Raw genomic sequence first — 228,146 nt, forward strand, 5'->3', positions numbered from 1 at the left:
CGTGACCTTGGGGTCGGAACCGAGGCGATTGCTGCGCGCGACGAGGTCGGCGGCGGTGGAGCTGGTCATGGTCTTCCGTTCATCTCAGTCGTCGGGTTTCGAGGTCGGCGCGATGCTGTTCGCCGAGTGTCCAAGACACGCCGCATCGGGGCGGCCCCTTGCGGCATGTTCTGGACACTCGACGGGTGAACCTGGCCCTCAGGCGCCCCAGCCGGCCTGGGTGCCGCCGACGCGCTCCTCGGCGATACGGGGCAGGTAGCCGGATGCCGTGAACGCGGCCATCGGGTCGGCGGGGAGGCCGCGCGACTCGCGCCACTCGGCGAGCGCGGGGCGGACGTCGGTGTAGAAGGCGTCCATCAGCACCGCGTTGGCGGCGAGCACGTCGTTCGCCTGCTGCGCGGCATCCAGAGCCTGACGGTCGACGAGGAGCGCACGCGCCGTCATCTCCTGCACGTTCAGCACCGAGCGGATCTGGCCGGGGATCTTGTCCTCGATGTTGTGGCACTGGTCGAGCATGAAGGCCACGTCGGGGTTGTTCAGGCCCCCGCCGCGCACGACCTCGGTGAGGATGCGGAACAGCTGGAACGGGTCGGCCGCACCCACGATGAGGTCGTCGTCGGCGTAGAAGCGCGAGTTGAAGTCGAACGAGCCGAGCTTGCCGAGGCGCAGCAGCTGCATGACGATGAACTCGATGTTCGTGCCGGGGGCGTGGTGGCCGGTGTCGAGGCACACCAGTGCCTTGTCGCCGAGAGCGGCCACCTGGGCGTAGGACGTCCCCCAGTCGGGAACGTCGGTGTGGTAGAACGACGGCTCGAAGAACTTGTACTCCAGCACCAGACGCTGCTCGTCGCCGAGGCGCGCGTAGATCTGCTGCAGCGAGTCCTGCAGGCGGTCCTGGCGGCCGCGCATGTCGTTCTGCCCGGGGTAGTTCGAGCCCTCGGCGAGCCAGATCTTGAGGTCGCGCGAACCCGTGGCATCCATCACGTCGATGCACGCGAGGTGGTGGTCGATCGCCTTGCGGCGGATGCGCTCGTCGTGGTGGGTGAGGGCGCCGAACTTGTAGTCCTCGTCCTGGAAGGTGTTGGAGTTCACCGTGCCGAGCTTCACGCCGAGGTCTTCGGCGTGGCGGCGGAGGGCCGTGTAGTCGTCGACGAGGTCCCACGGGATGTGCAGGGCCACGGTGGGGGCGAGGGCCGTGAGACGGTTGACCTCGGCGGCATCCGCGATCTTCTCGAAGGGGTCGCGCGGGGTGCCGGCGGTGGGGAACACGCGGAAGCGCGTGCCGGAGTTTCCGAACGCCCACGAGGGCAGTTCGATCGCCTGCTTCTCGAGGGTCGACAGGATCTCGGGGGACAACGTCGTCATGAACGGGTGCTTTCGTTCGGGGCGGATGCCGGGGTCTCGGCCTCCACGGACTGGTCGGAGGGGGTGGATGCCGAGGACGGGGCCGCGGCGAGCTGGTCGGCGAGGTGGAACACCTCGGTGAGGGCGGTCGCGGCCTGGTCGGGGCGGCCCTCGAGCCCGAGGAAGAACGCGGCCATCTCGGCCTCCCACGCGGCGGCGACGGGAGAGGCGGCGAGGTAGGCCTGCGCGGCCGCGTCATCGTCGGTCTCGTAGTAGCCGATGAGGCGCCCGCCCTCACCCAGGAACAGCGAGTAATTACGGCGTCCGGCGGCGGCGATCTCTTCGAGCATCTCGGCGCGCACCGGCGTGTGCCGCGCGACGTACTCCTCGACCATCTCTGGGCGGACGCGGAGTTCGAAGCAGACGCGCGTGGTCTGTGCGGACATGGGCGGGGTCTTCTCTCCCTCGAGAATGAATCGTTTCATCGCACGATACCACAGCGCGTCGAACGGTGCGATATCGTCAACGGATCATGGCGGTCAAGATCAAAGACGTCGCGGCTCACGCGGGTGTCTCGGTGGGGACCGTGTCGAACGTCCTCAATGGCCGCGAGACGGTCTCCCCCGCTGCGGTCGAGCGGGTGCGCGCGGCCATCGAGAGCCTCGGCTACGTGCGCAACGACGCCGCCCGCCAGCTGCGCGCCGGTCGCAGCCGCTCGATCGCCCTGATCGTGCTCGACGTCGGCAACCCCTTCTTCGCGGCGGTCGCCCGCGGCGCCGAGGCTCGCGCGGCCGACGACGGCTACGTCGTCCTGCTCGGTTCCAGCGGCGCCGACGGCGATCACGAGCGCCTCTACCTCGACCAGTTCCGCGAGCAGCGCGTCGCCGGCGTCCTCCTCACCCCGGCCGACGCCGGCGGCGACGTGGTCGAGCGTCTGGCGCAGGCCGGCATCCCCGTCGTGCTCGTCGACGAGCACACCGCCGACGCCGAGGTGTGCACCGTGTCGGTCGACGATGTCGAGGGCGGTCATCTCGCCGTCGCCCATCTGCTCGCCCAGGGTCGACGCCGGATCGGGTTCGTCGCCGGGCCCCTCGCGACCCGCCAGGTGGCCGATCGCCTCGCCGGAGCGCGCCGGGCCGTCGCCGAGGTCGAGGGCGCCGCGCTCGAGATCATCGAGACGGATGGCATGACCGTCCTCGCCGGCCGCGCCGCGGGCGAACGCCTGCGCGAACGCACCGACCGCCCCGACGCGGTGTTCGCCGCGAACGACCTGCTCGCGGTGGGCCTGCTGCAGGCCCTGACGATGCTCGGCGGCATCCGCGTGCCCGACGACATCGCGCTCGTCGGCTACGACGACATCGACTTCGCCGCGGCGACCGTCGTCCCCCTCACGTCGGTGCGGCAGCCCGCCGAGGCACTCGGCTCGACCGCCGTCGACCTGCTGCTGCGCCAGCTCGACGGCGAGCTCGACCCGTCCGAGCGCCAGGTGCGCTTCCGGCCCGAGCTCGTCGTGCGGGCGTCGAGCGGGTAACCGCCGTCGCGCGGGCTCGATCTTCTGTCGAGCGTCCAGGAAACGCCGCGTACGACTCGCCCTGAACGGCGTGTCCTGGACACTCGACGGGGTGGGGTGGGCCGCGCCGCAACGAAACACACCCCGACATCCGGGCTTCCAGAACCGCGCGCGTCGCCCTGGCCGGAACGATTCCCCGGAACGCCCGAGGCCCCGACCGCCACGAGGGCGGCCGGGGCCGGAGGAGGGGCGTCGATCAGAAATCGAAGTCCGCGATGTTCGACGAGTCGAACACGTAGGGGTCGCCGAGCAGAACCGTGGCGTCGGCGCCGACGGTGAACGAGCCGAGCTTGCCGGCCTCGAAGGTGTCGCCTTCCTTGCCGGTGATCGTGCCGTCGATCAGCGCCTTCGTCGCGTAGGCCGACAGGTAGCCGAGGTCAGCCGGGTTCCAGAGGGCGAACGAGGTGATGGTGCCGTCTTGCACGTACTCGCGCAGCTGGTTCGGCGTACCCAGGCCGGTCAGCGCGACCTTGCCCTTGTACTCCGAGGTCGACAGGTACCGACCGGCGGCCGCGATTCCGACGGTGGTCGGTGAGACGATGCCCTTGAGGTTCGGGTAGGTCTGCAGAAGGGCCGCCGTGCGGTCGAACGAGGTCTGGTCGTCGTCATCGCCGTACACGACGTCGACGAGCTCGATGTTCGGGTGGTTGGCGGCGAAGTCCTTCTTCATCAGCTCGATCCAGGCGTTCTGGTTCGTCGCATTGGCCGCGGCCGAGAGGATCGCCACCTGGCCGGCGTCGCCGATCTGCTCCGAGACCAGGTCGACCTGCACCTTCGCGATACCCTCCGCGGTCGCCTGGTTGATGAAGAGGTCGCGGCACTTCGCGTCGGTGTCGGAGTCGAACGTGACGACCTTGACGCCGGCGCTGCGGGCCTCGTCCAGCGCGTCGCAGATGGCCGAGGGGTCGTTCGCCGAGATGACGAGTCCGCCCACACCCTGCTGCGCCGCGGTCTGGATGTACTGCACCTGCGACGTCGGCGTCGCCTCGCTCGGGCCGACCTGCTCGAACGTGCCGCCGAACTCGCCGATGGCCTCCTCGCCGCCCTTGTTCGAGGTCTCGAAGTACGGGTTGCCGAGGTTCTTCGGCAGGAAGGTGATCGAGAGGTCACCCCCGCCACCCCCCGATCCGGTTCCTCCGCCGGAGCCGCCGGAGCAGCCGGTGGCGACGAGGGTGACCGCCAGGGCGAGGGCGGCGGCAGCGGTGCCGACGCGGGTCTTGCGCGTGAATGCGAACATCGTTGTTTCCTTTCGTGATGCGGGTGGTGTGCAGGTCAGACGGTGGCCGCCGAGGCGGCGGAACGGGCGCCTCGGCGCTTGCCGAGGGAGGCCGCACGACGGGACTGGAGCCAGGCGAGCAGGCTGGCGGAGACCACCGAGAGCACGAGGAGCACCCCGGTGATGACGTTGATGATGTCGCTCGTCACCCCGGCAAGACGCAGCGCGCTGCCGAGGGTGCCGATGAGCAGCACGCCCGCGATGACGCCGTGCAGAGCGCCGCGGCCACCGAAGATCGACACGCCGCCCAGCAGCACCGCGGCGATGATCTGCAGCTCCATGCCCATCGCGTTCTCGCCGCGCGCGTTGCTGTACAGCAGGGTGAAGTACACCCCGGCGAAGCCCGAGACGGTGCCGCTCAGCACGAAGAGCACGAACTTCGTGCGGGCCACGTCGATGCCCGAGAACTGCGCCGCCTCCTTGTTCAGGCCGATGGCGTACAGCGACCGCCCAAACGGGGTCAGGTGCAGGAGCACGGCGAAGACGATCGCAAGCACCGCGAAGGGGATCATGATCAGCGGTAGCGGAGTGCCGGGGATGTTCGCCTTGGCAAGGTCGGTCCAGGTCTCGGGGAACTCGGTGACCGCCTCGGTCCCGAGCAGCCCCACCGCGATGCCGCGGAAGAGCGCGAGCGTTCCGATCGTGACGGCGAGAGAGGGCAGCCCGACGACCGTCACGAGGAAACCGTTGATCGCCCCGGCCACCAAGCCCACGACGATCGCCGCGAGAGCGGCGACCTCGAACGGCCATCCCGCCTGCGTGAGCACGCCGACCGTGACGCTGGAGAGCCCGACGATGCTCGCGACGGAGAGGTCGATCTCCTCGGTGATGATGATGAGCGTCATCGGGAGCGCGATCAGGAGGATCGGCGCGATGTCGCGCAGCAGGTAGGTGACCGTCAGCGGGCTGTCGAAGTTGCGGACGGTCGCCAGAGACACGACGATCACGAGCAGCAGGATGCCGATGATGGCCGCCTCGCGCGTGAGCAGTGCGCGACGCCAGAAGGGGCGTCCGTGCGCGCTGTAGGTGCGGGCGCGTTCGTCGACGGTGGTGGAGGTCATCGACCCGTCTCCCTCTCTGCGGTGAGCTTGCGGGACTGCCGGACGGCCAGCACGCGATCGAGCACGATGGCGCCGAGGATGAGCGCGCCGACCACGGCGCGCTGCCAGAAGTCGTCGATGCCGAGGATCGGCAGCGCACGGTTGATGGTCAGCAGCAGGTAGGCGCCGATCGCCGCGCCCCACACCGTGCCGACACCGCCCGAGATCGCGACGCCGCCGATGACGGCCGCCCCGATCGCCTGCAGTTCCCAGCCGAAGCCGGCGTTGGAGGCGACCGTGCCGTAGCGGGCGGCGTAGAGCACGCCCGCGAGACCGGCGAGGGCTCCACTGGTGACGAACGCGCCGATGATGCGGCGGTTCACCTTGAGCCCGTAGAGATGAGCGGCGGCCGGGTCGGAGCCGATCGCGTACAGCTCGCGCCCGCTGCGGAGGTTGCGGAGGTACCAGGCCGCGACGAGGAGCACGACGACCGCGAGGATCGTGAGGATCGGGATGCCGAGGATCTGCCCCGTACCGAGCCCGCGGAAGTCGGCGGGCAGGTCGGAGGCGTTGACCCGGTTGCTCCCGGCCCACGCGACGTTGACGCCGCGGTAGATGTACATCGTGCCGAGCGTGATGACCAGCGCCGGCACCTTCGCGTAGGCGACGAGAGCACCGTTGACGAAGCCCAGGATGCCGCCGACCACGATGCCCGCGAGGAACACCACCACCAGGGGCAGGCCCGGAACGTCGATGAAGAGGCGGCCCGTGAGGTAGGCGGTCAGTCCCACGACGGATCCGACCGACAGGTCGACGTTGCGGGTGATGATGACGATCGCCTGGCCGACGGCCACCAGAAGCAGCAGCGAGGGGGTCAGCAGGAGGTCGCGGAACCCGTCGGGCGAAAAGAGGAAGGTGGGGTTGTTCAGCGTCGCGACGACGATGATCAGCACGAGGGCGAGGACGATGCCGCTCTCGCGTGCCGTGGCGACGTGCGAGACGAGCTTCGCCGCGGGGCTGGTGCCCGGGCGGACGGGGGTGGCGGTGCTCATCGGAGGCTCTCCGCTTCAGGGGTGGTCGGGAGGGGGAGGAGGGATGCCGCGCTCACAGCGATGCCCCCGCCTCGGCGGTCGCCGCGAACATGACGGCCTCGGGGGTGGCATCCGCTCGCGCGAACTCCCCCGTCAGTCGGCCTTCGCGCATGACGAGGACGCGGTCGGCCATGCCGAGCACCTCGGGCAGTTCGCTCGAGATCATGAGGATGGCCAGACCCTGCTGGGCGAGCTCCGAGAGCAGGCGATGCACCTCGCTCTTGGTGCCGACGTCGATGCCGCGGGTGGGCTCGTCGACGATCAGGACCTTCGGCTGCGTCGCGAGCCACTTGCCGATGACGACCTTCTGCTGGTTGCCGCCGCTGAGCGTTCCCGTCGTGGCGTCCAGTGCCGCGGTCTTCACCTCGAGGCGACTCGCCCACTCGCGCGCCGCGCGATTCTCATCGGAGCTGCGCAGGAGCCCCCAGCGCGAGAGCTTGGAGCGGATCGCGAGGGTGATGTTGCGCGAGACGCCCTCGTCGAGCACGAGCCCCTGCTTCCGGCGATCCTCGGGGACGAGCGCGAGGCCTCGAGCGGTGGCCTGCCGCACGCTGCCTTTGACCAGGGGCGATCCGTTCAGTCGCACCGTGCCGGACTCGTAGGCGTCCACGCCGAAGATCGCACGGGCGACCTCGCTGCGACCGGCTCCGACCAAACCCGCGAGGCCGACGATCTCACCGGCGCGCAGGCGGAACGAGACGTCGCGGAACACGCCCTTGCGGGTGAGCCCCTCGACCTCCAGCACGACCTCGCCGGGGGTGGACGGCAGTTTCGGGAAGAGCTCGGTCACATCGCGACCCACCATCTGCCGCACGAGGTCGTCGACCGTCGTGTCGGCCAGCGGCGTGGTGTGGACGTATGCCCCGTCGCGCATGACGGTCACGGTGTCGCACAACGCGAACACCTCGTCGAAGCGGTGGGAGATGAACAGCAGGGCGCGCCCCTCGTCGCGCAGGCTCCGCGCGACCGCGAACAACCGCTCGACCTCGACGCCGCTGAGGGCGGCGGTCGGCTCGTCCATGATGAGCACACGCGCGTCGAGCGAGATGGCCTTGGCGATCTCGATGATCTGCTGGTCGGCGATCGAGAGGCCCTCGGTCACCCGGTCGGGGTCGAGGGCGACCCCGAGCCGCTGGAAGATGCGCGTCGCCTCCTCGCGCATCGCACCGCGGTCGATGCGCCCGAGCCGGCCGGTGGGCTGACGACCCATGAAGATGTTCTCGGTGACCGAGAGGTCGGGGAACAGCGTCGGCTCCTGGTAGATGACGGCGATCCCCGCGGCCTTCGATTGCGCGGTGCTGGCGAAATCGACGCTCTCGCCGTCGAGCAGGAAGTCGCCGTCGTCGCGGCGGTAGAGGCCCGCGATGATCTTCACGAGCGTCGACTTCCCCGCGCCGTTCTCGCCGATCAGCGCGTGGATCGAGCCGCGGTCGAGCACGAGGCTCCCCGACCGCAGGGCGACCACCGGGCCGAACGATTTCATCACGCGTCGGAGTTCGAGGGCGTGATCGGGCGTGGCGGGTGTCGCGTTCATCGCGTCAGCCATGCGGCCTCCTCATCGAGGGTGGTTCCGGTTTCCCGGCGAATCTGAATCGTTTCAGATCGGATGCCAGTCACTGTAGGGTGATGCCGACGACGCGGTCAAGTCGGCATCGCGTCGAGACCGGATCGTGACGTGAGGAGGCGCCGTGTCGATCAGCATCCGAGATGTGGCGACCCTGGCGGGCGTCTCTGTGGGGACCGTGTCGAACGTCCTCAACCGCCCCGACGCCGTCTCCGCCTCCTCGATCAAGCGGGTGAACAGCGCGATCGAGGAGCTCGGGTACGTGCGCAACGACGCGGCGCGGCAACTGCGCGCGGGCGTGAGCACCACGGTGGGCTTCCTCGCCCTGGACGGGCGAAATCCGTTCTTCGCCGACGTCGTCGGCGGAGCGGAGAACGAGGCCACCGCCCGCGGCCTCGCCCTGCTCCACGGGAACAGCGATGAGGACGCCGCGCGCGAGACGCTCTACATCGACCTGTTCGAGCAGCAGATGGTGCGGGGACTGCTCATCGCGCCGTTCGGCGACGTCACCGCGCGACTCGTCCGGCTGCGGGCCCGTGGCATCCCCTCGGTGCTCATCGACCGCTTCTCGGGCGACGCGCAGTTCTCCTCGGTATCGGTCGACAGCGTGGCCGGTGGGCGACTGGCGGCCGAGCACCTGCTCGAACGCGGACGCCGCCGTCTCGCGTTCGTCGGCGGGGGGTTCGACATCCGGCAGGTCACCGACCGTCTCGCCGGAGCGCGCAGCGCCGTCGAGAACGGCGCGCACCCGGCCGCGCTCGAGGTCGTGCCCACCCACGCGCTCACGGTCGACGAAGGGGTGGCCGCCGGGCGGCGTTTGCTGGCCCGCGATCGCGCCGATCGCCCCGACGCGGTGTTCGCCGCGAACGATCTCCTCGCCCTCGGGCTCCTGCAGAGCCTCGTCGTCGACGGCCGCATGCTCGTCCCCGACGAGATCGCCGTGGTCGGCTTCGACGACATCCCCTTCGCCGCGGCAGCCGCCGTGCCCCTGACCTCGGTGCGTCAGCCGAGCGCGCTCATCGGCGGCACCGCGATGCGCATCCTGCTCGACGAGGCCGACGACCCGGGCCGACCGACCCGTCAGACGGTGTTCGCGCCCGAGCTGGTGGCGCGGGCGTCGACGGGGCCGCCCTAACCGGCGACCCCCGCCGACGTCAGTGCGCGGGCATCCCCTCGCCACCCTCGACCTGCGTCGGCGTCCGCACGAACGCCGCGAGCACGATCACCGCGAGCGACAGGCACGCCGCGACGAAGAACGCCGAGTGGATGCCGGTGGCCGTGGCATCCACGACTGCCGCGCCCTGCGCCGCCGAACCGGCCGCCCCGACCGTCATGAGCGTGACGAAGACCGCGGTGCCGGCGGCACCCGCGAGCTGCTGCACGGTCGACACGATCGCCGACCCGTGCGGGTACAGCTCGCGCGGCAGCGAGCCCAGCGCCGAGGTCATGAGCGGGGTGAACATGAACGCCAGGCCGAGGCTCAGCACGCAGTGCACGGCGATGACGAAGCCGATCGGGGTCGACGTCGACAACGTCGAGAAACCCCACAGGGCGACGCTCGCCACCACGGCGCCGGGCAGGACGAGCGGACGCGCGCCGAAGCGGTCGAAGAGGTTGCCCACGATCGGGGCCATGAGTCCCATCAGCAGGCCGCCCGGCAGCAGCATGAGGCCGGTCGGGAGAGCCCCGAGGCCCAGCACGTTCTGCAGGTACAGCGGCAGCAGGATGAGCACGCCGAACAGCGTCGTCATCGCCACGATCACCAGGACCACCGCGATCGTGAAGGTCGAGTGGCGGAAGACGGCGAGGTTCAGCAGCACGCGATCGGTCGCACCCAGACGCAGCTGCCGCACGACGAACGCGGCGAGCGCGACGACACCGATCGCGAGCGGGACCCACACCGGCACGATCGCGTGCCCGCCGGCGGCCTCGCCGATGCTGGAGAGGCCGAAGATGATGCCGCCGAACGCCAGCGCCGACAGCACCACCGAGAGCACGTCGAGCGTGACGCGGCGGGTGGCGGTGAGGTTCTGCACCCAGCGCGCCCCGAGGGCGATCGCGACCAGCGCGATCGGCACCATCACGATGAACATCGCGCGCCACGGGAACGCCGACAGGATGAGTCCCGACACGGTGGGACCCACGGCGGGGGCGACCGAGATGACGATCGAGATGAGCCCCATCATGCGTCCGCGACGGTTCGCGGGCACGACGTTGAGCACGGTGGTGAACAGCAGCGGGATCATGATCGCCGTGCCGGAGGCCTGCACGATGCGACCGATCAACAGCACGCCGAACCCGGGGGCGATCGCGGCGATCACCGTGCCGAGGGTGAACAGCCCCATGGCGGTGAAGAAGAGGGTTCGCAGGGGAAAGCGCTGGATGAGGAAGCCGGTCGTCGGGATGACCACCGCCATCGTCAGCAGGAACGCGGTGGTCAGCCACTGGGCGGTGGCGGCGGTGATGTCGAGCTCGCGCATGAGCTCGGGCAGAGCGACGCCCATGATCGTCTCGTTCAGGATGACGACGAAAGCGGCGACCACGAGGAGGGCGATGACGGCGCCCGGGCGTACCGCGGGCTTCGCGGTGGCGCCGGGCGGGGCGGTGGGGACGGTTCCGGTGGAGACCATGGACGACCAATCTGAGCAGAGAAGGACATGTTGACAGTTACTGCCAATAAGACATCGACTACAGTATCGGATATGAGCACTCCCGCGGCCCCCGTCGAGGGTCTGCGCGACCGCCGTCGCCGTGAGACCTCGATCGAGATCTGCGCCGCGGCCCTCGACCTGTTCGAGCAGAAGGGCGTCGCGGGCACCACGGTCGACGAGATCGCGGCGCGGGCGGGTGTCTCGCCCCGCACGTTCTTCCGTCTGGCCGGCACGAAGGAAGACGCCGTCTTCATCGACGACGAACGCTTCGTCGCGGCCCTGCAGGGACTCGGAGCGGCGGGTGACGACATCCCCGCGCTCATGACCGGCCTGCGCGCGGTCTTCGCCCGCGAACTGCAGAACCTGGATGCCGACCCCCGGGCGCGCGAGCGCTACCTGCGCGTGCGCCGGCTCATCGCCCACGAACCGGGACTGCTGGGCGCCGCCATCCGGCGCGAGGTCACGTCATCCGATCGCTTCATCCCCGAGATCGCCGAACGCATCGGACGCACCGACCTCGAGGTGCGCACCGCCGCCGGCGTGGCCGGGCTCGAGATGCGAACCACCCTCGACGAGTGGGCGCGCCGCGTCGACCGCGGCGAGTCGGCTAGCCTCGTCGACCTGCACCGCGAGGTGCAGGCGCGACTGGCCGAGGCCGTCGGCCCCGCGTCGGCCTGACCGCACTCGTCCCGGGTCGGTCGACGCGGGACCCGAGTCACGTCTCGCGCGTGATCGTCACCTTCACCTTGAGGTTGCTCTTGCCGGGGCCGGCGTAGACGCCCCGCAGCGGGGGGACGTCGTTGTAGTCGCGGCCGCGACCGACGAGCACGTGACGGTCGCCGATCTCGATGTTGTTCGTGGGGTCGAAGCCCTGCCAGTCGCCGGCGAACCACTCCACCCACGCGTGCGACTCGCCCGTGACCGCCTCGCCGACCTCGGCCGAGGGCTTCGGGTGCAGGTAGCCCGAGACGTACCGGGCGGGGATGCCGACCTCGCGCAATGCCCCGATCGCGACGTGCGCGATGTCCTGGCAGACGCCCTTCCGGGCCTCCCACGCGTCGATCGCCGTGGAGGTCACGCCCGTGACGCCCTGCATGTACTCGATGGCGTTGCCGATCGCCTCGGCGATGGCGTGCGCGGCCGGACCGGGGCGGTCGTGCTGCGCGGCGATGGATCGGGCCAGCTCGGCCACCTCGGGGTGCGGCATCGTTCGACGGGTCTGCGTCAGCTGCTCGACGGTCGAGATCGAGCGCTCGGCCTCGGCGGCGAGCTGCTCCCACGTGATGTCGGCGTGCTCGATCGGCCGAGGACGCACCTCGACGAGAGAACGCGCCGTGATGGTGAGCGCGGCATGCGGAGACAGGACGTCGAACGCCGCGACCCGCGTGCCGAAGTAGTCGACGTACTGGTTGACCGAGGTCGAGGGCTCGATGTCGAGCGAGGAGCTCAGCACGAACTGACTGTCGGTGGAGTGCGGCAGCATCCGCGCCTCGTTGTAGGAGGCGACGACGTCGCCGGGGTACACGAAGCCGGTCTGGTGCTCGATGCGCAGGCGCTTCATCGCCGACCCCCCGAGGTCATCGCGATCGCCGCGGTGATGGCATCCGTCATGAGATCTCTCCGATCCAGGCCGGCTCCGCCTGCGTGGGGAAGAAGCGCGAACGGATCGCCTCCGACGCCTCGCGCGTGACCGTCTGCACGCGCTGCATGTGCTCGGGCAGCTCCGAGAGGATTTCGCTGACCGGCCGGTACTCGAGGTCGTTGCGGATCTGACCGAGGGCGCGCAGCACCGTGTTGGAGTGCCCGACGCGGTCGGCGCGCGGGTCGATCGCGCTCATGCAGTCCTCCGCCCGCTGGATCGAGTAGATGATCGAGCGCGGGAACAGGCGGTCGAGCAGGAGGAACTCCGCCGCGTTACGGGCGCTCGGCATGCCGCGATACGTGCGCAGGTAGGCCTCGTAAGCGCCGCACGAGCGCAGGATCGTCGTCCACGACGGTCCCGACACCTCGGTCAGCGAGCGGGTCGCGAGCAGGCGCGCGGTCATGTCGGTGCGCTCGATGCTGCGCCCGAGGGTGAAGAACTGCCACGCCTCGTCGCGGTTGGTCGAGGAGTCGACGATGCCGATCGCGAGGGCCGCGCGCTCGCGCACCCACTGGAAGAACTCGTGCACCTTGTCGGTCTGCAGACGCCGTGGCATCCGCGAGTTCGTGGTGTTGAGGATCTCCCACAGTTCGGTCGAGACGATCTCGCGCGCGCGGCGGGCGTTCTCGCGGGCCGCGGTGAGCGAGTAGGCGATGCTCGACGGGTTCATACGATCGACCGCCAGGCGGGCCAGCACGTCGTCGCGGCGGACGGTGTCGACGTTCTCGGGCCAGGCCGAGCCCATGACGCTCAGCAGCGACCGGCAGGCGGTGTCCTCGTCGATCCAGGGGTCCTCGAGCAGCAGCTGCAGGTGCACGTCGAGGATGCGCGCGGTGCCGTCACTGCGCTCGATGTAGCGCCCGATCCAGAACAGGCTTTCCGCGATGCGGCTCAGCATGATCCCTGCTCCCGTCCGTCACCCGCGGGCGCGGCCGAGGACCCTGAGCGCGTCGAAGGGTCCTGGACCCGCTCGAGCGTCTGCTGCTGCTGCTCCGCCTGCGGGCCGTGCTGCACCCCGGCATCCTGCTGCTGCTGTTCCTGCTGGTCGCGGTCGGGGCGATGGTCGCGCGGCGCGGTGGCCGGAGCGGGCTGGCCGTCGTAGATGATCGGAATGGCCTCGGTCACCGCCGCCTGATCGGCGACGAGGCCCGAGACGCCGTTGCCCTGGCCGTACTCGACGTGCGAGGGGGCGGAACCGCCGACGATCCAGGTGTCCTTCGACCCGCCGCCCTGGCTGGAGTTGACCACGAGCTGTCCCTCGGGAAGCGCCACACGGGTCAGACCTCCCGGGAGCACCCAGATGTCATCGCCGTCGTTGACCGCGAAGGGACGCAGGTCGGCGTGCCGCGGGCGCATCCCGTCTTCGACGAGGGTCGGGATGGTCGAGAGCATGACCACAGGCTGCGCGATCCAGCCGCGCGGGTCGGCGAGAAGGCGCTTGCGGAGGGCGTCGAGCTCCGCGGGCGAGGCGTCGGGACCCACGACGAGCCCCTTGCCACCGGAGCCGTCGACCGGCTTGACGACGAGCTCGGGGAGACGGTCGAGCACCTCTTCGAGGGCGCCCGGGTCTTCGAGCCGCCAGGTGTCGACGTTCTTCAGGATCGGCTCCTCGGCGAGGTAGTACCGGATCAGGTCGGGGACGTACGTGTAGAGCAGCTTGTCGTCGGCGACGCCGTTGCCCACGGCGTTGGCGATCGTGACGTTGCCCAGGCGCGCGGCGAGCATGAGTCCGGGTGCACCGAGCATCGAGTCGGCGCGGAATTGCAGCGGGTCGAGGAAGTCGTCGTCGACGCGGCGGTAGATGACGTCGACGCGCTGCGGTCCGCGCGTGGTGCGCATGAAGACCTTGCCGCCCACGCACAGCAGGTCGCGCCCCTCGACGAGCTCGACGCCCATGAGGCGCGCGAGCAGCGTGTGCTCGAAGTACGCCGAGTTGTAGACACCCGGGGTGAGCACGACGATGTTCGGGTCGTCGATCCCGGGCGGGGCCGAGGCCCGAAGGGCGGCGAGCAGCTTGTTCGGGTAGTCGCCGACGGGGCGCACGCGCATCGAGACGAACAGCTCGGGCAGCGTCTGCGCCATGACCCGGCGGTTCGAGATGACGTACGAGACGCCCGACGGCACGCGCACGTTGTCTTCGAGCACGCGCATCTCGCCGTGCTCGTCGCGGACCAGGTCGATGCCCGACACCTGGATGCGCACGCCGTTGGCGCTGCGGATGCCGGCGGCCTGACGGTAGAAGTACTGCGACGACGAGATGAGACCCGCGGGAAGGATGCCGTCGCGCACGCAGTGCTGGTTGCCGTAGGCGTCGTCGAGGAAGGCCTCCAGCGCGCGGACGCGCTGCTTCACCCCGGCCTCGATGCGCGACCACTCGTCATACGCGATGACGCGGGGCACGGCATCCAGGGGGAAGGGGCGCTCCTCGCCCGCGAAGTCGAAGGTGACGCCCTGGGCCAAGTACGAACTCGCCAGCGACTCGGTGCGACCCCGCAGCTCCTCCTGGGTCATCTGCGCGAGCGTCTGGTAAAGCTCCCGGTACGCCTCACGAGAGGGGGCGGCGTCTCCGGCCGAAGCCGGGATGCCGAACATCTCGTCGTACGCCGGGATGCCGGATGCGGTCTTGCGCGGCGCCAGCGTGGAGCCGTAACCGTCGAACAGGTCACCCATGCGACGACTCTACTCAGCGCCGTGTTGCGGGAAGGTTTCCCCCACGCCGGTCGCAGCCGGTGGATAGAGTGACGCCAACGTCCGCCGCAACGACCAGGGGTGCCTCCATGCGCGTGCTCGTCACCAGTTCCCGCAACACGTTCGCTCTCGACCTGATCCGCAAGCTCGGCAGCGTCGGACACACCGTGTTCGCGAGCGACACCTACGACGGCGCGGTGGGCAACCACTCGCGCTTCCTCGCCGGCCACCTCGCCACCCCGTCGCCGCGGTTCGAGACGGACGCCTTCATCGCGGCCGTGAGCGACTACGTCGAGAAGCACGACATCGACGTGATCATCCCCACGTTCGAGGAGGTCTTCTACCTCGCCGCCCGCGTGGCCGACCTGCCCGCGCGCGTGCGCCTGTACGCCGGCAGCTTCGCCGACCTCGCGCGCCTGCACGACAAGGCGAGCTTCCAGCGTCTCGCCCAGGATGCCGGAGTGCCCATCCCCGAGACGGTGGTGGTGACCTCGCCCGAGGAGCTGCGCGAGGCGATCGCCTCGTTCCCGCGCTACTTCGCCCGCGCGGCGTTCTCGCGCGGCGGCGTGGGCCTGCTGACCAACACCGGTCCGCTCGCGGGCAAGATCCCCGTCGAGGAGTGCGTGCCCACTCCCGAGCAGCCGTGGCTCGTGCAGCCCTTCGTCGACGGGCCCATGGTCTGCACGTACAGCGTCGTCGTCGACGGCCGGGTGCAGGCGCACACCACGTACAAGGCCGCCGAGCAGTGGGCGCACTCGACCGCGATCGCCTTCATCGCCGTCGACAGCACCGACACCCTCCGGTACACGCAGCAGCTCGTCGACACCCTCGACCCGGGCTTCACCGGCCAGATCTCGTTCGACTTCGTCGACCACGGCACCGACGCCGCCCCCGACTACAAGATCATCGAGTGCAACCCGCGACCCACGAACGGCGTCATCCTGCTCGAGGCCGACGACGTCTCCCACGCGATCGAGGGAAGACTCACCGAGCCCGTCGTCGCCGTGCCGGGCACGGAGCGCCAGATCACGCTCGCCGTGCTCGCCGACGCCTTCGCCGAACCGCTCCAGCACCTGCCGAAGACGCTGCACGATCTGCTGCACGTGCGCGACGTGGGCGCGGGCTGGTGGGACGGCGCCGCGATGCTCTGGAGCCCCGCGACGATCGTGCACGGCGCGAAGATCTCGCACGGCGACCGCAAAGAGATCCTCGCCGCCCTCGGCGACGACATCGTCTGGAACGGCGAGCCGATCGAGGGCATGAGCGAAGCGGATGCCGAGGCCCTCGAGGCCGTGCACGCCGGTCGCGTCTGACGCCTCGGAGCCGGGGCCTCCGGCTCGCGGCGGCGTGCCGTCGTGCGGAGTCCGCAGCCGGGGCACCCGGCCCGCGCGGCGTGCCGTCGTGCGGAGTCCGCAGCCGACACGCCGGTGCCGACGGCATCCACACGGGGTGGCGCCTGCCGACTCCGCACGAGGGGACACCGCGCCGCACCCGGCGCGGTGTCGGAACCTCAGGTGCCGGGGCGCAGCACGACCTTGATGCAGCCGTCCTCCTTCTTCTGGAACGTCTCGTAGAGGCCCGGCGCGTCGTCGAGGGGCGCGTGGTGGGTGACCAGGTCCATCACGCCGAGCGGGTCGGCGGCGTCTTCGACCAGGGGAAGAAGGTCGTCGATCCAGCGCTTGACGTTGCACTGGCCCATGCGGAAGGCGATCTGCTTGTCGAACATGGTCTTCATCGGCAGCACGTCGGCCTCGCCGGCGTACACCCCGCTGAGCGAAACGGTTCCGCCGCGGCGCACCAGATCGATCGAGGCGTAGACGGCCGCGAGGCGGTCGAGACCGGCCTTGTCCATCACCTTCTGCGCGAGGGCGTCGGGCAGGAGCCCCACCGCGCTCTGCGCCAGCTTGACGCCGCCGTTGCCGTGGGCCTCCATGCCGACGGCATCCACGACTCCGTCGGCCCCGCGACCCTCGGTGAGGTCGACGAGTTCGTCGACCACGCTGTCGGTGAGGTCGTAGGTCAGGACGCCGTGACGCTCGGCCATCGCTCGGCGCTCGGCCTCGGGCTCGATCGCGAGGACGCGATACCCCAGGTGCACGCCGATGCGGGCGGCGAACTGTCCGACCGGCCCCAACCCCATCACCGCCAAGGTTCCCCCTTCGGGGACGTTCGCGTACTTCACGCCCTGCCAGGCGGTGGGGACGATGTCGCTGAGGAAGAGGTACCGGTCGTCGGGCAGGTCGTCGCCGACGCGGATGTGGTTGTAGTCGGCCAGCGGCACGCGCAGATACTCGGCCTGACCACCGGGGACCTGCCCGTAGAGCTTCGTGTATCCGAAGAGCGCCGCTCCGCTGCCGTACTCCCGCACCTGCGTCGTCTCGCACTGCGACTGCAGACCCCGGCGGCACATGAAGCAGTGGCCGCACGAGATGTTGAACGGGACGACGATGCGGTCGCCGACGGCGAGGTTCGTCACGGCCGATCCCACCTCGACGACAACGCCCATCGGCTCGTGCCCGAGCACGTCGCCCTTGTCGATGAACGGTCCGAAGAGTTCGTACAGGTGCAGGTCGGAGCCGCAGATCGCGGTCGAGGTGATCTTCACGATCGCGTCGGTGGGCTCGAGGATCTGCGGGTCGGGCACCTCCTCGACGCTCACGGTGCGCTTGCCTTGCCAGGTCAGTGCCTTCATGGTGGTGCCTCTCGATCCGGGGGACGGTCAGTCTGCGGTGCCATCCGAGCGAAGCCGAGGTGGTTGACGAACCGCGGATCGTCGGTCACACGCCGGACCCGGCGAGCGGCGGGGCGTCGATCCACGCGTGCACGCGGCGCAGGAACGCGGCGTATCCCGCGGGGGTCCGGCCCGTGAAGCGACCGGACGTCTCGACCTCGTGCACGTCGCTGGCCTGCTCGCGTGCCCCGAGGGCGCGGATCGCTCCGACGAGGGCGACGTCCTCGTGCGCGGCGAGATCCGGGATGCCGCCCGCCTCGGTGTACGTGCTCGCGCGCACGCCGAGGTTCGCTCCGTGCACGTTGCCGGGTGGCCGGCCGCGGTGGTGCGTCGCGCGCCAGTAGGCCGCGTGCCGCGCGCTGAGGTCGGCGAAGTCGGGACGGACCGTGCCCACCACGAGGTCGATCCCGGCATCCGCCAGGTCGAGCTGGTGCGTGAGCCAGTCGCCGGGCACCACCGTGTCGGCATCCGTCATCGCGATCCACGTGTCGTCGTCGGGGGTCGCCAGGCTCGACAGCGCTCGCGCGATCCCCACGCGTCGGGCGGTCCCCACGCGGCGGGCGTCGATGTCGACCGCGCGCACGGGCCACCTCCGCACCTGCGCCGCGGTGCTGTCGCGACACGCGTCGAGCACGACGACGACCACGATCGCGAGGGCGGGATCGCGCTCGCGGGCTCGCGTCACGGCCCGCATCACCGAGGCGAGGCATCGACCGATCAGCGCCTCCTCGTCGTGGGCGGGGATGGCCACCGCGACCGCCCTCACGGAACGAGTCCCGCCTCGGCCGCCACGGAGCGCGCCCCCGAGAGGCCGTACACCTCGAGCGCGAAGTCCTCCTCCTCGTGCCGGACGAGGCGCACGAGGTCGGACCGGGCGGCAAGGGCTGCACCGACGCTGTCACCGTCGCGCGGGTACTCGGCGACGGCATGCCGCCAATGGCAGGCCACGAGGTGCCCGTCGGCGCGCAGCGAGGCGACGGCCGCCGTGAGCCCGCGATCGAGGTCGCCGGCGCCCCAGTAATACGCGACCTCCGACAGCACCACGAGGTCGAAGGTCTCCTCCGGCCAGTCGTCGGGGAGCATCGCGCGGCGCAGCTCGACGTGATCGCGACCCCGCAGACGACGGCGCGCGCGGTCGAGGGCGGCCAGGGCGAGGTCGACGGCGAGCACCCGGTCGCACCGCTCGGCGAGGTGCGCGGTCAGCGCTCCCGTCGAACAGCCGGCCTCGAAGGCGGCGCGGTAGCGGCTCCGGGGCAGGGCCGCCAGCAGCACCGCGCGCTTGCGCTCCTCGTACCAGCGCGAGTCGAAGCCCCAGGGGTCGTCGTGGCGCGCGTACATGTCGTCGAAGTACTCCGGCCCCACGGTGGGCGCTGCCGGCGGCTCTTCCCCCGACGGTGCGGTCGCGGCATCCGTTCCCGAGGCCGAGTCCGGCGTCGGCGCGACGGCGCCGGGCACCGGGCCGGGCGCGGGCCGAGGGGCGAAGAACACCTCGGAATCGCGCGCAAAATGCGAGCGCATCCGCGCGTGAACCGTGGGCTCGTCGCCCGGCGCGGCCGACAGGGGCAGGAGCTGGCTGACGTGCGCCTCGAGGGCGCGGGCCTTGGCGTCCCGGGCCGCGGCGTCCAGGCGCAGGCGTTCCGCATGCGGCCAGGGCACGTCATCCGGACCGCCCCAGTGCCAGAGCCAGATTGGGAAGGATCGGCAGCGGATGCCGCGCTGCGCGCAGACCTGCTCGACGACCTCGCCGACGACGCGGTGGTCGCGGTGCCCGTCGCCGCGCCAGGGCGAGAGGACGAGGACGCGATCCGCGGGCGCCCGGTCGATCGCCCGCTGCAGCGCGCGGGCGATGGCGTCGCGGTGGTCGTCGGTACCGCCGTCGGGGAGTCCGAGGAACAGCGATTCGTTCTCGACGCCCACGATCGACATCGCCTCGCGCAGTTCCCGGCGGCGGACCAGGCCGAGGGTCGCGGGGCTGTGCGTGGGCGAGTCGGGGTGCGACCGCTCGCCGTCGGTCACGACGACGAGATCGATCGGGATGCCGCGGGCGGTGGCCGTGGCGAGAAGACCCGCGGCCCCGAGCGTCTCGTCGTCGGGGTGCGCGGCCACGACGACGATGCGGTCGACGTCGAGATCGAGGGACGGCAGATCGCGTCGGAGCACCGCGGCCCACACGTCCTCGTCGGTCCCCGGATCGCGGTGGTCGAAGCTCACCACGCGCCGCCTCCCTGCTGGATCTGGGCGCCGATGCCCGCGATGTCGCGCTCGGCGTGATGTTGACGCACGTACAGCTGCAGGTCGGCCACCCGCTGGGCGTGCGCGTCGTCGGTGGCGAGGGGGGAGGGACCGAGAGCGTGGGCGGCCTCTGCGAGAGTCGTCTCGACCGCGTCGGCCACGACGCTGCGCGCGCGGGCGGCGCGCAGACGCGCGGCACGGTGGTCGGGGGATGCCGCGCCGAACACCCCCGCCGTCTCGACGAGCACGGCCCGCGCGGCCCACAGTGCCGTGTCGGCCCTGCCCAGGTGCAGCCGGGAGAGCTGATCGGCGCCGGCCGACCCCGCCGCCGCGGCGAGCGCGTCGCGCAGGGGCAGCGCCCCGCCCCACCAGCACGCCGCGACTCCGACACCGCCGTGCGCGAAGCCGGGGCGCCGCAGGTACCAGCCGGGCTCCCCGACGGGCTCGGCGACCGCGCCGTCGACGTCGATCGGAGCGCTCACGACCCGGTCCAAGCCGCGCGCGTGCCACGGTCCCGACCGCGCCGACACGGCCGGGTCGCGCAGATCGAGCGCGAAGAGCCGCCGGTGGTCGTCGTCGACCCAGGCGGTGACGAGCGCGTGATCGAGGTCGCCGGCGAGCGAGCACCAGGGTTTGGTCCCGTGGAGTGTCCAGGTGTCGGCATCCCGACGCGCCTCCAGGCGCACGCCCGGCCCCTCGGCCGCGAAGACGCCCCACGAGCCGCTCGTCTCGACGCCGGGGGCGATGCCCGCCTCGCGGGCCTCGTCGAGGATCGCGAGAGCGTCGAGATGGGGCTCCAGGATGCGCGCCGCGGCGACGTCGCGAGCGGCGACCGCAGCAAGCAGCTCCCAGGTCGCCGCGAGCGATCGCGGTCGGGGCAGGCCCGTCGCCCAGGCGAGCGTGCCGGCGACGTCAGTGCCGAGCCCGGCCACGGCATCCGCCGCTTCGAGGGCCGCGTCGACGTCATCGAGATCGGCCGCACCGGGAGGGAGGAGGAGGGGGAAGCGGGGATGGTCGCCGTCGGTCACTCGGCCACGGTGCGCGCCGAAACCCGATCGGGACAGATCCTTGACACGGCCCGCGCGCCGCGATCTCGCACCGGTGCGCCGTTTCTCGGCGCCCGCGGATCAGCGACGACGCAGCACGCGGGTGCGCAGCAGGGCGTCGAGGCGGGCGACCTGCACGAGGAGGGCCGGGAACGACGCCGAGAGCCCGGTGCGCGGCAGCCGGTCGAGCGCCGGCTCGTCGCCGGGCAACGCGGCCTGCTGTCCGCGGACGAGCCGCCGGATGGCGTTCAGCAGCGCCATCGGGTGGGTGTCGAGGGCGCTGTGTCCGTTGTGGAGGCGCACGAGCGTGGCATCCGGAGCCGACACGACCACCCGCTCGGCGATCTCCGGCGGGGTGCGCAGGTCGCGGTCGCCCGAGAGCACGACGAGCGGCCAGTCGAAACCGCGCACGGCGGCGAGCAGGTCGTAGGGCTCTCCCGTGAAGGGCGGGTAGCGCGAGGCGAGGGGCAGGTAGGTGCGCACCGGGTCGAGCGGGTGCCCGTCGGGGGTGCCCCCGTACCCCAGCTCGCGGAAGGCGATCGTGCCCACGAGGTCGAACTCGTAGATGCGCGGGATGTCGGCGATCTCGGCATCGCGCGTGGCGTAGGCGGTCAGCGCCCGCCACGCGAGACCGGGCTCGTGGCGCACGAGCGGGTGGACGAGGTCGGTCCCGCCGAGCTCGTAGGCGGCGCGGACGACGTCGAGCACGATCCGCTCCGACACCCCCGCGGCCACGAGACGCCGGACCCCGCGCGCCATGTCGTCGTCGGCATCCCAGAACAACCCCCGCACCGCGGCGCGCTCGATGTCGAGATCGTGGGCCGACTGCAGGGCCGAGTCGAGCAGCATCGACGCGACCCGTTCCGGATGCCGGGCCCCGAACGCCATCGCGAGATAGCTGCCGTACGACGAGCCGACGATCACCGCGCGGTCGATGCCCTCCGCGTCGAGCACGGCGGCCACGTCGTCGAGCACGGCGGCGATGCGCATCGCTGCGGGCGGGAGCGGACGGCCGCGGAGGTCTCGGCGGGAGCGCCCGATGCCGCGGTGCTCGATCATGATCAGGTCGAGCCCCCCGCGGGCCGCTCGCCGCCGCAGGCCCCGGTACGGCAGCACGGATGCCAGCCCCGGGCCCCCGGGGATCACGACCACGGGCGTCGCCCCGCGCGGCCCGGACCGCACGTAGGCCAGGTCGAAGGCGGGCGCACCGTCCGCGGCCGGGCGCCGGAGGGACCGCAGGCTCTCGCGCATGGGTGAACGCTACCGGTGGTCGCCGCGGTCGGGCCCGGCGGCATCCGGGTTCCCTGCTCCCCCCGGCGCAACCCGTGACGTTCTCGCAGCGACGGATGCCGGTTGGCTGTGAGTTCCGCCCCGCGCGGCGCCCCGGGGCCGGACGCTCTCTAGGCTCCGAACGTGACTCCCGCTCCTTCGCGCCTCCGCGATCTCCCGGCCGTCGTCGCGGGGATCGCCGCGACCGTGCTCGGGGCCGGCCTCGGCGAACTGGCCGCCGCGCTCGTGGCCCCCGCGGCGAGCCCCTTCGCCGTGATCGGGGGCGCGATGATTGACCTCGCCCCGGCGTGGGCGAAAGATCTCGCCATCGACCTCTTCGGCACCGGCGACAAGGCCGCGCTGCTCGTGGGGATCGCGGTGCTGCTGCTGGTGGTCGCCGGGGTGGCCGGAGCGCTGGAGAACCGTCGTCCGCCGTGGGGCCGCGTGGTGCTCGCGGGCCTGGGCGCACTCGGCGCCGTCGTGTCGATGACGCGAGCCGATGCGGGGCTGCTCTCGCCGGTGCCGTCGCTGATCGCGGGGGCGGGAGCAGCGGTCGTGGGCGCCCTGCTCATCGCGCGCCTGCGGCGTCCGCCCCGGCGATCGGTCGCCGACGGCGCCCCCTCGGACGAAGGCGTCACCCGCCGCGGCGTGCTCGCGCTGTCGGGCGTCGCCGTCATGGCCGGGGCCCTCGCCGCCTTCGGGTCGGTCGCGCTGAGTGGCGGTGCCCGAGCGATCAGCGCCGTCCGCTCCGCCCTGCGCCTGCCGAGTCCCGCGACCACGACGACGGTTCCGGATGCCGCCGACCTCGGCATCGACGGCCTCTCCCCCGTCATCACGCCCTCGGCGGACTTCTACCGCATCGACACCGCCCTCGTCGTGCCCCAGGTCGACCCGGCGACGTGGACGCTGCGTGTGCACGGCCTCGTCGAGCAGGAAGTGGTGCTGCGCTGGGACGACCTCGTCGCCCTGCCGCAGAAGGAGACGGTCGCCACACTGGTCTGCGTGTCGAACGAGGTCGGCGGCTCGCTCATCGGCACCGCTCGGTGGCTCGGCGTGCCGATCCGCGACATCCTCGCGCGCGCGAAGCCGACCGACGAGGCCGACATGGTGCTCTCGCGCTCGGTCGACGGGTTCACGGCATCCAGTCCCCTGGAGGCTCTCACCGACGACCGCGACGCCCTCCTCGCGATCGGGATGAACGGCGAACCGCTCCCCCTCGAGCACGGCTTCCCCGTGCGCATGGTCGTGCCGGGGCTCTACGGCTACGTATCGGCGACCAAGTGGGTGAGCGAGCTCGAGGTCACGCGCTTCGACCGCGCCGAGGGGTACTGGACCCCGCGCGGATGGTCGGAGCGCGGACCGGTCAAGCTGCAGTCGCGCATCGACGTCCCGCGCGCGGGTGCGCAGGTGGCCGCGGGCGATGCGGTCATCGCGGGCGTCGCGTGGCACAACCACGTCGGCGTCGCCGGCGTCGAGGTGCAGATCGATGACGGCCCCTGGCAGCCGGCGACGCTCGCGAGCGCCATCTCGGCCGACACGTGGGTGCAGTGGAGTCTCCCGTGGGATGCCACGACCGGCTCGCATACCGTGCGCTGCCGCGCGATCTCGGCCGACGGCAGCACGCAGACCTCCGACACCGCCCCGCCGGCCCCCGACGGCGCGACGGGCTGGGACGAGACGACGGTCTCGGTCGCCTGACCCCCACGCGTGAGGTGCCAGGATCTGTCGCCGGAGCCGACTCCGAAGCGACGATTCCCGGCACCTCGCGCGATGGCGAGGGCTCTCAGGCCGCGAGCACGTGCTTCAACTGCTCGACGGCCCAGTCCAGCTCGGTCGCCCGGATGGTCAAGGGCGGGGCGATGCGGATCGTCTGACCGTGCGTGTCTTTGACGAGCACTCCGCGCGCGAGGAGCTTCTCGGCGATCTCGCGGCCCGTGCCGACGGCGGGGTCGATGTCGACCCCGGCCCACAGCCCGGCGATGCGTACCGCGGTCACGCCGTGGCCGATCACCGTCTGCAGGTTCTGCTCGAGGTGCGCGCCCAGTGCCTTCGCGCGGGTCTGGAATTCCCCGGATGCGAGCATCTCGACGACCCGCAGACCGACGGCGCACGCGAGCGGGTTGCCGCCGAAGGTCGACCCGTGCTCGCCCGCGCGGATGACGCCGAGCACGTCCTCGTTCGCGACGACCGCCGACAGGGGCGAGATGCCGCCGCCCAGCGCCTTGCCGAGCAGGTACAGGTCGGGGACGACGCCCTCGCGGTCGCACGCGAACGTCTCGCCCACGCGGCCGAGACCCGACTGGATCTCGTCGGCGATGAACAGCACGTCGTTCTCGGTGCAGATCTCGCGCACGCGGCGGAGGAACCCGTCGGGCGGGATGACGACGCCCGCCTCACCCTGGATGGGCTCGAGGAGCACCGCGGCGGTGTTCTCGTCGATCGCCGCGGCGATGGCATCCGCGTCTCCGTAGGGCACGTGCACGAAGCCGGGCGCATAGGGACCGAAGTCGTCGTGCGCGGTGGGGTCGTCGCTGAAACCGACGATCGTCGTGGTGCGGCCGTGGAAGTTGCCGTTGGCGACGATGATGGTCGCGGCGTCGGGGGCGATGCCCTTCGTGCGGTAGCCCCAGGCTCGGGCGACCTTGATGCCGGTCTCGACCGCCTCGGCGCCGGTGTTCATCGGCAGCACGAGGTCTTTGCCGCACAGCTGCGCGAGCGCGGTGGCGAAGGGCCCCAGCCGGTCGTTGTGGAACGCGCGGCTGGTGAGCGTCAGCCGCTCGAGCTGCTCGCGGGCGGCGGCGAGGATCGCGGGGTGGCCGTGCCCGAAGTTCAGCGCCGAGTAGGCCGACAGCAGGTCGAGGTAGCGCTTGCCCTCGACGTCGGTGACCCACACGCCCTCGGCACGAGCGGCGACGACCGGCAGCGGGTGGTAGTTGTGCGCGACGTGCGCTGCCTCGGCGGCGATCAGCTGCGCGCCGAGGTCGTCGACGGCGGTGCTCATCGGGCGCCCCCGCGCAGTTCGAGCGTGCAGCACTTGATGCCGCCGCCGCCGAGCAGCAGCTCGGACAGGTCGACCATGACGGGGGTGTAGCCGCGCTCGCGCAGCTGCGCCTCGAAGCCCACCGCACGCGGCGAGATGATGACGTTCTTGCCATCGCTGGCGGAGTTGAGTCCGAACACCGCGCCGTCGGCATCCGAGACCCGGATGGCGTCGGGGTAGCGCTCGCGGAGGATCGCCTGGCTGCGCTCGTCGAACGCGGTGGGCAGGTAGGCGATGTTGGCCTTGTCGACACCACCCGGGCCCTCGACCGGGTCGAGCACCGAGATCGCGGTGTCGAGGTGGTAGAACCGCGGGTCGGTCAGCGTCAACGACACGACCTCGCGCGAGAACACCTCGCCGACCTCGCGGTGGCTGTCGCCCGTCGAGCGAAAACCGGTGCCCGCGAGGATGGTGTCGCCGACGAGCAGGAAATCGCCCTCGCCCTCGTTGACCTCGACCGGCTCGGCGACCTCGAAGCCGTTGGCCGCGAACCAGTCGATGAACGCGGGCGCCTCGGCGGCCCGCTCGCGGAAACGGAACTTCGGGCCGTAGGCGATGCCGTCGATCACGAAGCCGCCGTTCGCGGTGTAGACCATGTCGGGCAGTCCCTCGAGCGGATCGATGAGCTCGATCTCGTGCCCGAGCGAGACGTACGTGTCGTGGAGCGCCTGCCACTGCCGGACGGCGAGCGCGGTGTCGGTGGGGCGCGAGGGCTCCATCCACGGATTGATGCTGTAGCTCACCGTGAAGTGCTCGGGCCGGCACATGAGGTACCGGCGGTGCTGCTGGACGCGCTCGGCGCCCGTCGCGGGGGCCGCGTTCGACGTGGGCGCGGCGGTGGGGGTAGCGGACATCTCTGCTCCTCGGAGGAAAGGTGCGGCGGACGCTGTCCTGGGGCTCGGTGGCCCTTCGAACCCGGCGGCATCCGGGGATGCCGTGCGGGGAAAGGTCGGTCCGAGCACGCCGTGGCCATTGTCTCATGGGGGCGCGCGGGAGCGGGGAAAGGTCGTGGCGGGGGCGCGTTCCTCGCAGATCTGCACGACGCTCACGGGGTTCGGGCCGCGAGCCGCGACCGGCGCGCGCATCCGCGAGGAGGCGAGACACGCGTGGCGCGGGCCGCCGCCGTCGCACGGCGTCATGCGCACCACCGCGACACCGGCGACATGGGAGGATGGCGGCGATGTCTGCCACGCTCGAGAATTCCGTCGTCCTCGACGAGGCCGCAGGCGTCGTCCGCATCCTCGACCGCCGCATCTTCCCCGCTCGGATCGAATGGGTGGATGCCACGACCCCCGACGAGGTCGCGACGGCCATCCGCGACATGGTGACGCAAAGCTCGGGTCCGCTCTACGCAGCCACGGCCGGCATGGCACTGGCCGCTCTGCAGGCGCGGGGGCTCCCCCTCGCCGAGGCGCGCGCCGCCCTGGGCCGCGCCGGCCGGGCCCTCGCCACCGCGCGGCCCACGAACGCGCATCCGCGCGACGCCGTCGCCCGCATCCTCGCCGCCGGTCGTGACGCCGACGACACCGCGGCGCTTGTGGACGTCACCCTGCAGACCGCCGCCGCCGTCGACCGCGACTACCGCGAGGCGAGTCTGCGCCTGGGCCGCGCCACGCTGTCGCTGCTGCCCGAGTCGCCGCGCATCCTCACCCACTGCTGGGCCGACGCCTACCTGTTCGGTCTCGTCGCCGCCGCCCGCGAGGCCGGCCGCGAGATCGAGTGGATCGCGACCGAGACGCGCCCCTACCTGCAGGGTGCGCGCCTGACCGCCCACTCGCTGCGCGAACTCGACCAGAAGGTCACGCTCATCACCGACGGCATGGCCGCCGCCGCCCTCGCCTCTCCGCGCGGGGTCGGCTCGGGCCCGATCGACGCGGTCGTGACCGCGGCCGACCGGGTCGCCCTCGACGGTTCGGTCGTCAACAAGGTCGGCACCCTGGCCCACGCGGCCGCGGCGGCGGCCTTCGGCATCCCGTACATCGCGATGGTCGAGGCCCCCGATCCGGGATCGCCGACCGGCGACGACATCGTCATCGAAGACCGCGATCCGCGCGAGGTGCTCGAGGTGCTGGGGCAGCGCACCGCGAGCCCGCTCGTCACCGACGCGTGGTACCCCGCCTTCGACGTCACCCCGCCGCGCCTGGTGACGCGCATCGCGACCAGTCGGGGAACTTTCGAGCCCGCGCGAGTGGGCGAGCACTTCGCCGCCGACGCCGACGCCCCGGTTCCGGCATCCCCCGTCGTCCGACGCCGCTCCCCCGAGCAGCCGGCCCCCGTGGCCGCCACCGTGCAGCCCGACACGATCGCGTTCCGTCCCGTGTCCCCCACCCCCGATGAGGACCCCCAATGACCCGCATCTCCGCCGACGTCGTCGTGCTCGACATCGAGGGCACCACGAGCGCCGCAGGCTTCATCCTCGGCGACCTCTACGACTACGCCCGACCGCGCCTCGACGAGGTGCTCGGACGCGACGACGACACCGTCCGCGGTGCCCGCGCCGACGCGATCGCCGAGACCGGCCTGGATGCCGACGCCACCGACGCCGAGATCGCCGAAGCGCTGCGCGGGCTCATGGCATCCGACGTGAAGTCGACGCCGCTGAAGACCCTGCAGGGCATCATCTGGGCCGAGGGCTTCGCCGCGGGCGAGATCCACTCGCAGTTCTTCGACGACGTCCCGCCGCGCCTGCGTGCCTGGCAGGCGGCTGGCATCCGCCTCGCGGTGTACTCCTCGGGGTCGATCGCGTCGCAGGTGCCGTGGTTCCGTCACGCGCCGCAGGGTGATCTGACCGTGCTCGTCGAGGACTTCTTCGACACCGTCAGCGCCGGCCCGAAGAAGGAAGCGGCGTCGTACGACCGCATCGCCTCCGCCCTCGGCGTCGCGCCCGACCGGGCGCTGTTCCTCACCGACCACCCCGACGAGGTCGCCGCCGCCCGCGCGGCGGGCTGGCAGGTCGTCGCGCTGGATCGCGCCGGGGAGCCGTGGGCCGGGTCCGACTTCGGAGCGGATGCCGTGGCATCCTTCGACGAGATCGAGATCGCCCGATGAAGCTCCCCCTCGCCGCCCGGGTGCAGGAGGCCGGCGCCGCCCTCGCCGCCGAGGCCTCGCGTTTCTCGGGCTACGGCTGGATGCGCGGCACCTCCGGCAACCTCTCGATCGTGCTCGACCGCGACCCCCTGGTGCTGGCGGTGACCGCGTCGGGCCTCGACAAGTCGGAGCTCACCGATCGCGACGTCGTGCTGATCGACGCCGACGGCGAGGCGCTCGATTCCGACGACCCGCGTCCGCCGTCTGCGGAGGCGGGGCTGCACGCCCACATCGCCGCGCGCACCGGCGCGGGCGCGGTGTTCCACGTGCACGCGTTCGACGCGGTCGTCGCCGGACACCGGTGGCCGGGCGGCGTCGAGATCCGCGACATGGAGATGCTGAAGGGCATCGGCCACCGCGCGAACGACGAGACCGTGACGATCCCGGTCATCGCCAACGACCAGGACATGCGCGTCGAGGCCGCCCGCTTCGACGAGGTCTACGTCGCGGCCACCGCCGAGGTGCCCGAGGTGCCCGCGCTCATCGTCGCGAACCACGGCATGTACGCGTGGGGCGCCGACGTCGCCGCCGCCCGCCGCCACCTCGAGATCACCGAGTGGCTGCTGCGCTTCGCCGTCGCGACGCGCTGACGCGTCGGCATCCGCCCCGGCGTGCTGTCGGGCTTTCGTCCTGGCGCGCTGTCGGGCATCCATCCCGGCGCGCTGCCCGAGCGGCCCGATAAACGCTCGCTGTGCTGAGAAACGCTCACCCAGCGCGTTTCCCGGCACAGGCAGCGTTTATCGCGAGGAACCGCCGGATGCCGCGACCGCCGTCGCGCGAGCAGCGCGGCAGGGCACCGGCACGCCGCGCGAGAAGCGCGGCAGGGCACCGGCACGCCGCGCCTCGCCGCCCGAGACGCCCAAGACGCCCGAGCCGCCCGATAAACGCTCCCTATGCTCAGAAACGCTCCCCCAACGCGTTTCCCGGCACAAACAGCGTTTATCGCGAAGGATCGGCGGATGCCACGACCTCACCGCGTCGCCGACGCAGCCCGGCAGGGCACCCGCACGCGGCACCTCGCCGCCCGCCCACCTCGGGAGGGCACCGGCAGTGCACCCGCACACCGCGCCTCGCCCGATGCGTCAGCCCCGCACCTCCACCGTCCGCGCGGTGAGCACGCGCGGGTCGGCGTCGTCGAGACGCGCGGTGCCCAGGGTGCGCGCGACGCGCAGGACGAGCCGCGCGGCCGCGGCCTGCTCCGGCTCGGGCAACGTCAGGATGTCGGCGACCTTGGAGTACCCGACGATGCGGCGCACCGCCTTGGCCGCGGCGTAGACCGCGGCATCCGAACGCACCTGCGCGAGCGTGTGCTCGAGCACCTCGTCGCCGTACACGCGCGGGTCGACGCGGTCGGGCCAGCGGCGACGGAACTCGAGCTCGAACGCGTCGACGAGCTCGACCGGGAGCCGCAGGAGCGTCTCAGCATCGGCGGAACGCCCGAGCACCTGCGCCCGTGCCGCGGCGATGACGAGGTTCGCCCACACGGCACCGAGATCGAAGCCGGTGGGGCCGTAGGTGCCGAACTCCGAGTCGAACGCCCGCACCGACTCGCCCTCGGCGCGCACGAACACCGACCCGGTGTGCAGGTCGCCGTGCATGAGGCTCTGCGTGCTCTCCTGGAACCGCTGCTTGGCCAGGCCCATCTCGCGCACGAAGACCCGGTCGGCGCGGAGATCGCGCACGTCGTCGGCGTTGGCGTCGAGCCAGCCGTTGTGCTCGTGGTCGACGTACGGCTCGGTGAAGACGAGGTCTTCGGTGATCTCGCTCAGCTCGGGGTTGGTGGCCTCGGCGATGCGGCGACGGCGCTCGGGCCCCGGGATGCCGAAGACGCTCGTGGCGAAGCCCACCGCGCCGACGTACTCCCCGAGCTGCGCCGCCGCGTACGGGTGCAGCCGCCCGGCGATCAGCTCGCCGCGCCACACGGCGTGATCGCTGAGGTCTTCGATCGACAGGGCGAGGTTCTCGGCGTCGAAGCCGTGGAACGCCGGAACGTGCGCGGGATCGATCCGCTCGTGCACACCGAGTACGACTGCCTCGCGCGCCGCCCGCTCGCGGGTGAGCGGCCACGAGGGATCGACGCGCACGTGCGGCAGCGACTGCTTCACGACCACGCCGTTGCCGGCGGCATCCTTCACGATGAAGACGAGGTTGAGGTTGCCGTCGCCGACCTCGTCGACCGACACGATGGATGCCGGATCCACCGGGCCCGCCAGCCGCGGGCGCGCGGCGAGGTACGCGGGAACCGTCTCGACGGTCAGCTGATCGGTGAGGAGGGTGTCGGTCATGATGCGGTCGTGCTCCCGGCGACGATGGTGGTCTTGCGGCGGCGGAAGGTGAAGCTGAACAGCAGCGCCACCAGCAGGACGACACCCTTTCCGAAGTCCTGGATGTAGTACGGCAGGCCCATCATCGAGAAGCCCGTGACCATGACGGCGATGAGCACGGCTCCGAGCGCCGTTCCCCACGCGTTCGGACGCCCGATGCCCAGGACCGAGACCCCGACGAGCGAGACGGCCACGGCATCCAGCAGCAGGCTGTTGCCGGCCGAGACGTCGCCCTGACCGATACGGGCGGCCAGGACGAGACCGGCGATGGATGCCAGGATGCCGCAGCCGATGTACGCGGCGGCGCGGTACGCGCGCACGCGGATGCCGGCGAGACGCGCAGCCTCCGGGTTGGAGCCCACGGCGGCGAGAGCGCGACCCCAGCGCGTGCGATCGAGGACGAACCACAGCAGCACGGTGAGTCCGAGGAACAGCAGGACGGGCACCGACACCGGGCCGATCGACCCGCGGTCGAACCACAGGAAGTCGGGGGTGAAGCGCCCGGGGGCGGTGGTGCCGTCGTCGAGGGTCATCTGCGACGAGATCGACTTGCCGTCGACGATGATGAGCTTCAGCCCCACGACCGTGAACATCGTGGCCAGCGTCGCCAGCAGGTCGGGGATGCGCGCGAACACGATCAGGGCCGCGTTGACCGCGCCGATCAGGGCGCCCGAGATCAGCACGACACCGACGGCGATCCCGCCGACCTGGTTGCCGATCACCATCGTCCACGCCGCGATCGACACGGCGAAGCCGGCGTTGGCGCCGACCGACAGGTCGAGACCGCCGACCGTCATGGCCAGCGTCACGCCCAGACCGGCGATGCCGATCGGGGCGATGTACTTCAGCATCCCGAACACGTTGTCGGCCGTCGCGAACGCGGGCTCGGTGAGCGCGAAGAAGACGATGAGGAGCACCGTCACCGCGACGAAGCCCCACTTCGCGACGGCGTCGACGGCGCGCGAGCCGAGGCCCGCGCGCGGCTGCGCGAGGGCCGAGCTGCGGGAGGAGACGGTGGTCATGCGGTTTCCTTCCGGTGGCCGGAGTCGTCGAGGAGAGCGGCGACGATGCGCGCGCGATCGAGCGCGCCGGCGGGGGTGTCCAAGGCGATGCGGCCCGAGACGAGGACGACGATGCGGTCGGCGACCTCGAGCACCTCGTCGACGTCGCTCGAGAGCACCACGACGGCGGCGCCCGCGGCCGCGCGCGCCCGGACGGCGTCGCCGATGCGGCGCCGAGCCCCGATGTCGACGCCGCGGAACGGTTCGTCCAGCACCGCGAGGCGGGGGTCGGTGCGCAGCCATCGCCCGACGACGACCTTCTGCTGGTTGCCGCCGGAGAGGTCGTCGACGCGGGCGTCGGACGACGGGGCGACGACGCCGTACGCGTCGATCACCTCGTCGGCGGCGGCGTGCTCGCGCCGGGTCGCCATGACGCCGGCGCGGGAGAGGGCGCGCAGGACGGGGAGCCCCACGGTCCGCGCGATCGACCACCCGGGCTGGATGCCCTGGCGTTGACGGTCCTCGGGGACGAGCACGACCCCGGCGGCGATCGCGGCGGCGGGAGAGGTGGGGTGATAGGGCTCGCCGTCGAGCGAGAGGCGGGCGTCGCCCGTCGCGCGCACCCCGGCGACGATCTCGGCGAGCTCGGTCTTGCCCGCCCCGAGCAGACCCAGGATGCCGGTCACCTGGCCGCCCGAGACGCGCAGGGTAAGAGCCTCTGCGCCGGGCAGCAGCACGGCGTCGTCGATGGCGAGGACCTCGCGCCCGGCCGGGAGCGGGTCGGTGATGTGCTGCTGGAGTTCGGTCGGCACGCCCAGCATGGCCTCGAGCGCCGCGTGCCAGTCGAACGGCCGCCGGGCATCGAGCTCGAGGCGGCCGTCGCGCAGGACCACGATGCGGTCGGCGAGACGTTCGATCTCGCCGAAGCGGTGACTGACGAAGAGGATCGACAGCCCCTCGTCACGCAGGACGCGCAGCACGGCGAAGAGGCGGTCCGCCTCGGCGGCGGTGAGCGCCGACGTCGGCTCGTCGAGGATCAGCAGGCGCGGAGTCGAGCGCAGGGCGCGCGCCAGCACGAGCAGCTGCGCGTCGGACGTGCCCAGGCGGTCGGCGTCCGCACGCAGCACCTCGTCGCTCCACTCCAGGCCGAGGCGACCCAGAGCCGCGCGCGCGATGCGTTCCGCCTCCGCCCGCCGGACGAGCCGGTGCCCGCCGGTCGCGAGATCGGTGAGCGCGAGGTTGTCGGCGACGCTGAGCCCGGGCACGATCCCGTCGGCGATGCGCTGGTGCACCGTCTCGATGCCGGCCCGTCGGGCGCGGGCGGGAGAGGTGAGGCGCCGCACGGAACCTGCCACGGCGATGTCGCCCGTGTAGGCGGCGTTGGCTCCCGAGACGGCGCCGATCAACGTCGACTTGCCCGCGCCGTTGGTGCCCAGCAGCGCCGTGATGCTGCCCGGTTCGAGCGAGAGCGACACGTCGCGCAGCACCTGGTTGCTGCCGAAGCGGACGCCGACGCCGCTCAGGCGGACGACGGAGGTGTCGTCGGCCGGAGCGGCGTCGGCGTGCAGAGGTGAGGTCATCCCGAGATCGCGGGGAGCCAGTCGGCCACCACCGTGTCGCTCAGCAGCAGCGAGGGCTCGGCCTCGCGGAGCTGGGCGACATTGGTGATGCCCTTCTCGAGCAGGAAGTCGCGCGTGATCGTGATCGCGGGGAACTGCACGCTCGTCTCATCGAGCTGCCCGGCGAGCGAGAGGGCGAGGGCGCGCACGACGCCGGCCCCGACCGCGGAGGGGTCGGTCGCGCTCGTGGCCACCCAGGGGCTGCCGTCGGCGGTCATGACCTCGATGTCGGCGTTGGAGATGTCGATGCCGTAGACCTTGACCTTGTCCTGCAGGTTGTTCTGCTGCACGGCCTGCACGACGCCCTTGGTGATCTCGTCGTAGGGGGCGAAGATCGCCTGGATCCCGGGGTTCGCCTTGAGGGCTGCATCGATGAGCGGGATGTTGTCGGTCGCGGTCGACTCGGTGACCTTGCCGGTGAAGAACAGCTGGTCGAGACCGTGCTCGGCGACGACCTCGTCCCACACCTTCTTGCGGCGCTCGAGGGGCGCGAAGCCGTCGGTGCTGGCCAGGCCCACCTTGGCACCGTCGCCGACGTCGGCGACGAGCTGGTCGAGCACGCCCTGCGCCATCGACGCGTCGGACTGCGAGGTGACGATGACCCCGGTGGAGTCCTTCAGGGCGAGGTCGTACACGATGACCGGGATGCCGGCATCCACCGCGTCGTGCACGTGCGACTCGATCGTGTCGGTCTGACCGTGGTCGACGATGATCGCGTCGGGCTTGGCCGCGATCGCCTGCTCGAGGTCGGACGCCTGCTTCGCGTTGTCGTTGCGGGCGTCGTAGACGGTGAGGTCGATGTTGATCGCGGCGGCCTGGGCCTTCGCGCCCGCGGTCCACGCGGTGAAGAAGTCGCCGGCGCCGGACTGCTGCACGAGGGCGACCTTGACGGGTTCGCCGTCGAACGGCGAGGGAAGGTTCTCGACCTTCTGCACGGGGGCCGCCGAGGCCGCCGGAGCGGCGGTGTTCTGCTGCGCGCAGCCGGTGAGGGCGAGGGCGGCGATGCCGGCGGTCGCGACGAGCGCCGCCCAGCGGTGGGATCGAACGGACACGGGGTCCCCTTCGTCGAGGAGTGGGGTGCGAGGAACCGCCCGGATGCTGTGCCGGTCGGCCGTCGAGAAGTCAAGCAGCACCCGAGACGGTCCAGTTATTCGAGGTTGCACTTTGTTACACCGCAACCCCTGATCCTGCCCGGCGAGTGGGCACTCGGGCCGGATCGACGACAGAATCGGATCATTCCGCTCATATCGCGCCGAGAGGAGGAGCCGTGACGCTCCTGACCGTCTGGAAAGAGACCGACCCGAGCACGCCCGTGCTCGAGACCACCGACGAAGCGGAGATCCGCGAGGCGCTGGCCGAGCTGGGTGCCCGCTTCTCGCGCTGGGAGATCCGCGACGTGCCCTCCGGGGCGTCGCAGGACGAGGTGCTCGCGCTGTACGCCGACGAGATCGACGAGGTCAAGCAGCGCGAGGGGTACACGCTCGTCGACGTCGTCGCCCTCGACCCCGCGCAGGAGAACTACGACGAGGTCAAGACCCCCTCGCGCCAGAAGTTCCTCTCGGAGCACCAGCACGACGACGACGAGGACCGCTACTTCGCCAAGGGCGCCGGGGTCTTCTACCTGCACGCGAACGACAAGGTGCACGCGGTGTACTGCGAGGCGGGAGACCTCATCTCGGTCCCGGCCAACACGACGCACTGGTTCGACATGGGCACCGCTCCCCACTACGTCAGCGTGCGCTTCTTCCACGACGACGACGGCTGGGTCGGCCACTTCACCGGCAGCCCGATCGCGGAGTCGTTCGCGACCTTCGACCAGCTCGCCGAGCGTCGCGCGCAGCTGGCCTGACGCTCAGCCCCGGGCCCAGCCGAATCTCGCAGAAACGCGCGTTCCTCGCAGGACTCTCGATGGGTTCTGCGAGGAACGTGCGTTTCTGCGCTCTGCCGCTGGCGTGTGACCCCGGCAGGCGGTCGGAGCGTCAGAGCGGCGCGCAGCCGGCCTGGCGCCGCGTCAGCTGATTCGGGGCGCGATTCTCTGTTCGGGGCGTGATTCTTCTGCCCCGAAGGCGGAATCGCGCCCCGAACCGTCACCCCGACCGCGTCACGCGCGCGCGAGCGAGACCGCCGCCCACGCGATGGGCGGCAGCGTGACGTACAGGATGCCGTCGACGACCCGGGTCTCGAGTGCCCCCGGCTGCACGCGATCGGGGTCTTCGAGCGTGTTGCGGGCGTAGGGGTCGTCGTCGTGGAGCAGGTGCGCCTCGGCGACCTCGACGTCCCCGAGACCCGCGACGTCGATCCGCAGCTCGATCGCTTCCGCACGGCCGCGGTGCACGAGGAAGATCGCCGTCGCCCCGGTCTCAGGATCGTGGGTGGCGACGGCGTCCACCGCCGGGACCGCGCCGAACTTCTCCGTCTCGATCACCGGCGACTCGACCTGCAGACGCACGGCGTCGCCCTGCGCGAGGCGCGACGTGATCGCGAAGGGGAAGAACGTCGTCTGGCGCCACGACGGTCCACCGGGCTCGGTCATGATCGGCGCGATGACGTTGACGAGCTGGGCGAGCGAGGCGGATGCCACGCGGTCGGCGTGCTTGAGGAGCGAGATCATGAGGCTGCCGAAGACCACGGCATCCAAAGCCGAGTACACGTCCTCGAGCAGACGCGGGGCGACGGGCCAGTCGTCGATCGCCGCCGGCTTCACAGACGCGACGCGGTCCATGTACCAGACGTTCCACTCGTCGAACGAGATGCCTATCCTCTTGTCGCTGCCGCGCACCGCGCCGACGTGATCGGCCGTGGCGATGACGGCGTCGATGAAGCGGTCCATGTCGGTCGCCGAAGCCAGGAACGAGTCGATGTCGCCGTCGTGCTCCTGGTAGTACGCGTGACACGAGATCATGTCGACGTCGTCGTAGGTGTGCTCCAGGACGATGCGCTCCCACTCGCCGAACGTCGGCATCTGCGCTCCCGACGACCCGCACACGACGAGCTCGATCGACGGGTCGAGCTGACGCATCCCCTTCGCGGTCTGCGAGGCGATCTTGCCGTAGTCGTCGGCCGAGCGGTGGCCGAGCTGCCAGGGCCCGTCCATCTCGTTGCCGAGGCACCACACCTGCACGCCGAACGGGGCTTCGCGGCCGTTGTCGATGCGCTGCTGCGACAGCGTCGATCCCCCGGGGACGTTGCTGTACTCGAGCAGGTCGATGGCCTCGAGCGTGCCGCGGGTGCCGAGGTTCACCGCGAGCATGAGCTCGCTGCCGGCCTTGTCGAGCCAGTCGGCGAACTCGTGGAGGCCGATCTCGTTCGTCTCGGTGGAGTGCCACGCGAGGTCGAGGCGGCGCGGGCGCTGCGCGCGTGGGCCGACGCTGTCCTCCCAGCGGAAGCCCGAGACGAAGTTACCGCCGGGGTAGCGGATCATCGAGACGCCCAGCTCGCGCACGAGGTCGAGGACGTCACGGCGGAAGCCCTGCTCATCCGCCTCCGGGTGGCCGGGCTCGTAGATGCCGTCGTAGACGTGGCGGCCGAGATGCTCGACGAACCCGCCGAACAGACGGCGACGGACGGCCCCGATCGGGAATCGGGGGTCGAGAGTGAGTCGGGCAGCGGTCATCGGTGCTCCTCGCGTTCGGCCTCCGACGTTACCGCCCGGAGGCGTTGCCGCTAAACGTTTTCGAAACCCGGTGGCCCGCGCTCCGCGGCGCTCCACCGAGATCGCACGATCCGCGCGAGCGCATGCGTTCCCACCGCACCACAGCCGGTGCCGTCGTCACGGTCAGGCGACCTCGCCCGGCGAGGGACCGCGGGCCTCAGATCACCTCGGCGCTCCAGCCGTCGACCCGACCGAAGCGGAACGCGCCGATCGACACCGCCTGCTCGCGCAGGAACGGCAGCAGCTCGAGCCGCCCCGCGGTGGTGACCTCGTCGGTATAGAGGGTCAGCGACACGTCGGTGCCGACCGTCTCGGCGACCGCCGTGCGCACCGCTGCGACCGTGGCCGCAGGGCCGACCAGGCGCACGCGCCCCGGCCGGGGAGCGACGACCGGGGCGTCGGCGCCGAGGGTCTCGGCATCCGGGATGCCACCCGCAAGGCGCTGCAGCCATTCCTCGTCGCTCTCGACCGAGACCGCGATCTCGCTCTCGCCGAGCAGGTGCCGCACCGCGGCGGGGAGACCCACCGGGGTGCTGAGCGAGAAGGTCGATCCCGAGCGCACCGCGGCGACGAGCACGCGCAGCACCGCCTGCCAGGGGGCGTCGGCCGTCGCGCGCACGGCCACGTCGGCCGGGCGGTAGCGGCGGAGGTTCCGCTCGACGCCGAGGCGCGAGACGTCGCGCACGCGGCCGTACTCCCGGTCCCACGCCACGGCGTCCGACAGCGCTCCGCGGCGGAGCCAGTCGAACGCCTCGTACGACAGGGTCGGCTGCGCGGCCTCGATGAGCGCCGTGATGCGGCTGTCGAGCCCCCTCAGGTGCAGCGTCGACGACGACGCCCCACCCGTCGAAGGACGCCACGAACCGACGGTCACGAGCCGGTTGGGTCCGCCCGACATCGCTCCGTCGCCGACCGTCGCCTCGCCCCACCCGCCGATCGGCTCGCGCTGCACCACGGCCCCCGTCGAGGGTCGGTTCACCCGCAGCACCGCGGCCTCGACGGTGTCGAGCCACAGGTCGAGGTCGGCCGTGTCGCGCGTGTGCAACCCGGCGACGAAGCCCGAGCCGATCGCGTTCTGCAGCTCGATCGCCCGCGTCACGGTGGGGGCGTGCAGGATGCCGAGCACCGGCGCCGCCACCGCGGCCCGGGTGAGGTGCGACCCGGCGGTGACGCCCGTGCGCACGCCGGGCGACCAGAAGCGACCGGCCGTCTCGGGGCCGAGGTCGAGCTCGCGCGGCTCGATGAGCCACCGCTCGCCGTCGCCGAGCACGGTCAGGGCGCGCCGGACCTCGCCCGTCGGCTCCTCGACCAGCGGCCCGACGTCGGACAGCGGGTCGTCGGCCGGGCCCACGCGCAGCGAGGTCACGGCATCCTTCAGCTGCTCGGTGAACCGCGCGGAGCGCGCGACCGCACCGACGAGGATGACGAGCGACACCGCGGTGGCCGCCTGGCCGGCGCGCGCGAACGCCCCGGCCACGATGTCGGCCACGGCCTCGTCGAGGTCGGCGGACGGGGCCACGATCACGGCGTTGCGTCCGGCGGTCAGCGCCTGCAGGCGCAGCGCGGGGCGCCACCCGGCGAAACGCTCGGCGGTGGTCCGGGCCCCCGCGAGCAGGACGCGGTCGACGCCCGGGTGGGCGATGAGCGCCCGGCCGGAGGCGTCTTCGTTCAGGTCGACGTACGCGAGCACATCGCGCGGCACGCCCGCCGCCCACAGCGCTTCGGCGACGACCGCTCCGGCACGGCGCGCCCGCGGCGAGGGCGTGAGCAGAACGCCCGATCCCGCGACGAGAGCGGCGAGCGTCTCGGCCGCGCACAGTCCCACCGACGCGTTCCATCGGGGCGCGACGACCGTGAGGCGATCGGGGACGAACACCGCCCCCGGTACCCGGTCGAGCTCCTTGGCGGTGGCGGCGTAGTACGCGGCGGCGTCGACCGCCTGGCTCACCTCCGCGTCGGCCTCGGACAGCAGCGCGCCCCCCTCGGATGCGAGCACCTCGATCAGGTCGGCGCGACGGTCCGCGAGAGTCCGCGACGCCGCAAGCAGCACGCCCGCGCGATCGGCGGCGGCCAACGCGCCCCACGCCTCGGCTCCCGTGCGCACGCGCGCCACGACCTCGTCGAGGCCGGCCTCGTCGTCGATGCGCCCCGCGGCGGCCGTCGCGTCGCCCACGATCGAGCCGCCCACGCGGTCGAGCACGGCGAGGCCCCAGGCGCGGTCGGCGGCGACGGTCGGATCGGTGTCGGCGGTGTTCCGGAAGCCCGCGGCTCCCCCGGCGAGCTCCGCACTCTCGCGCGCCGAGAACACCGCGGTGTCGACGAACGCCTGCCCGCCGAAGAGCATCTGCTGCACGTCGGGACCCAGGGCGGAGGTGTCCTCGGATGCCGCGGCCTCGCGCGCGATGCCCAGCACGGCCTGGGTGAGCCCCGGGTCGTCGGCGTCGGCGTCGGCGGGGTCGCGCAGGATCGCGGGCTCCTGCGCGAGGTCGCGCTGCGGCGTGCGCATCGCGGGCGGGGGCGCGTCGGCGGCGGAGAGCGCCCGCCGCGCGCGAGCGGCGACGGCGGCGGTCTCGAGCGCCGCGGTGTCGGGATCGCCCGCGCGGTCCGGGGCGGCGTCGGAGGGCGTGTCGCCCGCGAGCACCGGCGCCGCCGGGGGGAGGGCGGGCGCCGTGGCGACGGTCGCGGCGAACAGCGCGGCCGGGGCCGCGGCGACCGCGTCGAGGTCGTCGGGATGCACGACCGCCACCGTGCGCACCGGAGCGATGTCGGGGACCCACGCGGTGCCACGCGGCAGGACGAGTGCGACGTCGTCGCCGAGCGCGAGGGCGAGGGCCGCGCGCTCCGGGTCGGCCGTGGCGACCTCGACGCGCACACCGTCGAGGGCGCGCGGGCTCAGCGCCTCGCGCAGTGCGCGAACGAGCGCGGCATCGACGTCGTCGCGCGTCGTGACGGCGGGCGCGGGCCAGCCGTGGCGGGCGGAGGTCACGGCATCCGTGGTCGGGATCGGCGCGTCGTCCAGGCGCAGGGTGAGACGCTCGCCGCCGTCCTGCACGCGCTGCCGCGCCCACGCCGCGAGCTCGCGGACGGCGTCGACGGTCTCGGCGACACCCACGGGAAGGGCGATGCCCGCGCGCGCACCGACCAGACGCGGCTCCTCGAGCACGCGCGTGAGCACCGCGACGCTCGCGTCGAGCTCGGCGCGGTCGCGCACGACGAGGGTGAGATGCGTCCCGGCCGCGAGCGCGTCGAGGAACAGCGGCAGAACCCGCTCGGCCGCGTGCTCGACCTCGGCGTCGAAGGCCCAGGCCGAGCGACCCGCCACCGCGTCGGCGAGTGGGAACGAGACACGGTCGACGTCGTCGCGCGCGACGAAGGCCCGGATGCCGTCGAGCCGGCGCCGCGCGGACGTGTCGCCGAGCACGGCGGGTCCGACCAGGCGCAGGTCGAGGCTCTCGCCGTCCGCCGCGAGTGACGCGAGACCGGCGGCGAGGCGCTCGGGACGCGCGTCGACGACGAGCGCGGCCGTCAGCTCGCGCAGGGCGCGCTTGGCGAGGGGGACGGCGGGCGTCGGCATCACGGGCGCGACCGCGCCGCCCAGCTGGAGGGCACCGCGCACGAACCACGGGAGCGACGAGGGCGCGACCTCGGCCAGGCGGTGCAGGGCCGCGGCCGAGGCCGTGAGGCTCTCGGGCCGGAGCACGCCGTCGACGGCGGCGGCGGTGAAATCCGCGGCGGCGGCGTCGGCGGCGACATCGCCGCGGGCCGGTGAGGCGCGGCGCGTCGAGAAGGCGGTGATGCGCGTCGCGGCACGCTCGGCGACGTCGGAGGAGAGCGAAGGACCGGTGGGGCGAGGGTCGTTGGTGCTCATGAGCGTCAGCCTAGGCATCGCGCGCGTTGCATCCCGGCGGCCCGCCGCGCAAGAGGCGGATCGAGCGGATCGGCGTTGTTGCACCGAGGACAGCAACGCGAGGAAAATCCTTCGCATTTCGTCCTCGCCGTGTTTTCATGGCCGTGGGTACCCACCATTTATCCCCCCTGGATGGAAGGTCACTCCACGTGAACCGCATATCGAAAACGGTCGTCGGCGCTGCCGCCCTCGGCCTCTTCCTGACCACCGTCGCCACCGCTCCCGCGCTGGCGCAGACCCCCGTCCCCCCGACGGATGCCGCCGTCGACGGCGTCGACGCGCAGCTCCTGCAGGCGATGGCCGCCGATCTCGGCACCGACGTCGAGGGCGCGGCCGATGTGCTGCGTTTCCAGGCCGACGCGGCCGATACCACGGATGACGTCGCGTCGGCGACGGGTGACGCGTACGCCGGCGCCTGGCTCGACGAGACCACCCGCACGGTCTACGCGGCGGTGACGACGGATGCCGCGTCGACCGCCGCGGTCGATGCCGGCGCCGTGCCGGTCGAGGTCGCGCACTCCCTCGACGACCTCGAAGCGATCACCGCGCGACTCGAGACCGCACCGGTTCCCGACGTCATCCCCTCGTGGTGGATCGACGTCGAGGCCAACGACGTGGTGCTCGACGTCGTGGCGGGAGGCGAGCAGGCCGCCGCCGACTTCGCCGCCGGCCTGGGCGCTCCGGCCGACGCGGTGCGCCTCGAGACGGGGGCCGCCGCACCGCAGACCTTCGCCACCATCCGCGGCGGCATGGCCTACAACATCAACAACCAGAGCCGCTGCTCGGTCGGTTTCGCCGTGCAGGGCGGTTTCGTCACCGCCGGTCACTGCGGTGAGACCGGCGACAGCACGACCTACGGCACGTTCCAGGGCTCGTCGTTCCCGGGTAACGACTACGCCTGGGTCGCGACCCCGTCGCACACGCCCGTGGGGCAGGTCATGGACTACGCCGGCGGCGCGGTCGCGGTCAAGGGATCGACCCAGGCCGCCGTGGGCGCCACGGTCTGCCGATCGGGGTCGACGACCGGATGGCACTGCGGCCAGATCCAGGGCTTCAACTCCACCGTGCGGTACGCCGAGGGGTCGGTCTCAGGGCTGATCCGCACGACCGTGTGCGCGGAGCCCGGCGATTCGGGCGGGTCGCTGCTCGCCGGCAACCAGGCCCAGGGCGTGACCTCGGGCGGCTCCGGCGACTGCACGTCGGGCGGCACGACGTACTTCCAGCCGGTGAACGAGATCCTGCAGACCTACGGCCTGCGCCTGCTCACCAGCTGATCCCCTCCGGGTACCCCGGTGCCCCGGCCGTCGTGTGCGGCCGGGGCACTGCCGTGCGCGCGGGGTCACGCTGCCGTCACCCGATCCGCTCCGCGCGGGGCGTCGCAGACGCGAGGGCACCGCCGCGCTGTTCGCTACTGTCGGTGCAGCCCCCACATCGACGGAGATCCGCATGGCCCAGACTTTCACCGACCTTCCCCTCGAGCTCCTGCGGGAGTACCGTCCGGCGCTCACCGCGCCCGACGATCTGGACGCGTTCTGGGACGAGACGCTCGCCGAGGCGCGGGCGGCGGCCCGCCCGCTCCGGCTCGCGGATGTCGCCTCGCCGGTGCGGGCCCTGCGCGTGCAGGACCTGACGTTCACGGGCTTCGGCGGCGACGAGATCCGCGGCTGGGTCGTGCGCCCGCACGGCGACGACGACCTGCCGACGGTCGTCGAGTTCATCGGTTACGGCGGCGGCCGGGGACTGCCCGGCGAGAAGACCGCCTGGGCGACGGCGGGCTACGTCCACGTCATCATGGACACCCGCGGGCAGGGATCGACGTGGAGCGTCGGCGACACCCCCGATCCGCACGGATCGGCCGCCGCCTTCCCGGGTGTGATGACCCGGGGCATCCTCGACCCCCGCGACTACTACTACCGCCGCCTCTACACCGACGCGGTGCGGCTGGTCGACGAGGTCTCGCGGCTGGACGGCGTCGACGCATCGCGCATCGCCGTCACCGGCGGGAGCCAGGGCGGCGGACTCGCGATCGCCGCCGCGGCCCTGGCAGGGGATGCGGTGGCCGCGCTCCTGCCGGACGTGCCGTTCCTCGCCGATTTCCCGAACGCGATCGTGCGCACCCCCCTCGCCCCGTTCACCGAGATCACGCGGTTCCTCTCGACTCACCGGGATGCCGAAGACGCGGTGCTGCGCACCCTCTCCTACGTCGACGGAGCCGTTCTCGCCCGCCGCATCACCGCCCCCGCACTCTTCTCGGTCGGGCTCATGGACGACGTCGTGCTGCCCTCGGGCGTCTTCGCGTCGTTCCACGCGCTGGCCTCCGCCGACGCCGAGATCGAGGTGTACCGCTACAACGGCCACGAGGGCGGCGGCTATCGCCACTTCATGAAGCAGGTGGCCTGGCTCGACGCCCGCTTCGGTCGCTGAACCTGCGCCCGCCCGCTCCTCGGCGCTGCGCGCGGGATCGGGTGAGGGGGCGCGGGCCGCGGCGCACGGCATCCACTCCCCGGTCCTTTCGGCGGATGCCGCGGGGCCGGGGTTTCGTCGCGCCCCGCGCTCAGCTCCAGACGCTGGGCGCCGGGCGCTTCGTCGAGGGCAGGGCGGAACCCGCGGCCCAGTCGTGCACCCACGACTCGATGTCGGGCAACCCCTCGGGGCGACCGACCGCAGCGAAGAGCTCGTCGTGCGGAACGGTTCCGCCGGTGCGGCGCAGGATGCGGGCCCGGATCATCGCGCGGGCGTAGATCTCGCCCTTCACCAGCGCGCGGTGCTCGAGGTAGACGGCTCGGTCGTCGTGTCCGATCAGGCGCGTCTCGAGCTCGAACCGCTGCCCCAGCTCGAGCGAGCGGCGGAAGGTGATGGTCTCGGCCGCGACCACGGCGTACCACCCCTGCCGCGTCATCGCCGCGAGCAGACCGGTGCGCGTGAGCAGGTCCCACCGGCCCAGATCGAACAGCGAGAGGTAGCGGCCGTTGTTCAGGTGCCGCAGCAGGTCGATGTCGGTCGGCAGCACGCGGATGCCCAGGCGCGCGACCGTGTTGGGGTCGATGGGTCCCTCGCGGCGGAGGCGACGGCGGGCACGGAAGAGCACGAGAAGCGTGCGCCAGAGGACGTTCACGAGGGGCGAGCGTAGCGAGTCCACGACGGATCAGCGATCTCGTTGTCGGTTCTCCACAGGACGCCGTCTCACCGCGTCGGCGCGGGCTCCTCGGCATCCGGTCCCCGCGGCGGATACACCCACGTCACCAGCACGACCGACACGATCATGAGCAGGAACCACGACGACAGCTTCGACGCATCGACCGGATGCCACCCGCCCACCTGCGAGGGGTACAGCCACGCCCCCGCGTAGGTGGCGATGTTCTCGGCGAGCCAGATGAACAGCGCCACTCCCGCGAAGGCCAGCAGCAGCGGCATCCGGAACGTGCCGCGGAAGAAGCGGAAGTGCATCGTCGTGCGGGCCCACAGCACGACGACGGCGAGGAAGAGGATCCAGCGCAGATCGACGATCCAGTGGTGCGAGAAGAAGTTGACGTAGATCAGCGCGGCGACCACCGCGGTGAGCCACCGGCGGGGGTAGCGCGAGAAGCGGAGGTCGAACAGCCGGTACACGCGCACCATGTAGCTGCCGACCGCGGCGTACATGAAGCCGCTGTACAGCGGCACACCACCGAGGCGCAGGATGCCGTCGGCGGCGTACATCCACGACCCGACGTCGGTTTTGAACAGCTCCATCACGGTGCCGACGATGTGGAAGAGCACGACGACGCGCAGCTCCCGAAGGGTCTCGAGGCGCCCCGCCACCATGACGACCTGGATCAGCACGGCGGCGATCGTCAGGGCGTCGTTGCGCGCGAGCGCGGCGTCGTCGGGATACCAGAGCTTCGCCGCGAGCACCACGACCAAGAACGCGGCGCCGAACACGCACGCCCACGCCTGCTTGAGCACGAACACGCCGAACTCGACCGCGCGCGCCCGCGCACCCCCCGTGGGCGCTCCCGCGAGCAGGCGGTGGGCGACCGCGTCGATACGCGCCTCGACGGAGGTGAGCGGCTGACGTTCCGGCACGGCGGCATCGTGCCACACGCCTCCGAACGAACCCTCCATTAGCGCATCCGGCCGCCCCTCACCGTCGATTTCACCTGCGCCCGGGCCGCGCGTAGAGTCACGCCATGACTGCGGAAACCCGAACCGACATCGTCGTCCGTCCGGTGCGCGATGTGGATGCCGAGGCCCTGGGCCGCGTGCACGCCACCTGCTGGCACGAGACCTACGACCACCTCATCAGCAAGGCGGCCCTCGAGGCCGTCTCGCCGCGCCGCATGGCGGAGCTCTGGACCCACTGGGCCGCCCAGGGCGACGGATACCGCATGCACGCCGCCCTCGTGAACGGCGAGATCGTCGGCTTCGTGGGCTCGGGCCCCGCGCGCGACGACGACGCCCCGCGCGAGCGCGAGCTGTACTTCATCTACCTGCTCGACGCCTACCACGGCACGGGCATCGGCCAGCAGCTCTTCGACGCCGCCGTCGAAGAGGGCGAGGGCCTGTACCTCTGGGTCGCCGACGACAACCCGCGCGCGCACCGCTTCTACGCGCGCAACGGCTTCGCCCTCGACGGTGCGTCGCACACCGAGCCCTTCCTCGGCGAGGAGCTCACCGAGGTGCGCTTCGTCCGCTGACCGTGCTGCAGATCTGGGCCCTCGACGGCATCCGTGAGATCACCCCGGGAGACGACCTCGTCGGGGTGATCCTGGATGCCCTCCCCGAGCCCCTCGCCGACGGCGACATCGTCGTCGTCACGAGCAAGATCGTGTCGAAGGCGGAGGGGCGCATCATCGAGGCCGCCGATCGCGAGGACGCGATCACGCGCGAGACCGTGCGGCTCGTGGCCTCCCGCACCTCCCCCACCGGGCACGTGACGCGCATCGTGGAGAACCCGCTCGGCATCGTCTCCGCCGCCGCCGGCGTCGACGCGAGCAACACCCCCGAGGGCACCGTGCTGCTGCTCCCCGTCGACCCCGACGCCTCGGCGCGCGCCCTCGCGACCGGCCTGCGCACGGCGACCGGAGCGCACGTGGGCGTGATCATCACCGACACGCTCGGCCGGGCCTGGCGCGAAGGCCAGACCGATCACGCGATCGGGGCCGGCGGCATCCACGTGTTCGAGGACCTCCGCGGAACGGTGGATGCCGAGGGCCGCCCCCTCGTGGTGACCCTGCCGTGCGTGGCCGACGAGATCGCCGCCGCCACCGATCTGGTGAAGGGCAAGGCCTCGCGCCGTCCCGTCGCGGTCGTGCGCGGACGCGGCGACCTCGTGGGCGACCTCGACCTGCCCGGTGCGCGCTCGATTGTGCGCGATCCCGCCCGCGACATGTTCCGCCAGGGCGCCGATGAGGCGTACGCCGAGGGCTTCGCCGCGGGGCGGGCGGCCGGCGCGTAGCGCGTCCCGTCGTTCATCCCTCGTCCCACTTGTGGCGGTGCTCGTCCCCACTTGTGGCGGTGCTTGTCCCACTTGTGGCGGCGCTTGTCCCACTCGTGGCGGTGCTTGTCCCACTTATGGCGGTGCCTGTCCCACTTGTGGCCGCTTGCGGGGCCCACGACCGGCCATAAGTGGGACGAGGTAACCCCTGCCCCGCCCCGCGACCCCGGCGATGCCTGAACCCGCACCCCGCCGCCAGCGGCCGCCGCCCTTCGGCACCCCCTCCCCTCCGGTGGAGCATGTCCCACTTGTGGCGGTGCTTGTCCCACTTATGGCCACTTGCGGGGCCCACGACCGGCCATAAGTGGGACGAGGTAACCCCTGCCCCGCCCCGCGACCCCGGCGATGCCTGAACCCGCACCCCGCCGCCAGCGGCCGCCGCCCTTCGTCACCTCCTCCCCCCAGCGGTGCCCGTCCCACTAATGGCGGTGCCCCCTCCAGCGGTGCTTGTCCCACTTATGGCGGTGCCCGTCCCACTTATGGCCACTTGCGAGGCCCACGACCGGCCATAAGTGGGACAAGGTCACCCCTGCCGAGGTTGTGCGGCCGAGACGACACAAGAGTCGTGTGGCCGAGGCGGCGAAGAGGGCGAGCGACCCGCTCGACGAGGCGCAGCCGAACACCCACGCGAGCGCAACGGACCCGTCTTCAGCGAACGCCGCGGGCGGCGAGGGCCTCGCCGAGCTGGTCGGCGTGCCGCAGCGAGAGCACGACGAAGGGAAGGATGCCCGCTCGCAGCGACGGCCGCACCCCGCGGGCGCGCTGCGCCTCGCGCACCTCGGCGGCCAGCCGCGCGAGGACGGGGACGGTCGTGATGGTCACGGCGAGCAGGAGCGCCGCGCGCTCGGCATCCATCCCGATCCTCCGCAGCGGGCGGAGGCCGCGCTCGAGCGCGTCGAGCATGTCGTCGACGCGGGTGGTCAGCGGCAGCAGGGCCGCGGTGAGCAGCGCGGCCGCGACGCGCGCGGTGTTGGCCAGTGCCGGCTCGGGGCCGAGGAAGACGAGCTGGCCGATCGCGGTGATCGCGAGGATCCAGCGCAGACCCCCGACCTGCCGGCCCAGCTCGCGCATCCCCAGGCCCGACGCGGCGTAGGCGACGACGACCGCTGCGGCGCAGACGGCGGCCGCCCACGCGGCGCTCGGCAGCGACGCCAGGCCGAGCGCGACGACCGCGAGCAGGAGCATCGTGGGGCCGGCCGGCATCCGGTGCAGGAAGCCGTCGCCGGGTCGGTAGAGGCTCAGCATGCAAGCGTCCGTTCGTAGGCGTCGACGACACCGGATGCCGTACCCGCGGCGACCACGGAACCCTCGGCGAGCAGCACGGCGGCGTCGCAGCGTCGCGCGAGGTCGAGGTCATGGGTCACGAGGACGAGGGCGTGACCGGTGTCGGCCAGGAGGTGATCGGCCACGAGCCGCGCATTGCGGGCGTCGAGGTAGGCCGTGGGTTCGTCGGCGACGACGAGGTCGGGATCGCGCACGAAGGCCCCGCACAGCGCCAGCAGCTGCTTCTGCCCTCCGGACAGATCGTGCGCCGGTCGATCGGCGAGGTCGGCGAGACCGAAACGCGAGAGGGCCCGGGCCACCCGCTCCGCGCGCTCGGCCTTCGGCAGACGGTCGGAGCGCAGCGAGAAACCGACGTCGTCCGCGACCACCGGCATGACGATCTGCGCATCGGGATTGCTGAGCACCAGGGCGACGCGGCGGCGAAGCTCCGCGTCATCCCGGTCGGGGTCGAGGCCCCGCACGCTCAGGTCTCCCGCCGAACGTGTCACGAGGCCCGCGACGAGCCGCGCGAAGGTCGACTTGCCGGAACCGTTGTCGCCGATGACGGCGATCGTTCGGGCGGCGAGGTCGAGGGTGACCTCGCGCAGCACGTCGCGACCGCCGAGGCGGGCCGACAGCCCGTCGCAGCGGATCGTGCTCACGCGGTGGTTCCGACCTCGACCCGCGCGGGGGCCTGCGCGTTCCACTCGCGGCGGAATTCGCGGGGATAGGCCCGCACGAGGGCGGTCACCACCACCGTCGCCACCGCCGCCTTGAGCAGGTCGCCGGGCACGAAGACGAGGCTGGAGAGGATGGTCTCACCGAGCGGGAGGCGGGTGACCAAGCTCTGCACCGGGATGCCGAGGGCGTAGATCGCCACGACGCCTCCGAGGAGCATCGCGAGGACGGTGCGCCAGACGACCGGGCGCCGACCGCCCGCGTGGACGATGAGGCCGATGACGATCGCGCCGAGGATCCATCCGAGCGCGTATCCGGCGGTGGGGCCGAGGAAGACGCCGAACCCGCCCCGTCCCCCGGCGAGCAGGGGAAGACCCACCGCGACCAGGGCGAGCAGCACCGTCACCGACAGCGCGCCGAGCCAGGGGCCGAGGACGGCGCCGGCGAGCATGACGCCGAGCGTCTGGGCAGTGATGGGCACACCGCCGAAGACCGGGAAGCTCCCGGGCAGGCCGAGGACCGCGATGAGAGCGGCGAAGACGGCGACGCGGGCGAGGTCGGTGGCGTCGAGGCGACGGGTCATGGGGAGGCCTTCCTGAACGGTGTTCACTTGAACGGCGTTCACTATACTCATCCCCATGGCACCGCGAGGACATTCCGCCGACGACGTCGCGCGCACGGCCCTGCGCATCCTCGACGACCACGGCCTCCCCGACCTCACGATGCGCCGCCTCGCGACGGCGCTCGAGGTGCAGCCGAGCGCCCTCTACTGGCATTTCCCGAACAAGCAGTCGCTGCTCGCGGAGCTGTCGGACCGGATCGTGAGCCGCATGGCATCCGGTGCCGCCGTCGACCTGTCCCGCGAGGCGCACGCCCTGCGCGACGCCCTGCTCGCCTATCGCGACGGCGCCGAGGTGGTCTCGAGCACGCTCGCGATGGGCCTGGGCTCGTCGGTCGCGCTCGAACGCCTGTCTGCCGCCGTCACCGCCGCCGGCTCCGACGCCGCCACCGCCCGCCGGGTCGCCACGACCGTGCTGCACTACGTGCTCGGTTTCGCCTGGCACGAGCAGCAGCGCCTGCAGTACGACAGTGCGGGGGCGCGGCCGGAGTCCGCCGGGGGCGCGGGCGCGGACCTCGCCGCTGCCGACCCGACGAGCGGCGACTTCGCCTTCGGCCTCGACCTCATCGTCGCCGGTCTCCGCGCGCGCACCTGAGGCCCGCTCGACCGCGGGTCGTCGGCGAGGCCGCGGGTCGTCGCCGACCCCGCAGGCCGCCGCCGAGGGCAGCGGCCGTCGCCGGATCGCGGGCTCCCGCCGAGGCCGCATGCGGTCGGCCGCGGTCGCGTGCGTCCTCGGCGACCGGGGGCGGTCTCCGCGCTCCCGCCGGACCCGCGCGCGGGTCAGCGCTGCTTGACCTCGCCGAACAGGCGGGCGATCGGCACGAGCACCGCGGGCCGCGCGGCGATCCACGCCGCAGCCATCACCACGAGGGATGCCGCGAAGATCAACAGACCGGTCGGATCGCTCGTGTACGCCTCGGGATCGACGGACCCGCGGGCGGCGTACATGTGGTTCAGGTTGCGAAGGGCACCGGTGGCGAGCACGAGTGCCACGTGCACGACGATGAACGCCACGAAGAAGAGCATCGTCGGGAAGTGGACCTTGCGCGCCCACTCCGCCGGATACAGCCGGTTGAGCTTCTCGGCATCCTTCGGCCAGATCCCCGACAGGCGCACACCGCTGACGATCGCGAGAGGAGCGGCGACGAAGGTGATGGCGAAGTACGACAGCTGCTGCAGGCTGTTGTAGTTCACCCACCCGTTCTCGGTGGGCCAGTCGAGAGAGGCGTACTGGAGCGCCGCCGAGAGGGCGTTCGGGAAGACCTCCCACGACGTCGGCACGATCCGTATCCACTGTCCGGTGACGAACAGCAGCACGACGAACACGACGCCGTTCGCGATCCACAGGATGTCGAGCGCCTGGTGGAACCACAGGGTGAGGCTGATGCGCCTCCTCTTGTCGGTGCGCGGAGACCAGAAGGCGGAGGGTCTCTTCTCGCGGCGCACCTGCCAGCCGGTGCGGATGATCAGCAGCAGGAAGAAGCTGTTGAGGAAGTGCGACCAGTTGAGCCACGCGGGCAACCCGACGGGCGCGGACGCGGGGAGGGGATATTCGCCGGGGAAGGCGGCGAGGAAGTCGCGCCCGGGTCCGATCGCGAGCACGAAACGCGCGAGCAGCACGGCGATGCCGACCAGGGCGAGCGCGAAGACGCCGAGAACGGCCGTCGATCCGAGCAGCTGGACGGGCGAGTAGTCGCGCAGAGCGGCGGGAGCGGTTGTCGCCGCGGCCGGTCGGGGTTTCACGGCGGAGCCGGCGCCGGGCGTCGCGCGTCGCGCCGCGGCCCCGGGCCAGACGGTCCGGCGAACCGTGAGGGGAGGGCGCGGGGCGGCGTCCGCGAGGGCTGCGGGCACCTCGGGGGCTTCCGGCACCCCGGGCGCAGCAGGCGCGCCGGTCACTCCCGGTGCGGCGGGCGCAGGAGTCGTTCCCGGCACTCCGGGCGCAGCGGGCGCGCCGGTGGTCACTCCCGGTGTGGCGGGCGCAGGAGTCGTTCCCGGCACCCCGGGCGCAGCAGGCGCTCCGGCCACTCCCGGCGCAGCGGGCGCTCCGGTCGCTCCCGACGGAGGGCGGGACGACGCGAGCGGGCGCGGGGGCATCCCGCCGCCAGCGTCCTGTTCCGACCCCCGGTCGGAAACGGGCACCGACGTCGGAGGCGTGGGCGCCCCCGCCCCGACTCCATCACGCCGCTGCGATTCCGCTGCCGCCCGCGAACCCGAACCGGATGCCGGGGGCCAGGGCTCCCCGCCCGGCTCGCGCGGGAGCCCTCGGCGCACATGGCCGGCCACGGCATCCGTCTCCGCAGGCGCGGCGGCCGGGCGCGGGGCGGTGCCGCTGCCCGCGGGCTCGTCGGAGGCGGAGTCGCGGACCGGAACCGCATGCGACGGCACCTCCGATCCGATCGCATCGACCCGGTCCGATGCGGGGACGGGCGTCGCACCCGCGTCGGACGGAGCGAGGGATGCCGCCGGCCAGGGCTCCCCGCCCGGCTCGCGCGGAAGCCCTCGGCGCACGGTGGTTCCGGAGGCCGGCACGGGGCGGGATCCTCCGGCATCCTTCGGCGACAGCTCGGGGTTCGTCGCGTTGTTCGTTTCCCGCGGGGCGGGATCCGCGAGATGCGCGCCGCTCTGCGAACTCCCCCCGGCGTCCGGAGGGGACGCGTCGCCGGACGCGCCGGAACCCGCGGGCGGCCAGGGCTCCCCACCGGGGACGCGCGGCAGCCCGCGACGCGGAGTGCGGGGTGTGGACGCCATCTACTTCTTGTGGGCCTCTAGCGCGCTGATGAGTTGCGGGACGACGGTGAACAGATCTCCGACGATACCGAAGTCGGCGATGTCGAAGATGGGTGCGTCGGGGTTCTTGTCGACCGCTACGATCACACCCGCCGTCTGCATGCCCGCCCGGTGCTGGATCGCCCCCGAGATCCCGAGCGCCACGTACAGCCGCGGCGACACCGAGACCCCGGTCTGTCCCACCTGCGTGCTCGCCGGGGCGTACCCCGCGTCGACGGCCGCGCGCGAGGCGCCGACGGCCGCGCCGAGCACGTCGGCGAGCTGCTCGACGAGGGCGAAGTCCTCCTTCGATCCCACTCCCCGACCGCCGGCGACGACCGCGGCCGCTCCGCGCAGCTCGGGCCGCGTCGAGGGGGCCACGGTCTCGGAGAAGTCCTCGACCCGCGCGGACGGGATGGCGGATGCCGTCACCTGCAGGCCGTGCACCTCGAGCGGTCGCGCGTCGAGGCGCGCGTCGACCGCCCCGGGGCGCAGGGTCGCGACGAGGGGGCCGAAGGTGGGTGCTCCCTCGACCGTGAAAGCTCCGCCGAACGCGGCGTGATGGGCCACGACGCCGAGCTCGTCGCGCCCGACGCCGACGATGTCGGTCGCGAGGGGGAGGCGCAACCGCACCGCGAGGCGCGCCGCGGCATCCCGCGACTCGATCGCGTTCGAGACCAGCACGAGATCGGGGCTCTCGGCCGCCACCGCCGCGGCGAGCGCATCGACGACGGGGCCCGTCAGCAGGTCGGGGTCGACCGCGGCGGTCAGCACGCGCACCGCTCCGAGCTCCGCGGCCTCCGCGGCGGCGTCGTCGAGCAGCGCAGCCGGAGCGGCGAGCACCGCCACCGGCTCCCCCACCGCGGCCCCCGCCGCCAGCAGCCCGGCGGCCGAGGCGGCGAGCCCTCCGGACGGCAGCACCTCGAGCAGGACCAGAGCGACGCTCATCACGCCACCCCCTCGGCGAGGAGGAAGGCCGCGAGCTTCTCGCCCGCGTCGCCCTCGTCGACGATCTTCGTCCCGGCCGCGCGCGGCGGCCTCTCGGAGACCGACAGCATGATGTACCGCGCCTGCGCCGGGTCTTCGGCCACGACGCCGAGGTCGGCGGCATCCACGGTGTCGAAGGGCTTCTTCTTCGCGGCCATGATGCCCTTGAAGGTCGTGAAGCGCCCCTCGGGAAGCGCCTCGGTGACCGAGACCACCGCGGGCAGGGATGCCGACACCCGCATCGTCCCGGCATCGCTCACGCGCTCGCCCGACACCGTGTCGTCGGCGACGTCGAGGCTCGACAGCGCCGTGAGCTGCGGCACGCCGAGGAGCTCGGCCACCATCGCGGGAACGACTCCCCCACCGCCGTCGGTGGAGAGGTTGCCCGCGATCACGAGGTCGAAGCCCGTGCGGCGGATCGCCGCGGCGAGCACATCGGCGGTCAGCAGCAGGTCGGCGCCCCGCAGGGCGTCGTCGACGACGTGCACGGCCGAGGTCGCGCCCATCGCGAGGGCCTTGCGCACCGTCGCCGTGGCCGATGCCGGAGCCATGGTGAGGACCACGACCTCGGTGCCGGGGTGCGCGTCGGCGTGCGCGAGCGCCGCCTCGACCGCGCGCTCGTCGATCTCGTCGAGCACCGGGGCCGACGCGGAACGGTCGGTGAGCCCCGTCTCGAGGTCGAGACGACGCTCGCCCCACGTGTCGGGGACTTCTTTGATGAGCACCACGATCTTCATCGACGCGGCTCCTTCGTTCGGGGGACGGATGCCGCGACCTCGCGGCGGGGGAACGCGGGCCTCGACGAGGTCGTCCGATGGCGCGCCGAGACAGAGGTCTCCGAGTTCGGCGAAGGGATCGGAACCCGCGACGGCTTCGACAGGCTCAGCCCCCGGTCACCCCGGGGCGAGGGGGCCGCCGCGCCGCGTGAGCGGTACCGTGACAAGCGAGGAGGACCCATGACCCGACGACTGCCGGTCGACCCGATCGCCGAAGCCAAGCGCCAGTGGCTGGCGCACGGGTGGGACGACGCGGCCGACGGCATGACGGTCGTGACCTCGGTGATCCGCGCGCACCAGTTGCTCATGGCATCCATCGACCGGGCGCTGAAGCCCTTCGACCTGTCGTTCTCGCGCTTCGAGATGCTGCGGCTGCTCGCCTTCACGCGGGAGGGACGGATGCCGATGGCCAGCGCCATCGCGCGCCTGCAGGTGCATCCGACGAGCGTCACCAACACGGTCGAGCGCCTCGCGCGCGACGGGTACGTGACGCGCGAGCCGCACCCCACCGACGGGCGCGCCGCGCTGCTCGCGCTCACCGACGCGGGACGACGGCGGGTCGACGAGGCCACCGACGCGCTCAACGCCGTGTTCGCCGACCTCGGGCTCGACGACGACGACGCGACGGCGCTCGTGCGGATCATCGCGCGCTTCCGCAAGGGCGCCGGCGATTTCGCCGACCCCGCTCCGGTGCCCGACCCGCTCTGAGCCCCGAGGGGCGACGCGGTGCCCGCGCGCGGCCGACGGTCTCCCACGGGCACGCCGACGACCCGGGCGACGTCGTCGCCTGCACGGGCCGGGCGGAGGCGGGTCATCGGTGCGTGAACGACGGCGACCGCTTCTCGCGGAACGCCGCCATCCCCTCCTTTTGGTCGGCGGTGTCGAACAGCGAGGCGAACGCCTGCCGCTCGAAGCGCACGCCCTCGGCGAGCGTTGACTCGAGGGCGACATCGAGGGCCGCCTTGGCGGCGTAGAGCGCCGGCAGAGGCTTCTCGGCGATCGTGCGGGCGGTGCTCTCGGCCGCGTCGAGCAGCTCCGCCGCCGGCACCACGCGAGACACGAGGCCCGCGCGCTCCGCCTCGGCGGCGTCGATCATGCGCCCCGTGAGCACCAGCTCCGCGGCCTTGTAGTACCCGAGCGCACGCACGAGTCGCTGCGTCCCGCCCATCCCCGGGATCACGCCCAGCTGAACCTCGGGCTGACCGAACTTCGCCCGATCGGATGCCAGGATCACGTCGCACATGAGGGCGAGCTCGCATCCACCGCCCAGCGCGTAGCCCGACACCGCGGCGATCACGGGCGTGCGCACCGCGGCGAACCGCGCCCAGGCGCCGAAATGATCGGTGAGCATCATGTCGAGCCCCGACTTCTGCTCCATCTCCTTGATGTCGGCTCCGGCCGCGAACGCCTTCTCACTGCCCGTGACCACGATCGCCCCCACGCCTTCGTCGGCGTCGAACGCCTCGGCCGCGGCGACGACATCGCGCATGGTCTGCGTGTTGAGGGCGTTGAGCGCCTCGGGGCGGTCGAGGGTGATCCACCCGACGCGGCCCCGCTGTTCGACGCGGATTGTCTCGTACGCGGCATCCTGATCGGTCATGGTGCCTCCCGGGGTCTCGAATGATGGGCGGAGCGGTCGGTCCCGCCCTCGAATGCTCGCACGGACCCCCGACGTCGGCCGAGAGCCCTGCCATGCCGCGTCGGCGTGCCCGCTTCGCGCGACGCCCCCAGGCGGGTTCGGGGCGGATTTTGTCGTTCGGGGCGGCAATCTCACGCCCCAAGCGGCGGAATCCGCCCCGAACCGAGAAGACCGCACGTCAGGCCGCGAGGACGTTGCGTCCGACGATGAGCCGCATGATCTCGTTCGTCCCCTCGAGGATCTGGTGCACGCGCAGATCGCGCACGACCTTCTCGATGCCGTAGTCCTGGAGGTAGCCGTAACCGCCGTGCAGTTGGAGCGCCTCGTTGGCGACGCGGAAGCCGACGTCGGTCGCGAAGCGCTTGGCCATCGCGCAGCGGGTGGCGGCGTCGGGATCCCCGGCATCAAGGGCCTGGGCGGCGTCGCGCACGAGCAGACGCGCGGCGTCGAGCTCGGTGGCCATGTCGGCCACGGAGAAGATGACGGACTGCTTCTCGCTCAGGGCCTCGCCGAAGGTGAAGCGCTCGTGCACGTACGCGATCGCCCGGTCCAGCGCCCACCGCGCGCCCCCGAGGGAGCACGTGGCGATGTTCAGCCGTCCGCCGTTGAGGGCGGTCATCGCGATGGAGAACCCGCACCCCTCGCCGCCGAGCAGGTTCTCGGCCGGCACGCGCACCTCGTCGAGGATCACCGGACGGGTGGGTTGGGCGTTCCACCCCATCTTCCTCTCGTTCGGCCCGAAAGACAGGCCGGCGGAGTCCGCGGGGACGAGGAACGCGCTGATGCCACGCGCACCCGGCTCGCCCGTGCGCGCCATGACGACGTAGACCGACGCCTCTCCCGCGCCCGAGATGAACTGCTTGACGCCCGTCAGCACGTACGTGTCGCCGTGGCGGATCGCCGAGGTGGCGATGGCGGCGGCATCCGACCCCGCCCCCGGTTCGGTGAGGCAGTAGGCGCCGAGGTCGTCCATGGCGACCAGGGACGGCAGCCAGCGCTCCCGCTGGGCGGCGGTGCCGTAGGTGTCGATCATCCACGCGACCATGTTGTGGATCGTGATGTAGGCCGTGACGGTGGGGTCGCCGTAGGCGAGCTCCTCGAAGATCGCCACCGCGTCGGCCCGAGACAGCCCGGCGCCGCCCACGTCGTCGTTGACGTAGACGCCGCCGAGACCCAGCTCCCCCGCGCGGCGCAGCACGTCGCGGGGGAAATGCTTCTCGGCATCCCATTCGAGGGTGTGCGGGGCGAACTCGGTTGCCGCGAAGTCGCGGACGGCGTCGAGGATCGCGGCGCGCTCGTCGGAACTCAGGGTGCCGGTCGACGAGGCGTCGAGCGCGGGAGCAGGGGTGGTGTCCATGCGGCTCTCCTTCGTGAGGCGACGGCGTCGGCGCTCTCGCCAGATTACCTGGACGTCCTACTAATTGATAGGCCTCACGACTACCACGCCGCGATAAACGCCATTCCTCTCGGGAAACGCGGCAGCACAGCGTTTCTCACCCGGAACGGCGTTTATCGGCGGCGCTCACGCCGCGAGTGGCACCGCCGGTCCCCGCGGAGCAGCGTTCACCCGCGACGAGCAGCGTTCACCCGCGCGGAGCAGCACTCGCACGCAGGGAGCCGCGGCCTTTACCCGGCCGACACCCCGAAGAGCGCGCCGACGGCGTAGGTCGCCGCGAGCGCGAGCGCCCCGCCGATGACGGTGCGCAACACCGCCCGGCCTCGCCGCGCCCCGCCGATGTACGCCGCGACGTAACCGGTGACGGCGAGGGCGATGAGCACGGCGACGAACGTCAGCGCGACCCGGATCTCCACCGGCGCCAAGAGGATCGTCGCGAGCGGCAGCAGGGCGCCGACCGTGAACGCCACGGCCGAGGCGAACGCCGCGGCCCACGGGCTCACCACGTCGTCGGCGTCGATGTTCAACTCGACCGACAAATGGGCCTTCAGAGCATCGGATGCCGTGAGCTCGACGGCCACGCGGGTCGCGGTCTCGCGCGAGAGGCCCTGCGCCTCGTAGAGCCCCACCAACTCGGCGAGCTCGGCCTCGGGATCGTCGGCGAGCTCTCGACGTTCCTTCTGGATGAGCGCGTGCTCGCTGTCGCGCTGGCTCGACACCGAGACGTACTCTCCCAGTGCCATCGAGATCGCCCCTCCGACGAGGGCGGCCAGGCCCGCGATGAGCACGGGACCGGTGTCGCTCGTGGCTCCCGCGACGCCGACCACGACCGCGGCCGTCGAGACGATGCCGTCGTTCGCGCCGAGGACCCCGGCGCGGAGCCAGTTCAAGCGCTGCGACAAGCCCTGGCGGTGCGGTTCGTCGGGATGGGCGCCGTTCGCGGTGGTCATGGCGAAAGGGTAGCGCCGGCCGCCGACGCGCGGACGCCCCTCGATGGACCCGCCGTTCCACCCCGACGGCCCCGCCCGGACCCACCCCTTCGCGCGAGGCGACCCTCCGGCCGCGGGCCGCCCGAGTATGCCGTCACGAACGACCCGAGACACGCGGACGGAGGATTGAAGCGCATCAACCCCGCCCGCAGATCCGCTAGCATCCAACCAGGACGAGGGCAGCCGAAGGGGGCGCGGTGCAGCAGAGGCGGACCCCCAGCATGACCGACGTCGCCCGCGCAGCGGGCGTGGCCATCGGCACCGTCTCCAACGTCCTGAACCATCCCGACAAAGTCGCGCCGGCCACCCTGGAGCGCGTTCAGGGAGCGATCGCCCAGCTCGGCTTCGTGCGCAACACCAATGCGCAGCAACTCGCCGCGGGCCGCTCTCGCAGCATCGGCCTCGTGGTGATCGACATCAGCAACTCGCTCTTCGTCGACATCGCGCGAGGCGCGCAGCGCTACGCCACCGAGCTGTCGATGAACGTCCTCGTCGCCAACAGCGACAATCGGATCGATCAACAGCGGGCCGATCTCGATTTCTTCGACGGCGCCCGCGTGGGCGGCATCCTGCTGGCCCCGATGGAAGACGCCGGCGACGACGTCGCCCGCATCCGCACGCACGGCCGTCCCACGATCATGTTGAACTACGACACCGGCCGCAACGACTGCTGCCAGGTGCTCGTCGACAACGAAGAGGTCGGCTACCTCGCAGCCCGGCACCTCATCGAGATCGGCCGGACGAGACTGGCGTTCGTTGGGGGTCGGGACTATCTCCAACCCGTGGCGCTGCGTCGGCGGGGCGTGCGCCGTGCCGTCGCCGAGGAGAACGGTCGCGTCACCTTGCAGGAGATTCCGACCGAGAACCTGGATCCCCCGGGCGGCCTCCGGGCCGGCGAGGAACTCGCGCCCCAGGTGCGGGACGGACGCCTCGACGGGGTGATCGCGGTGACCGACCTCCTGGCGATGGCCCTCATCCAGGTGTTCGGCGCCGAGGGGATCGCGGTCCCGGGCGACGTCGCGGTCATGGGATGCGACCACAACTCCGCCGCCTGGGGCGGGATGATTCCGCTGACGTCGGTGCAGATGCAGGGGATCGATATGGGGCGGGAGGGTGTCCGCCTCCTGCTCGCCGAGCTCGGTGAGGACCCGGCCACGCACGAGCACGTGACAACGGTCCTCCGCCCGGAGCTCGTCGTGCGCGAGAGCACGGTGGGTCGCTCCGCGATATCCGCCGCCTCGGTCTGAAGCGTTTCAAAATTTTCCTTGACGCCCTCCGGGCGGGCCTGCATAATCCTCTTGAAGCGCTTCAATGGAAGAGGCGCATTTTCGAGGAGGAAAAGTGTCCACAGCATCCACGCGCTCGCGGCGCGCTGTCGCCGCCGTCGCGACCGGCGCAGCCGGCCTGCTCGCATTGACGGCCTGTGCTGGAGGCGGCGGCTCTGCCGGTGGCTCCTCGTTCTCCTTCCTGGTGAATCAGGAGAACACCACGATCCCCGAACTGCTGACGAGCCTGAGCGAAGACCAGTGCAAGGCCGAGAACGATGCCCAGCCGCTGCAGGTCGAGACCGTCCCGCAGACCCAGCTCGACCAGAAGCTGCAGCTGCTCGCCGGACAGAGCGCGCTGCCCACCCAGTACGCCGCGGGCAACGCACCCGCGCTCACCAAAGAGCTCGCCCAGGGCGGGCAGGTTCTCGACCTGCAGAAGACCCTCACCGACCTCGGCGTCATCGATCAGATCGAGCCGGCGGCCATCTCGACGATCGAGCAGCTGTACGGCGGCTTCAACGTGCTGCCGTACCAGTACAACATCGAGGGGATCTGGTACAACAAGCAGATCCTCGCCGACAACGACATCGACGTGCCCACCACGTGGACGGAGCTGACGGCGGATGCCGCGAAGCTCCAGGGCGCGGGTGTCCAGCCCTTCTCCGCCTCGGGTGAGCAGGGGTGGCCCCTCACGCGCCTCATCAGCGGCTACCTCTTCCGCGACCTCGGACCGGACGCTCTGCAGAAGGTCGCCGACGGTGAGGCCAAGCTCACCGATCCGGAGTACGTGGCCGCGGCCCAGGCGATCGCCGACCTCGGCGCGGCGGGTTCGTTCGGCCAGGGTGTCGGATCGATCGACTACGACACGGCGTTCAACACTTTCCTGACCGGGAAGGCCGCGTTCTTCTACATGGGCAGCTGGGCTCTGGCGAACTTCGCCGACCCGACGGCGAATCAGATCGGCTCCGAGAACATCGGCTTCATGCCGTTCCCCGACGTGACGGGCGGTGCGGGCGACTCGAGCCAGACGCCGGCGAACGTCGGCCTGCCGATGGCGTTGTCGCAGAAGGCGTACACCGACAACACGGGCAAGTGGCTCACCTGCATCGCGAACAACTACGGAGCGGAGTCGCTCTCCGAGGCCGACACCATCTCGGGCTTCAAGGTCAATGGAGATGTGCAGGTCGACGATCTGACCGCGCTCGTCCAGGATCGGATCGCCTCCACGCAGGAGTCCGTGCTGTGGTTCGAGGCGCTCTTCAACGCCAAGGCCACCGAGACGAGCCAGAAGAACGCGGCTCAGCTGGTGACCGGCGCCATCTCGGCGCAGGACTTCATGAGCCTGGTCCAGAACGACCTGGGCTGACGCCCTCCACGGACGGGGGTCGCTCCGGCGACCCCCGTCCGTCGTCTCACCCCGAAGGAACATCCATGAACAACGTCCTCGGCGACAAGCGGGCCATCGCCCTCCTGCTCGGCCCCGCGCTGCTCGTCTACAGCCTGGTGATGCTGATCCCGGTGGTCTGGTCGCTCGGCTACACCCTCTTCGAAGGGAACGCGATCTCCGGATTCACCTTCGTGGGCGTCGACAACCTCACCCGGCTCTTCGGCGACGCCCGTGTCGGTGAGGCCCTGCGCTTCACCCTCCTCTATGCCGTCATCATCACCGCGGGTCAGGTGCTGTTGGGCTACCTGCTGGCGCTCTTCTACGTCTTCGTCCTGCGCAACCGGGGAAGCGTGGTGAGGACTCTCGTGTTCTTCCCCGTCATCATCCCGACGGTGGCGGTCGCGCTGATGTTCCAGAAGCTCTTCGAGGTCGCGCCGCAGACCGGCCCGGTCAACGCGATGCTGAACCTCTTCGGCATCCCCTCGATCGACTGGTTCGGCAGCCCCGTCAGCGCGATCGTCGTGCTGGTCATCATGGACCTCTGGCGATCGATGGGGTTCTACGCCGTGCTCCTGTACACCGGGCTGCTGGACATCCCCGACGACATCATGGAGTCGGCTCGACTCGACGGGGCGTCCGGGTGGCGGATGGTGCGCAGCATCGTGCTCCCGCTGTCGTTGCCGGTGCTGCTGTCGTCGATCATCTTCTCCATCAACGGAACGCTGAAGGTCTTCGACTCGATCGTGGCCCTCACGAACGGCGGTCCCGGCACGGCGACGACGCCGCTGACCCTCTACATGTTCCAGACGTCCTTCAGCTACGGCGAATACGGCTACGGCGCATCGATCGCCCTGCTGTTGACCATCCTGTGCCTGATTGTGACCGTCTTCATCTTCCGGTCGTCTCGCCGCGACGTCACGAAGGGCTGATCCCCATGTCCACCGCCACGCTCCCGAAGACCCCCGAGCTCGAGTCGCGACCCCGCCGACGCCCGCCGGTGCGCCGATCGGCTCTTCGTCGTCTGCCCGGCTCGGTCCTCATCGCCCTGCTGGTCGCCATCGAGGTGCTCCCGCTCCTCTGGCTGCTGATGAACTCGTTCAAGAGCCAGGACGAATTCCTCAACGCCCCCACCTGGGCCCTGCCGCGAGCGCTGAACTTCCAGAACTACGCCGACGCGTGGGTGACCGGCAACATCGGTCAATACCTGGGCAACAGCGTCGCAGCGGTCTTCCCCGCGCTGTTCCTGATGCTCTTCCTCGGCGTCGCCGCGGGATTCGTGCTCGAGGTCATGGTGTTCAAGGGGCGGGCGGGAATCCTCCTCCTCTTCCTCGCCGGGATCATGGTGCCCGGGCAGATGATCCTGCTGCCTCTGTTCTCCGTCTACTTCCAAGCCGGGCTGACCGGCTCGCTCTGGCCGCTCATCATCACCTACACGGCGACGGGCCTTCCGCTGACGGTGTTCATGATGGCCACGTACTTCCGGGCCATTCCTCGCGAGGTCTTCGAGGCCTCGACACTCGACGGCGCGTCGATCTTCCGGTCCTTCTTCTCCGTCGCGCTGCCGATGGCGCGGAACTCCATCGTCACGGTGGGGCTGGTGCAGTTCTTCTTCTTCTGGAACGACCTGCTCATCGCGCTCACGTTCACCAACTCGTCGCAGCTCCGGACCGTCCAGGTGGGCTTGCTGAACTTCACCGGCCAGTTCGGGGCCACGCAGTACGGCCCGCTGTTCGCGGCCATCTGCATCAACGTCTTCGGGATTCTCGCCATCTACCTCGTCCTGAACCAGCGGATCATGGCGGGCCTGGCCAGCGGGGCGGTGAAGGGGTGACCGCGCCGACCCATCTCCGTGCGGCCGTCATGACCGGCGTCGACGCCACCACCGTCGAACGACGGACGATCCCGATGCCCGGCCCCCTCGAGGTGCTCGTCGAGGTGCGTTCCGTGGGTGTCTGCGGTTCGGACGTCCACTGGTACCGCGACGGACGCATCGGCTCCACCTGGGTCACGGACCCCCTCGTCCTCGGACACGAAGCATCGGGCGTGATCATCGCCGTCGGCAGCGATGTGCCGCAGGCGCGGGTCGGTGCGCGGGTCGCCATCGAACCCGGAGTGCCTTGCGGCCGGTGCGAACAGTGCCGGCGTGGGCGGTACAACCTCTGTCCGGACGTGCGGTTCTTCGCTACACCCCCCGTCGACGGGGCGTTCGCCACCCACGTGATCATCGCCTCGGACTTCGCGCACGACGTGCCGGAGAACCTTGACGACGACGAAGCAGCGCTCATCGAACCGCTCGCCGTGGCTCTGTGGGCCGTTCGCAAATCGGCGGTCGGACTCGGCGATCGCGTGCTGATCAGCGGCGCCGGACCCGTGGGGCTCCTCGCTCTGCAGGTCGCGCGGGCCGCGGGAGCGACCGTCGTCGTCAGTGACGTCTCATCCGAACGCCTCGCCGTCGCGCGAGAACTCGGCGCGGGGCTCACGGTGAACGTCTCCTCCGAGGATCTTCCCGGCGATTTCACCGCTCTCGTGGAATGCTCCGGGTCGCCTGCGGCGGTCGCCGCGGGGGTCACCGCACTGGCCCCCGCGGGGCGAGCCGTGCTGGTGGGGATGGCGCCGGACGGCACGGTCACGCTCCCGCTCGATGTGATCCAGTCGCGCGAACTCGTCCTCACCGGCACGTTCCGCTACGCGAATCAGTACGTGGATGCCATCGCACTGGCCGCGAGCGGACGAGTCGACCTGCGTCGCCTGGTGACGAGCACGCACGCGCTGACCGACGTGCATCTCGCGCTCCAGCTCCCGGGGCGCGACCGCTCCACCCTCAAACCGATGATTCACCCGAAGCAGGATGAGACGACCCCCGCATGACCATCGACGTATCCCCCCTCACCTTCGAACATCTGCCCGGAGCACTCGGCATCGGCGTCCCCGAGCCGAGACTGTCGTGGAAGACCACGGCACCCGCGGGCTGGCGTCAGAGCGCGTACGAACTCGAGTTCCGCTCCGACGTACGGAGGGAGACGACAGGGCGAATCGACGCAGCGGAATCGGTGCTCGTGTCGTGGCCCTTCACCGCTCTCGGATCCCGCGACCGGGCGACGGTCCGCGTGCGCGTCCACGGAGTGGACGGCTCGGCATCCGAATGGTCGCCTCCCGCCGAGGTCGAGGCGGGCCTTCTCCATCCCTCCGATTGGACGGCGTCGGCTGTCGGCCCGGCGTGGGAGGAGGACGCGACGTCGTTGCGCCGGCCGCCGCGCGTGCGCCGGTCGCTCGACGTCGGGGGAGCCATCGCCCGCGCTCGGCTCTACGTCACCGCGCACGGGCTGTACGAGGTCGAGATCAACGGGCGACGAGTGGGCGACGATGCGCTCTCGCCCGGGTGGACGGTCTACGGTGAACGCCTCCGGTACTACACCTACGATGTCACCGCTCATCTGGCCGAGGGGTCGAACACGATCGCGGCGTGGCTGTCCGACGGCTGGTACCGCGGGCGCCTGGGATTCCACGGCGGATACCCCAACCTCTACGGCAGCGACATCGGTCTGATCGCGCAGCTCGAGATCGAGCACGTCGACGGAAGCCGCACGGTCATCGCCACGGATGACTCCTGGGAGGCGGCTCCCAGCCCGATCCTCAGCACCGGCCTCTACGAAGGCGAGTACTACGATGCCCGCGCGGATGCCGCGGAGTGGGCGGCAGCACCCGATCCCGTGTGGAGTCCCGTGCTGGTGACACCGGTCGAGCACGCGACGCTCGTCGCTCCGGAGGGCCCGCCGGTGCGTTGCACGGAGGAGCTCGAGCCCAGATCGATCACGCGGTCCGCATCCGGGGCCTGGATCCTGGACTTCGGTCAGAACATCTCGGGACGACTGCGCGTCGAGGTGGAAGCGGAATCGGGACGCGTCATCACCCTCCGGCACGCCGAGGTGCTTCAAGACGGCGAGTTGTACACGCGGCCTCTGCGAGGAGCCGCCGCGACCGATGTCCTGGTGACCGACGGCACCGCCCTCACCTGGGAGCCCCGATTCACCATCCACGGTTTCCGGTACGCGGAGATCGACGGGTGGCCCGGGGACATCGCGCCGGGATCGGTCGTGGCGCGGGTCTACCACACCGACATGACCCGCACGGGGTGGTTCGAGTCCTCGGATCCCCTGCTGAACCGCCTGCACGAGAACGTGCGATGGTCGATGCGCGACAACTTCGTCGACATCCCCACCGACTGCCCTCAGCGCGATGAACGACTCGGCTGGACCGGGGATCTCCAGGTCTTCGCGCCCGCCGCGTCCTACCTCTACGACTGCTCCGGGATGCTGCGCTCGTGGCTGCGCGACGTGGCGGTCGAGCAGCTGCCCGACGGCACGGTGCCCTGGTACGTGCCGGTCATCCCGGGTGGGGAGGAGTGGACCCCCATCCGGCCCGGAGCAGCGTGGGGAGACGTCGCGGTGCTGACGCCGTGGACCCTGTATCGGCAGTTCGGCGACGAGCAGATCCTCCGCGACCAGTACGACTCCGCGCGCCGGTGGGTGGATCTGATCCGTCGACTCGCCGGCCCCTCGCGCCTGTGGAACTCCGGCTTCCAGCTGGGGGACTGGCTGGACCCCGCGGCACCCCCGCACGACCCCGCGGACGCCACGACCGATCGCTACCTCGTCGCCACGGCGTACTTCGCCTGGTCGAGCCTGCACCTGTCGAAGACGGCCGCCGTCCTGGGCAAGGTGGAGGACGAGATCGCCTACAGCACTCTCGCCGCCGAGGTGAAGGCCGCGTTCCGCGCCGAGTACGTGGCGGCATCCGGTCTCCTCACCAGCGATGCGCAGACCGCGTACGCGTTGGCGATCGAATTCGACCTGGCCGCCGACGAGGATGAGCGACGACGGTGGGGGGCGCGCCTGGCCGAACTGGTCCGCACGGGCGGGAACCGCATCGCGACCGGTTTCGCCGGCACGCCCCTCATCACCGACGCCCTGACGAACTCGGGGCACGTGGACGCGGCATACGACCTGCTGCTGGAGCGTGAGTGCCCGTCGTGGATGTACACCGTGCTGTCGGGGGGAACCACGACGTGGGAGCGCTGGGACAGCCTGCTTCCCGATGGCACGGTGAATCCGGGCGGGATGACATCCTTCAACCACTTCGCACTGGGCGCCGTCGCGGACTGGATCCACCGCACCGTCGGCGGCCTCGCTCCCGCCGATGCGGGATACCGCCGGATCATCTTCGCGCCCCGACCGGGGGGCGGCCTCACGTTCGCGCGCACGGCCCACGAGACGCCCTACGGCCGTGCAGCGATCGAGTGGAGGGTCGTGGACGATGTCCTCACCGTCGACGTGACGGTCCCGACCGGTGCGACCGGGGTGATCCGTCTCCCCGACGATCGCGAGCTCGACATCGAGTCCGGGACCCACCGGGTGTCCCTTCCGCTCGCGCCCGTGCCGCAACCGATCTGACACGGTCCGGCGGAGGGCCCCGACCTGTCCTCGGGGCCCTCCGCTCGTCCTCCGGGGGGATCCGAGCGCGGTCGTTCGTGCTCTGTTCACCGCCGCGACACCGCCCGCAGGCAGACTCGGCCGCGACGCCGCCCCCGCGGCATCCCCGTGCCCGCCCCCGCGACGCACGCGCCCCCTGCCCCGAGGACACAGCCATGCCTTCGCCGTTCCTTCGCCGTACCGTCGCGCTCACCGCGACGACCGCGGCCGTCTGCGCGCTCGCCCTGTCGAGCGTCACCGCGGCCTCCGCCGCCCTCGTCCCCGACCCCGTGAGCGACGTCGCCGCCGGCAGCGCGGTCACCCTGCGCCCGCTCGGCACGTACGAGACCGGGGTGTTCGACCAGTCCGCCGCCGAGATCGTGCACGCGTACAAGAACCGCCTGTTCGTGGTCAACGCGCAGGCCGGCGCCGTCGAGGTCCTGGACAACAGCAACCCCGCCGCTCCGACGAAGCTCTACGACATCACGGGCACGGGAGTCGCCAACTCCCTCGCCGTGCGCGGCGACGGCCTCGGAGTCATCGCCCTCGAGGCGACCGAGAAGACCGCCCCCGGCCGTCTGGTGTTCTTCGACGCGGATGCCGCCGAGCCCACCGTGCTGGGAGAGGTCACCGTGGGTGCCCTGCCCGACATGGTGACGCTCACCGCCGACGGCACCGCCGCCGTGGTGGCGAACGAGGGCGAGCCGGCGGACGACTTCTCGGCCGACCCCGAGGGATCGGTCGGCATCGTCGCGCTCCCCGCCGGAAAAGCCGCCCCGGGCCAGGATGCCGTCCGCATCGCGGACTTCGCGGCCTTCGAGGAGGGCGGCTCGAAGACGCTCGACCCCGCCGTGCGCGTGTTCGGGCCCGACGTCGCCGCCCCCGATCAGGGCGACACCCCGCTCGCCGCCGATCGCGTGAGTCGCAACCTCGAGCCCGAGTACGTCGCCGTCGCCGGCGGGACCGCCTACGTCACGCTGCAGGAGGCGAACGCCCTCGCGGTTGTCGACCTCGCCTCGGCCGAGGTCACCGGCATCCGCCCCCTCGGCTTCAAGGACTACGGCGTCGAGACGCTCGATGCCAGTGACCGCGACCCCGAGGACGCCCCCACCTTCAGCGAGAAGAGCTACCCGGGCCTGTTCGGGATGTACATGCCCGACGGCATCGAGGCGTTCGAGGCCGAGGGCGAGACCTACCTCGTCACCGCGAACGAGGGCGACGGACGCGAGTGGGGCGAGTACAACGACACCGCTCGCGTCAAGGACCTCGGCGACGACGGCCTCGCGCCGGTGTGCGACGACAGCCCGCTCGCCGGCTCGCTCGACGACGCCGACCTGGGCCGCCTCAACGTCGCGACCGACATGGGTCTGAACGCCGACGGCACCTGCTACGACGAGCTGTACACCTTCGGCGGCCGCGGCTTCTCGGTGTGGAACACCGCCGGTGAGCAGGTCTTCGACTCCGGCCCCGACTTCGAGCGCATCACGCACGACGTCAACCCCGATTTCTTCAACTCGAACCACTCGGAGTCCAACCTGGAGGGGCGCAGCGACGACAAGGGCCCCGAGCCCGAGAGCCTCGCGATCGGTCAGGTCGACGGCCGCACCTACGCCTTCATCGGCCTCGAGCGCGTGGGCGGCGTGATGACGTACGACATCACCGACCCCGCGGACGCGACCTACGCCGGATATGTCAACAACCGCGACTTCTCGGTCTCGGTGGAGGATCAGCTGACCGGCGACGACAGCGCCGACCGCGAGCTGTTGTCGACGGCCGGCGACCTGGGCCCCGAGGGTGTGGAATTCATCTCCGCGGAGGACTCCCCCACCGGTCGGCCGCTCGTGGCAGTCGGCAACGAGGTCTCGGGCACCACGACCGTCTTCGCGGTCGAGGACCCGAACGTCACCGACATCGACATCCTCACCATCAACGACTTCCACGGTCGCCTCGAGGCCGGGTCGCAGGGCGAGGCCGGCGCCGCGGTGCTCGCGGGCGCGGTGAAGGCGAAGGAAGCGCAGAACCCGAATACGCTGTTCGTCTCGGCCGGCGACAACATCGGCGCCTCGACCTTCACCTCGCTCATCCAGGACGACTCCCCCACGATCGACACGCTGACGGCCTCGGGTCTGGACGTCTCGGCGGTGGGCAACCACGAGTTCGACCGCGGCTTCGCCGACCTGACCGACCGTGTGCTCCCCGAGTACGGCGGGGGCGAGTTCGGACTCGGCGCCAACGTCTACAAGAAGGGCACGAAGGAGCCCGCGCTGCAGGAGTACGCGGTCGAGGACATCGACGGCGTCCGCGTGGCCTTCATCGGCACCGTGACCCCCGACACCGCGACCATGGTCGACCCGGCCGGCATCGCGGGCCTGGACTTCGGCGACCAGCTCGAGGCCGCGAACCGCGTGGCCGACGAGATCACCGCCGGTGACCTCGCCGACGTCATCGTGCTGCTGACCCACTCGGGAGCCTCGACGTCGAACGACTGCGCGGCCATCGCGGCCGACCAGGCCGGGTTCGGCGCCCTCGCGGTGAACGCCTCCCCCGAGATCGACGCGATCGTGTCGGCCCACACGCACCAGACGTACGCGTGCGATCTGCCCGTGGCCGGCACCGACCGCACCCGCCCCGTGATCCAGGCGTCGGAGTACGGCAAGGCGATGGGTCAGCTGTCGCTCAGCTGGGACACGCGCGCCGACTCGCTGGCATCCATCTCGGGGACCACGTTCCCGCTCGCGGGCGCGGCGGCTCCGGACGCCGACATCGCGGCGAAGGTCGCGGAGTACGTCGCGCAGGCGGACGTCATCGGCGCGAAGCCGGTCGGGGAGATCAGCGGCGACATCCTGCGCGGTGGCACGCCGTCGGGCGCCGACCGCGGCGTCGAGTCGTCGATGGGCAACTGGGTCGCCGACGTGTACCTCTGGGCGACGTCGGAGAACCCCGCCTACGCCGGGACGAAGGCGCAGATCGCGCTGATGAACCCGGGCGGCCTGCGCGCCGACCTGCTGAAGGGCGATGACGGCGTGGTGACCTACAAGGAGGCGGCGCTCGTGCAGCCGTTCGCCAACACCCTGGTGACGGTGACGCTGACGGGTGAGCAGATCCGCGGCATCCTGAACGAGCAGTGGAAGGCCACGGGCGACCGGCCGAAGCTGCACCTGGGCGTGTCCGACGGCTTCACCTACACCTACACGCAGGACGCGGCGAACCCCCGCGTCGGTTCGGTCGTGTCGATGGCCTACCAGGGCCGCGCGATCGCCGACACCGACACGTTCACCGTGGTGACGAATTCGTTCCTCGCGAACGGCGGCGACGGGTTCCCGACCTTCGCGGCGGGGACCGCTCGCACCGACACCGGGCAGATCGACCTCGACGCGACGCTTTCGTACTTCGAGGCGACCGGCGTGGTCGACCCCGCACCGCTCGGCCGCGCGATCATCGCGTCGGACGTTACTCCGGAGCCGGGTCAGCCCAGCGCCGAGCCGACGCCGGTCCCCGCGCCGGGCCAGCCCGGCACGCAGCCCGGTCAGCCCGGTGCGCAGCCCGGCGGGTCCCTCGCCACGACCGGCGCCGAGGCGCCGTGGGGCCTCGCCCTCGCGGGCGGGTTCCTCGTGGTCGCGGGCGGCCTCGCGTTCGCCCTGCGGCGCCGCCGCACGGTCTGACGCCGGACACCGGAACGGCCCTCACCCTCGCGGGTGGGGGCCGTTCCCGTTCGCGCAGATCGCGTGGGACGCGGAGCCTCAGGCCCGGAGCACCTGAACGCGGACCCCGGATGCCGCGGACTCCACGCGCCACACCTGCCCGCTGCCCCGCACCGCCGGGACCGCCTGCGCCGAGATCACCAGGGCCGTGTGCTCATCGATCGCCACGCCGTCGGTGACGAGGCCCGCGTCGACCGCGGCGATCAGGCGCGACAGGGTGCCCCACTGGGCGGCGTGCACGTCGACGGCGAAGCCGAGGAGTCCGAGGCCCGGGCGCACCTCGAGCTCGCCGAGCTCTTCGCCCGCGTCCTCGGAGCAGACCTCGACGCCGCCGCGCAGCCAGCCCCCCACGAGCGCACGCTCCGCCGCGATCGCCGCTCCCGCCGAGAAGCCGGCGTACGGCATCCCCCCGGCCACCCGTTCGCGCAGCGCCTCCCGGACCACGCGGAAGGCAGCGTGATACGCCGGGGTCAGGCCGCCCCCGACGAACACGCCGTCGGCCTCGATCGCGGCCTCCCTGAAGTTCTCCCCCTCGACGATCGCGTGCACGTGGATCTCGTCGGATGCTGCTCCGGCGGCCTCGAGGACGCCGCGGAAGCGATCGACCGAGGCGTCGTCGTCGGCCTCGAGCACGAGCAGCAGGGCGATCACGGGACGCGCGTTCGCCCGCTCCCGCGCCTCGCTCACGAAGGTCTCCAGCAACGGTCCGCAGACGGCGGCATCGCGGCCGCCGCCGAGAAGGAACACACTCATGCGCCCAGTATCCCGGGCGCCCGCCTTCGCGTGAGTCGCCAGGTCCTGCCACCACGGGACGCCCGAAGGCGACACTTCGTGGCGACTCGCGCGGATCTAGGGTCGAGGGATGGAGTACCGTCTGCGCCCGGCCGTCGCCGCCGACATCGAGTGGCTCGTCGAGCTGCGCGCCGAGGTGCTGCGCGGCGACCTCGAACGCCTCGGCCGCTTCGACGCGCATCGTGTGCGGCAGCGGATGCGCGACGGCTTCCGTCCGGAGTGGACGCGCATCATCGTCGTCGACGGGGCGGATGCCGGTTCGATCACCGTCCGGCCCGACGGGGCCACCCGCTGGATCGAGCACTTCTACCTGGCATCCGCTCTGCAGGGTCGCGGCGTCGGCGGCGGGGTTCTGGCGCAGGTCCTCGCCGAAGCGCACGACGGCCCGACGCGCTTGAACGTGCTGCAGGGCAGCCCCGCGCGCCGCCTCTACGAGCGCGTCGGCTTCGCCCTGGACTCCGAGGACGAGGTCGACGTCTTCCTGTCCCTCGCCCCCTGACGCGCGCCGAGGCTCGACCGTCCCGCGGACCCCGAACCCGACACGCCGCCCCACAGCCCTTGCTCACGGCGTGTCACCGCCGACATCCGCACGACGGCACGCTCGGGTGTGGCGGCACCGACACCACCCGAACCGAACCGTCCCGCGGACCCCGAACCCGACACACCGCCCCACAGCCCTCGCTCACGGCGTGTCACCACCGACATCCGCACGACGGCACGCTCCGGCGCGGCGGCGCGACCGGTCGGGCGCGCCCCGGGTCAGTACCGCCGCAGCAGCGCGGCGAGGGCCTGGCCTCCGCCGATGCACATCGTCACGACCGCGTACTCGAGGTCGCGGCGATGCAGGTCGAGGGCCGCGCGGACGGTGAGGATCGCCCCGGTCGCGCCGACGGGATGGCCGAGGGCGATCGCGCCGCCGTACGGGTTGACCTTCTCGGGGTCGAGACCCGCGTCGCGGATCACGGCGACGGCCTGGGCGGCGAACGCCTCGTTCAGCTCGATGACGTCGACGTCGGCGGGGGTGAGACCCGTCTGCTCCCACAGGCGCTGCAGGGCGATGACCGGGGCGTAGCCCATGATCTCGGGGTCGACGCCGGCCGTCGTCACGGCCTCCAGGGTCGCGAGGCCCGACAACCCGCGCTCGCTCACGTCGTCTTCGCGCATGAGCACGGTCGCGGCGGCACCGTCGTTGATGCCCGAGGAGTTGCCGGCCGTGACCGACCCGTCCTTCTCGAAGGCCGGCCGCAAGCCCGCCAGCGCCTCCATCGTGGTTCCGGGGCGCGGGTGCTCGTCGACCGACACCTCAACGGGCTTCCGTCCGCCGGTGGTCACGGCCACGATCTCCTCCGCGAGCGCCGCGCGAGCGGCATCCGTCGCGGCCCGACGCTGGCTCTCGACGGCGAAGGCGTCCTGCTCCTCGCGCGAGACGGAGTACCGGGATGCCACCACCTCGGCCGTCGTGCCCATGTGCCGGCCGCTGAAGGGGTCGGTGAGGATCGCGAGGGTGCCGTCGAGCAGGGTGCGATCGCCGAGGCGCGCGTTGCCGCGGGCGCCGTACTCCAGGAAGGGCGTGCGTGACATGCTCTCGTCGCCGCCCGCGACGGCGACGTCGATGCCGCCCCAGCGCAGTTCTTGAGCTGCCGACCAGATCGCCTGCAGGCCCGAGCCGCACAGACGGTTGACGGTGAACGCGGGCACGCGCGTGGGAAGCCCCGCGGCGAGCGCGACCCGGCGGGCGTTGTAGGCGTCGGGACCGTTCTGGGCAATGCAGCCCATGACGACCTCGTCGACGGCATCCTTCTCGACCCCGGCCCGGGCCAGGGCCTCGGTCACGGCGACGGCGCCGAGCTCGTACGCGTCGACGCCCGCGAGCGCGCCCCCGAACGAGCCGATGGGCGTGCGGGCACCCGAGACGAGGACGATCCGCGGCTCGGACATCAGCCCGCCGCCTCCTTGGGACGCTCCTGCGCCTCGACGTCGGCGGCATCCGGCACGTATCCCTCGACGTGTCGCTCGTCGGGACCGACGTAGGCCGACAGCGGACGGATCAGCGCGTTGGAGGCCTGCTGCTCGCGCACGTGCGCCGTCCAGCCGGTCACGCGCGCGGCCACGAACAGGGGCGTGAAGGTGAGGGTGTCGAAGCCCATGAGGTCGTACGCCGGGCCGGAGGGGTAGTCGAGGTTGGGGTAGATGCCCTTGCGCTCCACGAACTGCGACTCGAGGGCGTCGTAGAGAGCGGCGACGTCGGGGCGGTCGTAGTGCGCCACGAGGGTGTCGAGGGCGGCCTTCATCGTGGGCACGCGGGAGTCGCCGCGCTTGTACACGCGGTGTCCGAAGCCCATGATCTTGCGCTTCTCGGCGAGCGCCGCATCGAGCCACGGGCCGACGTTCTCGGCCGAACCGATCTCGGTGAACACGTGCAGCACGGCCTCGTTCGCCCCGCCGTGCAGCGGTCCCTTGAGGGCGCCGATCGCGCCCGTGACGGCGGAGTACAGGTCACTGAGGGTCGAGGCGATGACGCGCGCGGTGAAGGTCGAGGCGTTGAAGGAGTGCTCCGCGTACAGGATCATCGACCGGTTGAACGCGTCGACGACGACGGGGTCGGGAACGGCCGAGGAACCCGAGCCCGCAGCCGCGGGCTCTGAGCCCGCCCCCGCGGGCCCCGAGCTCGCACCCGAGGACCCTGAGCTTGTCGAAGGGTCCGGCGCCGACGCACCCCCGGCGGCTTCGACAGGCTCAGCCCGCTCCGCCGAAGCCGAGCTCGCCCCCGAGGACCCCGAGCTCGCACCCGAGGACCCTGAGCTTGTCGAAGGGTCCGGCGCCGACGCACCCCCGGCGGCTTCGACAGGCTCAGCCCCCTCCGTCGGTGTGCAGATCTCCTCGCCGAACGTCATCCACAGGAAGTTCGCCGCGTAGTCGAGGTCGTCGCGGGGGTCGATCAGCTCCTGGCCCCGACGGCGGCGCTGGCCGTAGGCGACGACGGCGGGCAGTTGCGCCCACAGGCGGACGGACCGCTCGAGGTTCTCTTCGGGGGTACCCACGGCATCCATCACGTTCGAGATGCCCGCCGTCTCGCGCGCGCCGATCACGCTCACGGCGGTGCGCACCTCGTCCATCGGGTGGGCGCTCGTGGGCAGCAGGTCGATCGCGGCGCGGACGTCGTCGCTCAGGGCCCGGTGCCCGCGCTCGGTGCGACGCAGGGCGGCGAGCTGTGCGGCATCCGGAAGCTCCCCGTTCCACAGCAGGTACGCCACCGCCTCGAAAGGCTGGGTCGCGGCGAGCTCCTGCACGGGGTATCCGCGGTAGAGCAGGCTGTTCGTCTCGGGGTTCACCTTGCTGACGGCGGTCTCGTCGACGGTGACGCCGGCGAGACCCTTCTTGATGTCGGTCATCGTCTCTCCCTTGAGTCGTGCTCGGTCTTCATGCTGCCGGATTCGGTGGCGGCGGTGGTGCGGCGGCGGCCGCGAGGCGGACGTTGTCCCACTTATGGCCGGTTTGGCGCCCCCACACTGGCGATAAGTGGGACAAGGACCGACGTAAGGGGGACATGCTCCGCCATAAGTGGGACATGGTGGGCGGCCGGCAGCCGGTTCGCGCCTCAGCGCTCGACGGTGAAGTCGAACACCGAGGCGTCGAAGCGGGTGTAGCCCTCGTAGTCGATCAGGTCGTACAGGTCGGCGCGGTGCTGCATCTCGCCGAGCTGGTCGCGCAGATGACCCTCGGATGACAGGGCGTCCAGGCCCCGGCCCGCCGCTCCCATCGCGAGGCGCAGGAGCGATACCGGCCAGATGACGAGGTTCACCCCGGCATCCTGCAGCTGCCGCGTCGAGAACAACTCCGACTTCCCGAACTCGGTCATGTTCGCCAGGATCGGCACGTCCAGCGCGGTGCGCATCGCCTCGAACTCGCCGAGGTCGCGCATCGCCTCGGGGAAGATCGCGTCGGCGCCGGCATCGACCAGGGCTTTGGCGCGGTCGATCGCGGCATCCAGTCCCTCCACCGCGCGCACGTCGGTGCGCGCCATGATGAGGAAGTCCGGATCGCGCCGGGCGTCGACGGCGGCGCGGATGCGCTTGATCGCCGTGTCGGCATCCACGACGCTCTTGCCGTCGAGATGACCGCAGCGCTTCGGGTTGACCTGGTCCTCGATGTGGGTGCCGGCGAGGCCCGCGTCCTCCAGCGTCTGGATCGTGCGCGCGACGTTCATCGGCTCGCCGAACCCGGTGTCGGCGTCGATGATCGCGGGCAGCTCCGTCATGCGCGCGATCTGCTGGCCCCGGCCCGCGACCTCGGTGAGGGTCGTCAGCCCGATGTCGGGCAGCCCGAGGTCGGCCGAGATCACGGCGCCCGAGATGTAGACGCCGTCGAAGCCCTTGCGCTCGATGAGCCGGGCCGACAGCGGGTTGAAGGCCCCCGGCATCCGTACGAGCTCTCCGGATGCCAGCTTCTCGCGCAGCGCGCGCCGCTTCTGCTGTGCGGTGGTCTGGGCGTACAGCATCATTTCCCTCCCGTCGGGCGTGCACAACTCCGGCGAATCGTTCGGGCCGGGGCCGAGCCCCCGCGGAATCCCGCGGCAGCCGGCACCCGCCGACTCCGGAAATCCGGAGCTGTGCACAGCGCCCGGCTGGACCGGCGCCACACGCGCACCGGCGGCACGAGGTTGCCGGGCGTGCCGCCGCCGCCGATGTGTGCACAACGGCGGGCCGGGCGCGCGACACGCCGCCGCGCGGCATCCGGGACCGGCGTGTCGGCGGAGCGCCCCGCCGTTGTGCGCGCGAGCAGCATCAGAACAGCCCCTTCGGCGCCGGGGCGAGGGCCAGCACGCCGGGCTTCGCGACGATCGTGAGCTGCATGACCTCGGCGGGGGTCAGCTCGGGCAGGCGCTGCACGAGCGCGAGGAAACGCTCGATCTCCTCGGGCAGCAGCACGGGCTCGGCGAGCACGCGGAACTTGCGGATGTAATCCTCGCGCGCGAACGGCCGGGCGCCGAGGGGGTGGGCGTCGGCGACGGCGATCTCGTCCTCGACGACGGTGCCGTCGGCGAGGGTGATGACCACCCGACCGCCGAAGGCCTTCTCGTTCGGATCCTCGGAGTGGTAGCGGCGCGTCCATTCGGCATCCTCCGCCGTCGTCACCTTGTGCCAGAGTGCGACGGTGTCGGAGCGTCCCGCGCGCTCGGGAGCGTAGGAGTCGACGTGGTGCCACGCGCCGTCCTGCAGGGCGACCGCGAAGATGTACGGGATCGAGTGGTCGAGCGTCTCGCGCGAGGCGGTCGGGTCGTACTTCTGCGGGTCGTTCGCCCCCGACCCGATCACGTAGTGCGTGTGGTGGCTCGTGTGCAGGACGATGGATGCCACGTTGGCGGGGTCGCGCAGGTCGGGGCGCTCGGTGCCGAGGCGGCGGGCGAGGTCGATCCACGCCTGCGCCTGGTACTCGGCCGAGTGCTCCTTCGTGTACGAATCGAGGATGCCGCGCTTGCTCTCGCCCTCGCCGGGAAGCGGCACGTCGTAGGAGGCGTCGGGGCCGTCGAGCATCCAGGCGATCACGCCGTCCTCGCCCTCGTAGATCGGCGAGGGGCTCGTCTCGCCGCGCATCGCGCGGTCGACGGCCTCGATGGCCATCTTCCCGGCGAAGGCGGGGGCGTGGGCCTTCCACGTCGAGATCTCGCCCTTGCGCGACTGACGCGTGGCGGTGGTGACGTGAAGCGCCTGGCCGATCGCCTGGTAGATCGTCTCCTGGTCGAGGTCGAGCAGGGTGCCGATGCCGGCGGCCGCGGCCGGGCCGAGGTGGGCGACGTGGTCGATCTTGTGCTTGTGCAGCGAGATCGCGCGCACGAGGTCGATCTGGATCTCGTACGCCGTCGCGAGCGCGCGCACGAGGGCGGCGCCGTCGCGTCCGGTGTGCTGGGCGACCGCGAGCACGGGCGGGATGTTGTCGCCGGGGTGCGAGTAGTCGGCCGCGAGGAAGGTGTCGTGGTAGTCGAGCTCGCGCACGGCGACGCCGTTGGCCCAGGCCGCCCATTCGGGGCTCGAGCGGCGCTCGAGCGCGCACCCGAACACGGTGGCTCCGGATCCGCCGATCGACACGGCGTGGTCGAGCGCCTGCTGGCGCGCGGCGCTCACCGGCTGACGGGTGAGGGATGCCGCGGCGACCGCGGCGTTGTCGATGAGGCGGTTGACGATCATGTCGACCACGTCGTCGTCGACGGCGACCGGGTCGACCGCGACGCGCGCGAGCGCCCAGGCGAGCTGCCCCTCGCGGGCGAGGTTCTCGTCGCTGCGGTGCACGCGCACGTGATGGGTGATCGTCATGAGGGGTCCTCCGTGAGGGCTTCGAGGATGGTCGTGAAGGCGTTGTGCAGGTGCACGTGGGTGGCGTGGGCGGCGAGTTCGGGGTCGCCGCTGCCGATCGCTCGCGCGATCAGTTCATGCTCTCGCGCCGAGGCCGAGAGCCGTAGGGGGTTGTCGCGCGCCATGCGTCGCACCCGCACGAGGTGCGTGCGGACGCTGCGCAGGGCCGCCGAGAGGTAGGAGTTGTCGACCGCTGCGTCGATCGCGGCATCGAAGCGGGCGATGAGTGCGTAGTAGTCGTCGGCATCCGCGGTGTCGACACGCTCGAACTCCGCGGCCAGCGCGAGAAACACCCGTCGGTCGCCGCGCTGCGCGGCCAGGCGGGCGGCCTCCGTCTCGAGCGCGCGACGAAGGTCGAACAGGGCGCGGATGTCGTCGGCGTCGATGCCGGCGACGACGGTGACCCGCGGCGAGGCCTGGATGACGAGTCCGTCGGAGGCCAGCCGCCGCAGGGCCTCGCGCAGCGGCGTGCGGCTGACACCGAGGCGCGTGGACTGCTCCACCTCGCCCAGCACCGTTCCGGGCGCCAGGGCGCCGGTCTGGATCTCGTCGAGGAGGGTCGCGTACGCGCGTTCGCTCGCCCGCATGTCGCACCTCCCTCACGTCGCCTCTCATTGTATGCAGTCGCGCGTGAAAATGGCTCACGTTGTGCACGCTGGGCCACTTGCGTATACACAGAGCGGCAGAAATCACCCCTCGCGCGGACAGCAACCCCCTGCCACACTGGGCGCATGCTCGTGACCACCATGAACGATGTCCCCGGCCGTCAGATCGTCGACGTCTACGGCGAAGTGACCGGCCTGACCGTGCGCGCCCGCAACATCGGCGTGCAGTTCGGCGCCGGTCTCAAGTCCCTCTTCGGCGGCGAGCTGCAGGGCCTCACTCAGCAACTTCAGGAGAGTCGCGACGAAGCCAAGCAGCGTCTGATCGAGGCCGCTCAGGCGGTGGGGGCGGATGCCGTCGTCGCGATGCGATTCGACACGAGCGAGGTGGCGCAGAACTTCCAGGAGGTCGTCGCCTACGGCACCGCGGTCAAGCTGGGCTGAGCCCGCACCCTCACCGCGCGACTCGCCACGATCTGTTGCTTCGAGAGGCCCGGCGGCGACGATTTTCGGCGACTCGCGCGATCAGCCCCGCCCCCACGACTCCAGCGTCGCCGGGATGGATGCCAGCGTCCCCAGCGCCGCATCGCGATCGGCGCGCGCGAGGGTGAGGCCGGCCACCACGAGCGAGGCGCAGACCGCGGCGAGCGCGTCGACGGCCTCCGGGGTCAGGTCGGGGCGCCGGTCGGCGACGGCCGCGCGGATCGCCGCGCGCATCTCGGCCGCGTAGTCGGAGACGAGCGTGCGCACCTCGGCATCGTCGCTCGCGAGCGGAGACGACCCCGCGTTCAGCAGCAGGCACCCGAGGCGGGCGCGCGGGGCGTCGGCCGCGATGGCAGCGCGCATGTCGTCGACGTACGCCTCGAGGGCACCGGGGTCGCCACCGCCCAGGGGGCGCAGCCGTGTGCGCACGACGTCGTCGAGGTAGGCGGCGAGCACGGCGTCGAACAGGCCCCGTTTGCTGCCGAAGGCGTTGTACAGGCTCGAGCGCGTGAGGCCCGTCGCCTCCTCGAGCTCGACGATGCCCGCCTCGGCGTATCCGCGGCGCCAGAAGACGTCGCGCGCGGCGTCGACGACGACGGAGCGATCGAAGCGCGGCATCCTGCCCATGATCTTCCTCTCCTGGTCGTGGTGGCGCCCGGACCCTTCGACAGGCTCAGGGTCCTCCGTGACAGGCGGCTGAGCCTGTCGAAGCCACCGGACCCCGCCTCAGACCGGAGGTGGCTGAGCCTGTCGAAGCCGCCGGACCCCTCGACGGACACGGGGCCTTTCCGGTTGCATCCTCGGGCTCGAGGTCTATATTAGACCGGTCGTTACAAAATAACCACAGGAGGCATTCCATGCGCGCAGTCATCCACCACGAGTTCGGCGAGCCCGCCGACGTCCTCGGCGTCGAAGAGGTCGAGACCCCGACCCCCGGGCCCGGCGAGGTGCGTCTGCGCGTGCTGCTGTCGCCCATCCACAACCACGACCTGTGGACCATCCGCGGCACCTACGGCTTCAAGCCCGACCTGCCCGCGCGGGCCGGCACCGAAGCGGTCGGCATCGTCGAGGAGCTCGGCGAGGGCGTCGAGGGCCTCACCGTCGGCCAGCGCGTGGCCACCGGCGGAACCTTCGGCGTCTGGGCCGAACAGGTCGTCGCCAAGGCCGCGGGCCTCATCCCCGTCGCCGACGGCCTGAGCGACGAGGTCGCCTCGCAGCTCGTGTCGATGCCCTTCAGCGCCATCAGCCTTCTGCACTCCCTCGACCTGCAGCCGGGCGACTGGATCGTGCAGAACACCGCCAACGGCGCCGTCGGCCGCATGGTCGCGCAGATCGCCAAGGCCCGCGGCATCCACGTGATCGGCCTCGTGCGCCGCCGGAGCGCCGTCGCCGAACTCGCCGAGCAGGGCATCGACAACGTCGTCTCGACCGACGCCGAAGGCTGGCGCGACGCCGCTCTCGCCCTCGCCGACGGCGCACGCATCGTCGCCGGCGTCGACTCGGTCGGAGGCTCGGCGAGCAACGACGTGCTGTCGCTGCTGAGCGAGAACGGCACGCTCGTGATCTTCGGCTCGATGGGCGCGGGCAAGCTCGAGCTCTCGGCCGGCGACATCATCTTCCGCCAGGCCACCGTCAAGGGCTTCTGGGGCAGCGTCGTCAGCAAGACGATGGATGCCGAGACCCGCGGCGCCCTGTTCGGCGAACTGTCGCACTACCTTGCCGACGGCACCCTGACCCTCCCCGTCGCGGCGACCTTCGCCCTCGAGGACGCCCGCGACGCCGCGCGCGCGAGCGACTCGCCCCGCGTCGGCAAGGTGCTGCTGCGCCCGTGATCCGACGCGTCCCGCCGGTGAGCCGAACGCGGCCACGCGGGCGATAAGGCGCTGCGTAGGTGTGCGCGGCCGCCGTGCACCCCCTCGCGACCGTCCAAGACACCCGGACGAACTTCCGGAACGTCCGGGTGTCTTGGACACTCGAACGGATAAGCAGGCACGGAAGGAAGCGGGTACAGCGGCGGGCGCGGATCGCGAAGCGCGGGGCGTCAGGCGCTGGCGAGCTCCTGCAGCGCCCTCTCGAGCGAGTCGATCACGGGACGCTGGCCCTTCACGAGCGCCTCGCGCGCGGCATCCAGGTCCATCCACTTCGCGCGGTCGACCTCGGGGAACGACGCCGTGCGCCCCGAGCGGGGCGGCCACTCCATCTCGAAGGTGCCGAATGTGAAGGCGGATGCCGTGAACCCGGCGCCGTCGCCGCAGAAGACGAGGATCTTCTTGCCGCTGCTGTACGCGAAGGTGCCGAGCTCGGCCCACTCCGTCTCGGGCGGCTCGACGCCGAGCTCCTCGCGGAACTCGCGGTGAGCGGCATCCAGGGCGTCCTCGGTCTCGGGGGCGTACTCGCCCTTCGGGATTGACCACGCTCCGGCGTCCTTCTTCGCCCAGAACGGCCCGCCCATGTGCGCGATGAGCACCTGCGGCGAAGGCTCCAGCCGGTACAGCAGGAGCCCGGCGCTGCGGACGACCATCAGGCCACCGTGGCCGGTACCCGGTTCGCCTCGTCGGCGATGATGTCGGCGCGCTTGCGGAAGGTGCGCGCCGAGACCCGGTCGAGGGCGATCTGACCGCGCATCTTCTCGGCCTTCTCGTACAGCGAGGGGCCGCCGAAGCTCGTCAGCACCTTCACGATCACCGGGAGCAACTCGATCATGAAGAACAGCGCCGCGATGAGATAGTGCGCCCAGCGCAGCACCGGTTCGCGATCAGACAGGCGCTCGAGGGCCGTGATCTGGCTGAGCAGACCCACCGCTCCCGCATTGCCTTCGGCCACCGACGACGCGCGGGCGTTGTAGGCGGCGAGGGCCGCCTCGTACTGCTGTCGCGCGGCGGGGAGCTGGTCTTCGGCCTGCTGCTTGTTCTGGTCGGCGGAGGATGCCGCGGCCTCGGCGCCGGCGGTGTTGGCGGCGGCGAGGGTGGACTGCGCCTGCTGCAACTGCGTCGACAGCGCGTCGTAGGCCGACTGCGCCTGGGCGAGCTGCGCCTGCGCCGCGTCGCTGCTGGCCCCGTCGCCGGCCACTCCGGTGCAGCCGGGCACGGTGCCGGCACCCTGGCCGGTCAGCTCGCACTGGTACACCGCGCGCGCCTGGTCGATCACGGTCTGCTGGGCGGCGAGCTGCTGCGTCAGCTGATCGACGGTCTGCTGGGCGGCGGCGGATTCGGCCGAGGTCGAGGAGGTGCCCGTGACGATGCCGGTCGCGGCCTGGTTCTCGAGCGCGGAGACCTGGGCGGACGCGGCGTCGAGGGCCTGCTTCTCGGGGCCGCTGGTCACGGCATCCTGATCGGTCAGCGCCTGGGTGACGTTGGTCGCGTTCACCTCGCGGGCGATGTCGTTCTGGAACACCTGCAGCACGAGCGGCTCGGCCACGACGATCCCGATGAGCGCCGCCATGATCACGCGCGGGAAGGCGAGACCGAGCAGACGGAAGACGTTCTTGGTCGAGCGCATCGTCGAGGTGAGGAAGCGGTCGAGGTTGAAGATGATGAGGCCCCACACGATCGCGAGGGGGATCGCGAGCAGGATGCTGACGCGCACACCGGTGAGCAGGGCGAACATCATCGACAGCGCCGAGACGAGCGCGGTCCCCCCGAGAACGAGGAACATCTGCACGAAGCGCGGAACCTCTTCGGGCACCTCGTCGAGCACGTCGTTGTCGGCGCCGCCGAGCACGGCCATGCGCCGGATCAGCGAGAGCTTGGGGCGGCGCGGGTCGGAGCGGCGCAGGCGCGGGGGCCGCGGCTCGGCGGTCACCGGGATGGATGCCACGGCGGGGGCCGCGAGCACCTGCTCCGGGGCGTCGTGCGCCTCGGCGTGGGCATCGGCATCCGTGCGGTTCTCGCGGTCGATCACGACGGTGTCGTGCTCGTCGGCGAGGGGGGCGTCGTCGACGGGGGCGTCGTCGTTGGGAGAGGTGGCGTCGCGGTCGATCGGGAGGGTCTCGTCGTCGAAGAAGGGGTCGCGCGGCTCGTCGTCGGCGGGCGGCGCACCCCACGGCTCGGAGGTGTGGTCGTGCGCGTCGGAGTCGGGGTTCGCCGCGTTCTGCGCGGCGAGGATGTCGTCGAGATACTGCTCGCGTTCCTCGTCCGTCGTGAACTCGATGCGGCCATCGGAGCCGAAACGGCCCGGCCGGTGAGCGGAAAAGGACATTCCGAGAGAGTACGACGCCGACCCTGCTCTCTCCTGTGCGGGGCCTGAGGCTTCGCTCGGGCCCCGCACAGGAGGGGATTACACCAGGCGCTGCTTCGGCGACACCTCGTAGGTGTTCTCGGGGTCGGAGAACACCGCGTCGCCCAGGGCCTCGTCGATGGCCGCGAGGGCATCGGCATCCAGGGTCACGCCCGACGCCTTGACGGTGTCCTGCAGCTGCTCCGGACGCGACGCGCCGACCAGGGCCGCGGCGATGTTGGGGTTCTGCAGCACCCACGCGATCGCGAGCTGGGGCATCGTGAGCCCGGCCCCGTCGGCGATGGGCTTCAGACGCTGGACGGCCTCGAGGGTGTCGTCGTTCAAGAACCTCTTGATGAAGTTCGCGCCGCTCTTCTCGTCCGTCGCGCGCGAGCCCTCGGGCACGGGCTGACCGGGCAGGTACTTGCCGCTCAGCACGCCCTGGGCCATGGGCGACCAGACGATCTGCGAGATGCCGAGCTCCTCGCTCGTGGGCACGACCTTGCCCTCGATGACGCGCCACAGCATCGAGTACTGCGGCTGGTTGGAGATGAGCTGGATGCCCAGCTGCTTCGCGAGCGCATGACCCTCGCGCAGCTGCTCCGCGGTCCACTCCGAGACGCCGATGTACAGCGCCTTGCCCTGGCGGACCACGTCGGCGAAGGCCTGGAAGGTCTCTTCGAGCGGCGTCTCGTAGTCGAAGCGGTGGGCCTGATAGAGATCGACGTAGTCGGTGCCGAGGCGCTTGAGCGAACCGTTGATCGAGTCCATGATGTGCTTGCGGCTCAGGCCGGTGTCGTTGGGGCCCCCGGGCCCGGTGGGGAAATAGACCTTGGTGAAGATCTCGAGCGACTCGCGCCGCTGCCCCTCGAGGGCCGTGCCGAGCACGGTCTCCGCGGCGGTGTTGGCGTAGGTGTCGGCGGTGTCGAACGTCGTGATCCCCGCGTCGAGGGCCGCGTGCACGGTCTTGATCGCGGCGTCGTCACCGACCTGCGAACCGTGGGTCACCCAGTTGCCCAGGGTGATCTCCGAGATCTTGAATCCACTGTTACCGAGATAGCGATAAGCGACCATGCATCCACGCTAGACCGGGCCTGCGACATCGGGGCCGCGGCATCCGCCCCCTCCCCCGATGAACGCCACCCGTGACGAGAAACGTGGAGGGAAGGCGTTTCTCCACACGGAGAGCGTTTATCGATCCGGGGGGGTGCCCGCGAGGCGGCCTCACGCGTCCTTGCGGATCCACCGGAACGTCACCCGCACGACGGCGAGACCCACCACCAGCCACAACCCCGTCACGAGCAGGATGAGCGGGTGGTCCCACGAGCCCGACGGTTCGGCGGCGGCGAAGCCCTCGGGCAGGAACACCGAGCGGAACCCCTGCGCGAGCCACTTGAGCGGGAAGACGCTCGCGACGTTCTGCAGCCACTCCGGCAGGGCGGCGAAGTTGATGTAGACGCCCGAGATGAACTGCAGCAGCAGCACGATCGGGATGACGACGCCCGTGGCGCTGCGGCCGGTGCGCGGCAGCGCAGACAGGCCGATGCCGAGGATCGCGCAGGTCGTCACGCCCAGCAGGAACACCCACGCGAACGTCAACCAGCGCTCGGGATCGGTCGGCAGCGGCACCCCGAAGAACACCGCCGCGACCACGATCAGCAGCACCGACTGCAGAAAGCCCGTCACCAGCACCTGGCCGAGCTTGCCGATGAAGTACGACACCGGGCTCAGCGGCGTTCCGCCGAGGCGCTTGAGGGTGCCGTCGCTGCGCTCCATCGCGATGTCGATCGACATGTTCTGCAGACCCGAGAGCAGCACGCCGGCGGCGAGCATCGCGGGGAGGTAGAACTGCGCGGCATCCACCTCATCGCCCGGAGGACCGAAGGTCTGCGCGTCGAACGCGACGGCGAAGATGAGCAGGATCATCACGGGGAACAGGAACGTGAAGAACACCGAGTCGCCCTGGCGGAAGTACGAGCGCACCTCGAACGCGATGCGCGAGGCGCCCAGACGCAGGACGCGGCTCATGCCGTGCCCCCGGCCGCGGTCGTGCGGCGCGCCTCGTCGCCGAGGAACGACAGGTAGACGTCTTCGAGGCTCGGGCGCACGATCTCGAGCCGCTCGGGCTCGCCTCCGCGCGCGACGAGCTCTGCCACCACCGCCCCGGGGTCGTGGGTGCGCTCCTCGCGCACCTCGTCGCCCTCGCGCCACCGCACGATCGGCACGCGCGCCCCGGGACCGCCGAGGTCGTCGATCCGGCCGACGGATGCCACCTCCCCGGCGACGATGATCGCCGCGCGTTCCGCGAGCTCGGCGGCCTCGTCGAGGTAGTGGGTGGTCAGCAGGATCGAGGTGCCCTCGCTCTGCAGACGGCGGATGAGGTCCCAGAACTGCCGCCGCACCTCAGGGTCGAAGCCCGTCGTCGGCTCGTCGAGGAACAGCAGCTCGGGGCGACCGATGATGCCGAGTGCCACGTCGACGCGACGACGCTGCCCGCCCGACAGCTTCCGCACACTCACCTTGGCCTTCTCGGTCAGCCCCACCGACGCGATGACCTCGTCGACGTCGCGGGGCCGCGGGTAGAACGAGGCGAAGTGGGCGAGCAGCTCCCGCACGGTGGCGGTGGGCGCCTCGCCGGTGTTCTGCAGCACGATGCCGAGCCGCGCCTTCCAGTCGAGTCCACCGCGGTGCGGATCGACGCCGAGCACGCGCACCTCGCCGCTCGTGCGGTCGCGGTAGCCCTCGAGGATCTCGATGACGGTGCTCTTGCCGGCGCCGTTCGGCCCGAGCACCGCGAACGTCTCTCCGCGGCGGATGTCGAAGGAGACCCCGCGCAGCGCCTCGACGCCGCCGCGGTAGGTCTTGCGCAGGTTCTCGACCTCGACGACGTTCTCGCTCATGCGCCCAGTCTGGCGGTCGCAGCGCCCCGGACGCCCCGCCGCACCCCGTCGGCATGGCGGGGAAACACCGCAGAGCAGGCTGGGAGAAGCCTGATTCCTCCAAACCATCCCCCCTTCCCGCCCCGGATGACCATTCGTGCGGGGAGATTCGCCCCCGGTCGCCGCACGTCCCCTTACCGCCCTCGAACCGTCCACGTGGACGCTGGAGGTTGACTTTTGTCGTTCCCGCACGCCGCCCTGATCGCCGCCGCACCCGATCCCACTCCCGAGCCGCTCCTCACGCCCGTCGCGCCCGCCCCCGGCCAGGGATCGACGGGCACCACCGACATCCCCCTCCCCGCCCAGCCCGGAACCAGCGTGACGGGGGGATTCCTGCCCGACTGGTCGGTCGGCGAATGGCTCGGCTACAGCGGGATCATCGTCCTCGCGCTCGCCCTGACGATCGTCGCGACGACGACGCTGTGGTGGATGCTGCACGCGTGGCGTTCCGCCGACGACCTGCGCGCCACCCAGTTCAGCTCGACGCCGCTCCCCGCGCGGCACCGGTTCACCCTGCTGGTGCCCGGTCGCCACGAGGAGGAGGTCATGGGTCAGACGCTCGACCGTCTGGCGCAGCAGGACCACCCCGACTTCGAGATCATCGCGATCGTCGGCCACGACGACCCCGGTACGGAGCTGGTCGTGCGACAGGCGGCCGCGCGGCATCCGGAGCTCATCAGAGTCGTCGTCGACGACAGCGTGCCCAAGAACAAGCCCAAGGCGCTCAACCGCGCCCTGCAGGTCGCCACCGGCGACGTCGTGGGCGTGTTCGACGCCGAAGACGAGGTGCACCCGGGGCTCCTCACCGTCGTCGACTCGAAGTTCCAGGAGACCGGCGCCGACGTCGTGCAGGGCGGCGTGCAGTTGATGAACTTCGAGACGAGCTGGTGGTCGCTGCGCAACGTGCTCGAGTACTACTTCTGGTTCCGCTCCCGGCTGCACTTCCACGCGCGCTCGAAATTCATCCCGCTCGGCGGCAACACCGTGTTCGTCACCCGTGAGCGACTCGAGTGGTCGCGCGGGTGGGACGACCAGTGCCTGGCCGAGGATTGCGAGCTCGGCGTGCGCCTGTCCAGCGACGGCGCGAAGGTCGTCGTCGCCTACAACCCCGAGTACGTCACTCGAGAAGAGACCCCGCCGACGCTGAAGTCGCTGTACAAGCAGCGCACGCGGTGGAACCAGGGCTTCCTGCAGGTGCTCGGCAAGGGCGAGTGGAAGGCGCTGCCGACGCTGCGGCAGCGCATGTACGCCCGGTACCTGCTGAACATGCCGTTCCTGCAGGCGGCGACCGGCCTGCTCATCCCCATCTCGCTCGCGTTCATCCTGCTGGTGAAGGTGCCCACACCGGTGGCCCTCATCACCTTCCTGCCGTTGGTGCCCACCGTGATCACCCTGGTGGCGGAGGCCGCCGGACTCACCGAGTTCGGTCGCGTGTACGGCAAGAAGGTTCGTGTGCGCGACTACGTGCGCCTGGTCCTCGGACTCGTGCCCTACCAGGTGTTCCTCGCCGCGGCCGCCGTGCGTTCCGTGGTCCGCCAACTGCGCGGCGACGGCAGCTGGGAGAAGACCGAGCACACCGGCGCCCACCGCGAAGGCGCCGCCACCCCTGAAACCGACGAGCGCGTGCTCGTCGCCGCCGCGACGGAGGCGACCCGATGACCTCGACACTCGACCGCTCCCCGGCGGCGCCCCCGCGCGACGACCGGACCGCCTCGGACACGCGCCGACGGGCCTCGGCCTGGCGGGCGCGTCTCGGCGACGCCCTCTGGCTGCTGCCGCCCCTGCTTCTCGGACTCCTCGTCAACGCCGCGAACCTCGGCGGCTCGCCCCAGCGCATCGACGACGAGGGGACCTACGCCGCGCAGGCGTGGAGCATCGGCAACCTCGGCGAACTCACGCACTACACCTATTGGTACGACCACCCCCCGCTCGGCTGGATCCAGATCGCGGCGTGGGCCGGCCTCACCGACGCGTGGGATCGCTACGACGTGGCCGTCATCGCCGCTCGCGAGGCGATGCTCGTCGCCAGCGCGGTCGCCGCGGTGCTGCTGTGGTTCCTGGTGCGTCGCATCGGCTTCGCACGCCTCACGGCATCCCTGTCGGTCGCCCTCTTCCTGCTGTCGCCGCTCGCGGTGCAGTTCCACCGCCAGGTGTACCTCGACAACATCGCCACCGCGTGGCTGCTCGCCGCCCTTCTGCTGGCCCTGAGCCGGCGCGCCCAGCTCGCCGGCTACATCGGCGCGGCCTCCGCGTTCGGCGTCGCCGTGCTGACCAAGGAGACCTACCTCCTCGCTCTCCCCCTCGTCGCCTGGTTCATGTGGCGTGGGGCGGACCGCACGACCCGGCGGTACACCGTGTCGGTCGCCGCCGCCGTCCTGGGGCTGATCGGCTTGACCTACGTCGCCCTCGCCGCGGTCAAGGGCGAGGTCATGCCCGCGGCCGGTCGCGTGAGCCTCTGGGACGGCCTGGCGTTCCAGCTCGCGTCGCGCGAGGGGAGCGGCTCGCTGTTCGATCCCGACAGCCTCATGTCGCGCACCGTGGGGCTGTGGTGGCAGTTGGATGCCGTGCTCATCGTGACGGCTCTCGCCGCCGCGGTCGCCGGCCTGTTCGTACGTCGTCTGCGTCCGTGGGCCATCGCTCTGCTGGCGCTGACGGCGTTCATGTTCCGCGGCGGGTACCTCCCCGTCCCGTACGTGATCATGCTGCTGCCGTTCGCCGCGATCGTCGTGGCCGGGATGGGACAGGTCGCGGTCGAAGCGCTGCGCGGGCACGGCGTCCTCCGACGCCTCGGAGGTGTCGCCGTGGCATCCGGCCTGGTCGTCGCCGTCATCGCCGCGGGTCCCCTGTGGGCCGCGCAGTTGCGCGGCTTCCTGCTCGCCGATCTCGACCGGCCGCTGCGGGACGCGGAGTCCTGGATGACGCAGAACGCCCCCGCCGATTCGCGCATGCTCGTCGACGACGCGATGTGGGTCGACCTCGTGCGCGCGGGCTTCGAGCGGGAGAACGTCGTCTGGTACTACAAGGCCGACACCGACTCCGACGTGCAGGAGCTCGCCCCCGACGGGTGGCGCGACTACGACTACGTCATCACGACCGACTCGATGCGCACCTTCCCCACCGAGTTCCCGACCGTGCGTCAGGCGATCGAGAACAGCGCGGTCGTCGCCTCGTTCGGCGACGGAGCCCAGAAGGTCGAGGTGCGTCTGGTCGACACCGACCAGGCCGCTCTGGCACAGGCGGCCGACGACGGCCTGTACGCCGCGCGATCGGTCGCCGGCCAGCAGGTGCTGAAGAACCCCGACGTCGGCGTCCCCGCCGAGGAGCAGGATCTGCTGACCTCGGGTGTCGTCGACGGACGCATCCTGCTGACCCTCGGCCAGCTCTCGGCCTCGGGGCGCATCGATGTGGCCGACATCACGCAGCTCGAGGGCGACCCCTCCGGCGTGCACCGGCAGCTCATCGTCAGCTCCTACGCCGGACAGGACGCCCGGGCGGATGCCGCCGGAGCCGACGCCCTGCTGAGCTTCTACGAATCGCTGACCGGGCCCCTGCGCCCTGTGTCGGTCGAACGCGGTGACGCGGGCGTCGTCATCACCTTCTCGCCGGACGAGCCCGTCGACCTGCTCCCGCGCCCCGCCGAGTGATCCCCTCCTCCCCCCACGAAAGGACCGTCATGTTCCGCTTCGCCTCCACGACCTCCCCCCGCCGCCGCGTCACGCGGATCGCCGCGGGAGCGACCGCCGCCCTCGTCGCCTGCGGCCTCGCCGCGACGGTGGCCCCCGCCGCCCACGCGGCCGACGCCGCACCGGGTGGATGGGCCCGTGTGGCCCACCTCTCGCCCGACACGAAATCCGTCGACGTCCAGTTGACCGCCCTCGCCGGCGGCGCCGTCGTGTACGAACTCGACGACGTCGCCTACGGCGCGGTGAGTCCCTACATCCCCCTCGCCGACGGCACGTACGTCGTGTCGATGGTGCCCTCGGATGCGGCCGACGGCACGCAGCCGGTCGTGCAGCAGTCGATCGACATCGCCGAGGGCGAGCCGCTCACCGTGGCCGCGTACGGCCGCAATGCCGATCTCACGACCACCGTCTTCGAGGACGACCTCTCCGCCCCCGCGGAGGGCGAGGCGCGCGTCCGCGTGGTGCAGGCCTCTACGGTGGAGTCGAGCGTCGACGTCGACACCACCGAGGGACGCGTCATCGCCCGCGACGTGCCGGCCGGCTCCGCGACCGACTACGCCGCGGTCCCCGCGGGCTCGTGGGACCTCTCGCTGACCGGTGCCGACGAGGTCGCCACCTCGGCCGTCGACCTGCCCGCGGGGTCCGTCTCGACGGTGTTCGTGCTCGACGACGCGAAGGGGTCGCTGACGGCCCAGGCGATCACCGACTCCGCGACGCTCGCCGACATGCCGGTGGGCGGCATCCACACCGGCGGTGGCGGCACGGCCGCCGCCTCGGTCACGCCGCTGGGCACGGCGACGGGCGCGGCGGCGGGCGTCGCCGGCGTGCTCGGTCTCGTCGCGCTGGCCGGCATCCTGATCCGTCGTCGGGCGCGGGCGGGCGCGTGAGCCTCGCGCGCCGCGCCCTCGCCGGGGCCGCACTGTCGGCCGCCGTCGTCATGACGGTGGCCGCGTGCAGCGCGTCGGTCGACCCTGACACCTCGACGCAGGAGCAGTCCACGGTCGCGTCGGCGACGGCGTTCCTCGACGCCTACGTGGAGGACGGGCGGGTCGTGCGCACCGACCAGGGTGGCGACACCGTGAGCGAAGGCCAGGCGTACGGCATGCTCCTGGCCGTGGCCGCCGACGATCCGTCGCGGTTCGACAGCATCTGGGACTGGACCACCGCGAATCTCCAGCGAGACGACCTCCTCCTCTCGTGGCAGTGGAAGGACGGCGGCGTCGTCGACGAGCAACCCGCATCGGACGCCGATCTGGATGCCGCACGGGCGCTCGTGCTGGCCGGAGACGCCTTCGACCGCGACGACCTCCGCGAGCAGGGTGTGGCGCTGGGCACGGCGGTGCTCGACGAGATGACGGCCGAGACCTCGCTCGGGCGCATCCTCCTACCGGGCCCGTGGGCCACGGCATCCCCCCACGCCTACAACCCGTCGTACGCGTCACCGGCCGCGTACGACGTGCTCGAGCGGGCGTCGGGTGATCCCCGGTGGGCGGAGGTCGCCGAGGGCAGTCGCGCCGCGACCGCCGCGCTGCTGGACGCCAACGCGCTCCCCACCGACTGGGCCACCATCGGCGCGGACGGCTCGGTGGCGATCGCCGGATCCGCCGGAGGCGGGGGCGAACCGGGATACGGCTACGACGCGGCGCGCACGGCGATCCGCTTCGCCGAATCGTGCGACCCCGACGACCGGGCTCTGGCCGCACGCATCTCCTCCGCGCTGCCGAAGGACGAGGTGCTCGCCGCGGAGCTGGATTCCGGGGCGGGACCGCGCACCACCGACCAGCACCCCGTCGCGTACGCCGCCCGTGCCGCGGCGTCGGCGGCGGACGGACGATCGGATGACGCCCGCGCCGACCTCCGACGCATGGCCGAGACCGCGGCATCCACTCCCACCTACTACGGGTCGGCGTGGAATGCCCTGACCGCGGCCATGTTGTCGGGCGACGTGCTGGGCGGTTGCCCGGCTCTCGCCGACGGCGCCGACGGCGCGGCGGCGCAGGGGACGACCGCACCGGGCATCGGTGCCGCGGCGGGGTTCCAGGACCCCGTCGCTCCGGCGTCGGCGAACACGGCGCCACCGGTGCACATCTCCATCCCGGCCATCGGGGTCGACACCGACCTCGTCGGCCTCGACCGGGGAGCGGACGGGTGGATCCAGGCGCCCGAGGATTACGACGCCGTCGGCTGGTACGAGAAGGGCGTGCTACCGGGCGAGGTGGGCCCGGCGGTGATCGCGGGCCATGTCGACTCCCCGACCGGCCCGGCGGTGTTCATCGACCTCCCCCGGCTCGCCCCGGGGGACACCGTGGCGATCGAGCGCGCCGACGGCTCGACGGCGGACTTCGTCGTCACGGGGCTGCAGACGGTGGAGAAGGACAGCTTCCCGACCGAGTCGATCTACGCTCCCACTCCGACGCCGCAGTTGCGGCTCGTCACGTGCGCCGGGGCATGGGACCCGGCCAGCGGCCACTACGTCGACAACCTGGTGGTCACGGCGGTCGCGCGCTGACGACCGTGCGCCGACGCGCGCGGGATCAGCCGACCGGCGTCGCCTCGGCGGCCGCCTCGTCTTCTTCCGTCGCGACGAGCTGACCGCACGCCCCGTCGATCTCCTTGCCGCGGGTGTCGCGGAGGGTCGTGGGGATGCCGGCGTCGTTGAGACGGCGCACGAACTCGTTCTGCACGGGCACCTCGGATGCCGTCCAGATCGAGCCCGGGGTCGGGTTCAGCGGGATGGGGTTCACGTGCACCCAGCCGCGACCGCGGGCGTTGAGCTTGTCGGCGAGCAGATCGGCACGCCAGGCGTGGTCGTTCATGTCCTTGATCAGGGCGTATTCGATCGACACGCGGCGCCCGGTCTTGTCGAAGTAGGAGCGGGCGGCATCCAGTGCCTCGTCGACCTTCCACTTCGAGTTCACCGGGATGAGCTCGTCGCGCAGTCCGTCGTCGGGCGCGTGCAGCGAGAGGGCGAAGGTCACCGGGATGTCCTCGTCGGCGAGCTTCTTGATCGCCGGCACCAGGCCGACCGTCGACACGGTGATGCCGCGCGCGCTCATTCCGAGGCCGTGGTCCTTGTCGACCATGACGCGCACGGCCTGCATGACGCGCGCGTAGTTGGCCAGCGGCTCGCCCATGCCCATGAAGACGATGTTCGACACGCGATCCAGCGAGTGGTCGGAGCTCTTCTTGCCGCCGAGGCCACCGGCGGCGATGAGGGCGTTGGCGCGCACGATCTGCTCGATGATCTCGGCCGCCGACATGTTGCGGGTCAGGCCCGCCTGACCGGTGGCGCAGAACGGGCAGTTCATGCCGCAGCCGGCCTGACTCGACACGCACAGCGTAATGCGGCCGGGGTAGCGCATGAGCACCGACTCGACCAGCGCACCGTCGTGCAGCTTCCAGAGGAACTTGATCGTGTCGCCGCGATCCGTCTCGAGCCGGCGCACCTCGGTGAGAAGCGGGGGTAGCATCCCCGCGACGAGTTCCTCGCGACCGGATGCCGGCAGATCGGTCATCGCGGCCGGGTCGGAGGTGTAGTGCGTGAAGTAGTGCTTCTCGAGCTGCTTCGCGCGGAAGCCGGGAAGGCCGAGCTCCTTGAGCTTGGCGATGCGCTCGTCGTGGGTGAGGTCGGCGAGGTGCACGGGGGGCTTGCCGCGCTTGGGGCTCGCGAACTGCAGCAGCGGACGACCGGTCTCGTCTTTCGCCTGCTGCCAGCCCTCGGTCTTCGGGCGCACCTGGCGGACGCCGGCGTCTTTCGGCTTCGTCTCGCGGACGGCGGTGTCGGCCGGCGCCCCCGCGGGGCGCGCCTGCCGGGGCGTGGTGGTGCGCACGGGGGGCTGATCGGTCATGGTTTCCAGGGTACCGGCGCGCGGCTGCGACGCGGCTGGGCGCGTCGGCCCGTGCGGATGCCGGACCGGCCGCTCGGATGATGCTGCGGACCTTTCGCGCAGACGCGGAGAGAGGAGCGCGAGGGACCGATCGGAGCCGGGGGGAGACGCCGGACCGATCCCTCGCGCCGTCGGAGTCAGGGTGCGTCGAGATCCTGCTCGAGCAGTGCCTGAAGTTCGTCGGCGATACGGTCGGCCTCCGGGCCGTCCACCTCCAGCGACACCTCGTCGCCCGTCTTCACCCCCAGCTGCAGCAGCGCGAGGATGCTACGGGCGTCGACGGACGTGTCGCCCGCGGCGAGGGTGACCGCGTGCTTCGACGCGGTCGCCGCCTTGGCGAGGGTGGCGGCGGGACGGGAGTGCAGGCCGGAGGAGGAGCCGAAGACGGCGGTGCGCTGTGCCATGGGGAGACCTTTCGGGGTTCAGCTCGATTGAGCGCGAGCGATGTGGAGGGCGAGGTAGCCGACCTCCTCGTCGGAGATCGCGACCCGGTGCTCGCGGAGCACGAACGCGCGGATGCGCTCGGCCGTGGCGACCGCGCGGGGGTGCTTGGCCGTCATGGTCGCGAACAGCAGGTCGTCGTCCTGCGCCGCGAGCCGGTCGGAGAACAGGCGCTCGGCGAAGAACTGCAGGTGCGTGAGGAATCGGCGGGTGTGCAGGTCGTCGGCATCCAGGGCCACTCCCCCGGAGTGCGTGACGATGGTGCTGATGTCGGAGATGAGTCCGACCACCCGCATCGAGTCGACGGCGGGCCTCCCCACCTCGGAGTTGACGAGATGGAAGGCGATGTTCGCCGCCTCCTCGTCGGGGAGCGCCGCCCCCGTGCGCTCGCGCAGCAGCGCGAGGGCGCGCAGCCCCACCTCGTGCTCCGTCGGGTAGACCGTGCGCACCTCCCACGCGAGGCGATTCGTCACCCGCAGCCCCCGACGCAACCGTTCCACCGCGAAGTGCAGGTGATCGGTGAGCGTCAGGTAGATGTGCGGATCGAGCTGGATGCCGCTGCCCTCGGCATCCATCACGATCGCCCTCGTCAGCTCGACGAACTCCGCCGGGATCTGCGCGAGCAGCTCCACGAGGTTGCGCTGGTCGGCGTCGTCGAGCGCGACGAACACCCGGTCGGTGTCCTCGGGCGCGACGGTGGCGCCCGGCTTGGCACCGAAACCGATGCCCTTGCCGAGCAGGACGCGCTCCACGCCGCGCTCGTCCTCGACGAGCACGACGCTGGAGTTCAGCACCTTCTTGATGATCTGCATGGGTGTCTCCGTCGACCCCGGGGGATGCGCCGAGGCGGCGATCACGCCAGGTCGGCCCCGTTCGAGGCGATGACCTTCCGGTACCAGAAGAACGAGTCCTTGCGACGTCGCTCACCGGTGCCGTTGCCGAGGTCGTCCTGGTCGACGTGGATGAAACCGTACCTCTTCGAGATCTGCGACGACGAAGCGCTGATGATGTCGATCGGCGCCCAGCTCGCGTACCCGCGCAGGTCGACACCCTCGTCCACGGCGCGGATCATCTCCGCGAAGTGCGACCGGAAGTAGTCGATGCGGTACGGGTCGTGGATCCGGCCCTCGTCGGTGAGCTCGTCGCGCATGCCGAGACCGTTCTCGACGATGAACAGCGGTTTGCCGTACCGGTCGTAGAGGTCGATGAGGGAGATGCGCAGGCCCACGGGGTCGATCTGCCAGCCCCACTCGCTCGACGCCAGGAACGGGTTCTTGACCCCCAGCACCGTGTTGCCCGGGGTGCGCTCGGCATCCGGTCTCACCGACTCGGTGAGGGTCATGTAATAGGAGAACGAGATGTAGTCGACGGGGTGGTCGCGCAGCAGCTCGACATCGCCATCCTCGAACGGGATGACGACGCCCCTCGCCTCCAGGGCGTTCAGCGCCAACCGGGGGTAGGCGCCGCCGGCCTGCACGTCGGTGCAGAGGTACAGCATCCGCTCCTTGGCCTGGGTGGCCGCGACGTCGTCGGGGTGACAGGTGTTCGGGTACGTGGTGAGCATAGTGAGCATGCACCCCATCTCCGAGGCGGGCCACAGCTCGTGCAGCATCTTCGTCACCGACGCCGAGGCCACGAACTGGTGGTGCAGCGCCGTGTAGCAGGCCTGCTCCAGCGAGCCCTCGACGGTCTCATCGATGATGCCGCCCGACGTGAAGGGGTGACGGATGATCCCGTCGATCTCGTTGAAGGACAGCCACAGGTCGACGAGGTGGCCGAACCGCTCGAAGCAGGTGCGCGAGAACCGCTCGAACAGGGCAATGGTCCCCCGGTCGACCCACGCGTTGTTCTTCAACGCGAGGGCCAGCGGCGGGTCGTAGTGCGACAGCGTCACCAGCGGACGGATGCCGAGGCGACGCATCTCCGTGAAGAGGTCGAGGTAGAAGGCCACCCCCTCCTCGTTGGGTTCGAGCTCCTCGCCGGTGGGATAGAGGCGCGACCAGGCGATCGAGACGCGCAGCACCGTGAAGCCCATTTCGGCGAACAGCGCGAGGTCCTCGCGGTAACGGTGGTAGAAGTCGATGCCGCGACGCTTCGGGTAGAGCGAGATGTCGTCGTCGGCCATGGCCGCGGCGATGCTCTCGAGCGTGTGCCGGTGATGCACCGCGTATTCACGCGGGTCGACGTTCGGACGGTATTTCGCCACGTCCGAGACGGCGGGGCCGCGGCCCCCTTCGTTCCAGGCACCCTCGGCCTGGTTGGCGGCGAGGGCGCCGCCCCAGAGGAATCCGTCAGGCAATCCCATTCGCGGTCTCCTTCGCGTCGGTGGCCAGCAGGGCGTCGCCGGCGGCGATGCGTCCCGTGGCGAGGGGTGCGACGTCGTACGCGTCGCCGTTGAGCACGACGACGGGCGTCGTGATGTCGAGACCCGCCGCTTCGATCGCGGCGAGGTCGGCGGTCAGCACGCGCTGGCCCGCCTCGACCCGGTCGCCCTGGGTCACGTGCGCGGCGAACGGGGCACCCTCAAGGCGGACGGTGTCCAGGCCCACGTGCACGAGCACCTCGAGACCGTCGTCGCCCAGGATGCCGAGGGCGTGACGCGAGGGGAGGAGGCTCGACACGATGCCGCTGATGGGGGCGCGCACTTCGCCGTCCGTGGGACGAATGGCAACACCGGGCCCGAGGATGCGGCCCGAGAACACCGGGTCGTCGACCGCGTCGAGGGAGATGACCTCACCGGTCATCGGAGCCAGGACCCCACCGGCGGCGGTCTCGACCGGAGCCGCCGCACCCGACTGCTGATCGAGCAGACGCACGGTCGCGGAGTCGGAATCCTTCCAGATCACGAGCGAGACGACGAAGGAGACGACCATGGCGACAAGCGCGCCGATGACGGCGTGCAGCAGATTCCACGGATTCGCCATGTCGATGAACATCGAGATGGATGCCGCTCCGGGGCTGACGAGCGCGAAGGCCGAGATCGCCGCGATGCCGAGGTAGGCGCCGCCGACGAACGAGCCGATGACCACCGACACGATCGCGCGACGGTTCTGCAGGGTCACGCCGTACAGCGCCGGCTCGGTGATGCCGAAGAAGGCCGAGATGCCCGACGAGATCGCGGTCCCACGGAGGGTCTTGTTCTTGGTGCGCACGGCGATGGCGAGGCTCGAGCCCGCCTCGGCGAGGTTGTGGGCGAGCGAGGCGACGAGGTAGAAGCTCTCCCGACCGGCGGATGCCATGGTGGCCACCGTGGGCGGGATGAAGGCCTTGTGCATGCCGACCGAGACGATGAACGGCAGTGCGGCGGCCATCAGGGCGACGGCGATCCAGCCGAGGGTGCCATACAGCCACAGCATCGCTCCGGTCAGCAGGGTGCCGAGGAAGAAGCCGAGCGGACCGAGGAGAAAGATCGTCGCGGGCGCCACGACGACGAAGCAGATCAGCGGCACGAGGAAGGTGCTGATCACGCTGGGGCTGATGCGACGGGCGAAGCGCTCGACGACGGCGAGCAGCAGCACGGCGAGGATCGGGGGGAAGACCTGCGCGTTGTAGGCGATCGCGGGCACGGTCAGACCGAACAGGGCGATGCCGCCCTCCTGCGTCAGCAGACCCGCGAAGGTCGGGAACACCAGCAGGCCGACGATGCCGAGCGCGAGCGGGATGTTCACGTCGAGCTTCTTCGCGGCGGTGTAGGTCACCAGCAGCGGCAGGAAGAAGAAGACCGCGTCGGGGATCGCGGTGAGAACCTGGTAGGTCTGGTCGGTCGTCTGCAGCCAGCCGAGCGCGACGGCGAGGATGAGGAACGACTTGAAGATTCCGGCGCCGGCGACGGCGGGGATGATCGGGGTGAAGACGCCGACGACGAAGTCCATGAACACCGACCCGGCGCGCTTCACCGTCAGCTTGGGCTTCGCGACGTCGACGCGCACCTCGGCACGGGTGCCGCTCCCGGTGCGGATCTTCTCGATCTCGCGGAAGTAGTCGTTGACGCCCGAGCCCACGATCACCTGGGTCTGCGCTCCCAGTACCACGCCGATGACACCGGGCGTGGCCTTGAGGGCGGCCTCATCGGCCTGCGAGTCGTCGGCGAGCGTGAAGCGGAGGCGGGTCGAGCAGTGGTGGAGCGAGGCCACGTTGGCCGCTCCGCCGACGTGCTCGAGGATCGCGCGGGCGCTGTCCTGGGTGGTCATCGAAATCCTTCCTCGGTTCGAAGGACACGTGCCGCGACGTCGACTCCGACGCCGCCCGGGCAACAAAAAAGGACCCGAAGGCGGCGCTCTCGCGCTGCGTTCGGATCCTGCCTGCATGACCAGTCACATGTCCACCGCAGACTGTACACGACGATCGTCGGATGCCGAACCGCCCGGCGCTCCGCCCCCGGGGAACGCGATACGGTGACGAGGGCGGCGTCCCCCGCGGCGGCGCGCCCCACGACGCATCTCTTCCCCCGACCGGGTCGCCCCGGGTCCCCGTGGCCCGCGCCGATCCTCCTCTGGAGTGCACATGACCCGCATCGCCTTCCTCGACGTCGACGGCACGATCCTCGAGCACGGATCGGTGATCGCCGACTCGACCGGGCCGGCGATCCGCCGCGCGCGCGAGAACGGGCACCTCGTGTGGCTCTCGACCGGGCGGTCCGCCGGCGACATCCACCCCGATGTGCTCGCGATCGGCTTCGACGGGGCGATCACCAACGGCGGCGCCTACGCCATGCGCGGCGACGAGCTGGTCGTGGAACGCCCGATGCCGCGAGAAGACGTCGAGGAGCTCGAGCGCTACTTCGAGGCCCACGGCATCCACTACTTCCTCCAGACCCACGGCGGGGTGTATGCCAGCGACGGCATGGGGCCGGTGATGACCGAGTACCGGCGCGAGCGCCACGCGCAGCGCGCGGCCGAGCTCGAAGCCCAGGGGCTGCCGCCCGAGCAGCCGCTGTGGCGCGAACCGCGACCGGTGTCGGAGGTCGATCGCGACGCGGTCGCGAAGGCCGTGTTCGTCAGCCCCTCGACCGACACCGTCGCGCATGCCGCCGCGGCCCTGGGCGACGGGTTCCACGTCATCCCGGGATCGATCCCGCTGCCCGGCGGGTCGAACGGCGAGATCGGTCAGGCCGGGGTCACCAAGGGCTCCGCGATCACCGAGGTCCTGTCCGTGCTGGGGCTGTCGGCGGCGGATGCCATCGGCATCGGCGACAGCTGGAACGACGTCGAGATGTTCGAGGTCGTCGGGACGCCGGTCGCGATGGGCAATGCCGTCCCCGAGCTGCAGCGCCTCGCCGGGCGCGTGACGACCGCCGTCCTCGACGACGGCGTGCACAACGCCTTCGCGGAGCTGGGCTTGATCTGAGCCCCTGCCCCGGCGCCCGGCGCCCGGCGCTGATAAACGCTGCTCCTGCCGAGACACGCGGCTGCATGGCGTGTTTCGACAGAGTCGGCGTTTATCGAGGCACGAGGGGCGTCACCGCCGGCCACAACCCGGCAACCCTGTCCCGGCACCCCTACTCAGGCACCCCGGTGCCGGCGCGAGGCGCGCGTCACGGCCGCGCGGCTCCCGCGTCGGTCCAGGAAAATGTCCGGGTACATCGCGGCATCCGGGGTTCCGGGCACCGCGGCGTAGCCGGAGAAGTCCGTCACACCCGCGGCTTCCAGCACGTCTTCGACGATGAGCGTCCGGCCCGTGAGCTCGCGCGAGGGCGACGTCAGCACCTCGTAGGCCGCATCCGCGTAGATCTCGGGCGTGCGCGAGACCGCCATGAGCCGGTCGCCGCCGATGACGTTCTGCACCGCGGCGGTCGCGATCGTCGTGCGCGGCCACAGCGTGTTGGCCGCGATCCCGTCGCTCGCGAACTCCGACGCCAGCCCCAGCGTGGCCATCGTCATGCCGAACTTCGCGAGGCTGTACCCCGTGTGCGCGCCGAGCCACTTCGGCGTGACGTTCAACGGCGGCGAGAGCGAGAGGATGTGCGGGTTCTCGGCATCCCTCAGCTGCGGAAGGGCGGCGCGCGAGAGAAGGAACGTCCCGCGCACGTTGACGTCCTGCATGAGGTCGTACTTCTTCGTCGCGAGCTCGAGCGAGCCCGAGAGGTCGATGACGCTGGCGTTGTTGACCACGATGTCGATGCCGCCGAACTCGCCCACGGTCCGAAGGACAGCCTCGGTGATCGACGCCTCGTCGCGCACGTCGCCGACGATCGGCAGCGCGCGACCTCCCGCCTCGCGGATCGCCTCGGCGGCGGTGTGCACCGTGCCCTCGAGCTTCGGGTGCGGGGTGTCGGTCTTGGCGAGCATCGCGATGTTCGCCCCGTCACGGGCCGCCCGCAGGGCGATCGCGAGGCCGATCCCGCGGCTCCCGCCCGACATCAGGATGGTCTTGCCGGAGAGTGGGCCCGCGCCCCCCGAGGCTCCGGGCGCCGCGCCGGCGGCGGCTGGAGGGGTGGTGGGGATCATGAGCGTCCTTTCGCGGAGGCGGCGGCGAAGGCGGCGACGCGCGCCCGCGCCTCGGGGGTGTCGAAGGCCGCGCCGATGGTGGCGGCCTCGTCGGCGAGGTTCTCGGCGAACGTGCGCCCTGCCCCGACCCGAACGAGACGCGTGGCCTGGCCGAACGCCGCGGACGCGCCGTCGAGCCAGAACCGGGCGATCTCGTCGACCCGCGCCGCCAGGTCGGTGGATGCCACGACCTCGGCGACGAGGCCCCACTCGAGGGCCTCCGCGGCATCCAGCATCCGATCCTGCAGCAGCAGCTGGAGCGCACGACGTTGGCCGATGGCCGCGGGCAGCAGCGTGGAGACGCCGAGGTCGGGGGTCAGGCCGATGTTGGCGTAGCGGCTGACGAAGCGCGCGTTCTCGCTCGCCACGACGTAGTCGGCCGTGAGCATGAGGCCGAGCCCGCCTCCCGCGACCGCCCCCTGGACGGCGGCGACCATCGGCAGCGGCGCCTCGGCGAAGGTCCGGATGCCGTCGTGGATCGCCTCGGCGGTCGCGGTCACGTCCGCGCCGGAGGATCCGCTCGTCGACATCGCGACCACGTCGCCCCCGGCGCAGAACGCGGGGCCGTTGGCATCCAGGATCACCGCCGCGACCGAGGAGTCGGCGGTGACCTCGTGCGCGACCTCGCGCCAGCGGCGGGCCATGGGGAAGTCCATCGCGTTGAGCGACGCGGGCCGGTCGAAGGTGACGCGGGCGAGCCCGCCCTCGACGTGGAGCAGGATGCCGTCGGTCATTTCGGTGCCATCCGGATCGCGCCGTCGAGACGGATCGTCTCGCCGTTCAGGTAGCCGTTGTCGACGATCGCGAGCACGAGACGCGCGTACTCGTCGGGGGCGCCGAGGCGCGAGGGGTAGGGCACCTGCTGGCCGAGCGAATCCTGCGCGGCCTGGGGCAGGCCCTTCAGCATGGGCGTCTCCATGATCCCCGGGGCGATGGTGCACACCCGGATGCCGTGACGCGCGAGCTCTCGCGCGATCGGCAGCGTCATCGCGTGCACGCCGCCCTTGCTCGCGGAGTAGGCCGGCTGCCCGATCTGCCCGTCGAAGGCCGCGACGCTCGCGGTGTTGACGATGACGCCGCGGTCGCCGCCGTCGGTCGGATCGGTCGTGGCCATGACCGCGGACGTCTGGGCGATGACGTTGTACGTGCCGATGAGGTTGACGCGGATGACGCGCTCGAAGTCGGCGAGCGACGACGGAGACCCGTCGCGGTCGAGCACCTTGGCGGGAGGCGCGATGCCAGCGCAGTTCACGACCACCCGCAGGGGGCCGGCGGCGGCGGCGCGGGCGGCTGCCGCGGCGATCTGTTCCGCGTCGGTGACGTCGGCGGGGGTGAACGCGCCGCCCAGTTCGTCGGCGATCTGCGCGCCCGGCGACGTCGGCAGATCGACGATGGTGACGTGAGCGCCGGCCGCCGCGAGGCGTCGCGCGGTGGCCAGCCCCAGGCCCGAGGCACCGCCGGTGACGAGGGCGGAGGCTCCTTCGATGTCCATGCGTTCTCCTTCGAAAGCTGAAACCCGGTCCCACCCTAGCCGAGACTCAGGACCGTCTGAGGTCCCACCACCGCCGGGGACGGACGGGACCGGTCTGCGTGCGGATCGCCGCCGTGGAGGCGCCGTCGACGAGGAGGATCACGTCTTCCGCCGCCCAGCCGTAATCGCTGCGCAGACACTCCTCCACCGCCAGCAGCGGATCCGGGATGCTCAGCTCGGAACCGCGCGGCACCTCGACGGCGCGGGGATCGAGGTCGCGAGCCGCCTGCCGGAGTTGCGCCACGAGCTCGTGCACGCGATCCGCGCCGTAGGCGGCGACGGCCAGTTCCCAATCGCCGACGACGACGACGGCCCCGTTCGGACAGGCCGCCTCGTCGACCCGCGCGTGTCGACCGAAACGCAGGCGGATGACGGCGACCCCGCACAGGAGGACCGCGACCGCGCCGAGAACCGTCGCGGGCGCGTACGAGAACCCCACGAGATACAGCGCGGAGTCCCATCCCGCGACGACTCCGACGACCACGCGCACGACGCAGTAGACCGCGAAGACGGCGTTCGTCAGGGCGATCAGCCGTACCGGCGAGACGGGGTCGATGTCGGCGCGCAACGCCGCGGCGGCGCACGCCCCGCAGGCGAGCGCGAGCGCGAGCGCTTTGACGACGAGCGAGCCCGGCAGCGGGATGGTCGCGGTGACGATCGCCACGACGAGGATCAGGGCCACGATCGCCACCGAGGTGCGACGAGCGCTGCGGCCGTCGAGAACGCTCACCGCGACGAGCAGGAGCGAGGGAGCGAGGACCATCGCCACATCCCCCAGGACGAGGCTCAGGATGCCACCGCCTGCCGTGTAGATGAAGTACATCGCGCTCGATCCGACGGCGCAGATTCCGGCGACGGCGGCGAAGCGCAGGAAGAGCGTGGTCCGACCGGGGGTGCCGATGCGCGGCATCGCGACGAAGAGCACGACCGCCGCAACGGCGGCACTCACCGCCACCAACCCCAGCGCGAGCTCCATGGCACGACACCTCCCCCGTGCTCATTCTGCCCCGCCGCACCGGAGCCCGCCGCGACGCGCCGTGGGGTTGCACCGGACCGTGCGGGCGGTCCGGCGGCGGCGCGGTCGGGGCGGACTCGACGCGGTCGGGGTGCGGAGGCGTGGTCGTGCGCGGAGGCGTGGTCGTGCGCGGAGGCGTGGTCGTGCGCGGAGGAGTGGTCGTGCGCGGAGGCGTGGTAGACGGCGCGAGCCGGTGCGGCGCGCGGCTCGGTGATGGCGGAGCGGCGGCGCGGTGGCACGGTCGAACTAGGCTCGACGGGTGCACGTTCGCGCCTTCCACCTCGAGTCCGTCGACGTCGACGACCCCCGTGCCGTCGAACTGCGTGGCATCCTCGACGAGGATCTCGACGAGCGATACCGCGAGGCCGACGCCGACGACACCCCCGAGGTCGCCGCGAAGCGCGCCGCCGCGTTGGCCGTGCACCCCGAGCAGGTCGTGGCGACCCTGATCGCCGTGGATGCCGACGGCTCCCCGCTCGGGCATGTGATGCTGCGACGAATGGGAGCTCAAGCGCCTCATCGTGGTCGAGGCCGCGCGCCGCCGCGGCGTGGGACGCGCGCTCACCGCCGAGGTCGTCGACCTCGCGCGTCGCGGAGGCGCGGGCCGCGTGATCCTGCAGAGCGGTCGGATGCAACCCGAGTCCCTGCGCATGTACGCCGCCTCGGGCTTCACGCCGATCCCCGTGTACGAGCCGTACGTGGAGACGATGCCGCGCTCGCTGTGCTTCGAGTACGTGTTCTGAGCCGTGCGCATCCCCCAGCGCGGTGAGCCTGTCCCCGCTCGCGTCCGCCCGCTCCGCCGCTGACGACGCGTCGGGCGGTCAGAGCCGGTCGCACGCAGCGCCGGCCGCGGTGAGGACGGCGCGCAAGGCCGGATCACTTGCGGAGATCATCCGCGGGTGGGCACCCCAGCGGAAGACCCCGTCAGCCGCATCGCCCCAGCTCGGCTCGCTCGACGGTCGTCCACCCCGCGCGAACGAGCCCCACGCCGCGGCCATGCGCGACGAAAGCCCCGCCGAGGTCGACGCCGTCGACGTGCCGAAGACCATCGGCAGATCGCCGGAGTGCCCCGCATCGACGCCGGTGAGCCCGGCGGGATCGAAGTCGTAGACGAAGGTCTCGGCAGTGCCGCGCGCCGCCCTGCGCGCCGCGACGACCCTGTCGACGGGCGACCTGTACATCACCTCGGAGAGCACCGCCTCCCGCAGCTCCCGCAGCTCGGGGCGCCGACCCCGGTCGACGCGGTACGCGGCCGCGAGCTCGTCGATCGATGCCGACGGCGCGATCCTCTCCAGCAGGGCGGCGAGGGCGGCGCCCTCCGCGACGCCCCCTGACATCCACGGAAGGGCCTCACGACGCGCGGATCCGATCAACAACGGGAGACCGGCACCGGCGCCCGCGGCGAGGGCCTCCAGCGGGCGCTCGTGCAGAAGGCGCCCGTCGATGACGGGCCGGAAGGGGAGCGCGTCGATCGGAGCCGCCGCCGAGAACCGATCGATGACCCGCGTCTGCGCCCGGACGATCGCTGCGACGGGCAGGTCCGCCGCCTCGCGGATCGACTCGACGCCGGCGGCGGCGAGGAACGCGTCGCGGATGCGCGCCGCCTGCGGGAGGGACATCGCCCGCTCCGCCGTGCAGCTGTGCGCGATGGCGCGGTGGAACAGCCCCTCGCCGGCCGAGGTGCTGAGGTGCGCGAGCACGTCGACGCCACCCGCGGACTGGCCCATGAGGGTCACCGCCGACGCGTCGCCGCCGAACTCCGCGATGTGAGCCTGCACCCAACGCAGGGCCGCGAGCTGATCGTGCAGCGCGGCGTTCGCGGCATCCTGTCCCTCCTCCGTCCCGTCACCGAGGAGGTGTCCGAGGGCGCCGAGCCGGTACTGCATCGCCACGACGACCAGCCCCTGCGTCGCAGCCAGACGGGAGCCGTCTGTGACGGGGTCGTCGACGCCACCACTCACATGGGCGCCGCCGTGGATCCAGACCAGGACGGGTGCGGCCGTCGCCCCGAGCGGTGCCCAGACCGTGAGATGCAGGCAGTCCTCTGAGCCCTCGATGCCGGGCTGAGGCGCTCGGGCGCCGAGCCGGTCCGGCCCGAGGGACTCCGGAACGGGAGGCCCGAAGCGCTGTGCGCGGGCGTATCGGATGCCGTGGACCACGCGCACGGGGGCCTCGGCGCCGTCGGCGCTCAGGTCGCCACCGCGCGCTGCAGCATCGTGCGATAGTAGCCCTCGGTCGCGGCGAGCGCCTCGTGATCGCCCTGCTGGATGATGCGGCCGGCGTCGAGGACGACGATGCGGTCGGCCGCCCGGATGGTCGACAGGCGGTGGGCGACGATGAGCGTCGTCCGACCGGCGCGGAGGGTCGCGAGCGCATCGTTCACGGCCGCCTCGGACTCGCCGTCGAGGGCAGCCGTCGCCTCGTCGAGCAACAGAATGCGAGGATCGCGGGCGAGCGCACGGGCGATGGCGAGCCGCTGCCGCTGTCCGCCGGAAAGGCTCGCCCCGCGCTCGCCGACGACGGAGTCCAACCCCTCGGGGAGCTGACGCACGAAGGACTGCGCATTCGCCCCCGCGAGTGCACTCCAGACCGCGTCGTCGTCGAGATCGGGCAGGCCGTAGGCGACGTTCTCGCGGATCGACGCGTCGAAGAGCACGGGCTCCTGCGGTACGACGGACACGAATCGTCGATACGTCCGCCGGTCGATGTCGCCGAGATCGTGCCCGTCGATCGACACCCGCCCGTGATCAGGACTGAGGAGTCCGAGGGAGAGGTGCAGGAGCGTCGACTTGCCCGACCCCGACGGGCCGATGAACGCCACCGTCTCCCCCGCCGTGACCGTGAGATCGACGTCGCGCAGGACGGGCTCCCGGGCGTATGCGAAGGTCACCTCGTCGAAGCGGATCTCGCCGGACACCCTCGACAGGGCCGGCTTGCCCTCGTTCTGCTCGACCTCGTCGGCCGTGAGCAGCTCCTGCATCGATGAGATGGACTCCCGCCCCCGCGTGAGCAGAGGAGCGAGCTGGAAGACGGCGACGGTGGTCGCGGTGAGCAGCCCGAAGTAGCTGCTCAACAGGATGACATCGCCCGCCGACACCGTGACGATCCCGGTGAGAGCGCCGAGTACCGCCCCGAACAGACACGCGAGGCTGAGGATCTGGAAGCTCGCCCAGGACATCGCGCCGAAGCGCCCGTTGATGCGGTCGAGGTCGAAGCCCGCCGCCCGCACGTGCTCGGCGCTCGAGGTGACCCGCTCCACGGCGACGGCCTCGAGCCCGTGGGCCCGCGTCACGGAGAGCAGCGACCCCATCTCGCTGATGCGTGTGGAGAAGCGCTCGACCTCGCGGCGGAAGCGTTCGTTGGCCGCCGACGTCCGCGAACGCAGCCAGCGGATGAGCATCACGGCGAGGGGCACGGCGACGGCGAAGAACACCAGGAACGCGGGGGCACGCACGCCCATCGTCACGCTGGCGCCGACGAGGACCGTGACCGCCGTGAGAACCGGCCCGAAACTCTGCTGGAGCATGAGCTCGACGTTCTCGACGTCACGCACCAGCTTGGTCTGCGCGAGCGCGCTCGCTGAGCGCGAGTGGTAGCTGAGCGACAGGATCTGCAGTCGCTGGGTCAGGCTCCGACGAAGGTCTGCGCCGAGTCCGCGGACGGCGGCGAAGTACGCCCGGACGTAGACGGCATTGGCGGTCACGTTGACGACGACGACCGTCGCGGCCAGGAGCGCCCATGGCAGGAGCGCCGTCGGCGCGGCGTCCGCGATGAGGGCGTCGATGACCTCCGCCGTCACGATGGGCAGGACCCACAGCGGACTGTCCTTGACGATGAAGGCCAGGGCCGCGATCGCGATGCGCGGGCGGTGCGGTCGGAGGAACGGGCGAAGCGAGCGAGCAGCGGTCACGGCGCTGCAGACGTGCGCTCCGCGTCACCGACGCGCAGAGCCAGGGCGGCCGCCCCGAGCAGAGGCCCTTCGTCGCCCAGGCCCGATCGGGCGACGCGCACGCGCGCGGCGTAGGAGAAGAGGACGTTCTCCGCGACCGAGCGTCGCACGAGGTCGACGTAGTCCTCGCGCACACGGGAGAATCCCCCGCCGATCGCGACCGCCTCGAGGTCGAGCAACGTGGCGACACTCGCGACGGCCTGACCCACGAGGTGGGCCGAGCGCCGTGTCGCCCGCTCGGCGACGGGATCGCCGCGCAGCACGTCGCGCGCGAGGTCCTCCCCACTCGTGCCGTCCCATCCGCGTTCTCTCGCCCAGCGGACTGCGGCAGGACCGGATGCCACGGCCTCGAGCGTGCTGTCCTCGACGGCGCAGCGCGACTCCCCGGTGTGCACGTGGATCTGTCCGACATGGCCGGCGTTGCCCGATGCCCCCGCGAGAGGCGTGCCGTCGGCGATGACCCCACCGCCGACGCCCGTCGACACGACCATGCTCATCGACACGCGGCTCCCGCGGGTCGCGCCCAGCCACTCCTCCGCCACTGCGATGCACGTGCCGTCGAGCCGGAGCACCGTGAGAACGCCCGCGGCATCCTCGACGATCTCGCGGACAGGCAGTCCACGCAGCAGTGGCAGATTGTGCGGGCTCACGGTCCCGGTCGACAGGTCCACAGGACCGGCCGAACCGATGCCCGCCGCAACCACGCCCTCCGGCGCTGCTCGGAGGGTCTGGGCGACGCTGTCGCGAAGCGCGGCCACGACCTCGTCGCGGTCACGGCTGCGGCCGGTCGCCCGCCGCGAGCGGGAGCCCACGACGATACGGCCCGCCGCGTCGACGATCGCCGTCTCGAGTTTGGTGCCGCCGATGTCGACGGCGAGGACGAAGGGTGCGTGCATGAGTCTTCCCTCGGGCGATGGGGAGGGGCGGTCCCCTCCCCATCGGCGATCAGTTCCAGTCGGCGACGAGCTGGTTCGATGTGCGGAGGACGTCGGGGGCGCAGAAGCGCTCCGGGTCCGCGTCCTCCTCGCTCCGCACCCGGAAGGTCACCGACTCGCCCGGTAGCAGGGTGACGAGCATGTCGTCGACGACGGCATCCGGATCGACCTTGTCGACCAGCAGCGCGAGGTCGCGCACGAGATTCCCGGCCTCGACCGTCACCTCGTACCCGGTTGCCACCCGACGAGCGCTCGTGGTGAGCTCTGCGCGGGCGAGCGCGGAGTCGCGATGCTCGGCGAAGAACCAGAAGCCGCGGACGCCCTCCGACTCCACCACGATCAGCTCGCTCGCCGCATCGGCGGGCGTGGCCACCGCCTCGGGGAGCGCGAACGTGCGCGCACCGCGGGCATCGATGTCGGTCGCGAGCAGCGCCTCGGCCAGCACCGTCCCGTCGAAGGACAGGCGGCGTGCGAGGAGCGGTCCCGTCCACCCCGCGGGGGCGTCGTTGACCGCGATAGCGGCGAGTCCGCCCCCACGGGGCTGGATCGTGAGCAGCCGGTCGGCGTAGACGTGCTTGAGCGCGTAGAGCAGCGGCTTGGCGTGTCCGTAGCCGTCGACGGCTGCCCACGAGGTCACCGGCCAGCAGTCGTTGAGCTGCCACACGACCGATCCCATGCAGCGCGGCGACTCGGAGCGCATGTGCTCGATGCCCACCGTCACCGCCAGCGCCTGGTTCAGCGACATGGCCCAATGCCAGTCCTCGGTGTCGTCGGGGAGGGGGAGGTGAGCGACGAGACCGTCGGTGAGCTTGTCGTTGCCGTCCATCGCCTTCTGGTGGTGGAACATGCCCGGAGACTCGGGCGTGAGCGGAGAATCCGAGATCGCCCGGGTGATCGTCGACCACGTCGCCGGCCCCTGCCATCCGAATTCGGCGACGAAACGCGCATGAACGTCGCGATAGGTCGGGTAGTCGACACGGTTCCAGTGCTCCCAGAGGTGGACGGACCCGTGCTCGGGATCGTTCGCGAAGATGTCCGCATCACCCGACCAGGGGCTCGCCGGCGTGTACGACCGCGAAGGGTCGAGCTCGGCGACGAGGCGCGGGAGAAGGTCGAGGTAGTAGCCGAGCCCCCAGGTCCGCCCCTGCAGACGCTTCGCCCAGCCCCACTCCTCGTAGCCCCAGACGTTCTCGTTGTTGCCGTTCCACAGCGCCAGACTCGGGTGCGGCATGATGCGCGTGATGTTGTCACGGGCCTCGGCCTCCACCTCCGACCACAGCGGCTCTTCCTCGGCGTAGCTGGCGCATGCGAAGAGGAAGTCCTGCCAGACGAGGATGCCGCGTTCGTCGCACAGGTCGTAGAAGTCATCCGACTCGTAGTAGCCGCCGCCCCAGATGCGCAGCAGGTTCATGTTCGCGAACTCCGCCTGGTCGAGACGGTGCGAGAGTCGCTCGCGGGTCACACGCGTGACGAACGCGTCGTCGGGGATCCAGTTGGCCCCGCGGATCCACACCGGCTCGCCGTTGACGACGAAGCGGAAGGAGGTCCCTTCCTCGTCTCGATCGAGCTGGACGTCGATCGTGCGGAAGCCGATCCGATGCGTACGCTCCGCCAGGACGTCGCCATCGCGCTCCAGGGAAACGGCGAGGTCGTAGAGCGGCTGCTCGCCGAACCCGCGCGGCCACCAGAGGGCGACGTCGGCGACACGCAGCTCGGCGACGCCCGTGGACGCCCCCGCCGCGAGCTCGATCCGCGCCTCGCTGCCGTCGGCGAGGGAGATCGAGACGGAGTAGTCCGCGTCGTCGGCGCGCTCGATGTCGACGTGGACCGCGACGACGCCGTCCGAGCCGTCGACGCTGACGACCGGTCGCGTCGCCGCGAGCCGTGCCCCCGACCACGCCTCGAGGCGCGCGGGCTTCCAGATGCCCGACGACGCGGCATCCAATCCCCAGTCCCAGCCGAAGTTGCAGGCGGCCTTGCGGATGGCGTTGAACGGGTGGAAATAGGTGTGCGGGCGGTAGCCGATCTCGAGGCTCGCTCGGTCGGCCTCGGCAACAGGCGACGCGAACGTCACCACGAGCTCGTTCTCGCCATCGCGGAGGGCGTCGTCGACCGAGAACCGGTACGTGCGGTGCTGGTTGCGCGTGCGCCCGAGGCTGCGCCCGTTCAGCACCACCTCGGCGAAGGTGTCGAGGCCGTCGAACACGAGGTCGTGACGGTCGTGGCCATCGGGGGCGTAGTCGAAGCGGGTCGCGTACTCCCAGGCGCTCTGGCCGATCCACGTCACCGTGGTCTCGTTGCGGTCGAGGTAGGGGTCGAGGATCAGGCCCGCGTCGAGAAGAGCGACGTGCACGAGTCCGGGAACGGCCGCGGGAACCGTCTGCCCGGCGATCCCGGCGGGGACCGGACCGTCGAGGGCCCGCAGGCTCCACACCTCGGGAAGGGCCGTGGTGCGGGCGGCGGCAGGGCGAGCGGTGGTGACGTCGGTCATTTGGTGGCTCCAGAGGTGAGTCCGTTGTAGATGAATCGCTGCAGGAAGAGGAAGGCGAGGAGGGTGGGGACGATGACGAGGATGGTGCCGGCGGCGATGACCTCCCACTGCGAGCCGAAGGGCCCCATGAAGCGGAACAGCGACGTCGAGATCACGCCGAGGTCCCTCGACGGCATATAGAGGAACGGGATGTAGAACTCGTTGTAGACCGCGATGCCCTTGATGATCACCACCGTCGCGATGGCGGGCTTGAGCAGCGGCAGGATGATGCGCCAGTACACGGTGAAGCGATTGGCTCCGTCGATCATCGCGGCCTCGTCGAGGGCGACGGGGATGTTCTGCATGAACTGCAGGAAGATGTAGATCGCGATGATGTCGGTGCCGGTGAAGAGCACGATCGCCGCCCACCGGGTGTTGAACAGGTCGAGAGCGCTGATCACCTGGAAGGTCGCGACCTGGGTCGTGATCGAGGGCACGAGGGTGGCGAGCAGGAACACACCGGTCACGAGCGCCCGTCCGCGGAAACGGAACCGGTCCACCGCGTAGGCCGTCATCGTGCCGATGAGGATCGTGCCCGTGATCGAGACCACGAGGATGATCGCGGTGTTCACGAACCCGGTCAGCATCCCGCCCTGCGTGAAGGCGATGACGAAGTTGTCGAGGTTGAACCAGTTCGACGGCGGATCGAGCGGACCCGTCGTGCGGTACTCCTCCGGTGTCTTGAACGCCAGCGCGAAGATCGTGACGATCGGCAGCAGCGCGAACAGGCACGCGATCACGAGCGCGGCGTACTTCAGCACCGTCGCGATCCATCCGAGATCGGCGCGGCGCCGGTGGGGTCGCGCAGGCGGGACCGTCGTGGGCCGCGTCGGCGTGGGGGCGGGGGTGAGGGTGCCGGTCATTGCACGCTCGCTTTCTCGTCGGGGAAGAACCGTCGCTGCACCGCGGTGATGAGCAGCACGATCGCCAGCAGGACGACCGCCATCGCCGAGGCCAGACCCACCTGCGCGTAGCGGAACGCGGTGTCGACGGTCTGGATGACGAAGGTCTCGGAGCCGTTGGCGCCGCCGGTCATGATGTACGGCATCTCGAAGGCCGAGAGGGCGCCCGACACCGCGAGGATGAGCGACAGGCCCAGGATGCGACGGATGCTGGGGAGGATGATGAAGCGGAACTTCTGCCACGAGTTCGCGCCGTCGAGATCGGCCGCCTCGTACTGCTCCGCGGGCACCGACTGGATCGCGCCGAGGAAGAGCACAAAGTTCAATCCCATGTAGCGCCACACCGACGTCGCCGCGAGCGACACGTTGACGATCGAGGGGTCGCCGAGCCACTGCGGCGGGTCGACGACGCCGAACGCCGCGAGGACGCTGTCGAGCGTCCCGCCGGGTCGGAAGAAGAACAGGAACATCAGACCGATCGCGACCCCGTTGATGAGGTACGGGAAGAAGATGACGCCCTTGAAGAAGTTCTTGAAGCGGGTGCGGAAGCTGAGCAGCACGGCGAACAGCAGCGCCAGTCCGAGCTGGGCGATCGCTCCGACCAGATAGAACAGGCTCACCGCGAACACCTGGAAGTACTCGGGACGCGTGAAGATCTGCACGTAGTTGTCGAGGCCGACGAAGTTCTGCTGCGGGTCGAGCCCGTCCCAGTCGGTGACGCTGTACCAGAAGGAGTTCGCGACGGGCACGTAGGTGAACAGGACCAGGAAGCCCAGGGGGACGATCAGGAACAGCCAGGGGGTGAGCCGCCAGCCGCGCGCGGCGGATCGACGGGGGCCCGCGCGACGAAGGCGTCGGCGGGCGGGAACGGTTTCGAGGGGGGTGCCTTCGGCGAGCGCCATCGCGCGCTCCTTTCCATCAGGGGGTGATGCGGGGCGGACTCGGGCGTCCGCCCCGCATCAGGAGCGTCACTGGGTGTCGGCGACCGCCTGGCCCCAGCGCGAGTTGAGATCGGCGAAGAACGACTGCTCGTCGCCGTCGCGCGCGCCGCGGGCGGTGTCGATGAGCTCCTGCCGGTACTTCTCTCCGAAGAGAGTGATCTCCGCCGCGTTCGCGATGTCGGTGATCAGGCTCTCCTTCCCCTGCGGGCGCGGGTCGAGCTCGATGTACTGCACGCCCAGGTCGGTGAAGTCGGAGAGCGTCGCGGGAGCGTCGTCGGCCTTCAGCGGGCTGATCGCGCCCTGGCTCTCGGCGAAGCCGGACTCGTTCTCGAACCAGTCGACCCAGGCTTTGGCTGCGGGCTTGTTCTCCGAGAACTTGCTCACGGCGAGCAGCTTGTCGGTCGCCGTGACCGAGGTGAACTGACCGTCGGTCTGCCACGGCATGGGCCAGAAGCCGATGGTGTCGCGCGACTTCCCAGCGGCCTCCGCGGCATCCTGCATCTGCGACACCGCCCACGACCCGAGGATCATGGAGCCGATCTGCCCGTTCGCCAGGAGGGTCTTCGACTCCTCCCAGTTCGTGGTCGTCGGGTCGGCCTCGCTCAGCCCGGCGGCGACGGTGTCGTAGAGGAGCCCGTCGATCTCGGCGATGTCGGTCCCCGAGGTCCACGGCGCGTCGTCGGTGGTCATGTCGTTCAGCGCGGACGCGCCCGTGACGCCGCCGATGTTGCCGGCGAGAGACGACAGGGGCCAGCCGTCCTTGTAGTTGGTGTAGTACGGGGTGACGCCCGTGTCCTTGATCTTCTGCAGGTCGGCGAGGTATTCCTCCGCCGTCGCCGGCGGGGTCGTGATGCCGGCCGCGGTCCACACGTCGCGGTTGAAGACGTAGCCCATGGCGGAGCCGAACGTCGACAGACCGTAGACCGTGCCGTCGTAGGCGCCGTCGTTGGTGAAGCGGTACGTCTGCGACAGCTCCTGCTCGTCGCCGAGCGGCTCGAAGAACTGCGGGTACTGGTCCCGCGTGACGTTCGAGGTGGGGATGAGCAGCACGTCGCCGTAGTCGCGCGAGTTGAGGCGGATGCGGACATCGCCCTCGTAATCGGTGAGCGCTTCGAATTTCACCTGCACATCGGGGTAGGTCTTCTGGAATTCGGTGACGTAGTCCTTCAGGACGGTGTCGACGATGTCCGTGCGGTTGGTGAGCACGGTGATCTCGCCGGACGGGTTCTCGTCGCTGCTGGTCGATCCGCCGCCGCCGGAGCAGCCGGACAGGGCGAGGGCGGCCACGGTGGCCAGGCCCGCGACGGTGATGACATGCCTTTTCATGGGTTCTCCTTCGGGGTGGTGCGGCGGCGGCATCGCCGCCGCACCGGGGGTGTGTGACTCAGGAACGGGTGCGCCGACGGCGATGGATGACACCGACGACACCGGCGAGCAGGAGCAGACCGCCGAGCAACGCCGCGCCGACGGGGGCGGCCGCGCCCGTTGTGGCGAGCGGTCCGGAGGCCCCCGGGGCGACCGGGATGCCGGGGGTCGGCGAGACGGCGGGGGCCGGCGTCGGCTCCGGGGCGGCGGTGGCTCTGGGAGACGGGTCCGGGCCGGACGTCGGTTCGGGCTCCGGGGTGGGCTCGGGCACGGCGGCGGGGGCGAGGGCGACGATGTCGTCGACGGTCAGTTCACCCTGCGCGGTGCCCGCGACGTAGAGGGCGAACTGGGTGACCGACGACAGGTCGAGACGGGACTCCCCCGCCCACGCCGGCGGTGCGAAGCGATCGAAGGGCAGTTCGACCCGGTGGGCTCCGGCCTCTTCGACCGGCACCTGCGCCTCCCAGTAGCCCCCGGCCGCGACGAACTGCACGGTCGCCGTCGTCCCGGCGGGGGCGTCGAGGGTGAGCCCCACTCCCGCGTAGCCGAACCAGCTGACCGGCTCCGGCAGGGTCCGCACGACTCCCGCATAACCCGGGGAGCCCAGGTCGTAGGTGAACCGTCCCGCGTGGTCGCCGTCCTCTGCGACGAGCGAGGGGACGACCTCTCCGCCACCGGTGTTGCGCACCCATGCCGTCGACACCGCCGTGTCATCGGCGTAGGACTCGAAGTCGTCGACGACGAGATCGCTCGTCGGGCGCGCCGCCGAGGTGAAGCTCCAGGTCGGCGAGGACGACATGCCCAGACCGTTGACCGCCTCGACGCGCCAGTAGTAGGTCGTCTCGGCATCCAGATCGATCGCGGGACGCCACGACGAGCCCCTCAGCCCGGTCTCCGCAGCGACGACGGCCTTCAGGTCGGGGTCGGTCGCGAGGGTGAAGCGATAGTAGGCGGCATCCTGTGCCGGCGCCCACTGGAACGTGGGCGTCGCGCGCACGTCGGTGGCCCCGTCGACGGGTGCCTGCGCGGTGACGGCACCCGGCGCACCGAGCTCGGGGGCGTTCGACGAGAAGAGCGACACCTCCGACAGCTGCGGCGTCCACACCTCTCCGGTCGCACCGTCCCACGAGACGCGGAGCTGGTTCACGCCCCGGAGGTCGCGCAGCCGGTAGACGTAGCGTTTCCAGTTGCCGTCACCACCGTCGACGGTCGGCTCGAGTGTGCGCCATTGCCGGCCGTCGGCCGAACCCGACAGGGTGAGGGGGATCACCGGCTGGTCGGGCCAGTAGTAGGCGACGAGGTCGACGCCCGAGATGTCGTCGTAGGCCCAGGTCACCGATTCGTCGCCGTCGGCCGCATCGCGCTTCAGCCGGGACGAGTCACCGGAGAACGAGCCCGGATTGCCGGTGTCGAACGACAGGCTGCCGCTGTGCGCGGTCGTGCGGCTGAAGTCGTCCAGCGGATCGAACAGGGCGACCCGCGGGGTCTCGTTCGTCACGGTCGCCCGTTCCAGCACCGCTCCCCGCGCCCACGAGACGCGGACGTACTCGCCCCACAGATCGGATGCCACGACCTCGGTCGCTCCGTCGACGGGGCGCGTCGTGGTCGTCACCGGGGTCCAGGTCGACCCGTCGAGACTCACACCGACCTCGGCCCCGTCCGCCTCGCTGAGCCGGAAGACGGCCGTGCGCACACCCGCGGCACGCCAGGTCGCCGTCGCGGTCGCGTCGGTCGCCCGCGCCCCCTCGGGGGCGATCAGGTCGGCACCGCCGTGGTCTGCCGTGAGCCGCCAGTCCGACAGGGGGTCGACGGTCACCGTCGCGCCCGCGGCACTCACGGCCTCCGAGGCGGTGGAGTCGCCCTGCGCGGACTCCGCCACGACACGGTAGACGGCGGTCGGTGGCGAGTCGAGATCGGTCACCGGCGAGGCCGCGGCCCCGACGGGGTCGGCTGTCAGGTCGCTCCAGTCGCCTCCCGCGACGCTGCGCTGGATGCGGTAGCCCTGCGCGCCCGCCGACCCGCGCCAGGCGATCCGGTTGATCGCGTTGGTCTGCTCGATCGAGACGATGAGCGGCTCGTCGGGAGCACCTTCTCCCGTGGGCAGGCCGAGATCGCGGCCGTAGGCGCCGATCGCCTCGACCGACTGCCGCATGCGGTCGGTGTCGCCCGGGTAGTGCAGGGTGAAGCCGTCGTCGTGGGGGACGAGACCGCCCCGGTCGTTGTTGCCGAACAGCGACCAGAAGAACATGCCCGAGACGTTCTCGTCCGCGGCGGCGGTGTCCAAGAGTTCGCTCGACGCGGCCGTCGAGGCGTATTCGCCGGCGATGTAGACCTTGCCGGCGGCGGCGACGGACGCGGCATCCGCCGTCACCTTCTCGACCGTGGGCGGGTAGTAGTGCACGTCGACGATGTCGAGGTCGGGCGCGGCGAGGGTGTCGGGGTCGATGTCGAAGCGACGGCCGGCAGCGACCAGCTGCTGAGGCGCGCGCTCCGAGATGAAGTCCACCTGCGCGTTGATCCAGTCGAGCGTCATGCCCTCGAGTTCGTTTCCGAGCTCCCAGGCGAGCACGGTGGGATCGTCGACGTACTTCACGCCGGTCAGCGCATTGGTGCGCGAGAGGATCACGTCGACGTACTGCTGATAGGCCGAGACCGCCTCAGGGGCGGTGTAGAAGTCGTCGGACTCCAACCCCAGCGGCGTCGTGAAGTCGCGGTGCCCGCCGTGGTAATAGCTCCACTCGTCGGTCAGCGGCAGGATCAGGCGGATGCCGAGGCTTCCGGCGTACGCGACGGCGAAGTCGATCGTCTGGAACGCCGCGTCGTTGTATTCGCCGAGGCGCGGCATGATCGCGAGCGGGTTGGCGTCGTCCTGGCCGGTCGAGGTCATCATGTGCGAGCGCACGACGTTGACACCCATCCGGTGCGCGGTGTCGAGCGCGTCCTTGATGCGGAAGTACGTGGGGTAGTCCACGCCGCCGACGTTCTCGTCGAGGCCGAGCCAGTAGATGTTCGTCCCGCTCGCGCGGAACGTCTCACCGTCGAGCGTGAGTCGGGAGCCGTCGCGCTCCACGAACGACGTGTTCTGCGACACGAGGGGAAGAGCGGATGCCGTCGATGCGGCCGAGACGGCGGGGGCGGCCCACAGCGAGGCGGCGATCACCGTTGCGCTGAGGCTCGCGGCGACGACACCGCGGACGGGGGTACGGGGATGGATCAACGACCAGGCTCCTTCGACCGGCGGACGGGGTTTCGCCGTGCGGCGATGAACCCAGCATCCGCGAGCAGCCGGAGCAGGTCAAGAGGTTAGATAAATAATTTATGTAACGGCTTCGTCACGGTTGGAGCTGCGTCGGACCCGCAGGGCGGCGTCGGCGGCGTGGCGAACATCGGCAGGCGCCCCCGCCACGACGTCGAGCATCGCCCGCCCGATGAGACGGCCGACGGCACGCGTGTCGCGGGCGATCGCGCTGAGCGGTGGGGTCGAGAGCTGCGCCTGGGTGGAGTCGTCCCAGGCGATGATCGCGAGCCCGTCCGGCACCTCGACGCCCGCGGCCGCCGACGCGTCGAGACCACCGAGCGCCATGAGATCGCTGTCGTAGACCGCGGCGGTGATGCCGGGGTGTGCCGCCAGGGCGGCGCTCGTCGCGGCTTCGCCCGAGGCGCGGGAGTAGTCCCCCGTCGCCGTCCGGGCGACGACGCCCCCCTCCGCGCAGCACTGCTCGAACGCACGGCGCCGCGAGAGGGAGTGGCGGATGTGGGTCGGCCCCCCTACGTGCAGGATCTCGGCATGCCCCTGCTCCACGAGGTATTGCGCAGCCAAGCGCATCGCGGCGTCGTCGTCGGTCCACACGGTCATGAGATTCTCCGCGACCGGAGGCCCCACCACGACCGCGGGGAGCTCGAGATCGATGACGAGCGCCGGGCGCGTGTCATCCTCGTCGATGTCCACGAGTAGGACACCCGTCACGTCGGAGGACCCGGCCCACGCCCGGTACAACCGTTCCTCTTCCGCGCGGGTGGCGAGCACGCGCAACAGCACCGGATACCCCTCGGGGAGCGTCACCTCCTCGATCCCGACGATGAGGTCGTGGAAGTACGGCTCCGCGCCGAGGATCTCGGCGTCGCGCACGAGCGCGATGCCGATGGGGGGTCGCATGTGCGTCACGGGTACGATCCTCTCGGGGTTCATCCAGGCCCTGCGTAATCTACCCAGCGCCGCGGGAGGCGAGACGATGGCACGGCCGCAGGCGACCCCGGAGTCCCCCGGCAGCCGCGCACTCGTGGTCGACCTCATCCGCTCGGCCGGGCCCATCAGCCGCACGGAGCTGACGACGGCGACCGGCCTGACGCAGCCCGCGATCTCGCTCATCGTGCGCAAGCTCCTCGACGACGAGGTCATCGTCGAAGCCGGCACCGTACCGTCGACCGGCGGCAAGCCGCGTCGTCTCCTCGACATCAACCGGCGAGCACGCCACGGTGTCGGCGTGCAGCTCGGCTTCGAATCGGTCACCCTCGTCGCCACTGACACCAACGGCGGCGTGGTGGCCCGCGAGCGTCTCCCCGGCGCCGGTACCGACGCTCCCGCCGACGTGATCACGCGGCTCTCGCAGGCACTGCACCGGTTCATGTCGACGGCAGACATCCCTGCCACGAGCGTCGCAGGCGTTGCCGTCGTGCTCCCGGGCCCGATGCGCTCCGGGCCCGGCACCACCATCGAGGCACCCACCCTCCCGCACTGGCGCGACGTGTCCCTGCGGTCGGAGTTCGAGACCGCTCTGCGGATGCCGGTGCTCGTCGACAACGACGCCAGCGCGGCCGCGCTGGGCGAGTTCTGGAGCCGCGGGGTCTCGCGATACCGCACGTTCGCGTGCATATACATCGGCTCGGGCATCGGTGCCGGGGTGGTCAGCGACGGCGCGCTGTTCCGCGGAGCCAGCTCGAACGCCGCCGAGCTCGGCCACATCACCGTCGATCCACGGGGCCCGGAGTGCTTCTGCGGCAACAGCGGATGCCTCGAGGTCGTCGCCGCCCCCCGGGTCGCAGTCGCTCTCGCGCTGGCGGATGCCGAGACCGCCCGCTCGCTCGATCTCGACCCGCAGGCGACGGTCGCGCAGAACTGGGAACTGCTCTCGCGCGCCGCCGTCGAACAGCACCCTGCCGCAGCTCCCCTCGTGATCGAGAGCGGCCGCGCCGTCGCAGGTGCCGCTCTGACCCTCACCAACCTCTTCGATCTCGACGAGATCGTGCTGTCGGGGCCGGGCGTCGCCACCGCGGGCTCGATCTACGTCCGCGAAGTGCGCGCCGCCCTGGGACGCGCCTTCGCGCGGAAAGCGCACCCGACGACGGTGGAGCTGTCCATCAACCCGACGGATTCCGCCGCGATCGGCGCCGCGGCTCTCACCCTGCAGGGGCAGCTGACCCCCGGTCACGGCCCGGCGCTGGCTTTCGCCGGACCGTGACCTCGGATCAGGGCAGTCCGACCTCGCCCTGATTGAGCACCCGCGGGTGGAAGTACGCCGCCTGGATCTCGGCATTCGTATTGTTCTGGCGCAGTTGCTCCGACCAGATCATGAAGTATGTCCATCGCGTCTGCGAGGTGAGCAGACTCGCCGTCGGCGCCTTGCCCATCTCGGCGATCGCGATGGGCTTGCCGCCCGCGATGTTCTGCATCTGCGTGTAGTCGCTTGAGCTGGGGAAGCTCTTGTACCAGACGTCGAGAGAGGCGACGTCGACGTACGACGACCCGGGGTAGTAGCTCGCCCAGTTCGCCGTGGGGTTGTCCTGGACGTTCCACACCCACACCAGGTTGGTCAGGCCCTGCGCGTCGAAGTAGTCCTTCATCTGCTGGTAGATCTTCGCGCTGCCGTTGACGCCGGGGCGCCCACCCCACCAGTTCCACGTCTCGTTCATCTCGTGGAACGGACGGAACAGCACGGGCACCCCGGCATCCCGCAGTTGGCGCAGATAAGGCACGACCTCGGCCATCCGCTGGCGCCAGGTGGTGTTCAGAGCGGTCCCCCCGGTGATGATCTGCTGGAACTGGGCATCCGAGATCGCGCTCTTCACCCCGCCGTCGAAGGCGCAGGTGCTGGGTCCCGTCGGCGGACAGGCGTGCCAGGCGATCGTCACGAGCGAGCCGTTGCGCCACTCCGTTTTGGCTTGATCGACGACGCGCTGACGGTTGGCGGCGTCGGCCGCGGTGAAGAACAGGTCGCCGCCCCACAGCCCCGGGTACTGCCCGGTGATGTCCTTCACCTGCTGCGTGTACTGCGCCGGCTGCGACGCGGGTTCCTTGTTGTGCTGGCCCGAGACGATGCCGTTCCCGGTGAGGGAGGTGAGGTACTGGATGACGCTCGCCCGCGTGGAGGGCTGGAAGGCCTCCGCGGCGGTGGGCGGTGGGACGACGGTCGCCGCGCATACGGCGGCCACCGCCAATCCGAGGATCCCGAGCGTTCGCGTTCGTTTCATGGGCGGAGCCCCTCTCTTCGTCGAGGGCTCCAGCATGGCGGCTCGGACCGCCGCGCGCCACACTTTTATAAATATCTTATTTTACGTGCCCACCACCCGGAACGCCCCCGCCGCCACCGCCGCACCGAGCGCCGCGGCGACGAGCAGCGCCGATCCCCCGACGGCGACGGCATCCCGGGCCGAGAGGGTCGAAGGACGCGCCCACGTGCGCTCGACGTCGGCGCCGAAGCCCCGGGCCTCCATCGCCGTGGCGAGCTTCGTTCCGCGGCGCACCGCGAACACGAGCAGCACGAACGCCATCGAGAAGAACCGTCGCAGCGCGCCGCGATCGCCGAGGCCGCGCGCGCGCCGGGCGAGACCCATCGTGCGCCAGTCGTCGACGAAGAGCCCCACCGTCCGGGCCCCCGCGAGCACCCCGAGCACGAACCGGCTGGGGAGCTTGGCCACCTGCGCGAGCGCGTCGGCGAGCGCGGTGGGGTCGGTGCGGGCGAACAGCAGGATCATCGGCAGCGCCAGCACGATCACACGCAGCAGCACCGCGACGCTGAGGGCGATCGAGGCGTCGCTCACGGTGGCGAAGAGGAAGGTGCCATAGACGGTTCCCTCCGGCCGCGCGTACAGCAGCATGCTGATCGCCGCGACGGGGGCGAACACCAGCACGGGGACGAGTCGTCGGAGGACGACCGCGTACGACAGTCCGGTCAGCGGCACGCACAGCAGCTCGAGCACGAGGGCGGTGCTCGCACTCACCGCGTCGAGCGTCACCAGAAGCGGCACGGCCAGCACCACGGCCATCAGCACCTTCGCGACCGGATTGACCCCGTCGAGCCACGCGGCGCCCTCCCGGACCTCCTCGGCCTGAGCGACGCGGCTCACCGGGCACCGCCGGACGTGCGGAGGGCATCGACGCACCGCACCTCGGGCGGGCGAGGAACGCCGGTCATGCGGCATCCCCCATCTCGATCCGGTGCTGGCCGAGGTGGCGCACCACGTCGGCGTCGTGGGTGACGGCGACGACCGTGCGTCCGCGCGCGATCTCGCGCTGCAGCAGGGCGACGAGCTCGGTCCACCCGCGGCGGTCCTGACCGAAGGTCGGCTCGTCGAGCACGATCACCTCGGGAGAGGCGGCGAGCACGGTCGCCACTGACAGGCGCCGCTTCTGTCCGCCCGAGAGCGTGAAGGGGTTCGCCAGGGCGAGGGATGCCAGGTCCAACCGCTCCAACAGCTCGTCGACGATCACGGCGACCTCGGCCGCCGATCGCTTCAGCGCGCGCGGGGCGACGGCGAGCTCGTCACGCAGGGTCGAGGCGAGGAACTGGTGCTCGGGCTCCTGGAAGACCGTGCCGATGCGCGTCAGCAGCTCGGTCGAGCGCCAGCGCGACGGGCGGGTGATCCCCCGCGCGGCGAGCGACGGCGCCGCGACCACTTCGCCGGCGAGCTCGGGCAGGAGCCCGGCGAGCGTCAGCGCCAGCGTCGACTTGCCGATGCCGTTGGGTCCCGTGACGACGGTGCCGGCCCCGGGCGGGATGACGATCTCGAACCCGGATGCCACGACCGCGCGCCTCTCGCGCCCGATCGACAGTCCGCGGGTCGAGAGCACGGCATCCGTCCCTCCGACCGCGGGGAGCTCGGGGAGGTCGACCGGGCGTCCCGGAACCCACACCCCCGCGGCGGCGAGAGCGTCGCCGTGCTCGGCGAAGACGCGGGCGGGGGGACCGTCGGCCAGCACCCCGCCGCCCGGCGCGAGCACCACGACACGTGTCATGAGGTCGGCCCACACGGCGGTGCGGTGCTCGATCAGCACGAGGGTCGTCCCCTCGCCCTCCACCACCTGTTCGACGGCGGCGCGCACCTCGGCGACGCCCACCGGGTCGAGGTTGGCCGTGGGCTCGTCGAGCAGCAGCAGTCCGGGCCGCATCGCGAGCACTCCGGCGAGTGCCAAACGTTGCTTCTGCCCGCCCGAGAGCGCCTTCGTCGGACGCTCGAGCGGCACCGCCAGACCCACGGATGCCACGGCCTCGGCGACCCTCGCCGGGATCTCGGCCGCGGGGACGCCCAGGTTCTCGCAGCCGAAGGCGACGTCGTCGCCGACCTTCGACAGGACGATGCCCGACTCGGGATCCTGCAGCACGAGCCCGATCCGTCCGCGCTGAGCCTCGGGCGCCTGCCCGTCGACGAGGATGCGACCCGTCGTCTCGCCCTCGTCGCTACCGCCGAGAAGACCTGCCAAGCCGGCGAGCAGCGTCGACTTGCCGGCGCCCGAGGCGCCGAGCAGCAGCACCCTCTCGCCCGGCTCGATCCTCAGGTCGACCTCGCTCGTCGCGGGAAGGCGACGGCCGGCGTAGCGCCAGCCCCACCCCTCGACGTCGACGCGTGCGGGATGCGCCATCAGACGTCGCGGCGTGCTTCCCGCCCCGCGGCGAACCGGCTGAGCGCACCCGTCGCGGCGAGGGCGCGCACGAGCAGCCATCCGACGAGACCCGCCAGCAGCGCACCCGAGACGACCAGCGTCCCGAGGTAGATGAGGTTGAACTCGATGGTGCGCTCGATGTTGGCCGAGAGGAACAGCTCGTTCACCCACGCGCCGATGCCGGCGCCGACGCCCGCGAGCATCGCGACGGGCAGGGTGAAGCGCAGGTAGAGGAACGCCAGGAAGATCAGCTCGGCACCCAGGCCCTGAGCGAGGCCCGAGACCACGGTCGTGATGCCCCACACGTTGCCGATCAGGGCGGACACGATCGCGGCGATCACCTCGACGAGCAGTGCCGCCCCGGGCTTGCGGATGATGAGGCCGCCGATCACGCCGCCGATCAGCCAGATGCCGACGGCGATGCCTCCGAGGCCGGGGGTCAGACCGTCCATCGCGGCGAACCAGAGACCCCCGACGGTGTTCCAGCCCCAGAACACCAGGCCGACGGCGACGCCGAGGACGGCGGCGACGACGATGTCGACGACGCGCCAGCGGAAGCGGTTCGCGGTGAGCGCGGCCGAGGCGGGGGCCGTGCGGGCGGACGTGGACGTGTGCATGTGATCTCCTCCCTGCGCCGGCATGATCCGGATCAGGTTCGACGGTCGAAGCGTGGATTCGCTTCCTCTCAGCCCGGCTCACCGGACTCCCGTGGTTGTGCTGAAGAGTATAGACAGGCGGCCGGGGTAGCGTGGGCGGGTGCACGAGCAGATCCCGGCCTCGAGGCGCGCGGCGCGCGACCCGGCCGAGGCGTCGCTCGAGAACTCGACGGACGCCGAGACGTCCGCGATCGACGAGATATCCGCGACCGACGCCGCGGAGCCGGATGCCGAGGGGTCGGCATCCCTTCCCGCTCCTTCCGCTGCGCCCGTCGCGTCGTCGGCTGCGCCTGCGGCGCCCGCGCCCGCCGCGGATGCGCCGGCTTCCGCTCCGGCTTCCGCTCCGGCTTCCGCTCCGGCGTCCGCCGCCCCGGCATCCCTCCCCGCCGCCGATGCCCCGACGCCCGCCCCGGTGCTCCTCGGCGCGCTCGCGTGGGTCGATCCGGGCGAGGCGTCGGCGCCGCGGCCGTCGCCGACCTTCGTCGTGTCGGGGGCCACGAGTCGGCAGACCGATCTGCTCTCCGGCGTGCGGCGCCGACGGCTGCGGCCGGCGACGGTCGTGCCTCCGGTGCTGCTCGTGCTCATGCTCGCCGCATACGTCGCCACGACCCTGCTGTGGCCGCTGAACGCCGTGCAGCCCACGACCCGCGCGGTCGCGGTGGAGCCCGCGGCGGCCCCCGCGGCCCAACCCGCGTGGCCCGCCGACGGAGAAGCGGCGATCGCGATCGACGGCGTGCCCGGCACCCTGTCGTCGGCGGCGAGCGCACCCGAATCCATCGCGAGCATCACGAAGGTGGTCACCGCGCTCGTCGTGCTCGACCGCCTCCCCCTCGCGCCCGGCGAGCAGGGCAAGTCGTACGCCTTCACCCAGGCCGACAGCGCCGACTACTGGCAGTACCGCGCTCGCGGCGAGTCCTCCCTCGACGTCCCCGTCGACGGGAGCCTCACCCAGCTGCAGATGCTGCAGGGCATGCTCATCGCCTCCGCGAACAACTACGCCCAGCGTCTGGCATCCGACCTCTTCGGCACGGATGCCGCGTTCTCGGACGCCGCGAACGCGTACCTCGCCGAGCGGGGCATCGACGGGATCACCATCGTCAATCCCACGGGCATCGAGGCGGGCAACACCGCCACGCCCGCGGCCCTCATCGCGCTCGCCGAACGGGCGCTCGCCAACCCCGTGATCGCGGAGATCGTGCGCACCCCCGAGCTGACCCTCCCGGGGGCCGGCACCTTCAAGAACGGCAATGCGCTCCTCGGCGACCCCGGAGTGGTGGGCGTCAAGACCGGCACCCTCGACGCGTGGAACCTGCTCACCGCGAAAGACATCACGGTCGCCGGGACGACGGTCCGGGCCTACGCGGCGGTGCTCGGTCAGCCCGGACCCGACACGCGCAACCAGGCCACGCGCGACCTGTTCGCGCGCCTCGAGGAGGAGCTGCAGCCGAGTCCGTCCGTGACCGCGGGAACCGTCGTGGGCAAGGTCGAGACGCTGTGGAGCGACGACATCGATCTGGTGACCGCTTCCGACGCGACCGTCGTGCTGTGGAACGGCGCCAGCGCGCAGACCTCCACGCGCTTCGATCTCGGCGATTCGCGCGGCACGGGAGAGACGGTCGGAACCTTCACCGCGACAGGGCCGGTCGACGCGTCCACGGTCGACGTGCAGCTCGCCGCCGAGATCGAGCCGCCGAGCCCGTGGTGGCGCCTGACCCATCCGCTCGATCTCTTCGGGGTAAACGACTGACGCATGAAATTCTCCCTGGATGCCGAGTCCCCCACCCCGCCGTTCGAACAGGTGCGGGCGCAGGTGATCGCCGCGATCGATGACGGATCGCTGGTCGCGGGCACGCGCCTGCCGCCCGTGCGCACTCTCGCCACCGAGCTGAACCTGGCCGCCAACACCGTGGCCCGGGCATACCGCGAGCTCGAGGAGGCCGGCTACGTCGAGACCCGCGGTCGCGCCGGCACGATCGTGCGCGGAGGCGACGCGGCGGCGTCGCGCGCGGCGCAGGCGGCGAAGACGTACGCGGATACGGTCCGGAGCCTGGGCGTTCCTCCGGCGGACGCGGTGGCCCTGGTGCGGGCGGCCCTCGGCGAGGGGTAAGGGCGCGGGCTTCGGAGAGGGCTGAACGGGCGGCAGGGCGAGACGCCGCCGGGCGGTGGGCGGGCGGTGTCCGGGAAGCCGGGGTGACAGAGCGCAAGGTGATCGAGGCTGTCGGGCGGCGGAGCACCCGGCGGTCGAGGAGCCGGGCGGATCGTCCGGCGGCCTGAGAGCGGAGTGGGCGAAGCGAGCCGAGAAGCCGGATGGCGACCCCTCCTCCCCAGCCACCCGCACGCGCGATCCATCCACAGAAAGCGTTCCTGGCCGGGGGTAATGTCGGAGGTCGCCGATAGCATGCACACATGCACGATGAGACCTCCCCCTCGACACCGGACGGCCCGGCGCGGCCCCTGTCCGCGGTGCTCGACGAGGTCGTGCGCACCGGAAAGACCCTGGCGGCCGCCGAAGCGGCCCGCACACGCGCCCTCGCTGAAGCCGGTCACCTCGCGCTCGATGTGATGGCCGGTCAGCGCGCCACGTCGCGTGCCGCCGAGATAGCACTCCGCGAGGTGGCATCCGAGCTCGCCGCGGCCGAAGGCCTCTCCGACCGGTCGGTCCAACGGCAGATCGCCCGCGCGATGGCCATGGTCGACGACTACCCGGCAACCCTCTCCGCGTGGGAAGCGGGCGAGATCAGCCGCACTCACGCGCACGTCATCGCCGACATCGGCGAGGCCCTCCCTCCCGCGGTGCGCGACGAGTTCGATCGTCTCGCCGTCTCGCTCGCGCCCGGTCTCAGTCCGGGGCGTCTGCGCTCCCGCCTTTCCGTCGCCGCCGAACGCCTGCACGCCACGACACTCACCGAACGCCACGCCCGCGGCCGCGAGACCCGCTGCGTACGTGTCGTCACGGGTGTCGATGGCATGTCCGACCTCGTGGCGACGCTCCCCACCGTCCTGGCCGTGGGCATCTACGACCGGCTCACCCAGCAAGCCCGTGCCCTCGTCGACCACCGCGCAGGGTCGGCTCTCGGTCTCGCCGATCCGACACCGGACGACCGCGCGCTCGTGGTCCCGGGAGCCTGTGGGGCGAGCCCGAGCGATGGGGTGGCTGCGTCCGATGGCACTCTCGACGGCGGCAGGCGCATGCTCGTCGCGGCCCTTGCGGAGGGGGCAGCCACAGGCCTCGGCACCGCGATCGACGGCTCCGCAGCCCCCGGCACCACGGGCTCTCGCGTGGTCGACCCCGTCGCCGCCACTGCCGCCGCCCCCGTTTCGATCATGGCCTCGGACGAACGCACCACCGCGCAGCTGCGCGCCGACATCTTCGCCGATCTCCTCCTCACCGCCGCGCCCGACGCCGACCCCACCCGCACCGACGACGGACCCGGAACCCTCGGCGCCATCCGCGCCCGGGTACAGGTCGTGGTACCCGCCCTCAGCATCCTCGACCCCGCCACCGAGAACACCGACCCAGCCGATCTGGTCGGACACGGCCCCGTCGACGCGCACACCGCCCGCGCCCTCGCGGAGTCCACCACCACCCCGTGGGACCGCGTGGTCACGCACCCCGTCAGCGGCGCTGTTCTCCACACCGACACCTACCACCGCACGTCGGCGATCGACCGTCACCTCCGCGCGCGCGACCGCCACTGCCGGTGGCCCGGATGCATCGTGCCCGCCATCCGCTGCGAGATCGACCACACTCTCGACCACGCTCTGGGCGGTCCCACGGCGGTCACCAACCTCGCGGCCCTCTGCCAACGCCATCACACGCAGAAGCAGTTCACTCGCTGGAAGGTGAGGCAACTCCCCGGCGGAGTGCTCGAGTGGACCTCGCCCACCGGCCGCATGTACAGCGACGAACCCCTGCCCTACTCCCCCGCGGTCCGCTTCCTCCCCGACGACCTCGCCCCTCCCGATCCACACGACGCTCCTCCCCCGTTCTGACGGCTGCGCGCACGGTCCGGCGACACCATCGCCCCGCCGCCGGACCTACGCGCGCGCCGGCGACACGACCGCACGGCCCATCGACGGCGGCGACGACGACGACGACGACGACGTAGCCTCCTTCCATGCCCCTCGCCCTCGTCACCGGCGCCGCGCGCGCGAACAGCATCGCTGCCGGGGTCATCCCCCGCCTGGAAGCCGACGGGTGGGACGTCGTGACCAGCGAGATCGACTCCGGCGACTATCCGTGCGACCTCGCCAGCCCCACGGCGCCCCCGCAGCTCGTCGAGCGCGTGTCGAACGAACGCGGGCCGATTCACGCCCTCGTGCTGAGCCACGCGCACGGGATCGAGTCGGGCATCCTCGACACCACCGCGGAGAGCTTCGATCGCCACATCGCGGTCAACGCGCGCGCGACTCTGCTGATGATCGCCGCGTTCGCCCGACAGGTCGATGAGACGGGAGGGGCGATCGTCGCATTCACCAGCGATCACACCACCGGCAACCTCCCCTACGGCGTCTCGAAAGGCGCGCTCGACCGCATCGTCATCTCGGCCGCACGGGAGCTCGGGCCTCGGGGCATCTCCGCCAACGTCGTGAATCCCGGGCCGATCGACACCGGATGGATGGATGACGACACCCGCGACGCGCTCGCCGGACACCACCCGCTCGGCCGCTTCGGCACACCTCGCGACATCGCGGGAGTGACGGCGTTCCTGCTGTCCGACGCGGGCCGATGGATCAGCGGTCAGCTCCTTCACACCGACGGCGGGTTCTCGGCCCGGTTCTGACGTTCGCGGGGGCCCACGCAGGGAAACCGTCGAACGCGCCCACCCTGACCCGCGACGCCACGGCCGACGCCGCACCCGAGACCTGCTCCGGCCCGGCATCGACCCGCGCTGCGACCGGCCGCAGCTCCCTGGCAGAGCGCGCCCGAGACTTGCTCCGGCCCGGCATCGACCCTCGCTGCGAGCGACCGCGGCTCCGTGGCGCAGCGCACCTGAGGCCTGCTCCGGCTCGACATCGACCCTCGCGGCGAGCGACCGCAGCTCCCCGGCACAGCGCGCCTCCGACCCTCGCTCCGACCAACCGCAGCTCCCTGGCACAGCGCGCCCACGACCCTCGCGCGCGCTGTGCTAGCGTCGCCCGCAGTGACACGGGGTGCCCGCGAGGGCTGAGAACACACCCGTCGAACCTGATCTAGTTCGTACTAGCGAAGGGATGTCGCGAATGGTCGTTCGCACGTCGTCGTCTCCGTCCACCCCCGCCGAATGCCTCGAGGCCCTCCGCCGGGCCGCTCCGCTCACGCAGTGCATCACGAACACGGTGGTGACCAACTTCACCGCCAACGCTCTGCTCGCTCTCGGAGCCGCCCCTGCGATGTGCGACATCCCCGGCGAAGCCGGGCTCTTCGCCTCAATCGCGGGCGGAGTGCTGGTCAATCTCGGAACCCCCACCGCCGAACAACGCGATGCCGCCCGCGAGGCTGTGGGCGCCGGAACCCCGTGGGTGCTCGACCCCGTCGCCGTCGGCGCACTGCCGGTGCGCACCGCCCTCGCACGCGACCTGCTCGCCGCCCGGCCGACGATCATCCGCGGCAACGCCTCCGAGATCCTCGCCCTGGCCGGTGCGGGTGCCGGCGGCCGCGGGGTCGACGCAACCGACACCCCCGACGACGCCCTCGAGGCCGCCCGCGCCCTCGCCCGCGAAACCGGGGCGATCGTCGCCGTGTCGGGCGAGACCGACCTCATCGTGGATGCCGACCGCACGGCGCGCGTGACCGGCGGCAGCGCCCTGCTCACCCGCGTCACCGGCGGCGGCTGCGCCCTCGGGGCCGCGATGGCGGCCTTCGCCGCGGTGACCGAGCCGTTCGAAGCGGCGATCGCCGCGAGCGCCGTGTGGGCCATCGCGTCGGAGCGGGCGGCATCCGTCTCCCGAGGTCCCGGCTCCTTCGCCGTCGCCTTCCTCGACGAGCTCGCGAGACTCGAGCCGTCCGACCTGCACGCGGTCGCCGTCGAAACGGAACGAACCACGACGGTACGAACGGAGACGGAACGCATCGATACGGAACGCATCGAGACGGCCGGCGCCGATGCGGCGCGAGTCGAGACGGCACGAACCGGGACGGCTCGGACCGAGACGTCACGGCCCCAGACGGCACGAATCGAGACGTCACGAATCGAGACGGCACGAACCGACACGGCACGAACCGACGCCGCACAAACCGAGACATCACGAATCGAGACGGCACGAACCGACACGGCGCGATCCGACCGGGCACGAATCGACGCCCCGCGAACCGAGACGGCACGAACCGGTACCGCCGACGCACGGATCGACCGATGAACCGCGACCTCGCCCTGCACCTGGTCACCGACCACCGCCTCCCCTTCGCGCGTCTGCGCGAGGTCGTCGACGCCGCCGTCGACGCGGGGGTCACGGTGGTGCAGCTGCGCGACAAGGTCGCCACGGGCGGCGAACTGTTCGCGCGCGCCCTCGACCTGGCCGACATCGTCGCCGGACGATGCGCGTTCGTGATCGACGACCGCCTCGATGTCGTCCTCGCCGCCCGCGACCGCGGGGCGCACGTCGACGGCATCCATCTGGGGCAGAGCGACCTTCCGGTCGAGGCCGCCCGCTCTCTCCTCGGCGCCGAGGCGCTCGTCGGGTGGACCGCGAACACGCCCGCCCACCTGGCGGCTGCGGCAGCGCTGCCCGTCGGCACCGTCGACTACCTCGGCGTCGGCGTGATCCGCGCCACCGCCACCAAACCCGACCACCCGCGACCGCTCGGGGTGGACGGTTTCGCCGCGCTCGCGGCATCCACTTCCGTGCCGTGCGTGGCGATCGGTGGAATCGGCGTCGACGACATCGCCGCTCTGCGGGGGGCAGGGGCGGCCGGCGTGGCCGTGGTGTCGGTGGTGAGCGGAGCCGACGATCCCGGCGCCGTCGTCCGCGACATCCGCGCCGCCTGGGCGGCCGGAGCATGAGCAATCGCGACATGGACGGCGGGGTTCCGGACGAGGGGCGCACGGACGACCGGAGCACGAACGACCGGGGCATGGCCGATCAGCGCACGAACGACCGGGTCACGGGTGACCGGAGCACAGCTGACCGGCGCACCAACGACCGGGTCACGGGTGACCGGGGCACGGCCGACCGGAGCACCAACGACCGGGTCACGGCCGACCGGAGCACTGACCACGGGGTCACGGCCGACCGGAGCACTGACCACGGGGTCACGGCCGACCGGAGCACCGACCACCGGGGCCCGGATCACCAGGACGCAGCCGACCGGAACGCAGCCGACCGGGACCCGGGCGACCGCGACACAGGCGACCACAGCAGGAACGACCGGGACGCGCGCAGCCGGATCACGAGCCCGCGCGTGCTGAGCATCGCCGGCACCGACCCGACGGGCGGGGCGGGCGTGCAGGCCGACCTGAAGTCCATCGCCGCGTTCGGCGGCTACGGCATGGCCGCCGTCACGGCGCTCGTCGCGCAGAACACCCGGGGAGTGCGCGAGGTGCACGTGCCTCCCACGGCGTTCCTCGCCGCGCAGCTGCGCGCGGTCAGCGACGACGTCGAGATCGACGCCGTCAAGATCGGCATGCTCGGCTCGGCCGAGGTGGTGGCGACCGTCGACGAATGGCTCGCCGAGGTCCGCCCGGCGATCGTCGTGCTCGACCCGGTCATGGTCGCCACCAGCGGCGACCGCCTCCTCGAGCCCGACGCCGAAGAAGCCGTGCGCGCCCTCTGCCACCGCGCCGACCTCGTCACCCCGAACCTGCCCGAGCTCGCCGTGCTCGTGGCGCAGCCGCGGGCCACGACCTGGCACGCCGCGATCGCCCAGGCGCAGCTCCTCGCCGAGACCGCACGCACGACGGTCCTGCTCAAGGGCGGCCACCTCGACGGGGAGCAGAGCCCGGATGCGATCGTCGACGCCTTCTGCGCCCACCCCGTCGCGGGACGCCGCGTCGACACACGGCACACCCACGGCACGGGCTGCTCGCTGTCGTCGGCGATGGCGACCCTGGCCGCTCACGGTCTGTCGTGGCCCGACGCCCTGACGCGCGCGAAGCGCTGGCTGACCGGCGCGCTCGAACACGCCGAGGCCCTGCACGTCGGCCGGGGCAACGGCCCGATCGATCACCTGCACGAGCTGCGCCCGCACCTCGACCTCGGCCGATCGTGGAGCGCCGAGCGCTGGGAGGCCACGGCCCCGACCCGCGCCGCCGTCGACGCCTGCGCGTTCGTGCGCGGTCTGGCATCCGGCGCCCTCGACCGCTCGGCTTTCGCCTGGTACCTCGGGCAGGACCTGCTCTACCTCCGCGAGTACGCACGCGTGCTCGCCCGGGCCGCAGCCCTCGCGCCCACGGTCGAGGAGCAGCGCTTCTGGGCCGCCGCGTCGGTGTCGTGCCTGGCCGAGGAGGCGGAGCTGCACCGGTCGCACGTCGATCCCGCGGGCCTGGAGTCGGCGGCATCCACCCTCGCGTACACCGACCACCTGCACGCCGCCTCGACCGCGGGCTCGTATGCGGTGCTCGTGGCGGCGATCCTGCCCTGCTTCGTGCTGTACACCGACATCGGCGCGCGATGGCGCGGCACGTTCGGCCCCGACCACGCCTACGCCGACTGGCTCAGCGCCTACGGCGACGAGGCGTTCGCGGCCTCGTCGGCCGAGGCCACGACGATCGCGGATGCCGCCGCGCGAGCGGCATCCCCCACCGTCCGCACGGCGATGGCCGCGGCCTACGACCGCTCGATGAGCCTGGAGCTGGCGTTCTTCGAGGCGCCGTTGCGCTGACCTCGCCCCGCGCGAGTCGCCAAATCCTGTCGCTTCGGACGGGCCCGAGGCGACAATTCCTGGCGACTCGCGCGCGGAGGGTCAGCCGCTCTTGCGGCGGAATTCGCGCTTCGTGACCGCCGCGTGCGTTCCCTGCACCGCGGAATGACCGTCGAGGTGTGCCTGACCCGACCGCTGCTGGCCGTTCTTCTTCGCGAGCGCCGCCTGGAATTTACGCTTCATCTCGTCGGATGCCGTGGCATCCGAGGTGTCGTCGGTACTCATGTCCCCACCCTAGGCACGCCCCGCGGAACAGACCAGCGATCAGACGTGGCGCACCCGCTGCTGCAGACGCGTGCGGATGTCGAACAGCTCGGTGCCGCCCACCTCGCGCGCCCCCGTGATCCCGCGGCGCAGGAGGGTGGTCAGCGCGCTGCGCGTAACGAGGGCGACGGGGGTGCCGCGCACCTTGCCGAGCTCGGTGATCGCGTCGAACACGTCGTCGTCGGGCAGGACCACGATCGCTCCGCTGAAGCGCACCCCGGCGGCACGCGCGATGACGCGCGCCCGCGAGACGAGCTCCGTCACCGGCGCCCCGATGACGTTCGGCCCCGTGATCTCGCCGCGGCGCACGCCGACCGGGCCGCCGAAGTCCTCGCTGAGCAGGGCGTACAGGCCGCTGGGGCCGAGCACGAGATGGTCGATCTTCTGCTCCGGATCCACTCCGTCGCGGTCGGCCAGCACGTCGTGCCACACGGTGTACCCCATGCCGAGCTCCGAGACCAGGCGCGCGGTCTCCTCCTCGGCGAGCGCGTCGGCGAGGATGTGGCGGATCTCGGGCGGCGCCGAGCGCACGAGCGCCGGGTCGTACGGGTCGGCGATGTCGACCCCGCGCCCCACCCATTCGCGGATCAGGTCGAGGTAGCGCTCACGCCGCCAACCGCCGGGCTGGCCGTGCGAGCGGGCACGCGGGCGCGTGTCGGTGGGACGGGAGGGAGCGGATGCCGTCGGCGCGCCGCCCCAGTCCCCGGTCGTCGTCCCGCGACCCCGGTCGTAGGCGCTGCGCGCCTCGGGCGTGCCGACCAGCTCCCACGCGCGTTGCACCTGGACGAACAGGGCGGCGTCGCCGCCGGTGTCGGGATGCGTCTCGCGCAGGCGCACCCGGTAGGCGCGGCGCAGACCCTCGTCGTCGATGTCGGCCGCGACGCGGAGCACCTCGTATGCCGAGGACGACATGGGACTGTCGAACACGTGCGTCTTCCGTTCCGCCGCACAGGCGCGGCGCTTCTCAGGCTAACGCGCCGCGCCTGTGCGGGATCCGTGCGCCCGGCGCCCGCGCGGTCGCCGCGCGTACGCGGCCGCATCGCGGCTCGACAGCGCCAGCAGCACGAGGATGTCGAGGCTGAGCGTCAGCAGCGTGGTGCGCAGGGTGATCTCGACCCCCGCCTGCCACCAGCCCACGAAACCCGCGCTGATCGACGCGACCGAGATGAGCATCACGAGCACGCGCGACAGGTTCCCGCCGAAGAGGATACGGATGCCGAGCACCACCTGCACCACGAACAGGGCGCCCATGAGGGTCAGGAAGATCGCGGTGGCGGGGCCGAGGTCGGAGAGCCCGGCGAGATCCGGGTCGGTCGAAGCGCTCGCATCCCCGCTGGCGGCGCCGGCGATCTGCTGCAGCCACGGGGGGAGCGAGAACGCCACGCTCACCGCCCAAAGGGCTCCCGCGAGCGCACGGAGCAGGACGAGGACCGCCCCGGCCGATGTCGCGGTGGGCCGCCGCATCGCGGGGTCGGCGCGCGGAGGCTCGAGGGGCGGCTCGAAGGCCGCGCGCTTGCGCGGGTGCCGCTGCTCCTTCACGGCGTCCGCTCCCGCCCGCCGGGGACGACGGCCCGCACGTCGATGATGGGCAGGTCGCCGTCGGTGGTGATGCTGTCCCCGCCACCGTTTCGCGAGTGATACCCGGTCGAGAAATCCCGGATGACGTCGACCGACACCCCCGGCTTCCCGGCGACGGTTCCCACGATGTGGTCGCGCTCGATGTCGGTGTCGGCGTCGATGCGGTGCGTCACCTGGAGCGTGAACAGTGAGAGGCCCACCGCACGGTCGAACGTCCCGGCGGCCAGCCAGTCGACTCGGCGGCCGCCCGGGAGGAGCCATCCCTCGGGGCACCGCCACACGCGCACGTGGTGCCGTTGCGCGGGCGAGCCGGCGACCTCCTGCTGGTACGCGAGATCCTGCACGTGACCGAAGAGGAACAGCGGACTCACCGGCGCGCGAGGATAACTGCGCCGACGCAGGGTCGAGGTGACGATGCGCCACGACGAGCGCAGGGTCACCGGGTCCGCGGCGATCCACCCGGCATCCGTCAGCACCTGCTCGATCTGCTCCCGCTCACCCAGGAAGGCCAGGTTGACGGGGTCGCCCAGCAACCCGTCGGAGGTGCGGGTGCGCCCCATGAAGTAGTCGGGCACGTAGATCGCCGTGAGGATGCGATGCAGCCGGGGCAGCACGAGGTAGGCGAGCAGCACCCAGAAGGCGATCGCCATCAGGGCTCCGCCCCAGCCGAGCGAGAACGACTCGGTGAAGCTCAAGTACGCGAGCCAGATCGCGGCGAGACCGGCGAAGACGAAGAAGAACCCGTCGAGGGCTCGACCGATCGACCAGCGGCGCCGCGGAGGGGTCATGACCGGGTCGACCCTCGCCCGGGGTCGGCGCACGTCACCACAGCGACGGCTCCGGCTCGTACGCGAACGCCTCGCTCACACGCTCGGACGGCAGGTCTCCGAGCCGCGCGGGCGACCACCGCGGCGACCGGTCCTTGTCGACGACCTGCGCGCGGATGCCCTCGACGAGGTCGGGCTGGGTGAAGGCGAACCACAGGACGAGGCCGTACTCCTGCGCGAGGGCCGCGCGCAGCGACGGCAGGGCGCGCGCCCGGCGGACGGCCTCGAGCGTCACGGCGAGCGCGGTGGGCGCCGAGGTGGCGAGCAACTCGGCGGTCTCGTGCGCCTCCGCCTCGGAGCGCGCTCGGAGCCTTTCGATGATCGCGGGCACGTCGTCGGCGGCGAAGGCGTCGTCGATCCACTCCCTGGCCGTCTCGAACCGCGACGGCTCGGGGCTCTCGTCGAACAGCAGCACGAGTTCGGTCGGGCTCGACGGGTCGGCGCGGTTCTCCAACGCCTCGTACAGCGCCTCGAGGTGGGCGGTGGGCACCATGTGGTCGGCGAACCCCGCGTACAGCGCGTCGGCAGCATCCATCGTCCCGCCCGTCAGGGCGAGGTATTCGCCGAGGCGCCCGGGCGCGCGGGCGAGCAGCCAGGAGCCGCCCACGTCGGGGGTGAAGCCGATGCGCGTCTCGGGCATCGCCAGGCGCGAGCGCTCGGTGACGATGCGGATCGCGGCGTGACCGGCGAGGCCGATGCCGCCGCCCATGCACACCCCGTCGGCGATCGCGATCACGGGCTTGCGGGAGGTGGCGATGCGGTGATCGAGCGCGTACTCCTCGCGGAAGAACGCGTGCACCTCGTCGACGCGACCGCCCGTGACCATCTCGTGAAGGGCGCGCACGTCGCCGCCGGCGCAGAAGCCGCGGTCGCCCGCTCCGTCGAGCAGGATGACATCGACGTCGGTGTCGCGTTCCCACCGGTCGAGAGTGACGTTCAGCGCACGGATCATCTCTAGGTCGAGGGCGTTGATCGCGCGGGGTCGGTTGAGCGTGAGATGGCCGAGGCCGCGACGACCCCCGACGAGGACGCTGTCGTCTTCGGTTCGCTGTGCGTGCACGGTGCCACGTTACACACGCGCCGAGATGTGTTTTCGGCCCCGGATCGGGGAAGATGGACGGAACGCCCGCCGAACGAGAGGTGCCGAATGCCCGACGGACAGGTGTTGGAGCTCGCCGGACTCACCAAACGCTTCGGAGCGGTCTCGGCGGTCGACGATCTCTCCGCCCGGATCGAGCCGGGACAGGTCACCGGGTTCCTCGGCCCCAACGGGGCCGGCAAGACCACCTCGCTGCGCATGCTGCTGGGGCTCGTGCGTCCCACGGCGGGAACCGCGACCATCGGCGGCAAGGCGTTCGCCGATCTCGACTCTCCGCTGCAGACGGTGGGCGCGGCCCTCGAGGCCTCGAGCTTCCACCCGGGTCGCTCGGCCGCGAACCACCTCAAGGTGTACGCCCGCGCCGCGGGCCTGCCCACCTCCTGCATCGACCACGTGCTGGGTCTCGTGGGTCTCGCCGACGTCGCGGGGCGCCGCGTCGGCGGTTTCTCGCTCGGCATGCGCCAGCGTCTCGGCCTTGCCACGGCGCTGCTCGGCGACCCCGGCGTGCTCGTGCTCGACGAGCCGTCGAACGGCCTCGACCCCGAGGGCATCCGGTGGATGCGCTCGCTGCTGCGCCACCTCGCCGAGGAGGGGCGCACGGTGCTCATCTCCTCGCACCTGCTCGCCGAGGTGCAGCAGACCGTCGACGCGCTGCTGATCATCTCGCGCGGTCGCCTGGTGTTCCAGGGCGGCATCGAAGACCTCGCCGACCCCGACGAGTACGCCACCGTCGTCGACTCCCCCGACCGGACCGCGCTGTCGCAGCTGCTCGACGGACGCGGCATCGACTACCAGCTGCTGCGCAACGGCTTCACCATCCGCCACCACGAACCGGTCGAGATCGGGGCCCTCGCCGCCGGCGCCGGCATCGCCCTGTCGAACCTGCAGAGCAAGGGTGCGAGCCTGGAGGACATCTTCCTCGAGCTCGTCAGCGGCACGCGCGTGCACGCGAGCGCCGGCGGAACCTCCGTCCCGCCGACGGATGCCACGCCCGAGGCGACCGGCGACGCCACGGCGTCCGCGCCGGTCATGACGCCCGCGCCCGCCGACGTCCCGGCGACCGCCCACGCCGCGGCCGACATTGCCGAGGCCGCCGCACCCGAGCTCGCGCCGCCCTCGGCCGAGGATCGCGTGCCCGACGACCCGCGCCCGTCCACGGCTCTCGTGGCGGTGATCGCCCCCGCCACGGCCGCTCCCGCCGCTCCCGCCCGCGCCGAGGCCGACGAATCGCCCCGCCCGTCCTACGCGGTGGCCTCGACCGGGGTGATCGACATCGTTCCCGTGGGGGCGGTCGCCCATGGCGACGAGACCGCCGACGACGACCATCGCATCCGTCACGAGCAGGAGGTCTCGCGATGACGCTGCTCGCCGCCACGCGCTCCGAGTACACGAAGCAGTTCACCACCGCCGGCTGGTGGGTGCTGGGCATCGTGCTGATGGTCTACGTCGCGTTCACCGCGGGCGTCCTCGCCTTCGTGTTCGGCGGGGTGGCCTCGGGCCGCCTCGGCGCAGCGACGGGTCCGGCGGTGTCCGCCGACGGCGTGCCCGCGCTCGTCTACAGCACGGCCTCGGCCGTCGGCTACGTCTTCCCCCTCCTCATCGGCACCCTGATGGTGACCACCGAGTTCCGCCACAAGACGCTGACCCCGACGTTCCTGGCGACTCCTCGTCGCGGCGTCGTCCTCGTGGGCAAGTTCGTCGTCGGCGTCCTGGTCGGCCTGCTGTACGGCATCCTGGGCTCTCTCGCCGCGATCGCGGCGGGAGCGGGCGTGCTGAGCATCTTCGGGATCGACGCCGAGCTGACCTCCCCCGACACCTGGGTGCTCGTGGGCCGCATGCTGCTGGCCTTCGCGCTCTGGGCCGTCGTGGGCATCGGCGTCGGCACCGTGGTGCGCAATCAGGTCGCCGCGATCGTCATCGTGCTCGCGGTGACGTTGTTCATCGAGCCGATCATCCGCACCCTCGGCGGGGTGGTCGAGGGCTTCGGCGACGTGGTGAAGTGGTTCCCCAGCGCCGCGAGCGACGCGCTCGTGGGGCAGACCATCTTCGGCGCGATGGGCACGGCGGGCGCAGACGCCCTCGAGTGGTGGATGGGTGGGCTCGTCCTGCTCGGCTACGCCGTGGTGCTGCTCGTGATCGGCCTGTTCACGACCTGGCGCCGCGACATCGACTGACCCCGCGGGACTGCGCTTTTCGTCGGCGGCTTTTGGCGGCGGCTCCCGCAGCGGCGAGAATCAACCGTGCTCGATGGACCGGTGATCGCCGAGTGGCTCCCCGTCTCGGCGGCCGCCCTCGTGCTGCTGCTCGTCGCCGCGGGCGTGGCGGGCTGGGTCGACGCCGTGGTCGGCGGGGGTGGCCTGATCCAGCTCCCCGCCCTCGTCATCGGTGTACCGAAAGACGTCGCGACGCCCTTCATCCTCGGCACGAACAAGCTGTCGTCGTTCTTCGGAACGCTCTCGGCCAGTTGGGTCTACCTGCGCAGGATCCGGGTGCAGCTCGTGCTGCTCGTGCCGCTGGTGGCGGGCGCGTACGCCGGTTCGACGGTCGGTGCTGCCCTCTCGCGTTTCGTCCCCCGCGAGGTGCTGACGCCCGTGGTGCTCGTGGCCGTCGTCGCCGTCGCGGTCTACACGCTCTTCAAGCCGAAGATGGGCCTCGAGCACGCCCCGCGACACGACGGACGCGCGGCCATCGCCTGGCGGGCGGGCGCGATCGGACTGCTGGTCGGGTTCTACGACGGCATCCTGGGTCCGGGCACGGGCTCGTTCTTCGTCATCCTCATCGTGGGCGTGCTCGGCTACGGATTCCTGCAGGCGAGCGCCAACGCGAAGATCGCCAACCTCACCACCAACCTCGCGGCCCTCGCGGTCTACGGCGTGCACGGCGAGATCATCCTCGTGCTGGGTCTCGCCATGGCCGTGATGAACGTCACCGGGGGTTTCATCGGCGCGCACATGGCCACCCGCCGCGGCAGCGGGTTCGTGCGGATCGTGTTCCTGGTGACCCTGTCGATCCTCATCGTCAAGCTCGCGTGGGACACCGTGGTGCAGTTCACGAGCTGAGCCGGTGTTTCGCGCAGCGCCGCCGCCGCTGCCGCTGCCGCTGCCGCTGGTCGAGTGTCCAGGAAACCCGGACGGTGCGACATCTCGTCCGGGTGTTCTGGACACTCGATCGCCGGCACACGCGGGCGCGTGAGCGTGTGAGCGTGAGCGTGCAGCCGGTGGTCGCTCAGGCGACGATGTCGGCGACGTCCTCGGGCTCGGATGCCACATCGAGGCGCAGCGCCTTCACCAGCGCCACCCCGTGCTTGGTGGTGAGCACCAGGCGCTCGAACTCCTCGTGACCGGCGAGGTCGACGACCACGCTGGGCTTGCGTCCCCGGATGATGACGAAGTCGTTGCCCCCGGCGGACTTCCACGTGCCGGCGCCGATGGCGACGGGGAGGTTGATCCCGGGGTTGGGCACCCCGCGGATCCAGGTCCACGCGTCGTCCGTCAACTGCACCCGGTCGATGTGCTCGCGGGGGACGACGATGTTGGTCTTGCGGAACGACAGAGCCCGCTCGGTCGGCGAGAGCACGACCTCGAGCTGCGTCGAATCGAGCAGCAGGGTCACCATGCCTTCCATCCTGCCAGCGTCGTCACTCGTCGATCCGCCGGGCACCTCACAGGACGGCAACGATCACCCTCCGGCCCGGATGTCGGAGCGGGGGGATAGCCTTGAGCGATGAGCACGGGCAGCGCTGCGCCGCGAGTCGCACCGGCCCGGGGCACCACCATCGACGACCTGCTGGAGCGCGTGCGCGCGGGGCATCGACCCGACGTCGACGAGACCGAGGCCCTGCTCGGTGCCGACCTCGACGCGCTCCTCCCCGTCGCCGCGGCCCTGCGCGACGAGGGACTCGAGAACGCCGGCCGCCCGCGCGTGATCACCTACTCCCGCAAGGTGTTCGTCCCCCTCACGACGCTCTGCCGCGACCGCTGCCACTACTGCATCTTCGTCGACACCCCCGGCCAGCTCGCCCTGCTGCGCAAGCCCGCCTACATGAGCCCCGAGCAGGTGCTCACGGTCGTGCGGCAGGGGCAGGCACTCGGCTGCAAAGAGGCGCTGCTGACGCTCGGCGACCGCCCCGAGGAGCGCTGGCCCGAAGCCCGCGCCTGGCTCGACGAGCACGGCTTCGCCTCCACGATCGACTACGTCGCGCACATCGCCCGCCTCATCACCGCCGAGACGGGAATGCTCGTGCACGCCAACCCCGGCGTCATGCACCCCGACGAGCTGGCGGCGCTGCGCCCGGTCTCGCCGTCGATGGGCATGATGCTTGAGACGACCTCCCGTCGCCTGTACGAAGAGCCCGGGCAGGTGCACTTCGGCTCGCCCGACAAAGACCCGGCGCTGCGGCTGAAGGTCATCGACGACGCGGGCGCCGCCGGCATCCCGTTCACCACCGGCATCCTGGTCGGCATCGGCGAGACCGTCCGCGACCGCGCCGAGTCGCTGATCGCCCTCCGCGAGAGCGCCGAACGCCACGGGCACGTGCAAGAAGTCATCGTGCAGAACTTCCGCGCGAAGCCCCGCACCGCCATGCAGGGCGCTCCCGACGCCGACATGCGCGAGTACCTCGCGGCGGTCGCCGTGGCGCGGCTCGTGCTCGGTCCCGACATGCGCGTGCAGGTGCCGCCGAACCTCTCCGACCCGCGCGAGCTCGGTCTGCTCGTCGCCGCCGGCATCGACGACTGGGGCGGGGTGTCGCCGCTCACCGCCGACCACGTCAACCCCGAGCGTCCCTGGCCGCACATCGACGACCTGGCCGCGTCCACCGCCACCCACGGCTACACGCTGCGCGAGCGTCTGACCGCGCACCCCGAATTCGTGCGGGATGCCGAGACCTGGATCGACCCCGCGTTGCACGCTCCCGTGCGGGCGCTGGCGGATGCCGACGGCCTCGCCGCCGACCTCACACCCACCGCCCACCCGTCGGCCCCCGCGCACAGCGGCACCGCCGCCTCCGACCCGGGTGTGCGCCGCCTCGCCGAGCGGGCGGCATCCGCCCCTCTCACCCTCGACGACGCCGACTGGACCCGCCTGCTGCACGCCACCGGCGCGGAGCTCGACGACCTCGCCGCCGTCGCCGACGACGCCCGCCGCTACACGGTCGGCGAGCCGATCACCCTCGTGCAGAACCGCAACCTCACCTCGACGGGACTGCGGCGCAGCGGCCGAACGGCCCCGGGAGAATTCGACCTCGACGACGCCGCGGCCATCGCGGTGGACGCCGTGGACCTCGGCGCGACCGAGATCTGCATCCAGGGTGCACTGCCCGGCAGTGAAGACCCCGCCGGGTATCTCGACCTCGTGCGGACGGTGAAGGCCGCCGCCCCCGGCATCCATGTGCACGCCTACCGTCCCCTCGACGTGCGCGATCTCGCCGATCGCGGCGGCCTCGGCCTGGGCGGTGCGCTCGCCGCGATGCACAACGCCGGCGTCGACACCGTGCCCGGAACCGGCGTGAAGGTGCTCAGCGAGCGGGTGCGCGCCCTCGTCGCCCCGGCCGATCTCGAGATCGACGCGTGGATCGAGACCATCACCGCCGCCCACCTCTCGGGCTTCCGTTCGACCTCGGTGCTCTTCTACGGGCACGTCGAGACGGCCGAGGAGCGCATCGCCCACCTGCGACGTCTGCGCGAGATCCAAGACCGCACGCGCGGCTTCGCCGAGTTCGTCCCGATCCCCCTGCCCGGCGGTGACGTGCCGCTGGTCGCGGGACGCGCACCGGTCGACGAGCACCGGGCGATGGTCGCGGTGTCGCGACTGCTGCTGTCGGGCAGCATCGCGCACGTGCAGATCCCGTGGACCCGCGTCGGCCGCGAGACCGCGGCGGTGCTGCTGCGCTCCGGCGGCGACGACCTGGGCGGCACGCTCTACGACGGGCGGGTGCTCCCCGACACCGGGATCGAACAGGGCCTCGAACTGCCCGTCCCCGCGGCCGAACGTCTCGCCCGGAGCCTCATGCGGCCGTTCCGGCTGCGTACGACCGACTACCGGGTCACCGACGCAGCGGCGCCCTCCATCGTGACGAGCGGTGGCACGCGCTTCCCCCTCCCGGTCGACGGGGCCCGCACGCCCGACGGAGCCCCCGCGTGAGAGTCGTCGACGTTGCGATCGTCGGCGCGGGCTTCGCCGGCCTCGCCATGGCCGGCGCCCTGCGGCGGGCCGGCCGCGACGACGTCGTGCTGCTCGAACGCGCGGCCGACGTGGGCGGCACCTGGCGCGACAACACGTACCCCGGCGTCGCGTGCGACGTGCCGGCGCACCTCTACAGCCTCGCCGCGCACCCGCATCCGCACTGGACCCGCACGTTCGCCCCGGGCGGCGAGATCCAGCAGTACCTGCGCGGGGTCGCCGAGCGCGAGGACCTCGGCGATCGCCTGCGCCTGCGCACCCCTCTCCTCGGGGCGCGGTGGGATGCCGCCGGCGCGGTCTGGCGACTCGACACCGGCGCCGAGCCCGTCACCGCGCGTTCCCTGGTGCTGGCCTGCGGACGCCTGACCGAGCCGCACGTCCCCGCGATCGAGGGGCTCGAGTCGTTCGACGGCCCCCTGTTCCACTCGGCCCGGTGGGACCACGACGTCGACCTCACCGGAAAGCGCGTCGCCGTCGTCGGCACCGGCGCGAGCGCCGTGCAGCTCGTCCCCGAGCTCGCCCGCCGCGCCGCCCACGTCACGCTCTTCCAGCGCACCCCCGCGTGGATCGTGCCGCGCGGCGGCGAGGAGATCCCGCGCGCCGAGCGCGAGCGTCTCGCCGCGCACCCCGGCGACCTCGCGCGGCTGCGCGCGCAGCTCTACACCGAGGGCGAGCAGCGTTTCGCCTCCCGCTCGGGCGACGCCACGGCATCCGCCGCCGCCCGGAAGGTTGCGCTCGACCACCTGCACGCCCAGGTCACCGACCCCGCGCTACGCGAGGCCCTCACGCCCGACTACGCCTTCGGATGCAAGCGCGTGCTGCTGTCCGACGCGTTCTATCCCGCGGTGGCCTCGGATGCCGTGACCCTCGAGCCCACGGCCCTGGTGTCGGTCGACGGCTCGGTGCTGACCGCCGCGAGCGGAGCGCATCACGACGCCGACGTGCTCGTGCTGGCGACGGGCTTCGCCGCGGCCCAGCAGCCCTACGCCGACCTCGTGCACGGAGAAGAAGACACGCTCGCCGCGCACTGGTCCGACGGCATGACCTCGTTCGGGTCCACGGTGGTCGCGGGCTTCCCCAACCTCTTCGTGATGAACGGCCCCAACGCCAGCCTCGGCCACAATTCCGCCGTGCTCATGGCGGAGGAGCAGGCCGCCTACGTCGTGCGCGCGCTGTGCGAGCGCGATCGACGCCCCGACCGCGTGCTGCGGGTGCGCCCGGAAGCCGAGGCGGCCTACACCGACGAGATCGCGGCGGCCGCGGCATCCACCCCCTGGCTGACCGGCGGGTGCCGCAACTGGTACGTCGACGAGCGGTCGGGCCGACTGACCCTGCTGTGGCCCGGAACGGTGCAGGCGTTCCACGAGAGACTCGCCGGCACCGACGGGTCGGAGTTCGAGCCCGCCCGCACCCCCGTCACCGGTTCCATCCCCACCCACCCGCACGGCTAGGAGACAGCGATGACCATTCCCCTGCGTTTCGGTTACAAGGCCTCGAGCGAGCAGTTCGGCCCGAACGAGCTCCTCGACTTCGGCGTACTCGCCGAGGAGATGGGCTTCGACTCCGTCTTCCTCTCCGACCACCTGCAGCCGTGGCGGCACGAGGGCGGACACGCCCCGAACGCCCTCCCCTGGCTCGGCGCTCTCGGTGCGCGCACGCAGCGCGTGATGCTCGGCACGAGCGTGCTCACGCCGACCTTCCGCTACCACCCGGGCGTCATCGCGCAGGTGTTCGCGACCCTCGGTGTGATGTTCCCGGGCCGCGTCGCCCTCGGCGTCGGCACGGGCGAAGCCCTCAACGAGGTGACCCTCGGCCTCGACTGGCCGGAGCCGCCCGAGCGCTTCCAGCGCCTGAAAGAGGCGATCACCCTCATCGACAAGCTGTGGACCGAAGACCGCGTCACCTTCGAGGGCACCTACTACTCGGTGAAGGATGCCACGATCTACGACCGCCCCGAGCAGAAGGTGCCGATCTACATCGGCGCCTCGGGCCCCGCGGCCACGCGCCTGGCCGGCCGCATCGCCGAGGGGTACATCACCACCAGCGGCAAGGACCCCGAGCTCTACACCGGGAAGCTGCTGCCCGCGCTCGACGAGGGGCTCGGCAAGGAGGGCCGCACGCGCGACGACATCGACACGCTCATGGAGGTCAAGGTCTCGTACCACCCCGACCACGAGACCGCGCTCGAGAAGACGCGCTTCTGGGCGCCGCTGGCGCTCTCGGCCGAAGAGAAGATGAGCGTGCACGACCCCCTCGAGATGGCGCGTCTCGCCGACGAACTTCCGATCGAGCGGGCGGCATCCCGGTTCATCGTCTCGACCGACATCGACGAGCACGTCGAGCGCATCGCGCACTACGTCGACCTCGGGTTCCGGCACCTGGTGTTCCACGACCCCGGTCACGATCAGGAGGAGTTCCTGCGCACCTACGGGGCCGAGGTCCTGCCGCGCCTGCGCAAGCGCTTCGGCTGAGGCCCCCGGCCCCCGGGCCCCCGGGCGGGCCCGAGATCACGCCCGGTCGCCGAGATGACCCGCGTTCGCGTCGCATCGCGGATCATCTCGCGAAACGACGGTCATCTCGCGTAGCCCGCTGCACCTTTGCCGCCGCAGCGATACCCCACCCGCACATCCGTCGGGTACGACACACAATGGATGCGATGAGCACTACCAGCGCCACCGGATGGACGATCATCGTCCCGGTCAAACCCGCCGCCATCGGCAAGACGCGCCTGACGGGTGTCTCCGACCGCGAGGCACTCGCCCGCGCCCTGGCGCTCGACACCATCGCGGCCGCCGCGGCGACGCCGCGAGTCTCGCGGGTCGTCGTCGTGACCGACGACACCGAGATCACCCACCTGGTCGCGCAGTGGCCGGCAGTCGACGTGCTCACCGAGGGCGACGTGCGCGGCCTCGACGCGGCGATCGCGCGCGGAGCCGAGACGGCTGGGCAGGGCAGCGCCCGCGCCGCCCTCCTGGGCGACGTGCCCGCGCTCACCCCTCACGACCTCGACGCCGCGCTCGAGCTGGCCGGCCACGTGGAGCGGGGTCTGGTCCCGGATGCCGAGGGCACCGGCTCGACCCTCGTCACGGCCCGCCCGGGCGCGGTGTGGGTGTCGGCGTTCGGCGCCGACTCCGCCGCCCGCCACCGCCTGCTCGGGTGCGCCGACCTCGCGGTCCCCCGTGATTCCACGCTGCGTCGCGACGTCGACACGGCCGTGCAGCTCGCCGAGGCCGTCGCTCTGGGCGTGGGTCCGCGCACGGCCGCGGTGCTGGCGGCGGCTGCGGCCTGACGCCGCGAGCCGCGCGGAGGCCCGCCGCCGGGAGCCGCGCGGCGGATTCGGAGACCTGCCGCAGATCCGGATCAGAGAGCCCTCGGCATCCGGATCTGACGCCGACCTCCGATTCCGCGCGCGCCGGAGCGCCCGCCGGAGCGCCTCACGCCTCGAGCGCCGCCTCGGCCATCGCCGCCGACGCGTTCTCGTCGGTCATCCACAGCGGCCGCACGACCGTTCGGATCCCCGCCGCCTCGACGTCCGCCGCCGACGCGGCATCCTCCTCCGCGAGCAGCCACGCGTCGAGCACCCCGTCGGCCGATCGCGCGCCGTAGTGCCGGGCGACGGCGGCGGCCGAGGTCTCGACCCCGATCGCCGTCAGGCACACGTCGGCCATCCCCCGCACGACCCGGCCGCCGATGATGGGCGAGACGCCGACGACGCGCGCCGGGGTCGCGCGCAGGGCCTCCGCGATGCCGGGCACGGCGAGGATCGGACCGATCGACACCACCGGGTTCGACGGCGCCAGCAGCACCACGTCGGCCGCCGCGATGGCATCCGTCACTCCGGGTGCGGGCTCGGCATCCGCGATCCCGGGGTTCTCGAACGCTCGGGGGGCCAGCTGCGCGCGGTGACGCGTCCACCACTCCTGGAAGTGCAGGCGCCGCCCGTCCTCGAGCAGAACGTGGGTGTCGACCTCGCTGTCGGTCATGGGCAGCAGACGGATGCCGAGCGGCCACCGCCGCGCCATCCGACCGAGCACCTCGGTCGGGGTGAGGCCCTCGCGCAGCCAACCAGTGCGCGCGAGGTGGGTGCCGAGGTCGAGGTCGCCGAGCGTGAACCAGGGCCAACCCGCACCCCACGCCTGCAGCTCTTCGTTCACCCGCTCGGTATCGCCCGCGCGACCCCAGCCGCGCACGGTGTCGTTCACCCCGGCCAGGGCGTAGGTGATCGAGTCGACGTCGGGCTGCAGCCGCACGCCGGAGAGCCACAGGTCGTCGCCGGTGTTGACGACGACGGTGGCTTCGGGCGCGCCGAGCCGGCGCAGAGCGGCGCGCACGCCGAGGGTGAACTTCGACCCCCCGACTCCACCGGCGAGGACGACGACACGGGGCTGGGGAGGACGCATCGATCCAGTCTTCCACCCGCTCACGGCTCGTGAGGATGTTCACATCTCTCGCTCCTCGTGGAAGGCCTCCGACTACGCTCGGTCGAATGAGTGATCTGTTCTCTTCTCGTGAGGCGGAGGCGGCGATCGCGCGGATCGAGCAGCAGGTCGCCGAAGCGCAGCTGCGGGCGGAGCAGGCACAGTAGGTGCAGGTCGACATCGATGCCGTGCGGGCGGCGGCGACCTCGCCCCGTCGCGAGGTGTCGGTGACGGTGGATGCCACGGGCCGGTTGGTCGGTATCCGTCTCGCCGACGCGGCGTACGAGTTGCGCCCCGACGCGTTGGAGCGGCTCATCGTCGAGACGGCGGGGGATGCGCAGCGGCTGGCGGGGGAGCAGGCGCTGGAGATCTCGCGTGCCGCGTTCGGTGCGGACTCGGCGATCGTGGAGCGGTTGGCGGGCGAGATCGAGCGGCAGTCGCCGCCGTCCCAGCCGATGGGCTTCCGGGTCTGATCCCGTGGCGGAGCGTATCGCCGTCGATGTCGGGCTGATCGGCTCGCACGCGTCGTGGGTGGGGGCCGTGGCATCCGATGTCTCCGTCGCCCGTGACGCGGGCTCGGCGGGCGGGCTGCACGCGGAGGCGTTCGGGGTGTTGTGCGCGTTCCTGGTGCCGCCGGCGACGATGGCCGCGGATGCCGCGGGGTCGTTGATCGGCGCGGCGGGAGAGATGGTGCGTCGCTCGGCAACCGAGATCGTCGGTGTGGGGGCTGATCTGGAGGCGTACGAGCAGAAGGTGCTCGAGTGGGTGCGAGCGCTGGAGGCGGGCCTGTGAGCAACGCCCTCATCGCCGGTCCCATTGACACGGCGACCCCGTTCAGCGGGGCGGGTCTGCTGGATTCCGGCACGCAGTTGGTGCTCGCGCGCCAGGAGGTCAACGGCATCACTCAGATATTCATGCGGGAGGTTTCATGAGCAAGTCGGACGGCATGGCCCCGGGCCTGTCGCCGGAGGATCAAGCCAGAGCCCGTGCGGCGATGGAGAACCTCCGGCGCCGGCATGAGGAGGGGATGTACCGTGGTCGGCCCGCCATTCCGGAGAAGACCGACAGTATGGTTCCCGGGATCAGCGTCGTCCGTCCGGCACCCGGCCCCCCTGTGCCGTTCGACGTCGATGGTGAAGAAGAGGAAGATGACGTGAATGACTGATCCCGGCGAGGCGGCACTCAGGTTCCTGCGCGCACTCGAACGGCTGCCCCCGTACACCGGGATCGTCTTCCACGGACTGCCCTCGGTTCCTTCGCTCGCGCCGGCCCGCTGGACACGCGGGGTCACCGCGACGAGCAAGGACCCTCGCATCGCGACCGAGAATTTCTCGACCCCGGTCGTCGTCGCGATCGTCAGCCGCACGGGCCGCGACATCTCGTTCCTGTCCGCTCAGCAGGCTGAGCAGGAGGTCGTGCTCCCGCCCGAGACCGTCCTCCTCGAAGTGGCCCGAACGACGTTGGACGATGGACGCCCCGTGGTCATCGCCGAGCAACTCGCCGATCCGGACCCCGCCGCCGCGCTCCCGCCCACGCTCGACGATCTCGTGGCGCACGTTCGCGAGACCCTGCACGCCGCACGAGCTCAGCCCGCCGTGGCGATCACGACCCCGGGGAAGTTCGTCGAGCCGCTCTTCTTCCTCACGGATGGCGACGGGTGAGACCGGCATGGATCACTGCACGCGAACGCGGCCGCGCCAGCGTCACTCGCAGCGCAGGCTCGCGGTGACCGTCGCGGGATAGCGTGTCGCGTCGTCGGGCGAGTCGACGATGCCGTCCTCCGGCGACCATCCCTCGACGACCGCTGCCTCACCGTCGCTGGAAGCCACCGTCACGGCATCCCCGCGGACGGTGAGGTCGATGTCGTCGGACTCGAACGAGACCAGCACGCTCTCCGCGCCGACCCCGACCGACCCGCGCGCTCCCTCGTCGACGTTCGTACGGAACGAGAAGGTGCCCTGCGGCTCGACCTGCACCGACGTTCCACGTGCGCCGGTGTCGTCGCAGTCGACCACGTCGGGCGTCATCGTGACCGTCTGCTCGCCGTCGGGCCCGGTCCAGGTGACGGTGACGGTGGAGGCCGAGCCGGCCGGCGCACAGCCGGCCGATGCGAACCCCGCCGCGACGACCATGGCGGTGAGCACACGACGCCTCATCGCGACCACGCGCCGGCTCGACACGGATGGGGCGCCCAGTGCTCCGGCGCCGACCAGGAATTCGATGCGGTCATCGCTCCACCCCCCAATCGACCGTATCAAGGCGGCCGGGGGGGGGACTCGACGTTCTGGGCTACTGCGCCAGCAGCGTCGGATCCAGGGCCTCCGCGGCCGCCCTCGCCGCGATGGGCAGCGCCTCGAGCACGCGCTCGAGAGCGATGTCGTCGTGGGCCGCCGTGAGGAACCACGCCTCGAACACGCTCGGGGGCAGCGAGACTCCGGCATCCAGCATCGCGTGGAAGAACGGGGCGTAGCGGTACGACTGCTGCGTGAGCGCGGTCGCGTAGTCGCGGGGCACCTCGGGCAGGAAGGCGACACCGAACAGCGATCCCGCGCGCGGCACGGCGTGCACCACGCCCTCGGCGGTCAGGGCCGCATCGAGCGCGTCGGCGACGCGGCCGGCGGCGTCGTCGACCGCGGCGTACACCTCGGGCGTCGCCAGGCGCAGCGTGGCCAGGCCCGCGGCCACCGACAGCGGGTTCCCCGACAGCGTGCCCGCCTGGTACACCGGTCCGAGGGGAGCAAGGTGGTCCATGACCTCGGCGCGGCCGGCGAGGGCGGCCAGCGGCATCCCGCCGCCGATGACCTTGCCGTACGTGAGGATGTCGGGCAGGTAGCGCTCGCCCTGCGAGGCCTGCAGGCCCCAGAAACCGGCGGGGTGCACGCGGAAGCCGGTGAGCACCTCGTCCATGATCAGCAGCGCGCCGTGGCCGTGCGCGATGTCGGCGAGCGCGGCGTTGAAGCCGGGCAGCGGCGGCACCACACCCATGTTCGCCGAGGCCGCCTCGACGATGATCGCGGCGATGTTCTCACCGTGCACGGCGAACACCTCGCGCACCGCGTCGAGGTCGTTGTAGGGCAGCACGAGCGTCTGCGCGGCGATCGGCGCGGGAACCCCCGCCGAGCCGGGCAGGGCGAGCGTCGCGACGCCCGAGCCGGCGGCGGCCAGCAGGCCGTCGGAGTGGCCGTGGTAATGCCCCGCGAACTTGATCAGCAGGTCGCGACCGGTCACCCCGCGAGCGAGGCGGATCGCCGTCATCGTCGCCTCGGTTCCGGTGGAGACCAGGCGCACCTTCTCGATCGGCTTCAGGGCGCCGACCTGCACGCGCTGCGCGACGAGGTCGGCGAGCTCCACCTCGGCCCCCGTCGGCGCACCGAACGACAGACCCCGGGATGCCGCGGACTGCACCGCGCCGACCACCTCGGGGTGCGCGTGGCCGAGCAGGGCCGGACCCCACGACGCGACGAGGTCGACGTATTCGCGCCCCGCGGCATCCGTGATGCGCGGACCCGACGCCGATTGCACGAACCGCGGCGTACCGCCGACGGAGCCGTAGGCGCGCACGGGCGAGTTCACCCCGCCCGGGATGACGTCCTTGGCGCGGGCGAACCACTGGTCGTTGAGATCGGTCATGGCATCCATTCTTCCGGGCGCGCGCGGGTGTCGGCTCCGCGCGGGTCAGCTTCGCTGCCGCTCACCCGCGTGAGTCGCCAAGATTCGTCGCCTCCGAGGCGGTCGAAGCGACACATTCTGGCGACTCACGCCGGCGCGCGCGTCAGCGCGGCGCACCGCACGAGCGCGCGTCAGCGGGCGGGGCTCAGAGCTCTTCGCGGAGCCAGCGGGCGGCCTCGAGGGCCCAGTACGTCAGGATCGCGTCGGCGCCGGCGCGACGGATGCCGAGCAGGCTCTCCATGATGGCGCCGCGGCGGTCGATCCAGCCGTGAGCGGCGGCGGCCTCGACCATCGCGTATTCGCCCGACACCTGGTACGCCCACACCGGCACGTCGACCGAGGCCTTCACGTCGGCGAGCACGTCGAGGTAGGGCAGGGCCGGCTTGACCATCACGATGTCGGCGCCCTCTTCGACGTCGAGCAGCGCCTCGCGCACGCCCTCGCGACCGTTGCCGGGGTCGAGCTGGTACGAACGACGGTCGCCCTTCAGCTGCGAGTCGACGGCCTCGCGGAACGGGCCGTAGAACGCGCCGGCGTACTTCGCGGAGTACGCCAGAACGAGCGTGTCGGTGAAGCCCTCGGCATCCAAGGCTTCGCGCACGGCGCCCACTTGGCCGTCCATCATGCCCGACAGCCCGAGCATCGCCGAGCCCGCGCGGGCCTGCGCGAGCCCCATCGCGGTGTAGCGCTCGAGGGTGGCGTCGTTGTCGACGGCGCCGTCGGCCCGCAGGACGCCGCAGTGGCCGTGGTCGGTGAACTCGTCGAGGCAGAGATCCGTCTGCACGACCACCGCGTCACCGACCTCGGCGACGACGGCCTCGGTGGCGCGGTTCAGGATGCCGTTCGGGTCGTCGGCACCACTGCCGACGGCGTCGCGCACCTCGGGCACGCCGAAGAGCATGACCCCGCCGATCCGCTGCTCGGCCGCCTCGGCCACGGCGCGGCGGAGCGAATCCATCGAGTGCTGCACGATCCCGGGCATCGAGCCGATGGGGCTCGGCTCCGTGATCCCCTCGCGCACGAACATCGGCAGCACGAGCTGCGACGGCACGAGGTGGGTCTCGCGAGCGAGACGACGGACGGCGGGAGTGCGACGCAGACGCCGCGGGCGGTGCTCGGGGAAGCTCATGAAGTCGATTCGTCGGTGGTCAGGGGGAAACGGGCGACCGCCTCGATGAGGGAGTCGACGGTCTGCCTGTCGGCCACGACGTCGACGCTCAGTCCGGCGCGCTTGGCGTCTTTGGCCGTGCGGGGTCCGATCGCCGCGATGACCGTGGATGCCGGGATCTCGGGGAACTGCTCGACCACCTGCTCCGCCACCGAACCACTGGTGACGAGGATGGCGTTGATACGACCCGAGTGGACGTCGGTCGCGATCTTCTCGGTCACCGGCACGCCCACCGTGCGGTACGCCACGACGCTGCGCACGTCGTGCCCGGCCTCGATCAGCAGGCGCGTGAGGACCGGCTTGGCGATCTCGCTGCGCAGGGTCAGGACCTTGCGCGGCTCGGTCTCGATCTCGATCATCTGCTCGGCCATCCCCTGCGCCGAGTTGTCGCGTTCGGGCACGAGGTCGACGCGGTAGCCGACGGCCTGCATCGCCGCGGCGGTGGTCTCGCCGACGACGGCGACCTTCGTCTCGGCGGGGATGACGGCCTCGTACGCGTACAGGACGTCGACGGTGGTGGCACTGGTGAGCGTGAGCCAGTCGAAGGCACCGGCTGCGAGATCGGCGAGCGCCTCGTCGAGGGTCGCCTGATCGTTGGTCGGGGCGAAGTTGATCAGCGGCGCGATGACCGGGACGGCCCCCAGCTGCCGCAGGCTCGCCGCCACGCCGTCGCCCCAGGGGCCACCACGTGGCACGAGGACGCGTCGTCCGCTCAGCGGCTTCGGCACGCCGCCCGTGGTCGGGTTCGGCGTGTTCCAGTGGCCTTCATTCATGTGGTCGACTCTCGTGGTACCAGGTCGGCCGCCCCACGTTCGAGCAACCGACGCGCGGCTTCTCGGCCCGCTCGCGCCGCTCGCGCGATCGGTCCCCCGTCGTCGGCAGCATCCGCTCCATTGCCACTGCCCGTTTCCCCACCATACCCCGGTGCGAGCCGCACGGTCCGGTCGATACCGATCCGTTGCGTGCCGTCGAGGGCGTACACCACGGCGCGAAGCCGCAGGTCGCCCCCGGCCAGCGACGCGTGCGTGCCGACCGGCGCGCTGCACCCGGCGTCGAGGGCGTTCAGCACCACGCGCTCCGCCGTGATCGCGACGCGGGTGTCCTCGTCGTCGAGGTGCGCGAGGGCGGCGTGCACCTCCGGGTCGATGTCGCTGCGGGTCTCGATCGCCAGAGAACCCTGCCCGGGCGCGGTGGGCCATTCCGCCAGGCCCAGAGCCTCGGCGTGCAGGCCGCCGAGGTCGCCGCCGAGGCGCGAGATGCCCGCGGCCGCGAGGATCACGGCATCCAGCTCTCCGTCGCGCACGCGCGCGAGACGCGAGTCGACGTTGCCGCGGATGTCGCGGATGTCGAGCCGCGGGTTGTGCCGCAGCGCCTGCGCGACACGGCGGGGCGAGCCCGTGCCGACGCGCGACCCCGGGGCGAGGGCGCCGAGGGGGGTGCCGTCACGGGTCACCACGACGTCGCGCGCGTCTTCCCGCGGCGGCGTCGCGGCGATCACGAGCCCGTCGGGCTGCACAGTGGGCAGGTCTTTCAGCGAGTGCACGAGGAAGTCGCAGCGATCGGCGGCGAGCGCCTCGCGCAGGCCGTTCGCGAACACCCCGCGGCCGCCGAGCTGCGACAGCGACGCGCGGTTGACGTCGCCCTCCGACACGATCGGCACGAGCTCGACCGCGCGACCGGATGCCGCGGCCACGGCGTCGGCGACCATCTGCGACTGCGCCATCGCCAGGGTGCTGCGACGCGTACCGAGCCGCAGAGGCGCGCTCACTGGAGGATCTCGGGGATCTCGTCGAGCGTCACGAGACGGCCGGTGTAGAACGGCACCTCCTCGCGCACGTGGCGACGGGCCTCGGTGTAGCGCAGGTCGCGCATCATGTCGACGAGATCGGTGAGCACGTCCGCCTCCATGGGCAGGAGCCACTCGTAGTCGCCGAGGGCGAAGGATGCCACGGTGTTGGCGATGACGCCCTTGTAGACGCTGCCCTTCTTGCCGTGCTCGATGAGCATCTCGCGACGCTCCGCCTCGGGCAGCAGGTACCACTCGTAGCTGCGCACGAACGGGTACAGGCACAGCCACTGCTGCGCCTCGATGCCGCGGAGGAATCCGGGGACGTGCGAGCGGTTGAACTCCGCATCGCGGTGCACGCCCATCGCGTTCCACGTCGGCAGGAGGTTCTTCAGCAGGTCGGTGCGACGCAGGCGCCGGAGGTCGCGCTGCAGCGCCTGCGGGTCTTCGCCGTGGAGCCAGACCATGAGGTCGGCGTCGGCGCGCAGACCGCTGACGTCGTAGAAGCCGCGGACGGTGACGCCGTCCGCCTCGATCAGCGACACGAGGTCGGCGAGCTCGGTGGACTCGGCGGCGGTCACCGGGTTCTCGGGGTCGCGGCGGAAGACCGCCCACAGCGTGTAGACGGAGGAGGAGCTGTCGTGGGACATGTACCCAGTCTCGTCCGGTCGGCGTGGCGCTCCAAACCGGTTGACTCACCGGTGAAGCACCCCCGCGCCCGTCGAGCGGAACGGGAGGGGCTGCGGGCCGCCCGCGCGCCTTGGTACTGTGCGACGACGGCGTCGGGGGACGCCCGCCGAAGGGGTGCCCGATGTGGCTCTACGACCTGCCCATGTCCGTGGGCCTGCCGCTGTTCATCGTGCTCGTGGTGGGCGGCTCGTGCGTGATCCTGCTGGTCCTGCGCACCTGGGTCTTCCGCGTCGCTCCGCAGGGTGAGGAGTGGGACCGCGTGCTCAGCTACGCGGTCGGCGCGTACGGCGTCTTCTACGGCGTGACGCTCGCTCTCATCGCCGCGGCCGCCTACGGCAACTTCACCGAGGTCGACGGGGTGGTGCTCCAGGAGTCGTCGTCGCTGGCATCCCTGTATCGAACGGCTGCGCTGCTCCCCGATCCGCAGGGCGACGAGCTGCAGAACCAGATCGTGCAGTACACGCGCAACGTGATCGACCTCGATTGGCCGATGCAGCGGCGCCTGGAGATCCCCTCCGAGACGGATGCCAACATCTCCGCGATGCAGCAGGCCATCGGCCAGGTGCAGCCGACGACGGCCGCCGAGACCCTCTACGTGCAGCAGTCGCTGGATCAGTTCCAGCTGCTCGTGGAGAACCGCCGCGACCGCATCGCGCTGACCCACCTCGCCCTGCCCAGCGTGCTGTGGATCGTGCTGAGCGTCGGCGCCGTGCTGAATGCGATCCTCATCGCCCTGATCGAGGTGCGGAACCTGCGCGTCCACCTGCTCATGTCGAGCCTGCTCGCCCTGTTCGTGGCGCTGCTGCTGTACGCCATCGCCGGATTCGACCACGCGTACGCGGGTCCGATCGCGGTGACGCCGGAGTACTTCGAGGATCTGCTGCGGGGACTGTTCGCGAACGAGCCGTGAGCCGGGGGCACGGCATCCGCCCCCGGACGAACCGTCCCGCGGAGTCCGCACCCGACACGCCGCTCCGACGCCCCACCGCACGGCGCGCCGCGGGCAGAGTCCGCAGGACGGCACGCCCCGGGGACGGCGGCACGGCCCGGGAATGTCGGCACGGCCCCGGAACGACGGCACGGCCCGGCGCCCCGAGACGTTCCGCCGCCGGGGGCACGGCATCCACTCCCAGGCGAACCGTCCCGCGGAGTCCGCACCCGACACGCCGCTCCGACGCCCCACCGCACGGCGCGCCGCGCCCAGAGTCCGCAGGACGGCACGCCCCCGGAACGGCGGCACGGCCCCGGGAACGACCGCACGGCCCGGAAACGACGAAGCGGCCCGACCCCCGGCGAGGGGGCGGACCGCTTCGTGACGTCTCAGCGCGTGTAGGCGCGCACGAGTCCCCAGACGGCGACGCCGACGAGGGCGGCTATACCCGCCACGGCGGCCGCAGCCACCCCGGGGTTGCGCTGCGCCTTCTCACGCACGTCGTGGACCGCGCGGTCGACGGCATCGCTCGCGCGGCGGGGGATGTTGGCTTTGACCTCGATGGCCGCGAGAGCGGCCTTCAGCTCGGCGCGGGCCGACTCGACCGGGTCGGTGATGCCCAACGGCACCGCGGTGCGGGGCACGGGGACGGGGCGCTCAATACTCATCGCGGGCCTCCTTGACGATGCGGACGTCTTCGGCGATGGCCTTGCCCGGGTTCTCGCGGCTCGAGAGCTTCTTGATCCGCAGGTAGCCCAGCAGCGCCAGGATCGCCGTGATCACGACCATCACGCCGAAGACGACGAGGGCCGACAGCCAGACGGGCCACCACGACGAGAGCCCGGCGATCACGAACGCGAAGAACACCGGCACGGCCCAGAACAGCACGATGAGGGCGCCGACGAACCAGCCGGCGCCGATACCGGCATCCTTCGCCGTGCGCTGCGCCCACGCCTTCGCGCCGTTGATCTCGGCGACGACGAGGTTGCGCACCAGCTCGGGGATGTCGCCGAGCAGCTCGAACAGGCTGTCGTCGGAACGATCGCGGAATCCGCGCGGAGTGGTCATGCGGTCAGCTCCCGGACGAGGTGGAGCCGCTCTTGGCCGCGCGGGCGCGCGTGGTCGCGGACTTCTCGGCCTGCTTGGCGTCGTCGACGGCGTCTTCGACGACGTCGGCCACCTCGTCGGCGGAGCGCTTGGCGGCACGGCCCGCGCGCTCGGCGCGCTCCTGCACGGTGCCCGAACCGGACGCCGCGGTGGTGACGGACTTCGCGCCCTTCCACACCACGCCGGGCACGGACTTGAGAGCCGAGACGCCGAGCGCCTTCACCTTCTCGACCTGTCCCTGGACGGCGGGCTGGCTCCAGACCTTTTCGGCCTGCTCCTTGATCTGCTCGTACCGCTGGCGGCCGGCGCGTGCTCCGAGCACGTAGCCCGCCACGAGTCCGACGACGAGTGCTGCTTTGCCCCTCATGGGGTCTCCTCACGCTCGTTCGAGTGGTGGTCGAGTCTCACAGTAGTCATGTATGCCGCATCCGGCATCCGCCCTTGACAGGCGGCGTCGCATGGCCGACGGTGAGGGTCTGTCAGCTCCGCCACAGCGCGGCGCTGCGGACGCGGTCGGCCTCCTGGCGCGCGTCGGGGATCACCTGCGCGAGACCGGTGCCCGAGAGCCACGCCCCGGTCGTCCCGAGCCCCGACACCGCGCGCACGGCATCGCGCGCGGCGGCCGTGACGGCGGCGCGACCGATCGTGGCGGCCGGCTGCGATTGCACGTAGCGCACGCGGTGAGCGGCGCGCAGAACGGATGCCGGAAGCTCGACGCCGAGCAGCGCGGCGGCTTCCGACAGCGCCAGGTGCGCCGCGGCGTCGTCGTCGAGAGCCGTGGTGGCGGGCTCCTCCCCCTGCGCGCCGAACGACACGCGCACGACGTGGACGCCGGGGTCGGCGGCGTCCCGGACCCAGTCCCACTTGGCGGTCGAGTGGGTGAGGGCCTTGGCCACGTGGCTGCCGGGCACGGTGAGCACGCCCGTCCCCCGCGGTGCACCGTCGAGCACGGGCGCGTCGAGCACGAGGGTCACGACCTCGACCACGGGCGCGATCGGATCGCCCGCCTCGAGACCCGGCACGACCGGGGCGAGCAGCTGCCGCGCCGGTCCTTCGGGGAGCGCGACGATCACGGCGCGCGCGGTCAGCGGCTCGTCATCGACCGACGTCGACACCGCCCAGCCGTCGTCGGTGCGGTCGAGCCTCTCGGCCCGCACACCGGTGCGCACCTCGACGTCGGCGTCGCGCAGTCCGGCCGCGAGCGCGTCGACCAGGCGCGACATGCCGCCGACGATGCCCTGCACGGCGCCTCCCGGCGCGGGGGCCTTCGCGGACCCGGCGACGGGGACGTCGGATGCCGGGGCATCGGCCGGACGGGTCTGCGGTCGGCGGGCGCGCAGCTCGGCGACCGCACCCGTGAGCGAGCCCGTGCGCGTGAGGGCGGCGTTGAGTCCGGGGGCGGCGAGATCGACGTCGATGTCGTCGGGCCGCGCGGAGTACACCCCGCTCGTGACGGGCGCCACCAGGCGGTCGAGCACGCGAGCGCCCAGGCGCGAGCGCACGAGCTTGCCGAGGCTGTGCGCGTGACCGATCGTGAGCGGGGGACGCACGCGGTCGACGTAGGCCCGCCATGCCCCCGACCAGCCGATGACGCGTCGCACGTCGGGTGCGAAGGGATTGTCGGGGATGCCGAGCACCCCGCCCTTCGGAAGGGGGGCTGCGCCCACGCCGGGAACGCCCGCCACCCACGCGCCCGCCGGGTTCGGCGAGACGACGTCGTCGGCCAAGCCGAGCTCGTCGAGGAGGTCGCGCACCACCCCGCCGCGGGTGGCGAAGCTCTCGGCGCCCACGTCGAGCGTCATCCCGCCCACCTCGGCGGAGCGCACCACGCCACCGAGCACGTCGGCGGCCTCGAGAACGGTGACCTCGAGCCCCACCTTCGCGCACTCGCGCGCGGCGACGAGACCCGAGACGCCCCCGCCGATCACGATCACGCGCGTCTCGTGCGCGTGCCGCACGAGACGCTCGAGGGACTCGCTCACGCGCCCTGCTCCCCCGGAGCGTGGGCCTCGTACGCCTGGGCCTCCTGCGAACGCGATGCGTGCGCGTGGGCGACGATGCGGGTCAGCACCTCGGGGTCGGTGTCGGGCGGAACGCCGTGTCCCAGGTTCAGCACGTGCGCGCGCGCCGCGCGTCCGCGGGCGAGCACGTCGTCGACGTGCGCCTCGAGGACGGGCCAGGGCGCTCCGAGCAGCGCGGGGTCGATGTTGCCCTGCAGGGTCACGTCGGGGCCGACGAGGGCGGCGGCCTCGTCGAGCGGCATCCGCCAGTCGACGCCCACGGCGTCGGCGAGTCCGCCCAGGCGCATGTCGTCGAGGAAGGCACCCGTTCCGACGCCGAAGTGGATGCGGGGCACCTCGATGCCCTCGAGCGCCTCGGTGGAGTGCGGGGCGATGAACTCGCGGAAGGTCGACGGCGAGAGCGACCCCGCCCACGAGTCGAACAACTGCACGGCCTGCGCCCCGCCCTCGATCTGGGCGTCGAGGAAGGCGCGCGACACCTTCGCCAGCCACCCGGCGAGGCGGTGCCACGAGGCGGGGTCGGCGTGCATCATTCCGCGGGCCCGCAGGTGCTCCTTCGAGGGGCCGCCCTCGACCAGGTACGCGGCGAGCGTGAACGGGGCGCCGGCGAAGCCGATGAGCGGGACGCTGTCGCTCAGCTCGGCCGTCACGCGCCGGGCGGCTTCACGCACGGGCTCCGCCGCCACGGCCACATCGGCCGGATCGATCGCGGTCACCCGCGCGACGTCGTCGGCGGTGCGCACGGGATCGGCGAACACCGGCCCGCGGCCGGGCTCGATCACGACGTCGACACCGGCCAGACGCAGCGGTACGACGATGTCGCTGAAGAAGATCGCGGCATCCACGTCGTGACGTCGGATCGGCTGCAGCGTGATCTCGGCCGCGAGGTCGGGGGTGAGGCACGCGTCGAGCATGCGGGTGCCGACGCGCAGCTCCCGGTACTCGGGGAGCGAGCGACCCGCCTGCCGCATGAACCACACCGGCTGACGCTCGGGGCGGTCGCCGCGGAGGGCGCGGAGGAGGGGAGCGTCGAGGGATGCCATGGCATCCATCCTCCCATCCGCCTCCTGTGCGCGCGGGGGATGCCTTGACGTCGAGAGGCCACCCGGAATACCCCGGGATGGCCGGGCGTAGAATAAGAACGTGTTGCTGTGCGTCAGCGCGAGTCACAAGACCGCGTCCTTCGAGCTCCTCGAGCGGCTCAGCGTACCCCGCACCCCCGTCGCCCCCTTGATCGCCGAGCACGCCGAGCTCGTGCAGGGCGCGGTCGTCGTCGCCACGTGCAACCGCTTCGAGGCGTACGTCGACATGGACGAGCCCGTCACCGCGGCCGTGGCCCTCGGCGTCGACGCCACCCTGAGCGCCATCGAGGCCGCCACGGGCGTTCCGGCCAGCGAGCTCGAGGGCTCCTACACCGTGCTCGGCGGCGACGACGTCGCGGAGCACCTCTTCTCGGTCGCCTCGGGCCTCGAGTCCGTCGTCGTGGGCGAGGGCGAGATCGCCGGCCAGGTGCGTCGCGCGCTCACCGAGTCACGGCAGCTGGGGACCACTTCCGCCGAGCTCGAGCGCCTTTTCCAGCGCGCGTCCGAAGCCCAGCGCGGGGTGAAGAACTCCACCGCGATCGGCCGCGCCGGTCGCTCGCTCGTGCGCCTCGGCCTCGAACTGGCCGACAGCCGCATCGCCGACTGGTCCACGCAGCGCGTGCTGCTGGTCGGCACCGGCGCGTACGCCGCCGCCACCGTCGCAGCTCTCCGCGACCAGGGCGCCGAAGACATCGCGGTGCACTCGCCCTCGGGCCGGGCCGCCAAATTCGCCGCCAAGCACGGTCTGCGCGCGGTCTCGACCGAGACCTTCCCCTCCGCCGTCGCGCACGCCGACCTCGTCATCACCTGCACGACGAGCGAGCACCACGTCGTCAGTGCCGCGACCTTCGCCGCCGGACGCACGGGCGCCGAGGCCACCGCTGCCGCCGGCTGCCCGGTCGACCACGCGGGCCGCCGCCTCGTCATCGACCTCGGCCTGCCCCGCAACGTCGACCCGGACGTCGCGACGGTGCCGGGCGTCGACCTGCTCGACCTCGAGACCATCCGCCTGCACGCCCCTCTCGAGGAGCTGCAGGCCACCGACGCGGCGCGCGACCTCGTGCGCGACGCCGCCCGACGCTTCGCCTCCGTCGGCGAGCGCAAGAACATCACCCCCGCCGTCGTGGCGCTGCGCGCCCACGTGTTCGGCGTGCTCGACGCCGAGGTCGCCCGCGTGCGGGCCCGCGGCGACGAGGGCGGACAGACCGAGCAGGCCCTGCGCCACCTCGTGGGCGTGCTGCTGCACACCCCGACCACGCGCGCACACGAGCTGGCCGAGACCGGCCGTGCCGACGAGTACATCGACGCCCTCTCGGCGCTGTTCGGCATCGAGGTCGAAGGCTCCGCCGACACGGCCACCACGCGCGGCGACATCGCCGACGCGGGCTGACGCCCCGCCTGCTCGTCCTCGGGCAGGATGGATGCCGTGAGCACACCGGCATCCGAGGTCTACGCCGTCGCGGGCGAGGACCGCTCCCGAAACGGGCTCCGCTGGGCGGCGACCGTGGTCCTCGGTCTGCTCGACGCGGGCGGCGACGCCCCGTCGGTGAGCGAGGTCGTCATCCGGCGCGTGGACGGGTCGCTCGTCAAGCGCCTCCCGGCCGGCGGTGTCGACGACTTCCGCACGCAGCTGAACGAGATCACGAACGACCTCGGATCGATGGATGCCGTGCCCTTCGCGCAGAAGTGGATCGCCGCGCCGGAGTGACCCCATGCCGGGGGCACCGCGCCGGAGCGGCCCGCGCAGGGCGACGACGGTCGGGCGGCGAGGCGGCATCCGGCTGAGGATGCGAGCACGGGACGACGCGGGTGCGTCGACGAGATGCGGTCTCGCAAACGGCGACGCCCGCTCCGTGCGGTCCGCGCGAGAATGAGGTCATGAGCCTGCGCATCACCGATGACCCCGCCGCCGACGAACTGCTGTCGACGAACCCGCTCGCGCTGCTCGTCGGCATGCTGCTCGACCAGCAGGTGGCGATGGAGACGGCCTTCGCGGGACCGCTGAAGATCCAGGAGCGGACCGGATCGATGGATGCCGCGACCATCGCTCACGAAGACCCCGAGGCGTTCGCGGCGGCGTTCTCGCAGTCGCCCGCGGTCCATCGGTTCCCGGGCTCGATGGCCACGCGCGTGCAGTCGCTGTGCAGCGCCGTCGAGGAGCACTGGGGTGGCGATGCCGCGAACATCTGGACGCGTGACGACCCCGACGGGGCGACCGTGCTCAAGCGCCTGAAGGCGCTGCCCGGCTTCGGCGAGCAGAAGGCGAAGATCTTCCTCGCTCTGCTGGGCAAGCAGCGCGGCTTCGACGGCGACGGATGGCGAGAGGCCTCCGCCCCGTACGGCGAGGAGGGCTCGTTCCGCTCGGTCGCCGACATCGTCAGCCCCGATTCGCTGACGAAGGTGCGCGAGCACAAGCGGGCGGCGAAGGCGGCGGCGAAGGACGCGAAGAAGGACTAGCCGGGCGGGGCAAGGCGGTTTATGTGCCCCGGCGGTCGATCCGGGTGAGCGCGGAGCGCCAACGCCGGGGTGATCGCCTCAGCGCAGGGCGCGGAGGGCCAGCGCGACCGCCTTCACCTCCCGGATGCGACGCTCGTACGTCGCCGCGATCACGATGAGCAGGGCGCCGGCGATGCCCAGCCATAGCCACCACAGCCCCGAGGCGCTCTCGTACAGCGCGGTGATCCAGGGCCACAGCTGCGCGACGGCGTGGACGATCAAGACCACACCACCGAGCACCACCGGAGCCTGGAGACGTCGGCGTACGCCCCACAGCAGAGCGACGAGGGCGACCACCCCGAGGCCGATGACGCGCCACAGCGTCGAGTCGCCGACGAAGTCGAACAGCAGCGACGGGATCAGCAGCACGCCGAGACCCGCGCCGACGGCCGGCCAGCTGCCCACCTCGGCCCTCGTCCGCAGCGAACGGACGCCGTTCGCGAGCAACGCTGCCGCGATCGGAACCGTCGCCGTTTCGATCGGATCCGCCGCCCCCGCCACGACCGCCGGGACGCCCGCCGCGACGGCGAGACCCAGGGCCGCCCACCACACCGACGCGCGATGCGGACCGCGCCAGAACAGGCCCACCCCGAGGATCACGGCGAGTGTGACGACCACCCGCACGACGTCAGGCCCGGGGAGCGTCAGCATCCGCGCGGCTGAGAGGGCGGCCGCGAGGGCGAGGGCGTAGACGGTGAGGGCGGGCCGCATCCACGAAGGGACCCCCGCGCTGCGGCGCACGAGCAGGACGGCCGCACCCACGAGGCAGACGAACAGCGTGAGCGTCCACACGTCGAAGAAGGGCGCCCGCACGTCGTGCAGGGCACGCAACATCGCCGCGAGCCCGAGGGCCGCGCCGGAGATCACCACCGCGGGCACGAGAAGGGCCGCCCGGGGGCCGCGCATCACTCGCGGCACGGTTGCCAGGACGAGCGCAGCAGCCACGACGACGCCGATCGCGCGGGTCGGGGATCCGCCCGCGAGAACCGCCGACGGCAGCAGTCCCGTGGCCAGTCCGACGGCTGCCATCGCGACGAGGAACGACGACAGCGGGCGCGACCACCGCGACAGCGCCGCCGTCAGCAGAACCAGGGCGAGAGGGACCGTCGCCCACTCGAGCGGACGCACACCGGTCGCGAGCGCGACGGCTCCGACGAGCGCCGCTCCGCCGAGCGCGACCCCGACGACAGCCGAGGACCACACGCGGGATTCTCGGCGCAGCAGCAGGATGCCCACCGCGCCGAGCGCAGCGATCGACAGCACCACGCGCAGAACCGGGCCGACCGCGGTCGCAACGAGCGCCGCCTCGCCCAGGGCGAAGAGGGCGAGCGCGGCGATCGCGATCCCGCGCGAGGCGGGGACGGACCAGGCCGCCGCGCGGCGGGACACCCCCACCGCCGCGGCGGCGAGCGCGAGGGCCGCGAGGAGGAGCACGGCATCCGTCGCCGGTGATCCGGTCGCACCGAGGTCGATGGCGTGGGCGACGCGCACCACGATGCACACCACGAGGGTCAGGGCCGCCGCGGCGGCTACCGCGACCGGCAGCGCGTCGGGCGTGCGAGCGGGACGGAGCCACGCGCCCCCGACGACGAGGACGACGGCGAGCACCCCGGCGATGACCGCGCGGACGAGGTCGTCGGGGTCTGCCAGCGCCGTGGGGAGGAGGGCGACGCCCACGCCCGCCGCGGCGATCACCGCGGGTGTGGCGACGGGGCGTTCGGGGCGGCGACGGCGGGCGCGCTCGGTTCCGGCGGCGAGGGTCAGCAGCGCCACGCCGACGGGGAGGGTGAAGAACTCGACGGTGTCGGTGCCCTGCCAGAGCAGGCGGGACCAGAGCGCGATCGCACCGACGAGCAGCGCGAGCCAGACGAGGTGCCGTCGCCCGCTGTTCGACGTCAGAAGCCCCTCGGAGTCGGTGGCCCACAGCAGGGCGGCGACGGCTGCGAGAAGCAGCGGCAGCCAGCGCGCTCCCTCCGAGGGTGCCGCAGCGACCGCGAGCACGAGGATGAGCCCGGCACCCGCGTCGGTGAGCACCCGCAGGCCGGGCTTCTTCCCGAGCGCGCGAAGGGCGACCGCCACCGCGACGACGCCCAGCGCTGCCGCGACGATCATTCGCGCGAACGCGGGCGCGTCGACTGCTCGCAGCACCGCGTCGACGCCGGCGGCGGCGAAGAGGGGTGCCGTCAGCGCCGCAGCGGGACGCGCGACGCGCCAGGAGTGGAAGCCCGGCGCGCCGGTCAGAACAACGGTGACCACCGCCGCAGCGAGACACGCTCCGGCGATCCAGGCATCGGCTGCGGGCGGACCCCCCATCAGCGCCACCCCGGACGAGAGCACCGTGACGATGATCGCGGTGAGTGCACCGGCGGCGCGCTGGGCCGCGTCGAGACCGACCCTGCGGGCCACGGGGAGGCCCACGAACACCAGGCACCCGGCCGCGACGACCGCGGCGACCGCGAAGGGCGATCCGCCCGCGAGCGAGACGTCGGCACCCGAGCGCAGGGCGAGCGGCACCAGCAGAGCGCTGATCGAGACGAACCCGACCACGGCGACGGTCGACGCCACCCGGACCAGGCGGTGGATGCCGGCCGCCACGGCGATCACGCCCGTCACGACGACCGTCGCGACGGCCCACGCAACGGGTGACGCGAACGACAGCAGCAGCCCGCCGAGCAGTGAGATCGTCCCGACGAGGATGGCGAGAACCACCCCGCCGGCGACCGGGGGACCAGCGGAGACGGGCAGTGACTGCTCGCCCGTGATCGCGCGCGGACCCGTCGCAAAGGGCTCAGACGGTTCGGCGGGGTTCGCGGGCGGACCCGCGCTGGCGGCCGGTGACGGGTCGGAAGAGGCCACGAGCGGACCCACCGGGACGGGTGCAGACGATCCTGCCGCAGTCGCGAGCGGATCCGCGGCGGCCGACTCCCCGGTCAGCGCGCCGCGACGGCGGAGGAGGACCACCACAGCGATGACGGCGAGCACCAGGTACCAGGCGACGACCAGGAGCAGGACCCGCAGCTGTGGACCGGCCAGCAGAGCGACGGCGGCACCGGCGGCCAGGGCGACGAGGCGTCGCGCTCGCCACGCGCCCGACAGGCGCCAGGCGGCCGCGGCGAGGATCGCGACGGCTGCGAGGGCGATCACGGCGGCGGTCGCAGTGGCATCCGGCGGGTCGACGTGGAGGGCCGATCGACCGAAGATCGGCGTCACGTCGCTGATCCGAGCGAAGACGGTGGTCAGGGCGGCGCCGATGGGTGCGAGGGCGGCGAGCCCGGCGATCACGGCTGCGGTGACGGCCCCGGCGAGCAGCGTGGAGCGAGCCGGTCCCCCATCGGCGCGCCGTCCGGCGACGTCGAGGGCGACCGCGACCACGACCGCGACGATGACCGGGACCGTCACGGAGAGCGTCGCATCGGCCGCACGCACGACCGAGACGGCGACTCCGGATCCGAGGCACAGCACGGCGGCGACCGCGGCCACGGGCGCGAGTCGCGACTCGCCTCGGCGGGTCATCGCCCCCGCGTGCGCCGCGAGGGCCAGGGCGAGCAATCCGCTGAGGAGAACGGGAGACCAGGTGGCCTGCGGGTCGACGAAGAGAGCCGCGGCCAGGGCGACGACCCCGGCCAGGGCGGCCAGGACGCGCACCGCGACGATCTCGGGACGCATCCGCGCGCGTGGCGGAGGCGAGAGGAGCGGCGCGAACGGCGCCGCGAGCGCGACCAGCACCACGATCAAACCCGCGACGAACCAGGCGAGCACCGAATCAGGGCCGACCAGCCCCGCGCCCAGCAGAGCAGGACCGATGGTGAGGGCGAGCACCGCCGTCGACAGCGGCGCGCGGAGCCGCGCGAGCCGGGCCCAGCCGACGAAGGCGATCCCGGCGGCGGTCGTCGCCGCGCCCCAGTAGACGGCCGGATCGACGGATGCCGCGCCGCCGAGGTCGTTGGCGCGCACGGCCCACACGTCGAGAGCGACGAGCGCGATGCCGAGCAGGGAGATCCCCTCGGCGGTCGCCTCGAGGCGGCGCCGCCGCAGAAGGGAGGCCGTGGCGATGACGGCCGCCGTGACCAGGCCGATGATGACCGATCGCAGGACGAGTCCACCGCTGATCCACGCGACGGTGAGGAAGAACACCGCCGCGACGGCCAGCAGGACCACGCCGGTCGAGAGCAGGAAGACCTGCACGCTCGAGCGGCGGGGCGTGGCGGGTTCGCCCTGGCTCCCGCCGCCGCTGGAGACGGGGGGCTGCCCGACGGGCCGCGTTCGCGCACCCGTGTCGGCCGCGGGGGCGAGATGCACGGAACCGCGGGAGTCCGCGTGCGGGGCGACCGGAGCCGGGGCGACCGGCACCGTCGGCGATGCCGCGGCCGGGGATGCCGCGGCCGGGGATGCGACGCCCGCCGCCCGGGCGGCGGAGCGAGCGGCGTCCCCGTCCTCCCCGGCACGGGCAGCCGTCGGGGCCACGGGCAGCGGCGGTCGCTCGGAGGTCGGCGGGGTGAGGCCGCCGGGCGGCGGGAACAGCACCGGCGAGGGGGCGTTCCCCGCGGGCTCATCGGCCGCACTCGGGATGGACGGCGGCGCAGCGACGCCGGAGTCGAGGCGCGGAGCCGGCTCTCGCTCGGGCGCGTCGATCGAGCCCGAGATGGCGTTCTCGCTCGAGCGGTGGATGAGGAGGAGAGCCGCGGCGCGCTCGTCGACGAGGGCGACGATCCGCTGAGACAGGTCGAGCACGCGGGCCGTGCGGGCGTCGGTGAGATCGAGGCCGCATGCGGGACAGGGCGACACCGTGATCGCGGTGAAGCACGAGGGGCACCGCCCGGTGTCGACGAGCGCCCCCGGCTGCGCGGGCCAGGAGATCCCCGAGCGTGCGCCCGTGTGTTCGACTTCCATCGTGCCCCCTCGGCGTCGGCCGTCGCCCCAGGCTAGCGAAGACCCCGTCGCGCCCTCGGTCGCCGTCCACAGCGGAACGCGCACGGTTCCTCCCCCGCCCGAACTCCGGACGCCGTCGCCCCCGACCTGAGCCCCGTCCCCACGTGCCCGGACGACTGCTCCCGACCGCGGACCCGAGCGACCGGCTGTGGCCACCGCACCCGCAGAACGCCGAAGACCGGATGCCACGGCCCCGAGGCCTCGGCATCCGGTCTCCCGAGAAGCGGGTCAGGCGCCGCGCAGGCGCTCCGCGAGGTAGCCGTGCAGGGCGTCGAGGCCGATGCGCTCCTGGCCCATCGTGTCGCGGTCGCGCACGGTCACGGCGTTGTCGTCGAGGGAGTCGAAGTCGACCGTGACGCAGAACGGGGTGCCGATCTCGTCCTGGCGGCGGTAGCGGCGTCCGATGGCGCCGGCGTCGTCGAAGTCGATGTTCCAGCCGGCCGCGCGCAGCGCGTCGGCGGTCTCGCGAGCCAGCGGCGACAGGCGCTCGTTGCGCGAGAGCGGCAGCACCGCGACCTTGACGGGAGCGAGGCGCGGGTCGAGCTTGAGCACCGTGCGGGTGTCGGTGCCGCCCTTGGCGTTGGGCACCTCTTCTTCGCGGTACGCGTCGACGAGGAACGCCATCATCGCGCGCGTCAGGCCGAACGAGGGCTCGATCACGTAGGGCGTGTACTTCTCGCCCGAGGCCTGGTCGAAGAAGGTGAGCGACTGACCCGACGCCTCGGAGTGGCTCTTGAGGTCGTAGTCGGTGCGGTTGGCGACGCCCATGAGCTCGCCCCACTCCTTGCCCGGGAAGCCGAAGCGGTACTCGACGTCGATCGTGCCGGCGGAGTAGTGCGCGCGATCGTCTTCGGGCACGTCGAAGCGCTTCATGTTCTCGGGGTCGATGCCGAGCTCGATGAACCAGTTCCAGCACGCCTCGACCCAGTGCTCGAACCACTCGTTCGCCTCGGCCGGCGGGGTGAAGTACTCGATCTCCATCTGCTCGAACTCGCGCGTGCGGAAGATGAAGTTCCCGGGCGTGATCTCGTTGCGGAACGCCTTGCCCACCTGGCCGACGCCGAACGGGGGCTTGCGACGGGATGCCGTGAGCACGTTCGAGAAGTTCACGAAGATGCCCTGCGCGGTCTCGGGGCGCAGGAAGTAGAGCCCCGACTCGTCGTCGACGACGCCGAGATAGGTCTTGACCAGGCCCGAGAACGACTTGGGCTCGGTGTACTGGCCCTTGGTGCCGCAGTTCGGGCACGGGATGTCGGCGAGACCGTTCTCGACCTTGCGGTTCTTGCGGGCCTCGAAGTCCTCGATGAGGGTGTCGGCGCGGAAGCGCTTGTGGCAGTGCAGGCACTCCACGAGCGGGTCGGTGAAGGTGGCGACGTGGCCCGAGGCCTCCCAGACGCGCTTGGGGAGGATGATGCTGGAGTCCAGGCCCACCATGTCGCCGCGACCGCGGACGAAGGTCTGCCACCACTGCCGGCGGATGTTCTCCTTCAGCTCCGTGCCGAGGGGGCCGTAGTCCCACGCCGAGCGCGAACCGCCGTAGATCTCACCGGCCTGGAAGACGAACCCGCGGTGGCGGGCGAGGGCGATGACCTTGTCGAGGCGGGACTGTTCGGCCACGGTGGCTCCAATGGTCGCAAAGGTGTGGGGATCGAGCGCGAGGGCGCGGCATCCAGTTTATCGAGAGCCGCCCGCGCTCACCGCGCGATGCGTTCGCGCTGCACGGTGAACGCCTCCAGCGCCGCCTGGTCGATCTCGACGCCGATCCCGTCGCCGGTGGGTACGCGCACGTGTCCGTCCTCCAGCACCGCGGGCTCGGTGACGATGTCGCGCTCGTAGAAGCGGGCGGATGCCGAGATGTCGCCCGGCAGCGTGAAGCCGGGGAGGGCGGCGAGCGCGGCGTTGGCGGCGCGTCCGATCCCGGTCTCGAGCATGCCGCCGCACCACACGGGGATGCCGGCGGCGAGAGCGCGATCATGGATCGCGAGGGCCTCGAGGTAGCCGCCGACGCGTCCGGCCTTGATGTTCAGGATCGCCGCCGACCCCAGGGCCAGGGCGTCGGCGGCCGCCTTGTCGCTGACGATCGACTCGTCGAGGCAGACGGGAGTGTGCAAACGCTTCGCCAGGGTCGCGTGATCGACGAGGTCGTCCTCCTGCAGGGGCTGCTCGATGAGCAGGAGGTCGAATCGATCCAGCTCGGCCAGGGTGCCGGCATCCTGCAGGGTGTACGCCGAGTTGGCGTCGACCTGGAGCGGGATCGAGCCGAACGCCTCCCGGACCGCCGCGGTGTCGGCGACGTCGCGACCGGGCTTGATCTTGATCTTGATGCGCACGTATCCGTCGTCGAGGTAGCCGCCGACGGTGTCGACGAGCGCCGCCGGATCGCTCTGGATGCCGACCGAGACCCCCGAGGGCACCCGGGTCTTCTCGGCGCCGAGGTACTGGCCGAAGCTGCGTCCCTCGGCGCGCAGGGCGGCGTCGATCACCGCGAGCTCGAGCCCCGCCTTGGCCATGCGGTGCCCGACGACCCGGTCCAGGATGCAGGCGACCTCCTCGGGAGCGAGAGAGCGACGCTCGAGCAGCGCGGGCGCGAGGAAGCGCGAGAGCACGTCCCACGCGCCCTGCGTGTATTCGCTGGAGTAGTACGGCTCCGCGGATGTCACGACCTCTCCCCAGCCGCGGCCGTCGGAGGTCTCGGCCGTCACGACGATGACCTCGCGCACCGTCTCGGTGCCGAACGACGTCGTGAAGGGCGACACCAGCGGCAGGTGCAGGACGCGGAGCTCGACGGCATCCAGGGTCACGGGGGCGGCGGAGATGCGGGGCGGCATGAGGGCAGGGTATCCGGCGGGCGGCGTGGGGCGCGCCCCACCGGGGTCCCGACCGGACGCACAACTCCGGCAGATCCGCCCCACGCGGGACCCGGATGCCACGGCACCGCCGGATCTGCAGGAGTTGTGCACGCGACCGCCGTGACACAACGAAGGAAGGCGCTCAGCCGCGGCACCGCCGTCTCGGCATCCACGGGCCCTTTCCCCACCGAATCTTTCTCATTGCGTCCCCGACCGGCCGCACAACTCCTGCAGATCCGCCTCGCGCGGGGCCCGGATGCCACGACACCGCCGGATCTGCAGGAGTTGTGCCTTCGTAACTCCTCGCAGGCAGCCTGGCAAGGCCACTATCGGGGCCGAACCCGCCGCGTAGCGTCGCGGGCATGAGCGACGACTTCACCCCCCGCCACGCGATCGTCACCGGCTCCGACTCGGGCATCGGCGCGGCCACCGCCCTCGCCCTCGCCGACGCCGGCATGGACGTCGCGGTCACCTACCACTCCGACGAGGACGGCGCCGAAGAGACCGCCGCAGCCGTGCGCGAGCGCGGCGTGCGCGCGATCGTCGCGCAGTTCGACGCGACCGACTTCGACGCGGTCCCGGATGCCGTGAACGCCATGGCCGACGAGCTCGGCGGCCTCGACGTGTTCGTCAACAACGCCGGAGGCGGGATCGGCGGCTCGTTCCTCGACCTCGACTTCGACACGTGGCGCACCGACATCTCGCTGAACCTCGACGGCGCGTTCCTCGCCCTGCACACCGCGGCCCGCCGCATGGTGAAGGCCGGCAACGGCGGACGCCTCATCGTCGTCTCGAGCGTGCACGAGCACCAGCCCCGCGTGGGCTCGGCACCGTACGTCGCCGCCAAGCACGGCGTCGGCGGCCTCATCAAGACGATGGCCCTCGAGCTCGGCCAGTACGGGATCACGGCCAACGCCGTCGCCCCGGGCGAGATCGCCACCCCCATCAACGACATGTCCGCCGAGGACGCCGATCGCATCCACCGCCCCGGCATCCCGCTCGGTCGGCCCGGCAAGCCCGAGGAGATCGCCGACGTGATCCGATTCCTCGCCTCGCCCTCCGGCTCGTACGTCACCGGCGCGAGCTGGGTCGTCGACGGCGGGATGCTGCACATGGGCCCGCAGGCGGGATCTCACATGGAGAGCGACGCCTGGCGTTCGGCCGGCGAGAAGGAGTGACGACCGTGAGCGATGAGAAGAGCTTCGAAGAGAACCGTCACGATCAGCTGACGAGCGCGCCGAAGGCGACCGAGGCCGATGCGGCACCGCGCTTCGACGTGAGCGAGCACGACGGTGTCACGCGCATCGACGTGCGCGACGACGCCGCAGTGCGCCCGGGTCCCGGTCAGGGCGACCCCGCGGCCGAGAAGGACGAGCCGATCACCGAGCAGTGAGCACGGCGCCCCGGACGCGCGAGCCCTCGGGCCAGGCCCGCAGGGGGGTCAGCCGATGATGAGGTATCCGCGCCGGTCGAACCCGCCGATCCGACCCCCGGATGCCAGGTGCCCCCGCAGTCCGTCGCGCACGCGCACGCGCCAGTCGGCGGCGGCCGCCGGGTCGCTGCGGCGCAGATGCTCGATGTCGTCGGGCACGGGCACCACGGCCGCGATCTCGGCATCCGTCGGGGTGGGCGCGGGCGGCTCGGCGAGCGCCCACGACACCAGGAGCCGGTCGGACTCGTCGCCACGGTTGACGTCGTCATCCATCTCGCCGTACTGGTTGACCAGGTAGTCGGTGACGCGCGTGCCCAGCACCGCGAGGTTGAAGTGCGCGTTGCGCGGAATGAGCGGGTCGAACGTCCAGGTGATGTGCCCGACCCCGCGCTCGAGCGCCCAGTCCCGCTGGTGGTTCTTGAGCTGCCGGCCGAGGCCCCGACCCTGATAGCCGTCGACGATCCCGGTGATGTGCGAGTGCATCGACCGTGCGGCGGGCGGGCCGAAGAACGCCGCCGACGCCCCGATCATCGCTTCCCCGTCGTAGAGCCCGACGACGTAGTTGCCGGCGTGCTCGAGGGCGCGCAGGATGTTCGCCGGCATCGTGCCGCGATCGCCCCACACCCGATCGAGCACGCGGGAGGCCTCGTGCACGGAGTCGACGGTCTCGAGCGGGCGGATGTCGATGGTGCTCATGCCCTCGATCCTCGCACCGCGCGCCCCTGTCCCACTTGTGGCGGTGCATGTCCCACTTATGGCCGCTCCTGATCGCCGGCACCGACCATATGTGGGACATGCGGGGATGCCGACGGCCACCGGTGAGGCGAGGGCGGGGCGGGCGAGGGGCCTGCGCTCACGGCGCGGCGCGGGCAGCGGGGAGCGCACAGCGCGCCCGCGGCACAGCGTGTCAGGGCGACAGTGCGCCAGCGGGACAGCCCGCCAGCGGCACAGCGCGCCAGCGGCACAGCGTGTCAGGGCGACAGTGCGCCAGCGGGACAGCGCGCCAGCGGCACTGCGCGGCAGCGGCACAGCGCGCCAGCGCGAGCACCGCGTCAGCGCGGCAGCACGCCCCCGACGTGGCGGATGGTGCGCCCGCGCTCGATGACGATCGCGATGCCCCCGATCACCCACAGCGGAACCTGGGTGAGGAAGGCCAGGCGGAAGGCGTCGAGCGAGTAGGTCTCGGGGCTGCCCGCGCCCTGCACGTCCATCGCGATGCCGATGAACAGGATGGCCAGCAGCGCCGCGAGGAAGCCGCCGCCGTTGACGATGCCCGTCGCGGTGCTGAGGCGGTGGCTGGGGGTGAACGTGCGGGCGTGGTCGAAGGCGATCATCGACGCCGGGCCCCCGGTGGCCAGGGCGAACATGAGCACGATGAGCAGCCACAGCGGCGCGGGCCCGGGCCATACGACGACGACGATCCACACGAGGGCCTGGAACACGACCGTCGGCAGCACCAGCCAGCGCGAACGGCGGCGCGGATGCCGGCTCGAGAGCGCACCGATCACCGGCCCGCTGACGATGCCGAACAGCACGAAGAGGGTCATGATCCCCGACGCGGTCGCCGGCTCCAGTCCCTCGCCCGCGGTGAGGAAGGGGAAACCCCACAGCAGCATGAACGCCGTGCCCGCGAAGGGCGTGGCGAAGTGCGACCAGAAGCCGAGCCGCGTGCCGGGATGCGCCCACGATTCGCGGAACCCCTGGCGCAGATCGGGCGCCGAGCGGACGACGCGGATGGCACCGGTCTGCGTGTCGACCGAGGTGTCGACGGGGTCGTCACGACGCTCGGGCGGACGGTTGCGGATGATCGCGAACGTCAGCACCGCGAAGAGCACGCCGAGCCCCGCGACGCTGCCGAAGGCGACGCTCCAGCTCGTGGCGTGCAGGAGAGCCGCGAGCGGGACCACCGCGACGATCTGTCCGAGCTGGCCGATGATGCCCGTCAGCTGGACGAGGACGGGGGCACGCTGGGCCGGGAACCAGGTCGCGATCACGCGCAGGACGCTCGGGAAGATCATCGCGTCGCCCGCGCCGATCAGCACCCGGGCCAGGATGCCGATCCCCACGGCATCCGCGAACGCCATGACGAGCTGGCCGAGGGACATCAGCACCATGCCGATCGCGATCATCGGGCGCGCGCCGAAACGGTCGAGGAGGAGGCCGACGGGGATCTGCATCGCGCCGTAGACGAACAGCTGGATGACGGCGAACATCGACAGCGCCGACGCATCGGCGCCGAAGCGCACGGCGGCATCCACCCCCACCGCCGACAGCGAGGTGCGGTTGACGATGGACACGACGTACGCGAGCACGCCGACGATCCACAGCGTCCAGGTGCGCCAGCCCGGCCGGTCGAGGCGGAGGGTGCTGGTCACATGTTCCAGGCTAGCCTCGCCCGCCGACATCGAGGACGGATGCCATCTCTGCGCGGACGCGCTCGAGGTGGGCGGCGAGGGGGGTTCCGGTGTCGTCGTCCGCCCACTGCTCGAGCGCCGCCTGAAGCAGCTCGACCGCCACTCCCGCGACGATCCGCGCGCGAAGGGCGTCGACCCCGCGCGCGCGGTATCCCGCGGTCAGGACCGCGCGCAGGTCGGCCTGCTTCTGCAGATCCCGCTCGCGCAGGGCGGGTTCGGCCTCGATGACGCGTCGAGCGGCGACGATCTCGGCCCGACGTGGTTCGAACCGCTCGGCGGCGAGCGCGTGGAAGCCGGCCCACGCGACGGCGAAAGGCGGCGCGTCGGCGGGGGCGTCGGCGAGCATGTCCGCGGCGAGCCGCGGGATCTCGTCGCCCGCGAAGAAGACCTCGCGCTTGTCGGCGAAGTGGCGGAAGAACGTGCGCCGCGTCACCCCGGCGCGCTCGACGATGTCGGGCACCGTCGTCGCCTCGAACCCGCGCTCGGCGAACAGCTCCGACGCCGCGGAGCGCAGCCGTTCCCGCGTGTCGGGTGCCCATCTGGCCATATCGGGATCCTACGTGACGACACGGGGTGTCATCAGGTCTACAGTGAAGACACTCCGTGCCATCACGAGAAGAGGCCCCCATGTCCACGCACGTCGCCGCAACGCTCGCCACCCCCCGAGCGCCGCTCACCCTCACCACCGTCGAGACGCCCGCGCCCGCCGCCGACGAGGTGCTCGTGCGCGTGCGCGCCGTGGCGATCAATCCCGTCGACTGGATCATCCAGGGCGCGAGCCGCATCATCTACCGGTGGCTGCGCACGCCTGCCGTCCTCGGCTCCGACGTGGCCGGAGAGGTCGTCGCCGTCGGCGAGGCCGTCACGCGCTTCCGCGTGGGCCAGCGCGTGTTCGGCCTGGCCACCGGCACGGATCGCGCACGAGACCCCCTCCGCGAGGGCGCCTTCCAGGAGTACTCGACCCTGCTGGAGCGCCTCACGGCCCCGACCCCCGACGACCTCACCGACGAGCAGGCCGCCGTCTTCCCGCTCGGGCTCTCCACGGCCGCCTGCGCGCTCTTCCAGCCGCAGCACCTCGGACTCCGGATGCCGGGCGGCCCGGCATCCGTCGTCCCGCCCGAGGTCGTGGTGGTCTGGGGCGGATCGACGAGCGTGGGTATGAACGCCGTCCAGCTGGCCCGCGCCGCCGGCTACACCGTGGTGAGCACGGCATCGGCGGAGAACGCCGAGGCGGTGCGCGCCCTCGGGGCCGAAGCCGTGGTCGACCACCGGTCGGCGTCGGCGGTGGCCGATCTCGTCGCCGCCGTCGACGGGCGCCCCGTCGCGGGCGCGGTCGCTCTCGGCGCCGGCTCCACCGACGCCTGCCTCGACGTGCTGTCGCAGACGGGCGGGACCCGCCTGGCGATGGCGAGCACCCCCGTGTCGCTGGCCTCACTGGTCGGACGCCGCCACCTCTTCCCGGCGATGCTGCCGGTCTTCACCCGCATCGGGCTCGCGACGGTGCGCTCGACCCTGCGCGCCCGCCGCCGCGGCATCCGCACGGGGTTCGTGTGGGGCAGCAGTCTCCGCGACGACGAGATGGGCCCGCGCCTGTGGGGCGAGGTCGTGCCGCAGATGCTCGCCGACGGCTCGCTGCGACCCGCGCCCGCACCGCTCGTCGTCGGCGAGGGCCTCGGCGCGGTGCAGGGCGGTCTCGACCGTCAGCGGGCCGGCGTCTCGGCGCAGAAGGTGGTCGTGCGCCTCTGACGCGCCGGGGCGCGGCGGCGGCGACGCCCCGACCGCCACCCGACGCGCACCGCAACCGTGGTCGGCGACGCCACGCGCGCACGGCAGAATGGTCCGATGGTCTCCGCGAGCCCCCACCTGCAGCCCGATCACGCGTGCCTCATCATGCACGGCAGCGACACCCCCGGCATCATCGCCGCGGTCTCGGCCCTCATCGCGCGTCAGGGCGGGAACATCGTCGCCTTCGATCAGTACTCCGACGACCCGCGCGGGGGCGCCTACTTCCAGCGCGTCGTGTTCCACCGCCCCGACCTGGCCGTTGCGCTGCCCGAGATCGAGGCCGACATCGCCACGACCCTCGGCGACGGCTTCGAGCTGGAGTGGACGCTCACCGACCTGTCCACCCCGAAGCGCATGGCCATCCTCGCCTCGAAGCAGGACCACTGCCTGCTCGACCTGCTCTGGCGCCACCGTCGCGGCGACCTGCCCGTGAGCATCCCCATGGTCGTGTCGAACCACACCACGGCCGCCGAGGACGTGCGCTCGTTCGGCGTGCCCTTCTTCCACGTTCCCTCGACGCCCGGGCCCGACAAATCGGCATCCGAGGCCCGCATCCTCGAGCTGCTCGTCGGCAACGTCGACTTCGTGGTGCTGGCGCGCTACATGCAGATCCTCTCGCCCGACTTTCTCGAGAAGATCGGCGTGCCCGTGATCAACATCCACCACTCGTTCCTGCCGGCCTTCATCGGCGCCGAGCCCTACAAGAAGGCCAAGCAGCGCGGCGTCAAGCTCATCGGCGCGACCTCGCACTACGTCACGAGCGACCTCGATGAGGGCCCGATCATCGAGCAGGACACGGTGCGCGTGACGCACGCCGACTCCGCGGCCGAGCTCGCCCGCCGCGGTGCCGACGTCGAGCGCCAGGTGCTCTCGCGCGCCGTGCTGTGGCACGCCGAAGACCGCGTCATCCGCCACGGGAACCACACGATCGTCTTCTGACCGCCTGCGGGTTCCGCCGGCGCGGGGCGCACCCCGCGCCGAGATCACACGAACGCGCCGAGATCGCACACCGGCGGGCCGGTGAGACGCGTCACCTCTGCACGATCGAGTGATCTCGACGCGATCGTGCCAGCTCGACGGATGCACCCGCCGTCGCACCGGGCCGCCCTGTAGAAGGGCGGACCCGGTGCGACGCTGTCACTCGGGGTCGCTCGCGCGGCTGAGCGGACCCGTGCCGCCGCGCGGGGGCTGCTTGCGCTGGCGCGCGAACTCCCCGCCCTGGCGGCCTCCGTACGGACGCCCGTGATCGGCGAACTCGGCGCGGAAGTACGCCAGTCGCCAGTCGCCGAGCTCGATCCGGGCGCCGGTGCGCAGGATGCGACCCCCGCCGTCGCGTCCCGGTCCCTGCTCTCGCGCTCCCCCGCCTCCGACCTGGTCGAAGCCGTAGAGCACGTACTCGTCGTCGCCCTCGTGACGGATCTCGGCGTGCACCGGGGCGAGCCCCGGCAGGCGCAGATCGGCTTCGTCGCCGGATCCGATGACCGTCTTGGTCGGCAGCAGGTCGAACTCGCGGGGCCGCGAGCCGTCCCACGACGAGTCGCCCACCGCGAAGATCAGGCGCGGGCGACCCGATCCGGGCGTGTAGTGCGTCGTCGTGACGCGCCGGCGCACCGTGCGGTTGATGGTCGGGACGAGCGGGAGCGGCGTCTCGGGCGGGATGGGGAAGGTGAGCGCGCTGCCCTTGTTGCGGCGGGTGAGCAGCGGCGCGACCGCGGCCACCGAGCCGAGGCGGATGTGCGACGACCCCGTCACCACCCGCTGCAGGGCGTTGCTCTTGATGTCGCCGAGCTGCAGGATCGGCCCGTCCGGGCCCTCGAGACGCACGGAGACACCTCGGGATGCCAGGGCGTCGGCGACCGTGGACAGCTCGGTGAGCGTCCGTCGGCCGTTCCCGGGCAACCGCGAGGGGTCGTTCACGACGATGCGCACCTCGGTGCCCGCGGCCGTGATCGTCCCCTCGAACGGCGGGGTGTCGGCATCCGCCCCCTCGTGTTCCGAGAAGGCGAGGTCGATGTCGAGGCGCACCATGACGGCGCCGCCCCTCAGTTGCCGCGGTACGGGTCGGACCCGGCCGCGGTGTCGTCGCTCGTGGTGACGCGGAGGGTGCCATTGAGCTTCCACGTCGCGCGCGGCGCGTCGGGGCCGATGTCGCGCGGCACCTCGACGGTCATGTCGACGAAGGAGTAGTTCACGGCGGCGCCGCGGCCGGTCAGGTACGACCACATCTCGCGGCCGAGGTCGGTCCAGTCGGTGATCGAGTGGCCTTCGGGGCCGGCGGAGTCGGCGAACGGGTCGGTGGAGGCAGGAGAGTCGGACATGGCTTCGGTCCTTCCTTTCGTTTCGAGGCCACAAGCGTCCCAGCGCCTCGGGTCGCGTGACGAGGGATTGCGCTGCGGCGCCGGTTGGGGCACCATTTCCCGACCCCGTGTGGAGCATCCGCTCCGCGCGAGACTCAGTACACGTACTCCATGAGCTCGACCCCGAGCACGCGGAACGCGTCGTGGGCGCGCAGCCGGTGGGCGATCGACAGGTCGTCGAAGTTCACGACGAGCGCGTACGAGACGCCCGCTCGTGGCCCGCCGAGCACCCCCGCCTCCGCGCGCACGCCGGGCGCACGTCCCGTCTTGTTCACGAACAGCAGGCCGTGCTGATCGTTCTCGTGGGCGAACGGGTCGAGGCCGGTGGCGGATGCCACGAGCGAGAGGTCGTGGTTGAGGCTCAGCCACTCCGCCACCTGGGCGCTGACCCCGGGCGAGACGATGCTCGAGTTCACCAGACCCGCGAACAGCTGCGCCATCTCGCGCGCCGTCGACAGCGCCACGTGCGGGGCGTCGTCGGGGCCGCGATCGTCGCGGAACCGATCGAGCAGGGCCGTCCGCCGGAGACCGAGCTGCTCGATCCGCGCGCGTACCGACTGCAGCCCGACGCGGTGCAGCAGAGCGTTCGCGGCGAGCGCGTCGCCCGTCGACGCGGCGAGCATCGCGAGGTCGGTCAACGGCAGCGCGGGCGCCTTGAGATGCTGCCACGTGCCCCCCTGCGCGGCACCGGCCACCGCTGAGCGGTCGATGATCTCCAACGCATCCAGGCGACCCGACTCGAACGACGCGGCCGTCTCGACGAGCAGGGGCACCACTCCGAGGCCGCCGACCGGCAGCGTGACGAAATCGTCGCCCGAGAGCACGGCCGTTCCGCCGTCGAGGTCGTCGATGCGCACCGAGACCTTCGCCCCCGAGGCAGCGAGCTCGTCGAGCGATCGCAGCGTCGCGGTGAAGGAGCGGCGCCCGGCCGCCGCCCGCCGGGGCAGTCGCTTCGGACCCTTGCGTCCCGCGCCGCGAAGGGCCGGGGCGTCGCGTCTCGACGACTCCACCGGCCCTCCGGCGGGCTCGGGCGAAGCGGGCTCGGGAAGCGGGGGCATGCCCACGAGCGTGGCTCCTTCCGGGTCAGCAGGACAACAAACGCCGTCTCACCAAATGGTGACGCGCTGGTCGGCGTCGAGCCAGAGGGCGTCGCCCTCACCCACCTCGAACGCCTCGTAGAACGCGTCGATGTTACGCACGATCTGGTTGCAGCGGAACTCGTTCGGCGAGTGCGGATCGATCGTGAGAAGGCGGATGGTCTCGGCATCCCGGCCCTTCTGCTGCCAGATCTGCGCCCAGCTCAGCAGCAGGCGCTGGATGCCGGTGAACCCGTCGACGACGGGCCCCTCGCCCTCGGCCTCACCCTGCTCCTCGAGGAACAGGCGGTACGCCGCGATCGCGATGCCGAGCCCGCCCAGGTCGCCGATGTTCTCGCCGATGGTGAGGGCGCCGTTGACGTGGTGCTCCGCGCTCAGGCCCTGCGGCACGAGCTCCTCGTACTGGGCGATGAGGGCCTTCGTGCGCTCCTCGAACGCCGCACGGTCGGCATCCGTCCACCAGTCGCGCAGCGACCCGTCGCCGTCGAAGCGGCTGCCCTGGTCGTCGAAACCGTGGCCGATCTCGTGACCGATGACCGCGCCGATCCCGCCGTAGTTCGCCGCCGCGTCGCGCTCGGCGTCGAAGAAGGGGTACTGCAGGATCGCCGCGGGGAACACGATCTCGTTCATCAACGGGTTGTAGTAGGCGTTGACCGTCTGCGGGGTCATGTACCACTCGTCGCGGTCGATCGGCTGGCCCACCTTGGCGAGCTGGCGGTCGTGCTCCCACACGTGGGCGCGGCGCACGTTGCCGACCAGGTCGTCGGCGTCGATCTCGAGGTCGGAGTAGTCCTTCCACCGCACGGGGTAGCCGATCTTGGGCGTGAAGGCGTCGAGCTTGGCCAGGGCCCTCTCGCGCGTCTCCTCGGTCATCCACTCGAGCGTGCGGATCGAGCGCCGGTAGGCCTCGATCAGGTGGGCGACGAGGCCGTCCATGGCATCCTTCGCCGCGGGCGGGAAGTGCCGCTCGACGTAGACCTTGCCGATGGCCTCGCCCAGAGCCGCCTCGACGAGGCTGACGCCGCGCTTCCAGCGCTCGCGGTTCACGGGAACGCCCGTGAGCTGGGTGCCGTAGAAGGCGAAGTTCTCGGCGACGAACTCGTCGGAGAGGAAGGCCGCCGCCGCGTGCACGATCTTGAAGCGCAGCCACGCCTTCCAGTCGTCGAGGCGCTCGGGCACCAGCAGGGCGCCGAGCGACTCGATGAAGCTCGGCTGGTAGACGACGACCTCGGCGAGCGCGTCCTCGTGACCCGGGGCGACCCCCGCGCGCCACGGCTCGAGGTCGACTCCCGCCAGGGCGAGCGTGTCGTCCCAGGTCTTCAGGTTGTAGGTCTTGACCGCGTCGCGACTGTCTTCGCGCGACCAGTGGTGCGCGGCGAGGTCGGTCTCGAGCGCGAACACGCGATCGGCGGATGCCGCGGCCTCGGCGACTCCGGCGAGTTCGAGCACGCGCTCGATGTGCGCGCGGTAGGCGGTGCGCGTCTCGTCGAAGTTCTCGAGCCGGTAGTAGCTCTCGTCGGGCAGCGAGATGCCGCCCTGGTAGACCACCGGGACGTAGCGGGTGGGGTCGCCCGGATCGGGCTCGACGAACAGCGTCAGCAGTCCGCTGATCCCGTCGCGCTCGAGCTCGCCGATGAGCCGGAGCAGGGAGGGGATGTCGGTGACGGCGTCGACGGCCGCGAGCTGCGGGGCCAGCGGCTCGCCGCCGAGGGCGTTGATGCGGTCGGTGTCCATGAAGCTCGCGAACAGGTCGCCGATCTTGCGGGCTTCGCTGCCCGGCTCGGCGTCCTGCGACTCCTGGACGATGGTGCGCACGTCCGCCTCGGCCTGCTCGGCGATGAGGTGGAACGAGCCCCAGCGAGCCTTGTCGTCGGGGATCTCGGTGCGCTCCAGCCAGCGGCCGTTCACGTAACGGAACAGGTCGTCCTGCGGGCGGATCTCGTCGCTGAGCTCGTCGAGCGCGAGACCGGAGCGGGGGGTGTCGGTCATGCAGACAGGATAAGTGCCCCACATCCGTACAGGCTCGGAACACCCCCGCGGCACCCCCTGGACGCGGAACGCAGCAGCTCCCCGTTCCGCGCATCCGCCGCGACCCGTTCCGGATGGGGCCCCGGCTGCACCGCCCGGCGCCGATGCCTCGATGCTCACAACCTCCGCAATGCGCACAACCTCCGCGGCATCCGCCCATCTCCAACGGAGGTTGGGCACATCGCCGAGGGCGCGCGCCGCCCCGACGCGAGCCACAGGTGGGCGCGCATCCGGCGATGTCACAGGCCCGGCCTAGGCTCGGATCGTGACCACCCCGCCCGTGACGCTGAACCGCTCGATCCTGCGGCTCGCGGTTCCGGCGTTGGGTGCCCTCATCGCCGAGCCGCTCTTCCTCATCGTGGATGCCGCGATGGTGGGGCACCTGGGCGTCGCTCCCCTGGCGGGCCTGGGCATCGCGAGCGCCGTCCTGCAGACGATCGTCGGTCTCATGGTGTTCCTCGCGTACTCGACGACGCCCGCGGTCGCGAGGCGGTACGGGGCCGGCGAGCCCGGCCGTGCGGTGTCCGTCGGCATCGACGGCATGTGGCTCGCTCTCGCGCTGGGCGCCGTGCTCGCCGCCGTCGGATCCATCGTCACCCCCCTCGTCGTCGACGTCTTCGGCGCCGCCCCCGACGTCGCCGAGAACGCCCGCGTCTACCTTTCGATCTCGATGTGGGGCCTGCCCGCGATGCTGGTGGTGTTCGCGGCCACCGGGCTCCTGCGCGGCCTGCAAGACACCGTCACCCCGCTCTGGATCGCCGGCGTCGGTTTCGCCGCGAACGCCGCTCTCAACGCCCTGTTCATCTACGGCCTCGGGTGGGGCATCGCGGGCTCCGCGATCGGCACCGTCGCGGCGCAGTGGGGCATGGTCGGTGCGTACGTCGTCGTCGTGCGCGCCCTGGCCCGTCGGCACGACGCCTCGATCAGACCGCAACGCGAGGGGTGGAGCGGCACGGCGCGCTCGGGCGGATGGCTGTTCCTGCGCACCCTGAGTCTGCGCGTGGCCTTCCTCGCCACGGTCGCCGTCGCCACCGGACTCGGCTCGGCCGAACTGGCGGGGTGGCAGATCGCGTTCACGATCTTCTCCACGGCGGCCTTCGCCCTCGACGCCCTGGCGATCGCGGCGCAGGCCCTGATCGGCCATGCCCTGGGCGCGAACGAGACCGAGACGGTGCAGCGGGTGCTCGGACGCACGAGCGCCTGGGGCATCTGGTTCGGCGTCGGCGTCGGCGCCGTGCTCGCGGCGTCCTCGGGCGTGATCGGGCTCGTCTTCACCGGCGACGCCGAGATCGCCGCCCTCGTGCAGCCCGCACTCCTCGTCCTGGCCGTGGCGCAACCGCTCGCCGGCTTCGTCTTCGTGCTCGACGGGGTGCTGATCGGCGCGGGCGACGCGCGGTACCTCGCGCTCGCGGGCGTGCTCAACCTCGTTCCGTACGCGCCGGCCCTCGCGCTCGTGGCACTGTTCGCCGGCGGGGGTCCGGCCGGGCTCGCGTGGCTCGCCGCCGCGTTCTTCGGCGTCTACATGCTCGCTCGCGCGGTCACCCTCGGCCTGCGGGTACGCGGCCGGGCGTGGATGACCGCGGGCGGCTGAGTCCGCCGCCCCGGGCGCCGTCGCCCCTCGCTCGGGCCGATGGGCCCGGGCGGGACCAGCGGCGGTCAGTCGTCGAGCACCGCGGCGACCGCCTCGAGCTCGACGAGCTGGTCGTCGTAGCCCAGCACGGTGACACCCATCAGCGTGCTCGGCACGTCGTGCTCGCCGAACGCGCCGCGCACGACCTCCCAGGCCGCCACGAGGTCGGCCTGGCGGGCGGATGCCACGAGCACGCGCGTGCTGATCACGTCGGTGAGCTGCGCCCCGGCGTCGGCGAGCGCGGTCCGGAGATTCTCGACGCATCGAGCCGCCTGCGCGCGCACGTCGCCCACCGCGACGGTCGCGCCGTCGGCGTCCAGCGGGCACGAACCGGCCAGGAAGATGAGACGGGCGTCGGCGGGAGCGGTCGCGGCGTAGGCGTACTCGGCGACGCCCGACAGCGACGCCGAGCGGATGAGAGTGACGGCCTTCGGCATCCGTCCACCATCGCACGCCGCTAGGCCCAGCGGCGGCACCACTCGTACATGATCACCGCGGCGGCGGACGCGGCGTTGATGGAGCGGGTCGAGCCGTACTGCGTGATCTCCACCACGCCGGTGGCCACCGCGATCGCCTCGGGCGAGAGCCCCGGCCCCTCCTGGCCGAACAGCAGCACGCAGGACTCGGGAAGGTCGGCCCGGTCGATCGGAACCGAGCCGGCGACGTTGTCGACGGCGATCACCGGTAGCCCCGCTTCGCGCGCCCACGCGGCGAACGCCGCGACGTCCTCGTGGTGGCGCACGTGCTGGTAGCGGTCGGTCACCATGGCCCCGCGCCGATTCCACCGCCGCTTGCCGACGATGTGCACCTCGGCCGCGAGGAACGCGTTGGCACTGCGCACGATCGTGCCGATGTTGAGGTCGTGCTGCCAGTTCTCGATCGCGACATGGAACGGATGCCGCTTGGCATCCAGATCCGCGACGATCGCGTCCATGCTCCAGTAGCGGTAGCCGTCGACGACGTTGCGGCGATCACCCTCGGCGAGCAGCTCGAGGTCGTATCGCGGGTCGTCGGGCCACTCCTCGGGGCCCCCGGGCCACGGTCCGACGCCGTGCGTCGGTGTCTGCGCGTCCTGCGCGGCGGACGGTGCGTCGCTGAACGAAGACCGGGCGTCGCGCGCCAGCGTCGGGTCGTCGGCATCCGTCACCGATCCAGGCTATCCGCGTGCGACGCCGCGCCGCCGCACGGCGCGGGCCGGCGAAGGCCTGGCGTGGGCCGGCGAGGGCGCGGTGCGGGCCGGCGAGAGCGCGGTGCGGACCGGCACGGCCGCAGGCGGACGCGGCGCGAGCGGGCGAGAGCACGGCGCGGTCCGACGCGGCACGGCGGACACCGCGCGGGTCGGCGAGAGCGCGGTGCGGACCGGCGCGGCACCGGCGGACGCGAGGCGGGCGGGCGGGCGAGAGCACGCGGCCGGCACGAGAGCACCTTCCCGTGCAGCCGCGCAACATGTGCGGTGGGACGGATCGGGTGGCCTCACGTCCGTCTCGACCGTTTTCGGGTACCCGAAAAATATGTACTATTTCGGCATGCCGAAAACTCTGGATGCCGTGGACCGTCGCCACGCTCCCGGGCGTGCTCTCTGGCTGCTGGGGCCGGCGATGGTCGCGGGAGTGGCGTACCTCGACCCCGGCAACGTCGCCAGCAACATGACCGCCGGTGCGACCTTCGGGTATCTGCTGGTCTGGGTGGTGGTGCTCGGCAACGTCATGGCCTGGTTGATCCAGTACCTCTCCGCGAAGCTCGGCATCGTCACCGGTGAGAGTCTCCCGCAGATCCTCGGTCGGCGGATGCGGCGCCCCGCCGCTCGTCGCCTCTACTGGCTCCAGGCCGAGGCGGTCGCGATGGCCACCGACGTCGCCGAGGTCATCGGCGGGGCCGTCGCGCTGCATCTGCTCTTCGGCGTCCCCCTGGTGTGGGGAGGGACGATCACCGGCGTGGTGTCGATGGGCCTGCTGCTCATCCAGACGCGCCGCGGGGCGCGTGCCTTCGAAACGGTGCTCATCGGGATGCTCGTGATCATCGCCGTGGGCTTCTCGTTCGGGCTGCTGATCGCCCCTCCCGACCCGGCAGGCGTGGCCGCGGGCCTCGTGCCGCGCTTCGAGGGCTCCACCTCGGTGCTGCTGGCCGCCTCGATCCTCGGCGCCACGATCATGCCGCACGCCATCTACGCGCACTCGGCTCTCGCCCGCGATCGCTTCGCTCCGGATGCCACGGGCATGACGACGGGTGCGACTCCGACACCCGTCCGCGCGGGGGGAGCCCTCGCGTCCGGGGAAGACGCCCCCGGGAGAGGCGCGCCCGGTGGGGACGCTCTCAGCGAGGACGGGCCCGGCGCAGACGCGCCCGGAGCAGGAACGCCCGCCGCGCGCACGGCGCTCGAGCAGGCCCGGGGGATCTCCACCGCGAGGCTGCTCCGGGCGACCCGGTGGGACGTCACGATCGCCCTCGCCGTCGCGGGCACGGTCAACCTCGCGATCCTGCTCCTCGCCGCCGCCAACCTCGCCGGCGTCGACGGCACCGACAGCCTCGAGGGTGCCTACGCGGCGCTCCGCGACGGGCTCGGGTCGCTGGTCGCGACGCTCTTCGCCGTCGGGCTTCTCGCCAGCGGCCTCGCCTCGACGTCGGTCGGCGCCTACGCCGGCGCCGAGATCATGCACGGACTGCTGCGCGCCCGCATCCCGCTGGTCGTCCGCCGCCTCGTCACTCTCGTGCCCGCGCTGGCGATCCTGGGACTCGGCGTCGACCCCACCCTCGCGCTGGTCCTGAGCCAGGTCGTGCTGTCATTCGGCATCCCGTTCGCCCTCATCCCGCTCGTCGCGCTGACCGCCCGCGCCGACGTGCTCGGCCGACACCGCAACCGCCGCGCGACCACGATCGCCGGGGTGCTGGCATCCGCGTTCTTGATCACCCTCAATGTCGTGCTCCTGTGGCTGGTGTTCACCGGCGGATAGGCTGACGGCGTGGAATCGCCCGTGGCCGACGACTATCTCAAGGCGATCTACCACCACACCGAGTGGCAGGACTCCCCGATCACGCCCTCGCAGCTCGCCGGCGTGCTGAGCCTCGCCCCCTCGAGCGTCACCGAGATGGTGAAGAAGCTCGCCGCGCAGGGCCTGGTGACGCATCGCCCCTACGGCCCCGTGTCCCTGACCGAAGCCGGGCGACGGCGTGCCGCGGGAGTGATCCGCCGTCACCGCCTCATCGAGACCTGGCTCGTGCGCGAGTACGCCTACGCGTGGGACGAGGTGCACGACGAAGCCGAGGTGCTCGAGCACGCCCTCAGCGACCGGCTCCTCGAGGGCATCGACGAGCGTCTGGGCCGCCCCCGCTTCGACCCGCACGGAGATGCCATCCCGGATGCCGACGGTGCGGTGCACCGCGAACCCTTCGTCCTGCTCGCGGAGGCTCCGGCCGGGCACGCGGGCCGCGTGCTGCGGGTGAGCGATCGCGACCCCGAACTGCTGCGCGCCCTGGTCGAGCGGGGGATCGACGTGGGGCACGAGCTCGAGGTCGTCTCCGACGACGTCGTCCGCGCCGACGGCGTGGAGATGTCGCTGCCGGCGGGTGCGCGAGGATCGGTCTGGCTCACGCGCTGACGCGATCGGCCGCGCGCGCCGGCGACGCGTCACCGCGGAACCATCGGCGGGCCCGAGCGGGAACCCACATCGCCGCGATCACCGCCACGGCGGCGACGAGGGCGACGACGAGGACGGGGTCGAGTTCGGTCAGAGCCATCGCCGCGGCCTGCAGAGCGACCAGCACGGCGAGGTACACCGTCAGCAGGGTGCGCGCGAGGGAGCTGCCCCGCGACAGCGCCGACCCGCCGGCGATCGTGAGGAGCCCGAGCAGCACCGTCGCCGCGCCCACGAGCGACACCGGCAGCACGAGGTCGGGCGTCACGGAGTAGCGCGCCAACAGGACGACGATGCCCAGAGCGGTGTTGAGCAGACCGCCGAGATAGACGAGCACGATGGCCGCCGTGACCACGGCGGGTCGTCGGGGCGTTTCGCCGGCGATCCCGCCCACCCCGCCGGACACCCCGGCGAGCGAACGCCGCACGAACCGTCGGTGCGCGAACCGCACCGCTTCGATCGCTCCGAGCGCGACCACGACCACCAGGGTCACGAGGGTCGCACCGTCGTCGCCCGGGTCCTGCAGCTGGAAGAACTCCCCGAGCGGCGGCATGGTGAAGATCGCGGTGAGCGCGATGAACATCGCCCCGATCACCACCACCTTCACGCGCGTGACCGGACGCGACAGCACCGTGAGCACCCAGATCGCGACGATCGCCAGGATGATCGTCGCGCCCGTGCGCAGCTGCGCGGTCTCCAGACCGAGCTGCATCGCCACCCGCGTGTAGACGGTGAGGGAGACGGCGATCACGAGACCGGCGGGGATGGCGAAACTGAGCGAGCGGCGGAGGAACCCCGGCACGTAGCGCTGGGCGTTCGGCAGCAGCGCCAGGAAGAACGCCGGGATGCCGATGGTCAGCCCGTCGGTGATCGACAGTTGCCGCGGCAGGAACGGGAACTCCATCACGAGGATGCCGAACAGCACCGCCAGCCCCGTCGCGTAGACGGTCTTGGTGAGGAACAGCATCGAGACGCGCTCGATGTTGGCGATCACCTGACGGCCCTCCGCGACCACCGACGGCAGGTGCGAGAAGCGTCCGTCGAGCAGCACGAGGCGGGCCACGGCCTTGGTGGCCGCCGCCCCGGAGTTCATCGCGATACCGATGTCGGCGGTCTTGATGGCCAGGGCGTCGTTGACCCCGTCGCCTGTCATCGCCACGACGTGCCCGCGCGCCTGGAGCGCGGTGACCATGCGCTTCTTCTGGTCGGGCGTGACACGACCGAACACGGTGTGCTGCTCGAGCACGGCGCCCAGCTCACCATCGTCGTCGGGGAGGCGGCGCGCGTCGTATCCCTCGTCGACATCGAGACCGACCTCGCGCGCGATCGCCGCGACCGTGCGGGGGTTGTCGCCCGAGATGACCCGCACGCCGACGCCCTGGTCTCGGAAGTACGCCAGCGCCTCGGCGGCATCCGGACGCACCGCCTCCACGAAGGTCAGCACGGCCACCGCCGAGACACCGGCGGGCAGTCGCTCCGCGTCGACCTCGGAGTCCGACAGCGGCACGTCCGCGTGCCCGAGCACGAGGGTCCGCCGACCCGACGACGCCAACCGGGTGACGGCGGCCCCCAACTCTCCGTTCGGATCGGTCGCGGCGTCGCCGAAGACCATCTCCGGGGCGCCGAGCACCCAGGTGCCCTCGGCGCCGCCGTCGAACGAGACCGCGCTCCACTTGCGGGCCGACGAGAACGGGATGCGACGCGCCACCGAGAGGGGGATGCCGACGGGGAACGGATCGCGCAGGCACTGCGCGGTGGCGTTGGCGTCGGGAGCGGCCCCGTACCAGGCGAGCACGTCGGTCCATCCGGGCGCCTCGGACAGGGCGAGCGCGTCGTCGAACCGGATCTCACCCGCGGTGAGCGTTCCGGTCTTGTCGAGGCAGATGACGTCGACCCGCGCGAGTCCCTCCACCGCGGGCAACTCGTTGACGAGCACCTTCTGCCCCGCGAGCCGCGCCGCGCCGACCGCGAAGGCGATCGAGGTCATGAGCACGAGCCCGAGCGGGATCATGGCGGTGAGGGCGGCGATGGTGTTCACGACCGCCTGCGACCACGTGCCCTGCTGCCAGGCCTGCACCCAGCCGCCGGCCACCATCATCTGGGCGTTGAGCACGAGCAGGCCGATCGGCCCGATCCCCCACCCGACCCACCGCAGGACGCGGTCGATGGAGGTGCGAAGTTCGCTCGACACGAGCTGGAAGCGCTTCGCCTCGGCGGCGAAGGTGTTCGCGTACGATTCCGCGCCCACGCGGGCGACGCGCGCCGCTCCCTCGCCGGCCACCACGATCGACCCCGACAGCACCTCGTCGTCGATCCGTTTGTCGACGGCATCCGATTCTCCGGTGAGCATCGACTCGTCGACCTGCAGGGCCTGCGTGGACACCACGACCGCGTCGGCGGCGATCTGATCGCCCGCGCGCAGCACGAGTACGTCGTCGCGCACCACCTCGGGTGGCGCGATCTCGGCATCCGCCCCGTCGCGCCGCACGCGCGCCCGGGGCGCGTTGAGCAGGGCGAGGCGGTCGAGAGCCGCTTTCGCGCGGAACTCCTGGACGCACCCGATCACCGCGTTCGACAACGCGGCCACGCCGAACAACGCGTCCTGCCACCGCCCCAGCAGCAGGAGCACGATGAAGCAGGCCCCCACGATCCCGTTGAAGAGCGTGAAGACGTTCGCCCGCACGATGTTCCACGCGCTTCGACTGGTGTCGGCCGTGAAGGCGTTGGTCTGCCCCGCCGACACGCGTTCGGCGACCTCGGCCGAGCTCAGACCGACGACGTCGAGGGCAGTGCGGTCGCCACCTGTCGCCTGCTCCATGCGCTCAATGTAGAGCCAGCCGCCGACATCGCGGGAGGAGTCTCAGGATGCCGCGCGCCGCGCACGCTCGAAGGGCCACTTCACGTGCGTGGCGGTCTCGCAGGCGCGCCACAGCTCGGTGCCGAGCCCGGCGCGCCGCGTACCGCGGGCGGGAGTCGCCCGTCGCGGCGCTCCGCGGGCGACGAGGGAAGGGCCGTACATCGAGCCGCCCTCGGCGGAGGGGTCGACGAGAGCGCGGACGAGTGCCCACGCGCCCTGCTCCTTGGACTGCGTGATGGGCGCCTGGAGGTTGTCGACGAACCGCGTCAGACGACTGGGCTCGTTCACGCCGCGCACCCCGCGCGTCCGCCCGCTCGTGGAGTACCCCGGATGCGCCACGAGGCTCTCGACCGGGACTCCGTGGGCACGCAGCATCTTGTCGGCCTCGAGGGCGAGCGCGGTGGTCGCGGCCTTCGACTGCACGTACGCCTTCCACGGCGTGTAGCCCTCGCGCAGCTCGGGGTCGGTGGGCAGGTGCCTCCACAGCGAGGTCGACATGCTCCCCACCCACACCATGCGGCCGCGCGCGGTCGCGAGCGGCTTGAGCAGCTCGCCGGCGAGGGCGAAGTGACCGAGAACGTTGGTCGCGAACACGAGCTCGTGGCCGCCGACCGTCTCGCGCTGCTTCGGCGGGTGCACGACGCCGGCGTTCAACAGCAGCCCATCGAGGCGTCCGCGTGCACGCGCCGTCGCCGCGGCGGCACGCACCGAGCCCATGTTGCTGGTGTCGAGCAGGAGCGTCTCGATGTCGGCATCCGGAGTCGAGCGCTTCACGGCCGCCTTGGCGGCCGCGAGACTGTGAGGATTGCGGCCGGTCAGCAGCACGTGGGCTCCCGCCGCGGCGAGCTGCTCGCACGCGAAATACCCCAGACCGCGGGTGGCGCCGGTGACGAGGTAGGAGCGCCCCGACAGGTCGGGGAGGTTCTCGGGGTCCCACTCGTCGCGCGTCACCCTTCGACCCTAACGAGATCGGGTGCCCACGTCACGGGTCCATTCCGTTCCGGGCATATCGGCATCCGCGAACTTTTTTCCCGAACGGCGTGACGAATGGCCCGCCCGCATCGTCCACACCATGAGCATCCCGCTCCGTCGCGACGAACACCCCCGCCGACGACGCCGACACATCGAGAAGGAGTCAGATCATGGGTCTGGACGACAAGATCAAGAACGCCGCTCAGGACATCGTGGGCAAGGCGAAGGAAGCGATCGGCAACGCGACCGACAACGACAAGCTCGCCGCCGAGGGCAAGGCCGACCAGGTGCAGGCCGATGCCAAGAAGGCCGGCGAGAACGTGAAGGACACCTTCAAGTAAGGCGTCCGCACGGCGGACGGGCGGGTCACGACCTCACGGTCGGGCCCGCCCGCGCTCGTTTCCCGCGGGGCGTCGCGAGAATGCAACCCTCTCGGGCGGTGTCGGGGGCCGGGGCTAGGCTGGCCCCATGCGCACCCGGGGTGACATCGAATGCTGGCTCACCGACATGGACGGGGTCCTCGTCCACGAGAACACGCCGATCGCGGGCGCGTCCGAGCTGCTCGCCCAGTGGCGCTCCGAGGGCACGCCGTTCCTTGTTCTGACGAACAACTCCATCTTCACGCCGCGCGATCTGAGTGCGCGGCTGCGGGCTTCGGGACTCGTCGTCCCGGAGTCGTCGATCTGGACCTCGGCTCTGGCCACCGCCGACTTCCTGAAGTCGCAGATGCCGGGGGGCTCCGCCTTCGTCATCGGTGAGGCCGGGCTCACGACGGCCCTGCACGAGGCCGGGTTCATCATGACCGAGACCACTCCCGACTACGTCGTGGTGGGCGAGACCCGCAACTACTCCTTCGAGGCCATCACCAAGGCCATCCGTTTCATCCGCGGCGGCGCGCGGTTCATCGCCACCAACCCGGATGCCACCGGCCCCTCGACCGAGGGCGTGCTGCCCGCGACCGGCGCGATCGCGGCGCTCATCACGAAGGCCACCGGCAAAGAGCCCTACATCGTGGGCAAGCCCAACCCGATGATGTTCCGCTCGGCCCTGAACCGCATCGGCGCCCACAGCGAGAACACCGGCATGATCGGTGACCGCATGGACACCGACATCGTCGCCGGGATCGAGGCGGGCCTGCACACCGTGCTCGTGATGACGGGCATCAGCGACCAGCGCGAGATCGAGCGCTATCCCTTCCGCCCCGACGAGATCCTCGGCTCGGTCGCCGAACTCGTGCGCGGCGAACCGCTCGAGTCCGATCTCGCCGATGGCGAAGAGGGGCTCGCGGCCGGGATCTGACGATGGGGGCCCTCGACGACGGTGAGAGAGTGGCGGCGGCCGACCTCGCCGCATGGTCGACGTGGCTCGACGAGAATCACCGGACGTCCACGGGTGCCTGGTTGTTGCGCGGGCGAGGGGCCGACGCGGGTCATTACATCGCGTACGAGGATGCCGTGTGCGAAGCGCTGTGCTTCGGATGGATCGACGGCCCGGTGCGCATCTTCGACGAGGTGAGCTCCGGTCTGTGGTTCGCTCCACGTCGCGGCACGAGCGGCTGGGCGGCGACGAACAAGGCCCGCGTCGCTCGTCTCGAGGCGGAGGGGCGCTTGCGCCCGGCCGGTCGCCTCGCAATCGATGTCGCCCGCGCGAACGGGTCATGGGAGATGCTCGACGGCCCCGAGGCGGGCGTGGAGCCGCCCGATCTCACGTCTGCCCTCGACGCGGTCCCCTCCGCGCGGGCGAATTGGGACGCCTTCCCCCCGTCCAGCCGGAAGTTCGGGCTCACGCAGATCGCGACCGCCGTGCGCCCCGAGACCCGGGCGAAGCGGATCGCGAAGATCGTCTCCGACGCCGCGGAGAACCGCAGGCCCTGAGCCGCTGACCCTCCCCACGGCCGGATCGCGTTGCGAAGGCGCTCCGCTCGACCCCGCGCGACTTCGGGGAGGATGGGCGCATGGACGACCGCACCCTCTGGCTGATCACCGCCTTCTTCATCACCGCCGGAACCCTCGTCGCGTTCATTGTGCAGTGGCGGCGCTCGAAGCGCGGCGACCGCCGCGACCCGTTCGACGGTCCCGGTCCAGACGACGACGCGCGCTGAAGCGAGCGCGGCATCCGGGATCGCACCACAACAGCAAAAACGAGGCGCGACGTCGGCGCGCGCCGCGATCGCCTTACTGCGGAGCGAGCCCCAGGTCGTCGAGATCGATGGATGCCAGCCACTGCAGGCCTTCGGCCTCGATCGCGGCCTGCGCGCCGGTCTTGCGGTCGACGATGACGGCGACGGCGACGACCTCCGCGCCCTCGCGGCGCAGGGCCTCGACGGCCTTGAGCGCCGACTGACCCGTGGTGGAGGTGTCTTCGACGACGACGACGCGCTTGCCCGCGACATCGGCGCCCTCGATCTGGCGGCCGCGGCCGTGGTCCTTCGGCTCCTTGCGCACGACGAACGCGTCGAGCGGGCGGCCGGCGTGCACCGACTCGTGCATGACGGCGTTCGCGATCGGGTCGGCGCCCAGCGTGAGTCCGCCGACCGCGACGACACCATCGAGGTCTTTCACGAGGTCGAGCACGAGACGCCCGATCGCCGGGGCGGCGCGGTGGTCGAGCGTGAGCTTGCGCATGTCGACGTAGTACGTCGCCTTCTTGCCGCTCGAGAGGGTGAAATCGCCGTGGAACACCGCCTCGGCGTTGATGAGGCCGATGAGGGCCTGGCGGTCGGCTTCGAGCTCGGCAGTGGAGGCGGTGGTCACGGCGTCGAGTCTATTGCGCCGCCACGACGCAGCCGCGGGATGTCACGGCGCAGCGTCCCGGCATCCGTCCCGCGGAGTCCACGGGCGCCACGCCGCGAGCGCCCGACGGGCGACGGCGTGTCGACGACGATGTCCGCACGACGGCTCACGCGCGGTGCTCGCACGAGACCGCCCGGCCGCGCCGCGCGACCGTCGATGTCCTCCCCCGAAAGTAGGCTGGATGCCATGCGTCTGGCCACCTGGAACGTCAACTCCATCCGCGCTCGTGTGACCCGCACCGTCGAGTTCTGCGTGCGCGAGCACATCGACGTGCTGGCGATGCAGGAGATCAAGTGCAAGACGGAGCAGTTCCCGTACGCCGCCTTCGAAGAGGCCGGGTATCACGTCGCCGCGCACGGCCTGAACCAGTGGAACGGCGTCGCGATCGCGAGCCGCGAGCCCCTCGAAGACGTCGAGATCGGCTTCCCGGGGATGCCGGGCTTCGAGAAGGGCAAAGAGGGGCCCGACCTGCCGCAGGAGGCGCGCGCGATCGGCGCCACCGTGAACGGCGTGCGCGTGTGGAGCCTGTACGTGCCCAACGGCCGCGGGCTCGACGATCCGCACTACGTCTACAAGCTCGACTGGCTCGACAAGCTCCGCCAGTACACCGCCGACACGCTCGCGGCCCACCCCGATCTGCCGCTCGCCCTGACCGGCGACTTCAACATCGCCCCCACCGATGACGACAACGGCGACCCCACCGTCGTGGAGGGCGCGACCACGCACGTCTCCCCTCCCGAGCGCGCGGCGTTCGCCGCGTTCGAGACCGCGGGGCTGACCGACGTCGTGCGGCCGCTCATTCCCACCGGCTACACCTACTGGGACTACAAGCAGCTGCGTTTCCCCCGCAACGAGGGTCTGCGCATCGACTTCATCCTGGGCTCGCAGGCGTTCGCCGACGCCGTCCACGGCGCCGAGATCCACCGCAATGAGCGCAAGGGCGAGGTCCCCAGCGACCACGTCCCCGTCGTCGCCGACCTCGACCTGTCGGGCGCCGACGACGATGACGACCTGCCGATGATCTTCGGCTGAGCGCCGGGCGGCGGCATCCGGTCAGCGGATGCAGCCCGCGGTCGGCCGGGCGTTACCGCCTGGCATCCGGTGAACAGATCCGGAAACGGGCGACGGATCCGGACGCATCGTTCGAATCCGTCCGAATCTGCGGCCGATCTCCGGATCTGCGACACCGCCCGGCGGTGCGTCAGAAGAATTCTCCGGGCCCTGTCGATTCCGTCGCGCGCCGTTCGACGCGATAGTAGGGGCAGGCATTCGCTCCCCTCAGATCGCTCGAGAGAGCACCGACGAGAAGAGTCCACGATGAAGTTCATGCTGATCATGCGCGGTACCGACGAGGCGTACGCGGCGTACAAGCAGATCCCGTTCGAGCAGATCATCAACGAGATGGGCGCCTACAACGAGTCGATGATGAGCGCGGGAGTGCTCGTCGCGGGCGATGGTCTGGCCGAGGACATGAGCCAGAACTTCGTCGTGACCTTCGACGGCGACGAACCCGTCGTCACCGACGGCCCCTACGGCGAGACGCACGAGCTGTTCAACGGCTTCTGGATCATCGAGGTGTCGACGAAGGAAGAAGCCGTCGAGTGGGCGCGCCGAGCGCCGCTCATCGCGGGCAACACGCTCGAGGTGCGCCGCGTGACCGACGAGACCGACTTCGCCGCGTTCGCCGACAACGAGTACATCCAGAAGGAGGAGGGTTGGCGCGAGGAGCAGTCCTCGCGGTGAGCCCCGACTCCGACGTCTCGCGGCGCGTCGCGGCGATCTGGCGCATCGAGGGCGCCCGCGTCGTCGCGACGCTCGCGCGCGTGGTCGGAGACCTCCCCACGGCGGAGGACCTGGCTCAGGATGCCGTCGCCGAGGCCCTCGCGCAGTGGCCGCGCGAGGGCGTGCCCGTGAATCCCGGTGCCTGGCTGACCGCGGTCGCGAAGCGGCGGGCGATCGACGGCTGGCGTCGCGCGCAGAACCTCGGCGAGAAGTACCGGCTGATCGGCGCGGACGTGGACGAGATCATGGATGCCGAGTGGCAGCCGATCGACGACGACGTGCTGCGGCTGGTGTTCGCGGCCTGCCACCCGGTGCTCGCGCGCGAGGCGCAGGTCGCGCTGACGCTGAAGGTGGTGGGCGGGCTCGACACGGACGCGATCGCGCGCCTGTTCCTCGTGCCGGTGACGACGATGCAGCAGCGGATCGTCCGCGCGAAGAGGGCGCTGAGCGCGGCCCGGGTCCCGTTCGAGGTGCCGGATCCGGCGCAGTGGCCGACGCGGCTCAGCGCGGTGCTGAGCGTGATCTACCTCGTCTTCACCGAGGGCTACGCCGCCACCTCCGGCGACGCCGTGCTGCGCACCGAGCTGGCGCACGAGGCGATCCGGCTGGGGCGCGTCCTCGCGCGACTGCTCCCCCGCGAGCCCGAGGTGCTGGGGCTCGGCGCCCTCATGGAGGTGCAGGCGTCGCGTTTCGCGGCCCGCGTGGATGCGAACGGGGATGCCGTGCTCCTCGCCGACCAGGACCGTCGGCGGTGGGACCGCTCGGCGATCGCCCGCGGCCGGTCGCTCCTCGAGCGGGCCGATGCGCGGGGGAAGGGCCGCGGGCCGTACCAGCTCCAGGCCGCGATCGCGCTCTGTCACGCGGAGGCGATGAGCGTCGACGCGACGGACTGGGATCGCATCGTCGTGCTGTACGAGGTGCTCGGTCGGGTGGCCCCGAGCCCCGTCGTCGAGCTCAATCGCGCCGTGGCCGTGTCGATGGCATCCGGGCCCTTGGAGGGACTCGCGCTCGTTGACGGTCTCGCCGCAACCGGGGTGCTGCGGGGCTCGCACCTGATCCCGTCGGTGCGCGGCGAGCTGCTGTCGCGGCTGGGTCGCACACGCGAGGCGCGGGACGAGCTGCTCGCGGCGGCGGGTCTGACCCGCAACGAGCGAGAGGCCGAGCTGCTGCGGCGGAAGGCCGCCGCGCTGGGGCTGTGACGCGCACACGGGTACCGGGCCCTTCGACAGGCTCAGGGACCTGGGCCGCGACATGGGGGCTGGGCGGCGACTTAGGTGGCTGAGCTTGTCGAAGCCACCGGGGGATGACGGCGGGGCCGACGCGCAGCCCGGCCCCGCCGTCGCGCGGAGATCAGGCCGCGGGGACCTCGGCGGGCGCCGTGCGCGAGATGAGCGTCACGAGCGCCTCGATCACCGAGCGCAGGAATTCGGCCGTCCCCTCGTTCGTGACGGTGCCGTCCTCCTCGAACAGGCCGGGGGTGGACTGGATGTAGCCCTCGGGCTGCCCCATCACGAGGGCGTTGTAGTGCAGGAGCACCGCGCGGAGGTGCTGCTGGGCGGCCGCGGTGGCGATGCCGCCCTGCGAGGTGCCGATGACGGCGGTGGGCTTGTCGTTGAACGACGCCTCGCCGTAGGGGCGGGCCGACCAGTCGAGGGCGTTCTTGAGCACGCCGGGGATCGAGCGGCTGTACTCGGGGGTCACGACGAAGACGCCGTCGGCATCCTCGATCGCCTTCTTGAAGTCCTTCGCGACCTGGGGGAAGTCGCCGTCGTAGTCGGGCGAGTAGAAGGGGAGGTCCTTGATCGGGATCTCCTTCAGCGTGACGCCCTCGGGGGCGACCTTCTCGAGCGCCTTGGCCAGGCGACGGTTGATGGAGGTGCTGGAGATACTGCCGACGATGTAGCCGATCGTGTAGTCGGTCACGGTGATCCTCTCGGAGAAGACGGGGGCGTCGAGCGCCCGGTTTCATTCACGTGCAAGCGTCGCCCGCCAACCTGTATTCCGCCCCCTCTTGACTCCGTCCCACGGGGGATGCGGGTGTCGGAGGTGCCCCCTAGCGTGGAGGGATGGCACGACTGACCCGCACGCAGCGGCGCAACGATCTCGTGCTCGCGGTCGTGCTGTTCCTCGGCGGCATGCTGAGCGCGGTGCTGTCGTCCGTCTCCGGCATCTACGGCGACGAGCAGGGGTCGTTGGCGATCGCCCTCGTCTACGTGGCGGTGCTCGCCGCGCCGATCGCGGTACGTCGGAAATGGCCCTCGGTCACCGCGGTGATCGTGTCGGTGGCTTACTTCCTGGCGGTGACCTTCCGCATCCCCGAGCTGTACGCCGGCAACATCGCGATGTTCATCGCGCTCTACACCGTGGGCGCGTGGGAGCCGAACCGCCGACGCGCGACGATCGTGCGCGTCGCGATCATCGTCGGGATGTTCGCGTGGCTGTTCGTGGTGATGTTCCAAGACGCCACGCAGCCCGTCGACCCCGACGTCGAGGGGGCCTTCTCGCGCGTCGGCGCCTTCTCGCCCTTCGTGGCCTACCAGCTGCTCATGATCGGGGTGAACGCGCTGTTCTTCGGGGGCGCCTACTACTTCGGCGATCGCTCCCACCAGCAGATGCGCGAGCGCGCAGCCCTCGAGGAGCGCACCGCCGAGCTCGAATCGGAGCGCGAGGTGACCGCCGCTCAAGCGGTGGCCCTCGACCGCGTGCGCATCGCCCGCGAGCTGCACGACGTCGTCGCCCACCATGTCTCGCTCATGGGCGTGCAGGCGGGGGTGGCGCGCTCGCTGCTCTCGCGCGATCCGGATGCCGCTCGCGAGACGCTCGCGAGCATCGAGGGGTCGGCGCGCGCGTCGTTGCACGAGCTGCGCCAGCTGCTCGAGACGCTGCGATCGCCGGATTCCGACGCCTCCCCCGACACCGCCCCCACCACGCACGGGCTCACGTCGATCCGCGCCCTCGTCGACGAGGCCGAGGCGGCGGGGCTCCGCACCACCTTCACCGTGGTCGGCGAGCCCGTCATCGACCCGCCGCCGCTCGTGCAGGTCAATCTCTACCGCATCGCGCAGGAGGCCCTGACGAACGCCCGGCGTCATGCCGGGCCCGGCGCGACGGCGGACGTGCGCCTGCGCTTCTCCCGGGAGGCCGTCGAGCTCGAAGTCTCGAACACCGGCCGCGCCGGGTCGACGACCCCGGGCCTCGGTCAGCTCGGGATGCGCGAGCGGGCGGCCGTATCGGGCGGCAGCATCGAGATCGGCCCCCGATCGCGCGGCGGGTGGCTCGTGCGCGTGCGCGTCCCCCTCGCCACGGCGGAGGTCTCGCATGCCTGAGCTGCGCGTGCTCGTCGTCGACGACCACGCCATGATGCGCGCGGGCTTCCGCACGATCCTCTCGCTCGAGCCCGACATCACTGTCGTGGGCGAGGCGGCGACCGGCGCCGAGGCGGTGTCGGCGGCGGGTCGGCTGCATCCCGACGTGATCTGCATGGACGTGCAGATGCCCGACATGGACGGCCTGGAGGCCACCCGCCTACTGACCGCCGACCCGAGCTCGGAGGCGGCGATCCTCATCGTGACGACCTTCGACCGCGACGACTACCTCTTCGCGGCGCTGGATGCCGGGGCCAGCGGCTTCCTGCTCAAGAACGCCGGTCCCGAGGAGCTCGTCTCGGCGGTGCGCATCGTGGGCGCGGGCGACGCGCTGCTGGCTCCCGAGGTCACGCGGCGGGTCATCGAGCGGTTCGCGACTCGCGCACCCTCGCCACCGGAATCCACTCCTCCGCCCCTCCCCCTGACCGAACCGCTCACGGAGCGCGAGGCCGAGGTGCTGCGCCTCATGTCCGACGCGCTGAGCAATGCCGAGATCGCCGCACGACTGTTCATCGGCGAGGCGACGGTGAAGACGCACGTGTCGAACGTGCTGCAGAAGCTCGGCGCGCGCGACCGCGTGCAGGCCGTGGTGCTCGCGCACCGGCACGGCTCGGCCTGACGCGGGGCGGAGCCGGCACGGCCGGCCCGGTCCCTTCGACAGGCTCAGGGACCTCGTGAACGAAGCCCGGCCACGGGGCGGCGGGGCCCCTCCCCCGCGCGGCGGAGCCGGATCACCCTCGCCCGGTGGAGGCGCATCCGCATCGGCATCCCTAGCGTGGAAGCAACGAGAAGAAGGGGTGCACCGTGTTGGAACTGGACGGCATCACCAAGAGCTACGGCGGCCGCCGCGTGCTCGACGACGTGGGCTTCACCGTCGCTCCCGGGCGGCTGACGGGCTTCGTCGGCGGGAACGGCGCCGGCAAGACGACCACCATGCGCATCGCCCTCGGCGTGCTCGGGAAGGACGCCGGATCGGTCGCCCTGAACGGCTCCCCCGTGACGACGGCCGACCGCCGCCGCTTCGGGTACATGCCCGAAGAACGCGGGCTGTACCCCAAGATGAAGGTCGCCGAGCAGATCGCGTACCTGGCCCGTCTGCACGGCTTCTCCAAGGCCGAGGCGACGCGGAAGGCGACGGCGCTGCTCGAACGACTCGGACTCGGCGAGCGCCTCGGCGATGCCGTCGAGACCCTCTCGCTGGGCAACCAGCAGCGCGCGCAGATCGCGGCATCCCTCGTCCACGAGCCCGAGGTGCTCATCCTCGACGAGCCCTTCTCGGGCCTCGACCCGCTCGCGGTCGACGTGGTGGCGGGAGTGCTCCAGGAGAAAGCCGCGGCCGGCACCGCCGTGCTGTTCTCGTCGCACCAGCTCGACGTCGTCGAGCGCTTGTGCGACGACCTCGTGATCATCGCGGCCGGCACGATCCGCGCTGCCGGGACCCGCGACGAGCTGCGCGCCCAGCACGCCACGCACCGCTACGAGCTGGTCTCGGGCAGCGACGCCGGCTGGCTGCGCGAGGAACCGGGGGTGACGGTCATCGACTTCGACGGCGGGTACGCCCTGTTCGACGCGGCCGATGACGCCACCGCGCAGCGCGTGCTGCAGGGCGCCGTCTCGCGCGGCGACGTCGCGAGCTTCGCCCCCCAGCGTCCGACCCTGGCCGAGATCTTCAAGGAGGTCATCCAGTGAGCACCACGACCCCCGCCCGCCGCTCGCCCGGCGAGGCACTGAGCATCTGGCTCGTCGCCGAGCGGGAGATCGGCTCGAAGCTGCGGAGCAAGCCGTTCGTGATCTCGACCGCGGTGCTGATCCTCGCGGCTCTCGCCTCGGTGCTGTGGGGCGGGTTCACGGCCGGCAACGCCGCGTCCAGCGGCATCCCGGTCGCCGTCACCTCGCAGACCCAGAGCGCCGTGTCGAGCCTCGACGGCCTCGAGGTGACCGTCGCCGACAGCGACGACGACGCCCGTGCCCTCGTCGCCGACGGAACGGTGGATGCCGCCCTGGTCTCGGGCTCGTCGGAGTCGTCGTTCGACTTCACCGTCGTGGTGAAGGACAGCGTCCCCTCCACCCTGCTGCAGATGCTCAGCGAGACCCCACCCGTCGATCGCATCGACCCGGGATCGAACGCCGCCGACGTCCTGCGGTACTTCATCGCCCTCGCCTTCGGCATCGTGTTCCTCATCGCCGCCTCGACCTTCGGCGGAACGATCGCGCAGAGCGTCGTGGAGGAGAAGCAGACGCGCGTGGTCGAGATCCTCATCTCGGCGATCCCCGTCCGAGCCCTGCTGGCGGGCAAGGTGCTGGGCAACACGATCCTCGCGATGGCGCAGATCGTGCTGCTGGCGGCGGTCGCGGTCATCGGCCTCGCGGTGACCGATCAGGCGGGGGTGCTCGACGCCCTCGGCGCCCCCATCGCGTGGTTCGCGATCTTCTTCCTCTTCGGCTTCGTGCTGCTGGCGGCGCTCTTCGCCGCGGCCGCCGCGATGGTGTCGCGGCAGGAGGACATCGGGGCGACCACGACGCCGATCACGATGCTGATCATGGCGCCGTACTTCCTGGTGATCTTCTTCAACGACAACCCCGTCGTGCTCACCGTGATGTCGTACGTGCCCTTCTCGGCCCCCGTGGGCATGCCGCTGCGCATGTACCTCGGCGACGCCCAGTGGTGGGAGCCCGTGCTGTCGCTGCTGATCCTCGTCGCCTCGTGCGTCGCGGCGATCGGGCTCGCGTCGCGTATCTACCGCAACTCGCTGCTGCGCATGGGCGCGCGCGTCAAGCTGGCGGAGGCCCTGAAGGGCTGAACGATCCTGCTCGGATCACCGGGCGGATGGATGCCGTGACTCGCGGCATCCATCCGCCCGTCGCCGCGGTGGCGGGGCGTTTCACTCCTCCAGGACCGCGAGCACGTTGCCGGCGGGATCGCGGAACCACGCGATGAGCGGTCCCCCCTCGCGCATGATGCCGCGCGAGTCGGTGGGGAAGTCGGCGTCGTCGTAGATCTTGGTCTCGACGCCCCGCGCCCGCAGGTCGTCGACGGCCGCCTCGACATCGGCCACGGGGAAGTTCAGCACCGTGAACGACGCCGGCTCGTGATGGGGCTTGCCGTAGACGAGGATGCTCCCCCCGGATGCCAGGTGCAGGCGGAGGAAGCCCGATCCCTCGAGCACCTCCACGCGCAGACCGAGGGTGTCGGCGTAGAAGCGGTGCGCGGCGTCGAGGTCGTCGACCGCGAAGCCGGCGAAGGCGCCATCGGGGTGGAACATGGGTTCTCCTCTCATCAGCGCGCCACGTACGCCGTGACGCTGTCGGACAGACGGATGGGGATGCCGTCGACGGCCGACGGGTCGGTCTCGCCGACCGCGACGGTCAGGTCGCCGTCGACTCCGAACGCGGCCGACGGACCGGCGCTGCCGGAGGCGCAGCCCACCGACCACGGCCGATTGTCGGAAGACGTGAACGTCGCGATGCAGACGCCGTCGCCGTCGTCGGGCTGGGCGAGGTAGACGCGGAAGTCGCTGACCGTGGCGATGTAGCGGGTGCTGGAGGGATCGATTCCGCTGTCGCGGAGGATGTCGGCGGAGATCACGTCTTCGACCGTCTGCGGGAACGTCAATTCCGGGTAGGCGGCCGACGCCGGATCCGCGGACGCCGCGGGTGCGGCGAGACCGGCGCCGATCGCGATGCCCAGCCCGACGAGCGCCACCGCACCGGCCGCGGCGAGCGCCCACCGCAGCACCCGGCGGGCACGCCCGCCGCCGGGCACGGCGGCCGCGGGCTCGGCATCCATATGTCCCGGATCCGGGCGGGCGGCGCCGGCGGCCGTGGCATCCCCGCCTCGGGCATCCCGCACGTCGTCGGAGGAGGGGGTGGGGTCGGCGCGGCGCCCTTCTTCGAGCTCCGCGAGCCGGGCGATCATCTCGGGCGTCGCGCTCGCGCCGTCGGGCCCGTAGATGCGCTCGCGCAGACCCTCCAGCTCGACGTCCTCGTCCATGCGATGACTCTACGACCGCGCGCGCGGGCCCGGGCCTCCCGCGCATGGGCGGCGTGGAGTGGGGCGAGCCGCGACGGCGCCTGCCTCACTCGGTGATGTAGGCGGTCACCGACTCCGACAGTCGCACCGGCGTCCCGGTGATCGTCATGCGCGACGTGTCGCCGATCGCGATGCTCAGATGCTGGTCGATGCCGAACACCGCCGCGTCGTCGAAGGGCCCGCCCGTGGTGCATCCCGCGGCCCACGGCTCGTCGTCGGCGTCGACGAAGGTGACCACGCACGATCCCTCTCCGCGCTCGCGCTTCGCGAGGTACACCCGGAACCCGCGCACGACCGCGATGTAACGCGTGGTGGTCGGGTCGATGCCGCTGTCGTCGATGAGCTGCGCCGTGATGACGTCGTCATCGGTCTGCGGGAACGTCAGCTCGGGGAACCGCGGGCTCGCCGACGGCGAGGGGGTCGCGGATGCGGCGACGAAGGCAGGCGAAGCGACGCCCGCGGCGTATCCCGCACCGAGCAGCGCGAGCGCGGCCACGACACCGACGATCAGGGAGAAGACGCGCGGGCGGTGGGGATCGGCATCCCTCCCCTCCGGCCGGTCGGCCTCGTCGATTGCGGCGGGCGCGGGCCTGGCGGGCGCGGGCACGGCGGGTGACGGCGCTTTCGGTGCGGGCGCGTGCGGTGCCCGCACCGCGTCGCGCCGGAGGACGTCTTCCAGGGCACCCAGGCGTGCGATCTCGTCGGGCGTCGGCGGATCGCCGGTGCCGCCGTACACGCGCTCGCGCAGGCGGCGCAGCTCGACGTCGTCGGCGCTCATGCCCCGACTCTACGACCGCGGCATCCGCCCCGGCCCGGCTCCGGTCGCGGAACGGGCTGGATAGGCTGGAACGATCGGGACAGGAGGAACCGTGCCGGGAGCGCTCGAGGGCTTCGTCGCCGACATCGTCGCGCTCGCCGTCGCCGAAGACGGGACCACCGCCCGCCGCCTGCCGCCCGAGCGCGACCTGGTCGAGGCGCTCGGGATCAGTCGCGGAGCCTTGCGCGAGCACCTGCTGGTGCTGGAACGCCTCGGCTTCCTCACGCGCGTCCAGGGTCGCGGCACCTACCTCGACACGCCCCGCGACGACTTCGTCCGCAGCTACTTCACGATCTCGCGGGAGTTCGGACACCTCACCGACGAGCAGTTCGCCGAATCCCGGATGATGCTCGAAGAGACCGCGGCGGGCGCCGCGGCCGAGCGGGCGTCGGCGGACGTGGTGACCGAGCTGCGCGAGCTCGTCGACCGCATGATCGCCGCGACCCGCGCGGGCGAGCACGACGAGGCACTCGCCGCCGACATCGCCTTCCACCGCCGCCTGCAGCTCGCCGTCGAGAATCCCGTCATGCACCTGCTGCACGAGGGCCTCAGCCACGTGCTGAGCGAGACGATCCGCGTCCGACGCCTCGAGGCGGTGGCGGTGGAGGTCCCCGACGCCGACGGAACCCTCCGCACCGACAGCGTGCACTACCCGATCGTGGATGCCATCGAGGCCGGCGACCCCGCGGCGGCACGCGCCGCGATGCGCGAGCACTTCCGCAACTGGCAGAACCTCGGGCTCGTCTCCGACCGCTGACGCCGATTGGCTAACCAATCTTGACAGGCGGCTCATGCCGCGCTTTACTGGGTCCGCGATTGGTTAACCATTCGCGTTCCGCACATCGATGGAGGTAGACGGCGATGACGCTCAGCGCGGATCGAGTGACGTTCGTGGGGCTCGGCGCGATCGGACTCCCGATGGCCCGCAGGCTCACGCAGGCCGACCTCGCGGTCACCGGCGTCGACCCCTTCGCGCCCGCCCGCGAGCGCGCCGAGGCCGACGGCATCCGCGCGGTCGAATCCATCGCGGATGCCGACGACGACCCGATCGTCGTGGTCATGGTCGCCACCCCCGAGCACCTCGACGCACTGGTCGACCAGGCCTTCGCGGCCGACGCGGTCGCCGGCCGCACCTGGGTCGTCATGAGCACCGTCGGACCGGATGCCGTGCGCTCGGCGTCGGAACGACTGCTCGCCGGCGGAGCGCGCGTCGTGGACGCCCCCGTCACCGGCGGTGTCGCCCGGGCCACCACCGGTTCGCTGACGATCTTCGCCTCGGGCCCCGCCGCCGACATCGCGGCCGTCGAGCCGGTGCTGTCGCAGTTCGGGACCGTGCGGACGGTCGGCGACGAGCTCGGCCGCGGGCAGAGCATCAAGGTCGTCAACCAGCACCTGTGCTCGGTGCACATCGTCGCCGCGGCCGAAGCGCTGTCGCTCGCCGCTCGGCTGGGCCTCGACCCCGCCGAGGTGCTGCCCCTGCTCGAGTCCGGCGCCGCCGGGTCGTGGATGCTCTCCGACCGCGGCCCGCGCATGCTCGAGGGCACCGACGTCGAGGTCACCAGCCAGATCAACATCTTCGTCAAGGACTCCGGGCTCGTCTTCGAGGCAGCCCGCGCCGCGGGCGCCGAGACCCCTCTGCTGGATTCCGCGCGCGAGCGTTACCTCGCCGCCCAGGCCGCGGGCCTGGGCACCCGCGACGACTCGCGGGTCATCGAGACCTACCCCCACCCCTGACTCCACCCGTCTGTTCAAGGAGGAACAACGACATGACCGCCCCCACCCGCACGCCGCGCCAGAAACCGCTCGGCGACAACCCCGTCAAGGTCTCGATCGCCTCGATGATCGGCACCGCCGTGGAGTCCTACGACTTCTTCATCTACGGCACCGCCTCGGCCGCCTACTTCGGCTCGGTCTTCTTCCACGCCGAGGACCCGGTCGTCGGCGTACTGCAGTCGTTCGCCGTGCTCGCGGTCGGCTTCTTCTTCCGCCCCCTCGGCGGCTACCTCGCCGGGCACTTCGGCGACCGGATCGGCCGCAAGACCGTGCTGCTGGCCTCGCTGATCGTCATGGGCGCGGCGACCTTCGCCGTCGGGCTCCTCCCCACTTACGCCATGGTCGGCGTGCTCGCCCCGGTCCTGCTGATCGTCCTCCGCGCCGTCCAGGGCATCGGGTTCGGCGCCGAGTGGGGCGGAGCGGTGCTGATGGCCGTCGAGCACTCCCCCGCCAAGCGCCGCGGGTTCTTCGGGGCCGTGCCGCAGATCGGCATCCCGGCGGGTCTGCTGCTGGCCAACGGCACCTTCCTCCTCTCGAACGCGCTGTTCGAGGGCGACTGGGTGTGGCGCGTGCCCTTCCTGCTCTCGATCGTGATGGTCGCGATCGGCCTGTGGATCCGCCTCGGAGTCAAGGAGTCGCCCGAGTTCGAGAAGATGAAGAGCCAGGGCGAGATCCACAAGCAGCCCGTGATCGCGATGTTCAAGCGCGACTGGCGACTGGTGCTGCGCATCATCGGCCTGCGTCTGGCCGAGACCGGCGGCTACTACGTGACCACGAGCTTCGTCCTGTCCTACGTCGGCCTGGCCGCCGTCACCGACAAGCAGTACGTGCTCTGGGGCACGATGGCCGGCTCCGCCCTCGGACTCGTTTCGCACCTGCTCTACGGCGCCTGGAGCGACCGCATCGGCCGCAAGCCCGTGTTCCTGCTGGGTGCGATCTTCACGATCGCCTTCGGCATCCCGATGTTCCTGCTCATCAACACCGGCGCCGTCATCATGGTGGTCGTCGCCGTCGCCCTCAGCCTGCTGCTGAGCCACGACCCCATCTTCGCCGTCGAGTCGAGCTGGTTCAGCGAACTGTTCTCGCGCGACGTCCGCTCGTCGGGCATCTCGCTCGGCTACAACGGCGCCTCGATCATCGCGGGCTTGCTGCCCTTCCTCGCCACCGCGCTCTACGCCGGCGTCGGCTGGATCGGCCCCGCGCTGCTCTTCGTCGCCCTCGGCGTCATCTCGACCGCTGTCGCCGCCGTGACCCGCGAGACCGCGCCCGTGCGCGTCGGCGACACGGCCGAGGCCACGGCTCCCGCTCTCACCCCCACCCGATGAGGTCCTCCATGACGATCACGACCACGACCGCATCCGTCGCCGAGCGCGCCGCCGCGATCCGCGCGGGCGCGCAGCGGATCCGCCTGAATGCGCTGCACATGGGCGAGGTGCAGGGCCAGGGCTACGTCGGCCAGGCCCTCGGCGCGGCCGACGTGCTGGCCGCGGTGTACCTCGACCAGCTGCGCTATCGCGCCGACGACCCGCACTGGGAGGACCGCGACCGCTTCCTCCTCTCCACCGGGCACTACGCCATCGCCCTCTACGCCGCCCTCGCCGAGGCCGGAGTGATCTCGCGCGAAGAGCTCGACACCTACGGGTCCGATGATTCGCGGCTGCCGATGTCGGGGATGGCCAGCTACACCCCCGGCATGGAGATCTCGGGCGGGTCGCTCGGGCACGGGCTGACCGTGGCCGTCGGCATGGCCCTGGGCCTGCGGCACCGCGGCAGCGATTCGCGCGTGTTCAACTTCCTCTCCGACGGCGAGCTCAACGAGGGCTCGACGTGGGAGGCGGCCATGAGCGCGGCATCCCATCGCCTCGGCAACCTCACCGCGATCGTCGACATGAACGCCCTCCAGGCCGACGGACCGACCGCGGGCGTGCTCGCGATCGAACCCGCCGAGGAGAAGTGGGCGGCCTTCGGGTGGAACACCCAGCGCGTCGACGGGAACGATCCGGATGCCGTGCTCGCGGCGTTCGACGCCATCGCCGACCGCGACCCGGTGGGCGCTCCGCAGGTGATCCTGTGCGACGTCACCGTCGGCAAGGGCGTGCCCCTGCTGGAGCAGCGCGAGAAGAACCACTTCATGCGCATCGACGAGGACGAATGGGCCGTGTGCCGCGCACAGCTCATCGCGGGATACGAGGAGACCAGCCGATGAGCAACGTCACGGCCGCCCCGAAGCTGAAGACCTCGGCGATGATCGCCTCGTTCGCCGACCCCGGGCAGAAGACCGCCGCCGCCCCCTTCGGGCACGCGCTCGCGGAACTCGCGGAGCGCGACCAGCGGGTCGTCGGCCTCAGCGCCGACCTCGCGAAGTACACCGACATGCACATCTTCCGCGACCGGCATCCGGAGCGGTTCTTCCAGATGGGCATGGCCGAGCAGCTGCTGTTCGGGGCGGCCGCCGGCATGGCCGAGGTCGGGCTCGTGCCCTTCGCCTCGACGTACTCGGTGTTCGCCGCGCGGCGCGCGTACGACTTCATCTGCCTCGACATCGCCGAGCCGAACCTCAACGTCAACATCGTCGGGGGGCTCCCCGGACTCACGACCGGGTACGGGCCGAGCCACCAGGCGACCGAGGACGTCGCGATCTTCCGCGGGATGCCGAACGTCACGATCGTCGACCCGTGCGACTCGGTAGACATCGCCGCCGCCGTCCCGCAGCTCGCCGATCACGCCGGCCCGACGTATCTGCGTCTGCTGCGTGGTCAGGTGCCCACGGTGCTCGACGAGTACGACTACACGTTCGAGCTCGGAAAGGCGAAGGTCGTGCGCCCCGGCGCCGACGTCGTGTTCGTCAGCAGCGGCCTGATGACGATGCGGGCGTTGCAGGCCGCGGAGCGCCTCGCCGCCGAGCGCGTCGACGTCGCGGTCGTGCACGCCCCCACGCTCAAGCCGTTCGACGAGGAGACCGTGCTGCGCGAACTCGACACCCCGCGGTTGGCCGTGACGCTGGAGAACCACACCGTCGTCGGCGGGCTCTTCGAGACCGTCGCCGGCGCCCTCGTGCGTCGGGGCGTCTCGCGCCGCGTGGTGCCGATCGGACTGCCCGACGCCTTCCTCGACGCCGGGGCCCTCCCCACCCTGCACGACCGCTACGGACTCTCCACCGACGCGATCATCGCGCGGGTGCTACGCGAGCTGCGCGCAAGCGACTGAGCGATCGACGCCGACGGCCACGGCCCATCTCAGGGGGCCGTGGCCTCGAGCGCGTCGGAGGCGAGGACGAGCGCGAGGTGCGAGAGCGCCTGGGGAGTGTTGCCCGCCTGCCGTCCGTCACGGGGGTCGTACTCCTCCGACAGCAGACCGATGTCGTTCGCGACCGCCGTGAGGCGTCGCATGAGGGCGACCGCGTCGTCGCGACGACCGGTGCGGGCGTACTGCCCGACGAGCCAGAACGAGCACGCCAGGAACGGATGCTCGTCACCCGCGAGACCGTCGACGCCGGTCGTGCGGTAGCGCAGCAGCCAGCCGTCGGGCATGAGCGTCTGCTCCATGCGGGCGACCGTGGCGAGCATGCGGGGATCGTCGTACGCGCAGAAGCCCACCTGCGGCAGGATCAGCAGCGACGCGTCGACCTCGTCGGTGTCGAAGTGCTGCGTGAACCATCCGCCGGCGTGCACCCCGTGCGCGTCGATGTCGGCGCGGACCCGATCGCGCAGGGTGCGCCAGGTGTCGATGTCGCCGTCGAGGCCGTTCTCCTCGACCGCCCGGATGCCACGGTCGAACGCCGCCCACACCATCGCGCGCGAGTGGGTGAAGAAATGCGGATCGCCGCGCATCTCCCAGATGCCGTTGTCGGGACGGTCGAACCACTGCGCCGACTGCGTGAGGAGAGCGCGCTGCAGGCCCCACGAGAACGACGTCTCGGAGACCCCCGCGCGACGCGCGGCGTCGAGGGCCACCATCACCTCGCCGATCACGTCGGCCTGGTACTGATCGACCGCGCCGTTGCCGATGCGCACGGGGCTCGCGCCGCCGTAGCCGGGCAGGCTCGTCAGCTCGCGCTCGGGCAGGTCGCGTTCGCCCGCGATGCCGTACATGATCTGCACGTCGGCGGGATCGCCCGCGATCGCGCGCAGCAGCCAGGTGCGCCACCGGTGCGCGGCACCCAGGAAGCCGTGCTCGATGTACGCGGTGAGCGTGAGGGCGGCATCGCGCAGCCACACGTAGCGGTAGTCCCAGTTGCGTCCGCCGCCGAAGGCCTCGGGCAGCGACGTCGTCGCGGCGGCCACGATGCCGCCGGTCTCCGCGTGGGTCAGCGCCCGCAGCACGAGCAACGAGCGCGTGACGAGTTCGGCGTGCTCTCCGGATGCCGCGACGCGCGCCGCCCACGCCGTCCACCACTCGTTCGTGCGCTTGAGGGTGGCGTCCACGTCGATGGGTGCCGGCGCGTCCTGCCACGACGGCCCCCACGACAGCGTCGAATCGACGCTCTCCCCCGCGACGGTCGTCCACAGCGCGCGGTGGGCGGTGTCGACCGCGATCAGACGCGGACCGCGCACGACCACGGCATCCGGCCCCGCCACCGCGAGGATCGCGTGCTCGTGCCCTTTGCCGATCTGCCGCACCCACGGCACCGCGCGGGCGTAGTCGAAGCGCAGGCGCAGCTCGCTCACGAAGTCGATCTCTCCCGAGATCCCCACGACGCGGCGCACGACCGCCTCCACGCCCTCGTCGATGGGCATCGCGTCGTGCACCTCGGCGACGCCGGTCGCCGTCTCCCAGCGGGTCACGAGCACGAACGTGTCGCCGTCGTAGTGGCGCGTGGCGGTGGCATCCGGATCGGTCGGACGCAGCGACCAGCACCCGTGCGACTCGTCGCCCAGCAGGGCGCCGAACATCGACCCGCTGTCGTACCGGGGCAGACACAGCCAGTCGACGCTCCCCTCGCGGGAGACCAGGGCGGCGGAGCGGCAGTTGCTGAGGACGGCGTAATCCTCGATCGGAGTCGTCACCCTCGTGATCATGACAGGTGACACCGGCATCGCGGCAGGGCATCTCGATAGCGGCATCCCTGTACCGGCTGCAAGCGCTGCGCACGTGCGCGTGCGGGGCGATACGGTGGCCGCATGGCCGCGGACACCACCCTGATCATTTTGGGCGCTTCGGGCGACCTCACCTCCCGACTCCTCCTGCCGGCCCTGGGCCAGCTGCTGGTGCGCGAACCGGGCCGCTCCGTGCGCCTGCACGGCGCGGGCATGGACGACTGGACCGACGAGCACTGGCGCGAGGTGGTGCGCACGGCCTTCCAGACGATCGGTGCCGAAGCCGCCTTCGACGCGGTCGCCGAGACGACCTACTCGCAGGCCGACATCACGAAGGCCGACGACCTGCAGAAGCTGCTCGACGACGCCGAAGGGCGGCCCGCCCTCTATTTCGCCGTGCCGCCCGCGGTGACCGAGAAGTCCTGCCTCGCCCTGAGCGACGTGACGATCCCCGAGGGGACGATCCTGGCCCTCGAGAAGCCCTTCGGAACCGACGAGGCGAGCGCGCACAAGCTCAACCAGCAGCTGGCGACCCTCGTGCCCGAGGACCAGGTGTTCCGCATCGACCACTTCCTGGGGCGCTCGACGGTGCTCAACCTCCTCGGCGTCCGCTTCGCGAACCGGCTCATCGAGAGCGTGTGGTCGGCCGACGACATCGCGTCGATCCGCATCGACTTCCCCGAGGCCCTCGGGCTCGAGGGTCGTGCGGGGTACTACGACGCCGCCGGCGCCCTCGTCGACATGATCCAGAGCCACCTGCTGCAGGTCATGGCGTTCGTCACCATGGAGCCGCCGGCCTCGCTCGACCAGCTCGATCTGCGCGACGCCACCTCGGCGGTGCTGCGCGCGACGCACGTGCTCGACGACGATCCCGTCGCGAACTCGCGCCGCGCCCGCTACACGGCCGGCGACGTCGGCGAGCGTCACTTCCCGTCGTACGTCGAGGAGCCGGGGGTCGACGCGGCGCGGGGCACCGAGACGCTCGCGGAGATGACCGTCGAGGTGCGCACCTCCCGCTGGCAGGGCGTGCCGATCCTGCTGCGTTCCGGCAAGGCGCTCGGTGAGGGCGACCCCGCGGTGACCGTCACGTTCAAGCCCGTTCGGCACCTGCCCGGGGGCTTCGTCGGCGAGAGCGAACCGTCTCAGCTCGTGTTCTCGCTCGGCCCCGACACGATGAGCCTCGCCCTCAACGTGAACGGCGCCGACGACCCCCTCGAGCTCGAGCGCGTGACCCTCGCCGCCCACCTCGGCGAGGGCGCGCTCAAGGCCTACGGCGAAGTGCTCTCCGGCATCCTCGACGGAGACGCCATGCTCGCCGTGCGCGGCGACGCGGCCGAGCAGTGCTGGCGGATCGTGCAGCCGGTGATCGACGCGTGGCGCAAGGACGAGGTGCCGCTCGACGAATACCCGGCCGGGACGGCGGGTCCGGCGTCGTGGAGCGCCTGAGCGCGCACGCGCGCCCGTCCGCGTGACCGCGGCCATCGGTCCGCGTCCGTCCCCGTGTTCCGTCGGCCTCCGGCCGTGCCCCACGGCATCCGCCGCCACCCGCCCCGAAGACGCATGACGTCACACGGGAACAGGCCGGGTGGTCTTCGCGTTGGATGCTGAGGGTCAACGGCGTCCCGGCATCGTTCTCACCCTCAGGAGTAAACCCATGTCCCACGTTCTCGACCGCACCGCCCAGACCGACGTGCCGATCCTCGACGTCCTCGCCGAGCGATGGAGCACCCGGGTCTTCGACGCGGAGGCCCCGATCAACGAAGAGGCCCTGCGCGCCGCCCTCGAGGCCGCGCGGTGGTCGCCGTCGGCCAGCAACACCCAGCCCTGGCGCTTCCTCCTCGCGCGCCGCGGCGCCGAGGCGCACACGCGCATCGTGGGCTCGCTCGTCGGCTTCAACCAGGGCTGGGCCCCGGCCGCCGGTGCGCTCCTGGTCGTCCTCGCCGAGACCACCGACGACGAGGGCAACGCCCGCCCCTGGGCGACCTACGACGCCGGTCAGGCGGCCGCGTTCTTCACGGTCGAGGCCCACGCCCGCAGCCTCGCCACCCACACCATGGGCGGCTTCTCCCCCGACGAGCTGCGCACCGCGTTCGACATCGACGAGCGCTTCACGCCCGTGACCGTGATCGCCGTGGGTGCCTTCGGCGACGTGGATGCCGCGGACGAGGCCGTCCGTTCGCGCGAGTCCGCGCCCCGGGTGCGTCGTCCGCTCGCCGAGTCGCTGCTGCTCGACGCCTGACGCCCGACGGCATCCGGCCGGGCATCGTCGCCGTACGATACCCGGCGCCTCGCCTCCACCGTTCGCCCCTGCGCCCGTAATCGTGGCGCGGGGGCGAACGCGTTCCGGCGGCGACCTGCCCGACGCGCGCAGCCTCGGAACGAGGGCGGAGGCGGTGCGCTCACCCGCAGCGTCCGGCGCGGACGCCGGTGACCGCGACGTGCGCATCGCCGCCTACCATCGGCGATGTGACGACCCCCTCCCCCATCGCCACGGACGCCGGGCGACCGCGGCGCACGGCGCCGACCCATGCAGGACGCGGAACGCGGACCGGAGCACGCGCGCGGCGGACCCTGCGACGCCTCGCCCTGGGGCTCGCGATCGCCGCCGTCGTCCTGGCGGTCGCGGGGTTGCCGGTCTACGTCTTCCCGCCGCAGGGCGATCCGACGGATGCCGACCTCGTCTACGTCATCGGTCCGCCGCAACCCGAGCGGCTCGCGCTCGCCACGGCGCTGCGCGACACGGATGGTCGGGCACCTCTGCTGGTCTCGGTCTCCCAGAGCCGGCAGGGTCGCGGCGACCCCGACTTCGACGCGGCACACCTCGACATCTGCCGTCAGCACGGGGTGAGCTGCCGGTCGCCCGAGCCGTTCACGACGGCCGGTGAAGCGAAGATGCTCACCGCCTACGCGGCGAGGCACGAGGTCGGCAAGACGGTCGTGATCACGTTCACGCCGCACGTCGCCCGCACCCGGTACATCTTCGCGAAATGCTCCGCGAACGATGTCACCGTCGTGGGCGTCGACACCGACATGACCTTCTTCGACTGGGTGTTCCAGTACGCGTATCAGACCGCGGGGTTCGTCAAAGCCTGGCTCACCCCCTGCCCCTGACCCTGGGCGGCGCGCACCGAGAGGGGATGACACGCACTCCGCGTGGCATCCCCTCTCGTCGTTCGCGATTACTCGACGATCTCGGCGTCGATCACGTCGTCGTCGACATCGTCGGCCGCGGGGCCGGTGCTGGCCAGCATGAGCGAGTCGCCGTCGCTGGCCACGTCGACCCGCACGACGTCTCCGTCGTGCACCGACCCGGCGAGGATCGCCATGGCGAGGCGGTTCTGGATCTCGGTCTGGATCAGTCGCCGCAGCGGCCGGGCCCCGTACACCGGGTCGTAGCCGCGCTCGGCGAGCCACGAGCGGGCGTCGGGCGTGACCGCCAGCGTCAGTCGACGTTCGCGCAGTCGCTTGTGCAGGGCGTCCACCGCCAGTTCGACGATCTGCGCGAGGTCGTCCTGGCTCAGGGCCTGGAAGATCACGATGTCGTCGAGACGGTTCACGAACTCGGGCTTGAACGCCTGGCGCACCAGCGCCTGCACCTGCTCGCGCTTGGCATCCATCGACATCGTCGGGTCGATGAGGATCGGCGAGCCGAGGTTGCTGGTGAGAATCAGGATGACATTGGTGAAATCGACGGTGCGACCCTGTCCATCGGTCAGCCGACCGTCGTCCATGACCTGCAGCAGCACGTCGAACACCTCGGGGTGGGCCTTCTCGACCTCGTCGAGCAGCACGACGCTGTAGGGGCGTCGACGTACGGCCTCGGTGAGCTGGCCGCCGGCCTCGTACCCGACGTATCCCGGAGGGGCGCCGACCAGGCGCGAGACGGAGTGCTTCTCGCCGTACTCCGACATGTCGATGCGCACCATGGCGTGCTCGTCGTCGAAGAGGAAGTCGGCGAGCGACTTCGCCAGCTCCGTCTTCCCGACGCCCGTGGGGCCGAGGAAGAGGAACGAGCCGACCGGCCGGTTCGGGTCGCTGATGCCCGCGCGCGAACGGCGGACGGCGTCGGACACCGCCTTGACGGCATCCTTCTGCCCGATCAGACGGCGGCCGAGCTCGCGCTCGAGGTGCAGCAGCTTCTCGGTCTCGCCCTGCAGCAGCCGCCCGACGGGGATGCCGGTCCACGCCGCGATGACCGCCGCGATGTCTTCGTCGGTCACTTGCTCGTTGACCATGCGGTCGCCCGCGGGCTCTTCGCGCTCGGCGGTCATGAGCTCGCGCTCCAGGGCCGGGATCTCGGCGTACAGCAACCGCGACGCGCGCTCGAGGTTGCCCTCGCGCTGGGCGCGCTCGGCGTCGACGCGGGCGGCATCCAATCGGGTCTTGAGGTCGCCGACGCGGTTGAGCGAGGCGCGCTCGCGCTCCCACCGGGTCTGCAGCTCGTCGAGCTTGGCCTGCTCGGCGGCCAGCGTCTCGCGCAGAGTCGCGAGGCGCTCCTTGGACGCGTCGTCCTTCTCCTTCTTCAGCGCGAGCTCTTCGAGCTTGAGCCGGTCGACGTGCCGACGCAGTTCGTCGATCTCCAGCGGAGCGGAGTCGATCTCCATGCGCAGGCGGGATGCCGCTTCGTCGATCAGGTCGATCGCCTTGTCGGGCAGCTGTCGCGACGGGATGTACCGGTTCGACAGCGCCGCGGCGGCGACCAGCGCGGCATCCGCGATCGCGACCTTGTGGTGCGCCTCGTAGCGCTCCTTGAGGCCGCGGAGGATCGCGACGGTGTCTTCGACGGTGGGCTCGCCGACGTAGACCTGCTGGAAGCGGCGCTCGAGAGCGGCGTCCTTCTCGATGAACTCGCGGTACTCGTCGAGCGTCGTGGCGCCGATCAGCCGCAGCTCGCCGCGCGCGAGCATGGGCTTGAGCATGTTGCTGGCCGCGACCGAGCCCTCGCCGCCGCCCGCGCCCATGAGCACGTGCAGTTCGTCGATGAAGGTGATGACGCGCCCGTCGGACTCGGTGATCTCCTTGAGGACGCTCTTGAGCCGTTCCTCGAACTGTCCGCGGTACATGGCCCCGGCGACGAGCGCCGAGATGTCGAGCGAGACGAGCTCCTTGTCTTTGAGGCTCTCGGCGACGTCGCCCGCGACGATGCGCTGGGCGAGGCCCTCGACGACGGCGGTCTTGCCGACGCCGGGTTCACCGATGAGCACGGGGTTGTTCTTGGTGCGCCGGGTGAGCACCTGGCTGACGCGCCGGATCTCTCCGTCGCGCCCGATCACGGGGTCGAGCTTGCCCTGGCGGGCCCGGTCGGTGAGGTTGATGCCGAATTGCTCGAGGGCGCTGCGCGCGTCCTCCTGTCCCGGCTGTTGCGTGGCGTTCATGTGGTCTCCTGGAAGTCTGGTCGCAAACTTGAGTTGCGTTGACTCAAGTTTAGCAGTCGGACGATCTCCCGGCAATGGATGCCACGAGCCCGCGACAGGCCCGCAACGGCGGGTCTATGGTGAGCGCGTGACGACCCCGCAGCCCGCCGAACCGCGACCGGACATCCCGTGGAACCCTCCGCCCTCCGCCGCCGAGCGTCGCGCCCGCGGGAAGGAGATGCGCCAGCGCGTCGCCCGTCGCGATCTCGGAACCCTCACGGTCGAGGGGCGCGATCCGCTCGGCATCCTGGACGCGCAGAACGCGGTCCGCGTGCCCGAACTCGTGCCCCTGCGGATCGAGCGGATGTCCGCCTCACCGTTCGCCTTCTACCGCGGGTCGGCCGCCGTCATGGCGGCGGACCTCGCGCGCGATCCCTCGACCCCCATCCACGTCGCCTCGTGCGGAGACGCCCACGTCGCGAACTTCGGCTTCTACGCCTCGCCCCAGCGAACGCTGGTGTTCGACCTCAACGACTTCGACGAGGCCGCCTGGGCGCCCTGGGAGTGGGACCTGAAACGCCTGCTGGTCAGCGTCGTCCTGGCGGGAGCCGAGAACGACCGCGACCCGGCCGTCGTCCGCGACGCGGTCGCCTCGACCGTGCGGGCCTATGCCCGGGCGATCGCGGGACTCGTCGAGCGCGACCCGATCGACCGCTATTTCGAGCACTTCGGGGCCCGCGAGGCGATGACCTCGTACGACCGGGCCTCGCGCGAGGTGCTCGCCCAGGCCATCGCCGACGCCGAACGACGCACCGGGGCACGGGCGGTGCGCCGCCTGACCGCCGACGCGGGCTCGGGTCGCCTCACGTTCACCCACCGACCGCCCACGATGACCCCCGTCGACGCGGAGGTCGCGGCCCGCGTCCTCGCTCTGGACGGCGCCTACCGGACGTCCGCGAACGTGGACGTGCGGATGACACTCGAGCAGTACGACCTCAGTGACGTCGCGCGGCGCGTGGTGGGGGTCGGCAGCGTCGGGACGCGGTGCTACCTCCTCTTGCTGCAGGACGGTGACGGGCACGCCTTCGTGCTGCAGGGCAAGCAGGCCGGGGCGAGCGTGCTGCAGCAGTTCGGCGGCATCCGCCAGCCCGACGCGCTCGTCTCGCTCGTCACGGCCGACGGCGAGGGCGCGCGCGTGGTCGCGCTGCAGCGCATCCTGCAGAGCGTGTCCGATCCGTTCCTGGGTCACGTCCGCGGGGTCGACGCGGATTTCTACGTGCGCCAGTTCCACGACATGAAGGGCGGCATCGAGATGGTCGATCTCGCCGACAAGCCGTTCCGCCGCTACGCCCAGGCCTGTGCGATCACCCTCGCGCGCGCCCACGCGCAGTCGCCGGAGGCCCCCGAGATCGCCGGGTACGCCGGTTCGGGCCGGGCGCTCACCGCAGCGCTCGTGCCGTGGGCCTTCGCGTACGCCGACATCGCGCGCGAGGATCACGCCGCGTTCGTCGCGGCGCACTGATCGATATCCCGGATCGGATCGACAGGCCCGACCCCCGACCCCGGGGTCAGCCGCGGGCCTCGACCATCCAGTCCGACAACTTCGCGACGCGGGAGCGGACGCCGCGGTGCCAGGGCCGGAGCGCGCGATAGGCGTCGGCGCGCTCACCAGGGAGCACGGGTGCCCCCGTTCCGGACATCGCCGCGACCGCAGCATCCCAGTCTGGGTGCAGCCCAGCGCCCACGGCCGCGCAGATCGCTGCGCCGATGCCCGCAGCGTCGTCGACGAGCGCGCGGCGCACCGGGCGCCCGAGCACGTCGGCGACGATCTGCACGAGCAACGCCGACTGCGCCCCGCCGCCGGTCACGATGATGCCGCTCGCGACGCTCCCGCGTTCGCGCTCCATCTCCTCGATGTGGTCCGCCATCGTGAACGCGATGGCCTCCAGCACGGCACGGTAGAGATGCCCACGCCCCTGCGCACCCGAGAAACCGACGAAGGCCCCGCGGCGGTTCGGCTCATCGCCCGGCGCGAGCCAGTCCAGCACAGCGGCCACTCCGTCGCATCCGGGAGCGACGGCCTCCGCCTCAGCGCCCAGGCTGCGGTCGAAGGCGTAGATGTCGTCATCGGGCGCGACGGGGTGCAGCAGGTCGCGGAGCCAGCTCACGGTCCACATCCCGCGACGGATGCCGGTGGACTCCGCGAGGTACTGGCCCGGGCGGGAGCCGAAGTTCACCCAGTACGCTTCTCCCCCACCGGGGACGTCGGCCACGGTCATCGCCGCGATGTAGGTGCCGAACGACAGCAGCACGTCTTCGGACGACGTCAGACCCGCCCCGAGCGCCTCGACCGCCTTGTCGTTCGACGTCGCGAACACCGGGACGCCCGCGGGCAGGCCGGTCGCCTCCGACGCCTCCGCGCTCACGCGGCCGAGCTCGGCTCCGGGATCCACGAGCTCGCTGAGCAGCGAGGGGTGCATGCCGGTGGCCGCCGCGGCATCCGGGGCCGAAGACCACCGCCACGTGAGTTGGTCGATCGGCCAGACGCCCTGGTAGTTGCCGGCGGCGTCGCGGAACTCGCCCGTGAGACGGTGCGCGATGTACCCCGACGAGGTCGTGACGTGCGAGACCTCGGGCGAATCGAGGTGCGGGCGCGACACGCGTTCATCCATCCAGCTCAGCAGCGGCTCGGCGAGCGTGCCGTCGGCCCGCATCAGGGCGCGGCAGAAGCGGATCGTGCACAGCCCGACCCCGACCACCTCGGAGAGATCGCCGTTGAAGCGGTCCATCGCCAGGCGGCAGGCCCGCACGATCGAGTCCCACACGTCGTCGTCGGGATGCACGCTGCGCCCGGACTCGGGCGTCGCATAGGGCCGGAGCCCCACGCGAGCCTGTGCCCGCACGCGGCCCGTCTCGTCGACGACCAGGACCTTCGTCGACTGCGAGCCGTTGTCGATCGCGACGACGACTGCCATCAGCGCCCCAGGGCGAAGATCGTGCCGGGATTCATGATGCCATTCGGGTCGAGCGCGGCTTTCATTCGCTCCAGCAGCACCACGGCGCTGCCGTGCTCCTCGTCCGTCCACGCGGTGCGGTATTTGCCGATGCCGTGGTGGTGCACCATGGATCCGCCCAGACGCAGCGCCTCCTCCACCACGATCGCGTTGAGCGGCTCGTGGTACGCGGTGATCTCCTCGCGAGGCTCGCACCGGATGTCGTAGTCGTACACGAAGTACAGGTTCGTGCCCGTCTGGTAGCTGTGCGACGAGTGGGCGCCGAGCATGGTCAGGTCGGCCGCGCGCGGGAACTCCCGACGCACGCGCCCCATGACCGACTCGTAGAGCTCGACCACGCGCGACCAGTCGACCGACACCTCGGTCGTGTAGCCGAGGTGGGCCTTCTCGAGCATCTCGCGCTTCTCGCGGTCGATCTTGTCCTGACCCCAGTTGAGGTTGTCGAACCACGACTCGATCAGTGCGTCATCGACGCGCTCGAGCGGCTTGCCCTCCGCGGCCTCCGCGATGGCCTCGGCGGTCGCCTCGGCGAGACGGCGCGGACCCTCGGCGACGAGCACGACCACGCACTTGCCGTCGTGGAAGTGTGCGAAGTGCTGACGGGCGTCCTCCGGGGAGTACACGCGCGCGACCGAGGGGCGGTAGCCCTGCGTGACGAGCTCGCGCAGCAGCTCGATTCCCGCGCCGAAGTCATCGGTGAGGAAGCCGAAGAACCGGTTGTTCTCGGGCGTGTAGGGCCAGATCTTCACCGTGACCTCGGTCACGAACGCCATCGCACCCTCGTTGCCGATGATGAGATGACGGATGTCGGGACCCGCCGCGCGGCGCGGCACGTTCTTGATGCGCGTGACGGTGCCGTCGGCGAGTACGGCCTCGAGCCCGACGACCATGTCCTCGATCCCGCCGTACAGGGTCGAGAACTGCCCGATCGAGCGCGTGGCGACCAGGCCGCCGTACTGCGCGAGGGGCTTGGACTGCGGCGAGTGGCCGGTGGTGTACCCCTGGGCGCGCAGCTCGTCTTCGACGCGCTGCAGGCCCGCGCCGCACTGGACGGTGACCATCATGTCGACGGTGTTGATGGTCAGGATGTCGTCCATCCGCGACCCGTCGAGCACGATCGTGTCGGCGACGACGGTCTCCAGCCCGCCCTCGGTCGCGGTACGGCCGGTGCGCGGGACGATCGCGATGCCGTTCTCGTCGGCGAAGCGCAGCACCGCCGCGACCTCCTCGGTCGAGCGCGGATACGCGATCGCGGCGGGGAACGGTCCGTCGAAGATGCCGTGGACCGCGGAGTATTTCTTGAAGCGGTCGACGCTGGCTTCGCGCAGCTCGGACTCGCGGGTGTCGACGGCGTCGGCGCCGAGCAGGTCGGTCAGACGCGCGGCGATGTCGGAACGGGTGAGCTCGGATCGGGTGAGCAGGGAACGGGAATCGGCCATGTCGGTCTTCCTGTATCGGTTTGGGGATCGGGTCAGCGCAGCAGGTAGCCGCCGTCGACGACGAGCGTGTGCCCGGTGACGTAGTCGCTGGCGCGGCTGGCGAGGAACACGACCGCGCCCATGAGGTCGGCCGGGTCGCCCCACCGGCCGGCGGGGACGTGGTCGACGATGCGGCTGTTGGCCGCGGCATCCGATCGGGTCTTCTCGGTGAGGGCCGTCGCGAAGTACCCGGGGGCGACCGCGTTGACCTGGATGCCGAACTCGCCCAGTTCGTCGGCGTAGGCCTTCGTGAACCCGACGATGCCCGCCTTGGATGCCGCGTACGCGGGCGACTGGCGCCCGCCGAGGAACGAGAAGAGGGAGGCGATGTTGATGATCTTGCCGCGGCGGTTCGGGATCATGACCTCGGCCGAGGCACGGGCGAAGTCGAAGGCCGCCGTGAGGTTGACCGCGATCATCGGGTCCCACTTGGCTCGGTCGAAGGCGACGACGTCCTCGCTGAGCAGATTGATGCCGGCGGAGTTGACGAGCACGTCGACGCCGCCGAAGCGGTCGACGCAGGCCTTCACGACCCGTTCGGGCTCCCCGACGGCCGTGATGTCGGACGCCACGAAGGCGTAATCGCGTCCGTGCGCCTCGACGAGCCGGGCGGTCTCACCGTCGTCGTCGGCGAGGGAGGGGACGAAGACGTTCGCACCGGCTGCGGCGAGCGCGACCGAGAACGCGCGTCCCAGGCCGCCGTTGCCGCCGGTGACGATCGCCGTGCGTCCCGCGAGCGAGAAGAAGTCGGTGGAGAAGTCGGTGATGTCCATACGGTCAGGCGCTCCGGGAGGCGAAGGGGTCGGCGATGCCGACGTAGACGGTCTCGAGGTATTCGTGGATGCCCTCGGCTCCGCCCTCGCGGCCGAGGCCCGATTGCTTGACGCCGCCGAAGGGAGCCGCGGGGTTGGAGACGACTCCGGCGTTCAGGCCGAGCATCCCGGTCTCGAGGCGCTCGGCCAGGCGCAGACCGCGGTCGAGGTCGCGCGTGTAGGCGAAGCACACCAGGCCGAACTCCGTGTGGTTGGCGAGGCGGATGGCCTCCTCTTCGTCACGGAAGGTGAGGATGGGCGCGACGGGACCGAAGATCTCCTCGCGGAGGATGTCGGCATCCGCCGGCACGTCGACCAGCACGGTCGGCTGGTAGAAGTACCCGGGCCCGGGGATGGCGCTCCCGCCGACCGCGACGCGCGCGCCCTGCGCGACGGCCCCCTCGACGAGCGAGGCGACCTTGTCGCGGGTCGCGGCGTCGACGAGCGGGCCGACCGTCGACGACGGATCGGTGCCGCGTGCGGGGACGAAGGCGCCGATGCGTGCGGCGAAACGCTCGGTGAACTCCTGTGCCACCGCCTCGTGCACGAGGAAGCGGTTCGCGGCGACGCACGCCTCGCCGCCGTTGCGCATCTTCGCGAGCACGGCGCCGTCGACGGCGGCATCCAGGTCGGCATCCTCGAAGACCAGGAAGGGAGCGTTTCCACCGAGCTCCATCGACACGCGCAGCACCTGGGCGGCCGAGTCGGCGATGAGGCGCTGCCCGACACCGGTCGATCCGGTGAAGGAGAGCTTCCGCAGACGCGGGTCCTGCACGAGCGGACCGGTGACGGCTCCGGCGTGCGTCGTGGGGATGACGTTGAGCACGCCGTCGGGCAGCCCCGCCTCGCGCAGCACCTCGGTGAGAAGCAGCGCCGTGAGGGGTGTGAGGGCGGCGGGCTTGAGCACCATCGTGCAGCCGGCGGCGATCGCGGGGGCGATCTTGCGGGTGGCCATCGCGAGGGGGAAGTTCCACGGCGTGATGAACAGGCACGGTCCCACCGGGCGCTGCACGACGAGCAGGCGGTTGCGTCCGTCGGGGGCGACGGAGTACCGGCCGGAGATACGAGGAGCCTCCTCGCTGAACCAGCGGAGGAACTCGGCGCCGTAGGCGACCTCGCCGCGCGCCTCGGCGAGCGGCTTGCCCATTTCGAGCGTCATCGCGAGGGCGAAGTCCTCGGCACGCGCGGTGACCATCTCGAACGCCCGGCGCAGGATCTCGGCGCGCTCGCGCGGGGCGGTGCGCCCCCACGATTCCTGCGCGCGGTGGGCGGCAGCCAGCGCCGCATCGCCGTCGGCGACGCTCGCGTCGGCGACCGTGGCGAGCACGTCGCCGGTCGAGGGGTCGATCACGTCGAAGCGGTCCCCCGTGGATGCCGGGCGCCAGGCGCCGTCGATGAAGAGGTCGGTCGGCAGGGAGGCGAGGAAGGCGCGCTCGTCGGTCATCGTGCGACCCCCGCGGTGGCCTGGGCGCGGCGCAGCGGCTCGCCGAGCAGATCCTCGTACAGGCGGAAGGGCGCCATCTCGCCCGCGCGCTCGCCGTACATGGCCTTGGCGCGACGGAACTGCTGGTCGACGAGGCCCGACAGTTCGTACGGCATCCCCACCGAGCGGGCCAGGTCGCTCGAGAGCCCGAGGTCCTTGCAGGCGAGGGCCAGGGCGAAGCCCTCGTCGTAGTCGCCGTGATCGAGGATCGACAGCACGTCGTGCTCGACGAAGTTGCTGTTGGCGGGGCTGGCGACCAGGGCGCGGCGCAGCACCTCGAGGTCGACGCCGGCCTTGACGCCCACCGAGAGCACCTCGGCCGTGGCGATGAGGTGCGAGAACCACAGCTGGTTGATCATGAGCTTGACCGCGTAGCCGGCGCCGTGACCGCCGACGTGCAGGATGCGCTCGGGCTCGCCCATCGCCTCGAACACCTCGCGGAGGCGCTCGACGTCGTCGGCGTCACCGCCGATGAAGATCTGCAGCGTGCCGTTCGCGGCACCGACCGACATGCCGCTGACCGGGGCGTCGAGCACGCGCAGGTCGGGCCGGTCGGCGCGGGCGCGCTCGGCCACCTCCGGCACCGAGGTCGACATGTCGACCCACGTGCCGCCCTGCGGGAGCGCGTCCAGCAGGCCGTCGGGCCCGCGCAGCACCTGGTCGACGTGCCGCGGGGTGGGCAGCATCGTAATGACCAGGTCGGAGCGGGATGCCACCTCGGCGGCGGTGTCGACCCAGACGGCGCCGCGCGAGACGGCGTCGGCCGCGGCCTCGGGGCGGACGTCGGTGACGACCAGGGGGAAGCCGGAGGCCTGCAGGTTGCGGGTCATTCCGCTGCCCATGCTGCCCAGGCCGATGAATCCGACGGTGAGTGTGCGCTTCGTCACGGGACCAGTCCTTGAGATCGTGGATCGGGGGCGGTGCGCTCCTGCGGCTCTCGTCTTCGAGCCCGCCAGTGGCGACCGCACGGCCACGATAGAGCCAGGATGCCTTGTGAGCATCCCTTGATGTGAATATGGCAACTGGGTAGGGTTCCGGTTCATGACAGATCCCTCGGCGACCCCGCGTCGCAACTCCTCGGGCCTGGCCCGTGACGTCGAAATCCTCGAGATTCTCGGCTCCGCCGAAGCGGTCGCCGCCGGCGGACTGGGCGTATCGAGGGTCGCGCAGATCACCGGTCGCGACAAGGCCGTCGTCTCGCGAACCCTCGCCACCCTCGCCGACGCCGGCCTCGTCGATCGCGACGACAACACCCTCGCGTACCGGCTGGGGGCGCGCCTGTACGCCCTCGCCGCCCTCACCGTCGAGAGCACCCTCACCCGCGAGTCCCAGCCGATTCTGCGCCGGGTCGCTCAGCGCGCCCGCGAGACGACGCACCTGTGCGTGCTGCGCGGCGGCAACGTGCTCACCATCGCCAGCGAACTGAGCCCGCACGAGTTCCGCACGACCGGGTGGGAGGGCATCACGACCGCCGCGTGGCGCACGCCCTCGGGTCGCGTACTCCTGAGCGACTGGGACGACGACTCCCTCACCCGCTGGTACGCCGAGCACGGCCAGGACCAGGCGATCGTCGGGCCGGTACCCCCGCACGCGGCGGGGTTCTCGGTGCTGCCGAGCCCGCCCGCCGACCGACAGGTGGTCTCCGACCTCGCGAGCCTGCGCGCCGAGCTCGCCCGCATCCGAGCAAACGGGTACGCCCTGCTCGACGAGGAGCTCGAGCTCGGCGTCGTCGGTGCGAGCGCCCCGGTACGCGATTTCACCGGCCGCATCGTCGCGGCGCTGAACGTCAGCGCCCCCAAGACCCGTATCGGCGACCGTCTCGACGCTCTCGCCAGATTCGTGGCATCCAGCGCGAAGGACCTCTCGCGGGCCGTGGGCTTCGACGCGATCATGTCCGGATCACGCTGATTGCCATATGAACAACACTGGTTGAGGATAAGAACCCCCCGGCCGTACAGTCAGCCGCAGCCGTGAACCGCGGCCCATCTCGATGAGGAGAGGAGTGCGACGCATGTCCGACTTCGACCTCGGCGGACTCTTCACCTTCTGGGGCCGCCGCAGTGACGACATCGCCGAACTCGTGCTCCAGCACGTCGCCGTCGTCGTGCTGAGCATCGCCATCGCCGCCGCCATCGGCATCGCGATCGGCATCGCCGTCTGGAACCGCCCGGTTTCGCGATCGGTCACGATCGCCGCCGCGGGCGTCGCCCTGACCATTCCCTCGCTGGCCCTGCTGGCGTTGCTGACCCCGGTGCTCGGACTCGGCTGGACACCCACGGTGTTCTCGCTCGTGTTCTACTCGCTGCTGCCGATCGTGCGGAACACCGTCGTGGGGCTGCGCGAGGTCCCACCCGCGATCATGGAATCAGCCAAGGGCATGGGCATGTCGCCCGCGCGCATCCTGCTCTCGGTGCAGCTGCCGATCGCCTGGCCCATCATCCTCACGGGGGTCCGCGTCGCCGCGCAACTCACCGTCGGCATCGCCGCGATCGCGGCCTACGTCGCCGGCCCCGGTCTCGGCCAGTTCATCTTCATGGGCCTGTCGTCGCTCGGTTCGCGCAACGCCCTCAACTTCGCGCTCACAGGAACCCTCGGCGTCATCGTGCTGGCCCTGCTCCTGGATGCCGCCTTCGTCTTCATCACCCGCGTCACCACCTCAAGGGGGCTCCGTGTCTGACACCACCACCACTTCCCGACCGGCCGCCGCGAGCGACTCCTCGGGAGTTGGCATCCGCCTCGACGGGGTGACGAAGGTCTACCCCGGTCAACCCACCCCCGCCGTTGACGCGTTCTCGATGAGCGTCGAGCCCGGCGAGCTCATCATGTTCGTCGGCCCATCGGGCTGCGGCAAGACCACGACGATGAAGATGATCAACCGCATCATCGAGCCCACCTCGGGCACCATCTCGATCGACGGTCGCGACGTGCTCTCGCTCGATCCCAACGAGCTGCGACGACACATCGGCTACGTCATCCAGCAGATCGGCCTCTTCCCACACATGACGATTGGCGAGAACATCGCCGTCGTTCCCAAGCTGCTCGGCTGGTCGAAGAAGCGAACCGCCGATCGCGTCGAAGAGCTGCTCGAGACTGTTCAGCTGAGCGGCGACTTCGCCCAGCGCTATCCGCGGCAGCTCTCGGGCGGCCAGCAGCAGCGCGTCGGCGTCGCACGCGCCCTCGCCGCCGACCCGCCCGTCATGCTGATGGACGAGCCCTTCGGCGCGACCGATCCCATCACCCGCGAGCGTCTGCAGGCCGAGTTCCTGCGCCTTCAGGAGTCGATCGGCAAGACGATCATCTTCGTCACCCACGACTTCGATGAGGCCATCCGCCTGGGCGATCGCATCGCCGTGCTGTCCGAGCGCAGTCGCATCGAGCAGTTCGACACCCCCGCCGCGATCCTGGCCGCTCCGGCCAACGACTACGTGCGCTCGTTCATCGGGCACGGCGCGGCCCTCAAGCGCCTCGCGCTCATCCCCGTCGGCGAGGCCCCCCTGGGTCCGGTGACGGATGCCGGCGCCGCCCGCGTCTCGGTCGCCGACAACCTGCGCGACGCCCTGGACCTGCTCGTGGTCAACGGTTCCCCGTCGATCGCCGTGGTCGATCGCGAGGGTCGGGCCGTGGGCTCCCTGACGATGGAGCGCATCTCGGCCGCCCTCGGCGTCGAGGTCGCCGACATCTCTCGCCCGGGCGGTGTGCGATGACCACCGTCACCACCGAGACCCAGAGCATCGGCGCCGCACGCCTGGCGGCCACGCGCCGTCAGCGCGGCGGACGTCGCCTCTGGAAGCGCTTCGTCACCCCCGCGGTGGTGATCGTGATCCTCGCGGCGCTGTACCTGTGGGTGTCGTCCCTGGAGCTCGACTCCATCGAGCAGCGCACCCTGAACGCCGACTACCTCTTCCTGCGGGTCGGCGAGCACCTCAGCCTCACGGTGGCGGCGTCCGCGTTGGTCGCCGTGCTCGCCATCCCGGTCGGCATCCTGCTGGCGAAGACGCCCTCGCGTACGGTCAAGGCGATCGTGCTGGCTCTGGCCAACATCGGACAGGCCACCCCCGCGGTCGGTGTCGTGATCCTCCTCGCCATCATCTGGCAGACCGGGTACACGACGGCGCTCCTGGCCCTCGTGATCTACGCGTTCCTGCCCGTGCTGCGCAACACGATGATCGGCATCGAGCAGGTCGACGGCGCGATCCGCGAGTCGGCCCGCGGCATGGGTATGACGCCCGTGCAGGTGCTCGCCCGCATCGAGCTGCCGCTCGCCGTCCCCGTGATCCTCGCGGGACTGCGCACCGCCCTGGTGTTCTGCGTCGGCGTCGCGACCATCGCGACCTTCATCAACGCCGGCGGCCTCGGGGACATGATCGTCAACGGCCTGAAGCTCCAGCGCTACCCCGTGCTCGTCACCGGCGCCGTGCTCGTCGCCTGCATCGCGCTGCTGATCGACTGGATCGCCGGCGTCGCCGAAGACCTGCTGACCCCCAAAGGCATCTGAGCCCCCACCGTCCCTGCATCACCCACCCGCACCACCACCCTTAGGAGACACAATGAAGCGTCGTCCGCTTCTCTCGCTGACCGCCGTCGCGGCCCTCGGCGTCCTCGCCCTCACCGCCTGCTCGGGCGGCTCCTCCGGCTCCGGCTCCGCCGCCGGCGGCAGCGACGAACTCGCCGGGCTCACCGGACAGATCGGCTCGAAGGACTTCTCGGAGCAGTACATCCTGGCCCACATCACCACGCAGCTGCTCAACGCGCGCGGCGCCGACGTCGAGGCCAACACCAAGCTCGTCGGTTCGGCGAACGTCCGCCAGGCCCTCGAGAGCGACGAGTTCCTCGGGTACTGGGAGTACACCGGCACGTCGTGGATCACGTACAACGGCAACACCGCTCCCGTCGCCGGGGCCGAGGCGCAGTTCGCCGCGACGAAAGATGCCGATTCCGCCAAGGGCATCGCCTGGCTCGACCCCGCACCGCTGAACAACACGTACGCCTTCGCGATCCGCGCCGACAAGGCCGAGGAGCTCGGTGTGAAGACGCTCTCCGATGTCGCGAAGCTGCCCGCGAGCGAGCAGACGTTCTGCATCGAGAGCGAGTTCTCCACCCGCGACGACGGCTGGCCGGGACTCAAGAAGGCGTACGGCTTGAACGTCCCCGACTCCCAGGTCGCTCTGCTCGATACCGGCGTCATCTACACCGCGACGCAGAAGGGCGACGACTGCAACTTCGGCGAGGTCTTCCAGACCGACGGTCGCATCCCCGCCCTCGACCTCGTGGTGATGCAGGACGACAAGGAGTTCTTCCCCGTCTATCAGGGCGCCTTCACCCTCAAGCAGTCGACGCTCGACCAGTACCCGGCGATCGCCGACGTGATCGCCGAGATCTCGCCGCTGCTGACCACCGAGGAGATGCAGAAGCTCAACGCCCTGGTCGACGTCGACGGCGAGGACCCCGAGGACGTCGCCACCGACTGGCTCAAGGAACAGGGACTCGTCGGATGAGCCTCGCCGTGCAGATCGGCGAGAGCTTCGTCGGCGAGGGGGCGCACGCCGCGCACATCAACACGGTGCTCGGCCACCGCGACGGTCCCGCCGGCACGGCGTGGGCCACCGCCCTGGCGACGCCGAGCGCGGGGCACGTCCCCTTCGTCGCGGTGCTCCGTCCGTCCCTGCCCGTCAAGCCGCTCACCCTGTTCGTCACCAAGTCGGCGCCCGAGAGCGACGCCCACGGGCTGCTGATCTGGGGCCCGGCGCAGGCGGGGGTGGCATCCGGGATCGCCGATGCCGTCGCCGACGGCGAGATCCCCGCCGACTGGGCCGACACGCACGCGGTGATCGCCGCGGTGTGGGTCAACCCCGCCGCCACCGATGCGGAGCTGATCTACCGCAACAACCGACAGGCCGCCCGCGAGGCGATCCGCAACGGCGCCCATTCGCTGCCCGCCACCGAGGACGTGCTCGCCGCGCGCACCGCGCCGTCGAACCCGTTCTTCACCCCCGCGTCCTGACGCTGTTCCGGAACGGCCCCACCCTCCCGGGGTGGGGCCGTTTCGAGGTTCTCACGCGGGGATCGGCTCCGAGGCGCGGGCGGATGTCACCGTCTCCGCGCACGAGAACCGGGCGCGGTACGCCGTCGGCGTGAGCCCCATCGTGCGCGCGAAGTTCTGCCGCAGCACCGCCGCGGAACCGAATCCGCACTCGGCGGCGATGCGGTCGAGGCCGAGGTCGGTCTCCTCCAGCAGGCGCTGCGCGTGCAGTAGCCGCTGGCGCGCGAGCCACGCGGCCGGGGTCGCGCCCAGGTCGGCCTTGAAGCGACGGGCGAAGGTACGTGGCGACATGTGCGCGCGGGCGGCGAGTCGATCGACCGAGAGCTCGGCATCCAGGTTCTGCAGCATCCACTCGGTCACCGGAGCGAGCGAGAGCGAGGTGTCGACGGGGATGGGCGAGGCGATGAACTGCGCCTGACCGCCGTCGCGCTGCGGGGCGACGACCATCCGCCGCGCGATGCGATTGGTGAGCTCCGACCCGAGCTCCTGACGCAGCAGGTGCAGGCACGCGTCGAGTCCCGCGGCGGTGCCGGCGCTGGTGATGATGTTGTCCGACTGCACGTACAGCACGTCGGGATCGACGTCGATCGAGGGGTACATCCGCGCCATCACGTCGGCGTAGCGCCAGTGCGTGGTCGCCCGCTTGCCGTCGAGAACCCCGGATGCCGCGATCACGAACGACCCGCTGCACACACTCAGCAGCCAGGCGCCGCGGGCGTTCGCGGAACGCACGACCTCGAGGACGCGCTCGTCGACGGCACCCCACTGCTCACGCGGGATGGGCGCCAGCACGAGGATGTCGACGTCGGCCGCCGCCTCGAGACCGTGCTCGACGTTGAGCGAGAAGCCGATGTTCGCGGGCACGACGCCCGGATCGGGGGCGACGATGCGGAAGTCGAAGTTCGGGATGCCGTCATCGCTGCGATCGAGACCGAAGGCCTCGCAGGCGAGCCCGAATTCGAACGGGGCGAACCCCGGCTGGACGACGACGGCGACCGAGCGCATGCGCACCTCCGGTGTGTGGCAGAAATCTTACGATGTACGACCATCATGCCACTCGTCGGCATGATTCCTCTACCCGTAGCTTCTCTGCCATGGCTTACTTCATCGCTCTCGGCATCCTGTCCCTCGCCGGAATCGTCGGCACGGCGTGGCTCGTCCACACCGACGGCTACGGTCGCATCCCCACCGACCCCTCGCGGGCGCTGCCGCGCGAGCGTGACACCGCCCCCGAGGCGGCGGTCGAACCCGCCGCGGCGCCTCTGACGTCGACGTCGACCGTGCCCGCGACGTCGCCGGTCGCCGTGGTGCAGCCCAGCGGCCGCCTGGCATGACGGGGCCGGGAACCCGGCGCCCCACCCGGACACAACGGCAGGCCTCGCACCCGACACGCCGCCCCCGGGATGCCGAACCCCGGCGCGCCGGCCGATCGACCCGCCGCTGTGCACAGACGGGCAGCGCCGGTCGGCGCCCGGACCGGATGAGCCGTTCACCCCCGGCGCGTCGGCCGACCCGCCCCGCCGTCGTGCACGGCCGGCCGGCGAGGGTCACCGGCCGGAGCGGATGACCCGTTCGTAGACGGCGACCATCGCCGCGGTGCGGGACGACTGGCGGAACCGCTCGGCGATCGACGGCTCCGCGCGCACGGGCGAACCCGCGGCGATGTCGGCGGCCGCGCGGCGCAGAGCGTCCGCGAGCGCCGGGACCGTGGCATCCGCGACGCTCCAGGTCCCCCCGCCGAGCTCGGCCGCGATGTCGGGGTCGCTCACCACGGCAGGGGTGCCGAGGGAGGCGGCCTCGAAGACCGTCATCCCCTGCGTCTCGAAGCCGATCGAGGTCTGCACGACGGCGTCGGCGTCGGCGAGTCGGGCGAGGGTCTCGGCGTAGGGCAGGCGCCCCGAGAAGACCACGGCGGCCGTGGGGCGTTCGCGCTCGACGAGACGCTGGGCCGCCGACAGCTGGGCGCCCCCGCCGATGACCTCGACCTCGGCGTCGATCCCGGATGCCACGACGGCCTCGAGGAAGGGCAGCAGGCGCTTCTCGGGACTCATGCGTCCGAGCCAGACGAATCGCGGACGTCCGGGTCGGCGCGCGGAGGACCCGAAGGCGAGGGCGGCGTCGAGCACGTCGTCGTCGATGCCGTTCCAGATGACATCGACCGACGGCGCCACCCCGTGCCGTTCCAGACGGCGAGCGAAGTGGGCGGACGGCGCCGTCACCGCGCGCGACAGGCGGGCGAGTCGATGCAGGAAGGCCCACCCGTCGATGCGGGATACCGGAACCAGCGGTGTCGACCCGTCGGAGCTCGTGGAATCGCGCGGATCCCGCGGCGCTTCGCCGGCATCCTGCGAGGGAACCCCGCTCCTGCGGGCCGCGCGGGGAGTCGCTGCGGAGGGGCCACCCGCCACCGTCGCCTCGGAGGTCGCGGAACCGCGCGCTGCCCGCGGATCGTCGTGCGCGTCCCTCG

The 228,146-nt window shown here is 71.6% G+C and carries 203 protein-coding genes, 1 pseudogene and 2 riboswitches (2 of these 206 running past the window's edge); of the genes and pseudogenes, 89 read left to right on the plus strand and 115 right to left on the minus strand.

Going from position 1 to position 228,146, the window contains the following annotated elements; all coding sequences use genetic code 11:
* From RWH44_RS04995 to RWH44_RS05005, 3 genes are all read right to left on the minus strand, one after another.
* Positions 1-69, minus strand: the 5' end (the start) of a protein-coding gene (locus RWH44_RS04995; protein ID WP_316003706.1) for a bifunctional aldolase/short-chain dehydrogenase. It extends 1,968 nt beyond the left edge of the window; 69 of the gene's 2,037 nt are visible here — the first part of the coding sequence; the start codon lies at positions 67-69; its stop codon lies off the left edge, out of view.
* A gap of 129 nt (positions 70-198) precedes the next feature.
* Positions 199-1,365: an L-rhamnose isomerase gene (rhaI, locus tag RWH44_RS05000; RefSeq protein ID WP_316003707.1), complete on the minus strand. Its 1,167-nt coding sequence runs from the start codon at positions 1,363-1,365 to the stop codon at positions 199-201.
* Complete coding sequence (locus RWH44_RS05005) at positions 1,362-1,790, minus strand: L-rhamnose mutarotase (protein WP_316003708.1); 429 nt, start codon at positions 1,788-1,790, stop codon at positions 1,362-1,364. The genes rhaI and RWH44_RS05005 overlap by 4 nt, the downstream gene beginning before the upstream one ends.
* Before the next feature lie 86 nt (positions 1,791-1,876).
* On the opposite strand from RWH44_RS05005, the gene RWH44_RS05010 reads away from it, so the two are divergent.
* Entirely contained in the window at positions 1,877-2,875 is a 999-nt protein-coding gene (locus tag RWH44_RS05010) for a LacI family DNA-binding transcriptional regulator (RefSeq protein WP_316003709.1), read from the plus strand.
* Positions 2,876-3,110: 235 nt separating this feature from the next.
* Here RWH44_RS05010 and rhaS read toward each other — a convergent pair whose 3' ends face one another.
* Genes rhaS through RWH44_RS05030 form a run of 4 tightly spaced genes read right to left on the minus strand, consistent with a single transcriptional unit; the run spans position 3,111 to position 7,867 of the window.
* Positions 3,111-4,151 (minus strand): rhamnose ABC transporter substrate-binding protein, encoded by a 1,041-nt coding sequence (gene rhaS, locus RWH44_RS05015; RefSeq protein ID WP_316003710.1) that lies wholly within the window; start codon positions 4,149-4,151, stop codon positions 3,111-3,113.
* 35 nt (positions 4,152-4,186) lie between these two features.
* Positions 4,187-5,251: an ABC transporter permease gene (locus RWH44_RS05020; RefSeq protein WP_316003711.1), complete on the minus strand. Its 1,065-nt coding sequence runs from the start codon at positions 5,249-5,251 to the stop codon at positions 4,187-4,189.
* Positions 5,248-6,282, minus strand: a complete 1,035-nt coding sequence (locus RWH44_RS05025; RefSeq protein WP_316003712.1) for an ABC transporter permease — start codon at positions 6,280-6,282, stop codon at positions 5,248-5,250. Before RWH44_RS05025 ends, RWH44_RS05020 begins: the two co-directional genes overlap by 4 nt.
* A gap of 52 nt (positions 6,283-6,334) precedes the next feature.
* A complete protein-coding gene (locus tag RWH44_RS05030) occupies positions 6,335-7,867 on the minus strand; it encodes a sugar ABC transporter ATP-binding protein (RefSeq protein ID WP_316003713.1) in 1,533 nt (510 codons plus the stop codon).
* Positions 7,868-8,009: 142 nt separating this feature from the next.
* On the opposite strand from RWH44_RS05030, the gene RWH44_RS05035 reads away from it, so the two are divergent.
* The gene (locus tag RWH44_RS05035) at positions 8,010-9,020 is read left to right on the plus strand and encodes a LacI family DNA-binding transcriptional regulator (RefSeq protein WP_316003714.1); all 1,011 of its coding nucleotides are present in this window, start codon (positions 8,010-8,012) and stop codon (positions 9,018-9,020) included.
* A gap of 19 nt (positions 9,021-9,039) precedes the next feature.
* Here the strand turns inward: RWH44_RS05035 and RWH44_RS05040 are convergent, their stop codons facing one another.
* Positions 9,040-10,515 (minus strand): MDR family MFS transporter, encoded by a 1,476-nt coding sequence (locus RWH44_RS05040; protein WP_316003715.1) that lies wholly within the window; start codon positions 10,513-10,515, stop codon positions 9,040-9,042.
* A 72-nt stretch (positions 10,516-10,587) separates the two neighbouring features.
* Here RWH44_RS05040 and RWH44_RS05045 point away from each other — a divergent pair, with 72 nt between their 5' ends.
* Complete coding sequence (locus tag RWH44_RS05045; RefSeq protein WP_316003716.1) at positions 10,588-11,214, plus strand: TetR/AcrR family transcriptional regulator; 627 nt, start codon at positions 10,588-10,590, stop codon at positions 11,212-11,214.
* Positions 11,215-11,251: 37 nt separating this feature from the next.
* Here the strand turns inward: RWH44_RS05045 and RWH44_RS05050 are convergent, their stop codons facing one another.
* The 3 genes from RWH44_RS05050 to RWH44_RS05060 are packed head-to-tail and all read right to left on the minus strand — an operon-like array spanning position 11,252 to position 14,848.
* On the minus strand, positions 11,252-12,097 hold the full coding sequence (locus RWH44_RS05050) for a transglutaminase family protein (protein WP_298876076.1): 846 nt from the start codon (positions 12,095-12,097) through the stop codon (positions 11,252-11,254).
* Between the two features lie 46 nt (positions 12,098-12,143).
* Complete coding sequence (locus RWH44_RS05055; RefSeq protein ID WP_298876079.1) at positions 12,144-13,076, minus strand: alpha-E domain-containing protein; 933 nt, start codon at positions 13,074-13,076, stop codon at positions 12,144-12,146.
* Positions 13,070-14,848 (minus strand): circularly permuted type 2 ATP-grasp protein, encoded by a 1,779-nt coding sequence (locus RWH44_RS05060; protein ID WP_316003717.1) that lies wholly within the window; start codon positions 14,846-14,848, stop codon positions 13,070-13,072. The genes RWH44_RS05055 and RWH44_RS05060 overlap by 7 nt, the downstream gene beginning before the upstream one ends.
* Before the next feature lie 107 nt (positions 14,849-14,955).
* On the opposite strand from RWH44_RS05060, the gene RWH44_RS05065 reads away from it, so the two are divergent.
* Positions 14,956-16,179 (plus strand): ATP-grasp domain-containing protein, encoded by a 1,224-nt coding sequence (locus RWH44_RS05065; protein ID WP_316003718.1) that lies wholly within the window; start codon positions 14,956-14,958, stop codon positions 16,177-16,179.
* A gap of 197 nt (positions 16,180-16,376) precedes the next feature.
* On the opposite strand, the gene RWH44_RS05070 is transcribed toward RWH44_RS05065, so the two are convergent.
* The 5 genes from RWH44_RS05070 to RWH44_RS05090 form a co-directional block, all read right to left on the minus strand.
* Positions 16,377-17,558: a zinc-dependent alcohol dehydrogenase gene (locus RWH44_RS05070; RefSeq protein WP_298876088.1), complete on the minus strand. Its 1,182-nt coding sequence runs from the start codon at positions 17,556-17,558 to the stop codon at positions 16,377-16,379.
* An 85-nt stretch (positions 17,559-17,643) separates the two neighbouring features.
* Positions 17,644-18,348: a glycosyltransferase family 2 protein gene (locus RWH44_RS05075; protein WP_316003719.1), complete on the minus strand. Its 705-nt coding sequence runs from the start codon at positions 18,346-18,348 to the stop codon at positions 17,644-17,646.
* Positions 18,349-18,359: 11 nt separating this feature from the next.
* Complete coding sequence (locus tag RWH44_RS05080; RefSeq protein WP_316003720.1) at positions 18,360-19,811, minus strand: PIG-L family deacetylase; 1,452 nt, start codon at positions 19,809-19,811, stop codon at positions 18,360-18,362.
* Positions 19,805-20,857, minus strand: a complete 1,053-nt coding sequence (locus RWH44_RS05085; protein ID WP_316003721.1) for an acyl-CoA dehydrogenase family protein — start codon at positions 20,855-20,857, stop codon at positions 19,805-19,807. The genes RWH44_RS05080 and RWH44_RS05085 overlap by 7 nt, the downstream gene beginning before the upstream one ends.
* Positions 20,858-20,956: 99 nt before the next feature.
* On the minus strand, positions 20,957-22,126 hold the full coding sequence (locus tag RWH44_RS05090) for an alpha/beta fold hydrolase (RefSeq protein ID WP_316003722.1): 1,170 nt from the start codon (positions 22,124-22,126) through the stop codon (positions 20,957-20,959).
* A 162-nt stretch (positions 22,127-22,288) separates the two neighbouring features.
* Between RWH44_RS05090 and RWH44_RS05095 the strand changes: the two genes are divergently transcribed.
* Positions 22,289-23,842: a molybdopterin-dependent oxidoreductase gene (locus RWH44_RS05095; protein WP_316003723.1), complete on the plus strand. Its 1,554-nt coding sequence runs from the start codon at positions 22,289-22,291 to the stop codon at positions 23,840-23,842.
* Between the two features lie 85 nt (positions 23,843-23,927).
* On the opposite strand, the gene rocD is transcribed toward RWH44_RS05095, so the two are convergent.
* Together rocD and ddaH are read right to left on the minus strand one after the other, a co-directional pair.
* Positions 23,928-25,145 (minus strand): ornithine--oxo-acid transaminase, encoded by a 1,218-nt coding sequence (gene rocD / locus RWH44_RS05100; RefSeq protein ID WP_316003724.1) that lies wholly within the window; start codon positions 25,143-25,145, stop codon positions 23,928-23,930.
* Positions 25,142-26,038: a dimethylargininase gene (gene ddaH / locus RWH44_RS05105; RefSeq protein ID WP_316003725.1), complete on the minus strand. Its 897-nt coding sequence runs from the start codon at positions 26,036-26,038 to the stop codon at positions 25,142-25,144. Before ddaH ends, rocD begins: the two co-directional genes overlap by 4 nt.
* Before the next feature lie 326 nt (positions 26,039-26,364).
* On the opposite strand from ddaH, the gene RWH44_RS05110 reads away from it, so the two are divergent.
* Genes RWH44_RS05110 through mtnB form a run of 3 tightly spaced genes read left to right on the plus strand, consistent with a single transcriptional unit; the run spans position 26,365 to position 28,861 of the window.
* Positions 26,365-27,534, plus strand: coding sequence for a translation initiation factor eIF-2B alpha/beta/delta subunit family protein (locus RWH44_RS05110; RefSeq protein ID WP_316003726.1), 1,170 nt, complete (start codon positions 26,365-26,367; stop codon positions 27,532-27,534).
* Complete coding sequence (gene mtnC, locus RWH44_RS05115; protein WP_316003727.1) at positions 27,531-28,232, plus strand: acireductone synthase; 702 nt, start codon at positions 27,531-27,533, stop codon at positions 28,230-28,232. Before RWH44_RS05110 ends, mtnC begins: the two co-directional genes overlap by 4 nt.
* Positions 28,229-28,861 (plus strand): methylthioribulose 1-phosphate dehydratase, encoded by a 633-nt coding sequence (gene mtnB / locus RWH44_RS05120; RefSeq protein WP_316003728.1) that lies wholly within the window; start codon positions 28,229-28,231, stop codon positions 28,859-28,861. The genes mtnC and mtnB overlap by 4 nt, the downstream gene beginning before the upstream one ends.
* A 492-nt stretch (positions 28,862-29,353) precedes the next feature.
* On the opposite strand, the gene mtnK is transcribed toward mtnB, so the two are convergent.
* Genes mtnK through RWH44_RS05140 form a run of 4 tightly spaced genes read right to left on the minus strand, consistent with a single transcriptional unit; the run spans position 29,354 to position 34,267 of the window.
* Positions 29,354-30,556 (minus strand): S-methyl-5-thioribose kinase, encoded by a 1,203-nt coding sequence (mtnK, locus tag RWH44_RS05125; RefSeq protein ID WP_316003729.1) that lies wholly within the window; start codon positions 30,554-30,556, stop codon positions 29,354-29,356.
* Positions 30,553-31,617 carry an ABC transporter permease gene (locus RWH44_RS05130; protein WP_298876134.1) on the minus strand — a complete coding sequence of 355 codons (1,065 nt, stop codon included), beginning with the start codon at positions 31,615-31,617 and terminating at the stop codon, positions 30,553-30,555. Before RWH44_RS05130 ends, mtnK begins: the two co-directional genes overlap by 4 nt.
* Positions 31,614-33,176 (minus strand): sugar ABC transporter ATP-binding protein, encoded by a 1,563-nt coding sequence (locus tag RWH44_RS05135; protein WP_316003730.1) that lies wholly within the window; start codon positions 33,174-33,176, stop codon positions 31,614-31,616. The genes RWH44_RS05130 and RWH44_RS05135 overlap by 4 nt, the downstream gene beginning before the upstream one ends.
* The gene (locus tag RWH44_RS05140) at positions 33,173-34,267 is read right to left on the minus strand and encodes a substrate-binding domain-containing protein (protein ID WP_298876140.1); all 1,095 of its coding nucleotides are present in this window, start codon (positions 34,265-34,267) and stop codon (positions 33,173-33,175) included. Before RWH44_RS05140 ends, RWH44_RS05135 begins: the two co-directional genes overlap by 4 nt.
* 215 nt (positions 34,268-34,482) lie before the next feature.
* Between RWH44_RS05140 and RWH44_RS05145 the strand changes: the two genes are divergently transcribed.
* A complete protein-coding gene (locus RWH44_RS05145; RefSeq protein WP_298876142.1) occupies positions 34,483-35,064 on the plus strand; it encodes a 1,2-dihydroxy-3-keto-5-methylthiopentene dioxygenase in 582 nt (193 codons plus the stop codon).
* A 252-nt stretch (positions 35,065-35,316) separates the two neighbouring features.
* On the opposite strand, the gene arfA is transcribed toward RWH44_RS05145, so the two are convergent.
* Positions 35,317-36,828, minus strand: a complete 1,512-nt coding sequence (gene arfA / locus RWH44_RS05150) for an arabinosylfuranosidase ArfA (protein ID WP_316003731.1) — start codon at positions 36,826-36,828, stop codon at positions 35,317-35,319.
* Between the two features lie 196 nt (positions 36,829-37,024).
* A complete protein-coding gene (locus RWH44_RS05155) occupies positions 37,025-40,735 on the minus strand; it encodes an aldehyde dehydrogenase family protein (protein WP_316003732.1) in 3,711 nt (1,236 codons plus the stop codon).
* 188 nt (positions 40,736-40,923) lie between these two features.
* On the opposite strand from RWH44_RS05155, the gene RWH44_RS05160 reads away from it, so the two are divergent.
* Together RWH44_RS05160 and RWH44_RS05165 are read left to right on the plus strand one after the other, a co-directional pair.
* Complete coding sequence (locus tag RWH44_RS05160) at positions 40,924-42,048, plus strand: S1 family peptidase (RefSeq protein ID WP_316003733.1); 1,125 nt, start codon at positions 40,924-40,926, stop codon at positions 42,046-42,048.
* Between the two features lie 172 nt (positions 42,049-42,220).
* A complete protein-coding gene (locus RWH44_RS05165) occupies positions 42,221-43,198 on the plus strand; it encodes an acetylxylan esterase (RefSeq protein ID WP_316003734.1) in 978 nt (325 codons plus the stop codon).
* Between the two features lie 130 nt (positions 43,199-43,328).
* Here the strand turns inward: RWH44_RS05165 and RWH44_RS05170 are convergent, their stop codons facing one another.
* Both RWH44_RS05170 and RWH44_RS05175 read right to left on the minus strand, forming a co-directional pair.
* Entirely contained in the window at positions 43,329-43,889 is a 561-nt protein-coding gene (locus RWH44_RS05170) for an acyl-CoA thioesterase (protein ID WP_298876156.1), read from the minus strand.
* A 68-nt stretch (positions 43,890-43,957) separates the two neighbouring features.
* Positions 43,958-44,878 (minus strand): DUF817 domain-containing protein, encoded by a 921-nt coding sequence (locus RWH44_RS05175; protein ID WP_316003735.1) that lies wholly within the window; start codon positions 44,876-44,878, stop codon positions 43,958-43,960.
* Between the two features lie 65 nt (positions 44,879-44,943).
* On the opposite strand from RWH44_RS05175, the gene RWH44_RS05180 reads away from it, so the two are divergent.
* Together RWH44_RS05180 and cofE are read left to right on the plus strand one after the other, a co-directional pair.
* On the plus strand, positions 44,944-45,450 hold the full coding sequence (locus RWH44_RS05180; protein WP_316003736.1) for a GNAT family N-acetyltransferase: 507 nt from the start codon (positions 44,944-44,946) through the stop codon (positions 45,448-45,450).
* A gap of 2 nt (positions 45,451-45,452) precedes the next feature.
* Positions 45,453-46,211: a coenzyme F420-0:L-glutamate ligase gene (gene cofE / locus RWH44_RS05185; protein WP_316003737.1), complete on the plus strand. Its 759-nt coding sequence runs from the start codon at positions 45,453-45,455 to the stop codon at positions 46,209-46,211.
* A gap of 687 nt (positions 46,212-46,898) precedes the next feature.
* Here the strand turns inward: cofE and RWH44_RS05190 are convergent.
* From RWH44_RS05190 to RWH44_RS05200, 3 genes are read right to left on the minus strand one after another with little or no spacing between them, the layout of a single operon-like run.
* Positions 46,899-47,495 (minus strand): energy-coupling factor transporter transmembrane component T, encoded by a 597-nt coding sequence (locus RWH44_RS05190; protein WP_316003738.1) that lies wholly within the window; start codon positions 47,493-47,495, stop codon positions 46,899-46,901.
* Positions 47,489-48,175, minus strand: a complete 687-nt coding sequence (locus tag RWH44_RS05195; RefSeq protein WP_316003739.1) for an energy-coupling factor ABC transporter ATP-binding protein — start codon at positions 48,173-48,175, stop codon at positions 47,489-47,491. The genes RWH44_RS05190 and RWH44_RS05195 overlap by 7 nt, the downstream gene beginning before the upstream one ends.
* On the minus strand, positions 48,172-48,774 hold the full coding sequence (locus RWH44_RS05200; protein ID WP_316003740.1) for a biotin transporter BioY: 603 nt from the start codon (positions 48,772-48,774) through the stop codon (positions 48,172-48,174). The genes RWH44_RS05195 and RWH44_RS05200 overlap by 4 nt, the downstream gene beginning before the upstream one ends.
* Before the next feature lie 55 nt (positions 48,775-48,829).
* On the opposite strand from RWH44_RS05200, the gene RWH44_RS05205 reads away from it, so the two are divergent.
* Positions 48,830-49,405: a TetR/AcrR family transcriptional regulator C-terminal domain-containing protein gene (locus RWH44_RS05205; RefSeq protein ID WP_316003741.1), complete on the plus strand. Its 576-nt coding sequence runs from the start codon at positions 48,830-48,832 to the stop codon at positions 49,403-49,405.
* 185 nt (positions 49,406-49,590) lie between these two features.
* Here the strand turns inward: RWH44_RS05205 and RWH44_RS05210 are convergent, their stop codons facing one another.
* From RWH44_RS05210 to RWH44_RS05220, 3 genes are all read right to left on the minus strand, one after another.
* Positions 49,591-50,553, minus strand: a complete 963-nt coding sequence (locus tag RWH44_RS05210) for a cytochrome b/b6 domain-containing protein (RefSeq protein ID WP_316003742.1) — start codon at positions 50,551-50,553, stop codon at positions 49,591-49,593.
* Between the two features lie 1,005 nt (positions 50,554-51,558).
* A complete protein-coding gene (locus RWH44_RS05215; RefSeq protein WP_316003743.1) occupies positions 51,559-52,524 on the minus strand; it encodes an electron transfer flavoprotein subunit alpha/FixB family protein in 966 nt (321 codons plus the stop codon).
* Positions 52,524-53,300, minus strand: coding sequence for an electron transfer flavoprotein subunit beta/FixA family protein (locus RWH44_RS05220; RefSeq protein WP_316003744.1), 777 nt, complete (start codon positions 53,298-53,300; stop codon positions 52,524-52,526). The genes RWH44_RS05215 and RWH44_RS05220 overlap by 1 nt, the downstream gene beginning before the upstream one ends.
* 219 nt (positions 53,301-53,519) lie before the next feature.
* On the opposite strand from RWH44_RS05220, the gene RWH44_RS05225 reads away from it, so the two are divergent.
* The gene (locus tag RWH44_RS05225) at positions 53,520-54,047 is read left to right on the plus strand and encodes a MarR family winged helix-turn-helix transcriptional regulator (protein ID WP_298876185.1); all 528 of its coding nucleotides are present in this window, start codon (positions 53,520-53,522) and stop codon (positions 54,045-54,047) included.
* A 103-nt stretch (positions 54,048-54,150) separates the two neighbouring features.
* Here RWH44_RS05225 and RWH44_RS05230 read toward each other — a convergent pair whose 3' ends face one another.
* The 3 genes from RWH44_RS05230 to RWH44_RS05240 all read right to left on the minus strand — a co-directional run bounded on the left by RWH44_RS05230 (position 54,151) and on the right by RWH44_RS05240 (position 57,324).
* Entirely contained in the window at positions 54,151-54,939 is a 789-nt protein-coding gene (locus RWH44_RS05230; RefSeq protein WP_316003745.1) for an enoyl-CoA hydratase-related protein, read from the minus strand.
* A gap of 217 nt (positions 54,940-55,156) precedes the next feature.
* Positions 55,157-56,335 (minus strand): acyl-CoA dehydrogenase family protein, encoded by a 1,179-nt coding sequence (locus RWH44_RS05235; RefSeq protein ID WP_316003746.1) that lies wholly within the window; start codon positions 56,333-56,335, stop codon positions 55,157-55,159.
* A gap of 269 nt (positions 56,336-56,604) precedes the next feature.
* Positions 56,605-57,324 (minus strand): VIT1/CCC1 transporter family protein, encoded by a 720-nt coding sequence (locus tag RWH44_RS05240; RefSeq protein WP_316003747.1) that lies wholly within the window; start codon positions 57,322-57,324, stop codon positions 56,605-56,607.
* A gap of 260 nt (positions 57,325-57,584) precedes the next feature.
* On the opposite strand from RWH44_RS05240, the gene RWH44_RS05245 reads away from it, so the two are divergent.
* The 7 genes from RWH44_RS05245 to RWH44_RS05275 all read left to right on the plus strand — a co-directional run bounded on the left by RWH44_RS05245 (position 57,585) and on the right by RWH44_RS05275 (position 69,148).
* Positions 57,585-58,610 carry a LacI family DNA-binding transcriptional regulator gene (locus RWH44_RS05245; protein ID WP_316003748.1) on the plus strand — a complete coding sequence of 342 codons (1,026 nt, stop codon included), beginning with the start codon at positions 57,585-57,587 and terminating at the stop codon, positions 58,608-58,610.
* 94 nt (positions 58,611-58,704) lie between these two features.
* Positions 58,705-59,997: an ABC transporter substrate-binding protein gene (locus RWH44_RS05250; RefSeq protein WP_316003749.1), complete on the plus strand. Its 1,293-nt coding sequence runs from the start codon at positions 58,705-58,707 to the stop codon at positions 59,995-59,997.
* 65 nt (positions 59,998-60,062) lie between these two features.
* A complete protein-coding gene (locus RWH44_RS05255) occupies positions 60,063-60,947 on the plus strand; it encodes a carbohydrate ABC transporter permease (RefSeq protein ID WP_316003750.1) in 885 nt (294 codons plus the stop codon).
* 5 nt (positions 60,948-60,952) lie between these two features.
* Entirely contained in the window at positions 60,953-61,849 is an 897-nt protein-coding gene (locus RWH44_RS05260) for a carbohydrate ABC transporter permease (RefSeq protein WP_316003751.1), read from the plus strand.
* Positions 61,846-62,886: an NAD(P)-dependent alcohol dehydrogenase gene (locus tag RWH44_RS05265; protein ID WP_316003752.1), complete on the plus strand. Its 1,041-nt coding sequence runs from the start codon at positions 61,846-61,848 to the stop codon at positions 62,884-62,886. The genes RWH44_RS05260 and RWH44_RS05265 overlap by 4 nt, the downstream gene beginning before the upstream one ends.
* Positions 62,883-65,468 carry a family 78 glycoside hydrolase catalytic domain gene (locus tag RWH44_RS05270; RefSeq protein ID WP_316003753.1) on the plus strand — a complete coding sequence of 862 codons (2,586 nt, stop codon included), beginning with the start codon at positions 62,883-62,885 and terminating at the stop codon, positions 65,466-65,468. The genes RWH44_RS05265 and RWH44_RS05270 overlap by 4 nt, the downstream gene beginning before the upstream one ends.
* A gap of 194 nt (positions 65,469-65,662) precedes the next feature.
* A complete protein-coding gene (locus RWH44_RS05275) occupies positions 65,663-69,148 on the plus strand; it encodes a choice-of-anchor I family protein (protein ID WP_316003754.1) in 3,486 nt (1,161 codons plus the stop codon).
* A 78-nt stretch (positions 69,149-69,226) separates the two neighbouring features.
* On the opposite strand, the gene RWH44_RS05280 is transcribed toward RWH44_RS05275, so the two are convergent.
* Positions 69,227-69,940, minus strand: coding sequence for a Type 1 glutamine amidotransferase-like domain-containing protein (locus RWH44_RS05280; protein WP_316003755.1), 714 nt, complete (start codon positions 69,938-69,940; stop codon positions 69,227-69,229).
* A 109-nt stretch (positions 69,941-70,049) separates the two neighbouring features.
* Here RWH44_RS05280 and RWH44_RS05285 point away from each other — a divergent pair, with 109 nt between their 5' ends.
* Positions 70,050-70,478 (plus strand): GNAT family N-acetyltransferase, encoded by a 429-nt coding sequence (locus RWH44_RS05285; protein ID WP_316003756.1) that lies wholly within the window; start codon positions 70,050-70,052, stop codon positions 70,476-70,478.
* Between the two features lie 260 nt (positions 70,479-70,738).
* Here the strand turns inward: RWH44_RS05285 and RWH44_RS05290 are convergent, their stop codons facing one another.
* From RWH44_RS05290 to RWH44_RS05310, 5 genes are all read right to left on the minus strand, one after another.
* Entirely contained in the window at positions 70,739-71,917 is a 1,179-nt protein-coding gene (locus RWH44_RS05290) for a thiolase family protein (RefSeq protein WP_316003757.1), read from the minus strand.
* The gene (locus RWH44_RS05295) at positions 71,917-73,371 is read right to left on the minus strand and encodes a citrate/2-methylcitrate synthase (RefSeq protein ID WP_316003758.1); all 1,455 of its coding nucleotides are present in this window, start codon (positions 73,369-73,371) and stop codon (positions 71,917-71,919) included. Before RWH44_RS05295 ends, RWH44_RS05290 begins: the two co-directional genes overlap by 1 nt.
* A 206-nt stretch (positions 73,372-73,577) precedes the next feature.
* Positions 73,578-74,477, minus strand: coding sequence for a methylisocitrate lyase (gene prpB, locus RWH44_RS05300; protein ID WP_316004264.1), 900 nt, complete (start codon positions 74,475-74,477; stop codon positions 73,578-73,580).
* Positions 74,478-74,763: 286 nt separating this feature from the next.
* Positions 74,764-76,290, minus strand: a complete 1,527-nt coding sequence (locus RWH44_RS05305; RefSeq protein ID WP_316003759.1) for an MmgE/PrpD family protein — start codon at positions 76,288-76,290, stop codon at positions 74,764-74,766.
* Complete coding sequence (locus RWH44_RS05310; RefSeq protein WP_298876225.1) at positions 76,287-76,916, minus strand: GntR family transcriptional regulator; 630 nt, start codon at positions 76,914-76,916, stop codon at positions 76,287-76,289. Before RWH44_RS05310 ends, RWH44_RS05305 begins: the two co-directional genes overlap by 4 nt.
* Before the next feature lie 144 nt (positions 76,917-77,060).
* Between RWH44_RS05310 and RWH44_RS05315 the strand changes: the two genes are divergently transcribed.
* Positions 77,061-77,375, plus strand: a complete 315-nt coding sequence (locus RWH44_RS05315; protein ID WP_316003760.1) for a YbjQ family protein — start codon at positions 77,061-77,063, stop codon at positions 77,373-77,375.
* Between the two features lie 81 nt (positions 77,376-77,456).
* On the opposite strand, the gene RWH44_RS05320 is transcribed toward RWH44_RS05315, so the two are convergent.
* On the minus strand, positions 77,457-78,032 hold the full coding sequence (locus tag RWH44_RS05320) for a TetR/AcrR family transcriptional regulator (protein ID WP_316003761.1): 576 nt from the start codon (positions 78,030-78,032) through the stop codon (positions 77,457-77,459).
* Between the two features lie 239 nt (positions 78,033-78,271).
* Between RWH44_RS05320 and RWH44_RS05325 the strand changes: the two genes are divergently transcribed.
* Complete coding sequence (locus RWH44_RS05325; RefSeq protein WP_316003762.1) at positions 78,272-79,246, plus strand: zinc-binding dehydrogenase; 975 nt, start codon at positions 78,272-78,274, stop codon at positions 79,244-79,246.
* A gap of 209 nt (positions 79,247-79,455) precedes the next feature.
* Here RWH44_RS05325 and RWH44_RS05330 read toward each other — a convergent pair whose 3' ends face one another.
* From RWH44_RS05330 to RWH44_RS05350, 5 genes are all read right to left on the minus strand, one after another.
* On the minus strand, positions 79,456-79,935 hold the full coding sequence (locus RWH44_RS05330) for an NUDIX hydrolase (protein ID WP_316003763.1): 480 nt from the start codon (positions 79,933-79,935) through the stop codon (positions 79,456-79,458).
* Complete coding sequence (locus tag RWH44_RS05335) at positions 79,935-81,611, minus strand: DUF4407 domain-containing protein (protein WP_316003764.1); 1,677 nt, start codon at positions 81,609-81,611, stop codon at positions 79,935-79,937. Before RWH44_RS05335 ends, RWH44_RS05330 begins: the two co-directional genes overlap by 1 nt.
* Before the next feature lie 78 nt (positions 81,612-81,689).
* On the minus strand, positions 81,690-82,703 hold the full coding sequence (locus RWH44_RS05340; protein ID WP_316003765.1) for an aldo/keto reductase family protein: 1,014 nt from the start codon (positions 82,701-82,703) through the stop codon (positions 81,690-81,692).
* Positions 82,704-82,853: 150 nt separating this feature from the next.
* Entirely contained in the window at positions 82,854-83,657 is an 804-nt protein-coding gene (locus RWH44_RS05345) for an ABC transporter permease (protein WP_316003766.1), read from the minus strand.
* Positions 83,654-84,529 (minus strand): ABC transporter ATP-binding protein, encoded by an 876-nt coding sequence (locus tag RWH44_RS05350; RefSeq protein ID WP_316003767.1) that lies wholly within the window; start codon positions 84,527-84,529, stop codon positions 83,654-83,656. The genes RWH44_RS05345 and RWH44_RS05350 overlap by 4 nt, the downstream gene beginning before the upstream one ends.
* A 216-nt stretch (positions 84,530-84,745) precedes the next feature.
* Between RWH44_RS05350 and RWH44_RS05355 the strand changes: the two genes are divergently transcribed.
* Genes RWH44_RS05355 through RWH44_RS05370 form a run of 4 tightly spaced genes read left to right on the plus strand, consistent with a single transcriptional unit; the run spans position 84,746 to position 90,760 of the window.
* Positions 84,746-86,227: a glycosyltransferase family 2 protein gene (locus tag RWH44_RS05355; protein ID WP_316003768.1), complete on the plus strand. Its 1,482-nt coding sequence runs from the start codon at positions 84,746-84,748 to the stop codon at positions 86,225-86,227.
* Positions 86,224-88,212, plus strand: a complete 1,989-nt coding sequence (locus RWH44_RS05360) for an ArnT family glycosyltransferase (RefSeq protein WP_316003769.1) — start codon at positions 86,224-86,226, stop codon at positions 88,210-88,212. The genes RWH44_RS05355 and RWH44_RS05360 overlap by 4 nt, the downstream gene beginning before the upstream one ends.
* A gap of 29 nt (positions 88,213-88,241) precedes the next feature.
* Positions 88,242-89,138 (plus strand): DUF4397 domain-containing protein, encoded by an 897-nt coding sequence (locus tag RWH44_RS05365; protein WP_316003770.1) that lies wholly within the window; start codon positions 88,242-88,244, stop codon positions 89,136-89,138.
* Complete coding sequence (locus tag RWH44_RS05370; protein WP_316003771.1) at positions 89,135-90,760, plus strand: class F sortase; 1,626 nt, start codon at positions 89,135-89,137, stop codon at positions 90,758-90,760. The genes RWH44_RS05365 and RWH44_RS05370 overlap by 4 nt, the downstream gene beginning before the upstream one ends.
* Before the next feature lie 25 nt (positions 90,761-90,785).
* Here the strand turns inward: RWH44_RS05370 and rlmN are convergent, their stop codons facing one another.
* From rlmN to RWH44_RS05395, 5 genes are all read right to left on the minus strand, one after another.
* Positions 90,786-92,099, minus strand: coding sequence for a dual-specificity RNA methyltransferase RlmN (gene rlmN / locus RWH44_RS05375; protein ID WP_298876257.1), 1,314 nt, complete (start codon positions 92,097-92,099; stop codon positions 90,786-90,788).
* Positions 92,100-92,275: 176 nt separating this feature from the next.
* The gene (locus RWH44_RS05380) at positions 92,276-92,542 is read right to left on the minus strand and encodes an HPr family phosphocarrier protein (RefSeq protein ID WP_316003772.1); all 267 of its coding nucleotides are present in this window, start codon (positions 92,540-92,542) and stop codon (positions 92,276-92,278) included.
* A gap of 18 nt (positions 92,543-92,560) precedes the next feature.
* Positions 92,561-93,391, minus strand: coding sequence for a PRD domain-containing protein (locus RWH44_RS05385; RefSeq protein WP_298876263.1), 831 nt, complete (start codon positions 93,389-93,391; stop codon positions 92,561-92,563).
* 41 nt (positions 93,392-93,432) lie between these two features.
* Positions 93,433-94,884: a family 1 glycosylhydrolase gene (locus RWH44_RS05390; protein WP_316003773.1), complete on the minus strand. Its 1,452-nt coding sequence runs from the start codon at positions 94,882-94,884 to the stop codon at positions 93,433-93,435.
* Entirely contained in the window at positions 94,871-96,769 is a 1,899-nt protein-coding gene (locus RWH44_RS05395) for a beta-glucoside-specific PTS transporter subunit IIABC (RefSeq protein WP_316003774.1), read from the minus strand. Before RWH44_RS05395 ends, RWH44_RS05390 begins: the two co-directional genes overlap by 14 nt.
* Positions 96,770-97,082: 313 nt before the next feature.
* Between RWH44_RS05395 and RWH44_RS05400 the strand changes: the two genes are divergently transcribed.
* Positions 97,083-97,925, plus strand: coding sequence for a Cof-type HAD-IIB family hydrolase (locus tag RWH44_RS05400; protein ID WP_298876271.1), 843 nt, complete (start codon positions 97,083-97,085; stop codon positions 97,923-97,925).
* 155 nt (positions 97,926-98,080) lie between these two features.
* Here RWH44_RS05400 and RWH44_RS05405 read toward each other — a convergent pair whose 3' ends face one another.
* The 4 genes from RWH44_RS05405 to RWH44_RS05420 are packed head-to-tail and all read right to left on the minus strand — an operon-like array spanning position 98,081 to position 101,571.
* Entirely contained in the window at positions 98,081-99,025 is a 945-nt protein-coding gene (locus RWH44_RS05405; protein ID WP_316003775.1) for an SDR family oxidoreductase, read from the minus strand.
* Complete coding sequence (locus tag RWH44_RS05410; RefSeq protein ID WP_316003776.1) at positions 99,022-99,798, minus strand: enoyl-CoA hydratase/isomerase family protein; 777 nt, start codon at positions 99,796-99,798, stop codon at positions 99,022-99,024. Before RWH44_RS05410 ends, RWH44_RS05405 begins: the two co-directional genes overlap by 4 nt.
* A complete protein-coding gene (locus RWH44_RS05415) occupies positions 99,795-100,556 on the minus strand; it encodes an SDR family NAD(P)-dependent oxidoreductase (protein ID WP_316003777.1) in 762 nt (253 codons plus the stop codon). Before RWH44_RS05415 ends, RWH44_RS05410 begins: the two co-directional genes overlap by 4 nt.
* Positions 100,557-100,602: 46 nt before the next feature.
* Entirely contained in the window at positions 100,603-101,571 is a 969-nt protein-coding gene (locus tag RWH44_RS05420; protein ID WP_316003778.1) for a hypothetical protein, read from the minus strand.
* Positions 101,572-102,131: 560 nt separating this feature from the next.
* Here RWH44_RS05420 and RWH44_RS05425 point away from each other — a divergent pair.
* Positions 102,132-102,353 carry a GNAT family N-acetyltransferase gene (locus tag RWH44_RS05425; RefSeq protein WP_316003779.1) on the plus strand — a complete coding sequence of 74 codons (222 nt, stop codon included), beginning with the start codon at positions 102,132-102,134 and terminating at the stop codon, positions 102,351-102,353.
* Between the two features lie 78 nt (positions 102,354-102,431).
* On the opposite strand, the gene RWH44_RS05430 is transcribed toward RWH44_RS05425, so the two are convergent.
* The 9 genes from RWH44_RS05430 to RWH44_RS05470 form a co-directional block, all read right to left on the minus strand.
* Positions 102,432-103,775 (minus strand): carboxylesterase family protein, encoded by a 1,344-nt coding sequence (locus RWH44_RS05430; RefSeq protein WP_316003780.1) that lies wholly within the window; start codon positions 103,773-103,775, stop codon positions 102,432-102,434.
* A 23-nt stretch (positions 103,776-103,798) separates the two neighbouring features.
* On the minus strand, positions 103,799-105,520 hold the full coding sequence (locus tag RWH44_RS05435; RefSeq protein ID WP_316003781.1) for an ABC transporter ATP-binding protein: 1,722 nt from the start codon (positions 105,518-105,520) through the stop codon (positions 103,799-103,801).
* Positions 105,517-106,455, minus strand: coding sequence for an ROK family protein (locus RWH44_RS05440; RefSeq protein WP_316003782.1), 939 nt, complete (start codon positions 106,453-106,455; stop codon positions 105,517-105,519). The genes RWH44_RS05435 and RWH44_RS05440 overlap by 4 nt, the downstream gene beginning before the upstream one ends.
* A gap of 49 nt (positions 106,456-106,504) precedes the next feature.
* Entirely contained in the window at positions 106,505-108,985 is a 2,481-nt protein-coding gene (locus RWH44_RS05445) for a glycoside hydrolase family 2 protein (RefSeq protein WP_316003783.1), read from the minus strand.
* Positions 108,982-109,887 carry a carbohydrate ABC transporter permease gene (locus tag RWH44_RS05450; protein ID WP_316003784.1) on the minus strand — a complete coding sequence of 302 codons (906 nt, stop codon included), beginning with the start codon at positions 109,885-109,887 and terminating at the stop codon, positions 108,982-108,984. Before RWH44_RS05450 ends, RWH44_RS05445 begins: the two co-directional genes overlap by 4 nt.
* Positions 109,884-110,828, minus strand: a complete 945-nt coding sequence (locus tag RWH44_RS05455; protein WP_298876300.1) for a carbohydrate ABC transporter permease — start codon at positions 110,826-110,828, stop codon at positions 109,884-109,886. The genes RWH44_RS05450 and RWH44_RS05455 overlap by 4 nt, the downstream gene beginning before the upstream one ends.
* A 66-nt stretch (positions 110,829-110,894) precedes the next feature.
* On the minus strand, positions 110,895-112,193 hold the full coding sequence (locus RWH44_RS05460) for an ABC transporter substrate-binding protein (protein WP_298876303.1): 1,299 nt from the start codon (positions 112,191-112,193) through the stop codon (positions 110,895-110,897).
* 58 nt (positions 112,194-112,251) lie between these two features.
* Entirely contained in the window at positions 112,252-115,449 is a 3,198-nt protein-coding gene (locus RWH44_RS05465; RefSeq protein ID WP_316003785.1) for a cellulase family glycosylhydrolase, read from the minus strand.
* 99 nt (positions 115,450-115,548) lie between these two features.
* Positions 115,549-116,388, minus strand: a complete 840-nt coding sequence (locus RWH44_RS05470; RefSeq protein WP_298877092.1) for a LacI family DNA-binding transcriptional regulator — start codon at positions 116,386-116,388, stop codon at positions 115,549-115,551.
* Between RWH44_RS05470 and RWH44_RS05475 the strand changes: the two genes are divergently transcribed.
* A complete protein-coding gene (locus RWH44_RS05475; protein WP_316003786.1) occupies positions 116,387-117,691 on the plus strand; it encodes an ROK family transcriptional regulator in 1,305 nt (434 codons plus the stop codon). The two genes, RWH44_RS05470 and RWH44_RS05475, sit on opposite strands and share 2 nt — an antisense overlap.
* Positions 117,692-117,698: 7 nt before the next feature.
* Here RWH44_RS05475 and RWH44_RS05480 read toward each other — a convergent pair whose 3' ends face one another.
* The 4 genes from RWH44_RS05480 to RWH44_RS05495 form a co-directional block, all read right to left on the minus strand.
* Positions 117,699-118,700 carry a glycoside hydrolase family 26 protein gene (locus RWH44_RS05480; RefSeq protein ID WP_316003787.1) on the minus strand — a complete coding sequence of 334 codons (1,002 nt, stop codon included), beginning with the start codon at positions 118,698-118,700 and terminating at the stop codon, positions 117,699-117,701.
* 81 nt (positions 118,701-118,781) lie between these two features.
* Positions 118,782-119,576: an energy-coupling factor transporter transmembrane component T family protein gene (locus tag RWH44_RS05485; RefSeq protein ID WP_316003788.1), complete on the minus strand. Its 795-nt coding sequence runs from the start codon at positions 119,574-119,576 to the stop codon at positions 118,782-118,784.
* Between the two features lie 64 nt (positions 119,577-119,640).
* Entirely contained in the window at positions 119,641-121,089 is a 1,449-nt protein-coding gene (locus tag RWH44_RS05490) for an ABC transporter ATP-binding protein (RefSeq protein WP_316003789.1), read from the minus strand.
* Positions 121,089-121,727 (minus strand): ECF transporter S component, encoded by a 639-nt coding sequence (locus RWH44_RS05495; RefSeq protein ID WP_316003790.1) that lies wholly within the window; start codon positions 121,725-121,727, stop codon positions 121,089-121,091. The genes RWH44_RS05490 and RWH44_RS05495 overlap by 1 nt, the downstream gene beginning before the upstream one ends.
* A riboswitch (TPP riboswitch) is annotated at positions 121,720-121,830 on the minus strand. Its footprint overlaps the gene before it by 8 nt.
* Positions 121,831-121,866: 36 nt before the next feature.
* Here RWH44_RS05495 and RWH44_RS05500 point away from each other — a divergent pair.
* From RWH44_RS05500 to thiD, 7 genes and pseudogenes are all read left to right on the plus strand, one after another.
* Positions 121,867-123,513 carry a D-alanyl-D-alanine carboxypeptidase family protein gene (locus RWH44_RS05500; protein WP_316003791.1) on the plus strand — a complete coding sequence of 549 codons (1,647 nt, stop codon included), beginning with the start codon at positions 121,867-121,869 and terminating at the stop codon, positions 123,511-123,513.
* 3 nt (positions 123,514-123,516) lie between these two features.
* Complete coding sequence (locus tag RWH44_RS05505) at positions 123,517-123,873, plus strand: GntR family transcriptional regulator (protein WP_316003792.1); 357 nt, start codon at positions 123,517-123,519, stop codon at positions 123,871-123,873.
* Between the two features lie 299 nt (positions 123,874-124,172).
* Complete coding sequence (locus RWH44_RS05510) at positions 124,173-125,759, plus strand: HNH endonuclease signature motif containing protein (RefSeq protein ID WP_316003793.1); 1,587 nt, start codon at positions 124,173-124,175, stop codon at positions 125,757-125,759.
* A 125-nt stretch (positions 125,760-125,884) separates the two neighbouring features.
* Positions 125,885-126,550, plus strand: coding sequence for an SDR family oxidoreductase (locus tag RWH44_RS05515; RefSeq protein ID WP_316003794.1), 666 nt, complete (start codon positions 125,885-125,887; stop codon positions 126,548-126,550).
* Positions 126,551-126,906: 356 nt separating this feature from the next.
* Positions 126,907-126,998: riboswitch (TPP riboswitch) on the plus strand.
* Positions 126,990-127,760: pseudogene (gene thiM, locus RWH44_RS05520) on the plus strand (hydroxyethylthiazole kinase); the annotation flags it as partial. It overlaps the preceding riboswitch by 9 nt.
* Before the next feature lie 341 nt (positions 127,761-128,101).
* Positions 128,102-128,749, plus strand: coding sequence for a thiamine phosphate synthase (thiE, locus tag RWH44_RS05525; protein WP_316003795.1), 648 nt, complete (start codon positions 128,102-128,104; stop codon positions 128,747-128,749).
* A gap of 398 nt (positions 128,750-129,147) precedes the next feature.
* Positions 129,148-130,566 carry a bifunctional hydroxymethylpyrimidine kinase/phosphomethylpyrimidine kinase gene (gene thiD / locus RWH44_RS05530; RefSeq protein ID WP_316003796.1) on the plus strand — a complete coding sequence of 473 codons (1,419 nt, stop codon included), beginning with the start codon at positions 129,148-129,150 and terminating at the stop codon, positions 130,564-130,566.
* Between the two features lie 81 nt (positions 130,567-130,647).
* On the opposite strand, the gene RWH44_RS05535 is transcribed toward thiD, so the two are convergent.
* The 5 genes from RWH44_RS05535 to RWH44_RS05555 are packed head-to-tail and all read right to left on the minus strand — an operon-like array spanning position 130,648 to position 134,334.
* Positions 130,648-130,830, minus strand: a complete 183-nt coding sequence (locus RWH44_RS05535) for a DUF5302 domain-containing protein (protein ID WP_298876333.1) — start codon at positions 130,828-130,830, stop codon at positions 130,648-130,650.
* 39 nt (positions 130,831-130,869) lie between these two features.
* A complete protein-coding gene (locus RWH44_RS05540; protein WP_298876335.1) occupies positions 130,870-131,796 on the minus strand; it encodes a DnaJ domain-containing protein in 927 nt (308 codons plus the stop codon).
* Positions 131,797-131,838: 42 nt separating this feature from the next.
* The gene (locus tag RWH44_RS05545; protein WP_316003797.1) at positions 131,839-132,408 is read right to left on the minus strand and encodes a hypothetical protein; all 570 of its coding nucleotides are present in this window, start codon (positions 132,406-132,408) and stop codon (positions 131,839-131,841) included.
* Positions 132,405-133,235 carry an LssY C-terminal domain-containing protein gene (locus tag RWH44_RS05550; protein ID WP_316003798.1) on the minus strand — a complete coding sequence of 277 codons (831 nt, stop codon included), beginning with the start codon at positions 133,233-133,235 and terminating at the stop codon, positions 132,405-132,407. The genes RWH44_RS05545 and RWH44_RS05550 overlap by 4 nt, the downstream gene beginning before the upstream one ends.
* 34 nt (positions 133,236-133,269) lie before the next feature.
* On the minus strand, positions 133,270-134,334 hold the full coding sequence (locus RWH44_RS05555) for an enoyl-CoA hydratase/isomerase family protein (RefSeq protein ID WP_316003799.1): 1,065 nt from the start codon (positions 134,332-134,334) through the stop codon (positions 133,270-133,272).
* Between the two features lie 87 nt (positions 134,335-134,421).
* Here RWH44_RS05555 and RWH44_RS05560 point away from each other — a divergent pair, with 87 nt between their 5' ends.
* The 3 genes from RWH44_RS05560 to RWH44_RS05570 all read left to right on the plus strand — a co-directional run bounded on the left by RWH44_RS05560 (position 134,422) and on the right by RWH44_RS05570 (position 137,432).
* Complete coding sequence (locus RWH44_RS05560; RefSeq protein ID WP_316003800.1) at positions 134,422-135,732, plus strand: ABC transporter ATP-binding protein; 1,311 nt, start codon at positions 134,422-134,424, stop codon at positions 135,730-135,732.
* Positions 135,729-136,547, plus strand: a complete 819-nt coding sequence (locus RWH44_RS05565) for an ABC transporter permease (RefSeq protein WP_316003801.1) — start codon at positions 135,729-135,731, stop codon at positions 136,545-136,547. Before RWH44_RS05560 ends, RWH44_RS05565 begins: the two co-directional genes overlap by 4 nt.
* A 66-nt stretch (positions 136,548-136,613) precedes the next feature.
* The gene (locus RWH44_RS05570) at positions 136,614-137,432 is read left to right on the plus strand and encodes a sulfite exporter TauE/SafE family protein (protein ID WP_316003802.1); all 819 of its coding nucleotides are present in this window, start codon (positions 136,614-136,616) and stop codon (positions 137,430-137,432) included.
* A gap of 166 nt (positions 137,433-137,598) precedes the next feature.
* Here RWH44_RS05570 and RWH44_RS05575 read toward each other — a convergent pair whose 3' ends face one another.
* A complete protein-coding gene (locus tag RWH44_RS05575; protein ID WP_298876351.1) occupies positions 137,599-137,988 on the minus strand; it encodes a hypothetical protein in 390 nt (129 codons plus the stop codon).
* A gap of 108 nt (positions 137,989-138,096) precedes the next feature.
* On the opposite strand from RWH44_RS05575, the gene cofG reads away from it, so the two are divergent.
* The 4 genes from cofG to cofC all read left to right on the plus strand — a co-directional run bounded on the left by cofG (position 138,097) and on the right by cofC (position 143,842).
* Positions 138,097-140,514, plus strand: coding sequence for a 7,8-didemethyl-8-hydroxy-5-deazariboflavin synthase CofG (gene cofG / locus RWH44_RS05580; RefSeq protein ID WP_316003803.1), 2,418 nt, complete (start codon positions 138,097-138,099; stop codon positions 140,512-140,514).
* Positions 140,511-142,004 (plus strand): flavin-containing monooxygenase, encoded by a 1,494-nt coding sequence (locus RWH44_RS05585; RefSeq protein WP_316003804.1) that lies wholly within the window; start codon positions 140,511-140,513, stop codon positions 142,002-142,004. Before cofG ends, RWH44_RS05585 begins: the two co-directional genes overlap by 4 nt.
* A gap of 9 nt (positions 142,005-142,013) precedes the next feature.
* Positions 142,014-143,024 carry a glucose-6-phosphate dehydrogenase (coenzyme-F420) gene (gene fgd, locus RWH44_RS05590; RefSeq protein ID WP_298876359.1) on the plus strand — a complete coding sequence of 337 codons (1,011 nt, stop codon included), beginning with the start codon at positions 142,014-142,016 and terminating at the stop codon, positions 143,022-143,024.
* Between the two features lie 185 nt (positions 143,025-143,209).
* Positions 143,210-143,842 carry a 2-phospho-L-lactate guanylyltransferase gene (gene cofC, locus RWH44_RS05595; RefSeq protein WP_316003805.1) on the plus strand — a complete coding sequence of 211 codons (633 nt, stop codon included), beginning with the start codon at positions 143,210-143,212 and terminating at the stop codon, positions 143,840-143,842.
* A 145-nt stretch (positions 143,843-143,987) separates the two neighbouring features.
* Here cofC and cofD read toward each other — a convergent pair whose 3' ends face one another.
* The gene (gene cofD, locus RWH44_RS05600) at positions 143,988-144,953 is read right to left on the minus strand and encodes a 2-phospho-L-lactate transferase (protein ID WP_316003806.1); all 966 of its coding nucleotides are present in this window, start codon (positions 144,951-144,953) and stop codon (positions 143,988-143,990) included.
* Positions 144,954-145,138: 185 nt separating this feature from the next.
* Between cofD and RWH44_RS05605 the strand changes: the two genes are divergently transcribed.
* Genes RWH44_RS05605 through RWH44_RS05625 form a run of 5 tightly spaced genes read left to right on the plus strand, consistent with a single transcriptional unit; the run spans position 145,139 to position 146,632 of the window.
* Positions 145,139-145,444 (plus strand): YbaB/EbfC family nucleoid-associated protein, encoded by a 306-nt coding sequence (locus RWH44_RS05605; protein WP_316003807.1) that lies wholly within the window; start codon positions 145,139-145,141, stop codon positions 145,442-145,444.
* Between the two features lie 4 nt (positions 145,445-145,448).
* On the plus strand, positions 145,449-145,763 hold the full coding sequence (locus tag RWH44_RS05610) for a hypothetical protein (protein WP_316003808.1): 315 nt from the start codon (positions 145,449-145,451) through the stop codon (positions 145,761-145,763).
* Positions 145,760-145,903 carry a hypothetical protein gene (locus tag RWH44_RS05615; protein ID WP_316003809.1) on the plus strand — a complete coding sequence of 48 codons (144 nt, stop codon included), beginning with the start codon at positions 145,760-145,762 and terminating at the stop codon, positions 145,901-145,903. The genes RWH44_RS05610 and RWH44_RS05615 overlap by 4 nt, the downstream gene beginning before the upstream one ends.
* Entirely contained in the window at positions 145,900-146,136 is a 237-nt protein-coding gene (locus RWH44_RS05620) for a hypothetical protein (RefSeq protein WP_316003810.1), read from the plus strand. The genes RWH44_RS05615 and RWH44_RS05620 overlap by 4 nt, the downstream gene beginning before the upstream one ends.
* Complete coding sequence (locus RWH44_RS05625; RefSeq protein WP_316003811.1) at positions 146,129-146,632, plus strand: hypothetical protein; 504 nt, start codon at positions 146,129-146,131, stop codon at positions 146,630-146,632. The genes RWH44_RS05620 and RWH44_RS05625 overlap by 8 nt, the downstream gene beginning before the upstream one ends.
* A gap of 42 nt (positions 146,633-146,674) precedes the next feature.
* Here the strand turns inward: RWH44_RS05625 and RWH44_RS05630 are convergent, their stop codons facing one another.
* The 6 genes from RWH44_RS05630 to hemQ form a co-directional block, all read right to left on the minus strand.
* Positions 146,675-147,115, minus strand: coding sequence for a hypothetical protein (locus tag RWH44_RS05630; protein ID WP_316003812.1), 441 nt, complete (start codon positions 147,113-147,115; stop codon positions 146,675-146,677).
* Positions 147,116-147,260: 145 nt separating this feature from the next.
* Complete coding sequence (gene hemL / locus RWH44_RS05635) at positions 147,261-148,601, minus strand: glutamate-1-semialdehyde 2,1-aminomutase (protein WP_316003813.1); 1,341 nt, start codon at positions 148,599-148,601, stop codon at positions 147,261-147,263.
* A 184-nt stretch (positions 148,602-148,785) separates the two neighbouring features.
* Positions 148,786-149,769, minus strand: coding sequence for a porphobilinogen synthase (hemB, locus tag RWH44_RS05640; protein WP_298876386.1), 984 nt, complete (start codon positions 149,767-149,769; stop codon positions 148,786-148,788).
* Positions 149,766-150,581, minus strand: a complete 816-nt coding sequence (locus RWH44_RS05645) for a uroporphyrinogen-III synthase (RefSeq protein WP_316003814.1) — start codon at positions 150,579-150,581, stop codon at positions 149,766-149,768. Before RWH44_RS05645 ends, hemB begins: the two co-directional genes overlap by 4 nt.
* Entirely contained in the window at positions 150,578-151,576 is a 999-nt protein-coding gene (gene hemC / locus RWH44_RS05650; protein ID WP_316003815.1) for a hydroxymethylbilane synthase, read from the minus strand. The genes RWH44_RS05645 and hemC overlap by 4 nt, the downstream gene beginning before the upstream one ends.
* Positions 151,573-152,244 carry a hydrogen peroxide-dependent heme synthase gene (hemQ, locus tag RWH44_RS05655; RefSeq protein ID WP_298876391.1) on the minus strand — a complete coding sequence of 224 codons (672 nt, stop codon included), beginning with the start codon at positions 152,242-152,244 and terminating at the stop codon, positions 151,573-151,575. Before hemQ ends, hemC begins: the two co-directional genes overlap by 4 nt.
* A gap of 161 nt (positions 152,245-152,405) precedes the next feature.
* Here hemQ and RWH44_RS05660 point away from each other — a divergent pair, with 161 nt between their 5' ends.
* Complete coding sequence (locus tag RWH44_RS05660) at positions 152,406-153,194, plus strand: bestrophin-like domain (protein ID WP_298876393.1); 789 nt, start codon at positions 152,406-152,408, stop codon at positions 153,192-153,194.
* Between the two features lie 410 nt (positions 153,195-153,604).
* Here RWH44_RS05660 and RWH44_RS05665 read toward each other — a convergent pair whose 3' ends face one another.
* The 5 genes from RWH44_RS05665 to hemE form a co-directional block, all read right to left on the minus strand.
* A complete protein-coding gene (locus RWH44_RS05665) occupies positions 153,605-153,883 on the minus strand; it encodes a hypothetical protein (protein WP_316003816.1) in 279 nt (92 codons plus the stop codon).
* Entirely contained in the window at positions 153,873-154,283 is a 411-nt protein-coding gene (locus RWH44_RS05670) for a phage holin family protein (RefSeq protein ID WP_298876395.1), read from the minus strand. Before RWH44_RS05670 ends, RWH44_RS05665 begins: the two co-directional genes overlap by 11 nt.
* Positions 154,284-154,287: 4 nt before the next feature.
* On the minus strand, positions 154,288-154,689 hold the full coding sequence (locus tag RWH44_RS05675) for a hypothetical protein (protein ID WP_298876396.1): 402 nt from the start codon (positions 154,687-154,689) through the stop codon (positions 154,288-154,290).
* 112 nt (positions 154,690-154,801) lie between these two features.
* A complete protein-coding gene (hemG, locus tag RWH44_RS05680) occupies positions 154,802-156,304 on the minus strand; it encodes a protoporphyrinogen oxidase (protein WP_316003817.1) in 1,503 nt (500 codons plus the stop codon).
* Positions 156,301-157,386: a uroporphyrinogen decarboxylase gene (hemE, locus tag RWH44_RS05685; protein ID WP_316003818.1), complete on the minus strand. Its 1,086-nt coding sequence runs from the start codon at positions 157,384-157,386 to the stop codon at positions 156,301-156,303. The genes hemG and hemE overlap by 4 nt, the downstream gene beginning before the upstream one ends.
* Before the next feature lie 100 nt (positions 157,387-157,486).
* On the opposite strand from hemE, the gene RWH44_RS05690 reads away from it, so the two are divergent.
* The 3 genes from RWH44_RS05690 (at position 157,487) to RWH44_RS05700 (ending at position 159,882) form a co-directional block, all read left to right on the plus strand.
* The gene (locus tag RWH44_RS05690) at positions 157,487-158,815 is read left to right on the plus strand and encodes a glutamyl-tRNA reductase (protein ID WP_298876399.1); all 1,329 of its coding nucleotides are present in this window, start codon (positions 157,487-157,489) and stop codon (positions 158,813-158,815) included.
* A gap of 36 nt (positions 158,816-158,851) precedes the next feature.
* The gene (locus RWH44_RS05695) at positions 158,852-159,133 is read left to right on the plus strand and encodes a hypothetical protein (RefSeq protein ID WP_316003819.1); all 282 of its coding nucleotides are present in this window, start codon (positions 158,852-158,854) and stop codon (positions 159,131-159,133) included.
* Positions 159,134-159,303: 170 nt separating this feature from the next.
* The gene (locus RWH44_RS05700; RefSeq protein WP_316003820.1) at positions 159,304-159,882 is read left to right on the plus strand and encodes an HhH-GPD-type base excision DNA repair protein; all 579 of its coding nucleotides are present in this window, start codon (positions 159,304-159,306) and stop codon (positions 159,880-159,882) included.
* Positions 159,883-159,960: 78 nt separating this feature from the next.
* Here the strand turns inward: RWH44_RS05700 and RWH44_RS05705 are convergent, their stop codons facing one another.
* The 3 genes from RWH44_RS05705 to menC all read right to left on the minus strand — a co-directional run bounded on the left by RWH44_RS05705 (position 159,961) and on the right by menC (position 167,678).
* A complete protein-coding gene (locus RWH44_RS05705; protein ID WP_316003821.1) occupies positions 159,961-164,811 on the minus strand; it encodes an SCO7613 C-terminal domain-containing membrane protein in 4,851 nt (1,616 codons plus the stop codon).
* 267 nt (positions 164,812-165,078) lie between these two features.
* Entirely contained in the window at positions 165,079-166,467 is a 1,389-nt protein-coding gene (locus RWH44_RS05710; protein WP_316003822.1) for a glycine--tRNA ligase, read from the minus strand.
* 77 nt (positions 166,468-166,544) lie between these two features.
* Positions 166,545-167,678 carry an o-succinylbenzoate synthase gene (gene menC, locus RWH44_RS05715; protein ID WP_316003823.1) on the minus strand — a complete coding sequence of 378 codons (1,134 nt, stop codon included), beginning with the start codon at positions 167,676-167,678 and terminating at the stop codon, positions 166,545-166,547.
* Between the two features lie 383 nt (positions 167,679-168,061).
* On the opposite strand from menC, the gene RWH44_RS05720 reads away from it, so the two are divergent.
* Positions 168,062-168,877 carry an SDR family oxidoreductase gene (locus RWH44_RS05720; protein ID WP_298876416.1) on the plus strand — a complete coding sequence of 272 codons (816 nt, stop codon included), beginning with the start codon at positions 168,062-168,064 and terminating at the stop codon, positions 168,875-168,877.
* 5 nt (positions 168,878-168,882) lie between these two features.
* The gene (locus tag RWH44_RS05725) at positions 168,883-169,092 is read left to right on the plus strand and encodes a multidrug transporter (protein ID WP_298876418.1); all 210 of its coding nucleotides are present in this window, start codon (positions 168,883-168,885) and stop codon (positions 169,090-169,092) included.
* Positions 169,093-169,140: 48 nt separating this feature from the next.
* On the opposite strand, the gene RWH44_RS05730 is transcribed toward RWH44_RS05725, so the two are convergent.
* From RWH44_RS05730 to RWH44_RS05740, 3 genes are all read right to left on the minus strand, one after another.
* Positions 169,141-169,827 carry a GNAT family N-acetyltransferase gene (locus tag RWH44_RS05730; protein ID WP_316003824.1) on the minus strand — a complete coding sequence of 229 codons (687 nt, stop codon included), beginning with the start codon at positions 169,825-169,827 and terminating at the stop codon, positions 169,141-169,143.
* Between the two features lie 356 nt (positions 169,828-170,183).
* Entirely contained in the window at positions 170,184-171,506 is a 1,323-nt protein-coding gene (locus tag RWH44_RS05735; RefSeq protein ID WP_316003825.1) for an MFS transporter, read from the minus strand.
* A gap of 10 nt (positions 171,507-171,516) precedes the next feature.
* Positions 171,517-172,092, minus strand: a complete 576-nt coding sequence (locus RWH44_RS05740; protein ID WP_316003826.1) for a TetR family transcriptional regulator — start codon at positions 172,090-172,092, stop codon at positions 171,517-171,519.
* 80 nt (positions 172,093-172,172) lie between these two features.
* Here RWH44_RS05740 and RWH44_RS05745 point away from each other — a divergent pair, with 80 nt between their 5' ends.
* Positions 172,173-173,291, plus strand: a complete 1,119-nt coding sequence (locus RWH44_RS05745; protein ID WP_316003827.1) for a zinc-binding alcohol dehydrogenase family protein — start codon at positions 172,173-172,175, stop codon at positions 173,289-173,291.
* 96 nt (positions 173,292-173,387) lie between these two features.
* A complete protein-coding gene (gene purU, locus RWH44_RS05750; RefSeq protein ID WP_298876437.1) occupies positions 173,388-174,269 on the plus strand; it encodes a formyltetrahydrofolate deformylase in 882 nt (293 codons plus the stop codon).
* 198 nt (positions 174,270-174,467) lie between these two features.
* Here the strand turns inward: purU and RWH44_RS05755 are convergent, their stop codons facing one another.
* From RWH44_RS05755 to RWH44_RS05770, 4 genes are all read right to left on the minus strand, one after another.
* Positions 174,468-175,358 carry an FHA domain-containing protein gene (locus RWH44_RS05755; RefSeq protein WP_298876440.1) on the minus strand — a complete coding sequence of 297 codons (891 nt, stop codon included), beginning with the start codon at positions 175,356-175,358 and terminating at the stop codon, positions 174,468-174,470.
* Between the two features lie 14 nt (positions 175,359-175,372).
* Positions 175,373-175,648, minus strand: coding sequence for a hypothetical protein (locus RWH44_RS05760; RefSeq protein WP_298876443.1), 276 nt, complete (start codon positions 175,646-175,648; stop codon positions 175,373-175,375).
* Between the two features lie 134 nt (positions 175,649-175,782).
* On the minus strand, positions 175,783-176,745 hold the full coding sequence (locus RWH44_RS05765) for a serine hydrolase (RefSeq protein WP_298876446.1): 963 nt from the start codon (positions 176,743-176,745) through the stop codon (positions 175,783-175,785).
* Positions 176,746-176,793: 48 nt separating this feature from the next.
* Entirely contained in the window at positions 176,794-178,773 is a 1,980-nt protein-coding gene (locus tag RWH44_RS05770) for a M13 family metallopeptidase (RefSeq protein ID WP_316003828.1), read from the minus strand.
* A gap of 301 nt (positions 178,774-179,074) precedes the next feature.
* On the opposite strand from RWH44_RS05770, the gene RWH44_RS05775 reads away from it, so the two are divergent.
* On the plus strand, positions 179,075-180,403 hold the full coding sequence (locus RWH44_RS05775) for an MATE family efflux transporter (protein WP_316004265.1): 1,329 nt from the start codon (positions 179,075-179,077) through the stop codon (positions 180,401-180,403).
* A 65-nt stretch (positions 180,404-180,468) separates the two neighbouring features.
* Here RWH44_RS05775 and RWH44_RS05780 read toward each other — a convergent pair whose 3' ends face one another.
* Both RWH44_RS05780 and RWH44_RS05785 read right to left on the minus strand, forming a co-directional pair.
* A complete protein-coding gene (locus tag RWH44_RS05780) occupies positions 180,469-180,879 on the minus strand; it encodes a RidA family protein (RefSeq protein WP_316003829.1) in 411 nt (136 codons plus the stop codon).
* Between the two features lie 20 nt (positions 180,880-180,899).
* Positions 180,900-181,589, minus strand: coding sequence for a TrmH family RNA methyltransferase (locus tag RWH44_RS05785; RefSeq protein WP_316003830.1), 690 nt, complete (start codon positions 181,587-181,589; stop codon positions 180,900-180,902).
* 379 nt (positions 181,590-181,968) lie between these two features.
* On the opposite strand from RWH44_RS05785, the gene RWH44_RS05790 reads away from it, so the two are divergent.
* Together RWH44_RS05790 and RWH44_RS05795 are read left to right on the plus strand one after the other, a co-directional pair.
* Positions 181,969-183,393, plus strand: coding sequence for an Nramp family divalent metal transporter (locus RWH44_RS05790; RefSeq protein ID WP_316003831.1), 1,425 nt, complete (start codon positions 181,969-181,971; stop codon positions 183,391-183,393).
* Between the two features lie 9 nt (positions 183,394-183,402).
* Positions 183,403-184,038, plus strand: a complete 636-nt coding sequence (locus RWH44_RS05795; RefSeq protein ID WP_316003832.1) for a metal-dependent transcriptional regulator — start codon at positions 183,403-183,405, stop codon at positions 184,036-184,038.
* Here RWH44_RS05795 and RWH44_RS05800 read toward each other — a convergent pair.
* Positions 184,028-186,892: an HAD-IC family P-type ATPase gene (locus RWH44_RS05800; RefSeq protein WP_316003833.1), complete on the minus strand. Its 2,865-nt coding sequence runs from the start codon at positions 186,890-186,892 to the stop codon at positions 184,028-184,030. The genes RWH44_RS05795 and RWH44_RS05800 overlap by 11 nt on opposite strands.
* Positions 186,893-186,934: 42 nt before the next feature.
* Positions 186,935-187,882: an SDR family NAD(P)-dependent oxidoreductase gene (locus RWH44_RS05805; protein ID WP_316003834.1), complete on the minus strand. Its 948-nt coding sequence runs from the start codon at positions 187,880-187,882 to the stop codon at positions 186,935-186,937.
* 191 nt (positions 187,883-188,073) lie between these two features.
* Here RWH44_RS05805 and RWH44_RS05810 point away from each other — a divergent pair, with 191 nt between their 5' ends.
* The 4 genes from RWH44_RS05810 to RWH44_RS05825 all read left to right on the plus strand — a co-directional run bounded on the left by RWH44_RS05810 (position 188,074) and on the right by RWH44_RS05825 (position 190,004).
* Positions 188,074-188,244: a CsbD family protein gene (locus RWH44_RS05810; protein ID WP_298876471.1), complete on the plus strand. Its 171-nt coding sequence runs from the start codon at positions 188,074-188,076 to the stop codon at positions 188,242-188,244.
* A 127-nt stretch (positions 188,245-188,371) separates the two neighbouring features.
* The gene (locus RWH44_RS05815) at positions 188,372-189,202 is read left to right on the plus strand and encodes an HAD-IIA family hydrolase (protein WP_298876475.1); all 831 of its coding nucleotides are present in this window, start codon (positions 188,372-188,374) and stop codon (positions 189,200-189,202) included.
* Positions 189,203-189,204: 2 nt separating this feature from the next.
* A complete protein-coding gene (locus tag RWH44_RS05820) occupies positions 189,205-189,777 on the plus strand; it encodes a YdeI/OmpD-associated family protein (protein WP_316003835.1) in 573 nt (190 codons plus the stop codon).
* A gap of 80 nt (positions 189,778-189,857) precedes the next feature.
* Positions 189,858-190,004, plus strand: a complete 147-nt coding sequence (locus RWH44_RS05825) for a hypothetical protein (RefSeq protein WP_316003836.1) — start codon at positions 189,858-189,860, stop codon at positions 190,002-190,004.
* 73 nt (positions 190,005-190,077) lie between these two features.
* Here RWH44_RS05825 and pyrE read toward each other — a convergent pair whose 3' ends face one another.
* Positions 190,078-190,656 carry an orotate phosphoribosyltransferase gene (gene pyrE / locus RWH44_RS05830; RefSeq protein WP_298876480.1) on the minus strand — a complete coding sequence of 193 codons (579 nt, stop codon included), beginning with the start codon at positions 190,654-190,656 and terminating at the stop codon, positions 190,078-190,080.
* Positions 190,657-190,881: 225 nt separating this feature from the next.
* Here pyrE and RWH44_RS05835 point away from each other — a divergent pair, with 225 nt between their 5' ends.
* From RWH44_RS05835 to RWH44_RS05845, 3 genes are all read left to right on the plus strand, one after another.
* Entirely contained in the window at positions 190,882-191,727 is an 846-nt protein-coding gene (locus tag RWH44_RS05835; protein ID WP_316003837.1) for an exodeoxyribonuclease III, read from the plus strand.
* A 285-nt stretch (positions 191,728-192,012) separates the two neighbouring features.
* A complete protein-coding gene (locus tag RWH44_RS05840; RefSeq protein WP_298876488.1) occupies positions 192,013-192,438 on the plus strand; it encodes a YciI family protein in 426 nt (141 codons plus the stop codon).
* Positions 192,435-193,676: an RNA polymerase sigma factor gene (locus RWH44_RS05845; protein ID WP_316003838.1), complete on the plus strand. Its 1,242-nt coding sequence runs from the start codon at positions 192,435-192,437 to the stop codon at positions 193,674-193,676. Before RWH44_RS05840 ends, RWH44_RS05845 begins: the two co-directional genes overlap by 4 nt.
* A 151-nt stretch (positions 193,677-193,827) precedes the next feature.
* Here the strand turns inward: RWH44_RS05845 and RWH44_RS05850 are convergent, their stop codons facing one another.
* Positions 193,828-194,400, minus strand: coding sequence for an NADPH-dependent FMN reductase (locus tag RWH44_RS05850; protein ID WP_316003839.1), 573 nt, complete (start codon positions 194,398-194,400; stop codon positions 193,828-193,830).
* Positions 194,401-194,543: 143 nt separating this feature from the next.
* On the opposite strand from RWH44_RS05850, the gene RWH44_RS05855 reads away from it, so the two are divergent.
* The 4 genes from RWH44_RS05855 (at position 194,544) to RWH44_RS05870 (ending at position 198,643) form a co-directional block, all read left to right on the plus strand.
* On the plus strand, positions 194,544-195,803 hold the full coding sequence (locus tag RWH44_RS05855; protein WP_316003840.1) for a sensor histidine kinase: 1,260 nt from the start codon (positions 194,544-194,546) through the stop codon (positions 195,801-195,803).
* Positions 195,796-196,461, plus strand: a complete 666-nt coding sequence (locus tag RWH44_RS05860; RefSeq protein ID WP_316003841.1) for a response regulator — start codon at positions 195,796-195,798, stop codon at positions 196,459-196,461. The genes RWH44_RS05855 and RWH44_RS05860 overlap by 8 nt, the downstream gene beginning before the upstream one ends.
* Positions 196,462-196,646: 185 nt before the next feature.
* Positions 196,647-197,531 (plus strand): ABC transporter ATP-binding protein, encoded by an 885-nt coding sequence (locus RWH44_RS05865; protein WP_316003842.1) that lies wholly within the window; start codon positions 196,647-196,649, stop codon positions 197,529-197,531.
* Positions 197,528-198,643, plus strand: coding sequence for an ABC transporter permease (locus RWH44_RS05870; protein WP_316003843.1), 1,116 nt, complete (start codon positions 197,528-197,530; stop codon positions 198,641-198,643). Before RWH44_RS05865 ends, RWH44_RS05870 begins: the two co-directional genes overlap by 4 nt.
* An 81-nt stretch (positions 198,644-198,724) precedes the next feature.
* Here RWH44_RS05870 and RWH44_RS05875 read toward each other — a convergent pair whose 3' ends face one another.
* The 3 genes from RWH44_RS05875 to RWH44_RS05885 form a co-directional block, all read right to left on the minus strand.
* On the minus strand, positions 198,725-199,105 hold the full coding sequence (locus tag RWH44_RS05875) for a VOC family protein (RefSeq protein WP_298876509.1): 381 nt from the start codon (positions 199,103-199,105) through the stop codon (positions 198,725-198,727).
* 14 nt (positions 199,106-199,119) lie between these two features.
* Positions 199,120-199,833 (minus strand): hypothetical protein, encoded by a 714-nt coding sequence (locus RWH44_RS05880; RefSeq protein WP_316003844.1) that lies wholly within the window; start codon positions 199,831-199,833, stop codon positions 199,120-199,122.
* 85 nt (positions 199,834-199,918) lie between these two features.
* Positions 199,919-200,650, minus strand: coding sequence for a hypothetical protein (locus tag RWH44_RS05885; protein ID WP_316003845.1), 732 nt, complete (start codon positions 200,648-200,650; stop codon positions 199,919-199,921).
* 91 nt (positions 200,651-200,741) lie between these two features.
* Here RWH44_RS05885 and RWH44_RS05890 point away from each other — a divergent pair, with 91 nt between their 5' ends.
* From RWH44_RS05890 to RWH44_RS05910, 5 genes are all read left to right on the plus strand, one after another.
* The gene (locus tag RWH44_RS05890; RefSeq protein ID WP_298876516.1) at positions 200,742-201,446 is read left to right on the plus strand and encodes a FadR/GntR family transcriptional regulator; all 705 of its coding nucleotides are present in this window, start codon (positions 200,742-200,744) and stop codon (positions 201,444-201,446) included.
* A 104-nt stretch (positions 201,447-201,550) separates the two neighbouring features.
* Positions 201,551-202,423: an NAD(P)-dependent oxidoreductase gene (locus tag RWH44_RS05895; RefSeq protein WP_316003846.1), complete on the plus strand. Its 873-nt coding sequence runs from the start codon at positions 201,551-201,553 to the stop codon at positions 202,421-202,423.
* 32 nt (positions 202,424-202,455) lie between these two features.
* Positions 202,456-203,787, plus strand: a complete 1,332-nt coding sequence (locus tag RWH44_RS05900; protein ID WP_316003847.1) for an MFS transporter — start codon at positions 202,456-202,458, stop codon at positions 203,785-203,787.
* An 8-nt stretch (positions 203,788-203,795) separates the two neighbouring features.
* Complete coding sequence (locus tag RWH44_RS05905) at positions 203,796-204,668, plus strand: transketolase (RefSeq protein ID WP_316003848.1); 873 nt, start codon at positions 203,796-203,798, stop codon at positions 204,666-204,668.
* Positions 204,665-205,669: a transketolase family protein gene (locus RWH44_RS05910; protein WP_316003849.1), complete on the plus strand. Its 1,005-nt coding sequence runs from the start codon at positions 204,665-204,667 to the stop codon at positions 205,667-205,669. Before RWH44_RS05905 ends, RWH44_RS05910 begins: the two co-directional genes overlap by 4 nt.
* Before the next feature lie 29 nt (positions 205,670-205,698).
* Here the strand turns inward: RWH44_RS05910 and RWH44_RS05915 are convergent, their stop codons facing one another.
* On the minus strand, positions 205,699-207,468 hold the full coding sequence (locus tag RWH44_RS05915; RefSeq protein ID WP_316003850.1) for a glycoside hydrolase family 15 protein: 1,770 nt from the start codon (positions 207,466-207,468) through the stop codon (positions 205,699-205,701).
* Positions 207,469-207,582: 114 nt separating this feature from the next.
* On the opposite strand from RWH44_RS05915, the gene RWH44_RS05920 reads away from it, so the two are divergent.
* From RWH44_RS05920 to RWH44_RS05930, 3 genes are all read left to right on the plus strand, one after another.
* On the plus strand, positions 207,583-208,944 hold the full coding sequence (locus tag RWH44_RS05920) for a glucose-6-phosphate dehydrogenase (RefSeq protein ID WP_298876538.1): 1,362 nt from the start codon (positions 207,583-207,585) through the stop codon (positions 208,942-208,944).
* A gap of 208 nt (positions 208,945-209,152) precedes the next feature.
* A complete protein-coding gene (locus tag RWH44_RS05925; RefSeq protein WP_316003851.1) occupies positions 209,153-209,737 on the plus strand; it encodes a nitroreductase family protein in 585 nt (194 codons plus the stop codon).
* 227 nt (positions 209,738-209,964) lie between these two features.
* Positions 209,965-210,609, plus strand: a complete 645-nt coding sequence (locus RWH44_RS05930) for a YdcF family protein (protein ID WP_316003852.1) — start codon at positions 209,965-209,967, stop codon at positions 210,607-210,609.
* Between the two features lie 68 nt (positions 210,610-210,677).
* On the opposite strand, the gene RWH44_RS05935 is transcribed toward RWH44_RS05930, so the two are convergent.
* On the minus strand, positions 210,678-212,873 hold the full coding sequence (locus RWH44_RS05935) for an ATP-dependent Clp protease ATP-binding subunit (protein WP_298876547.1): 2,196 nt from the start codon (positions 212,871-212,873) through the stop codon (positions 210,678-210,680).
* Positions 212,874-213,000: 127 nt separating this feature from the next.
* Here RWH44_RS05935 and RWH44_RS05940 point away from each other — a divergent pair, with 127 nt between their 5' ends.
* Positions 213,001-214,374, plus strand: coding sequence for a DUF2252 domain-containing protein (locus tag RWH44_RS05940; RefSeq protein WP_316003853.1), 1,374 nt, complete (start codon positions 213,001-213,003; stop codon positions 214,372-214,374).
* 46 nt (positions 214,375-214,420) lie between these two features.
* Here the strand turns inward: RWH44_RS05940 and RWH44_RS05945 are convergent, their stop codons facing one another.
* From RWH44_RS05945 to RWH44_RS05965, 5 genes are read right to left on the minus strand one after another with little or no spacing between them, the layout of a single operon-like run.
* Positions 214,421-215,827 carry an FGGY-family carbohydrate kinase gene (locus RWH44_RS05945; RefSeq protein WP_316003854.1) on the minus strand — a complete coding sequence of 469 codons (1,407 nt, stop codon included), beginning with the start codon at positions 215,825-215,827 and terminating at the stop codon, positions 214,421-214,423.
* Entirely contained in the window at positions 215,827-217,305 is a 1,479-nt protein-coding gene (locus RWH44_RS05950; RefSeq protein WP_316003855.1) for an FAD-binding oxidoreductase, read from the minus strand. The genes RWH44_RS05945 and RWH44_RS05950 overlap by 1 nt, the downstream gene beginning before the upstream one ends.
* Before the next feature lie 32 nt (positions 217,306-217,337).
* Positions 217,338-218,117 (minus strand): SDR family oxidoreductase, encoded by a 780-nt coding sequence (locus RWH44_RS05955; protein ID WP_316003856.1) that lies wholly within the window; start codon positions 218,115-218,117, stop codon positions 217,338-217,340.
* 4 nt (positions 218,118-218,121) lie between these two features.
* On the minus strand, positions 218,122-219,600 hold the full coding sequence (locus tag RWH44_RS05960) for an NAD-dependent succinate-semialdehyde dehydrogenase (RefSeq protein WP_316003857.1): 1,479 nt from the start codon (positions 219,598-219,600) through the stop codon (positions 218,122-218,124).
* Positions 219,597-220,526, minus strand: a complete 930-nt coding sequence (locus RWH44_RS05965; protein WP_298876565.1) for an NAD(P)-dependent oxidoreductase — start codon at positions 220,524-220,526, stop codon at positions 219,597-219,599. The genes RWH44_RS05960 and RWH44_RS05965 overlap by 4 nt, the downstream gene beginning before the upstream one ends.
* 154 nt (positions 220,527-220,680) lie before the next feature.
* On the opposite strand from RWH44_RS05965, the gene RWH44_RS05970 reads away from it, so the two are divergent.
* The 6 genes from RWH44_RS05970 (at position 220,681) to fae (ending at position 225,640) form a co-directional block, all read left to right on the plus strand.
* Positions 220,681-221,547 carry an IclR family transcriptional regulator gene (locus RWH44_RS05970; RefSeq protein ID WP_298876568.1) on the plus strand — a complete coding sequence of 289 codons (867 nt, stop codon included), beginning with the start codon at positions 220,681-220,683 and terminating at the stop codon, positions 221,545-221,547.
* A gap of 103 nt (positions 221,548-221,650) precedes the next feature.
* Positions 221,651-222,316 carry an ABC transporter permease gene (locus RWH44_RS05975; RefSeq protein ID WP_316003858.1) on the plus strand — a complete coding sequence of 222 codons (666 nt, stop codon included), beginning with the start codon at positions 221,651-221,653 and terminating at the stop codon, positions 222,314-222,316.
* A complete protein-coding gene (locus tag RWH44_RS05980; RefSeq protein ID WP_316003859.1) occupies positions 222,309-223,343 on the plus strand; it encodes an ABC transporter ATP-binding protein in 1,035 nt (344 codons plus the stop codon). The genes RWH44_RS05975 and RWH44_RS05980 overlap by 8 nt, the downstream gene beginning before the upstream one ends.
* Positions 223,340-224,134, plus strand: a complete 795-nt coding sequence (locus tag RWH44_RS05985; protein WP_316003860.1) for an ABC transporter permease — start codon at positions 223,340-223,342, stop codon at positions 224,132-224,134. Before RWH44_RS05980 ends, RWH44_RS05985 begins: the two co-directional genes overlap by 4 nt.
* A gap of 52 nt (positions 224,135-224,186) precedes the next feature.
* The gene (locus RWH44_RS05990; protein WP_298876576.1) at positions 224,187-225,134 is read left to right on the plus strand and encodes a glycine betaine ABC transporter substrate-binding protein; all 948 of its coding nucleotides are present in this window, start codon (positions 224,187-224,189) and stop codon (positions 225,132-225,134) included.
* Positions 225,131-225,640: a formaldehyde-activating enzyme gene (fae, locus tag RWH44_RS05995; RefSeq protein ID WP_298876578.1), complete on the plus strand. Its 510-nt coding sequence runs from the start codon at positions 225,131-225,133 to the stop codon at positions 225,638-225,640. The genes RWH44_RS05990 and fae overlap by 4 nt, the downstream gene beginning before the upstream one ends.
* A gap of 51 nt (positions 225,641-225,691) precedes the next feature.
* Here the strand turns inward: fae and RWH44_RS06000 are convergent, their stop codons facing one another.
* Positions 225,692-226,684, minus strand: coding sequence for a GlxA family transcriptional regulator (locus RWH44_RS06000; protein WP_316004266.1), 993 nt, complete (start codon positions 226,682-226,684; stop codon positions 225,692-225,694).
* An 89-nt stretch (positions 226,685-226,773) separates the two neighbouring features.
* Between RWH44_RS06000 and RWH44_RS06005 the strand changes: the two genes are divergently transcribed.
* Entirely contained in the window at positions 226,774-227,013 is a 240-nt protein-coding gene (locus RWH44_RS06005) for a hypothetical protein (RefSeq protein ID WP_316003861.1), read from the plus strand.
* Between the two features lie 213 nt (positions 227,014-227,226).
* Here the strand turns inward: RWH44_RS06005 and RWH44_RS06010 are convergent, their stop codons facing one another.
* Positions 227,227-228,146, minus strand: partial view of a glycosyltransferase gene (locus RWH44_RS06010; protein ID WP_316003862.1) — the 3' portion only. The gene runs 493 nt beyond the window's last position; the window shows 920 of its 1,413 coding nt (coding positions 494-1,413); its start codon lies beyond the right edge, outside the window; the stop codon is at positions 227,227-227,229.

The sequence above is a fragment of the Microbacterium phycohabitans genome (genome assembly GCF_032464935.1).
Classification (GTDB): Bacteria; Actinomycetota; Actinomycetes; order Actinomycetales; family Microbacteriaceae; genus Microbacterium; species Microbacterium phycohabitans.

What these genes read in the sequence shown, in the direction of transcription:
- rhaI (WP_316003707.1), bottom strand. Translation starts at nt 1,365, where the DNA reads ATGACGACGTTGTCCCCCGAGATCCTGTCGACCCTCGAGAAGCAGGCG.
- RWH44_RS05005 (WP_316003708.1), bottom strand. Translation starts at nt 1,790, where the DNA reads ATGTCCGCACAGACCACGCGCGTCTGCTTCGAACTCCGCGTCCGCCCA.
- RWH44_RS05010 (WP_316003709.1), top strand. Translation starts at nt 1,877, where the DNA reads ATGGCGGTCAAGATCAAAGACGTCGCGGCTCACGCGGGTGTCTCGGTG.
- rhaS (WP_316003710.1), bottom strand. Translation starts at nt 4,151, where the DNA reads ATGTTCGCATTCACGCGCAAGACCCGCGTCGGCACCGCTGCCGCCGCC.
- RWH44_RS05020 (WP_316003711.1), bottom strand. Translation starts at nt 5,251, where the DNA reads ATGACCTCCACCACCGTCGACGAACGCGCCCGCACCTACAGCGCGCAC.
- RWH44_RS05025 (WP_316003712.1), bottom strand. Translation starts at nt 6,282, where the DNA reads ATGAGCACCGCCACCCCCGTCCGCCCGGGCACCAGCCCCGCGGCGAAG.
- RWH44_RS05030 (WP_316003713.1), bottom strand. Translation starts at nt 7,867, where the DNA reads ATGGCTGACGCGATGAACGCGACACCCGCCACGCCCGATCACGCCCTC.
- RWH44_RS05040 (WP_316003715.1), bottom strand. Translation starts at nt 10,515, where the DNA reads ATGGTCTCCACCGGAACCGTCCCCACCGCCCCGCCCGGCGCCACCGCG.
- RWH44_RS05045 (WP_316003716.1), top strand. Translation starts at nt 10,588, where the DNA reads ATGAGCACTCCCGCGGCCCCCGTCGAGGGTCTGCGCGACCGCCGTCGC.
- RWH44_RS05050 (WP_298876076.1), bottom strand. Translation starts at nt 12,097, where the DNA reads ATGAAGCGCCTGCGCATCGAGCACCAGACCGGCTTCGTGTACCCCGGC.
- RWH44_RS05055 (WP_298876079.1), bottom strand. Translation starts at nt 13,076, where the DNA reads ATGCTGAGCCGCATCGCGGAAAGCCTGTTCTGGATCGGGCGCTACATC.
- RWH44_RS05060 (WP_316003717.1), bottom strand. Translation starts at nt 14,848, where the DNA reads ATGGGTGACCTGTTCGACGGTTACGGCTCCACGCTGGCGCCGCGCAAG.
- RWH44_RS05065 (WP_316003718.1), top strand. Translation starts at nt 14,956, where the DNA reads ATGCGCGTGCTCGTCACCAGTTCCCGCAACACGTTCGCTCTCGACCTG.
- RWH44_RS05070 (WP_298876088.1), bottom strand. Translation starts at nt 17,558, where the DNA reads ATGAAGGCACTGACCTGGCAAGGCAAGCGCACCGTGAGCGTCGAGGAG.
- RWH44_RS05090 (WP_316003722.1), bottom strand. Translation starts at nt 22,126, where the DNA reads ATGCGCGAGAGCCTGCGGTCCCTCCGGCGCCCGGCCGCGGACGGTGCG.
- rocD (WP_316003724.1), bottom strand. Translation starts at nt 25,145, where the DNA reads ATGAGCACCGCCGTCGACGACCTCGGCGCGCAGCTGATCGCCGCCGAG.
- ddaH (WP_316003725.1), bottom strand. Translation starts at nt 26,038, where the DNA reads ATGTCCGCTACCCCCACCGCCGCGCCCACGTCGAACGCGGCCCCCGCG.
- RWH44_RS05110 (WP_316003726.1), top strand. Translation starts at nt 26,365, where the DNA reads ATGTCTGCCACGCTCGAGAATTCCGTCGTCCTCGACGAGGCCGCAGGC.
- mtnC (WP_316003727.1), top strand. Translation starts at nt 27,531, where the DNA reads ATGACCCGCATCTCCGCCGACGTCGTCGTGCTCGACATCGAGGGCACC.
- mtnB (WP_316003728.1), top strand. Translation starts at nt 28,229, where the DNA reads ATGAAGCTCCCCCTCGCCGCCCGGGTGCAGGAGGCCGGCGCCGCCCTC.
- mtnK (WP_316003729.1), bottom strand. Translation starts at nt 30,556, where the DNA reads ATGACCGACACCCTCCTCACCGATCAGCTGACCGTCGAGACGGTTCCC.
- RWH44_RS05130 (WP_298876134.1), bottom strand. Translation starts at nt 31,617, where the DNA reads ATGACCACCGTCTCCTCCCGCAGCTCGGCCCTCGCGCAGCCGCGCGCG.
- RWH44_RS05135 (WP_316003730.1), bottom strand. Translation starts at nt 33,176, where the DNA reads ATGACCTCACCTCTGCACGCCGACGCCGCTCCGGCCGACGACACCTCC.
- arfA (WP_316003731.1), bottom strand. Translation starts at nt 36,828, where the DNA reads ATGACCGCTGCCCGACTCACTCTCGACCCCCGATTCCCGATCGGGGCC.
- RWH44_RS05155 (WP_316003732.1), bottom strand. Translation starts at nt 40,735, where the DNA reads ATGAGCACCAACGACCCTCGCCCCACCGGTCCTTCGCTCTCCTCCGAC.
- RWH44_RS05165 (WP_316003734.1), top strand. Translation starts at nt 42,221, where the DNA reads ATGGCCCAGACTTTCACCGACCTTCCCCTCGAGCTCCTGCGGGAGTAC.
- RWH44_RS05175 (WP_316003735.1), bottom strand. Translation starts at nt 44,878, where the DNA reads ATGGAGGGTTCGTTCGGAGGCGTGTGGCACGATGCCGCCGTGCCGGAA.
- RWH44_RS05180 (WP_316003736.1), top strand. Translation starts at nt 44,944, where the DNA reads ATGACTGCGGAAACCCGAACCGACATCGTCGTCCGTCCGGTGCGCGAT.
- RWH44_RS05190 (WP_316003738.1), bottom strand. Translation starts at nt 47,495, where the DNA reads ATGCTGAGCCTCTACCGACCCGGCGACGGCTTCCTGCACCGGATGCCG.
- RWH44_RS05200 (WP_316003740.1), bottom strand. Translation starts at nt 48,774, where the DNA reads ATGACCCGTCGCCTCGACGCCACCGACCTCGCCCGCGTCGCCGTCTTC.
- RWH44_RS05205 (WP_316003741.1), top strand. Translation starts at nt 48,830, where the DNA reads ATGGCACCGCGAGGACATTCCGCCGACGACGTCGCGCGCACGGCCCTG.
- RWH44_RS05215 (WP_316003743.1), bottom strand. Translation starts at nt 52,524, where the DNA reads ATGAGCGTCGCTCTGGTCCTGCTCGAGGTGCTGCCGTCCGGAGGGCTC.
- RWH44_RS05220 (WP_316003744.1), bottom strand. Translation starts at nt 53,300, where the DNA reads ATGAAGATCGTGGTGCTCATCAAAGAAGTCCCCGACACGTGGGGCGAG.
- RWH44_RS05225 (WP_298876185.1), top strand. Translation starts at nt 53,520, where the DNA reads ATGACCCGACGACTGCCGGTCGACCCGATCGCCGAAGCCAAGCGCCAG.
- RWH44_RS05230 (WP_316003745.1), bottom strand. Translation starts at nt 54,939, where the DNA reads ATGACCGATCAGGATGCCGCGTACGAGACAATCCGCGTCGAACAGCGG.
- RWH44_RS05235 (WP_316003746.1), bottom strand. Translation starts at nt 56,335, where the DNA reads ATGGACACCACCCCTGCTCCCGCGCTCGACGCCTCGTCGACCGGCACC.
- RWH44_RS05240 (WP_316003747.1), bottom strand. Translation starts at nt 57,324, where the DNA reads ATGACCACCGCGAACGGCGCCCATCCCGACGAACCGCACCGCCAGGGC.
- RWH44_RS05245 (WP_316003748.1), top strand. Translation starts at nt 57,585, where the DNA reads ATGACCGACGTCGCCCGCGCAGCGGGCGTGGCCATCGGCACCGTCTCC.
- RWH44_RS05255 (WP_316003750.1), top strand. Translation starts at nt 60,063, where the DNA reads ATGAACAACGTCCTCGGCGACAAGCGGGCCATCGCCCTCCTGCTCGGC.
- RWH44_RS05260 (WP_316003751.1), top strand. Translation starts at nt 60,953, where the DNA reads ATGTCCACCGCCACGCTCCCGAAGACCCCCGAGCTCGAGTCGCGACCC.
- RWH44_RS05270 (WP_316003753.1), top strand. Translation starts at nt 62,883, where the DNA reads ATGACCATCGACGTATCCCCCCTCACCTTCGAACATCTGCCCGGAGCA.
- RWH44_RS05275 (WP_316003754.1), top strand. Translation starts at nt 65,663, where the DNA reads ATGCCTTCGCCGTTCCTTCGCCGTACCGTCGCGCTCACCGCGACGACC.
- RWH44_RS05280 (WP_316003755.1), bottom strand. Translation starts at nt 69,940, where the DNA reads ATGAGTGTGTTCCTTCTCGGCGGCGGCCGCGATGCCGCCGTCTGCGGA.
- RWH44_RS05285 (WP_316003756.1), top strand. Translation starts at nt 70,050, where the DNA reads ATGGAGTACCGTCTGCGCCCGGCCGTCGCCGCCGACATCGAGTGGCTC.
- RWH44_RS05290 (WP_316003757.1), bottom strand. Translation starts at nt 71,917, where the DNA reads ATGTCCGAGCCGCGGATCGTCCTCGTCTCGGGTGCCCGCACGCCCATC.
- RWH44_RS05295 (WP_316003758.1), bottom strand. Translation starts at nt 73,371, where the DNA reads ATGACCGACATCAAGAAGGGTCTCGCCGGCGTCACCGTCGACGAGACC.
- prpB (WP_316004264.1), bottom strand. Translation starts at nt 74,477, where the DNA reads ATGCTGTACGCCCAGACCACCGCACAGCAGAAGCGGCGCGCGCTGCGC.
- RWH44_RS05305 (WP_316003759.1), bottom strand. Translation starts at nt 76,290, where the DNA reads ATGACGATCACCCATCACGTGCGCGTGCACCGCAGCGACGAGAACCTC.
- RWH44_RS05310 (WP_298876225.1), bottom strand. Translation starts at nt 76,916, where the DNA reads ATGCGGGCGAGCGAACGCGCGTACGCGACCCTCCTCGACGAGATCCAG.
- RWH44_RS05315 (WP_316003760.1), top strand. Translation starts at nt 77,061, where the DNA reads ATGCTCGTGACCACCATGAACGATGTCCCCGGCCGTCAGATCGTCGAC.
- RWH44_RS05320 (WP_316003761.1), bottom strand. Translation starts at nt 78,032, where the DNA reads ATGCCGCGCTTCGATCGCTCCGTCGTCGTCGACGCCGCGCGCGACGTC.
- RWH44_RS05325 (WP_316003762.1), top strand. Translation starts at nt 78,272, where the DNA reads ATGCGCGCAGTCATCCACCACGAGTTCGGCGAGCCCGCCGACGTCCTC.
- RWH44_RS05330 (WP_316003763.1), bottom strand. Translation starts at nt 79,935, where the DNA reads ATGGTCGTCCGCAGCGCCGGGCTCCTGCTGTACCGGCTGGAGCCTTCG.
- RWH44_RS05335 (WP_316003764.1), bottom strand. Translation starts at nt 81,611, where the DNA reads ATGTCCTTTTCCGCTCACCGGCCGGGCCGTTTCGGCTCCGATGGCCGC.
- RWH44_RS05340 (WP_316003765.1), bottom strand. Translation starts at nt 82,703, where the DNA reads ATGGTCGCTTATCGCTATCTCGGTAACAGTGGATTCAAGATCTCGGAG.
- RWH44_RS05345 (WP_316003766.1), bottom strand. Translation starts at nt 83,657, where the DNA reads ATGAGCCGCGTCCTGCGTCTGGGCGCCTCGCGCATCGCGTTCGAGGTG.
- RWH44_RS05350 (WP_316003767.1), bottom strand. Translation starts at nt 84,529, where the DNA reads ATGAGCGAGAACGTCGTCGAGGTCGAGAACCTGCGCAAGACCTACCGC.
- RWH44_RS05360 (WP_316003769.1), top strand. Translation starts at nt 86,224, where the DNA reads ATGACCTCGACACTCGACCGCTCCCCGGCGGCGCCCCCGCGCGACGAC.
- RWH44_RS05365 (WP_316003770.1), top strand. Translation starts at nt 88,242, where the DNA reads ATGTTCCGCTTCGCCTCCACGACCTCCCCCCGCCGCCGCGTCACGCGG.
- rlmN (WP_298876257.1), bottom strand. Translation starts at nt 92,099, where the DNA reads ATGACCGATCAGCCCCCCGTGCGCACCACCACGCCCCGGCAGGCGCGC.
- RWH44_RS05380 (WP_316003772.1), bottom strand. Translation starts at nt 92,542, where the DNA reads ATGGCACAGCGCACCGCCGTCTTCGGCTCCTCCTCCGGCCTGCACTCC.
- RWH44_RS05385 (WP_298876263.1), bottom strand. Translation starts at nt 93,391, where the DNA reads ATGCAGATCATCAAGAAGGTGCTGAACTCCAGCGTCGTGCTCGTCGAG.
- RWH44_RS05390 (WP_316003773.1), bottom strand. Translation starts at nt 94,884, where the DNA reads ATGGGATTGCCTGACGGATTCCTCTGGGGCGGCGCCCTCGCCGCCAAC.
- RWH44_RS05395 (WP_316003774.1), bottom strand. Translation starts at nt 96,769, where the DNA reads ATGACCACCCAGGACAGCGCCCGCGCGATCCTCGAGCACGTCGGCGGA.
- RWH44_RS05400 (WP_298876271.1), top strand. Translation starts at nt 97,083, where the DNA reads ATGACCCGCATCGCCTTCCTCGACGTCGACGGCACGATCCTCGAGCAC.
- RWH44_RS05405 (WP_316003775.1), bottom strand. Translation starts at nt 99,025, where the DNA reads ATGATCCCCACCACCCCTCCAGCCGCCGCCGGCGCGGCGCCCGGAGCC.
- RWH44_RS05410 (WP_316003776.1), bottom strand. Translation starts at nt 99,798, where the DNA reads ATGACCGACGGCATCCTGCTCCACGTCGAGGGCGGGCTCGCCCGCGTC.
- RWH44_RS05415 (WP_316003777.1), bottom strand. Translation starts at nt 100,556, where the DNA reads ATGGACATCGAAGGAGCCTCCGCCCTCGTCACCGGCGGTGCCTCGGGC.
- RWH44_RS05420 (WP_316003778.1), bottom strand. Translation starts at nt 101,571, where the DNA reads ATGGAGCTCGCGCTGGGGTTGGTGGCGGTGAGTGCCGCCGTTGCGGCG.
- RWH44_RS05440 (WP_316003782.1), bottom strand. Translation starts at nt 106,455, where the DNA reads ATGCACGCACCCTTCGTCCTCGCCGTCGACATCGGCGGCACCAAACTC.
- RWH44_RS05445 (WP_316003783.1), bottom strand. Translation starts at nt 108,985, where the DNA reads ATGACCGACGTCACCACCGCTCGCCCTGCCGCCGCCCGCACCACGGCC.
- RWH44_RS05450 (WP_316003784.1), bottom strand. Translation starts at nt 109,887, where the DNA reads ATGACCGGCACCCTCACCCCCGCCCCCACGCCGACGCGGCCCACGACG.
- RWH44_RS05455 (WP_298876300.1), bottom strand. Translation starts at nt 110,828, where the DNA reads ATGGCGCTCGCCGAAGGCACCCCCCTCGAAACCGTTCCCGCCCGCCGA.
- RWH44_RS05460 (WP_298876303.1), bottom strand. Translation starts at nt 112,193, where the DNA reads ATGAAAAGGCATGTCATCACCGTCGCGGGCCTGGCCACCGTGGCCGCC.
- RWH44_RS05475 (WP_316003786.1), top strand. Translation starts at nt 116,387, where the DNA reads ATGTGCGTCACGGGTACGATCCTCTCGGGGTTCATCCAGGCCCTGCGT.
- RWH44_RS05470 (WP_298877092.1), bottom strand. Translation starts at nt 116,388, where the DNA reads ATGCGACCCCCCATCGGCATCGCGCTCGTGCGCGACGCCGAGATCCTC.
- RWH44_RS05480 (WP_316003787.1), bottom strand. Translation starts at nt 118,700, where the DNA reads ATGAAACGAACGCGAACGCTCGGGATCCTCGGATTGGCGGTGGCCGCC.
- RWH44_RS05490 (WP_316003789.1), bottom strand. Translation starts at nt 121,089, where the DNA reads ATGGCGCATCCCGCACGCGTCGACGTCGAGGGGTGGGGCTGGCGCTAC.
- RWH44_RS05495 (WP_316003790.1), bottom strand. Translation starts at nt 121,727, where the DNA reads ATGCACACGTCCACGTCCGCCCGCACGGCCCCCGCCTCGGCCGCGCTC.
- RWH44_RS05505 (WP_316003792.1), top strand. Translation starts at nt 123,517, where the DNA reads ATGAAATTCTCCCTGGATGCCGAGTCCCCCACCCCGCCGTTCGAACAG.
- RWH44_RS05510 (WP_316003793.1), top strand. Translation starts at nt 124,173, where the DNA reads ATGCACGATGAGACCTCCCCCTCGACACCGGACGGCCCGGCGCGGCCC.
- RWH44_RS05515 (WP_316003794.1), top strand. Translation starts at nt 125,885, where the DNA reads ATGCCCCTCGCCCTCGTCACCGGCGCCGCGCGCGCGAACAGCATCGCT.
- thiE (WP_316003795.1), top strand. Translation starts at nt 128,102, where the DNA reads ATGAACCGCGACCTCGCCCTGCACCTGGTCACCGACCACCGCCTCCCC.
- RWH44_RS05535 (WP_298876333.1), bottom strand. Translation starts at nt 130,830, where the DNA reads ATGAGTACCGACGACACCTCGGATGCCACGGCATCCGACGAGATGAAG.
- RWH44_RS05550 (WP_316003798.1), bottom strand. Translation starts at nt 133,235, where the DNA reads ATGACCCCTCCGCGGCGCCGCTGGTCGATCGGTCGAGCCCTCGACGGG.
- RWH44_RS05560 (WP_316003800.1), top strand. Translation starts at nt 134,422, where the DNA reads ATGCCCGACGGACAGGTGTTGGAGCTCGCCGGACTCACCAAACGCTTC.
- RWH44_RS05565 (WP_316003801.1), top strand. Translation starts at nt 135,729, where the DNA reads ATGACGCTGCTCGCCGCCACGCGCTCCGAGTACACGAAGCAGTTCACC.
- RWH44_RS05575 (WP_298876351.1), bottom strand. Translation starts at nt 137,988, where the DNA reads ATGGTGACCCTGCTGCTCGATTCGACGCAGCTCGAGGTCGTGCTCTCG.
- cofG (WP_316003803.1), top strand. Translation starts at nt 138,097, where the DNA reads ATGAGCACGGGCAGCGCTGCGCCGCGAGTCGCACCGGCCCGGGGCACC.
- fgd (WP_298876359.1), top strand. Translation starts at nt 142,014, where the DNA reads ATGACCATTCCCCTGCGTTTCGGTTACAAGGCCTCGAGCGAGCAGTTC.
- cofC (WP_316003805.1), top strand. Translation starts at nt 143,210, where the DNA reads ATGAGCACTACCAGCGCCACCGGATGGACGATCATCGTCCCGGTCAAA.
- cofD (WP_316003806.1), bottom strand. Translation starts at nt 144,953, where the DNA reads ATGCGTCCTCCCCAGCCCCGTGTCGTCGTCCTCGCCGGTGGAGTCGGG.
- RWH44_RS05620 (WP_316003810.1), top strand. Translation starts at nt 145,900, where the DNA reads ATGAGCAAGTCGGACGGCATGGCCCCGGGCCTGTCGCCGGAGGATCAA.
- RWH44_RS05625 (WP_316003811.1), top strand. Translation starts at nt 146,129, where the DNA reads ATGACTGATCCCGGCGAGGCGGCACTCAGGTTCCTGCGCGCACTCGAA.
- hemL (WP_316003813.1), bottom strand. Translation starts at nt 148,601, where the DNA reads ATGACCGATCTCAACGACCAGTGGTTCGCCCGCGCCAAGGACGTCATC.
- hemB (WP_298876386.1), bottom strand. Translation starts at nt 149,769, where the DNA reads ATGAGCTTCCCCGAGCACCGCCCGCGGCGTCTGCGTCGCACTCCCGCC.
- RWH44_RS05645 (WP_316003814.1), bottom strand. Translation starts at nt 150,581, where the DNA reads ATGAATGAAGGCCACTGGAACACGCCGAACCCGACCACGGGCGGCGTG.
- hemQ (WP_298876391.1), bottom strand. Translation starts at nt 152,244, where the DNA reads ATGTCCCACGACAGCTCCTCCTCCGTCTACACGCTGTGGGCGGTCTTC.
- RWH44_RS05660 (WP_298876393.1), top strand. Translation starts at nt 152,406, where the DNA reads ATGTGGCTCTACGACCTGCCCATGTCCGTGGGCCTGCCGCTGTTCATC.
- RWH44_RS05665 (WP_316003816.1), bottom strand. Translation starts at nt 153,883, where the DNA reads ATGAGTATTGAGCGCCCCGTCCCCGTGCCCCGCACCGCGGTGCCGTTG.
- RWH44_RS05670 (WP_298876395.1), bottom strand. Translation starts at nt 154,283, where the DNA reads ATGACCACTCCGCGCGGATTCCGCGATCGTTCCGACGACAGCCTGTTC.
- RWH44_RS05675 (WP_298876396.1), bottom strand. Translation starts at nt 154,689, where the DNA reads ATGAGGGGCAAAGCAGCACTCGTCGTCGGACTCGTGGCGGGCTACGTG.
- hemE (WP_316003818.1), bottom strand. Translation starts at nt 157,386, where the DNA reads ATGGCATCCCTCGACGCTCCCCTCCTCCGCGCCCTCCGCGGCGACCGC.
- RWH44_RS05700 (WP_316003820.1), top strand. Translation starts at nt 159,304, where the DNA reads ATGAGCCTGCGCATCACCGATGACCCCGCCGCCGACGAACTGCTGTCG.
- RWH44_RS05705 (WP_316003821.1), bottom strand. Translation starts at nt 164,811, where the DNA reads ATGGAAGTCGAACACACGGGCGCACGCTCGGGGATCTCCTGGCCCGCG.
- menC (WP_316003823.1), bottom strand. Translation starts at nt 167,678, where the DNA reads ATGCCGCCCCGCATCTCCGCCGCCCCCGTGACCCTGGATGCCGTCGAG.
- RWH44_RS05720 (WP_298876416.1), top strand. Translation starts at nt 168,062, where the DNA reads ATGAGCGACGACTTCACCCCCCGCCACGCGATCGTCACCGGCTCCGAC.
- RWH44_RS05730 (WP_316003824.1), bottom strand. Translation starts at nt 169,827, where the DNA reads ATGAGCACCATCGACATCCGCCCGCTCGAGACCGTCGACTCCGTGCAC.
- RWH44_RS05740 (WP_316003826.1), bottom strand. Translation starts at nt 172,092, where the DNA reads ATGGCCAGATGGGCACCCGACACGCGGGAACGGCTGCGCTCCGCGGCG.
- RWH44_RS05745 (WP_316003827.1), top strand. Translation starts at nt 172,173, where the DNA reads ATGTCCACGCACGTCGCCGCAACGCTCGCCACCCCCCGAGCGCCGCTC.
- purU (WP_298876437.1), top strand. Translation starts at nt 173,388, where the DNA reads ATGGTCTCCGCGAGCCCCCACCTGCAGCCCGATCACGCGTGCCTCATC.
- RWH44_RS05755 (WP_298876440.1), bottom strand. Translation starts at nt 175,358, where the DNA reads ATGGTGCGCCTCGACATCGACCTCGCCTTCTCGGAACACGAGGGGGCG.
- RWH44_RS05760 (WP_298876443.1), bottom strand. Translation starts at nt 175,648, where the DNA reads ATGTCCGACTCTCCTGCCTCCACCGACCCGTTCGCCGACTCCGCCGGC.
- RWH44_RS05765 (WP_298876446.1), bottom strand. Translation starts at nt 176,745, where the DNA reads ATGCCCCCGCTTCCCGAGCCCGCTTCGCCCGAGCCCGCCGGAGGGCCG.
- RWH44_RS05770 (WP_316003828.1), bottom strand. Translation starts at nt 178,773, where the DNA reads ATGACCGACACCCCCCGCTCCGGTCTCGCGCTCGACGAGCTCAGCGAC.
- RWH44_RS05780 (WP_316003829.1), bottom strand. Translation starts at nt 180,879, where the DNA reads ATGCCGAAGGCCGTCACTCTCATCCGCTCGGCGTCGCTGTCGGGCGTC.
- RWH44_RS05790 (WP_316003831.1), top strand. Translation starts at nt 181,969, where the DNA reads ATGCCGAAAACTCTGGATGCCGTGGACCGTCGCCACGCTCCCGGGCGT.
- RWH44_RS05800 (WP_316003833.1), bottom strand. Translation starts at nt 186,892, where the DNA reads ATGGAGCAGGCGACAGGTGGCGACCGCACTGCCCTCGACGTCGTCGGT.
- RWH44_RS05810 (WP_298876471.1), top strand. Translation starts at nt 188,074, where the DNA reads ATGGGTCTGGACGACAAGATCAAGAACGCCGCTCAGGACATCGTGGGC.
- RWH44_RS05815 (WP_298876475.1), top strand. Translation starts at nt 188,372, where the DNA reads ATGCGCACCCGGGGTGACATCGAATGCTGGCTCACCGACATGGACGGG.
- RWH44_RS05820 (WP_316003835.1), top strand. Translation starts at nt 189,205, where the DNA reads ATGGGGGCCCTCGACGACGGTGAGAGAGTGGCGGCGGCCGACCTCGCC.
- RWH44_RS05825 (WP_316003836.1), top strand. Translation starts at nt 189,858, where the DNA reads ATGGACGACCGCACCCTCTGGCTGATCACCGCCTTCTTCATCACCGCC.
- RWH44_RS05835 (WP_316003837.1), top strand. Translation starts at nt 190,882, where the DNA reads ATGCGTCTGGCCACCTGGAACGTCAACTCCATCCGCGCTCGTGTGACC.
- RWH44_RS05840 (WP_298876488.1), top strand. Translation starts at nt 192,013, where the DNA reads ATGAAGTTCATGCTGATCATGCGCGGTACCGACGAGGCGTACGCGGCG.
- RWH44_RS05855 (WP_316003840.1), top strand. Translation starts at nt 194,544, where the DNA reads ATGGCACGACTGACCCGCACGCAGCGGCGCAACGATCTCGTGCTCGCG.
- RWH44_RS05860 (WP_316003841.1), top strand. Translation starts at nt 195,796, where the DNA reads ATGCCTGAGCTGCGCGTGCTCGTCGTCGACGACCACGCCATGATGCGC.
- RWH44_RS05875 (WP_298876509.1), bottom strand. Translation starts at nt 199,105, where the DNA reads ATGTTCCACCCCGATGGCGCCTTCGCCGGCTTCGCGGTCGACGACCTC.
- RWH44_RS05880 (WP_316003844.1), bottom strand. Translation starts at nt 199,833, where the DNA reads ATGGACGAGGACGTCGAGCTGGAGGGTCTGCGCGAGCGCATCTACGGG.
- RWH44_RS05885 (WP_316003845.1), bottom strand. Translation starts at nt 200,650, where the DNA reads ATGAGCGCCGACGACGTCGAGCTGCGCCGCCTGCGCGAGCGCGTGTAC.
- RWH44_RS05895 (WP_316003846.1), top strand. Translation starts at nt 201,551, where the DNA reads ATGACGCTCAGCGCGGATCGAGTGACGTTCGTGGGGCTCGGCGCGATC.
- RWH44_RS05900 (WP_316003847.1), top strand. Translation starts at nt 202,456, where the DNA reads ATGACCGCCCCCACCCGCACGCCGCGCCAGAAACCGCTCGGCGACAAC.
- RWH44_RS05905 (WP_316003848.1), top strand. Translation starts at nt 203,796, where the DNA reads ATGACGATCACGACCACGACCGCATCCGTCGCCGAGCGCGCCGCCGCG.
- RWH44_RS05910 (WP_316003849.1), top strand. Translation starts at nt 204,665, where the DNA reads ATGAGCAACGTCACGGCCGCCCCGAAGCTGAAGACCTCGGCGATGATC.
- RWH44_RS05920 (WP_298876538.1), top strand. Translation starts at nt 207,583, where the DNA reads ATGGCCGCGGACACCACCCTGATCATTTTGGGCGCTTCGGGCGACCTC.
- RWH44_RS05925 (WP_316003851.1), top strand. Translation starts at nt 209,153, where the DNA reads ATGTCCCACGTTCTCGACCGCACCGCCCAGACCGACGTGCCGATCCTC.
- RWH44_RS05935 (WP_298876547.1), bottom strand. Translation starts at nt 212,873, where the DNA reads ATGAACGCCACGCAACAGCCGGGACAGGAGGACGCGCGCAGCGCCCTC.
- RWH44_RS05945 (WP_316003854.1), bottom strand. Translation starts at nt 215,827, where the DNA reads ATGGCAGTCGTCGTCGCGATCGACAACGGCTCGCAGTCGACGAAGGTC.
- RWH44_RS05950 (WP_316003855.1), bottom strand. Translation starts at nt 217,305, where the DNA reads ATGGCCGATTCCCGTTCCCTGCTCACCCGATCCGAGCTCACCCGTTCC.
- RWH44_RS05955 (WP_316003856.1), bottom strand. Translation starts at nt 218,117, where the DNA reads ATGGACATCACCGACTTCTCCACCGACTTCTTCTCGCTCGCGGGACGC.
- RWH44_RS05960 (WP_316003857.1), bottom strand. Translation starts at nt 219,600, where the DNA reads ATGACCGACGAGCGCGCCTTCCTCGCCTCCCTGCCGACCGACCTCTTC.
- RWH44_RS05970 (WP_298876568.1), top strand. Translation starts at nt 220,681, where the DNA reads ATGACAGATCCCTCGGCGACCCCGCGTCGCAACTCCTCGGGCCTGGCC.
- RWH44_RS05975 (WP_316003858.1), top strand. Translation starts at nt 221,651, where the DNA reads ATGTCCGACTTCGACCTCGGCGGACTCTTCACCTTCTGGGGCCGCCGC.
- RWH44_RS05985 (WP_316003860.1), top strand. Translation starts at nt 223,340, where the DNA reads ATGACCACCGTCACCACCGAGACCCAGAGCATCGGCGCCGCACGCCTG.
- RWH44_RS05990 (WP_298876576.1), top strand. Translation starts at nt 224,187, where the DNA reads ATGAAGCGTCGTCCGCTTCTCTCGCTGACCGCCGTCGCGGCCCTCGGC.
- fae (WP_298876578.1), top strand. Translation starts at nt 225,131, where the DNA reads ATGAGCCTCGCCGTGCAGATCGGCGAGAGCTTCGTCGGCGAGGGGGCG.
- RWH44_RS06000 (WP_316004266.1), bottom strand. Translation starts at nt 226,684, where the DNA reads ATGCGCTCGGTCGCCGTCGTCGTCCAGCCGGGGTTCGCCCCGTTCGAA.
- RWH44_RS06005 (WP_316003861.1), top strand. Translation starts at nt 226,774, where the DNA reads ATGGCTTACTTCATCGCTCTCGGCATCCTGTCCCTCGCCGGAATCGTC.